Consider the following 229,360-nt stretch of genomic DNA (forward strand, 5'->3'; position numbering starts at 1 on the left):
GATTCGGTCCACCAGCTCCAGGTTGGCGCGGCCGGCGCGGCGCACCGCGGCGCCGTCGATGAACGAGTCGATCTCCGCGAGGGTGACCGGCTTGCCCTGCCGCACCGCGGTCGCCATCGACACGGCACCGGCGGGCTCCACCCCGACGAGGCGGACCGACGGCATGCGCTCCCGCAGCCACGCGCCGGTACCGGCGATCAGACCGCCGCCGCCGACGGGCACCACGACAGTGCCGATCTCGCTGCCGAACTGCTCGCGGGCCTGCGCGACTGCTTCGCGCACCACCGTGCCCTGACCGGTGATGACAGTCGGGTCGTCGAACGGCGGCACCATCGTGGCGCCGGTGCGCTCCGCATCGGTGTGGGCGGCCTCAGCGGCGTCGTCGAACGTGTCACCGGTGAGGACCAGCTGCACCCATTCGCCGCCGATGGCGAGGATGCGCTCCCGCTTCTGCTTCGGGGTGCGGGTGGGGACGTAGATGCGGCCCTGGATCTTCAGCCGGTTGCAGGCGAACGCAACGCCCTGCGCATGATTGCCGGCGCTGGCTGTCACCACACCGGCGGTCCGCTGTTCCGGCTCGAGGCCCGCGACGAACAGGTAGGCGCCGCGGATCTTGTAGGAGCGCACCGACTGCAGGTCCTCCCGCTTGAGGAACACGTTGCGGCCCGAGATCTCCGAGAGCCGATGGGAGCGCTCCAGCGGGGTGCGGCGGACGACTCCGGTGAGGATCTCCGCGGCCTGGTCGATAGCGTCCGCGGTGACGTCGGCGGGGGATTCGATTCTCACGGGGTGCCTCCTTCGGGCAGGACGAGGCCGGTGGCGACGGCGGCGACGCCCTCGCCGCGGCCGGTGAGGCCGAGCCCGTCCGTGGTGGTGCCGGCGATGGACACGGGGGCGCCGAGCGCTTCGCTCAGCACCTCGGTCATCTCCTGCCGACGGGGCGCCAGCTTCGGCCGGTTTCCGATCACCTGCACGGACGCGTTGAGGATTTCGAAGCCGGCGGCGCGGACCCGGCGGGCGGCTTCGCGGACGAGGCGCTCACCGGACGCGCCGGCGAACTCCGGGTCATCGGTGCCGAAGTTGGAGCCGAGGTCGCCGATGCCGGCGGCGGATAACACGGCATCGCAGACGGCGTGGGCGGCGACGTCCGCATCCGAATGGCCCACGAGGCCGACTTCGCCCTCGAAGAGGACACCGCCGATCCAGAGGGGCCGGTCGGAATCGGGGGCGGCGAAGGCGTGCACGTCCGTGCCGATGCCGATGCGCGGGTGGGCCATGGGAGTCCTTCCACAGCGGGGACGGGGAACCAGGTCAGTCTAGGCGGCGCCGTGCGCCTGGATCAGATCGACCAGCGAATCGATGACGTGGTCGGAACCGGTGCCCAGCAGCAGCGGCATCCCGGACACGACCGGGATCCCGAGTGATTCGGGCAGCTCCACGGTGGAGACCACGATGTCCGCGCTGAAATAGGGGGAGAGAAGGTCCATCACGGTGGCCTGACGGACACGGGCGGCGATGTCCCGTTCGGCCAGGCAACGGCGGACCTCCTGGGTCAGGCGCACCGAGGTGGCGACACCGGATCCCCCGACAATGGCAATCGTGAGCAACAGGGTTCTTTCGCGAAGCGTGGACGTGGCAGTGGAGTGCTGTGGTTCTCCCCACCCTATGACACTGTGTGAACCGGCGCGAGTGGACCCGACCACGTGCGCCCACCGCGGCGGCCCGCCTCTGGATGCGCTCGCCGCCTACACTGGAGGGGTGAGTGACCATCGCCCCGCTGCTGCGCCTGCCCCGAGCCCACCTGTTCGCGGCGGCGCTGACCGGCCCCTCGCCGCAGGCGTGGTCCTCGCCGGCGGCAGCGGGTCCCGCTTCGGCGCCGGCATCAACAAGGCATTCCTCACCCTCGCGCACCGCAGCATCGCCAGCTGGTCCCTGCTCTCGATGGCGGCGGTGGACGGCATCGGCCCCCTCGTGTTCGTGGTCCGCCCCGAAGATCGCGACCACGCCGAGCACACGGTGGCCCGCGAACTGGGGGAGCGGCGTGTGGAGATCATCGGCGGCGGCGCCACCCGCCAGGAGTCCGAGCTGCAGGCGCTGCGCCACCTCGCGGACCGCATCGAGAGCGGCGCGGTGGACACCGTGCTGATCCATGACGCCGCCCGGCCGCTCGTCTCCCGCGGCCTCATCGCCACGGTCCTGCGCACGGCGCGCCGCCACGGCGGGGCGCTGCCCGGATTCCATGCGGACGACATCGCGGCGCTCGCACCGAGCGACGGCGCGGACCGGCTCGCCGCCGAGCAGCCGTTGGGCGACCTGATCCGGGTGCAGACCCCGCAGGGCTTCCGTGCCGATGCGCTCCTGGAGGCCTACGAAGCAGCGGCCCGCGACGGGTTCGCCGGCACCGACACCGCCTCCTGCATCGAGCGGTACACCACCACCCCCGTGCAGTGGGTGCGCGGGGAAGCGGAGAACTTCAAGATCACGTTCGCGCAGGACCTCGCGCTCGCCACCGACGTGGTGCGCGCCCACGGACTCGCCCCCGGCCGCTGACGCGTCTGATCCGGCGCCGCGAACGGCCGCGGTCGCCGAAGAGTGCTGATCCGCTCAGGCGGGCCGACGGGGCCCGGACGTGTCACGGGCCAGCCCCAGCGCGATCTGCGCACGCCACAGGGACAGCTCATCGGTCATCGGCTCACCCGCATGGGAGCCGTCCACGACCACCACGTCAGCGCCGATCGCCTGCATCTCCCGCACCGCCGACTGCGTGGTCCACTCATGCTCCAGCGCCCGCTCCAGCAGATGCAGATCCACCACGATCGGGGACTGCAGAGCGGTCAGCGACGCCCGCTCGATATTGGTCAGCTGGTCGCCCCGCACGCTCTTCACCGAATCCGTCACCGGGATCCCCGGCACCGCACAGACGGCGCCGTCGCGCCACGCCTGCACAACGGAGCGGACCGTCGCCTCGGTGGTGAGGGGGCGGCCCGCGTCATGCAGCAGGACTCCGTCGGCCCCCTGCTGGCTCGCCCACTGAGCGAGCACGCGGCAGACGTCCTGCGGGTGAGCGGTCGCGGCGGCCAGCGCCGCCGTCCCCGCGATCTCGGCGTGGTCACTGCTCGCACGGCCGGGGGCGGCCGTGATCAGGCCGACGCGGCCGCCGGCGACCGACGGATCCACCACGGTGTCCAGGGAGCGCACGGCCCGCTGGACAAGCGACATCCCGCCCAGGATGCGCCCTCCGGGGACGTCGGAGGAGTCAGCGCTCGCGGCGCTGACGGCACATGCCAGACGGGATGTCATCAGCTGGTCAGCTGGGCTCAGGATGCGAGGACCTCGTCGAGGATCTCGTCAGCGCGCTCCTGGTCGACGTCCTCGGCGAGCGCGAGCTCGCTGGTGAGGATCTGGCGAGCCTTGGAGAGCATGCGCTTCTCACCGGCGGACAGGCCGCGATCCTGGTCGCGGCGCCACAGATCGCGGACGACCTCGGCGACCTTCTTGATGTCACCGCTCGCCAGCTTCTCGACGTTAGCCTTGTACCGGCGGGACCAGTTGGTCGGCTCCTCAGTGTGCGGCTGACGGAGGACATCGAAGACCTCCTCGAGACCCTTCTTGTCCACGACATCGCGGACACCCACGAGCTCAGCGTTCTCCGCCGGAACTTCGATGGTGAGGTCGCCCTGCGCCACCTTCAGCTTGAGGTAGGTGCGCTCGACGCCCTTGATGGTGCGCTGGTTGACCTCTTCGATCAGAGCAGCGCCGTGGTGTGGGTACACAACGGTCTCGCCCACAGAGAAATTCATGTCATCGGCCCCTTTCATCCGCTCTATCCTAGCAAACCCCCGATGTGCTAGGGTGTGCGCTCCACATCACGGCGAGCCCGTCCCACGGCCCGCCCCCGCGGGGAGGACAGGGCCGGGCGGGGTGTCGGCGCCCACGCGCGGGGCATGCCAGGTCGAGCCGATGACGCCCTGAGAATACTGGTACCCTTGGGAGGTCGAAGGCCGCCCGGCCGTCCCTTTCCCCTCCCGAGGAGTGAGCGTGAAGATCCGTCGCCCGTCTGCCCGCATCGCCGCAGCGGTCGCCTCCGTCGGCATCGCAGTCGTGATGTCCGGCTGCAGCAACCTGAATCCCATTCAGACCCACGAGTTCTACCAGTCCGCGGAGGGCACTGTCGCGAACGTGTACCCCGCTGGTCCGGGTGAGCCCGTCGGCCTGCGCAACATGCTGATGATCAAGACGGACGACGGCGCGGGCCTGTTCACCGGCACCCTCTCCAACGACACCGCCGAGGAGCAGACCGTCGAGATGACCGGCAAGGCCGGCGACACCGAGCTCTTCTCCGAGACCGTCACCATCCCCGCCAACGGCACCGTCGACCTCGGCGAAGGGGAGCACCAGGCGATCAAGGTCGACCAGCTGTCCGGCATCGAAGCCGGTGACAACATGCAGGTCACCTTCTCCGCCGCCGGTTCCGAGGACACCGTCACCGTGGCGGTCCTCGACACCTCCCTGCCGTACCTCAAGGAATACGTCGAGGGCCTCACCACCCAGCAGTGAGACCCTCGTCGCTGTGACCGGCCGGCCCGGTCAGGCGTCCTCGAACTTGTATCCGAGCCCGCGCACCGTCACCAAGGTGCGCGGGTTCTTCGGATCCTCCTCGATCTTCGAGCGCAAGCGCTTCACATGCACGTCGAGGGTCTTGGTGTCCCCCACATAGTTGGAGCCCCACACGCGGTCGATGAGCTGACTGCGGGTGAGCACGCGGCCCGCATTGCGCAGCAGGAACTCCAACAGGTCGAACTCCTTCAGCGGCAGCTGCACGCGCTCACCGCGCACGCTCACCACGTGGCGCTCAATGTCCATCCGGATGCCGGCGGCTTCGAACACGCCGTCGTCCTCCGCCTCATCCGCGGCCGCACCGGCAGCGTCAGTGCTGCGGCGCAGCGCCGCCTTTACGCGCGCCATCAGTTCACGGGACGAGTACGGCTTCGTCACGTAGTCATCGGCGCCGAGCTCCAGACCGAGGACCTTGTCGAACTCGTCGTCCTTCGCGGTCACCATGATGACCGGGACGCTCGAGGTGCGGCGGATCTCGCGGCACACATCCGTTCCGCTCATGCCGGGCAGCATGAGGTCCAGCAGGACCAGGTCCGCGCCGTGACGGTTGAAGATCGCCAGACCGTCCACGCCGTTGTCCGCAACTGCCACCTCATGGCCCTCACGCTGCAGGGCATAGCTGAGGGGATCCGAGAACGACTCTTCGTCTTCGACGACAAGGATGCGGGCCATGCTACGAATTCTCCTTCATTCGGGCACCGGCTGCCACCGGAACGGACAGCTCGGGGATCTGGAGGGTGAACGTGGAGCCGGCATCGAGCACCGACTGGGCGTTCACACTGCCGCCGTGGTCATTGGCGATGTGTTTGACGATCGCGAGGCCCAGGCCGCTGCCGCCGCGGGCGCGCGAGCGGGCCTTGTCCACGCGGAAGAACCGTTCGAAGACGCGCTCCAGGTCCTCGGGGCTGATGCCCATGCCCTGGTCGCGGACCGACACCTCGATCATGCCGTTGTGGCGGCGCGAGCAGATCGTCACGGTCGAGGACTTCGGCGAGTAGGTGACCGCGTTGGCGATCAGGTTCGACAGCGCCGTGATCAGCATCGACCGGTTGCCGTACACCAGCAGATCGTCCTGCGCCTGGTTCACGAGGCGGATGCCGGCGCCCTCCGCCACGGTCTGGTTGACGGTGATCGCCTGCTCGGCCACATCCGCCATCGACACCTCGTCGGCGTCCTGCAGGGCACTGGAGCCCTGGATTCGGGACAGTTCGATGATCTCGCGCACCAGGGAGCTCAGTCGTGTGGACTCCGACTGCATGCGCTGTGCGAAGCGGCGCACCGCGACCGGGTCGTCGGCGGCGTCCTCCATCGTCTCGGCGAGGAGGGCGAGGGCGCCGACTGGGGTCTTCAGCTCATGGGATACGTTCGCGACGAAGTCGCGGCGCGTGGCCTCCACGCGGGTGGCGCGGGTGAGGTCGTCGGCGAGCAGCAGCACATGGTCGGAGCCGATCGTGCCGATCTTCACGGAGATGATGCCGGTGCCGTCGGCTTCGTGGGAGCGGCTGAGCTCCAGGGTCTGGTCGCGGTATCCGCCGTTGGAGCCGACGTCCGTGACCATGTCGATGAGGACGGGGGAGGCGAGGCGGGGGTAGTCGCCGTTGGTGGCGCGGACGATGCCGTAGCTGAATGCGAGGGGCGAGGCGCGGACCACGTCACCGGTGCGGTCCAGCAGCACGTGGGCGGTGGAGATGATCGTGAGGATCTCGGAGGTGACGTCTGCGACGGCCTGGTGCGGGCGCGGCATGTCGACCGTGCGGCGCGAGTCGTTGCGCTGCAGGGCGACCATGGCGGCCACGCCGAAGACGACGCCGATGGCACCGGCGATGAGAAGAAACAGGAGATCCACCCTTCCACCCTAATCCGTCCGTTGAGCGGTCCGGTCGTCGGGGCGGCTGGCTGCACGGGGCCGATCGGAGGAATTCACGGCTCGTTCACTTGGAGGTCACGGAGGGATCAAGGTGGGCCACAGACGAGTGGGCCCGGCCACCTCCGCGCAGGGGCGGGGGACCGGGCCGTTCAGCGGAGATCCGCTGGCTGTGGGGCCGACGGATGCCGGGGCGTCAGCCGCGGTTCATCGGCGGACGGCGGTGCGCCAGACGGTCAGCACCGCGCTCCGCGCCCCGCTGAGCCGCCAGCTGCAGAGCCGCGATGACCGCGCCCGAGAGGACCGTGTAGAGGCTGATCTTCCACACCGGCAGGGCGTCGTAGGAGGACTCCATCGCGCGGATCTCCTGCTTCGACGCGCCCTGCTTCTTGGCGCGCTTCATCTCCTCCTTGAGTGCCTTGTCGTTGTCCTTCTGCACCTTCGACGTCGGTGCCTGCTCTCCGAACACGACTCCCCAGGCGCCGTTGACGAGCTTCGTGCCGATGACGCCGGCGAGTGCGCTGGCGGCGGTCATCGCGAGCTTCGTGGCGATGCCGTGGTTCTGCTTGGCCATGGATATCTGCCCTTCTGTGGTTCCGGATGCGCGAGAGAGTCTACGCGCCGTGTCTGGCCGGGCACCGGGAGGCCGGGCCCGGCCGGGCGCTGTGCGCGGGACTCAGAGGTTCTCCTTTGCCCATTCGTCCAGGCGGTCCTCCTTCAGCGCGGTGCGGAACTTCTCCATTCCGGCGTCGTCGGTCGCCACCACGGACGCACCGCCCGAGGTGGTGGTGGGGTCGCCGTGCGGCATGGAGCCGTAGGTGATGTCCTCCGAGCGGAGACCGCGGTTCGCCAGCCCCAGCTGCGCCACCTTCGTACCGGTGAGGCCGTCGTCCACCGTCATGTACGGGGTGATGTCGCCGGCGAGCTGCTGGATCTTGTTCGGATCGGACAGGGTGTCCCCGGAGAGGATCTTCCCGACCAGAGCGCTGAGCAGCGCGCGCTGGTTGGCGTTGCGGTCGAAGTCGCCGCCCGGAAGCTGCTTGCGCTGGCGGACGAACGTCAGCGCTGTCTCGCCGTCCATGTGCTGGGTGCCCTGGGTGAACTGGATGCCGTCGCCCTCGAAGCTGCGGGACACCTCCACGTCCACACCGCCGAGGGTGTCGACGATCTTCTTGATGCCGTCGAAGTCCACCAGCGCCACGTGGTCGATCTTCGTTCCCACGTACTTCTCCACGGTCTGCGTGGCCAGCGGGACACCGCCGTAGGCGAGTGCCGAGTTGATGCGGTCCTTGCCGTGGCCGGGGATGTCGATGTACAGGTCGCGCGGGAACGACAGCACATAGGCGTGCTTGTTGTCCGCATCGATGTGCACCAGCATCATGACGTCGGAGCGCTGACCGGTGACGGTCTTCGCCTCCTCGCCGCTGCGCTTGTCCGAGCCGAGCAGGAGGATGTTCGTGCCCTTGCCCTGCGCTTCGCGGTCCTTCTTATCCAGCGTCACGAAGTCCACGTTCTTCTGGTACTTGTCGTTGAGGGAGAAGAAGTAGCCGCCCACCACGGCGGCGGCGACCAGCGCGAGGATCAGAACAGCGGACAGGCCGCAGCACAGGCCCTTGCGGCGGCGCGACCGGCGGCGGCCCGTCGGCGCGGCCTCATCAGCGGCGAGCGCGCCGTCGTCGGGGCCGTCGAAGTCGTCACGGTCGAACAGGTCGTCGCGGTCGTCATGGGTGGAGCTCATCGGCAGGTCCCCTTGGATGCTCAGCGGGTCGTGGGTTCAGAGGCGGCGCTGCCGTCCTCGGTTGCGCTCGCCGCCGGTGCAGCCGGCTTCTGAGCAGAATAGGAGAGGTCCCAGATGAGGCGGCCGGCGCGCAGCGCCTTCCCCTCGAACGCGGTGCGGACACGGCGCTCGAATCGCGGAGCCCACCCCGTGGCGGGGGAGTCCTCCGGGATCTCGTCAGTGGTGGAACCCGTCGGCCTCGGGCCGTCCGGGTGGTCGTTGGTGAAGAGGCCGCGGGCGGCCACCGTCTCGAAGGCGTGCGCCTGGTGGCTGGCGTAGTCCGCCCAGTCCGTTGCGGTGCGGACCCGGCCGCCCGGCTTCAGCAGGGTATGCAGCTCCTCCAGGAAACCGGCGGAGACGAGGCGGCGCTTGTGGTGCTTCGTCTTGTGCCACGGGTCGGCGAAGAAGATCCACACCTCCTCCACGCTGCTCTCCGGCAACAGGCCGGGCAGGGAGTGCTCAGCATCGAACTCGAGGATGCGGAGGTTCTGCGGCAGGCCCAGGCGCTGCAGGTGCACGACGGTCTGGGCGTTGCCCGGCCCCCACACTTCGAACGCGAGGAAGTTGTGGTCCGGCATACCCGCTGCGGCCTGGGCGATGTTGTCGCCCTGACCGGAGCCGATCTCGATGATCAGCGGATTGTCGTTGCCGAACAGCTCCACCGGGTCCAGGCGCACATCCGGGTGGATGAGAGTGTCCCGCTCGCCCTGGGGAACGTCCAGCATGTACTGCTCGTGGTGGGCGTCCCACGCCTCGGTCTGCTCCTCGGTGAGGCGGCGGCCGCGGCGCACGAAGCTGACGATCTCGCGGCGGGGACGGGAGGCGGCGGCGCTGCGGGTCCGTCCGCTGTTCTCAGTCGGGGTCTGTTCAGGCATCAGCGCGGGACACCTTGCCATCGGTGACGGTCAGCTTCACGGTGGGCAGGGGCTCCACGGCAGGGCCCTGCTCCGGAGTGCCGTCCTTCAGTTCGAAGGTGGAGCCGTGGCAGGGGCAGTGCAGCACCTCGTCCTGCGGGGACAGAGCGCAGCCCTGATGGGTGCAGTAGCCGGAGTAGCCGGTGAGGTCCTCCCCGGAGCCCCGCACAACCGCGACGTAGCCGCGTGATCCGCCGAAGTCCACCACGGTGGTGGCGTTCTCCGGGATCTCATCGAGGCTCACCTGGCCGGACGCGTCACTGGTCACGGACGACGGCTTGTCGGGGTTCTTGCCGCGGTCGGGGCCGCAGCCGGTCATCGCGATCGCCGCGGCGCCGGTGACGCCGAGGGCACCGAGGGTGCGGCGGCGCAGGCAGGGCTGGGAGAGCGGAGAGTCAGTCATGTCCCCAGACTACCCGGACCGATCCGGTTCCTTCGGCGGAGCCTGGTCGTCCGGGCGCGGATTCACAGCGAGCCAGTGGTCCGCCTCCGCCACGAGGACACCTCGGCGCACGGTGATCGGCTCACCGGTGCGGGCGGACTCTGCGACGCTCCGGCACATCTCGGCCTGCCGGGCCTCATCGCGTTCGAAGTACTCCAGCGTGCCGCTGTGCACCGGCTCCAGGCAGAGACGGTCCCAGGCGGGCAGGCCGGCGGCGATCTGGCGGGCGCGCAGGAACTCCGCATCGATGATGGTCCCGGTGATCAGAACGATGGCGGCGAGCCACGCCAGCACGAGGATCCCGATGAGGGAGTTCAGGGTGGTGAGGACCTGTGCGTAGGAGGTGATGACCTCCAGCAGCCAGCCGAGGGCCGCTGCCGCCCCGAACAGGGTGAGGACGCTGAGCGCGGAACCGGCGGTGATGAGCCGCTCGTACGGCAGGCGCACGTTCGGCACGTACACGGAGGTGAAGGAGATCAGCACCGTGATGAGCAGCAGCAGGATCGGCCATTTGATGATGCTCCAGGTGTCGAAGGCGGCCTCCGGGACGCCGATGTGGACGCCGACTCGGCGGGAGAACTCGTTGCCGAGCAGCAGCACGATCATCGCGAGGGTGAACAGGACCATCAGCAGGACCGTTTCGCCGAGCACCACGAGGCGGAACCAGAGGAACCTGCGGCCCTCGCGAGTGTTGTACACCCGGTGCATGGTGCGGTGGTAGGCGGCCACGCCGTTCGAGCTGGAGATGAGGGACCCGGCGATGCCGAGCACGAGGCCGGGCAGACCGCCGCCGGTGGTGGACAGCGTCAGCACGGCGCGCTCCCACGGTTCCGGGTCGGCGGTGGGGAAGATCTGGGTGATGAGGGAGCCGACGGCGCTGACGCTCTGCTCCTCGATGCCGAGCATCGACAGGATCGAGATCAGCGCGATCGAGGCGGGCAGGGAGGACAGCAGGGCGTAGAAGGTCATGGTGGCGGCGACATCCCACACCTGCACTTCGAGCATGCGCACTCCCACTCGGTGCAGAACGTGGATCACCGTGAGGCGCGGACGCCTCACGGTGATCTCAGACTTCTGCGAGCCCATGCCGACGACTCAGCGACGGCGCATCAGGCGCGCTTGTCGCCCACCAGCTTCCACGCGGCCGGAAGCAGCGCAGCCGCGGCGACGGCCTTCACGATGTCGCCCGGGATGAACGGCACGAGGCCCTGCACGAGGGTGGTGGAGAGGTCAGCGCCGGTGGCCAGAGCGAGCCACGGGAGGCCGGCGGCGTACACCAGGGCGGTGGCGGCGATCGCCGCCAGGACGGTGCGCCAGGCGGAGCGGTCAGCGCCGCGACGGGCGGCGACGCCGAGGGCGGCGGCCGCGAGCACGTAGCCGATCACGTAGCCGAAGGAGGCGGCGGCGACACCGGTGGAGGACCAGCCTGCGAGTACGGGAGCGCCCACGGCCGCGAGCACGGCGTACAGGCCGACGGCGGCGGTGCCGCGCGCCGGGCCGAGGCTCGCGCCGACCAGGAGGGCGCCGAAGGTGGCGAGGGTCAGCGGCACTGGGGTGAACGGCAGCGGAATCGACACCTGGGAGATGAGCGTCAGGGCCGCGGTTCCGGCGAGCACCAGGGCGATGGTGCGGGCTGCGGAGGAAGCGGGCAGGAATCGCTCGGACAGCACGGGGCGGTGAGCCAGCGTCGTTGCGGAGGAGGTCATAGCGTTGATCCTTGGGTTGGGCGAACTGGTCAGTGCGGCGGCGGTGCGGCGGTGGAACGGGTCAGCTCGTGTGAGCGTCCGGCTCCCCCTCCGCGTCCGACGGTGCGCCCTCAGGATACTCCCAGGGCGACTCGGGGTCGGCGGGGACCGTGCTGGAGACGACGGTGCCGTCGGCCCGCACGTCCCCGACGGAGGACGGCGTGCGCAGCTCCCCGGGCGCCAGCACCGGGCCGTGGCCGTCCAGGGCGACGGCGACGCCGTCCGCCGTCACGCGGACGCGCTGCCCGCGCACATCGACCTCGATCTCGGGGCCGTCCAGCAGCGTGAAGGCGATCTCGTCCGCGGTGACGCGCACCTCGAAGCGGGAGCCGCGCACCAGCAGGCTGAACTCGAGGGACGGCCAGGCCGCCGGCAGCCGCGGATCGAACTCGAGCTGTTCGCTGTCGCTGCGCAGCCCGCCGAAGCCGTGGACGAGGGCGTTCCAGACACCGCCGGCGGAGGCGATGTGGACACCGTCGCTGGTGTTCTGGTGCAGGTTCGCGAGGTCCACGAACAGGCCGTCCATGAAGTAGTCCATCGCGAGGTCCTGGTGGCCCACTTCCGCCGCGATGATCGACTGCACGACCGCGCTCAGCGTGGAGTCGCCGGTGGTGATCGGGTCGTAGTACTCGAAGTCGGCGCGCTTCTGCTCGAGGGTGAACTCGCTGCCGCGCAGGAACAGTGCGAGCACCACATCGGCCTGCTTGATCACCTGGAAGCGGTAGATCACCAGCGGGTGGAAGTTCAGCAGGAGCGGGAAGCGGTCCTTCGGCGTATTGGCCACGTCCCACACTTCGCGGTCCAGGAACTGGTCGTCCTGCGGGTGGATGCCGAAGTTCTCGTCCCAGCCGATGTACATGCCCTCGGCGCAGTGCCGCCACTCCGCAATCTCGCCCTCGTCGATGTCCAGGCGCTCCACCAGGGTGCGGTAGGCGCCCGGGTCGCGCTCTGCGAGCTCGGTGACGACTTCGGCGGCCTTCTCCAGGTTGTTCTTCGCCATCACATTGGTGAACAGGTTGTTGTTCACCACGGTGGTGTACTCATCCGGGCCGGTGACGCCGTGGATGTAGAACACGGCTTCGCCGTTGGAGCGCCAGAAGCCGAGATCGGCCCACATACGGGCGGTCTCCACCAGCACCTCCACGCCCTGGGAGTCCATGAACTGCTGGTCGCCGGAGACGGTGGTGTAGGTGTTGAAAGCCCACGCGATGTCGGCGTCGATGTGGTACTGCGCGGTGCCGGCGGCATAGTAGGCGGAGGCCTCCTCGCCGGTGATGGTGCGCCAGGGGAACAGCGCGCCGCGCTGGTTCAGCACGGTGGCGCGCCGGCGCGCGGACTCCAGCAGGCCGTAGCGGAAGCGCAGGGCGTTGCGAGCCCATTCCGGAGAGGTGAAGGACAGGAACGGGACCACGTAGATGTCGGTGTCCCAGAAGTAGTGGCCCTCGTACCCGGAGCCGGTGACGCCCTTGGCGGGGATTCCGCGGCCGTCGGCGCGCGCAGCGGCCTGAGCGAGCTGATAGATGCACCAGCGGATCGCCTGCTGGATGTGCTCAGCGCCCTCCACGCGGACATCGGAGCGGCTCCAGAAGTCCTCGAGGAACTCCGCCTGCCACTGGTGGTACTGGGCGAACCCGTACTTGCGGACCCGGTCCAGGGTGCGGCCGGTGCGGTCGGCCAGCTCGCGGCCGGGAGCGTGGGAGCCGTAGTGGTAGGCCACGGACTTCGTCACGGCCAGGCGCTGCCCCTCCGCGAGCTCCGCCCGGAACACCGTGCGGCCGAGGTCCTCGGAGACATCGGTGGCGAGGTCGACATCGACTCCGTCGGCCGTGGCGACTTCGTGGTCGCAGGCCACGGACACGCCGATGCCGGAATGGGCGGTGCGGTAGCCCAGGTGGATCCGCCCGTCCCGCTCCTGGGTGTGCTCGGAAAGCAGCACGCGGTGGTTGAACTTCGCGGCCTTGCGGGGGTCGGCGCTGCCCTGATCGGTGGTGCCGCCCGCTTCGCGGTCGAGGTCCTCGCGGTTGAGGACCTGGGAGGAGATGAGGATGGGGGCGGTGCCCTTGACCATCTCCACCTCGTAGGTCATCAGCGCGAGGTGCCGGTCGGTGAAGGACACCATGCGGGTGGAGGTGACGCGGACGTGCTTGCCGGCGGGGGTGCGCCACCGGACGCTGCGTCGCAGCACGCCCTCGCGGAAGTCGAGGGAGCGCTCGTAGTCGAGGATGTCCGCCTTGGACAGCACGAGCGGCTCATCGTCCACGTACAGCTTGATGACGGTCGAATCGGGAACGCCCACGATGGTCTGACCGGCGGTGGCGAAGCCGTAGGCGGATTCCGCGTGGTGGATGTCCCAGGTCTCGTGGAAGCCGTTGAGGAAGGTGCCGTGCTCGGTGGCGTCGCGGCCCTCCTCGGGGGTGGCGCGCATGCCGAGGTAGCCGTTGGCAGAGGCGAAGATCGTTTCGGTGACGCCGAGGTCGCCACCGGGTCGGCTCTCCACCAGGCGCCACGGGTCGACCGGGAACTGCTGGCGGTCCATCGGGTCGCGCCGGTGCGCGTGCGTGGTGTCGTGCGGGCGGGGAGTCATGCGAGCACCCCCAGGTCGTCCACCACGAGGGTCGCGCCGGCGGCGTACAGCTTCTCTGCTCCCACGCCGCGGTTCACGCCGAGGACGGCGGCGAACGGCCCGGCGGCGCCGGCCTTCACCCCGGAGACGGCATCTTCGACCACGAGGGCGGCGGCGGGGTCCGCGCCGAGCTGTTCGGCGGCGTGGACGAACGTGTCGGGAGCGGGCTTGCCCGGCAGTCCCTCGCGCTCGGCCACGTTGCCGTCCACGATCACGCCGAACCGGTCGAGGAGACCGGCGGCGGTCAGCACCTCTTCCGCGTTGCGGGAGGAGGAGACCACGGCGATGCGCACGTCGTCGCTGAGGGAGTCGAGCAGCGCCACAGTGCCGGGGTACGGCTGGACCCCCTCCTCGCGCAGCAGGGTGAGGACGAGGTCGTTCTTGCGGTTGCCGAGGCCGCACACCGTCTCGGTGGACGGGTCATCGGTCTTCTCGCCCCAGGGCAGGTCGATGCCGCGGGACTTCAGAAAGGAGTCGACGCCCTCATAGCGGGGCTTGCCGTCCACGTAGTCGAAGTAGTCGTGATCCGTGTACGGCTCGCTGATGCCGCGCTCGGTGAGGAACTCGGTGAACATGCGGTCCCAGGCCCGCATGTGGACCTCGGCGGTCGGTGTGATCACTCCGTCCATGTCGAACAGGATCGCTGGGAAGTCGGAGAGGCGGAATTCGGCCACGCTGGGGTGCTTCGACGTATTCACGCGATCTACGATAGAGGAGGTCCGCTCTTCGGCGAAGCGCCCGCTCCGCTGTCGTGCAGTGGGTCATCATCCTGATCATCGCCTCGGAGGAATCGTTGACCAGCACCCGTCCCTTCATCGATGCCGTTGTCCGCTCCCTGCAGATCGACGATGACGCCACCTCCGATGACGCGGTCGCCCTGCGCCTGACGCTCGCCCTGCACGGCTGCGGCGCTCCCACGGACCTGTTCCCCCTGCTCACCGATCCGCAGCATCTGGTCCGCTGGTACGGACCCGTCACGGTCGACGGCGGTGAGGGCGGCGCCTTCACCGCCCCCGGCGGCGTCCACGGCACCATCCGGTCGGTGCAGTCCCCGCACCGAGTGGATCTCACGTGGGAGTATGAGGGCCGCGCCGATGAGCTGACCCTGCGCATCGACCCCACTGACGACGGCAGCTCCTCGCTGCTGATCGAGCACAGCCTCGCCATGCCGGCCGAGGTGTTCGCCCAGTACGGTCCGGGGGCTGCGGCGCTCGGCTGGGAGATCGCCCTGATGGGCTTCGCCCGCTACGCCGAGATCGGTGGGGATGCCTCCATCGCCGCCTGCGCAGCGGATCTGCCGGCTCCCGACCCGGTGTGGCTGGCCAGTGAGGACGGCGCGCAGACGGTGCGCGCCTGGGCGATCCGCTGGGCCGCTGCTGCCATCGCGGCGGGCGTCCCGGAGGCGACGGCCCGGGTGGGCGAGGAGAACACGGTGCGCGCCTACACCCCGCAGGCCGCGCAGAGCTGACGCCCCGGGTGCGCTGGGCGGCTCTCGCGCCTCACACTTCGCTGATCACCAGCTGCTGACCGGTGCTGCCGGGAGCGTCGGCGAGCTCCAGCAGCCGGGCCGCGCACGCCTGTGCGCTGACCTGCGCGGACGCCTGCGGGGCGTAGGACACCGGCAGCAGCTGCGTGGGCGCGGGTCCCGGCGCCACCAGCACCGGCGGGTGCGCGATCGCTGTCCAGTCGGCGCCGCTGAGCAGCACCAGTTCGAGGGCGCGCCGCGCATCCAGCAGCTGCGCGCGGCGATCGGTGGCCCCGCGGACGGCTCGGGCGCGCTCCAGCAGCGGGGTGCGGCGCGTCGGGGCCGACGGGGCCCTGCGCCCGTCGGTGCGCAGGCCGAGCGCCTCGATCGGGAGGGACACCACCAGTCGCGTCGCCGCGCCGTCCTCGCCGGCCGAGCGCAGGGCGCGCAGCAGCGCCAGGGTCACGGCCTCATCCGTCGGTCGACCACCCGCCGGAGCGAGCGGCGGGTCCTGCAGTGCCGCGCCCAGGCACAGCACCACCGCGTCGCTTGTTGCTGCGGCGTCGGCGAGTCGGTCCGGGGCAGCGTCGCCGCTGATCACCACGGGGGTCACGGCGCTGGAGAACACGACCAGGTCGCTAGGAGCGCTGGTGAGCGCCTGTACCCGTCGGCCCTGCAGGGCGGCCTCCCGCATGACGGCGTCGCCGAGGGCTCCGGCGGCATCGATGACGGCGACCTCGCCGGTGCGGGCAGTCGGGGATGCGGGCATGGGGACTCCGTTTTCTGGCTGAGACGGCGCGGGGCGCCGATGCTGACCGGGCATAGTCTAAGGACCCGTAACCACAGGACGACACCGGCGGGCAAGGGAGGCGGCGGATGCTGAAGCGGCTGATCCTGCCGATCTATCTGCCCCTGTTCCTCGAATATGCGGGCGTGTCCGCCTATCTGCCGCTGCTGCCGCTGATCGCGGTGCGCCTGGGCTTCAGCGTCCCCGAAGCGGCCGCCCTGGGCCTCATCCAGGGGCTGTGCGCGGTGCTGCTGCCGATCCCGCTGGCGCGGCTGCTGGCGGCGATGGGGGAGCGGAGGGCGCTGCTCGCGAGCGGGGCGCTGCAGGGGGTGACCTCGCTCGGCCTCGGGGTTGTGGTGCATCGCGCGCTGGCGGCCGGTGGGGCCGACGGGGCAGGGCCCGCGGATCGCCTCGCCCTCATCGCGGGCCTGCTGGTGATCAACATGGGGCTCGTGCTGTGGCATGTGGGCCGACAGGCGTATCTCGCGGATGCGCTGCCGGAGTCGATCCGTGCGCGCGGCCTCACCACCCTCGGCGGGGCGCTGCGGATGGGGCAGGTGGTGGGCCCGTTCATCGGGGCGGCGGTCATCGCCGCCGGCAGCACCGCCGGGGTGTTCTTCCTGCACACGGGCCTGATGGTGCTCGCGACGGTGCTGGTGGCGCTCACCCTGCTGCCGCTCGATGATCCCGAACCCGGGCCCGCCTCAGCCGATGCAGCGTCCGCGGATGCCGCTGCACCTGACAGTGCGACGCCCGATGCAGCCGCACCCGGGACCGGGGCACCCGATGCCGCTGCGCCTGCTCCGCTGCGCCGCCCGACCCCACCGCTCAGCCACCGCGACGCCGCCCGCCGACGCATCGCCGTCGCCGCCGGCATCCTGCCGGTGTCGATGAGCCGCTCCAACCGCATGATCATCATCCCGCTGGTCGCGCTCAGCCTCGGCCTCGGCGAGGACCATGTCGCGATCGTGGTCGGCATCGCCGCGGTGGTGGAGATCGCGCTGTTCTATCCCGCCGGACTCCTCATGGACCGCTTCGGGCGCGCCGCCGTCGCGGTCCCCTGCAGCCTCGGCCTCGCCGCCGGGATGGCACTGATGGCCCCGCTCGCGCTCGGCGGCCACGCCACCACCCCGCAGCCGTGGGCCCTGCCGGCCCTGCTGGCAGCGGCGACCGTGATGTCGCTCGGCAACGGCCTCGGCTCCGGCATCCAGGTCACCCTCGGCGTGGACCTCGCCCGCCCCCAGTACCGGGTGCGGGACCTCGGGCGCTGGAACTCCCTGGTCGGGGTGGGGCAGCTCGCCGGCCCCGGCCTCGTCACCGCCGTCACCGTGGTGGCGCCCGTCGGCGTCGCGGCGGGCACGATGGCGGTGCTGTGCGGCGCCGGCGGGGCATGGCTCGCCCGCATCCTGCCGCGCGTCACCCCCGCCCCCAGCCGCCGGTGAGGCGCGGGGGCGTAGGCTTCGTCGCTCACCCACGGACCCGACCCCAGCCGGAGGATCGATGGCGAGAGCTGCCGGCGCCACCGCGCCCACCCGCGCCGCACGCCCGTACATTCCGTTCCTCGACGCCATGCGCGTCATCGCCATCATCGCCGTCCTCGGCATCCACGCGATCGCCCCGGCGTACACGGCGGACACCGTCGACTGGCCCACAGCGCTGCTGCGCTCCGCGCTCGGCCCCGCGGTTCCGGTCTTCGTGATGATGTCCGGCGCGCTCAACCTCACCGAGGGGGCGCATCGCCGCGGCACCGCTGCGTTCCTCCGCACCCGCTTCCTGCGTCTGCTGCCCGCCGCCCTCGCGTGGAGCGCGCTGTACATGCTGGTGGTCCAGCCGCTGCTCTGGGGCACGGAGCTGACCGGGAAGGGCCTGATCCGGCAGGCGATCCGGGCGGACGCCGCCCCTCACCTGTACTTCCTGTGGGTCGTGCTGGGCCTCTCGCTGCTGTCCCCGGTGCTCGCCCCGTTCGTGGAGCGCAGCGCCGGCCATGCCTATGCCCTCGCCGCGGCCGGTGTCGCCTGGACTCCACTGACGGCCGTCGCCGCCGGCCTCCTCGACCAGGCGGATGCCCCGATGGACCTGCTGCCCGGCAGCATCCTCACCTTCTTCCTGCCGTACGTCGGCTACTACGTGCTCGGGTACGCCCTCGTCACACATCCGCCGAGCCGCAGCATCGGGTGGACGTGTGCGGCCCTGTTCCCGCTGCTGGTCGCGGTGTGCGCCTGGGAGATCCTGCACCCCGGTGAGGCGCCGCCGCTGCTCGATTCGGCGCTGGTGATGTCGTACTTCTCGCCGCTGCTGACCGCGATGAGCGTGGTGCTGTTCGTCGCGGCGGCCTCCCTCGGCATGTCCTGGCGGGTGGGGGACGGGGGCCGACGCCTCCTGCGGCCGCTCGCCAGCGCCTCCTTCGGCGTGTACCTGGTGCACATGGTGTTCGTGGCGGAGCTTCGCACCTGGTTCCCGGCGCTGGAGTCGGAGGCGCTGGGCCCGAACCTCGTGGTGTGGGCGCTCGCGGTGGTCCTGTCGTTCGCGCTGATGCTGGTGTGGATCCGCATCCCGGGACTGCGCCGCTTCGTCTGAACCGGGTGCGGCTCACCGCGTCGCCGACCTCCAGGTCATGACCTTCGGCGACAGCTTCAGCCTCGCCCTCGAGCAGCACGAAGCCCCCGGCCAGCAACATGCTGGGCGGGGGCTTCTCGTGGAGCGGATGACGGGAATCGAACCCGCACTATCAGTTTGGAAGACTGAGGCTCTACCATTGAGCTACATCCGCGAAGGCTTCCGGACGAGGCCGTCGGCCGGTCTCCTATTCAATCACAGAACCCGTCGGCCGCCCAACCGTTCCGGCGTCCCAGAAGTGTGATCTGCCCGATGAGGCGGGTCACAAAGGTCAGCACAGACCCAGCGCCCTTTCAGCGGTGAGGATAGACTCGCTGGGGTCGTCTTTTTCGGGATGTAGCTCAGCTTGGTAGAGCGCGCGCTTTGGGAGCGTGAGGTCGCAGGTTCAAATCCTGTCATCCCGACCAGCCGGCTCCGGCGCGGCAGAGCCACCGGAAGCGGCGCTGACAGCACGAGAGCTGCGCGGCCGGTGCCCCGACGCACTGGCCCTTCTCATTCTTTATCGTCGATCAGTCAACCAAGGGAGTGTCCCCCACGTGAAGACCTCAGTCGAGAAGCTCGACGCAACCCGCGTCAAGCTCAACGTCGAAGTTCCGTTCGAAGAGCTGAAGCCCGCCATCGACCAGGCCGCGAAGAAGATCGCGAGCGAGGTGCAGATGCCCGGCTTCCGCAAGGGCAAGGTGCCGACGGCTCTCATCGAGCAGCGCTTCGGCAAGGCCGCCATCATCCAGGAGGCCGTCAACGACGCCCTGCCCGGCTTCTACTCGCAGGCCGCTGCCGAGGCTGAGATCAGCCCCGTCGGCCGCCCCGAGGTCGACGTCACCGAGGTCCCCGGCCTCGAGGGCGAGGAGGAGGGCAACCTCGTCTTCGTTGTGGAGCAGGACGTGCGCCCCGAGATCGAGCTGCCCGACTTCGCCTCCTACGAGGTCGAGATCGAGGAGCCGACGGTCGACGACGACGCCGTGCAGGTCCGCCTCGACGCCCTGCGTGAGCGCTTCGGCACCCTCAAGGGCGTGGACCGCCCCGCCAAGGACGGCGACTTCGTGTCCCTCGACATGGACGCGAAGATCGACGACGAGCAGGTCGACACCGTGGAGGGCGTCTCCTACCAGATCGGTGAGGGCAACATGCTCGAGGGCCTCGACGAGGCTCTGACGGGCCTGTCCGCCGGCGAGACCACCACCTTCTCCTCCAAGCTGGCCGGCGGCGACCGCGCCGGTGAAGAGGCTCAGATCACCGTCACCGCCAAGAGCGTCAAGGAGCGCGAGCTCCCCGAGGCCGACGACGAGTTCGCCGAGCTCGCTTCCGAGTTCGACACCATCGACGAGCTCAAGGACGACCTGAAGAAGCAGGCCGAGAAGGACGCCGACGCCAACAAGGCCGGCCTGGCCCGCAACGCCCTGCTGGAGAAGCTCCTCGAGGACCTTGAGATCCCCGTGCCGGAGCAGCTCGTCAAGGACGAGATCACCGCTCACCTCGAGAACGAGGGCAAGGCCGAGGACGACCCGCACGGCGATGAGATCAAGGACGACACCGTCAAGGCCATCCAGGCCCAGTTCCTGCTCGACGCCATCCTCGCGGACAACGAGGTCGAGGTCGGCCAGGACGACCTGATGAACTACATGTCCGCCATGGCCGCCCAGTACGGCATGGACCCGAACACCTTCCTGCAGGCAGTGGCGCAGTCCGGCCAGATCGAGCAGATCTTCGGCGAGGTGCAGCGCTCCAAGGCCCTGGATGCGGTTCTCGCGAAGGTCACCGTGAAGGGCAAGGAGTCCGGCAAGGCCATCGACCTGGGTCTGGACGCCGCCGACTCCGAGAAGGCCGACGACGCCGAGGACATGGACGAGAAGAAGCCCGCCAAGAAGGCACCGGCGAAGAAGTCCACCAAGTCCACCGCCAAGAAGGCGCCGGCGAAGAAGTCGACCACCGCGAAGAAGACCACCGCGAAGAAGGACGAGAAGTCCGACGACGCGAAGTGATCTGATCACTCGCCGAAGGGGCGGGCACCATCGGGCGACCGACGGTGCCCGCCCCTTCTCGTTGCGCGAGTGCGCCCCTGGCGAACACGTCCAGGCAGCGGCCGGGCCCTCGCGTAGTCTGGAAACAACCATCGTCGAGCCCCTACAAGGAGTGCACTGTGACAGATCAGCCTCGCAACGCGTCGGGCGAGCTGCCCCTCGGTCTGGATGACAACGTCTACCAGCGCCTGCTCAAGGAGCGCATCGTGTGGCTCGGTTCGGACGTGCGCGATGACAACGCGAACGCGATCTGCGCCAAGCTGCTGCTGCTCGCCGCTGAGGACCCTGATAAGGACATCTACCTCTACATCAACAGCCCCGGCGGCTCGATCACCGCTGGCATGGCCATCTACGACACCATGCAGTTCATCAAGCCGGACGTGGTGACGGTCGCCATGGGCATGGCGGCATCCATGGGCCAGTTCCTGCTGTCCTCCGGCACCAAGGGCAAGCGCTACGCCACGCCGCACACCCGCGTGCTCATGCACCAGCCGCTGGGCGGCCTCGGCGGCACTGCCTCGGAGATCAAGATCCAGGCGGATCTCATCCTCTCGATGAAGAAGCAGATGGCGGAGCTGACCGCGGAGCAGACCGGCAAGAGCGTTGAGCAGATCATCGCCGACGGCGACCGCGACAACTGGTTCACCGCCCAGGAAGCCCTCGAGTACGGCTTCATCGACCACATCGTCTCCGGCGCGGAAGACGTCACCGGTGCCGGCGGCACCGCGAAGAACTGACCCGTCGAGACTGAGGAGACCCTTCCATGACCTTTGACCCCATGATGGCTTCCGGTTCGATGCCGTACGCGTCCGCCGGCCAGATGCCCAGCTCCCGCTACGTGCTGCCCACCTATGAGGAGCGCACCCCTTACGGCTTCAAGCGCCAGGACCCGTACGCGAAGCTGTTCGAGGACCGCATCATCTTCCTCGGCGTGCAGGTGGACGACGCCTCCGCCGATGACGTGATGGCGCAGCTGCTCGTGCTGGAGTCGCAGGACCCGGACCGTGACATCACGCTGTACATCAACAGCCCCGGCGGTTCGTTCACGGCCCTGACCGCGATCTACGACACCATGCAGTACATCAAGCCGGACGTCACCACCGTGTGCCTCGGCCAGGCCGCATCCGCGGCCGCTGTGCTGCTCGCCGCCGGCGCCCCCGGCAAGCGCCTCGCACTGCCGAACGCCCGCATCCTGATCCACCAGCCCGCGATGGGCGGCCAGGGCGGCGGCCAGGCCTCGGACATCGAGATCCAGGCGAACGAGATCCTGCGTATGCGCACCTGGCTGGAGGACACGCTCGCCCACCACACGGGCCGCGACCGGGACCTCATCCACAAGGACATCGAGCGCGACAAGATCCTGACCGCTCAGGCTGCGCTCGAGTACGGCCTGGTGGACCAGGTGCTGGAGCGCCGCACCGACGCGGCCGGCCAGATCCCCAACTGATCCGGCCCACTTCACTCTGATCCGGACGCGCCGGGTCCCGCCCCACCGAGGGGCGGGGCCCGGCGCTTCTGTTCGCAGGGCACCTGTTCCGGGCGCGGGCGCGCGGCGGCGAGGTGCAGGTCACACTCGGTGTGTGCTGGCGGCGAACGGTGACGCGCCCCGCCTCCGAAATCCGGGAGCGTGCCGACGGTTTCGATAGGCTGAACGGACCACAGCGGCTTCGAAAGGGATTCCTCCATGGCGCAGCTCGGCGACGATTCCGACGTTTTCTCCTGCTCCTTCTGCGGCAAGTCGCAGAAGCAGGTGGAACGCCTGATCTCCGGCCCCCACGTGTACATCTGCGAAGAGTGCATCGAACTGTGCAACGAGATCATCGCTGAGGAGACCCAGGCAGAGAAGGCGAAGGCCGAACCGGAGCAGGAGCTGCCCTCGCCGCGGGAGATCTTCGACTTCCTCGAAACCCACATCATCGGCCAGGAAGAGGCGAAGCGCGCCCTGTCCGTGGCCGTCTACAACCACTACAAGCGCGTGCGCGCCCGCGATGAGGCAGCGCAGCACCCGTCGGCCCGCCGCGAGGACGAGTTCAGCGACGTCGACGTCGCCAAATCGAACGTGATGCTCGTGGGCCCCACCGGCTGCGGCAAGACCTACCTCGCGCAGACCCTCGCGAAGATGCTGAACGTGCCGTTCACCATGACCGACGCCACCGCCCTCACCGAAGCCGGCTACGTGGGCGAGGACGTGGAGAACATCCTGCTGCAGCTGCTGCAGGCCGCGGACCATGACGTGAAGAAGGCGGAGCGCGGCATCATCTACATCGATGAGGTCGACAAGATCGGCCGCAAGGCGGAGAACCCGTCGATCACTCGTGACGTGTCCGGTGAGGGCGTGCAGCAGGCGCTGCTGAAGATCCTCGAAGGCACGGTGGCGGCGGTGCCGCCGCAGGGCGGCCGGAAGCACCCGCAGCAGGACTACATTCAGCTGGACACCACGAACGTCCTTTTCATCGTGGCCGGTGCGTTCGCCGGCATCGAGGACATCGTTGCGAACCGCACCGGCAAGGGCGGCATCGGCTTCGGCTCCCAGCTGCCCAGCCGCATGGACGAGAAGGAGCTGTACTCCAACGTGCAGCCGGAGGACCTGCTGAAGTTCGGGCTGATCCCCGAGTTCATCGGCCGCCTGCCCGTGCTCACCTCCGTGAAGAGCCTCGACAAGGACGCGCTGATCCGCATCCTGACGGAGCCGAAGAACGCGATGGTGAAGCAGTATCAGAAGATGTTCGCCTATGACGATGTGGAGCTGTCGTTCGAACCGGCGGCCCTGGATGCGATCGCGGACCGTGCCCTGCAGCGCGGCACCGGCGCCCGCGGGCTGCGCGCCATCATGGAGGAGACCCTTCAGCCGATCATGTTCGACATCCCCTCCCGCAGCGACATCGCGAAGGTCGTCATCACTGAGGGCGTGGTGACCAGCGGACGCGAGCCGATCATGCTGACGCAGAAGGAAGCGCAGAAGCAGCAGGAGTCGGTGCGCACCAGCGCCTGACGCTTGCGCCCCGCGCATCAGCGTCCCGAGGCGGGACAGGCTGCGGCGGGGCGGATCCCGGCGGGGCAGGCCGCGGCGGCGGGGCGCACCCCACCGCCGCGGCCGGATTCTCAGCCGAACACGAGGCGCAGAATCCACACGGAAACGGCACCGATGAGCGCCGCCGCCGGCAGGGTCACGACCCAGGCGAGGGCGATCGGGCGCATCAGCGACCAGTTCGCTGCCTTGTTCACCAGGCCCACACCCAGCACCGCACCGATGAGGATGTGGGTGGAGCTCACCGGCAGACCCAGCGACGATGCACTCATCACGACCGCGGCAGCAGCGAGCTCCGCCGCGAAGCCGCTCGAGGGGTGCATGCGGGTCAGACCGGAGCCGACGGTCGCGATCACCCGTCGGCCGATGAACCACAGACCCACGACCAGGCCGATGCCGAAGGTGATCATCACCGGGGTGGGAACGACGGCCTCTTCGCCGACGGCGCCGGTCCGCAGCACATCCAGCACTGCAGCGAACGGGCCGATGGCGTTGGCGATGTCGTTGGAGCCGTGGGAGAACGCGAAGGCACTGGCGGTGAACACCTGCATCCAGGAGAACAGCAGGAAGGTGGTGCGGTCGAGGTCGTACTTCTTCATCGACTTCGCGAAGATGAACACCGCCATCCACACGGTCGCGCCGACCATGCCGAGCATGAGAGTCGTCGCCAGCGGGGACACGTTGAGCTCGAGGTTCTTCAGACCCTTCACCAGCAGCATCGAGCCGATGATCATCGAGCCGAAGGCGGCGAGCAGCGGCACCCACACCTCGATCGCGCGATGCGATTCGACGCCCTGCGCCTCCTGCTCGATGTCGTACAGGTTGCGGTAGTAGGTGGACTCCAGCTCGTCCCGCTCGTAGTCGGCGGTGCGGACGGTCGCGGAGTCGCGCGCCATGGCGTTGGTGTACGCGATCTGCTGGATTTCGGAGAGGCGTTCGAAGGCGCTGCGTTCGCGGCGACGGTGCTCGATGCGCTTGAGCTTCAGCTCCCGCATCGCCTGGTCCGCTTCCTCGTTGTAGCGCAGGATGTGCCGTTTGATCAGGCCGAACAGGACGAACGCGACGATGCCGCCGAGCAGCGGGGACAGCACCCAGGACATGACGATCGTCCAGATCTCGCTCCACTGCACCATGTCGAAGCCGCCGGAGCCGGTGGTGAAGCCGATGCAGAGCGCGGCACCGACGATGCCGCCGACGATCGAGTGGGTGGTCGAGACCGGCCAGCCCATGCGGGTGGCGAACAGCAGCCAGGCGGCGGCGCCGACGAGCGCGGACATCATGATGAACACGAAGTCCATGGGGGAGTGGGAGATCGTGTCGAGCTCCACGATGCCGCTCTTGACGGTGTCGGTGACCTCGCCGCCGGCGATGATCGCGCCGGAGACCTCGAACACGGCGGCGACCATCAGCGCCTGCTTCATCGACAGCGTGCCGGCGCCGACGGACGTGCCGAAGGAGTTCGCGACGTCGTTGCCGCCGATGGTGAACGCCATGAACACGCCGAGGAGGACCGCGAGGATCAGCAGGACCACGGCGCTGGTGTCGCCGACGTAACCGAGGGTCCAGGGGATGAACGCGGCGAGCGCACCGATGAGGATGACACCGAAGGCGACGTGCCAGCGGGCGTCGCCGGGCGGCTTGGCTGTGGTCTCGCCGGCGCTGTCGTTCTCGGCAGCGGGGGACTGGCTGATGGAGGAGGACATCGCCGATTCCTTCCGTGTGGGGGACGGTCCATCTGCACTCTGACCGGTCGGTGTGAACGGCTCACCACATCGAAGTGACAGCGAGGGAATCGATGCCCACTCCTCGCGCTTGCCGGTGATGAGACGGCCTGGGCAGGTGGGTCCCGCTCTGCGAGACTGGCCTGATGAACGCGATGACCGACTCCGGCCCCGCCGCTGACGACGCCGCCCGCGCCCAGGAGCTGCTGCGTCGCCACCGCCAGACCATCGACAATGTGGACGCCGCGCTCGTGCACCTGCTCGCTGAGCGGTTCAAGTGCACGCAGGCGGTGGGCCGCCTGAAGGCGGAGAACGATCTGCCGCCGGCGGACCCCGCTCGGGAGGCCCGGCAGGTGGAGAGGCTGCGCGCCCTGGCCGACGAGTCCGGCCTGGACCCCGTGTTCGCCGAGCGGTTCCTCCGGTTCATCGTGCGCGAAGTGATCCGCCACCACGAGCAGATCGCTGACGAAGAGCGCCCGTCCGCATAGCGGACTGTCGTCCCGGAATATGGCGCCTCCCGCCTAGTCTGATCACCTTTGCGTTCGGCTGACCGGTCGAACACCCGAGACGACCTGAGGGAGGGACCTTGTCAGCGACCACATCCGCGCAGGCCGGGAGCACAGCTGCCGCCGACCCCGCCGGGACCGCGCCAGCCGAAGCGGACCTCCGACTCACATCGAAGGAGCGCCGGCGGGTCATCATCGCCTCCCTGGTCGGCACGACCATCGAGTTCTACGACTTCTACATCTACGCCACCGCCGCCGTGGCCGTTCTGCCGGCCCTCTTCTTCCTCGACGGTGACGACACCTCCAAACTGCTCGCCTCCATGGCGACGTTCGGGGCCGCGTTCATCGCCCGGCCCCTCGGCTCCATCGTGTTCGGGCACTTCGGTGACCGCATCGGCCGCAAGGCCACCCTCATCGGCGCCCTGCTCACCATGGGCATCGCCACCTTCCTCATCGGGCTGCTGCCCACCGCCCACCAGATCGGGCTGTGGGCACCTGCCATGCTGACGATCCTGCGCTTCACCCAGGGCCTCGGCCTCGGCGGCGAATGGTCCGGCGCCTCACTGCTGGCCACCGAGTACGCCGAAGAGGGCCGACGGGGGCGCGCCGCGATGTGGCCGCAGCTCGGGGCACCGTTCGGGTTCATCCTCGCCAACGGGTTCTTCCTGGTGCTGACCGTCCTGTTCGCGTTCGACTCCACCTCTGCCGTGCTCGACCACAGCTTCCTCGTGTGGGGCTGGCGCGTGCCGTTCCTCGCTTCCCTGGCGATGGTGCTGCTGGGTCTGTGGGTCCGGGTGAAGCTCGAAGAGACGCCGGTGTTCCAGCAGGCGGTCGACGAGGACAAGAAGGTGAAGTCGCCGGTGACCGAGGTGTTCCGCACCGCGTGGCTGCCGCTGATCCAGGGCACCTTCATCATGCTGGCCACCTACGTGGTGTTCTACCTGATGACCGCGTGGGTGCTGTCCTACGGCATTGCGAAGCCGGAGGCCGGCGGGCTGGGCATCAGCTACACCACGTTCCTCATCCAGCAGCTGCTGAGCGTTCTGCTGTTCGCGGCGTTCATCCCCGTGTCGGGCTGGGCGGCGGACCGCTTCGGGCGCCGACGCTCGCTGTCGGTCACCACGGCCTTGATCGTGGTGTTCGGTCTGCTGTTCACTCCGCTGATGGACCCGGCGAAGGTCGGGGTCGGCGAGGACGTTGCCATGTGGCGGGTGCTGCTGTTCCTGTCGCTCGGCATGATGCTGATGGGTCTGTCATTCGGGTCGATGTCCGCGCTGCTGCCGGAGCTGTTCGCCACGAACGTCCGGTACACCGGCAGCGGCATCGCCTACAACGTCGCCTCGATCCTCGGCGCGGCCATCACCCCGTTCATCGCGGTGTGGCTGAACGCCCGGTGGGGCGTGGGTGCAGTGGGAGCCTACCTGTCACTGGCAGGCGTCATCACGTTCGTGGCGCTGCGGCTCTCCCCGGAGACCCGGGACCGGGATATGCGCGAGATCTGATCGGCATCCCAGAGATGTGCAGGAGCGGCGGGGATGTCCCCGCCGCTCCTGCACATGCGCCTCGGATCGGGCGCCGGCTGCTGCGGCCCGATCACGCCGGGAGTCTCACGCGCGGGCGCCGAGTCCCTTCACGTGCTCCGGCAGGCGCTCGTTCGTGCCGTACATGAAGTGGTTCGCCATGTTCTCCGAGAACCGGCTCGCCTCCGTGGTGAGGCCCACGGCTTCGGCAACCTCGCGGATGTCGGCCGGGGAGGCGCCGCAGCAGACTCCGAGGTAGTTGACCCCGAGGCCGTAGGCGGTCTGCGCGAACTCCCGCAGTTCGTACCGGTTGCCGCGCAGCGGGTCCAGGGCCGTGGGGAAGGTGCGGCCGTGCGGTGACGGGACGCGGGCGCCCGGGTCGGACAGGTTGAAGAACGTCGGCTCCGCCTCGGTGGTGCGGTAGGGGATCGGGAGAGCGCCCACATGGCAGGAGACGGCCTCGCGGATCTTCTCCAGCCACGGCAGGAGCGTGTCAGGGCCGCGGAAGCAGTTGAGGCCGACCACGTCGGCCCCCTCCTGTTCGAGGCGCTGCGCGGTCTCCACGATGCCGGCCCCCTCGGCCATCTCCTGGAACGCCATCGGCGCGAGCGTCAGCACCACCGGCAGACCGGAGGACTTCGCGACCTCGAGCGCGGTGAGGGCTTCGCCGGCGTAGTAGAAGGTTTCGCCGATGATGATGTCGGCGCCCTCCTCGACGGCCCAGCCGACCATCTCCTCGAAGATGGATCGCACTTCGCGCTGGCTGGCCTCGTCGGCGGGGTCCCAGATGTTGGAGTTCGAGATGTTCCCGGCCACGAGGTTGCCGGGCTTCTCATCGGCCACCTGGCGGGCGATCCGCAGGGCGGCGCGGTTCAGCGGCTCCAGGAGGTCCTCCTTGCCGATGACCCGCATCTTCTCGCGGTGACCGTTGTAGGTGAACGCTTCGACGATGTCGGAGCCGGCGCGCTGGAAGTCGCGGTGCAGAGTCGCGAGGGCGTCCGGGTGTTCGAGGGCCACCTCGGGCACGAATTCGCCGGCGGTGAGGTAGCCGCGGCGCTCCAGTTCGAAGAGGAATCCTTCGGCGCAGATCACGGGCCCGGCGTCGAGGCGCTGGGTGAGGCTGAGGTCGGTCATTCGTCCTCCACGGGGTGCGGGGCGGGGCGCCCGGGTGGGCGCTGCGGTCCGGTTGAGCGTGGCAGGCCGACGGGTCCCGGCCCAATGCCTGTGGCGGACTGTGGCGACAGATGGCGCCCCACGACCCGGCGTGAACGCCGTATCGCACCCCCGCACAGCGAGGGGCGGGAGCCGGTCCTCGCTGACCAGCCCCCGCCCCTCGTCATCGCTCCGTGCGAGCCCGCGCTCACGCGCGGTTCACAGCACCTCGTCCTGAGCGAACTCCTTCATACCGTCCAGCAGCCAGCGGACGGTGAAGTCCGCGAACGACTGGCGCGGGTAGATGCGCCACACGTCCTCGCCGGCGCGGTGCAGGTAGATCGGCACCTTGCCGAGGCTGGTGGTGATGGCGGTGTTGACGCCGAACTCGCGCGGGTGCAGGTCGGCGTGGCAGCTCTTGGCGAGCACGTCACGGGCGGCGGCGCCGACGAGCTCCAGCACGGTCCGGTTGGCCGACAGCTCCACTGCGTGACCGGGCTTGCCGGCCAGTGCGTCGATGTAGCGGTCGGAGTCGCCGGGCTGCTGGCGTGTGGAGACGTCGACGGCGAGGAACTCGTCCGGGGACAGCCACAGGACGTGCAGACCCATCGGGTCGCCGGTGACCTGGCCGACTCGGGAGGGGAGCTCGAAGCCGAGCTCCTTCTCGATGAGCTGAGCGGATTCGGAGCCGATCTCGCCGCGCAGACCGATCTGCAGCGGGAACTGCAGCTCCCGCAGGGACACTGAGCGCGCACCGGTGACGGTGGCGGCCTCCATGTCGCCGGCGAGGTGCGCGGCCGGGGTGAGTCGGTGCTCGTCCAGCGGGACCGCCGGAGGCTCGGGCGTGTGCAGGGTGGTGGGGTTCTCAGCCATCGCGGCGCTTTCCTTCCGGGTCGAACAGGCACAGCGGCCCGATTTCCACTTCAACGAGTTCGCCGTTCACCAGCGACTTCATGATCTCGCCTTCGCGTTCGCGGCCGCTCTCGATGAGGGCGAGGCCGAACGGCCGGCCGAGGTTCGGCGACATGTACGACGAGGTGACGAAGCCGTAGGAGTGGACCTGGCCGTTGCTCGGGGTGACGGGGTCCTGGACGGAGCCCTTCTTCGGCGTCGGATCGGCGTCCTTGGCGATGAGCTGCGCGCCTTCCGGCAGGACGGTCTTCTTGTCCACGCTCATCACGGAGACCAGCTGCTTGCGGTCGGGGCGCTGGGAGTCCTCGCGTTCGAGGGAGCGCTTGCCGATGAAGTGCTTCTTCTTCGTGGAGACGGCCCAGCCGAGCCCGGCGTCGTCGGGGGTGACGGTGCCGTCGGTGTCCTGGCCGACGATGATCAGGCCCTTCTCGGCTCGCAGCACGTGCATCGTCTCGGTGCCGTACGGGGTGATGTCGAACTCGGCGCCGGCCTCTTCGACGAGCTTCCACGCGGACAGGCCGTAGAAGGCGTCCACGTTGATCTCGAAGCTGAGCTCACCGGAGAACGAGATGCGGCAGATGCGGGCGGGAACGCCGTTGGACAGCTCGGCGTCCTGGAACTCCATGAAGGCGAACGCCTCGTTGGAGACGTCCAGGCCGGGCGCCACCTTGGCGATGACGTCGCGGGACTTCGGGCCGGCCACGGTGATGGTGGAGTACTGCTCAGTCACCGAGGTGAGGGTGACGTCCAGCTCCGGCCACTCGGTCTGGTGCCATTCCTCCAGCCAGTCGAACACGGCAGCGGCACCGGAGGAGGTGGTGGTCATCAGGAAGCGGTCGTCGGCGATGCGCATGGTGACGCCGTCGTCCATGATCATGCCGTCCACACCGCACATGACGCCGTAGCGGCCCTTGCCCACCTTCAGCAGCTTGAAGCCGTTGGTGTAGAACCGGTTGACGAACTCGGCGGCGTCCTGGCCGCGGATCTCGATCTTCCCGAGGGTGGTGCCGTCCATGTAGCCGACGCTGTCGCGCACGGCCTTGGATTCGCGTTGCACCGCCTGGTGCATGTCCTCGCCGTCCTTGGCGAAGAACCAGGGGCGCTTCCACTGGCCGACGTCCTCGAACTCGCAGCCGGCCTCGAGGTGCCACGGCTGGATGGCGGTGACGCGTGCCGGGTCGAACAGGTCCCCGCGTTCGCGGCCGGCGAGGGCGGCGAACGGGAGCGCGGTGAACGGCGGGCGGTAGCCGGAGACGCCCACGGCGCCGAGGTCCTCTTCGCCGATCATGTGGGCGAGCACGGCCATGGCGTTGACACCGGAGGTCTTGCCCTGGTCGTTGGCGGTGCCGATGGAGGTGTACCGCTTGATGTGCTCGATGTTGGTCATGCCGGCACCGTAGGCGCGCTCGATGTCCGAGACGGCCTGGTCGCGCTGGAGGTCCACGAAGGAGTCGTCCGTGCTGCCGGTGGCGGACGGCACCAGCCACAGCGGCTTCACCTCGGCGCCGCACAGCGGCGCCTCATCGGCGACCTGGGCCGACGGAGCCTTCGCGTCGCCGGAGCCGGAGCCGGGGTCGAACCCGGCGTTGGCGGCAGCGGCCGCGAGGGCTGCCGCGCCGGCACGGGTGCCGGTGTCGAGCGCGCCCTGGGTGGAGAAGTCGCCGGTGAGGGCGCCTGCGCAGTGCTCGCCGGTGACATCGTCGTTGGGGACGAAGCCGGCGATCTCGGTGTTCCAGGTGGTGGTGCCCTGACGGTGGGTGTGCAGGTGCACGGTGGGCGAGAACCCGCCGGAGACGGCGAGCAGGTCCGCGTCGACGGTGCGGGTCTCACCGGTGAGGGCCCCGTCGGCGTCCAGCTCGGAGATGCTGACGGCGGCGAGGCGGTCACCCATCACGGATGCGTTGGTGCCGATGACTGCTGAGGACAGCGACAGTTCGGCGCCGGTGCGCTCGGCCGCGGCGGTGGCCGCTTCGCTGGCCTTCTCGCGGGAGTCGACGAGAGCGACGATCTCGGCGCCGGCGGCGTGGAGGTCGAGCGCGGCCTCGTAGGCGGAGTCGTTGGTGGTGAAGACCGCGATCTTCTGGCCGGGCAGGGCACCGTACCGGTTGGTGTAGGTGCGGGCTGCGCCGGCGAGCATGACGCCGGGGCGGTCGTTGGTGGAGAACACGATGGGCCGCTCCATGGCGCCCGGGGCGAGGACCACCTGGTCGGCGCGGATGTGCCACACGCGCTGACGGGACACGCCTTCGCGGTGCTTCGGCTCGAGGTGATCGGTGCGGTGCTGCAGGGCGATCACGTAGTTCGAGTCGTAGTTGCCGAACGCGGTGGTGCGCGACAGGTAGGTGAAGTCCGGGTTCTCGCTGAGCTCGGCGATGGTGTCGGCGGCCCACTGGGCGCCGTCGGTGCCGTCGATCTGCGCGGTCCGGGAGGACAGGAGGGAGCCGCCGGGGCGGTTCTCCTTGTCGATGAGGACGACGCGCGCCTCACCCTGGAGGGCGGCGCGGGCGGCGGCGAGACCGGCGGGGCCGGCGCCGACGATGAGGACGTCGGCGTGCATGTGCTTGCGGTCGTACAGGGCCGGGTCCGGGGTCGGGTCCAGGGCGCCCTGGCCGGAGACGTAGAACGCTTCGAGGCCGTCGGTCGCCTCCACGGAGGTGACCGGGAGCATGGTCTCGTCGATGTCGTCCTCGGAGCGGGCCTTGACGGTCACCAGACCGTTGGGCTCTTCGACGCCGGCGGCGAGGATGCCGCGGGGACGGTCGAGGTACATGGAGTTCGCGGTCTGGAGGCTGCCGCCGGCGATGAGGGCGGAGGCGAGGCTGTCCCCGGCGAAGGCGTCGTACTTCTGGCCGCCGAAGGTGATGGTGATGGGCTGCGAACGGTCGATGCCGTGGCCGGGGGCCGCGTCGGTGCGGCGCGACGGCGAGCTGCTGGCGGTGGTCACTTCGCGTCTCCTTCCTTGATGGTGGGGGCCTTCTCGCCCATGGCGTAGGTGCCCTTGAATTCGTAGGTTGCTGTGTTGCGGATGGCATTGAACCACTTGCGGCAGCCGCCGGAGTGGATCCAGCGCTCAGCGAAGTCGCCCTTGGGGTTCTCGCGGTAGAAGAGGTAGCGGCCCCATTCGGCGTCGTTGAGGACCGACGGGTCCTCGGGGTAGACCACGTGGGCTTCGCCGCCGTAGGAGAACTCGATTTCGTCGCGCGGTCCGCAGTGGGGGCAGTCGATCAGAAGCATTGGCGTGTCCTTGTCTGTCGAGATCTGGTCGGGTCAGTGGGCGACGGCGGCTGCGCCGTGCTCGTCGATGAGCTTGCCCGTGGTGAACCGGTCCAGGGAGAACGGTGCGTTGATCTCGTGCGGCTCGTCGTTGGCGATGGTGTGGGCGAAGGTCCAGCCGCAGGCGGGGGTGGACTTGAAGCCGCCGGTGCCCCAGCCGCAGTTGACGTAGAGGCCCTCGACCTCGGTCTTGGAGACGATGGGGGAGGCGTCGAACGTGACGTCGACGATGCCGCCCCAGGTGCGCAGCAGGTGTGCGCGGGCGAAGATCGGCATGAGCTCCACGGCCGCGGCCATCTGCTCGGCGACCACGTGGAAGGATCCGCGCTGGCCGTAGCCGTTGTACTGGTCGATGCCGGCGCCCATGACGAGCTCGCCCTTGTGCGCCTGGGAGACGTACATGTGGACGTGGTTGGACATCACGACCGTGGGGTGCACCTGCTCGAACAGCTCAGACACGAGCGCCTGCAGCGGGTGCGACTGGATCGGGAGGTCCACGCCGGCGGTCTTGGCGACCACGGAGGAGTGACCGGCTGCGGCGAGGCCCACGCGGGGTGCGAGGATGCGGCCGCGGGTGGTGTCCACGCCGATGGTCTTCTCGCCGTCCTTGAGGACCTTGGTGACCTCGCAGTTCTGGATGATGTCCACGCCGAGCTCCTGGCACTTGCGTGCGTAGGCCCAGGCGACCCAGTCGTGCTTGGCGATGCCGGCGCGCGGCTGGTAGGTGCCGCCCATGATGGGGTAGCGGACGTTGTCGGAGATGTTGAGGATCGGGCAGACCTCCTTGACCTCCTCGGGGGAGAGGAACTCGGAGTCCACGCCGTTGAGGCGGTTCGCCTCCACGCGGCGGACCGATTCGCGGACATCGCCGAGGGTGTGGGCGAGGTTGAGGACGCCGCGCTGGGAGAAGAACATCTCGTACTCGAGTTCTTCGGTCAGCCCCTCCCACAGCTTGAGCGCGTGCTCGTACATGGCTGCGGATTCATCCCACAGGTAGTTGGAGCGGATGATGGTGGTGTTGCGGGCCATGTTGCCGCCGGCGAGCCATCCCTTCTCGAGAATGGCGATGTTGGTCATGCCGTGGTTCTTCGCCAGGTAGTACGCGGTGGCGAGGCCGTGGCCGCCGCCGCCGACGACGATGGCGTCGTAGGACTTCTTCGGTTCCGGGTCTGCGGCCCAGAGGAAGTCTGGGTGCTCCGGGAGCGTTTCAGCCATGGGGTCCTTCCTTTCCTCAGCTAGGCGCCCTCGCTTAGCCGACTACTGATATATCAGCATTGTGGTTGATAGTATGGCCGCCATCACGCCCCGTCAAGCATTTTTCGCAACATTGTTCTGATCAGTGCAACAGTCCAGCTCAGTACCGCCATCCGATGGAGATTTCCGCATGAGTTCGCAGACCACGACCGACGACGCACCGCTGTCCGCCGGCAACGGGCTCGCGATCATCCAGGGGCAGCGCACCGCGGAGGCGGGCGAGGGGTCGATGTCCGAGCGCGCCTACGCTGACGTGCTGCGGCGGCTCATCATGCTGGACATCCGTCCCGGCGACCCGATCAACGAGAGCGCCCTGGCCACCGAGCTCGGCGTGGGCCGCACCCCGCTGCGCGAGGCGCTCAAGCGCCTGGAGCTCGACCAGCTGGTGGTGTCGTATCCGCGCCGCGGCACCTTCGCCACGCACGTGGACATCACCGAGCTGCAGTCGATCTTCGAGGTCCGACGGGTGCTGGAGCCGCTCGGTGCCCGCCTCGCGGCCGAGCGCCTCACGCCTGGTGACCGGGAGGTGTTCCGGCGCGTCGCGGACGACATCGGGCAGCTGGATCCGTCGGCGATGAGCCGACGGGAGCTGCTGGAGTACGACGTCGACGTCCACCGCGTGATCTACGCCGCCACGGAGAACACCCACCTCGCCGGGGAGCTCATCCGCCTGGACAACCTCGTGACCCGCATCTGGTGCGTGGTGCTGGATCGGATGCCGACGATCTCCGAGCACATCGTGGAGCACCGTGCACTGATGGAGGCGATCATCGACGGCGACGCGGACCGTGCCGCCGACATGGTCAGCGCCCACGTGGACGGCTTCGAAGCGGCGGTCCGCGCCGTGCTGTGATGCCAGCCGCACTGATCGCCTCCGCCGCCGGCGTGCTCGGCATCGCGCTGAACTGCTTGCTCGCCTGGCCGCAGGTGGCGCGTGCATTCCGCAGCGTGGAGGGCATCGCACTCGGCACGATCGTCGCGGGCTTCACCGGCCGGGTGCTCTGGTCCGTGCACGCCCTGCAGGGCAGCGGGGTCGATGTGCCGCTGCTCGTCGGCCAGGTGCCGATCGCGATCGGGTTCGCCCTGATCGCCTTCCTCGTGGGGCGGGCCCGGCCCGAGCTGCGGGTGCGCCTGCTGCTGACTCTGCTCAGCATCCTCGTCGTGGTCGTCGGGACGAGCCTGCTGTCACCTGCAGCGGTGGCGGCCGCCGCCGTGGTGGTGACAGCGGTGATCAACCTGCCGCAGATGGTCCGCGTGATCCGTCGACCGGACAGCGCCGCCGGTGTGAGCGCCGCCATGTACTGGCTGACCGCCGCGGCGAGCGCCTCCTGGATCGTGTACGGCGCGCTCAGTGGCGACTGGACGATCCCCCTGCCGCACCTGCTGCTCCTGCCCACCGGTGTGATCACCGCGCTGGCGGTTCAGCGCAGTCGACCAGAGTCTGCCGCCCAGTGACACGGACCGATGAGGCCCCCTCGCGATTTCAGGCGTACCGCCGCGCCAACTGATCGAGCGAGGAGCAGATCGACTCCTCGTTCCCCTCGAACACACCCAGTCGCCGGCACCCGCGCAGCACGATCGAGGGGACATGCGAATAGTCGAAGGTCTCGGTGGCGATGCTGACCCCGTCGGCCCCCGGGACCGGTTCGAAGTCCCACCTCCAGCGGAAGCCGAGCGGGTGGCGGAACTCCACCGTGCGGCCCGGCACCGACTCGGTGACCCGCATCGGCAGGCGGTAGGTGAGGCCGAACTTCGTGGTGCGGACACGGAACACGTCGCCGTGCCGCAGCTCGTCCGGGCCGATCGCATCGGTACCAATGGAGGAGGAGCCGTCGAGTTCATGGTGGCGGTGCGGGTTCGCGGCGATCGCCCACAGCTCGTCGGCAGGTCCGTCCACGCGGACGCTGTACGACATGGTGAACGGCTTCGACGGGACACGGGCAGCAGAGTGCTCAGCAGTCATGGCACCGACGCTACGGCCATCACCTGAACACCCGCCCCGCTCGGTCAGGCCGCGCTGCGGATCTCCACGCGACGGTTCTTCGCCCGCCCCTCCGGGTTGTCCTCACCGTTCTTCTCGTTCGGTTCGATCGGCTTCGACTCGCCGAATCCCTTCACCGTCAGAGTCAGGTCCGCTCGAGCCGCCGTGATCGCATCCGCCACGGCCTGAGCGCGCTTCTGCGAGAGCACATCGTTGCCCATGCTGGAGGGGACCGAGTCCGTGTGCCCTTCAACCCGCACCTCAGTGCCGTCCGGCAGCTTCGACACCAGCGCCACGATCTTTGCGGCGGCGGACTTCGAGAGGTCGTGCCGACCGAAGTCGAACAGGATGTCCGAGTTCAGGGTGATGACGCGGTCGGCGCCGTCCGTGGACTCCTGCTCCAGGGGTTCGATCAGCGGCTTCAGCGGGATGATCTCGGGGTTCAGGGGCTCGATGGTGCTCATCGGATCGGCACCTGCTTCACCAGCGGCTCCCCGGTCCACAGCACCACGTCCATGGCGGTGACGTCCGCGGGCGGAGCGCCGAACACCCACTGGCCGCGCTTCGCCTTCTCCGGGTTGAGGACCAGCTCGGTGGATGCCGTCGAGACCTCATCCACCGCCACGTGCTTGTTGAGGTTCTTCTGGTCGATGAGGAACGGGCGGAACTTGGTGGCGCCGTTGAACTCGTGCAGGCTGTCGATCCGCCCGGAGTCACCATCGGTGGTGGCGTGCAGTGTGTATTCGTAGGTGGCTTCGAGGGTGTCGCCGCTGCGGGTCAGTGCCAGCAGCGACGCAGTCATTGTGGCGTCCGGATCCCCGGGCCGGGTGATGGGGGCCTCCGCGGTGGCGATGGGGTCGGCGCCGGTGCTGCTGGGCGTGCCGGAGGTGGTGCCTGCGCCGCCTCCGTCGGAGGCGCTGCTGTCACGCGCGCCTCCGCCGTCGGACGCGCTGTCGGCCTCCGGTGCCTTCGAGGCCGCCGGTGCGGCCGCGGAGCCTGCCGGGTCGCTCGAATCCGAGGCCTTCGAGTTGGCGCCGCAGGCGGTGAGGCCGAAACTGCTGACGGCGAGGAGGCCGAGGGCGCCGCGCCTGGTTGCTGTGGTGGGGTGCATCGTGCTGGTCCTTTCCCGAAACCGTGGGCGGCTCGGTGCCGCCGCTGATTCCGAGACTAGGGCCTCCCTGGGTACCCTGTCGCGCCCCGGAGACGGGTCCCCGTCCCCACCTGGGCACTCCACCCCATCAGGCGAAGCGTTGCACCAGCTCCGCGGTCCCGTCCGGATCCAGCACGGCCGACGGGTGCGGCCCCGCCGCGCGCCACCGCTGCGCCTCGGCAGACACATCCATGCCCGCGGCGGGGGAGAGGCCCGGACCGGCCGCCAGCACCAGGTTCCCCGGCCGGTTCCCCGCGAGCATCGACGCATCGGTCAGCGTCCACACCCCGCCCATGCCCGCGGTCTCCGCGGCGCCCTCCATCAGAGCGGCGTGGCGGGAGAACAGCTGCAGACCGGGGGAGTCGCCGATGTTGACGATCGCGACGCCCCGGTCAGTCAACAGCTTCAGCAGGGCGGTGTAGAACTGCGGGGCGCCCAGATCCGTCGGCCCCGTATCGGTGAAGATGTCCACCACCACGCAGTCGAACGAGGACGCCTCCAGCTGGTGCACGATCGCCAGCGCATCGTCCGCCACCGCGGTGAGGCGGGTGCCGGCCGGCAGCGGCAGGTGCTGCAGCACCCAGCCCACCAGCTCCGCCTCCAGCTCCACCACGGTCTGCTCCGAGCCGGGCCGCAGCGCCTGCACGTACCGCACCAGGGTCAGCGCCCCGGCGCCGAGGTGCAGCACCCGCAGCGGCCCCGCCGGCAGCGAATCGACGACGTTCGCAACGCGGCGCAGGTACTCGTGGCGGATCGCCGACGGGTCCGCGAGGTCCACGTGGGACTGCTCCGCGCCGTCGAGGATCAGTACGTGGCCCTCGCCCACCTCAGCGGGCTCGATGACGGCGTCCTGGCCGCTGCCGGCAAGGCGGATTCGCGCGGTCACGGCAGCGGTCAGTTCCGCGGCCGCTTCGCCGGCGGTTCGCCCAGCTCAGCGCCCTCCACCCGGATCGACTGGTCCTCCGCACCCTCATCGATCGCCTCGATCGTCAGGTCCTCGATGGAGCCCAGGCGGCACACGTCGTCCGCGTCGCGGCGCAGCAGCTCCACCTGTGCGGCGGGCACATGCAGAGCGGCCCGCAGCAGCGGGGTGCGCTGCGAGACCTTCGCATCGCTCTTAACCTTGCGGACCACGATGATCGCGGCGCTGACCACATCGAGCAGCTCGCCGGTCTCCGTGCCCGCAGCCTCCCGCAGGGGAGCGGCCTGCGGCCACGCCTGGGCGTGCACGGAGCCCGTGCGCCACCAGGACCACACCTCGTCGGTCGCGAACGGCAGGTACGGCGCGAACAGGCGCAGCTGCACATCCAGCGCGATCGTGAGGGCGGCGCGGGCACTGAGCGCGGCCTCCTCACCGGCGTGGCCGTGGGCGCGGGACTTCACCAGTTCGATGAAGTCGTCGCAGAACGTCCAGAAGAACGGCTCGATCACTTCGAGGGCACGGGCGTAGTCGTGCTTCGCGAGCGCGGTGGACGCCTGCTCCACCACGTCGGCGAGCGCCGCCAGCATGGAGCGGTCCAGCGCCTCGGTGACGGCGGCCGGGTCAGCCGCGAGAACACCCGCGGGGTCCGACGGGGCCTCGCCGAAACCGAGCGCGAACTTCGAGGCGTTGAGGATCTTGATCGCCAGGCGGCGACCGATCTTCATCTGCCCCTCCTCGAACGCGGTGTCCGCGCCCTGGCGGGCACGTGCCGCCCAGTAGCGGACGCCGTCGGAGCCGTACTGCTCCAGCAGGTCGATCGGGGTGACCACGTTGCCCTTGGACTTCGACATCTTCTTGCGGTCCGGATCCAGGATCCAGCCGTTGATCGTGGCGCCCTTCCACGGCAGGGAATCCGTGAGCAGGTGGGAGCGCACCACGGTGGAGAACAGCCAGGTGCGGATGATGTCGTGGCCCTGCGGCCGCAGATCGAACGGGTACACCTTGTTCAGGATGTCCTGCTCGCCCAGCCAGTCCGTCACCAGCAGCGGGGTCAGCGAACTGGTCGCCCAGGTGTCGAGGATGTCGGGGTCGGCGGTGAAGCCGCCCGGCTGGTCGCGCTGCTCCTCGGTGAAGCCCTCGGGGACGTGCAGGGTCGGATCGATCGGCAGCTGCTCCGCCGACGGCGTCAGCAGCGTGTCGTAGTCCGGGGAGCCGTCGGCCGCGACCCCGTACCAGACGGGGATCGGCACGCCGAAGTAGCGCTGGCGGGACACCAGCCAGTCACCGGTCAGGTTCTCCACCCAGTTGCGGTAGCGGGACTCCATGAACGGCGGGAACCACTCCAGCTCCTCGCCGCGCGTGATCAGCTCGGCGCGCAGGTTGGTGTCGCGGCCGCCGTTGGAGATGTACCACTGGCGGCTCGTCACGTATTCGAGGGGCTTATCGCCCTTCTCGTAGAACTTCACCGGGTGGGTGATCCTCTTCGGCTCGCCCACCAGATCACCGGAGGCGGTGAGCTTCTCCACGATGCGCTTCTGCGCGGTGAAGACGGTGGCGCCGGCGACCTCGGCGTAGTGGGCCGCGCCCTCCTCGGAGGTGATCCACTCCGCCTCGGGAATGAAGCGGCCGTCGCGGCCGATCACGGCGCGGGTCGGCAGGTCCAGTTCGCGCCACCAGATCACGTCCGTGGCGTCACCGAACGTACAGATCATCGCGATGCCGGCGCCCTTGTCCATCTGCGCCAGCTCGTGCGCCTTCACCGGCACCTCCACATCGAACAGCGGGGAGGTGACGGTGGTGCCGAACAGGTCCTGGTAGCGCTCGTCGTCCGGGTGGGCCACCAGTGCCACACAGGCGGGCAGCAGCTCCGGGCGGGTGGTCTCGATGAAGACCTTCTCGCCGTCCGGCTTCGTGAAGCCGACGCGGTGGTACGCGCCCGGGCGGTCCTGGTCCTCCTGCTCGGCCTGCGCCACCGCTGTGCGGAATGTGGTGTCCCACGGGGTGGGGGCCTCCGCCTGGTAGGCGTGGCCGGAGGCGACATGGTCGAGGAACGCCTTCTGGCTCGTGGCCTGGGCCTTCGCGTTGATGGTCTGGTAGGTGAGGCGGCCCCAGTCGACGGACAGGCCGAGGGTGCGGAACACGTGCTCGAACGCCTTCTCGTCCTCACCGGTGAGCTCCAGGCACAGTTCGATGAAGTTGCGGCGGGAGATCGGCTGCTGGTTCTGCGGCTTCGCGGTCTGTGCGTTGCCGCCGCGGTGCGGGGGCTCGAAGCCCTCCTCGTACGGCAGTGACGGGTCGCAGCGCACACCGTAGTAGTTCTGGACGCGGCGCTCGGTGGGCAGGCCGTTGTCGTCCCAGCCCATCGGGAAGAACACGTTCTTGCCGGTCATCCGCTGGTAGCGGGCGATGATGTCCGACTGCGAGTACGCGAAAACGTGGCCGATGTGCAGGGAGCCCGACGCGGTCGGGGGAGGGGTGTCGATCGAGAAGACCTCGGACCGGGTGGTGTCCGGGTCGAATGCGAAGACCTGGGAGTCAGTCCAGTTCTGGTCCCATTTCTCTTCCAGGCCCTCCAGGCTGGGCTTGGCGGGGATGGCGGGTGCGCTCGCGGCCGAGTCGTGGCCTGCGCGGGAATCGATCTCACTCATGCGGCCCATTGTCTCAGATGCCCCGCCGCAGCCCGACGCTGCGGCGCGTGGCACTGCTCGCACCCCCCGGGCGCGGGCGCGACGGCCCGAGCCGCGCTCAGTCCTCCACGTGGCCGGCGAACCCCATCCGCTCACTGATCACCGAGGCGACGTCCGCGCAGGCGGGCCCCAGCTGTGCGATGAGGGCGTCATCGGTGCGGTAGCGCGGAGCTGCGATCATCAGCGCCGCCGTCACGATGCCCCGATGGTCGAACACGGGCGCGGCGATGCCCACCTCGTCCGGGTGGGTGAGGCCGGCGTTCGCCGCGAACCCGTCGGCGCGCGCCTGCCGCAGCGCCGCGAGGTAGTCCTCGGCCGACGGGGCCGTAGTGAACTCGAAGCGGCCCTCCGCCAGCAGCTCACGCACCCGCTCTTCCTCGACGTGGGCGAGGAACACCTGGATGCTGGCGGAATGGCCCGTGCTGTACCGCGTGCCCATGGGGGAGGTGTGCTTGATGTGGCGGGGGCTCGCCACCTGCTCCACAGAGATGCCCTCCAGGCCGTCGAACACCACCAGGGAGACCGTCTCCTGCGTGGAGTCGCGCAGGTCCTCCATCAGCGGGTAGGCGACCCTCCGCACCGACAGCTGGCTGAGCAGCGGCCCGGCGATGCCGAGCAGACCCCAGCTGAGTTCGTACTTGCGGGACTGCTCGTCCTGTACCACCAGGCGCTCCTGCTGCAGGGTCTGCAGGATGCGGGACACGGACGACTTGTGCAGTCCCACCTGGGCGGCGATGTCGGTGACGCCGCGCACCGGTTCGTTCACGGTGAAGCAGCGCAGCACCTCGATCATGGTGCCGATGGTCGACGGGTTCTTTGCGGATTCGGAGTCGGTCATAGTCGTCTCAGCCAATCGCAATCGGGAAGGAATCTTGAGGAATCCGGCGTAAATGGGGCGAAGCGCACCGGGCCTCCGTCCGTGACCGCGGACTGGCCGGGTGCGCACATGCCGCCGGGGCCGGCCGTTCGCAGTGAACGACCGGCCCCGGCGGCGGAGGAGGATCAGGCCTCGATGATGTTCTTCTCCGGGCCGTACGGGAACTTGGTGATGTTCTCCACCGAGTCCTCGCCGACCACGAGGATGTCGTGCTCGCGGTAGCCGCCGGCGCCCGGCTGGCCGTCCTCGATGGTGATCATCGGCTCCATGGAGACGACCATGCCCGGCTCGATCACGGTCTCGATGTCCTCGCGCAGCTCCAGGCCCGCTTCGCGGCCGTAGTAGTGGGAGAGGACGCCGAAGGAGTGGCCGTAGCCGAAGGTGCGCTTGGGCAGGATGCCGTAGCCGGCGTAGATCTCGTTGAGCTCGAGCGCGATGTCCTTGCAGACCGCGCCGGGCTTGATGAGCTCCAGGCCGCGCTCATGCACCTCGACGTTGATGTTCCACAGGCGCAGCGACTCCTCGTCCGGCTCGCCGAGGAACAGGGTGCGCTCCAGTGCCGTGTAGTACCCGGAGGTCATGGGGAAGCAGTTGAGGGAGAGGATGTCGCCCTTCTGCAGCTTCCGGGTGGTGGCCCAGTTGTGGGCGCCGTCGGTGTTGATGCCGGACTGGAACCACACCCAGGTGTCGCGCACCTCGCGGTGCGGGAAGGTCTTCGCGATCTCGTGGGTCATCGCCTCGGTGCCGGCGAGGGCCACCTCGTACTCCATGACGCCTTCACGGATCGCCTGGCGGATCGCCTCACCGCCGAGGTCGCCGATGCGGGCGCCGTGCTTGATGACCTCGATCTCCTCGGCGGACTTGATCATGCGCTGGCGCATGGCGTCCTGCGAGACGTCCTCGAGGGTCGCATCCGGGAAGGCATCCTGAAGGCGCTCGCGGATGAGGGCGGGGACGGTGTCGTCCTCGATGCCGATCTTCTTGGCCTTGACGCCGTCGCGCTTCAGGGCCTCCTGCAGGCCGTAGTAGAAGTTGTCGCGGCGCCAGTCGGTGTAGACGATGTTGTCGCCGAAGCTGGTGCGCCACGGCATGCCCGCATCGATGTTCGCGGTGACGGTGGTGGTGTTCTTCTGGGTCACCACGAGCGCGTAGGAGCGGCCGAAGTAGGTGAACAGGAAGTCCGAGTAGTACTTGATGCCCTGGTACGAGGTGAGGATGACCGCGTCCATGTCCTTGGCGGCCATGATCTCTCGCAGGCCCTTCAGGCGGCGCTCGAACTCGGCATCGGAGAAGGTGAGCTGCTGCTTCTCACCGTTGTGCAGGGTCTTCAGGCGGTCGAGGTCGTTGACCGAGGTGACGGTGGTATTCATGACACTCCTTTGTGGTCGAAAGAACGGTGGAAAAGTTGAAGGGAACGGACCTGCCTGCCCTGTTGCGGCACCTGCAACGCCGTTCCCCTCAAGGATACTCATGGTGTGACGAACGTCAAGTCCTGCGCTCCGTCACGCGGATGCCAGCCGGAGCTCGGCTGCGATGTCCTCCGCCATCAGGCCCGCCGCCTGCGCGAACAGCAGCTCACCCTTCTCGGCCGAGGATCCGTCGGGCGCCGACAGGCACCCCGTCTCCGGGGTGCGGGAGGCGATGACCGGCAGACGGTCGAAGCGCGGCAGCTCCGCCGGAGGATGCGACACCGCCCGCTCCATCCGCACGTGCTCGGGATGCAGATGCAGCATCAGCGATGTCTCCAGCACCCCGCCGTGCTCGATGTCCCAGCCGGGGAAGCCGTCCGGGTAGACGGCGCGCAGAGTGTCCTCGGTGACGAAGTCCCAATAGCTCAGCAGCATCGCCGACTGCCCGCCCTCCTCGCTGATCCCGAGGTCCCGCAGCGCCAGGTCGATGCCCTCGTACAGGAACTGGTAGTTCTCGTAGTGCCCGTTGACGAACACCACGTGGCTCACCCCCTGCTGGAGGAAGCCGCGGGCGATGTCGCGGGTCTGGGCGATCAGCGTGGAGGCGTCGAGGCTGATGGTGCCCGGCAGGTGGTCGCCGCCACCGGACTTCTGCTGCGACTTGTAGCCGTGCGTGAACGGCTGCGCCACCGCCGCCGCCCCGGGGGCGACGCGGTTGATCCGCTCCGCTGTCCCGCGGGCCATCGCCGTGGACAGGATCGCGTCCGTCCCCAGCGGCATGTGGGGGCCGTGCTGCTCGAACGCGCCGACGGGGATCAGCACCACCGAGGTCCCCTCCGTCCACTCGCGGTAGGCGACGGCATCGAACAGTGCCAGGTCGATGGGCTGCTCGGTCATTTCTGTCCTCCCTTTGGCTTGGGGCTGCGGGTGTCGAAGTCGTAGTCGATGTCGGCGACCGCCGGGTCCCGGCGGAACTCCTCGGGGATCTCGATCTCACCGGTTCGCGAGAACGGGTCCTTGCCCTCCTCCATCGCCAGGGTGATGTTGTGCGGGTGCGGAGTTCCCTCGATCGGCATGCCGTGCTCGTCCACGAATGCATCCTCAGGGCGATGGTTCGGGTCGTTGACCGCGCGCTCCAGCTGCTTGATCTTCTTGTTGCGGGCGCGCAGGCGGCGGAACAGGTTGAAGTACATGATCAGCAGCACGAACGAGAACGGGAATGCGCCGAGGATCGTGCCGGTCTGCACGGTGTCCACCACGGCGCTGCCGCCGATGGACAGCAGCACCACCGCCACGGTTGCGATCGAGAACACCAGGATCACGCGGAACCACGGGCCGGACTTCTTCGGGGCCGACACGAACTCGGCGAGCGCGTAGGTGCCCGAGTCCAGGGAGGTCACGTAGTAGGTGGCCACCAGGATGGTCGCGACGACCAGCAGGACGGTGCCCACCACGGGGATCATGTCCAGCATTGCGAACAGGCCCGCGGAGGTGTCCTCCGCGATGGCGCCGGAGATCGCCTCATTCGATCGCTGGTCGTAGAACAGGCCGGCGGCGCCGATGATGCCCACCCAGACCATGACGATGAGGGAGGGGACGATGGTGACGCCGAGGACGAAGCTGCGGATGGTGCGGCCGCGGGAGATGCGGGCGATGAAGCCGGCCACGAACGGGCTGAAGGCGATCACCCAGCACCAGATGAACACGGTCCACCAGCCGTTCCAGGAGTCCTGCCAGGTCTCCAGCGGGCCGGTGGCGCCGTCGGCGCCGGTGTAGAAGCTCATCGAGATGAAGTTCTGGATGAACGAGCCGAAGGTCTCGAACAGGGTGGACAGGATGTAGACGGTCGGTCCGAATACGAACACCCCGACGATCAGGGCCACCGACAGGTAGGAGTTCAGCTCGGAGATCCGCTTCATGCCCTTGTTGACGCCCATGAAGGCGGATACCGCGGTGAGCGCGCCGAGGCCGAGGATGACTGTGAACCACAGCACCGGCGAGCTGGTCAGGCCGGTGAAGGAGGCGATGCCGGAGGAGAACTGCATGGCGGCGAAGCCGAAGGAGGTGGCCAGGCCCAGCGTGGTGGCGATGATCGCGAGCATCTCCACAACCACGCCGGCGGGGCGCTGCGCGGCGCGGGGCAGGAAGTCCACGGTCGCCTCGCGGAAGGTGAGGGTCTTGCCGAGGTTGTGGTGCGAGTACGCCAGGCACACGGCGACGGCGCCGTACATGATCCAGGCGGTCAGACCCCAGTGGAAGTACGTCCACACGATGCCGACATCACCGGTGTTGGCGCCGCCGGCGATGACGCGGTGCTCGCTCTCCGGCTTGAGCATGATCGGCTCGGCGATCGACCAGAAGATCAGGCCGATGCCCTGGCCGCAGGCGAACAGCATGGAGTACCAGGCGAAGTTCGAGTGCTCGGGCTTCGCCTTCGGCCCACCGAGGCGCACCTTGCCGACCTTCGAGAAGCACAGCCAGGTGCACAGCGCCACGGCGATCAGCGAGTACATCACGAAGTACCAGGTCCAGCCGGAGGTGACCTTGGTGCGCAGATAGGAGATGAAGTCCGAGGCCGCATCTGGTGCCACGGTCACGGTGATGACCAGTGCGACGATCAGGATCGGCGGCAGCACCTTGATGATGAGGGAGTCGATCGGCGGGATCGACCGTCCGCGGAAGCGGGGGAGATCGACTCCCACCTGCTCCGTCGGTGGCTGGGAGCCGGGTGATGCTGGGGGGAAGGATGATGAGGGCATGCGTTCTCCTCCTTGCGAGGCGCGGCGCAGATGGTCAAAAAGTTGCGTCAGCAACAACTAGGTTGCAAAAGACTATATCGTGACCGGGGTCACGATGGAATCACGGACTCCTCAGGTCAGCGGGCGACGACTCGTCTCGGGGGACAGCGCCACCGCGATGAACGACACCACAGCGGCGCCGATCAGGTAGTAGGACGGCGCGATCTGCGAACCGGACGTCGCGATCAGCCAGGTGCAGATCGCCGGCGCGGTGCCGCCGAAGATCGCATTGCCCAGGTTGAAGCTGACGGCGAAGCCGGAGTAGCGCACCCGGGTGGGGAACAGTTCGGACAGGAAGCTCGGCAGGGTGCCGTCGTTGAGCGTGAGGGCGAAGCCCAGGACCACCTGCACCAGCAGGATCACGACGAAGCTGCCGGTGTTCAGCAGCATGAATGCCGGAATCGTCAGCACCACGGCCAGGACCGCCGCGGCCATCAGCACCCGTCGGCGCCCGAAGCGGTCCGACAGCGAGCCGGTGACGAAGATGAAGCCGATGTAGGTGATGAGCGCGACCGTGGTGGCGATGTAGCTCAGGGTCGAATCCAGCTTCACAACCTCGGACAAGTAGGTCGGCATGTAGCTGAGGATCACGTAGAAGCCCACTGCGTTCAGCAGCACCGCGCCGAAGGCTCGCAGCAGCGCAGGCCAGTGGTCGCGGAACATCTGCATCATCGGGGCCTTGATGACCTCGTCCTCCGCGGAGATCTCCTGGAAGGCCGGGGTGTCCTCCAGCTTGTTGCGGATGTAGCGGCCGATCAGGCCCATCGGTGCGGCGAGCAGGAACGGGACGCGCCATCCCCAGTCGTGCATCTGCGCATCGGTGAGGACGGCGGTGGACACCGCTGCGAACAGCGAGCCCATCAGCAGGCCGGTGGCGGTGGAGGCGGGGACCACTGCGGCGTAGCGGCCCCGCTTGTCCGCCGGGGCGTACTCCACGAGGAATGCGGAGGCGCCCGCGTACTCGCCGGAGGCGGAGAATCCCTGCACCAGGCGGCACGCCAGCAGCAGCAGGGGAGCGGCCACGCCGATCGTGGCGTACCCGGGGATGAGGGCGATGCAGAAGGTGGCGGCGCTCATGATGAGGATCGACCAGCTCAGAGCTGTGCGCCGACCGATCCGGTCGCCGAGGTGTCCCCAGAAGAAGCCGCCGAGCGGGCGGATGAGGAAGGAGATCGCGAACAGGCCGAAGGTCAGCAGCAGCTTGTTCTTCGAATCCGGGAAGAAGACTTCGGAGATGACCACCGCGAAGTAGCCGTAGACGGCGTAGTCGAACCATTCGACGAAGTTGCCGATGAAGCTGGCGGTGAGGACCCGCGTGCGGGTCTGGCGGAGGGTCTCGGCCTTGCGGGGCTGGCCCGACAGGGTGGTGGAGGTGGGTGCTGAACTCATCGTGATCCTTTGAGTCGGGGGCGCTGCAGGCGTCATCGCCGCGCCGAAGGCAACCGGGTTGCGGGAATTGCAACTCCTTGGCTGGCTATTGAACCACCGACTGTGATCTGCGTCTACTGCTTCGCCCGGCGAGTGCCCGGGCATCGCCGTACGATGACAGCATCACCCGCCCCGATCCCCGGAGGAATCCGCATGCACAAGAACGAGAATCAGCGCACCGCCGTCGTCACCGGCGCGAGCTCCGGCATCGGCCGCGCCGTCGCCCGCCGCCTGCAGGCCGACGGGTTCCACGTCCTCGCCGTCGCCCGCCGCGGCGACCGGCTCGAGGCGCTTGCGGCCGAGACCGGCGTCTCGACACTCGTCGTGGACGTCTCCGATGGGGCATCCGTGGACCGCCTCGCCGAACGCGCAGCCGAGCTCTTCCCCCAGGGCGTCAGCGCCCTCATCAACGTGGCCGGAGGCGCCCTCGGAGTGGACTGGGTGGAGCGCGCGGACTTCGAGAAGTGGACCGGCATGTACGCCTCGAACGTCCTCGGCGCCGGGCGCGTCACCAAAGCGCTGCTGCCGCAGATCCGCACCGCCGGCGGCGGCGACATCGTCTTCCTGACCTCCACCGCCGCACAGGTCGCCTACGAGGGCGGTTCCGGATACAACGCCGCGAAGGCGGCCGAGCACATGCTCGCAGCGGCCCTGCGGCTCGAACTCGCCGGCGAGCCGATCCGCGTCATCGAAGTCGCGCCCGGTCTCGTGCACACGGACGAGTTCTCCCTGACCCGCCTCGGCGGCGACCAGGCCGCGGCCGATGCCGTCTACGAGGGCGTCGAGAAGCCGCTGACCGCGCAGGACGTCGCCGATGTCATCGCCTACAGCATCGAACTGCCCGCCCACGTCAACCTCGACCTCATCACGATGCGGCCGGTGGCGCAGGCGGCGGCCCACAAACTGATGCGCCGACCCCTCGAGGTCAAGCGGACACCGTGAGCCCCTGCTCCTCTGCGAGCCGAACGATCTGCTCGCCGAGCGCGACGTCCCTGTCGCTGAGGGATCCGACGTCATGCGAGGACAGCGCCAGGCGCACCCGGTTGAACCGGATGTCGATATCGGGGTGGTGGTCAGCGGCCTCCGCGAGCTCCGCAACGCCGGTGACGAAGCGGATCGCATCCGCGAAGGACCGGCCCTTCGCCTGCAGGTGTGCGGTGGAGTCCTCAATGCGCCACTGCGGCATGCGCTCAGCCGCCGCGGCGTCGGTGATGGAATCGTGGTTCTTCGTCATGGCCCCACGCTAGGCCAGGTGCGCTGGGCGCAGGATCAGACGTCGATCTCGATCTCGCCGATTCCGCGGGACACGCAGGTGGTCATGTGGGTCTCGTGCTCGTCGTCCATCAGGAACTCGTCCTGGTGGTCGACCTCGCCGGACACCAGCGGCACCACGCAGGTGCCGCACACGCCGCCCTCGCAGGAGTAGTCCATGTCGATGCCGGCGTCCAGCAGGGCCTGCAGCAGGGACTGGCCCTCTTCGACCTCGACGGTCTTCTGCGACTTCAGGCACTTCGCGGTGAACGGCTCTCCGAACAGGGACATGTCATCTCCTCGATCCAGCTGATGGGAACAGCGCACACAGGTTCTCACACGGGCGCTGTGGACCCGAAGGGTCTGCCTGCTCCATCACATCGGTCAGATCACGAACCGGTCCCGCGCCCACCGCGTCAACTCGTAGCGGTTGGATACCTGCAGCTTCTTCAGCACTTTCGACATGTGCGTCTCCACGGTGCGGTCGGAGATGAACAGTTCGCTCGCGGTCTCCCGGTACGTGTACCCGCGGGCGATCAGCTTCATCACTTCGGTCTCGCGCGGTGACAGGAGGTCCAGCTCCGTCGGCCTCGGCGGCGCCTGCCCCCGGAACGCATCGAGCACGAACCCGGCCAGGCGCGGGGAGAACACCGCATCGCCCTCCGCGATCCGGTGCACCGCATCCGCGAGGTCCTCGCCGGTGATGGACTTCGTGACGTAGCCGCGGGCGCCGGCGCGTATCACGGCGATGACGTCATCGGCGGCGTCGGACACGCTGAGGCCCAGGCACCGCACCTCCTCGCCGACGGAGCGCGCCACTTCCGCACCCCCGCCGCCGTGGCCGCCCGGCAGATGCACGTCGAGAAGCACCACGTCGGGCTTCTCCCGCCCGATCACGGTGATCGCCTCGTCGACGGTCGCGGCCGTGCCGACCACTTCGATCGACGGGTCGGCCCGCTGCAGTTCGTCGATGACGCCGAGCTGGAAGATGCGGTGGTCGTCCACCACCACGATCCTCACCGTGTCCTTCGTGCTCATGGCTGTCCTTCCTCGGGGCGCTCCAGTCGCAGCGCCACCTCCATGCCGCCGCCGGCGGCGCGGCGCACCCGGGCGGTGCCGCCGGCGCGCCTCATCCGGCCGATGATCGACTCTCGCACACCCAGGCGGTCCTCCGGCACCGCGTCGAGGTCGAAGCCCTCACCGCGGTCGCGCACGAACGCTTCGATGACGTCGGGGGAGATGTCCACGAACACCCGCACACCGGTGCCGCCGTGCCGAACCGCGTTGCTGGTCGCCTCCCGCAGCGCCTTCACCAGCGGCCGCGCCCGGGGGCACAGGGGGGCGTCGCCGACGATGACCGTCACGATCTCCACGGCGTGCTCCGCCTGCAGATCCGCGCACATCTCCTCGACCGCAGTGCGCAGGCTGCTGCCGTCCGCCTCCGCCTGGGCGTCCTGCTGCCCGTACAGCCATCGCCGCAGCTCCGCTTCCTGCAGCCGCGCGAGCTGCTTCATCGACTCGCCGTCGCGGCCGGACTGCTGGATCACGGTGAGGGTCTGCAGCACCGAATCGTGCAGGTGCGCGGTGATCTCCTGGCGCTGCTGCGCGAGCGCCCGCTCCTGCGACTCCTCCTGCAGGCCCCGCCACAGTCGCCGCAGCCACGGCACCAGCACTGCCGCCACCAGCAGCATCACGATGACCGCGACGGCCAGCGCCACCAGCAGAGCGCGGGGGCCGAACAGGGCGGCGGCCATGCCGAGCGACCCGGCGAGCAGCAGCACCACGGACAGCCCCAGCGCCACGATCGCGACCGAGGGCACCTGCGCGATCCGACCGCCCCACCGGGCGCGGTCCACCGCGTTCAGCGGCAGCACCCCGAGGGCGATGCCGGCGGCGCTGATGCCGCAGAACGCGGCGATCTGAGGCCAGCTCGGCAGCGCCCACACCACCGTGGTGCCGATGCCGGTCACCGTCAGCATCACGGCCGCGCCGACGAGAGCAGCGATGAGCATCCACTGCAGGAGCTGCGAGGCGGGGGAGCGCAGCGCCATCGACGCATCCGACAGCGCCGGCCGGCCCCGCATCGGCGCCTGCGAGAGCCCCATCAGCAGCTCCCGCTCCGCCGATTCGTCCAGCGGCAGCGCCCACCAGGCCACCATGTAGGCGAACACGATGCCGCTGGCCAGGCCCGCGAACGTCAGCGCGACCATCGGCGGCTGGTTGAGGCCGAGCGTGACCGGCACAGCGGCGAAGATCATCACGAAGGACAGAAGGGTCAGGCCCCGGATCGGGGCGACCGGCACACCGCAGCCGCGGGCGAGGGCGCCGCACACGCCGACCAGTTGAGCGTCGGTGAGGGTCCGCGCCCATCGATCGGCCGACGGCTGGGTGATCTCGGGCATGCCACTATGGTGCCATGGCAGAACCCCACGACGACGGGTCCCGCAGCGTCTTCGACACCGTCATCGCGCCGCCCCGCTCCCTCACACCGCGCGACCGCGCCCTGCGCTACGGCGTGGTGCGCCGGCCCGGAGGCGGCTTCGTCGGCGGTGTGTGCCTCGCCCTCGCCGACGGGTTCGGCCTTCCCACCCGCCTGGTCCGCGCGTGCGCGGTCCTCCTCGGCATCCTCGGCATCGGCCCCCTCATCTACCTGATCCTGCTGATCCTGCTGCCGCGCCAGCTGCCCGGCTCCCGCTTCGACACGCCCCTGCAGGCGCTGCGCCGGCGCCGCCCGCAGCCGGGCGACCTCGTCATCGCTGCCGCGATCCCCCCGGCGGTGATCCTCGCCGGGCTCGCCGTCTGGGCCTACATCCGCTGGTTCGTGCTCGCCCTCGCATTCCTGCTGCCGCTGCTGCTGGTGCTGCTGGCGATCGTCGTGGTGGGCGGCTGGCAGTCCTCCCGCGCCCGCTCCGCCTACATCGTCGGGCAGCTCGGTGCCCGAGCCGGCATCCTCACCGAGCACGAACTCGCCGACCTCGTGGGCCGTCTGCGCCGCGACGCACCGCTGGCGTGGGGCGCCGACGCCGATCCCCGCGCCACCGGCCGCGCCGACGCCACCACCGACCCGGGTGGAAGGCCGACGGATCCCCGCACCTCCACGGTCCTGTTCGCGATCGCCGCTCTCACCGGCATCGCTGCGTTCAGCATCCTGTCCCTCTTCCCGCACCTCGCGCCGACCCTCAACCCCGACGGGCCGCTGGCCTTCATCGGCCGGATCGGCGCCGGCGCCTCGGCGACCCTCGCACTCACCGGCGCGGCGCTGATCGTGCTCGGCCTGCGCGGCCGCACCGATACGCGACTCGTGGTCCTCGGCACGGTGTGCGCCGTCGCGCTCGCGGGCTCGGTGATGTGGGTGCGGCTCACCGATTCCCGCCACCAGGACCCGGTGGTGGTGAGCGTCGCCGAGTACGAGCCCGGCACGGTCGTGCCCTGTTCACCGGGCGGTCCGCGCGACTGGTCCACGCCCGTGGTGCTGGACATGTCCGCGCTGCCGCCGCCGCCCGACCCGGCGGAAGCGGAGGCGCAGTGGCGGGCGAAGAACCCGTCGGCCCCCGCCGCCGAGTCCCCGCAGCTGGCGATGCGGGTGGTGTGCGACCGGCCCGTCGGGGACGTCACCGTGATCATGCCGAAGCACTCCTGGGATGTGGGCTCGGACATCACCACCGGCATGGGCAGGCAGCGCGGCACGGAGCATCGCGGCACGGATGCGTGGAACCCGTCGGCTGTGCAGGTCCGCGTGATCGGGCGCCTCGGCGTCGGCGACGTCACCTGGAAGGAGGCACGATGATCTCCCGCATGACCTCGAGCGCCTGGGGCGTGAGCGCCGGGCTGTTCTTCGTTCTGCTGACCGGCCTGTTCGCGGCGGTGCTCGTGCTCGGCGATGCGCTGCCGCTGTGGCTGATCGCCGCGGGCATCCTCAGCGCCGGGGTGCTGGCGATGCTGCCGTCGGCCTTCCTCCGGCCCGCCCGCCCCGCGCCCACCGAGCCCGCACCCATCGAGACCGCAGCGTCCGCGCCCACCGCGCCCGAGACCCCCTCGCGCCCAGCCGACGAGGTCGGTTAGACTCACCCCATCGGCATCGACCCGGCCATCACCGGAGAGCCGCGGGAAGAACCGGCCGCCCCAGAGCGGCCTCAGTAGAACCCGCCGGGACCAGCCCGTCACAGCTGATGAATGAGCGGGCGCCCCACGGGGCGCCAACCGGGGTGGTACCGCGCGCCCAGCGTTCCCGGGTCTGAGACTTCCCGACCCGCAGCAGCGCAAGGAGCAGTGCCCGATGGCCTACCCGAAGAACGGTGACGACCTCACCGCCTCCCCGAACCTCCCCGAGGTCGAGTCCGACGTCCTCGGCTTCTGGAAGCAGGACGACACCTTCCGCGCCTCCATTGCCAACCGCGACGGCGCCGAGGAGTTCGTGTTCTACGACGGCCCGCCGTTCGCCAACGGCCTGCCGCACTACGGCCACCTCCTGACCGGCTTCGTCAAGGACGTCATCCCGCGCTTCCGCACCATGTGCGGCTACAAGGTGGACCGCCGCTTCGGCTGGGACACCCACGGCCTGCCCGCCGAACTGGAGGCGATGCGCGAGCTCGGCATGACCGAGAAGCGCGAGATCGAAGAGATGGGCATCGCGACGTTCAACGCCGCCGCCCGCTCCTCCGTCCTGAAGTTCACGGACCAGTGGCAGGAGTACGTGGAGCGGCAGGCCCGCTGGGTGGACTTCGAGAACGACTACAAGACCCTGAACCTGCCGTTCATGGAGTCGGTGCTGTGGGCGTTCAAGACCCTGCACGACAAGGGCCGCGCCTATGAGGGCCACTCCGTGCTGCCGTACTGCTGGCGCGACCAGACCCCGCTGTCGAACCACGAACTGCGGATGGATGACGACGTCTACCAGGACCGCCAGGACCCGTCGGTCGTGGTCACCTTCCCGCTCACCGGCGAGAAGGCCGCCGGCCTCGGTCTCGACGGCGTGCACGCGCTCGCCTGGACCACGACTCCGTGGACGCTGCCGACGAACTTCTCCCTCGCGGTCGGCCCCGAGGTGGAGTACGTGGTGGTGCCGGCGGGCCCGAACGGGGCGGCCGACGGAGGCGCTGCGTCCGACGGCGCCCGCTACATCGTCGCCGCCGACCTCCTCACTCAGTTCACGAAGGAGCTCGGCTACGATGACGCCGAGGCGCTCGACGCCGCGGTGGAGGAGCGGCGCTTCGTCGGCACCGAGCTGGAGCACATCACCTACGAACCGCTGTGGGACGTCTACTCCGCCGACCGGGAGAAGTGGGGCACCGAGAACGCCTGGATCATCACGGTCGCCGACTACGTCACCACCGGTGACGGCACCGGCATCGTCCACCAGGCCACCGCGTACGGTGAAGAGGACCAGAAGGTCAACGCCGCCTACGGCATCCCCGTCATCGTCTCGGTCGATGAGGCCGCCCAGTTCCTCGACTACTTCCGCGGCACCGCGCTCGATGAGATCGCCGGTGTGCAGGTGTTCGAGGCGAACCGCCCCATCATCACCATCCTGAAGAAGGATCAGCGGCTCTTCCAGGAGAAGAGCTACGTGCACTCCTACCCGCACTGCTGGCGCTGCCGCACCCCGCTGATCTACAAGGCCGTCAGCTCCTGGTTCATCAAGGTCGCCGACCAGCGCGAGCGCATGCTCGAGCTGAACGAGCAGATCGAATGGGTGCCGGGCAACGTGAAGCACGGCCAGTTCGGCAAGTGGCTCGAGGGCGCCCGCGACTGGGCGATCTCCCGCAACCGCTACTGGGGCTCCCCGATCCCCGTGTGGAAGTCCGACGACCCGAACCATCCCCGCACCGAGGTGTACGGCTCCATCGCGGAGCTGGAGGAGGCGTTCGGTGAACTGCCGCGCGATGAGAACGGCGAGGTGAACCTGCACCGCCCGTACATCGACGAGCTCACCCGCCCCAACCCGGACGACCCGACGGGGAAGTCCACGATGCGGCGCGTGGAGGACGTGTTCGACGTCTGGTTCGACTCCGCGTCCATGCCGTTCGCGCAGGTGCACTACCCGTTCGAGAACCAGGACTGGTTCGATTCGCACAACCCGGCGGACTTCATCGTGGAGTACATCGGGCAGACCCGCGGCTGGTTCTACGTCATGCACGTCATGTCCACCGCCCTGTTCGACCGTCCCGCATTCACCTCGGTGATCTGCCACGGCATCGTCCTCGGCGACGACGGCGAAAAGATGTCGAAGTCGCGCCGCAACTACCCGGACGTGCGCGAGATGTACGACAAGTACGGTGCGGACGCGATGCGCTGGTTCCTCATGTCCAGCCCGATCCTGCGCGGCGGCAACCTGATCGTGGGGGAGGCCGCGATCCGCGACGCCGCCCGCCAGGTGGTGCTGCCGCTGTGGAACGTCTGGTACTTCTACGCCCTCTACGCGAACGCCGCCGGGACGAAGGACGCCGACGGCCGCCCCGCCGGGTACGAAGGGCGCCTGCGGTACGACTCCACGGACGTCATGGACCGCTACCTGCTGGCCCGCACGGGGCAGCTCGTGGAGTCCGTGCGCGGGCAGATGATGGGTCTGCATGTGGCGAGCGCCGCGGCGGAGATCCAGGCGTTCCTGGACATGCTCACCAACTGGTACGTGCGCCGCTCCCGCGACCGCTTCTGGGAGGGCGACGAGCAGGCCATCGACACTCTGTTCACGGTCCTGGAGACCCTGCTGCGCGTGATGGCCCCGCTGCTGCCGATGCTGTCCGAGGAGATCTACCAGCAGCTCACCGGTGAGCGCTCCGTGCACCTCACCGACTGGCCCGACGCATCCGTGTTCCCCGCCGATGACGCCCTGGTGGAGGAGATGGACGCGGTCCGCGAGGTCGCCAGCACCGGCAACGCGCTGCGGAAGAAGGAGCATCTGCGTGCTCGCCTGCCGCTCGCGGGCCTGACCGTGGTGCACCCGCAGTCGGCGTCGCTGGAGGACTTCTCCTCGATCATCGCCGATGAGCTGAACGTGAAGTCGGTGCGCCTGCTGGACCTGGATTCGCCGGAGGCGCAGGACCTCGGCGTGGAGCAGAAGCTGACGGTCAACGCCCGCGCCGCTGGGCCCCGCCTCGGCAAGCAGGTGCAGCAGGTGATCAAGGGCTCGAAGAGCGGCGACTGGTCCGTGGCGGAGGACGGCACCGTCACTGCCGGCGGCATCGACCTCGTGGACGGCGAATACACGCTCGACCTCGTGGCCGGGTCCGATGCGGCCGCCGACGGTGTCGCGATCGGTGTGCTGCGCGGCGGCGCGTTCATCGTGCTGGACACGCAGCTCACGCCGGAGCTCGAAGCCGAAGGCACCGCCCGTGACGTGGTGCGTGCGGTGCAGTCCGCACGCCGCTCCGCCGGTCTGAACATCTCCGACCGCATCCGCCTGCACATCGCCGGCGCCGATTCCGCATCCGCCGAGTCGATCGAGTCCGCAGTCCGCTCCTTCGAGCAGCTGGTCGCCGGTGAGGTCCTCGCGCGTGAGGTCAGCATCGGCGGGTCCGCGGCCGACGCGTTCGGCGGCGACCCCCTTTTCAGCACCGACGAATCGGTGACGGCCGGGCCCGTGGCGATCGCGCTCGCGAAGGCGTGATCACGCTCCTCGGCGTGACCGGCCGCGCCGCATAGCCGGGCCGCGCCCCGGCGTCAGCGGTGCGCATCACCTCTCCACCCCTGTGGTGACGACGGTGGTGCGCACCGCTGTCACGTTCTCACCGGTGTACGTCCCCTCAAGCCGCCGGTTCAGGGCGATCAGCTGGTCGTTGCTGTTCTCGAACTTCGCAATGGAGCCGGTGTAGCCCCAGTCCCTGCGGATCTCGCCGTTCGGGTGAGTGTGCCCGCTGTTGTGGTTCAGATCCAGGTAGTTGACCTCGGAGTTCGGCGCCGGTTCCTGATCGGGGAGGTCGATCGCGACCAGTTGTTCGTTGAGCGAACGCTCGTTGAAGTCGAGAGCGGGGACGATGTCGCCATCGGTCGGGAGCGGCACACGCATGCCGCCGACCTCGAGGTAGGAGTCCCCGTGCGAGATCGACGTCAGCTGCGTGTTCGTATGCGCGGGCTGAATGGAGTCCACGGGGGAGCCGACGGTGACGACATCCGTCACGAGGTGGGCCCCCGGGCCGTTGTACTGCGGATCCTGGGCGAATCGCGCCGCCGCCAGCCCGCCCTGTGAATGGCCGACCAGGAGCACAGGAGTGCCCGGCGGCAGATCCGCCTCCTTCAGAGCCACGTCGATGTCCTTCACGGCCGCTGCGTCGCGGTCCGCAGACGCGAGGTGGACGTTGCTGAGCCAGTCGCGGTTGTTTCCCTGCGCCCCGGTCCATGCGTCGATCTGATCGATCGGTGTTCCTTCTGTGGGCGGGACGTGCACGATCGCCGTGGCCTGGCCGTTCTCGTCCCGCAGTTGCGTGACGGAGATCCTGCCCTGGTCGGTGCCGGCCTCCACCGTGGGTGCACGGACGTCTTCAATGCCGAGGACGAGTTCAGCAGTGTTCGCGGGGACTGTGCCTCCCTCGGTGGTGGCGACGTCGAGGACCGCCGGTTCGGCATTGGCGAAATCGGGAATTGGTTGACCGTTGACGACTGCGGTGACTGCGTTGGCGATGCCCTGGAGGTTCTGCCCATGGGCGAGGAACGGGCTGGCCAGGAGCAGAGCGGCCCCGGATGCGGTCTCCATCGCTGAAGGCGCGGGACCGGTCCCATCGATGAACCTCAACAGGGGTTCCACGGCGATCTCGTCATTGCGGCGCGCCTGCTCCACGATGTCCGGGTGGACTCCCTGAGAACGCAGCTTCGCCTCGCGCTCGTCCTGCCAGGCCCCAACAATCGCGCGGCCGCCCTGCCCGATGAGCGACAGTCCCTTCTCGACCGGGCCTTCGAGCCAGTCGGGCGCGGGGTCATCGTCGTCGAGGTATCCGTTGGTGGAACCCGTCGGCGCCCCGAATGTGCGGGCGGGGCCGTAGCCGAGCGGCACGCCGCGGGCAATGTGCGGCGCGCCCTGCTGGAAGCCGCTGCGCAGAGCGGAGCCGAAGCCCCCGGGGTCGGGGATGATGCCGCGGGCGGTGGAGGCGTCGATCTGGTGGCGGACCTGGTCGTGCAGTTCCCGGGCGATGCGGCTGATCTCCGAAGCGACCTCCTGGCAGTCGCGGTCGAACACCTGACGCACCCATCGCCGGTGCTCATCGGCATCGGGGCCGTCCCAGGACATGGACGTGGCGATGTGCGCCATGTCCTTCTGCCCGGTGAGGATCGTGGCGGCGGCCTCCTCGAGGGCTGTCGCAGCGGCCTCGACAGCGGCGGGGTCCATCCCGATCGCGTCAGCAGCGGTGGGGTCGGTGACGGCGGGGTCGGCGGCGGGTGCAGTCATGGAGTGTCCTCGTTCCCGGGTGGAGCGGATGATGCGGTCCAGGCTAGGGAGAGCAGCGCGGGGAGACGCACGGCACCCGTCGGCCTGTGGACAACCGGGTGGGGGCGGGAATGTGGACATCGCGCCCGTAGACTGGCTCGGGGCCGCAGGAGCACCCGGTCCCTGTCTGATTCGTGGAGGAGAGAGCGTGGAGCACTCAGAGGACTTCGCACGCGCCTACGCCGCACTGGTGGCGCGCGCCCCTGAGAACGAGATCGAGCCGGGCCTGGAGCGCATCCGTCGGGTGATGGAGCTGATGGGCGACCCGCAGAACTCCTACCGCAGCATCCACATCGCCGGCACGAACGGCAAGACCACGACCGCCCGGGTCGCCGAAGCGATCCTCATGGGCGCGGGCCTGCGGGTCGGCCGCATCACCAGCCCCCACCTGCACTCTCCGACGGAGCGCATCGCCATCGACGGCGACCCCATCAGCGAAGCCGACTTCGTGCAGGCGTTCGAGGACGTCATGCCGTTCGTGGAGCGCGTCGATCAGGAGTCCCTCGCCGCCGGCGGCCCCCGCATGACCATGTTCGAGGTCCTCACCGCGATGCAGTTCCAGGCGTTCGCCACCGCCCCGGTCGACGCCGCCGTCATCGAGACCGGGCTCGGCGGCACCTGGGACGCCACCAACATCATCGACAGCGACGTCACCGTCATCACCTCCATCTCCCTCGACCACCAGGAGTACCTGGGCGACACGATTGAGGAGATCGCGGGGGAGAAGGCCGGGATCCTGAAGCCGGGTGCGATCGCTGTGCTGGGCGCACAGAAGCACCCGTCGGCCATGGACGTGCTGCAGGAGGTCGCGGAGGAGCGCGGCATCACGGCGGCTGTTGAGGGCGAGCAGATCGCGGTGCTGGACCGTGTTCCCGGTGTGGGCGGGCAGATGCTGTCCGTGCAGGGCATCGCGGGCCGGTACGACGAGGTGTTCCTGCCGCTGCTGGGGGAGCACATGGCGTCCAACGCGCTGCTGGCGATTGCGGCGGCGGAGGCGTTCCTCGGAGGCGGCGATGAGCCGCTGAACCTGGAGCTGCTGCGCGAAGCGGCGGGGTCGGTGACCTCGCCGGGCCGCGCCGAGGTGGTGCGCCAGTCACCGACGATCGTGGTCGACGCGGCGCACAACCCTGCGGGTGCCGAAGCACTGGTGGAGACGGTGCGGGAGAACTTCCGCTTCACCTCGGTCACGGGGATCGTGGCGGTGCTGCAGGAGAAGGACGTGCACGAGATCCTGTCGATCTTCGAACCGCTGATGGACACGGTGGTGATCACGCAGACGTCGTCGCCGCGGGCGATCCCGGCGGACCGCCTGTCGATGATCGCGGAGGACGTCTTCGGTGATGAGGACCGCGTGATCGAAGCGGCGCACCTGCCGGATGCGATCCAGCGCGCGGTCGACATCGCGGAGGCCGGGGGCGACTCGTTCGGCGGCATCGTGGCCGCGGGGTCGGTGACGCTGTCCGCTGAAGTGCGTCAGCTCCTGGGCCGGGACGGTGAGGTGTGATCATGGCCGGAATGTTCGATTTCACCCCGTCCCGCCGCAAGGGTCCAGCGCAGCGCATGCTGGCGGCGACCACGCTGATCTGCGAAGCCGCGGTCATCTTCTTCTCCGTCCTGGTGGCGCATGGTCTGGCGCCGGAGCACCGGGCGGTGACGTGGACGGTCGGTCTGGCCCTGGTGGTCCTGCTGCTGGTCGCGGTGGGCATGATGAGGCGGCCGACGGCTGCCGGGTACTGGCTGGGCCTGGTGCTGCAGCTCCCCGTTCTCCTCATGGGTCTGGTGGTTCCCGCCATGTGGGTGGTGGGCGCAGCGTTCGCGATCCTGTACCTAGTGAGCGTGGTGAAGGGCCACACGATGGACCGGGAGAAGGACGCGGTGGACGCGCGGGTCCTCGGCACCGACGGGCGCGGCTGAGTGCATTCGCGGACCGACGCCCCGCGCGGGCACCGTGGTCATGGCGGCGAGGGCCCGCCTGGTCGTCGGCGTCGCGGAGCGTGACGCGGCGGTTCTGCTGGGCGCGCTGAGCCCGGTCGTACACGGTCTGCGGGTCCAGCTCCGCCATGCGGCGCCGCGTATGGTCCCGCCACGCTCGGGTCCCCGCGGCGGTGAGCTGAGGGGCGTCCTCGGACAGGACCCGGTCGAGTTCACGCTGATGATCCAGGCTCGGTGCGAGGGAGGCTTCGTGAGTGATGGTGAGGGCAGCTTCGTGCTCCACGGCCCCGGTGACGACGGCTTCCCGAAGGCGCGGCATCGCAGCGTTCATCAGGGCGTGCCCGGTGATGAATCGGCGGGCGCGGTGGTGGGACTGGCGGGTCCAGGTGGCGACTTCGTGGACCGCTGAGCGGGTGGCCTGCGCGGCGAGCGTACCGAGGAGCAGGGTGATCTGGTCACGGGCAGCGGCGACGGCGGTGGTGGCGCTGGCGTAGTCCTGACCGGCCGCGAGAGGAGCGCCGAGCAGGTCGGCGTGCAGGGCGGACGCCTGCGCTGCCAGGTTCACCGCGGCCTGGTGGATGCTGTCCAGTGTGCTGTCACCGCTCTTCGGCAGCGTCCGCAGCGGCTCGATGTCCAGCGCCATGATCTCTCCTCCTTCCGGCCGACGGTGTCCTGTTCCGATGGGTGCAGTCAGGCTGGGGGAGGGGTGCGACATTGAAAGTCGGGGTCGGCGAATGCCCAGTTCGCAGGGTATTAAAGGGTGTTGTCGGGTGTGGGGAAGTGGTCGTCCACACCCGGTCCGACCGGCCCGTGGGAGTGCCCCGCTGGCTCCACCGGATAGTGTGGGCCCATGAGCACTGAACGAACACTCGTCCTGCTGAAGCCCGACGCCGTCCAGCGCAGCCTGCGCGGTGAGATCATCCGCCGCATCGAGGCGAAGGGCTACGACATCGTCGCCCTGTCGCAGCGCACCGCCACCAAGGAAGAGCTGGCCGCCCACTACGCCGAGCACGAGGGCAAGCCCTTCTACGACCCGCTCGTGACCTACATGGCCGGCGGACCGATCGTCGCCCTGGTTGCTGAGGGCGAGAACGTCATCAAGGGCTTCCGCTCCCTCGCCGGCGGAACGAACCCCACTGAGGCCGCGCCGGGCACGATCCGCGGCGACCTCGGTCGCGAATGGGATGCCCCGGTGATCCAGAACCTGGTGCACGGCTCAGACTCCGTCGAATCCGCTGACCGCGAGATCGGGATCTGGTTCCCGAACCTCTGATCCTCTGCCCCGAACCCGTTCGATGCGCGCGGCCCCACTTGTGGGGTCGCGCGTTTCACATTCCCGGTTCATCATTGGTGACGAATTCCCCTACCGGGAGGGCGGCTGCTGGTGCACACTATGGGCATGGCTTCCGTCGTGATCTTCCTCCTCTTCGCTGTGGCCGTGTCAGCAGTCCTGCTCATCGTCGTCGCAGCCCTTGCGCTCGCTGAATCGCGCCGTTCCCGCGTCACCGATTCCCCGACCGCCGTGCGCGTGCCGGCCCGCACGCCCGCCCCGGCCGAGCCGGCCGCACCGGGCGTGCGCCATCGCAGTGCGCCGACGGGCCCCGCGCCCCGTCGGATCGTCCCCGATGAGGAGGCGACCGTGCTGCGCCGCGCAACGGGCATCCACCGTTCGCCGCGTCGCCCGCGCCGCGACTCCATCGCCGCCTGACCTCCCGCATAGACTGGTCTCAGCGCTGAACCGGTGCGCCCGCGCGCATCCGGTGCTCCGGCGCGCTGACTGACCCATCGGGCGCATGCCCGCCCGCATCCCGCACCGGCGCCCCACCGCGCCCGGCTGCGCAACACTACGGAGGTGCCTGTGGATCCCAATGACATTCTGATGGCCGTTCTCGCCGGCGGCGGCGGACTCGCCGTCATCGGCGGCGGCATCTGGGCGGGCATGCGCTCGCGCACCAAACCCACCACCAAGACCGACGGGCGCCGCCCCGAAGGCCGCGGCGCGGAGACCGTCCGCCCGCCGGCGCGCCCGCGCCCCGCCGCACCCACCTGGGGTGACACGCTGACTGCCCCCGCCGCGCCGAAGAAGTCGGAGGAGGCGGCCGACGCAGGCCCCGAGACCGCTGAAGCTCCGGAAGCGCGTGAGGCAGAGGCTCCGTCGGCCGGCGGCTCCACCGCCGCAGCAACCGCCCCCGAGGCCGAGACCGAGTCGGCAGCCGCGCCCGCTGAAGCGGCCGATGAGACGGTGGTGGACGAAGCACCGGTCGAACTCGAGCAGCCGGAACCGACCGCTGATCGCATGGTGCGCCTGCGCGCCCGTCTGCAGCGCTCCGGCGCCATGGGCCGCGGTCTGCTCAACCTCCTCACCCGCGACGAGATCGACGACGCCACCTGGGAGGAGATCGAAGAGACCCTCCTGCTCGCCGACCTTGGGCCCGCCGCCACCGATGAGCTGATGGACGGCCTGCGCGCCCGCGTGCAGGTGCTCGGCTCCCGCGACCCCGCGGAGGTGCACGACATCCTCCGCGACGAGCTCGTCAAGGTCGTGGACCCGACCCTGGACCGCCGCATCGCCGCCAGCGCCATCGAAGCGCCCAGCGGTGAACGGGTCCCGTCGGTCATCGTGATGGTCGGCGTGAACGGCACCGGCAAGACCACCACCACCGGCAAGTTCGGCCGCGTCCTCATCGCGGAGGGGCGCACCGTTGTGTTCGGCGCCGCCGACACGTTCCGCGCCGCGGCTGCTGAACAGCTCACCACCTGGGGTGAACGGGTCGGCGTGGACACCGTCCGCAGCGACCGCGAGGGCGCCGACCCCGCATCGGTCGCGTTCGATGCGGTCACCGAGGGCATCAAGCAGGATGTGGACGTGGTCGTCATCGACACCGCGGGCCGCCTGCAGAACAAGAAGGGCCTGATGGACGAGCTCGGCAAGATCAGCCGCGTCGCATCGAAGGCGCTCAAGGGGGCGAAGATCCAGGAGATCATCCTGGTCATCGACGCCACCACCGGTCAGAACGGCATGCAGCAGGCGCGCGTGTTCGCCGAAGCGGTCGACATCACCGGCATCGCCCTCACCAAGCTCGACGGCACCGCGAAGGGCGGCATCGTCGTCAACGTGCAGCGCGAACTCGGCGTGCCGGTGAAGCTCGTCGGCCTCGGCGAAGGCATGGACGACCTCACCCCGTTCGACCCGTACGGCTTCGTCGACGCCCTGCTTGAGGCCTGAGCGGCCGACGGACTCCTCACCTCACCCGCCGCACCCGCGTGCGGGGCCCCATCCGCCACCGGTAGGATGGTCGGGCCCGGCATGCGGGTGCGCCACCATTGGCGCGAGCCGTCACACCGCCTGCCGCCCCGATCAACCGCTGAGGTCCATTCTTCGTGTTCAACAACCTGTCCGACCGGATCACTCAATCCCTCAAGGGTCTGCGAGGCCACGGCCGCCTCACCGAAGCGGACGTCGACAAGACAGTCCGCGAGATCCGCCGCGCACTCCTGGACGCCGACGTCGCCGTCCCCGTGGTCCGCTCCTTCGCCGCCCAGATCCGTGAGCGCGCCCTCGGTGAAGAGGTCTCCAAGGCTCTCAACCCCGCCCAGCAGGTCGTCAAGATCGTCCACGAGGAGCTCATCGAAGTCCTCGGCGGCGCCACCGGTGAGCTGCGCCTGGCGAAGAACCCGCCCACCGTCATCATGCTCGCCGGCCTCCAGGGCGCCGGTAAGACCACCCTCGCCGGCAAGCTCGCGAAGTGGTTCAAGGAGCAGGGCCACACGCCGATGCTGATCGCATCCGACCTGCAGCGCCCCAACGCCGTCAACCAGCTGCAGATCGTGGGTCGCCGTGCCGGCGTCGCCGTGTACGCCCCGCAGCCCGGCAACGGTGTGGGCGACCCGGTGCAGGTGGCGCGCAACGGTGTCGCCATCGCCCGCGACAAGCACCACGACATCGTCATCGTCGACACCGCGGGTCGCCTCGGTGTGGACGAGGAGATGATGCAGCAGGCCCGCGACATCCGCGACGCCGTCAACCCCGACGACACCCTGTTCGTGGTCGACGCGATGATCGGTCAGGACGCCGCCCGCGTCGCCGAATCGTTCCGCGACGGCGTCGGCTTCACCGGCGTGGTCCTCTCCAAGCTCGACGGCGACGCTCGGGGCGGTGCCGCCCTCTCCATCACCGGCGTCACCGAGCGCCCGATCCTGTTCGCCTCCACCGGTGAGGCCCTCGGCGACTTCGAACGGTTCCACCCGGACCGCATGGCCAACCGCATCCTCGACATGGGCGACATGCTCTCCCTCATCGAGCAGGCGGAGAGGTCGTTCGATCAGAAGCAGACCGAGCAGATGGCGTCCAAGCTCACCAAGGGCGAGGACTTCGACTTCAACGACTATCTGGGCCTGATGGCGCAGATGAAGAAGATGGGGTCGATGAAGAAGATGCTCGGCATGCTGCCGAACATGCGCCAGTACAAGGAGCAGATCGACCAGTTCGACGACTCCCAGCTGAACCGCATCGAAGCGATCATCCAGTCGATGACCCCGTTCGAACGCGCGAATCCCAAGCAGATCAACGGGTCCCGTCGGGCCCGCATCGCCGCCGGCTCCGGTGTGACCGTCACCGAAGTGAACCAGCTGCTGGAGCGCTTCAAGCAGGCGCAGAAGATGATGGGCTCCATGGGCCAGGGGATGGCCGGCGGCGGCATGCCGGGCGGCCCCGGGATGGGCTTCGGCAAGAAGTCCAAGGGCCGCCAGCAGCCGCAGCAGAAGAAGCGGAAGTCGAAGTCCGGCAACCCGGCGAAGCGCGCCGCCCAGGAGAAGGCGTGGGCGCAGAAGCAGGCGAACCAGCCCGCCGGGTCCGCCTTCGGCCTCGGCGGTCAGGGCGGCGGCGAGATGCCGGACCTGTCCAGCCTCGATCCGAAGCAGCTGAACTCCCTGCCCCCTGAGATGCGGAAGATGTTCGGCAAGTGACAGCCGCGGAGGTGCTCCATCTGAGCGGGCCCATCCTCACCGCCGCCGGTGAGGAGGCCCCCCAGGCGTGGGTGGTGGGCGGCCGGATCACGTTCGAGCGGCCGACGGGTTCCGCCCCCACCCGGCGCCTGGCCGGATACGCGCTGCCGGGCCTGGCGGACCTGCACTGCCACATCGGCATCAACGACAGCGGTGAGGGCACCACCCTGGAGACGGCGCGCGAGCAGATGCGCCGCAACCGCGACACCGGTGTCCTCCTGATCCGCGACGCCGGGTCCATCATCGACAACTCCCCGCTGCAGGCCACTGCGCCCGGCGAGGCAGGGCACCTGATGCCCGATCTGGTGCGCTGCGGCCGCCACGTGGCCCGCACCCGCCGCTACCTCATCGGCTATGCCGACGAGGTCGACCCCCAGGACCTGCCGGCCGCGGTGACGACGCAGGCGGAACGGTCCGACGGGTGGGTGAAGATCGTCGGCGACTGGATCGACCGTGACAAGGGCGACCTCGCCCCCTGCTGGTCCGCGGATGACTTCCGCGCCGCCGCGGATGCCGCCCACGCCGCCGGTGCCCGCATCACCGCGCACACGTTCGATGAGGAGACCATCCCGCTGATGCTTCAGGCCGGCTTCGACTGCCTGGAGCACGCCACCGGCCTCACCGACGAGACGATCCCCGCGGTCGCCGAGGCCGGTATCCCCGTGGTGACGACCCTGGTGAACGTGGACCGGTTCACCGACTACGCCGACCAGGGGGAGCGGAAGTTCCCGCAGTACGCCGCGCACATGCGCCGCCTGCGGGGGGAGCGCTTCGAGCGGACGTGCGACGCCGTCGACGCGGGCGTGCAGCTGCTGACCGGCACGGACAGCGGCGGCGTGCTCGGCCACGGCATCATCCACGACGAGCTCGACGAGATCGCCAAGTGCGGCCTCAGCGCCGAGCAGATCCTGGATGCGGCTGTGTTCGCGCCGCACGAGTTCCTCCGCAAGCCCGGGCTGGTGGAGGGCGCGCCGGCGAACCTCATCGTGACCGCGGAGGATCCGCGCCGCGACCACCGAGCGCTGCGCGATCTGGACGCGATCATGCTGCGCGGGGAGGTCGTCGGCGGCTGAGGCCGTCAGCGCAGGATCCGCATCAGCGCAGGATCAGTGTGAGCGCGATGACCAGCATCGTCACGCCCACGAGGACGTCGAGCAGGCGCGCCCCGTAGCCGAGCGCCGTGAACCACAGGATGCTCGCAGCAATCGCGCCGAGACCGAAGCTCCACCGGCCGTCCCCGTGCGCTGCCGCGCCGCAGGGACAGCAGTCCGGAGAGGAGCATGGGGTCGATGGTGGGGCCGGTGGGCAGGATGCGACTGTGCGGACCGGCACATGGGATCGCCCTGGCCGGGTGCGGTGAATCCTGGCATAATCATCTGCTGTATGTGTCGCCGGCAGCCCTCTACCTGCCGCCGATGCGTCCAGCCGAAGGACGTGCGCCCCGCATGACCCCACAGGGTGCGCCGAATTCACCCACCGTCAAGAAGGAGAGACAGCCGCGTGGCCGTCAAGATTCGTCTGAAGCGCATGGGCAAGGTCCATGCACCCCACTACCGCGTCGTCGTCGTCGATTCGCGCAAGAAGCGCGACGGCGCCGTCATCGAGGAGATCGGTGTCTACCGTCCCACCGAGGAGCCCTCGCTGATCGAGGTCGACTCCGAGCGTGCACAGTACTGGCTGGGCGTCGGCGCCCAGACCTCCGACCAGGTCGCAGCCATCCTGCGCGCGACCGGCGACTGGGCCAAGTTCAAGGGCGAGGAGGGCGCCGAGGGCACCCTGAAGACCAAGGCCGAGAAGGAGTCCGCTGAGGAGCGCATCGCCGCCGCTGACAAGCAGGCAGCTGAGAAGCGCGACGAGGCGAAGAAGGCCAAGGAGAAGGCAGAGGCTGAGAAGGCCGCCGCCGAAGCCGAGGCCGCTGAGGGCTCCGAGGACGCTCCGGCTGAGGACGCCTCCGCTGAGGCGTCGGACGAGGCCTGAGCATGACCGCTCGCGCTGAGGCACTGTCGCACTTGGTCAGCGGCATCGTGGACAACCCCGATGACGTCCGCGTCAGGGAGAAGAACACGCGCCGCGGCCCGCTGCTGGAGGTCCGGGTCAACCCCGAGGACCTCGGCCGCGTGATCGGCCGCTCGGGTCGCACCGCTCGCGCTCTGCGCACGGTCACCCAGGCGCTGTCCGATGACGACGTCCGTGTCGACATCGTCGACACCGACAAGCGGTGACCCAGCCGCAGCGACCGTGCCCCTTATGCACCAAGGCGGCAGCACCCTCCGGGGCGCTGCCGCCTTCGCTCATCCCCACCACCTGAAGGCAGACCAGTGACCATCACCCGTACGCTCCGCCGCACCACCGCCACCACCGCAGCGGCCCTCAGTTCCCTGCTGCTCATCGCCGCCTGCACCGGCCCCGGCGGGCAGGCGCAGAAGCCGGCCGAGCAGCAGAGCCCGTCGGCGTCCAGCATCGCCGCTGAGGACCCCGCCACGAAGGCGGCCTGCCTCGACTTCTTCGGCGACCCCGACTACCTGTCCCCGAAGGCGTACGAGATCCTCGGGCTCGCCGGCAGCGTCGCCGAATCCACCGATGGCGACACCCAGTTCTTCGCCTCCGGCGCCGACACCCTGCGCACCGTGTTCCAGGACGCCGACGACTCCGTCCGCACCGACGTGGAACCGCTGATGGTCTGGTTCCAGGACGAAGCCCCCAAGGGCTCGAAGGCGGACATGGGGGCGTTCGCCGACGCCTACCGCGGTGTCGCCGCCGCCTGCTCCGGCTATTCGCAGGCCGCCGCGTTCGACGCCGACCCGTCGAAGGGCGGCCAGAAGTCCGCGAAGCTCGTGTGCTCCGAACTGAGCACGAAACCGCAGACCCTCGGTGTGTTCAGCACCGCGAACGTGCTGCCGTCCGAGATGTTCCGCGTGGTGGGGCTGTCCCCGCGCACCGTCAGCGCTGACGACATGGACACCGTGAAGCGGGTCAACGACTACCTCGAGCAGCAGAAGCGCGCGGTGGACGATGAGGGCGTCGCCGCCGCCATCGGCGAGATCCAGAAGCCGTTCACCGCCGCTCTGGACGGCGACATGGACTCCCCGGGGCTGCGGGACGCGATGGACCAGTTCGGCTCCGCCTGCTCGTCCGCCGGATTCTCCGGCGCCAGCGACGTCACAGACAGCGAGTCCGGCGACCTCGCCGGCTGACAGACAGGAACTCCCATGCCCAGCGAGAACACCATCACCGTCGCCGTCGGCACCATCGGCCGGGCGCACGGACTCAAGGGGGAGGTGGCCGTCATGCTGCGCACCGACATCCCCGAGGTCCGCCTCGCCGACGGGGCCGTGCTCGATGTCAACCCCGCCGGCGTCATCGGAGCGGACACGACAGCTCTGCCGCGCACCCTCACCGTCACCTCCACCCGCATCCAGCAGGGCCGCTGGTACGCGAAGTTCGCTGAACTGCGCGACCGCACCGCCGCCGAACAGGTCCGCGGCGCCGACCTCACGGTGCGGCTGGACCGGGACGAGGAGTTCGAGCAGGATCCTGACGCCTGGTACCCGTCGGAGCTGAAGGGCCTGCCGGTGGTGACGGCCGACGGCACCGAACTCGGCACCGTCCTCGACCTCGAGCACTACCCCGCGCAGGACGTCCTCATCGTCCGCGCCGTCAGCGGTCAGCGCGTCATGCTGCCGTTCGTGGAGGAGCTCGTGCCGGAAGTGGACCTCGAGCAGGGGCGGATCGTCGCCGACCCGCCCGGTGGTCTGTTCGACCCGGAGAACGCGGACTCGGAGCGCGACTGACATGCGCATCGACGTCATCACCATCTTCCCCGAGTACCTGCATCCGCTGGACCTGTCCCTCATCGGGAAGGCACGCCGTGACGGCGCCCTCGACCTGCAGCTGCACAACCTGCGGGACTTCACCCACGACCGCCACCGCACCGTGGACGACACTCCCGTCGGCGGCGGCGCCGGCATGGTGATGAAGCCGGAGCCGTGGGCGGAGGCGTTCGCCCACGTCATCGAGGCGGGCCGACGGGCACTGGGGGACGATCAGGCGCAGCCGATCGTGATCTTCCCGAACCCCGCCGGTGAGCCGTTCCGGCAGGCCGCGGCGCAGTCCCTGAGCGGTGAGCAGTGGCTGATCTTCGCCTGCGGTCGCTATGAAGGCATTGACGAGCGCGTCTACGAATACCTGCGGGACACCGGCATCGAGACGCGCCTGCACTCCCTCGGCGACTACGTCCTCAACGGCGGCGAGGTCGCGGTGCTGGCGATGACCGAAGCGATCGTTCGGCTCGTGCCCGGCGTGCTCGGCAACCCGGAGTCGATCGTGGAGGAGTCCCATTCGGTCGGTCTGCTGGAGTACCCGATCTACACGAAGCCGGCATCGTGGACGTCGCCGGACGGGCAGGTGCGCGACGTGCCGGAGGTGCTGATGAGCGGGCATCACGGTCGCATCGCCCAGTGGCGGCGCGAGCAGGCCGTGCAGCGGACCCGGGAGCGGCGGCCGGACCTGCTGGGGGAGTGACCCCGTCGGCCCCCCTGCGCGCGGCAGGCGGCGGCCTGTGGTGGGATTCGCACCGCAGCGGCGGGGCGCAGCATTGCCCCCGCGGGGCTTTGGTGGAAGAATCGTGGACTGTGCGCATCGCGCCGTCCACTGCCTCAGGGGTGGTCGGCACTGAGCGATCGGGCAGGTCCGTTGCCATGGGAGTGGCAGCCAGAGGCCCAGCACACACCTCATTGTGAGTGACGCTCGTCGGCCGCGTGCCGGCGAGGGTGAAGACATCTCCCGTCGACCTGGGGCGAGGGGTAGGAGAGACATCATGCAGAAGCTCGATGCACTCGATGCAGCTCAGCTGCGCGACAACATCCCGGCGTTCCGCGCGGGCGACAACGTCAAGGTCCACGTGCGCGTGGTCGAGGGCAACCGCTCTCGTATCCAGGTGTTCCAGGGCTACGTCCTCGCTCGTCAGGGCGGCGGCATCCGCGAGACCTTCCGCGTCCGCAAGGTCTCCTTCGGTGTGGGCGTGGAGCGCGTGTTCCCGGTGCACGCACCGACGATCGACAAGATCGAGGTCGTGACCCGCGGTGACGTGCGCCGCGCGAAGCTGTACTACCTGCGCGGCCTCACCGGCAAGAAGGCCCGCATCCGCGAGAAGCGCGACCACAGCTGAGCACCGCTCAGTCACGTCCGGAACGGCGGCCCCTGTGGACAGTGGTCGCCGTTTCCGTCATTCTCGCCCTCCTGGCGGTGCTCGGGGTGCGGCAGTTCGTCACCGAACCGTTCCGCATTCCCTCCGAGTCGATGCAGCCCACCCTGCAGCGCGGCGATGTCATCCTCGTGGACCGCAGCACCCGGGGCACCGCAGAGCGCGGCCAGGTCGTCGTGTTCGACGGCACCGGCTACTTCTCCTCGGCCGACGGGTCCACCCACTTCTGGACGAAGCGCGTCATCGGGATCGGCGGGGACGAGGTCCAGTGCTGCAGCCCGTCAGGCGCCATCACTGTCAACGGCGACGAACTGGACGAACCCTACCTGCCGCCGGGGGTGAAGCCGTCGGCCCAGGAGTTCCACGTGAAGGTCCCGGCAGGACGGATGTTCGTCCTCGGCGACAACCGTGAGAACTCCGCTGATTCCCGCAGCCAGCTCGGCGCCCCCGGCGGCGGCATGGTGCCCGTGGAGCGGGTGCGCGGAGAAGTGCGCTGGATCGTGCTGCCCCCTGGGCGCTTCGGCGGCGCCCCCGACCTAGGATGAGACCGATGAGCACCTCACCTGAGACTTCCCCACCGGCTGCGGAGCCCGATCCCGCGCCGACCGGCCGCCGCCGTCGCGCAGCGCGCCGCGGCCTCGGCCGCACCATCCTCGACTACGCCCTCACGCTCGGCATCGCGCTGCTGATCGCCGTGCTGATCAAAACATTCGTGGTGCAGCCGTTCTACGTGCCGTCCGGGTCGATGCGCCCCACCCTGATGGAGCAGGACAAGATCCTCGTCTCGAAGTTCCACGACGACCTCAAGGACATCAACCGCGGTGACGTGGTGGTGTTCGAGGACCCGTCGGACTGGGTGGGCAGCGAGTTCCCGGAGCCGACAGGTGCCCGCGCCGGTGTGCAGAAGGCCCTCAGTGTGGTGGGTCTGATGCCGGACCCCTCGCAGCGGTTCCTCGTCAAGCGCGTCATCGGCATGCCCGGTGACACCGTGCAGTGCGAATCCACCGACGGGCCAGTGAAGGTCAACGGCGAAGAGCTCACGGAGCCGTACATCAGTCCCGATGCGGGCGCCTGCCAGGCGGAGTTCTCCGTCACCGTCCCGCAGGGCAAGTTCTGGGTGATGGGCGACAACCGCTACCGCTCCGCCGACTCCGCCTACCGCGAAGCCAGCGGCATCGACGGCTTCGTGCCCGAGGACCACCTGGTGGGCCGCGCGTTCGTCATCATGTGGCCGATCAGCTCCTGGGCATGGCTGAACGACGGCGAGAAGTCGTTCAGCGGCGTGCCGGAGCCGTCCGCCCGCGCCGACCAGGTGACGCTGCGACGCGGCGACCTCGCTGCCGCCGCCTGACATGGTCGTGGACCCCACCGCGGTCGACGAGGAGCGCCTCGCCGCGGACCTGTTCGCCGCCCACCCCGACGCGGCCCGCGCCGCCGTCATCGGTGTGGACGAAGTGGGCCGCGGAGCCCTCGCCGGCCCCGTCCTGGTGGGCGCGTTCGCGCTCATCGTCCACCGGCGGGCCGACGGGTCCGCCCGCGCCCAGGTCCTGCCGGACGGCATCCGCGACTCCAAGCAGCTCACCGCGAAGCGCCGGGCCGCCGTCAGCGCCGCCCTGCGGGCGGACGAGGACCTGATCTGGGCGACCGGGTCCGCCGCCGCGGTCGAGATCGACGAGGTCGGAATCGGCGCCGCGCTCGGCGTGGCGGCGAGGCGGGCACTGGAATCCGTCGGCCGCCGCCTAGAGGAGACGGATGCCCAGCTGCCGATCGCAGGGATCATCCTGGACGGCAACTTGGACTTCGTCACCGACGGCCTCGGCCCCGTGCCCGTGCTCGTGCGGGTGAAGGCCGATCAGGACTGCGTCAGCGCTGCCGCGGCGAGCGTGCTCGCGAAGGTGGAGAGGGACTCCCTCATGGAGGCGCTGGACCGGACGGCGCCGGCGTATGCGTGGGCGTCGAACAAGGGGTACGGATCGGCCGCACATCGCGCCGCGATCGCTGAGCACGGTCTTCACCCGGAGCACAGGTCCACCTGGAAGCTGGCGTAGGGTTGACGGCGTGAGTGCACACGATCTCGAAGAGTACGAAGCGGAGATGGAGCTCGCGCTGTATCGCGAGTACCGCGATGTGGTCAGCCTGTTCACCTACGTGGTGGAGACCGATCGCCGCTTCTACCTCGCCAACCAGGTGGACCTGCAGGTCCGCTCCGCCGGCGGGGAAGTGTTCTACGAGCTCACCCTCGCGGATGCCTGGGTGTGGGACGTGTACCGCTCCTCGCGGTTCGTCCGCTCCGTGCGCGTGGTGACGTTCAAGGACGTCAACGTCGAAGAGCTCGCGAAGCCGGACATCTCCCTGCCGTAGCAGCCGGCGGCTGAGCAGGCGCTCGGCGGCGTTCACACCACCACTTGTCCCCGGGGAGGCCGACGGGGCGGCGCGCGGACCGATGGCCGGGCACGGTGGGGTGCATGAGCATCGCAGCATTCGCCACCGGAGACCACATCGCCGCCATGAGCCCGCGGGAGATCGGCCGGCTCGGAGAGGACCTCGCCGTACGCCGCTTGGTGCGGGACGGCTGGACCATCCACGACCGCAACTTCCGCACCCGCCGCGGGGAAATCGACATCGTCGCCTCCGACGGCGACACCCTCGTGTTCGTCGAGGTGAAGACCCGCCGCCCCTCCCATGTGGGCGCCGGTGTCCACGCGGTCGATGAGAACAAGGTGCGGCGTCTGCGCACCATGGCGGGCTACTACCTGATGAACCGGGCGCCCGCGCACAGCGCGATCCGGATCGACGTCATGTCGATCGCCGTCAGCGTCCACGCCGAGCCGCGCATCGACCACATCCAGGACGTCTGCTCATGAGCGTCGCGCGCACCCTGTCGATGGCGCTGAACGGGCTGGACGGCACCGTGGTCGATGTCGAGGTGCAGCAGACTCAGGGTCTGCCCGGGATGAAGATCGTCGGCCTCGCCGGCACCGCCACCCTGCAGGCGCAGGACCGGGTACGGGCCGCCTGCCACCATGCCGGGCACCCGAAGATCAGCCAGTCGAAGTTCATCATCAACCTCACGCCCGGGTGGCTGCCGAAGAGCGGCTCCGGGTTCGACCTGCCCGTCGCCGTCGCTGTGCTCGACGCCCACGGTGTACTGCGGTCCGGCCCGCGCTCTCGGACGCTCCACATCGGGGAGCTCAGCCTGGACGGCGCGATCCTCCCGGTGCCGGGCGTGCTGCCGTCCCTCCTGGCCGCGCGCGAGGCCGGCATCACCCGCGCCGTCATCCCCGCAACGAACGCCGCGGAGGGCCGCCTCGTCCCCGACCTCGAGGTGATCGAAGCGGAGCACCTCGCCGATGTCATCGCCCTGTACGGCGGGGCGTTCACCCGCACCCGCAGCGACCGCACCGACCATGCCGCGCCTGCGCCGCGCACAGCCAAGGCACCCGTCGGTGACTTCGCGGATGTGCACGGGCAGGAGCAGGCGAAGCTCGCCGCGGAGGTCGCCGCCGCCGGCGGCCACCACCTGTCCCTCATCGGCCCGCCCGGTGCCGGCAAGACCATGATCGCTTCCCGCCTGCCGGGCATCCTGCCGCCGCTCGCCACCGCCGATGCCCTGGACCTGTCGGCGGTGCTGTCCCTCACCGGGGAGTTCGACGCCGCCGCGGGCCTGCGCCGCACCCCGCCGTTCATCAGCCCGCACCACACGGCCTCCACCGCGTCCGTCATCGGCGGCGGGTCCGGGATCGCTCGGCCCGGTGCCGTCTCCCTCGCCCACGGCGGTGTGCTGTTCCTCGACGAAGCCCCCGAGTTCCAGCGCACCGCGATGGAGGCACTGCGCGAACCCCTCGAATCAGGCGTGGTGCGGCTGCACCGTTCCCGCGGCGCCATCACCTACCCGGCGCGCTTCCAGCTCGTCATCGCCGCGAACCCCTGCCCGTGCGGACAGGCCTGGGGCAAGGGCGGCGCCTGCACCTGCTCCCCGATGGCGAAGCGCCGCTACCTCACCCGCATCTCCGGACCCATCGCCGACCGCATCGACATGCGGATCGACGTTCCACCGGTGCGCGCCATCGCCGCGGACACCGCACCTCCGGCCGAACCCAGTGCCGTGATCGCGCAGCGCGTCCGCGCGGCCCGCGAACGCCAGGCCGCCCGACTCGCCGGCACCGGGTACCACCTGAACGCCCAACTGCCCAGCAGCACCCTCTCCCGTCTGATGCCGCTGCCCGCCGCCGAGGAGGCCCTGCTGCGCCGCCTCGTGGACCGCGGTGCCCTCACTATGCGCGGGCGCGCCCGCGTCCACCGGCTCGCCTGGACCCTCGCGGACCTCGCCGACCGCAACCAGCCGACGGATGCCGATGTCGGCCACGCCCTGCAGCTTCGAGGAGAGACCCACTGATGAACGACCGAGACGCCCGCGCCGCCTGGAGCGCGCTCGCCGAACCCACCGACCCCGTTGCCCGCGCCCTCATCACCGAATTCGGGCCCGACCGGGCTCTCCAGCTCGCTCTGCAGCCGAGCGTGCACCAGCTGCATGACGCGATCCGGCACGCGGCCGAGAGCCCGTCGGCCGATGAGATCGCGGTGGAAGCCGCGGACCGCTCGGCGCTGCGGGCCCCGTCGCTGGAGATTGCGGAGCGCGCCCACCTTCGCTGGTGCGACCGCGCCGGATCCGTGCGGCTGGAGGACCTGATCGATGACGCGGACCGCGCCGGCATCGGCTTCCTCACCCCGGAGGACGACTCCTGGCCGGGAGCCGTGGAGGACCTCGGGGTCAACGCCCCGTACGGACTGTGGATGCGCGGCAGCGCCTCACCCGCGGACCTGCTGACGGCGCGGCCGACGGTCGCGATCGTCGGAGCCCGCGCCGCCACCGCCTACGGCGCCCAGGTCGCGGGGGACCTCGCTCTTGGTGCGGCGGAGCGCGGCATCACCGTGGTCTCCGGCGGCGCGTACGGCATCGACGCCGCTGCCCACCGCGGCGCCCTCAGCGCAGGCCAGTCCCTGACCTGCGCGGTCCTCGCCGGCGGCCTGGACCGGTTCTACCCGCGCGGCAACGAGGACCTGCTGCGGGCCGTGGAGCGGCACGCCCTCATCCTGTCCGAAGCGCCGATGTTCACCGCGCCCACCCGGTGGCGGTTCCTCGCCCGCAACCGCATCATCGCCGCGCTCAGTGCCGCGACCGTGGTGGTGGAGGCGGCGCTGCGCTCCGGCGCCCTGTCCACTGCGAACCGGGCTGATGACCTGTCGCGGCCCGTCGCGGCGGTGCCGGGGCCTGTCACCAGTCCCGCCAGTGCCGGCTGCCATCGTCTCGCCCGGGAGAACGGAGCCGTCCTCATCACCGACGCCGACGAACTCGCCGAACTCGTGACCTCATCACCCGCGAGTGACGGCACGGGCGTGGTCGATGAGCTGGATCTGCTCTCCGCCGCGGACCGGCGGGTGCTCGATGCGGTCCCGCCGCGCTCCGTCATCTCCTGCCGCGCCGCCGCTCGCGACTGCGGCCTGGGCGTGGATGCGGTCCAGGCGGCTCTGCAGCGCATCTCGATGCTGGGGCTGGTGGAGCTCACGGGCAGTGGGGTGCGGCGGCGGCTCTAGACTGGCGGGATGAACCGCACCGCCACCGCCCCGACCCTCGCCCCGCAGCTGCTCGCTGCGCTGAACGACCCGCAGCGACTGCAGATCGTCGGCGCGCTCGCGGGCGGGGCGAACAGGGCGGATCTCGCGGCACTGGTGGGGGAGAAGGCGCTCGCCGGGCACCTGAAGCGGCTCGCCTCCTGCGGTCTCGTCACCGACCCCGACGGCGAACCCGCCCTGGACCTGACGGCGTTCGCGACGGCTCAGCAGGGCGTGCAGACGCTGCGCATCGCGGCGCGCGGCCCGGCACCGCTGGAGCGCCCCGACATCAACGCCCTGTTCGAGGACGGTCTCGTGCGGACCCTGCCGGTGAAGCCCGCCGCCCGCGACGCTCTCCTGGAATGGATCGCGGAGCGCTTCTTCACCCGCGGCTCCTGGACCGAAGGCGAAGTGAACGCCGTCCTCGGCACCGTCGTCATCGATCACGCCACCGTTCGCCGCTTCCTCATCGACCAGGGCCGGCTGCGCCGCAGCGCCGACGGCTCCACCTACGCCCGGCCATGACCGCCCCGAAGCTGACCGACGCGCAGCAGGCCGAACTCCACGACTTCGCGCGGTACCTGCGGCTCGAACGCGGCCGCTCCGCCCACACCATCACCGGCTACCTCCGCGACGTCACCTCCCTGCTCACCTTCGCGAACGCCCTCGGCGAAGAGGTCGAGCTCGCAACCATGCGGGACTGGCTCGCGCAGCGCTCCGAGAAGGGCCAGGCTCAGGCCACGCTCGCCCGCGCCGCGGCCGCCACCCGAACCTTCACCGCGTGGCGCCTCGACACCGGCCGGGCCGACCACGACCCGGGCCGGCGACTGCGCACCCCGAAGCGAGGCCAGCACCTGCCGAGCGTGCTCACCGCCCGGCAGATGACGAACCTCCTCGACCAGCCCGCGGAGGCATCGGCCGGCGAGGACGGCGAGATCAGCGACCAGGACCGCGCCCTCGCCCAGCGCGCCACCGCGATCCTCGAGATCCTCTACTCCACCGGTCTGCGCGTCAGCGAACTCGTCGCCCTCACCCCGCGCAGCATCGACCGCGGCCAGAACACGATCCGAGTGCGCGGCAAGGGCAACAAGGAACGCGTCGTCCCCGTCGGCCGCCCCGCCCTGCGCGCCCTCGCTACGTGGATGGAGGACGGCCGACGGGTACTGGCCAGCCAGAAGACCCCCGCCGACGCCGTGTTCCTCGGCGTGCGCGGCGGCCGCATCTCCGACCGCGAAGTGCGCCGCATCGTCGCCGACGCAGGCCAAAGAACCGGCACCGGCGGCCGCATCAGCCCGCACACCCTGCGGCACAGCGCCGCCACCCACCTCGTGGAGGGCGGAGCGGACCTGCGCAGCGTGCAGGACATCCTCGGCCACTCCTCCCTGCAGACCACGCAGATCTACACGCACGTCACAGCGGAGAGGCTGCGCTCCACCATCGACCAGGCGCATCCGCGGGCCTGACCGGAACGCGCGGCGGTGCCGTCGGAGGGGCAGCTGCGGCGTGAGCGGGGACCTCAGCGCTGGAGCGGGGCAGCAGCACACTCGGGCCGCGCACCCCCAGCAGCGGCAGCGGATCCAGGTACTCCAGTTCCCGCGGCACCCCCGTCCGCTTCGCCCCCAGATGCAGGCACGGCACGTCACCGCAATGGGAGAAGCCGCCGGAGCCGTCCAGCTCGCCGATCACATCGCCCCGTCGGACCGCCTCCCCAGCGCGGCGCTGCGTGAGAACCGGTTCATACGTGGAGACCAGGCCGTTCGCGTGGCGGATCGTCACCACAGGTTTGCCGGCCACCGGTCCGGCGAAGGCGATCACGCCGTCGTCCACCGCGGTGACGGTGGGGGAGGAGGCGGTGATGTCGATGCCGCGGTGACCTGCGGAGTAGACGGTGTCCGGACGGTCGAAGAGTGAGACCACGTCGTGGTCGGGGCCGAGCGGCCACGCCCAGATCCCGTCGGCCTCGCCGCCGACTGCTGGAGCAGCGGGCACGGCAAGGCTCAGCAGGAGCGTGAGGAACAGGGTGAGAGCGCGTGCAGCAGACATGCTTCGAGGGTGCGTCGGGCCGCACGGCGGGGCAACGGTGAACACCCGGGTGTGGACAGGTGAACGTCCACACACGTGTGCGTCACAATCGCCCCGCGGGCCCTGTTGGGCGGCTGAGGCCGTGGGCTACCATGACTGCGGCACTCGTCGCAGACGGGTGACTATCGCGTGTCCATCCAGGCGACCTTCCCACCGGTCTCACCCGCATCCTCGGGGGAGCGGGCAGGGCGCCGGGCACCAGGCCGAGCGCTGCCGACCGGCAGCGTCGAATCAACCGAGAAGAGCCGCTTCTGCGCCCCCGGGGCCCAGAAGCGTAGAAAGAGAGACGACCATGGCAGTCGTTACCATGCGCCAGCTCCTGGAGAGCGGCGTCCACTTCGGTCACCAGACCCGTCGCTGGAACCCCAAGATGAAGCGCTTCATCTTCACTGAGCGCAACGGCATCTACATCATCGACCTGATGCAGTCGCTCACCTACATCGACCAGGCCTACGACTTCGTGAAGGAGACCGTCGCCCACGGCGGCACCATCCTCTTCGTCGGCACCAAGAAGCAGGCGCAGGAGACCGTGCAGGAGCAGGCCACCCGCGTCGGCATGCCCTACGTGAACCAGCGCTGGCTCGGCGGCATGCTCACCAACCTCCAGACCGTGTCCACGCGCGTGAACCGTCTGAAGGAGCTCGAGCAGATGGACTTCGAGGATGTGGCCGGCTCCGGCTACACCAAGAAGGAACTGCTCATGATGCGCCGTGAGAAGGACAAGCTGGAGAAGACCCTCGGCGGTGTCCGCGACATGGCCAAGGCACCCTCCGCTGTGTGGATCGTCGACACCAAGAAGGAGCACCTCGCCGTCGATGAGGCGCAGAAGCTCAACATCCCGGTCGTCGCCATCCTCGACACCAACGCCGACCCGGACGAGGTCCAGTACCCGATCCCGGGCAACGACGACGCCATCCGCGCCGTCACCCTCCTGACCCGCGTCATCGCCGACGCCGTCGCCGCTGGCCTCCAGCAGCGCCACGCGAAGTCCGAGGACAAGGGCGAGAAGAACGTCTCCGCTGTTGACGCCGAGCCGCTCGCCGAGTGGGAGCAGGAGCTGCTCAAGCAGTCCGAGGTCCAGCAGGACCAGGCCAAGGCCGAGGAAGCACCGAAGGCTGACGAGGCACCCGCGGCCGAGCAGGCCGAGGGCGAGAAGGCAGAGTCCTCCGAGAAGGAAGAGAACTGATCCATGGCGAACTACACCGCAGCTGACATCAAGGAGATCCGCGAGCTCACCGGCGCGGGCATGCTCGACGTCAAGAAGGCTCTCGACGAGTCCGAGGGCGACAAGCAGAAGGCCATCGAGGCCATCCGCATCAAGGGCCTGAAGGGCATCTCCAAGCGCGAGGGCCGCTCGGCCTCCGAGGGCCTCGTCGCCGCTGACATCCGCGACGTCGACGGCGGCCAGGAGGGCACCCTCGTGGAGATCAACTCCGAGACCGACTTCGTCGCCAAGAACGCCAAGTTCGTCGCACTGGGCGATGAGGCTGTGGCCGCGGCCGTCGAGTCCGGCGCCTCCACCCCGGAGGAGCTGCAGGACACCGCGTTCGGTGAGAACCTCACCAACGCCGCCGCCACCATGGGCGAGAAGATCGAGGTGCGTCGCATCGGCCGCGTCAAGGGCGAGGTCGTCACCAACTACATGCACCGCACCAACAAGGACCTCCCGCCGCAGGTGGGCGTCCTCGTGGCCTCCGACGCCGCCGGCGCCGAGGTCGCCCGCGACGTCGCGATGCACATCGCCGCCTACTCCCCGACCTACCTCACCCGTGAGGAGGTCCCCGAGGACGTCGTCGCCGACGAGCGCCGCATCGCCGAGGAGACCGCCAAGGGCGAGGGCAAGCCGGAGAAGGCGCTGCCGATGATCGTCGAGGGCCGCCTCAACGGCTTCTTCAAGGAGAACGTGCTGCTCGACCAGGCGTTCGCCAAGGACCCGAAGCAGTCCGTCGGCAAGGTCGTCGAGGCCGCTGGTGGCACCATCACCGGCTTCGTGCGCTTCCGCGTGGGCAACTGACCCGCACGGCATCCGCTGAACGCTGAAGGGCGTCTCCCCGCTGAGGGAGGCGCCCTTCGCGCGTCACGCGGGGCATCCGTCGGCCCGCGTGGGAGGGGCCGACGGGTGCCGGGCCGCACACCGGGCCGCGCCGGGCAGGAAGACTCCACCTGTGACCGGTAGGATTGACCGCAGCGCCCGTTGGCATGCCCCGCCGGGCCGTCCCGTGGCGACAGCGGAAGGACAGACATGAGCCAGGACCCCGATCCGATCACCTCGACCATGCCCGTCATCCGGGCCCAGGAGGGCAGGCGTCGCGTCCTGCTCAAACTGTCCGGTGAGGCCTTCGGCGGTGGCAGGGTCGGCGTGGACCCGGACGTGGTCTCCCGCATCGCCCGCGAGATCTCCGAAGCGGTCGCCTCCGGTGTGGAATGCGCGATCGTCGTGGGCGGCGGCAACTTCTTCCGCGGTGCCGAACTGTCCCAGCGCGGCATGGACCGCCGCCGCGCCGACTACATGGGCATGCTCGGCACCGTCATGAACTGCCTCGCACTCCAGGACTTCCTGGAGCAGGCCGGCACCTCCACCCGCGTGCAGACCGCTATCACCATGGGCCAGGTCGCGGAGCCGTACCTGCCGCTGCGGGCCGTGCGCCACCTCGAGAAGGGCCGCGTGGTCATCTTCGGCGCCGGCGCCGGCATGCCGTACTTCTCCACCGACACGGTCGCTGTGCAGCGCGCACTGGAGATCGGCTGCGAAGAGGTCCTGATGGCGAAGAACGGCGTGGACGGCGTCTACACCGCGGACCCGAAGAAGGACCCCACCGCGGAGCGCCTGGACCACCTCACCTACGAGGACGCCCTGCAGCGCGGCCTGCGGGTCGTGGACGCCACCGCCTTCAGCCTCTGCATGGACAACAAGCAGCAGATGATGGTGTTCGGCCTCGACACTCCCGGCGCCATCACCCGCGCGATGAACGGCGAACGCATCGGCACCGTCGTCACCGGCGCCTGAGACCCGCATCGACCACCCCAACACAGAAGGAACGCATCATGAGCGAAGGAATCCCCGCAATCCTCAAGGACGCCGAAGAGCGGATGAAGAAGTCCGTCGAGGTCACCCGCGACGAGTTCTCCACCATCCGCACCGGTCGCGCCAGCTCGGCGATGTTCGAAGGCATCACCGTGGACTACTACGGCGCTCCCACCCCGCTGAACCAGCTCGCCTCCCTCCAGTTCCCCGAGGCCCGCACCATCATCGTCACCCCGTACGACAAGGGCGCGATGAGCAATGTGGAGACCGCCCTGCGCGACTCCGACCTCGGCGTGAACCCCACCAACAACGGCGACAACCTGCGCGTGGTCCTGCCCGCCCTCACCGAGGAGCGCCGCAAGGAGTACACGAAGCTGGCCCGCACCAAGGCCGAGGACGGCCGCATCGCCATCCGCGGCACCCGCGGCAACGCGAAGAAGGCCATGGAGCAGCTCGTCAAGGACAAGGAGATCGGCGAGGACGAAGGCGTGCGCGGCGAGAAGGAGCTCGACGCACTCACCAAGAAGTACTCCGAGATCGTCGACCAGGCCCTCGAGGCCAAGGAGCAGGAGCTCCTCACCGTCTGATCCGTCCCGCCGCCGCGCCCCGTGCGCGGCGGCACCGTCTGCTTCGAGGAGCCACCCGCCCGTGACCACAGCGCCCGCAGCCCCGGCTGCCCCGGCCCCGTCGGCGCGCCGCAAGCGCAGCGCCGGACGGAATCTGCCCGCCGCCATCGGCGTGGGCGTGGCGCTCAGCGCCATCCTCCTGGGCGTGTTCTACCTGGTGCCGGCGCTGCTGCCCGCCCTCGTCGCGATCGCGGCGGTGCTGGCCACCCTCGAGGTGGCCCACGCGCTAGGCAGCGCCAACCTGCGCGTCCCCGCGGCGCCGCTGCTGGTGGCGGCCGTCGGCATCGTCGTGTGCACCACCGTGTACGGGGCCGACGGCATGCTGATCTCCACCGCCGCTGGCGCTGTCGTCCTGATCCTGTGGCGGGCCGTGGAGGCGACCGGGCTGATGGCGATCCGGGACGTGGTGGCGGGGATCTTCACCCTCATCTGGGTGCCGTTCCTCGGCAGCTTCACCCTCCTGCTCGCCCAGCAGCCGAGTGCCAGCCACAAGCTGATGCTCGCCCTGCTGATCCCCATCGCCTCCGACACCGGCGGCTACATCGCCGGTGTCCTGTTCGGCCGCCACCCGATGGCGCCGACCATCAGCCCGAAGAAGACTTGGGAGGGCATGGCCGGCTCCCTCCTCTTCGGCGTCGCCGGCGGCACCGCTGTGGGGGCACTGCTGCTGCCTGAGGAGCTCGGCGCCCTCTTCGGCGGCGTCTTCGGCGCCCTCATCGTGGTGATCTCCACCATCGGCGACCTCACCGAGTCCCTGCTGAAGCGCGACCTCGGCATCAAGGACATGGGCGACCTCCTGCCCGGCCACGGCGGCATCATGGACCGTCTCGACTCGATCCTGCTCGCCGTCCCGACCCTGTTCATCCTGCTGTGGATCCTGGAGGCCGTGAATGGCTGACACCCCCGACCGTCCTGCGAACCCCCGCACTGACGCAGCGCCCGGCACCGGAGCGCGCCCCACCGGCAGCGGCCTCGCCGTCCCCAAGGACCTCTCCCGCGAGGTCGTGAAGGGCGAGAAGGTCATGCTCGCCCCCGGCCAGCTGCAGCTGCGCCCCACCCGCCGCGGCAAACCGCCTGCGCATCTCGCGGACCTCACCCTCGCCGAACGGCAGGACGCGGTGAAGGAACTGGGTCTGCCGGCGTTCCGCGCCAAGCAGCTGTCCACCCACTACTTCGAGCACTACACCACCGACCCGGAACGGATGACCGACCTGCCGAAGGACCGCCGGGAGGAGCTCGCAGAGCACTTCTTCCCGACGCTGCTGACCAAGGTCAGCCAGCAGGCCGCGGACCACGGCGCCACCCAGAAGTTCCTCTGGAAGCTGTTCGACGGCTCCATGGTCGAGTCCGTGCTGATGCGCTACTCCAACCGCGTCACCCTCTGCATCTCCTCCGAAGCGGGCTGCGGCATGAACTGCCCGTTCTGCGCCACCGGCCAGCTCGGCCTCACCCGCAATCTCTCCGCCGCGGAGATCCTCGAACAGGTCCGCATCGCCAACCGCATGCTCGCCGACGGGGAGATCCCCGGCGGGCCCGGCCGCGTCTCGAACATCGTGTTCATGGGCATGGGGGAGCCGCTGGCGAACTACCGGCCCGTCGCCACCGTCTGCAAGCGCCTCAACGCGCCCGCGCCCGAGGGCTTCGGCATGAGCGCCCGCAACATCACGGTGTCCACCGTCGGCCTCGCCGCCGCGGTCCGCAAGCTGGTGCGCGAAGAGATCCCCGTGACCCTCGCCGTGTCCCTGCACGCCCCGGACGACGAGCTGCGCAACGAACTCGTCCCCATCAACCAGCGGTTCGACGTCGACGACATCCTCTCCGCCGCCTACGAGTACTTCCAGGCGACCGGCCGCCGCGTCTCCATCGAATACGCGCTCATCCGCGACATCAACGACCAGGCGGAGCGCGCCGAACTGCTCGCCCGCCGCCTCATCGACAAGGGCGGCGCCGGCTGGATCCACGTCAACCCGATCCCGCTGAACCCGGTGCCGGGATCCAAATGGACCGCCTCCGACCCCCAGGTCGCGAAGCGGTTCGTGGAGACGCTGCGCAGCCACGGCATCTCCACCACCGTCCGCGACACCCGCGGCAGCGACATCGACGGCGCCTGCGGCCAGCTCGCCGCCACCGTCGTCGAATCCGACTCCCGCCGAGAGGACCGCGAAGCCCGCGTCGCCCGGGTGGAGCAGGTCGCGTCCGCTACAGTGTCCGAGCAGCCGAAGGAGAGGACCTAAGTGAGCACGTCATTCGAGAAGGTCGGGCGGTTCAGCCAGGGTTACAGCATCCGCGAAGTCGACGACTTCCTGGAGCGCGCCCGCGCCGCCTACGAGACCGGCACCGGCGACTTCGACCCCGACACCATCGCCACGGTCGACTTCGCCGCTGAGCGCGGCGGCTACAACATGGGCATCGTCGACGAAGCCCTCGACCGCCTCGCCGACGCGTTCGCGCTGAAGAAGCGCGACGAATCGATCGACGCCCACGGCGAGGACGCCTGGATCGCCGGTCTGCTGGAGCGCGCCGACGTCCTCGAGGAGCGCCTGCGCCGCCCCGCCGGTGAGCGCTTCGCCCCCGGCCCCGCCGGTGAGCCCTCCTACGACCGCGCCGACGTCGACGCCCTCTGCGACCAGCTGCTCGCCTACTTCACCGAGAGCCATCCCATGAGCGTCGACGATGTGCGCCGCGCCGCGTTCCGCCGCCGCAAGGGCGCCGACGGGTACTCCGAAGCCGTCGTCGACGTCTACCTCGACCACGTCGCCCGCCTCATGGCGTCCGTCCCGTGACCAGCGCCCGCCTCACGATCCTCGGCTCCACCGGCTCCATCGGCACCCAGGCCGTGGACGTCATCACCCGCTACCCGGACCTGGCGCGGGTGCACGCCCTCGCCGCGACCGGGTCGAGGCCGCAGCTGCTCGCCGAGCAGATCGCCCGCCTGCAGCCGCGCACCGTCGCCGTCGCCGATGACGCCCGCGTCGACGACGTGCAGCGGGCACTGCACGAGCTGGGGGAGGACCCGTCGGCCCTGGAGTTCACCGCCGGCCCCGGCGCCGTCATCGACGCCGCCGGCGACCTCGGCAGCGACGACGTCGTGCTCAACGCGATGACGGGGTCCGTCGGCCTCGCACCCTCCCTCGCCGCCCTCGACTCCGGCGCCCGGCTCGCCCTCGCCAACAAGGAGACCCTCATCGCCGGCGGGTCCCTCGTGCGCGAGCGCGCCGCCGACGGGCAGCTGCTGCCCGTGGACTCCGAACACACCGCCATCGCCGAATGCCTCGCCGGGATGCGGCCCGAGCACATCCGCCGGCTCGTCATCACCGCCTCCGGCGGACCCTTCCGCGGCCGCACCCGCGCCGAGCTCGGGGACGTCACCCCCGCCGACGCCCTCGCCCACCCCACCTGGGACATGGGCCGCGTCATCACCACCAACTCCGCCACCCTCGTCAACAAGGCCCTCGAAGTCATCGAAGCATGCTGGCTGTTCGACCTCCCCGAGGACCGCGTGGACACCGTGGTGCACCCCCAGTCCATCGTCCACTCCATGGTGACTGCGACCGACGGATCCACCATCGCGCAGGCCTCCCCGCCGGACATGCGGCTCGCCATCGGCTGGGCCCTCGCCCACCCCGACCGGCTCGAAGGCCTCGCCACCGAGCTCGACTTCACCACCGCGCAGTCCTGGACGTTCGAACCGCTGGACGAGGACACGTTCCCCGCTGTCCGCATCGCCCGAGCCGCGCACCGCGACGGCGGCACCCGCATGGCGCAGTTCAACGCCGCCAACGAAGAGTTCGTCGATGCCTTCCACGAGGGCCGCATCGGATTCCTGCAGATCGTCGACCTCATCCGGGACGTCCTCGACGACCCCGCCTCGCCCCGCACAGACCCCACCGGCGTGGAGGACGTGCAGGCCGCCGAGACATGGGCGCGGACGCGGGCGCACGAGCTGATCGATCAGACCGAAGCCGCCAGCCGATGAGCGCCCTGCTGTACGCGCTCGGCATCCTCCTCATCGGCATCGGGCTCGCCGTCTCCATCGCCCTGCATGAGATCGGCCACCTTGTGCCCGCGAAGAGGTTCGGGGTGCGGGTCACGCAGTACATGATCGGGTTCGGCCCCACCGTCTGGTCGCGGCGCCGCGGCGAAACCGAATACGGCATCAAAGCGATCCCGCTGGGCGGCTACATTCGCATGATCGGCATGTACCCGCCGCACAAGGGGGACGCCCCCGGCACTATCCGCGAGGACTCCACCGGCTTTTTTCAGCAGATGTCCGACGAGGCCAAGGAATGGGAGTCCTCCCAGTACAGCCCCGAGGAGCAGCACCGCACCTTCGTCAACCTCAGCGTGCCGAAGAAGCTCGCCGTCATGCTCGGCGGGCCGTTCATGAACCTCGTGCTCAGCGTGCTGCTCCTCGCCGTGCTGCTGATCGGCTTCGGCCTGCCCACCACCACTGCCGAGGTGAAGTCCGTGTCGCAGTGCGTGGTGCCCGCCACCGCGCCGCCCGACGCCGACTGCGCGGGCATGCCGCCAGCGCCCGCCGCGGCCGCCGGCATTCGCCCCGGGGACGAGATCACCGCCATCGCCGGCGAACCCGTCGGCGACTTCCAGGACCTCTCCCGGATCGTCCGCGCCCACCCCGACCAGGAGATCGAAGTGGAGCTCGTGCGCGACGGCGCGCCGATGACGCTCACCGTCACGCCCCTGTCCAACGACGTGGTGTCGCTGGACGCCGACGGGCGCCCCATCATCGGTGAGGACGGCACGCCCCGCACCGAGAAGGCCGGTTTCCTCGGCGTCTCCGGCACCCAGGCGATGGTCCGCCAGTCCATCACCGGCCTGCCCGGCATGGTGTGGGACACCTTCGCCGGCACCGCGAAGGTGGTGCTGACCCTGCCGATGCGGCTGTGGGACATCGGCGTCACCGTGTTCTCCGACCAGCCCCGCGACCCCAACGGCCCCCTCGGTGTGGTGGGCGTGTCCCGCCTCGCCGGTGAGGTCGTCTCGGCCGACGCCCCCGGGTTCGAGGCGAAGGAGCGCGCCTTCACCCTCATCTCGATGCTGGCGTCGCTGAACATGGCGCTGTTCGTGTTCAACCTGATCCCACTGATGCCGCTGGACGGCGGGCACGTGCTCGGCGCCCTCATCGAAGGAGCTCGGCGGCAGGCGGCGCGACTGCGGGGCCGCCCCGACCCGGGACCGGTGGATATGTCGCGCATGCTGCCGGTAACGAATGTGGTTGCGCTCGCGTTCATCGGCATGAGCGTGCTGCTGCTGTATGCGGATATCGTGAAGCCGATCCGGATGTTCGGGCCCTGAGCTGACTCTCCAGGCGGTCTGCGCGATAATGACGACGTGAGTACTCCGTCTGTGAACCTTGGCATTCCGTCCGTCCGAGAGACCCCCGTCATCTCCCCGCGCAGGCCCACGCGGAAGGTGCGGCTCGGCGACATCCACGTGGGCGGCGACGCACCCGTCACCGTGCAGTCGATGACCACCACCCCCACGCACGACATCAACGCGACCCTGCAGCAGATCGCCGAGCTCACCGCCGCCGGCTGCGACATCGTGCGCGTGGCGTGCCCCCGCCAGGAGGACGCGGACGCCCTGCCCGCCATCGCCGCGAAGGCGCAGATCCCGGTCATCGCCGACATCCACTTCCAGCCGAAGTACGTGTTCGCCGCGATCGAAGCCGGCTGCGCCGGTGTGCGCGTCAACCCCGGCAACATCCGCCGCTTCGACGACCAGGTCAAGGAGATCGCGAAGGCCGCCAGTGACCACGGCACCGCGCTGCGCATCGGCGTCAATGCCGGCTCCATCGACCCGCGCATGATGAAGGGCGACCGCGTCACCCCCGAAGCGCTCGTCGCATCCGCGAAGTGGGAGGCGTCCCTGTTCGAGGAGCACGGCTTCCACGACTTCGCCATCTCCGTGAAGCACAACGACCCCGTCATCATGGTGGACGCGTACCGTCAGCTGTCCGCGGAGGGCGACTGGCCGCTGCACCTCGGCGTCACCGAGGCCGGCCCTGCGTTCCAGGGCACCATCAAGTCGTCCGTCGCGTTCGGCATCCTGCTCGGTGAGGGCATCGGCGACACCATCCGCGTGTCCCTGTCGGCCCCGCCGGTGGAGGAGGTGAAGGTGGGCAACCAGATCCTCGAGTCGCTCAACCTGAAGCCCCGCAAGCTCGACATCGTCTCCTGCCCCTCCTGCGGCCGTGCCCAGGTGGACGTCTACACCCTCGCCGACGAGGTCACCGAAGGCCTCAAGGGCCTGGAGGCACCGCTGCGCGTCGCCGTCATGGGCTGCGTGGTCAACGGTCCCGGTGAGGCCCGCGAAGCGGACCTCGGCGTGGCCTCCGGCAACGGCAAGGGGCAGATCTTCGTCAAGGGCAAGGTCATCAAGACCGTCCCCGAGGCGGAGATCGTGCCGGTCCTCCTCGAAGAGGCGAAGCGCATCGCCGCGGAGATGGACGCCCCGTCGGGCACGCCCGACGTCTCCGTCGGCGCCTGAGGACCCGAGCACCCGGGGGTCCTCATCAGCCGCTCCATCGACCGATCGGTCGTCGACCTGTTCCGTCGGCAGACCTCCGCCGTGCGGCCGCTCACCACGGCCGCCGCACCCGCCGCGATCGCCCTGCTGGAACAGGACCCGATCGACAACGCCCTCGCCGGCAGTCGACTCGTCGACATCACCGGCACCCGCATGCTGTCCCGTGAGTTCTCCGGACTCTTCCACCGCGGTGACCTGACCGCGCTGCTGTGGCACGGCATCAGCCTGTCCGTCATGGGGGAGGTGTCCCAGGGGGACCTCGAACTGCTGGCGGAGAGGGCGCGTCGGGCCCGCCGCGAATACGCGAGCGTGGTGGGGCCGAGCCGGGACGTGGCGCGGCTGTGGCCCCTGGTGCGGTCCTCCCTGGGCCGGCCGCGGGAGTTCCGGTGGACGCAGCTGATGATGCTCGCCGACCAGCGGCCCAGCGTCGCCCCGTCCGACGAACTGCGCTTCGCCCGCCCCGAGGAAGCGGACCTCGTGTTCCCCGCCGCCGTCGCGATGTTCAAGGAGGAGGTCGGCACCGACCCCACCGCATGGGACGGCGGCCGCTCCTACCGGGACCGGGTCGAGCAGCTGATCGCCGAGCGCCGCACCGCGGTGGTGCGCCGCGGCGACGACATCGTCTTCAAAGCGGATGTGGGGGCCATCTTCGGTCCCGTCGCGCAGATCCACGGGGTGTGGACCGCCCCCGCTGAACGGGGGAAGGGCCTCGGCTCAGCGGCGATGGCGCGGGCCGTGCAGCTGTTCCAGCTGCAGCACAGCACCCCGCAGGTGACGCTGTACGTCAACGACTTCAACAGCGCAGCCCGCCGCGCCTACACGCAGGCGGGGTTCCGGCAGGTGGGGGAGTTCGCCTCCCTGCTGTTCTAGACCGAGTCGCTCGGGTTCTGCGCACGGTGGGCGTCGGCGCGGATCTGGGTCATCTGCGCATCCAGGTCACGGGAGGACTGCGCGATCTGCCGCAGCTCGTCCCGCAGATGCTGCGGCAGCTGACCGGAGAACTTGTACGCGAGCTCATGCTCCACACTGGACCAGAAGTCCATCGCGATGGTGCGGATCTGGATCTCCACCGGCACGTGCACCGTCCCGGTGGACAGGAACACCGGCACCTCCACGATGAGGTGGAGGGAGCGGTAGCCCGATTCCTTCGGCTCTGCGATGTAGTCCTTCTCCTCCACCACGGTCACATCGGGCTGGGAGGACAGCAGCTGCGCCATCCGGTAGCAGTCCTCGGTGTAGATGCAGGTGATGCGCAGGCCCGCGATGTCCCGCACGCCGTCGCGCAGGCCCTCCAGGGTGTGGGCGCAGTCGGTGCGGATCATCTTGTCGAGGATCGAGTCGATGCTCTTCACCCGGTGCTTGATGTGCTCGATCGGGTTGTGCTCGCCGCGGGCGGTCATCTCCTCGTTGAGGATCTGCACCTTCGTGAGCATCTCCCGCAGACCGAAGCGGTACGGCAGCAGCACTTCGCCGAGCCGGCGCCGCACGGTGCGCATCGCCTCGTTCTCCGCGGTGCCGTCGGCCGCAAGAGCGCTGACCAGGGCGGCCTTCGCGCTCATCGGGGCGATGGGCGGGGTGTCGTCGACGGACTGGGCGGTGGGCATGGTGGGCGAACCTCGTCGGGCAGGGGAGCAGCGGGCGGCGGATGGCGTGTGCGGGGGCTCTCAGGAGCCCGATACACTGGCCGCACCGACCATCCATCTTCGCCCAGGAGGCTCAACAGATGCTCCGAATGTCCACGGCGTTCCTGCGCACACTGCGCGACAACCCGGCCGATGCCGAGGTCGCCAGCCACCAGCTCCTCGTCCGAGCGGGCTACATCCGCCGCGCAGCGCCGGGCATCTACACGTGGCTTCCGCTGGGGCTGAAGGTGCTGCGCAAAGTCGAGCAGATCGTCCGCGAAGAGATGGACGCCGCCGGCAGTCAGGAGCTCCTGTTCCCGGGCCTGCTGCCCCGCGAACCCTACGAAGCGACCGATCGCTGGGCCGAGTACGGCGACAACCTGTTCCGCCTGCAGGACCGCAAGGGCGCGGACATGCTGCTCGCTCCCACGCACGAGGAGATGTTCACCCTCGCGGTGAAGGACCTCTGCAGCTCCTACAAGGACCTGCCGCTGTCGCTGTACCAGATCCAGCACAAGTACCGCGACGAGCTGCGTCCCCGCGCCGGCCTGCTGCGGGTGCGCGAATTCGTGATGAAGGACGCCTACTCGTTCGACATCGACGACGAGGGCCTGCACCGCTCCTACGCGCAGATGCGCGAGGCGTACAAGCGGGTGTTCGAGCGCCTCGGCCTGGAGGTCGTGATCGCGAAGGCGGATGCGGGTGCGATGGGCGGCTCCCAGTCGGAGGAGTTCCTCCACCCCACTGAGATCGGTGAGGACACCCTGGTGATGTCCGACGGCGGCTACGCCGCGAACGTCGAGGCCGTCACCACGGTCGCGCCGGAGCCGCTGACCGCGGAGCAGATCGCCGAGCTGCCCGCCGCCCGCACCGCCCGCACCCCGGGGGCCTCCACCATCGCCTCCCTCGTGGACCACCTCAACGAGGCGCAGCCCCGCGAGGACGGCCGCGCCTGGGAGAAGAGCGACACCCTCAAGGCGCTCGCCTACATCACCATCGACGCCGATGGGGCGGAGGAGCCGCTGCTGGTGATGATCCCCGGTGATCGCGAGGCCGATGAGAAGCGCCTCGAAGTGGCGCTCGCACCGCGCGAGTTCCGTCCCTTCACCGAGGACGACTTCACCAGGCATCCGCAGTTCGCGAAGGGCTACATCGGTCCCGTCGGCTTCGGCCTCGACACCGACGCCGGCGCCAACGGGATCCGCGTGCTGGTGGATCCGCGCGTTCAGGCCGGCACCGTGTGGGTCGCCGGGGCGAACAGCGCGGACGAGCACACCATCGGACTGGTCGCCGGCCGCGACTTCCAGGCCGACGGGTTCATCGAAGCAGCAGAGGTCCGCGACGGCGACCAGGCGCCGGACGGCTCCGGCCCGCTGCGCCTCACCCGCGGCATGGAGATGGGGCACATCTTCGAACTGGGCCGCAAGTACGCCGAAGCGCTCGACCTGCAGGTGCTGGACCAGAACGGCAAGCAGAAGACCGTCACGATGGGCTCCTACGGCATCGGTGTGACCCGCGCGGTCGCCGCCATCGCCGAGAAGCACCACGACGAGAAGGGCCTCGCCTGGCCGCGCAGCATCGCCCCGATGGACGTGCATGTGCTCGCAACCGGCAAGGGCACCGAGGTGTTCGAGAAGGCGGAGGAGATCGTCGCCGCCCTCGAAGCGGAGGGCCTGGACGTTCTGTTCGACGACCGCCCGAAGGTGTCCCCGGGTGTGAAGTTCAAGGACTCCGAACTGCTCGGCATCCCCACCTCCGTGGTGATCGGACGGTCCCTCGCGGACGGCGTTGTGGAGGTGCGCGACCGCGCCAGCGGCAGCATCGACGAGGTGTCCCCGGACGAGGTGGTCGCCCGCGTCCTGCAGCAGGTGCGGGAGGGCTGAGCCCCCCCAGCAGGCGGCCCCGCGCGGCGGGCATCAGCCCTCGGCCGGCTCCTCCAGCCACGGCAGGGAGTCGACCGAGGCGGCCCGCTGCGCGAACACCGGTGTCTCCTCCGCCCACGCGGCGATGAACGCGGCGCGCTGATCGAACGTGGCGGCGGAGCTGAGCCGCACCGCGTGGGCGATCGAGGTTGTGGAGATCTCCTGCGCGAGCGCGGCCAGGCCCTCATCGGTCCGCTGCTCGGCGGTTAGCGGGTAGGCGGCTTCGCGGCGGGCCGGCTCCGCCTTCAGCGCGGTGATCGCCGGTGTGTACGACTCGGCGCGGCTCCGGTGGACGGCGGCGCGCTTCGCGTGGGCTGCGCGCTGGTCCTTCGGCGCGCGCGCTGCCACCACTTCGAGGGCGTACGCGCCGAACCATTCGTCGCGCTGCGCGTCCTGCATCAGCTGGGCGAGCCCGTCCTGCGGGTCGATGTAGGCGGGGTCCTCGGTGGGGACCGGACGCGTCGGCGCGAGGTCGGCGGCGGAGGGCGGTGCCGGGGGCGCGAGCGCCGAATCTCCGGTGACGGCGGCGAGACGGCTCAGCGCCCAGATCGAGAACACGCCCGCGGATGCGGTGATGCGCGCGAGTGATGCGGAGACCTGCACGGTGGCCTCCAGCATGAGGTCGCGCAGGGCGCGCAGCTGCTCGGCCACCTCGGCGGCGCCCGCTGCGGCATCGGCGGGGGAGGCGGCCGACGGGTAGGTGCCGTCCTCCAGTTCCGCTGCCGTGGCGAACGCCCGCTGCTGGTCCTGCATCGCTGCGGCGATGAGCGCGCTGAGCTTCTGGGCATCGCCCGTGGCCGCGGCGGCGAAGGAGTCGGTGACGGGGGCGGCGGTGACGAGCGCGGTGAGGATGTCGGTGCGGTACTGTTCGTCGATGCCCGGAGGCGGCGGGGTGTACTGGGCGGGCTGCCCCAGGCGCAGGCGGGCGCCGTTGGCGCAGCCGCTGAGCGTGACGCCGGCGGCGACGGCCCCGGTGAGGGTGAGTGCTCGCAGGGCCAGCATCCGTCGGCTGATGGGGCCGGGGGAGGGCGTGGCAGCGCTCATCGGTGGTGGTCCTTGTCCGGGTCGGCGGTGCGGGGGAGGGGTGCGCCACTGGGCCCCGGCTGGGGCGGGCGCCCTCCAACAGTAATAGAGTAGTGTCGAGCTCCTGCGCTCACGCAGTGCGGGGATTGTCAGACGAATACGAGGAGGACGCGGACCCGTGGCCATTCCACCGAAGCCGGACGATTCAGTCCTCATGGACGCGTTCACTCCGATCATCCACAGGCACGGCCTCGTCTGCGAATCCGTCCTCGCGCAGCGCGTCGGCGGCACGGTCCGCCTGGTCGTCACCGTGGACCTGCCGGAGGACGAGATCGGCAGCGCCGACCTCGACACCGTCACCGACGTCTCCGAAGAGATCTCGCAGCTGCTGGACGACGACCTCAGCCTCATCGGCGACGTCCCCTCGACGCTCGACGTCACCACCCCCGGCGTGTTCCGCCCCCTGGACAGCGTGCGCGCCTTCAAGCGCTCCCGCAGCCGCCTGCTCTCCGGCTCCCTCACCGACGGACGCACCTTCTACGGCCGCCTCACCGACGTGGTCGACGACGAGCTCGTCCTCGACGTGCAGAAGCCGCCGCACAACCCGAAGCGGAAGAAGAAGGGAGCGGCGGCCCCCGCCGCCGAGAAGCTGAAGCCCGGTGAGCACCGCGTGCCGATCACCGAGGTCGAGACCGCCGAGATCCAGCTCGAATTCCGCTGAGCACACCGCCACCATCCATCCGCACCGCCTGAGGAGGCCACCATGGACATCGATCTGGGAGCACTGCGCGCTCTGGAGCGCGAACGCGAAATCCCCATGCCCGTTCTGCTGGACGCAATCGCACAGGCCCTCCAGGTGGCCTACCAGCACACCCCGCACCCGGCGCCGAACGCCCGCATCGAGATCGACGAGTCCTCCGGCGCCGTGACGGTCATCGCCGAGGACCGCGACCAGACCGGCGAGATCATCGAAGAGTGGGACGACACCCCCGAGGGCTTCGGTCGAGTGGCCGCCGCCACCGCCCGTCAGGTGATCCTGCAGCGCATCCGCGAGCTCGAGGACGAGGCCGTGCTCGGCGACTTCGCCGGCCGCGCCGAGGAGATCGTCTCCGGTGTGATCCAGCAGGGGCGCGACCCGCGCCTGGTGTACGTGGACCTGCAGACCGTGGAGGGCATCCTGCCCCCGCACGAGCAGGTGCCGGGCGAGCACTATCCGCACGGCAAGCGGATCCGCGCCTACGTCTCGGACATCCGCCGCGGCGCGAAGGGCCCCGCCATCACGCTGAGCCGCACCCACCCGAACCTGGTGCGCCGCCTCTTCGAACTGGAGGTGCCCGAGATCGGCGACGGCACTGTGGAGATCCGCGCCCTCGCCCGCGAAGCCGGGCACCGCACGAAGATCGCCGTGTCCTCCGATGTGGACGGTGTGAATCCGAAGGGCGCCGCGATCGGACCGATGGGTCAGCGCGTCCGCTCCGTGATGGCGGAGCTCGAGGGCGAGAAGATCGACATCGTCGAGTTCGATGAGGACCCGGCGGTGTTCGTCGGCAACGCCCTCTCCCCGGCCCGCGTCAGCAGCGTGGTCGTCACCGATGAGGCCGCGAAGCAGGTGCTCGCGGTCGTGTCCGAGGGGCAGCTGTCGCTCGCGATCGGCAAGGCCGGGCAGAACGCTCGCCTCGCCGCGAAGCTCACCGGCTGGCGGATCGACATCCGCACCGAGGAGCAGCTGGCCGCTGAGCGCGCCGGCGGCGCTGCGGGGGAGCCGACGGATCCCGCCGAGACCATCGCTCCGGAGGCCTCCGTCGGCCCCGAGGATGAGGGCGACCTGGGCGCCTGATCTCGGCCAACGCGCACCCCGCGGGGGCGGCCGGGTGCGGGTGTGATCCCTCACCCGGGCGCTCACCGCACCCCGTTCCCGGGGCCACTCGGGTAGACTGGACAGGCTGGACGTGGGAACGGAGCGGAATTCAATGACCGATGAGGCATCGAATCGGCCGATCCGCACCTGCGTCGGATGTCGCACCCAGGACATCCGAGATCAGCTCGTGCGCGTTGTACGCGGCCCCTCCGCTGAGGGGGAGCCGCCTGCGGTCCGCCTCGATGAGACCCGCACCGCCCCCGGACGGGGCGCGTGGATCCATCCGGACGAGCAGTGCATCGCCGCGGCGCTCAAGCGCGGTGGTTTCAGCCGGGCCTTCAAGGGCCGGGTAGACATCACCGGACTCGAAGCGCAGCTGCGCGCCCGAGTGAACCCTTCGCAAGGAACCGAACCACCTTTGGAAGCGGGTAGAACACCAATGGACATCCGATGAGTACTCACCAATGAGCACCCACAGGAGCTAGTGGTCCGCGCCGCCCTGACTCGGCCGGCCGGACCGAGACAGGAGAATTGTGGCTAAAGTTCGCGTTCACGAGCTCGCCAAAGAGCTTGGTGTGACGAGCAAGGACGTCCTCAAGAAGCTTGAGGACCTCGGCGAATTCGTTCGCTCCGCCTCGTCGACCGTTGAACCCCCGGTCGCGCGCCGCGTTCGCGGCGCATTCCCGAAGTCCGACGGCGCCACCGCCGGCGGCACCCCCAAGCCCGGCCAGAAGCCCGGCGCCCCGAAGCCCGGCCAGAAGCCCGGTGCCCCCAAGCCCGGCGCACCCAAGCCCGGCCAGAAGGCAGCACCGGCGAAGGCCGATGGCGCCCCGGTCGCTGACCAGAAGCCCGCTGGCGACAAGCCGACCCCGTCGGCCGCGCCGTCCAGCGCCCCGAAGCCCGGCCAGAAGCCCGCTGCGAAGCCGGCCGCTGACGCCAGCCCGGCCAGCGCGCCGAAGCCCGGCGGCCCGAAGCCCCCGACCCCGGCGTCCGCTCCGAAGCCCGGCGCGGCATCCCGCCCCGGCCCGAAGCCGGGCGGCGGCCAGCGCCCGCAGCGCGGCGGCGCCGCCGGTGGCGGTCGCCCCGGCAACAACCCGTTCGCGTCCTCGCAGGGCATGCCCCGCCCGGGCGGCCCGCGTCCCCCGCGCCGCGACGGCGGAGGCCGTCCCGGCAACAATCCGTTCGCGTCCTCGCAGGGCATGCCCCGCCCCGGTGGCCCGCGTCCCCCGCGCCGTGACGGCCAGGGCGCAGGCCAGGGCGCACCGCAGGGCGCCGGCCAGGGTGGTCCCCGTCCCGGCGGTCCGCGCCCGGGCGGTCCCCGTCCGTCGCCGACCATGATGCCGGCACGGTCCGCTGCTGCTGAGAAGCCCCGCTCCGGCGGTGGCGGCGGCGGTCGCGGCCGTGGTCGCGGCGGTCAGGGCGGCGCACCCGGCGCAGGCCCCGGTGGCGGCGGCTTCGGTCCCCGTCCCGGTGGCGGCGGTCCCGGCCGCGGTCGCCGTGGCGGCACGCAGGGCGCGTTCGGACGCGGCGGCAAGCCCGCCCGCTCCCGCAAGTCGAAGCGCGCCAAGCGCCGCGAGTACGAGCAGATGCAGGCTCCGGCACCGGGCGGCGTGCAGATTCCGCGCGGTGACGGCTCCACGCCGATCCGTCTGCGCCGCGGCGCCTCGCTGACCGACTTCGCCGACCGCATCGACGTCAACCCGGCATCGCTGATCACCGTCCTCTTCGCCATGGGCGAGATGGCCACGGCCACCCAGTCCCTGGATGAGGACACGTTCCAGCTGCTCGGTGAGGAGCTCGGCTACAAGATCGAGATCGTCTCCCCGGAGGACGAGGAGCGCGAACTGCTCGAGCAGTTCGACATCGACCTTGAGGGTGAGCTGGACGAGGAGGACGACGAGGATCGTCTGCCCCGCCCGCCGGTCGTCACCGTCATGGGCCACGTGGACCACGGCAAGACCCGCCTGCTCGACTCGATCCGCCGTGCGAACGTCGGATCCGGCGAGGCCGGCGGCATCACCCAGCACATCGGTGCGTACCAGGTGCACGTGGACCACGAGGGCGAGGACCGCCCCATCACGTTCGTCGACACCCCGGGCCACGAGGCGTTCACCGCCATGCGAGCCCGCGGTGCGAAGGTCACCGACATCGCGATCCTTGTGGTCGCGGCCGATGACGGCGTCATGCCGCAGACCATCGAGGCGCTCAACCACGCCCAGGCTGCGGATGTGCCGATCGTGGTCGCGGTCAACAAGATCGACAAGCCGGAGGCGAACCCGGACAAGATCCGCGCCCAGCTCACCGAGTACAACCTCGTGGCTGAGGAGTACGGCGGCGACACCATGTTCGTGGACGTCTCCGCTCGCGAGGGCCTGCACATCGACGAGCTGCTGGAGGCCGTCCTGCTGACCGCCGATGCTGCCCTGGATCTGCGCGCCAACCCGGACAAGGACGCTCGCGGTGTCGCCATCGAGGCGAACCTCGACCGCGGCCGCGGCCCCGTCGCCACCGTCCTGGTGGAGCAGGGCACGCTGCGCGTCGGCGATGCGATCGTCTGCGGCACCGGCCACGGCCGTGTCCGCGCCATGCTCGATGAGAACGGCGACGCGGTCGAGGAGGCCCTGCCGTCCCGTCCGGTGCAGGTGCTGGGCCTCAGCTCCGTGCCCGGCGCCGGTGACACGTTCATCGTGCCCGCGGACGAGCGTCAGGCCCGCCAGATCGCTGAGAAGCGCGAAGCGGCCAAGCGCGCCGCCCAGCTGTCCAAGGCCCGCAAGCGCATGTCCCTCGAGGACATCAAGGAGGCCATGGAGCAGGGCAAGGTCGAGACCCTCAACCTCATCCTCAAGGGCGACGCCTCCGGTTCCGTCGAGGCGCTGGAAGAGGCACTGCTCGGCATCGAGGTCGGCGACGACGTCCAGCTGCGCGTCATCGACCGCGGCGTCGGCGCGATCACGATGAACAACATCAACCTCGCCATGGCGTCCGATGCCGTGATCATCGGCTTCAACGTCCGCGCCGAGGGCCAGAACGCCGAATACGCCGACCGCGAGGGCGTGGAGATCAAGTACTACTCGGTCATCTACCGCGCCATCGAAGAGGTGGAGAGCGCCCTGCTGGGCATGCTCAAGCCGGAGTACGAGGAGAAGGACCGCGGATCCGCCGAGATCCGCGAGATCTTCCGCTCCTCCAAGTTCGGCAACATCGCCGGCTCGATGGTCACCTCCGGCACGATCAACCGCGGCTCCAAGGCCCGCATCACCCGCAAGGGCGTTGTGGTCACCGAGAGCCTCGAGATCGCCGGCCTGCGCCGCTTCAAGGATGACGTCACCGAGGTCCGCGAGGGCTTCGAGTGCGGCATCAACCTGGGGTCGTTCAACGACATCCAGGAGGGCGACATCATCACCACGTACGAGATGGTGGAGAAGCCCCGTGAAGCGCACAAGACCAACAAGAAGGACTGATCAGCGCACGCTGAGATGATGAGGCCCCGACCGCGTCCGAATGGGCGCGGGCGGGGCCTCGTCGCTTCCCACCCATCGGCAGTGAGGACACCATGACCACCGTTCTGCACGGACTGCTCGCCCCATCCGCCAACCGCGTCTACGGCCAGCAGGCTGCGGCCCTCGCCGCCGCCGAGCTCCGCTTCGTTCTGGCGCACACCGTGCCCGGGGCCCTTGAGGATGTCCGCGAGGAGTCCATCGCCGGCATGCCGACCCTGCGGATCGAGCTCGCCGACTGGGCGCTCGATGCCGACATCGGCGGCGCCGCGGGGGAGGGGATCGACGCGGCAGCGCGCGCCCGGGTCCTCACCGCTCTCGCCCGATCCCCCCACATCTTCGGCGTGTTCGACGAAGTCGGCACCATGCCGGCCCCGGAACCCGTCGGCCCCGACCGGGAGGCCGCCGGCCCCGCGGTGGGCCCGGCAGACGGCGCAGCTGGCGAGGAGCGCCTCTACGTCGACGAGATGCCCGAGCTGCCGCTGCTGCTGCCGGTGCGGACACCAGCTGTCGACCGGTTCGACTCCACCCTGCTCACCACCCTGAAGTATCAGGGGAAGACCAACGAGCAGTTCACTGCGCTCATGCTCAGCTGCGCCATCGCCGCCAGTGCCGACGCGCACCTGATCGAGGACACCTCCCGCCCGTTCACCGTCCTCGACCCCGTCGCCGGGCGCGGCACCACCCTCAACCAGGCACTCATGTGGGGGCTGGACGCCGTCGGCGTCGACCTCGACAAGAAGGACGCCGAACTGTTCCGCGCGTTCCTCACCACGTGGATGCGGGAGAACCGCCTGAAGCACACCACATCCGCGGAGCGGCTCACCGTCAACGGCCAGCAGCTCGGGTCCGTGTTCCGCGCCGACCTCGCCCGCAGCAAGGAGGAGCAGAGGGCCGGCCGCGGCCAGTCGCTCACCCTGTTCACCGCGGACACCACCGGGCTCGGCGCATTCATCCGCCCCCGCAGCGCCAACGCGATCGTCGCCGACCTCCCGTACGGGGTCCAGCATGGCGCCCGCGCGCAGGCGGGGAAGCAGACCCGGACGCCGAAGGCGGGCAAGCAGACGAAGAACGCCGCCCTGTCCCGCTCCCCGCTGCAGCTCGTGGAATCCGCCCTGCCCGCGTGGAGCCGCGCCATGACCGACGGCGCCAGCCTCGTCCTCGCCGTCAACCGCCGCACCGCGCCGTACCCCGCGATGGCGGAAGTGCTCCAGCAGGGCGGTCTGCGCTTGCTGACGGAGGACGGCCAGTTCCGCCACCGCGTGGACCGCTCCATCGACCGTGACATCATCGTGGCTGTGAAGCGCAGCCACCCCGCTTCCTCGACGAAAGGGACCCCATCATGACCGGCAACCCTCGCTCCCGGCGCATCGCCGACAGCATCAAGAAGATCGTCGCCACCGCCCTGGACTCCAGGGTGAAGGACCCCCGCCTCGGCTGGGTCACCATCACCGACGTCCGCGTGTCCGGTGACGGCCAGCAGGCCTCCGTGTTCTACACGGTGTTCGGTGGGGAGGAGGAGCGCCGGGCCACCGCCGCGGCGCTGAAGTCCTCCACCGGCATGCTCCGCACCGAGGTCGGCAAGGGCCTCGGCATCCGCCTCACACCGTCGCTGAAGTTCTTCGAGGACGCCATCCCGGAGACCGCGAAGACCATCGACGACCTCCTGGTGGAGGCGCGCTCCCGCGACGCCGAACTGGCCCGCTACAAGGAGGGCAAGGAGTACGCGGGTGGGGAGAACCCGTACCGTGACGACGCCGACGCCGACGGCGCCGGCGACATCGACGACATCGGCGCCGAGGCTGCTGATGACGACGCCGCAGCGGACAGTGGCGCTGCGGTCAGCGAAGGCGAGGACGGCGAGCGCGCGTGAACGCCCCCGGTCCCGTCGGCATCGCGCTGGTCGACAAACCCGCCGGCCTCACCAGCCATGACGTGGTCGCGCGCCTGCGCTACCACCTCGGCACCCGCAAGGTGGGCCACGCCGGCACGCTGGACCCGATGGCGACCGGGCTGCTGGTGATCGGCGTCGGCCAGGGCACCAAACTGCTCACCTACGCCGTCGGCCTCGACAAGACGTATGAGGCGACCATCCGCCTCGGCGTCGCCACCATCACCGACGACGCCGAGGGCGACGAAACGGGTCCGCGCCGCCCGGCCGACGGCATCAGCGACGACCAGATCGCCGCTGCCGTCGAGGACCTGACCGGAGACATCCTCCAGGTCCCCAGCGCCGTGTCCGCCATCAAGGTGAACGGGCAGCGGTCCTACGCCCGCGTCCGCGCCGGCGACGACGTCCAGCTGGAGGCCCGCCCCATCCGCGTGGCCCGCTTCGAGGTGACGGGGACCCGTCGGCAGGCCGACGGGTTCTGCGACATCGACGCCGTCATCGACTGCTCCTCCGGCACCTACATCCGTGCACTGGCCCGCGACCTCGGCGAGGCCCTCGGGGTGGGCGGGCACCTGACGGCTCTGCGCCGCACCCACGTCGGCAAGTGGAGCGTGCAGGACGCCGGCACGGTGCCGAAGCGGGACGCGCCCAAGGCGGCGGAGGACCCGTCGGCCTCCCCAGTGGTGCTGCGCGGCCTCGGTGAGGTCGCCGGCGGCCTGCTGCCGGTGGTGCCGGTGGGGGAGGCGGATGCGCGCTCCCTCCGGTTCGGGCAGATGATCCACGCACCAGAGGCGAGCAGCCCTGAGGATGCGGGGGAGCTCAGCGCTGCGGTCGGTCCCGGGGAGGACCTCGTGGCGATCGTGGAGCCGCACCGCGGGCGCCTCAGACCGGCCACCGTGTTCCCCGCCTGAGGCTGAGAACAGCGAAGCGGGCTGGCCCCTGATCAGGGCCAGCCCGCTTCGTCATGCTGGGTGCTCGGTGCCGATCAGCGCGGCACGCAGTCGTGCATCAGCGGTGGGACACCACCTTGGTGCCCATCGGGGCCCAGTCGTAGAACCACTTCGCGTCCTGCACGGGCAGGTTGATGCAGCCATGTGAGCCGGCGTAGCCGAAGCTGGAGCGCCACGGTGCGCCGTGGATCGCGTAGCCGCCCTTGAAGTACTGCACGTAGGGGACGTCCTTCGTGTAGTAGTACTTCGGGTGGCCCTTCGGATACTTGTACTCGTTGGTCATGTCCTGCTTGTCGTAGCGCAGGTAGGTGGTGAACTCGCCGGTGGCGGTCTCATTGCCGGGCTTGCCGTCCACCATGGAGATCGGACCGTACACCTTCTGGGTGCCCTGGTACGCGGTGATGGTCTTGTTCGACAGGTTGATGTCGATCCACTTGTCACCGCTGGTCGCCTCCTTCGGCGCGTGCGCCGGCAGAGCGGGCTTGTCGTCCGTGGACTCCTTGTCCTCCGGCTTCGCGTCGTCGGACTTCTTGTCCGCAGCCTTCTTCTCGTCGGCCTTCTTCTTCTCGTCGGCCTTCTTCTTCTCAGCGTTGTCGGACTTCTTCTCGTCCTTCTTCTCCGCCTCGATCACGGTGGTGGTGTCCTTCGCCGGCACCTTCTTCGTGGTGAAGGTCGCGGAGAACTCCGTGCCCTTCTGCATCGCGGTGACGAACTCGGAGCTGACCTCATCCACGTTGGTGACGGAGGTGCCGTCCACCTTCTCGTTGAGGACCTTGATGACCTTGCCGTCACCGTCCACACCGGTCACACCGTTCTTCGGCGACACCTCGATCTCGTTCGCCATGGTCTGGACGTAGGCGGCGGCCTCGTCGGCGTTGACCTGCGTCTCGAAGTCGGTGCCATCAGCATTCGGTGCAACGGTCACGAAGTGGAGGCGGTCCTGCTTGGAGATCTCGAAGGTGCGGCCGTTCGGGCCGGTGACCGTCATCGGCTTGTCCAGCATCGCCTCGGTCCGCTTCACCGCGGCCTCGGCCTTCTCAGTGCTCAGAGCCGGCTCCATGCGGGTGAACTCCTGCGTGATGGTGAAGTCCTTCATGCCGGAGGCGCCCTTGCGGACCGTCTGCACGAACTGCTCCGGATCCACACCGAGGCCCGCCTGGGCCTCGGTCACGGAGAAGGAGCCGTTCTCGGGGTCGTAGGTGACCTCGGCGTTCTTCGCGCTCTCGCGGCCCTCGGGAACCAGGCCGGAGGCGTAGTCGGTGGTGACCTTGCGGTCCATCGTCAGGACCGGCTTGACGGCGTGGTCGCCGCCGAAGACCACATTGCCCACCGAAGCGTCGCGCTGCACAGCAGCGGCCGCGGTGGCCTGCGGATCCAGGGTGACGCCGAGGTCCTCGATCGGAACGGCAGTGCTCTCACCCTCGGCCACGATGGTGGCCTTGACGCCGGTGTCCTGGCCGGAGAGGAGCTTCGTGATCTCCGCCTGGGTCATCCCGGAGACGTCCTTGCCCATCACGGTCGTGCCGGGAAGGGCCTTCCCCTCGAACTGCTTGGCGTACGCCATGGAACCGCCGGTAGCTACGAGAGCGAGCACGGCCAGAGCAGCGATCACCCAGAGGATGATGCGGCGTGACCTGGTCTGCGTCGCAGTCGACATGTCTATCGTCCTTACGTTCTCTTCGATGCGCGGGCGTGTCCGCGCACATGGGCGCTATCGTACCCGCCTGCCAGGCGGAGGTGCTATTGATGCGCGTGTTACATCATCGGTGCCCTCACAGCCGGAGACGGTGCGCGCGGCGCGCCGGGGGCCGGTGCACAGGGTTTAGGGTGGGGGAGGCAGAACTTCGGACCGCGGCAGGAAGGCAGATGGTTGAGCAGAGGAGAGCTGTGGGCCAGCGCAGCTGACGTGCCCGCATCCGTCGAGCCCAGCGCCGTCACCATCGGCAACTTCGACGGCGTCCACCTCGGCCACCAAGCGGTGCTCCGCCAGCTCCAGGACGCCGCCGCCGCACGCGGCCTGCGCCCCATCGCCATGACCTTCAACCCGCACCCCCGGCATGTCATGACCGGCTCGGTGGTGCCGCCGCTCATCACCGGCTACGCCCGGCGCGACGACCTCATCCGCGACCTCGGCATCAGCGTGCTCGACCTCGAGTTCACCCGCGGCTTCGCCCAGCACAGCGCGGAGGACTTCGTGCGGATCTTCCTCGTGGAGCTGCTGAACGCGAAGGCGGTGGTGATCGGGCGCGATTCCCGCTTCGGTCGCGCCAACGAAGGCGACCTCGGCACCATGCAGGAGCTGGGGGAGAAGCTCGGCTTCGAGGTTCTGGTCGTCGATGAGCTCGGCATCTCCGCTTCCTGCAGCCGCGTCTCCTCCTCCGTGATCCGCGCCGCCATCACCTCCGGTGACGTCGGCAGCGCCGCCGGCATGCTCGGCCGCCCCCACGCGGTGGCCGACGTCATCCAGCACGGCTTCAAGCGGGGACGCGAACTCGGCTTCCCCACCGCGAACTTCAGCGCGCGGCCCGACGGCCTCGTCCCCGCCGACGGGGTCTACGCCGGCCTCCTGAGCGTCGAGGTGCCCACCCGGGCGGACCACCCGGACGCGCAGATGCGCCTGGCGCCGGCCACCATCTCCATCGGCACCAACCCCACCTTCGAGGACGGGCCCCTGCACACCATCGTGGAGACCTACGTGCACGGCTCCCACGACCTCGACCTGTACGACAAGCGGGTGCGGGTGGACTTCATCGAACGCCTCCGCCCCACCCTGGCCTTCTCCTCCATCGATGAGCTGGTGGTGCAGATGCGGCAGGACGTCGAGGTGACTCGCCGCACTCTGGGGGAGTGGGCCGGGGCCCGCTGAGCCCCCTGCTGGTACTGTGGGAAGGCCGTCAGATCGGCCACGGATCGTAGAGCCCGAGAGAACATGCCTCGGAGCGCCGTGCAGCAACACGTATAGAAGGAGAGCCAGTGGCCTTCGATTCTGCAACCAAGCAAGCCATTGTCAAGGAATTCGGTCGCACCGAGGGTGACACCGGTTCCCCCGAGGTCCAGGTCGCTCTGCTGACGCACCGCATCAAGTACATGACGGAGCATCTGAAGACCCATAAGCACGATCACCACAGCCGCCGCGGCCTCATGCTGCTGGTCGGCCAGCGCAAGCGCCTCCTGAAGTACCTTCAGGCCATGGACATCGAGCGCTACCGTGCTCTGATCCAGCGCCTGGGCATCCGCCGCTGATCACCGATCGCCGCTCACCTCTCAAGGTGGGCGGCGATTCGGTTCCCCTATACTCGCACCCGAAACACACCAACGAAGGGGGCCCGACGGAGTCGGTCTTCGGCAGTGACATCCGCGTTCAGAACCGCCCAGCGGCGGCCCGAGCAGACCGCGCGTGTGATTGTTGATGACCGGACCGGGGCCCATGAAGGAGAAGTTCCATGGACCACGATGTGAAGTCCACTCTCGCCGTCATCGACAACGGTGACTACGGCCAGCGCCAGGTGCGCTTCGAGACCGGCCGCCTCGCCAAGCAGGCCGCCGGCGCCGTCTCGGTGTTCCTCGACGACGACACGATGGTGTTCTCGGCGACCGCCGTCTCCAACCAGCCGAAGGAGCACTTCGACTTCTTCCCGCTGACGGTGGACGTCGAAGAGCGCATGTACGCAGCGGGCCGCATCCCCGGCTCGTTCTTCCGCCGCGAAGGCCGCCCCGGCACCGACGCGATCCTCGCCTGCCGCCTCACCGACCGCCCGCTGCGCCCCGCCTTCGTCAAGGGGCTGCGCAACGAGGTGCAGATCGTGCTGACCGTCATGGCCTGCAACCCGAACGACGCCTACGACGTCCTCGGCATCAACGGCGCCTCCGCTTCCACCCAGATCTCCGGCCTGCCGTTCTCCGGCCCGATCGGCGCCGTGCGCATCGCGCTCATGCCGAACGCCGAGGGCGGTCAGTGGATCGCCTTCCCGACCTTCGAGCAGCTCGACGAGGCCGTGTTCTCCATGGTCGTCGCCGGCCGCATCGTCGGTGACGACGTCGCGATCATGATGGTCGAGGCCGAAGCCACCGACAACGCCTGGACCCTCATCAAGGACCAGGGCGCCGTGGCGCCGACGGAGTCCGTCGTCACCGAGGGCCTGGACGCCGCCAAGGTGTTCATCCGCACCCTCTGCGAGGCGCAGCAGTCGCTCGCCGAGCAGGCCGCGAAGCCGGTCCGCGAGTTCCCGCTGTTCCTGGACTTCCAGGACGACGCCTACGAGATCGTCGAGCGCACCGCGAAGGACCGCCTCACCGAGGTCATGAGCATCGCCGACAAGCTCGAGCGCGAGCAGAAGACCGAAGAGCTCCTCGCCGAGGTGCAGGAGGAGCTCGCCGAGCAGCTCGAGGACCGCGAGAAGGAGGTCACCGGTGCCTTCCGTGCGCTCACCAAGGAGGTCGTGCGCACCAAGATCCTCACCGAGGGCGTCCGCATCGACGGCCGCGGCCCCCGCGACATCCGTCAGCTCTCCGCTGAGGTCGAGGTGCTGCCGCGCGTCCACGGCTCCGCCCTGTTCGAGCGCGGCGAGACCCAGATCCTCGGCGTCACCACGCTGAACATGCTGAAGATGGAGCAGCAGATCGACGGCCTCTCGCCGGTCGACCGCAAGCGCTACATCCACCACTACAACTTCCCGCCGTACTCCACCGGTGAGACCGGCCGCGTCGGCTCCCCGAAGCGCCGCGAGATCGGCCACGGCATGCTCGCCGAGCGCGCCATCACCCCGGTGCTGCCGGGCCGTGAGGAGTTCCCGTACGCGATCCGCCAGGTGTCCGAGGCGCTCGGCTCCAACGGCTCCACCTCCATGGGCTCCGTGTGCGCCTCCACCCTGTCCCTGATGAACGCCGGTGTGCCGCTGCGCGCACCCGTCGCCGGCATCGCCATGGGCCTCGTCTCCGCTGAGGTGGACGGCGAGACCAAGTACTCGGCCCTCACCGACATCCTCGGCGCCGAGGACGCCTTCGGTGACATGGACTTCAAGGTCGCCGGCACGAGCGAGTTCATCACCGCGATCCAGCTGGACACCAAGCTCGACGGCATCCCCGCGAGCGTCCTCGCCTCGGCACTGTCGCAGGCTCGCGAGGCCCGCCTGCACATCCTGAACGTGCTGAACGAGGCCATCGACCAGCCGGACGAGATGAGCCCGTACGCTCCGCGCGTCCTCGCCGTCACCATCCCGGTGGACAAGATCGGTGCGGTCATCGGCCCGAAGGGTCAGATGATCAACCAGATCCAGGACGACACCGGCGCCGACATCACCATCGAGGACGACGGCACCGTCTACATCGGCGCCACCGACGGCCCCTCCGCCGAAGCGGCCCGCGCCGCCGTCAACGCCATCGCCAACCCGATGGTCCCCGAGACCGGTGAGCGCTACCTCGGCACCGTGGTCCGCGTGGTCGACTTCGGCGCGTTCGTGTCGCTGACCCCGGGCAAGGACGGCCTGCTGCACGTCAGCAAGCTGCGCGACCTCAACGGCGGCCAGCGCGTGAACAACGTGGAGGACGTCGTCTCCGTCGGCCAGAAGATCGAAGTGGAGATCCGCGAGATCGATGCCCGCGGCAAGATCTCCCTCGACGTCGTCAAGGACGACGAGGGCGAGGACTCCGCTGAGGACAGCGGCGAGGAGAACTGATCCCCGCCTGCTGAGGACAGCATGAGCAGCCCCGCTGATCGAGCCCACCGCTCGGCCAGCGGGGCTGCCCCGTTTCCGCGCTGCTCGTGGGCAGAGGCGCCTGGGCATCGCGGTGGTCAGCGCCCCGCTAGAGTGGATGGGTGCCGATTCCACTCTCACTGACCGAGCCCGGGCTGGAGCAGACCCTCGAGGACTCCACCGGTTCCCTGATCCGCCGCTCCATCCTTCCCGGCGGCATCCGCCTCATCACCGAACGCGACCCGTCGGTCCGCTCCGCCTCCGTCGGCTTCTGGCTGCCCGTCGGCTCCCGCGACGAGACCCCCGAGCACGCCGGCTCCACCCACGTCCTCGAACACCTCCTGTTCAAGGGAACGCCGAGCCGCACCGCCCTGGAGATCGCCACCGCGTTCGATGAGGTCGGCGGGGAGACCAATGCCGCCACCGCGAAGGAGCACACCTGCTACTACGCTCGCGTGCGCTCCGCCGATCTCCCCATGGCCATCAGCGTCCTCGCTGACATGGTCACCTCCCCGCTGCTGGACGAGGACGCCTTCCTCACCGAGCGCGAAGTGATCCTCGAAGAGCTCGCCATGGCGGAGGACGATCCCACTGACGTCGGCTTCGAAGCCGTGATGGCTGATGTCCTCGGACCGGACACGGCCCTGGGCCGCCCCGTCGGCGGCACCCCCGAGACCGTCGTGGCCGTCGGCCTGGAAAACGTCCGCGACCACTACCGCGAGCACTACGCCCCCGAGCGCCTGCTGGTCACCGCGGTCGGCGACGTCGACCACGAGCAGGTGCGCGAGCTCGTCCTCGCCGCCGTCTCCGCCGGCGGCTGGTCGCTGGCCGACGGGGCCCTGCCCACCCCGATGCGCTCCACCACCGCGCACCGCATGCCGCCCGAGAAGCGGTCGATGCGGGAGCTGCGCCGCGACACCGAACAGACCCACGTCTTCATCGGCGGGCCGTCCATCACCGCGGTCGACGACCGCCGGCAGGCGATGACCGTGCTGATGAGCATCCTCGGCGGCGGCATGAGCTCCCGCCTGTTCCAGGAAGTGCGCGAACGCCGCGGCCTCGCCTATTCCGTGTACTCGTACCATTCGGCGTTCCGCGACGCCGGCATGGCCGGAATGTACGCAGCGTGCCGCGCCAAGAGCGCAGACGCCGTCGCCGACCTCCTCGTCGCCGAAGTGGAACGCATGGCCGAGCACGGCATCACCGACGACGAGCTGCGCCGCGCCCTCGGCCAGATCACCGGCTCGATGGCGCTCGGGCTGGAGGACACCCAGTCGCGGATGGCGCGCCTGGCCACCTCTGAACTGCTCCAGGGCCAGTTCCGCAGCGTCGACGAAGCGCTCGACGCTTTCAATGCGGTCGAGCGCCCCCAGGTGCAGCAGCTCGCCGCCGAGATGGCGGACGCCGTCGGCACCCGCGTGGACGTCGGTCCCGAACGCACCCCCACCCAGGCCATCCCCACCACCACCTCCGAGGAGAACCAGCGATGAGCACCATCCGCGCAGCAGTGATCGGCGCCAACGGGCGCATGGGCAGCGAAGCCGTCAGGGCCCTGGAGGAGGCCGACGGCATCGAGTTCGTCGCCGGCATCACCCGCGAGGACAGCATCGAGGACCTCCTCGACGAGAACGGGCAGAAGCGCGTGGACGTCCTGGTGGATCTCACCGTCCCCGATGCCACGAAGCAGAACGTGCTGTGGGCCGTGGAGCACGGCATCCACGTGGTCGTCGGCGTCACCGGCTGGACCGACGAGTCCCGCGCCGACGTCACCGCCGCACTGGAGAAGAGCCCCGGCACCGGCGTCATCATCGCCCCGAACTTCGCGATCGGCGCCGTCCTCGCGATGACGTTCGCCCAGAAGGCCGCCCGCTTCTACGAATCCGCCGAGATCATCGAACTGCACCACCCGAACAAAGTGGACGCCCCGTCCGGCACCGCCATCCACACCGCTGAGGCCATCGCCCGCGGCCGCGAGGCGGCCGGCAGGGGCCAGGCCCCCGATGCCACCGAGAAGGACCCGCACGGCGCCCGCGGCGCCCGCATCGACGGCATTCCCGTGCACGCGGTGCGGCTGCGCGGCCTTACCGCGCACGAAGAGATCCTGTTCGGCAACACCGGTGAGCAGTTCACCATCCGCCACGACTCCTTCGACCGCATCAGCTTCATGCCCGGCATCGTGCTGAGCGTGCGCGAAGTCGTGGACCGTCCGGGCCTCACCGTGGGCCTGGAGAACATCCTCGACCTCGACTGAGACGCACTGTGGGACAGAAGATCTTCGCCGCCGTCATGGTGCTGCTGTGCCTCATCTACGTGTGGGGCATGGGCTGGATCGCGTACGGCTTCCTCACCTCCGACACCCCGGTGGGCATCGGGCTCGGCCTCGCGCTCATCGTGCTGATCGGCCTCAGCCTGTGGGTGCTGTGGCGGGAGGTCCGCTTCGGCCTCGACACCCAGCGCCTCGCCCGCGCCGCCCGGGCCGACGGATTCTTCGACCGCGTCACCGAGGACGAGCTCAAGAGCTTCCCCGCGGCGAAGCGGGACGTGGAGGCGGACCCGGAGGCGTGGCAGCCGTGGCTGCGGCTGTCGCTCGCGTACGAGGCGAAGCGGGACCGCCGCAATGCCCGCATGGCGATGCGGGAAGCGGCGAAGCGCCACCGCGACTGAGCCCGGCCGCGCAGGTCCGGCCGGAGCCGGCGCGGGGACTCGGCTCGCCGGCGCGCTCAGCCCCAGCCGAGCAGGCGCGTCAGCGCCGTCGCCGCTGCCGCTGCGATGATCACCAGCAGGAACGGGGCGCGCCGCCACAGCAGCACCACCGCGACCGCCGCACCGACGATGCGGGCATCCACCGCCACGGACGTGCCGGACGTCAGCGTCTGGGTCGCCACCAGCGCCGCCAGCAGGGCGATCGGCATAAGCGACAGGATCCGCGAGATCCGCGGACGGTTCAGGAACGAGGCGGGGATCTGATAGCCCAGCCATTTCTGCCCCAGGGACAGCAGTGACGCCGCGATCACCGCCGCCCACAGCATCCCGCCGCTCATGCCCGCTCCTTCTCGTCGGAGGACACGGATGCAGCCGCGGAGGAGCCCTCAGCAGGCGCGGCACCCGTCGGCCCCTCGGGCAGGAACGCGAACAGCACCGCCACCAGCGCCGCACAGATCACCGGCAGCCCCGGCGGCATCAGCGGGACCAGGATCAGCGCCAGAAACGCCGCCGCGACCGCCAGCGCCACCGCTTCCCGGCGCACCAGGCGCGGCCACAGCAGGGCGATGAACGCGGCCGCCGCCGCACCGTCGAGCCCCCACGCGCCCGGGTCCGACATCCAGGAGCCGAGGAACGCCCCCAGCACCGTGAACGCGTTCCACCACACGTACACCCAGATCCCGGCGGACCAGAACCCCACACGCTGCAGCTCCGGAGTCGGGGCGGCCAGCGCGTTCGCCGCGGACTCGTCGATCGTCAGAACGGAGCGGGCCAGCCCGCGCAGGCCCCCGCGGGGGAGCACCGGTGTGAGGGAGATGCCGTACACCGTGTTGCGGATGCCCAGCAGGGTGGAGGTGGAGATCGCCGACACCGCCGAGCCGCCGGAGGCGACTACGCCGACGAACGCGAACTGGCTGCCGCCGGAGAACAGCACCGCGCTGAGCACAACCGCCTGCAGCACGCTCAGACCCGACGAGGTTGCGAGCGCACTGAAGGAGATTGCGTACAGCCCCGTCGCGAAGCCGATGGAGCGGCCTCGGGAGCGGACCGTGCGCGCAGCCTCGGCGGTCATCGGAGGGAACCTGTCGTCATGATGGACCCACCTTAGGGACGGCGGGGGCCCCGTGCGCGCATGCGCCGCGATCCGAGACGCATCGGACGTGCCGGCGAGGACGCGCCGGGACCCTCGGGCCCGGGCTCATCCCGTAGGCTGAGGGCATGAGTGAGATTGTGTTCCGTTCCGATGTGACCGTGGAGCTCGTCCGCTGCTCCGCCGCCGATTCGGACGTTGTGTTCGCCGCCCGAGTCTCGACCGTGGGAGAGCAGTCCAAGGATGTCGTGGGTCAGGAGGATGCGGGGCGCGATCGCGGCCTCATCCGCTACCTGATGCGCGACCGCCACGGCTCCCCGTTCGAGCACAACAGCTTCACCTTCTTCGTCGAAGCGCCGATCTTCGTGTTCCGCGAATTCATGCGCCACCGCATCGCTTCCTACAACGAAGAGTCCGGCCGCTACCGGGAGATGCGGCCCGTGTTCTACGTCCCCGGTGATGACCGCCGCCTCATCCAGAAGGGCAAACCCGGCGCGTACGACTTCTACGAGGGCACCGATGAGCAGCGCGAACTCGTCCAGGCCGAGCACCGCCGACAGGCGGAGGCCGCCTACGAGTCCTACCGCCGGATGCTCGATGCCGGTGTGGCCCGCGAGGTCGCCCGCGGCGTGCTGCCGCTGAGCCTGTTCAGCTCGATGTATGTGACGATGAACGCCCGCTCCATGATGAACTTCATCAGCCTGCGCACCACCAGCGACGACTCGCACTTCCCGTCGTTCCCGCAGCGGGAGATCGAAATGGTCGCCGAGAAGATCGAGCAGCTGTTCGCCGAGAAGATGCCGATCACCTACGAAGCGTTCAACGACGCCGGGCGCGTCGCCCCGTGAGCACGGCGGCACCGGCCCCTTCGTTCCACCTGCCCGGCCGTCACCGCCCCGGCGCCGCCGGTCGCGCAGAGCCCGTCGGCCCCCGATCATCGGAGATGAGATGACCACCGCAGAAAACAGTTCTCTGGACCTCGGGACGCTCGGCGTCGCGATGGTCACACCGTTCACCGAGGACGCCAGCGCGGTCGACCACGACGCGCTGCGAGTCCTCACCGAGCACCTGCTCGACATCGGCCACGACCTGCTCGTGGTCAACGGCACCACCGGCGAATCGCCCACCACCTCGGATGAGGAGAAGCTCGCGATCCTCCGCACCGTCAAGGAGACCGCCGGGGACCGCGCACAGGTGATGGCGGGCATCGGCTCCAACAGCACCGCCCACACGGCCGCCCTGGCCCGTGCCACCGCCGCCACCGGCTGCGCCGACAGCCTCCTGGTGGTCACCCCGTACTACAACAAGCCGTCCCAGGGGGGCGTGAAGGCGCACTTCCGCGCCGTGGCGGAGGCGTCCGACCTCCCGATTCTGCTGTACGACATCCCCGGCCGCGCCGGCATCCCGATCACGCCGGAGACCGCGATCGAACTGTCCGCGATCCCAACGATCCGCGGCGTCAAGGACGCCCGCGGCGACCTGCACGACGGATCCGACCTCATGCGGATCACGAAGCTGGAGATCTACTCCGGTGAGGACGCGCTGAACCTGCCGTGGCTGTCCGTCGGCGCCTCCGGCATCATCTCGGTCTGCTCCCATGTCACCGGGCGCCTCGACCGCATGCAGATCGACGCCGCCCACCGCGGCGACCTCATCACCGCGCAGCGCATCCACTCCTCCCGGATCCCCTTCGTCAACGCCCTGATGAACCAGGTGCCGGGAGCGGTCGCCGTGAAGCACGCCATGGAGCACTTCGGCATCCTGCCGCACGCCACGGTGCGCCTGCCGCTGACTCCCGCGGACCCGCAGCAGATCGCGCGGATCACCGCCTCCAGCAGCGCCCTCGCGGGCATCGTCAAGCAGTTCGAACGAGGGGACAAGAAGTGAGCGAATCACCCTTCCACGCCAAGCTCGGCACCCCGCCGAAGCTCAAGCCCGGCACCCTGCGGGTCACCCCGCTGGGCGGCCTCGGCGAAGTCGGCCGCAACATGACCGTCTTCGAGATCGACGGTCGCCTCCTCATCGTGGACTGCGGCGTCCTCTTCCCGGAGGAGTCGCAGCCCGGTGTGGACCTGATCCTCCCGGACTTCACCTCCATCCGGGACCGCCTCGACGACATCGTCGCGATCGTCCTCACCCACGGCCACGAGGACCACATCGGCGCCGTGCCGTACCTGCTGCGCCTCAAGCCGGACATCCCCCTCGTGGGAAGCCAGCTCACCCTCGCCTTCATCGAGGCGAAGCTGAAGGAGCACCGCATCAAGCCGCTGACCATGGCGGTCAAGGAGGGCGAGTTCCAGGACCTCGGCCCGTTCGAATGCGAATTCGTCGCCGTCAACCACTCCATCCCCGATGCGCTCGCCGTCGCGATCCACACCGATGCCGGCACCGTGCTGCACACCGGTGACTTCAAGATGGACCAGCTGCCGCTGGACGGCCGCCTCACCGACCTGCGCGCCTTCGCCCGCCTCGGCGAGGAGGGCGTGGACCTGTTCCTCGTGGACTCCACCAACGCTGAGGTTCCTGGCTTCACCGTGCAGGAGCGGGAGATCGGCCCCGTGCTCGAGGGCATCTTCGCGAAGTCGGAGAAGAAGGTCGTGGTGGCGTCCTTCTCCAGCCACGTGCACCGCGTGCAGCAGGTGTTCGATGCCGCCGCGAAGCACGGCCGCAAGGTCGCGTTCGTGGGCCGCTCCATGGTCCGCAACATGACCATCGCCGCGGAGATGGGCTACCTGAACATCCCCAAGAACACCCTCATCGACGTCCGGAAGACCGACTCCATGCCGGATGACAAGGTCGTGTTCATGTGCACCGGCTCCCAGGGTGAGCCGATGGCGGCGCTGGGCCGCATCGCCAACCGCAACCACCGCATCGAGGTGGGGGAGGGCGACACCATCATCCTCGCCTCCTCCCTCATCCCCGGCAACGAGACCGACGTGTTCCGGGTGGTCAACGGCCTGCTCGCGCTCGGCGCGAACGTGGTGCACCAGGCGAACGCGCGGGTGCACGTGTCCGGTCACGCCAGCGCCGGTGAGCTGCTTTACTGCTACAACATCCTCCAGCCGAAGAACGTGATGCCGGTGCACGGCGAGGTCCGCCACCTCATCGCCAACGGCGACATCGCGCACTCCTCCGGTGTGCCGCGCGAGAACATCATCCTCACCCGCGACGGCGGCGTCGTGGACCTGAAGGACGGTGTGGCGAAGGTCGTCGGCGAAGTCGAATGCGGCTACGTGTACGTGGACGGCTCCTCCGTCGGCGAGGTCAGCGAGTCCGATCTGAAGGACCGCCGCATCCTCTCCGAAGAGGGCTTCATCTCCCTGTTCGCCGTGGTGTCCTCCGAAACGGGGGAGCTGGTGACCGGCCCGGAGATCCACGCCCGCGGCATCGCGGAGGACGACGACGTGTTCGAGAAGCTCAAGCCGCAGATCAAGAAGGCGCTGGTGCGTGCCATCGAGGAGGAGAAGGGACACGACACCGTGCAGCTGCAGCAGGCGATGCGCCGCGTGGTGGGCCGCTTCGCCTCGCAGCGTCTGCGCCGCCGCCCCATGATCATCCCGGTGGTTGTGAAGGCCTGAGCCGAGAACTTCCCGACATCCCCGCCCCCGTCCGGCGCCCCGCTTCGAGGCGCGGCGGGGGCGTCGGGGTAGATTGGGGGCATGGCTGCACGGACGTCTTCCCCCGCACGTGCGTCGAAAGGCTCTGCACGCAAGGGCTCATCGCGAACCGCGAAGCAGGACGGTTCCTCGACGCTCCCCCTTCCCATTCGGGCTGCCCGAGCGGGCTACCTCGGCGTGGCCCGCGCCGTCGGCGGCTTCATCCGCGGCATCGGCTTCGCCCGCTGGGACGTCGCCTATGAGCAGCGGCGCGACGGCTTCGCGCTGTTCCTGCTGCTGCTGGCGCTGCTGATCGCGATCCCGGACTGGTTCCAGGCGCGCGGCCCCGTGTTCGGCGCCGTGCACACCGTCTCCGCGTCCACGTTCGGCATCATGAGCGTGGTGCTGCCGCTGCTGCTGGGCGGCTGGTCGGTGCGCATGTTCCGCCGCCCCGACTTCGTCCACGCCAACACCCGCATCGGCATCGGCATCGCCGTGCTCATCGGCTCCCTCTGCGCAATCGCCTCGGTCAGCGCCCGCCTGCCCGCCCCCGCCGACGGAGTCACCGCCCTCAGCCTCGGCGGCGGTGTGCTCGGGTACCTGGTGGCGGCCCCGCTCGCTGCGCTGGTCCCCACCTGGGTGGTGGTGATCCTCGCGCTCGTCGCCGCGTTCTTCGCGGTCCTGATCATGACGGCGACCCCGCTGAATGCGATCGTGCCGAAGCTGCACGAGGTGTACCTCGCGCTCGTGGGCCACGGCCAGAACGAAGCCGATGAGCGCGCCGCGTTCGGGCTGGAGGCCCGCCCCACCCGGGAGGAGCGGATCGCTCGTCGCACCGGCGCTGTCCGCGCCGGGGGAGGGGCCGACGGGGACCGCGATGACGACGAGCCGAAGCCGTCCAAGCGCGCCAGCTCGCTGCTGCGCCGCCGCAAGCGCGGCCAGGAGCCCGATACCGAGGTGATGGCCGACGGCGCGGGGCACGACGAGTTCGGCTACAGCGGCGACACTCCGTACGAGACCGGTGTGACACAGGCCGATGCCCAGGGCGCCACGGCTGTTCTGCCCGCCGGCGGCGCCTCCGGGTCCCACGCGTCCGGGGCGACCGAGAAGCTGCCCCCCGTGGACGACGGCGACGAGGTGTACGACGTCCTCGCCGAGGAGACCGCCCGCCAGAAGCAGTTCCCCGGCCAGCAGCCGGCTGAGGGCGGCAGCACCGCCGTCGGGCAGGATCCGTCGGCCCCCGAGGAGAAGGACGCGGAGCTGATCCCGCCGCCGGCCGGGGATCTGCCCCGCGCCGGGGAGCAGCTGGAGCTCGACGGCGACATCGTCTATATGCTCCCCGAGTCCGACTTCCTCGCGGAGGGCCCGCCGTCGAAGTCCCGCAGCGAGGCCAACGATCGCGTGGTCGAGGCGCTCGGCGAGGTGTTCGAGCAGTTCAAGGTGAACGCGGAGGTCGTCGGCTTCTCCCGCGGCCCCACCGTCACCCGCTACGAAGTGGAGCTCGGCGCGGGCACGAAGGTGGAGAAGGTGACGGCGCTGTCCAACAACATCGCGTACGCCGTCGCCAGCGCCGATGTGCGGATCCTTTCGCCGATCCCGGGCAAGAAGGCGATCGGCATCGAGATCCCGAACACGGACCGCGAGATCGTCGCGCTCGGCGACGTGCTGCGCTCCGGTGTGGCGCGCGGCCAGTCCCACCCGATGGTGATGGGCGTCGGCAAGGACGTGGAGGGCGGCTACGTGGTCGCGAACCTCGCGAAGATGCCGCACCTGCTGGTCGCCGGCGCCACCGGTGCCGGTAAGTCCGGCTTCATCAACTCGCTGATCACCTCCCTGCTGATGCGCGCCACCCCGGAGGACGTGCGCATGGTGCTGGTGGACCCCAAGCGTGTGGAGCTCACCATCTATGAGGGCATCCCGCACCTCATCACTCCGATCATCACCAACCCGAAGAAGGCCGCCGAGGCCCTCGAATGGGTGGTGAAGGAGATGGACCACCGGTACGACGACCTCGCCCACTACGGGTTCAAGCACATCGACGACTACAACAAGGCGGTGCGCGCCGGTCAGGTGACGCCGCCGCCGGGCAGTGAGCGCACGGTCGCGCCCTACCCGTACCTGCTGGTGGTTGTGGATGAGCTCGCGGACCTGATGATGGTGGCGCCGCGCGACGTGGAGGGCTCCATCCAGCGGATCACGCAGCTGGCGCGCGCCGCTGGCATCCACCTGGTGCTGGCCACGCAGCGTCCGTCGGTCGATGTCGTCACCGGCATCATCAAGGCGAATGTGCCCAGCAGGCTCGCGTTCTCCACCTCGTCACTGCAGGACTCCCGCGTGATCCTCGACAGCCCGGGCGCGGAGAAGCTGATCGGGCAGGGCGATGCCCTGTTCCACCCGATGGGCAAGGCGAAGCCGATGCGTGTGCAGGGCGCGTGGGTGAACGAGTCGGAGATCCACAAGGTCGTGGACCATGTGAAGTCGCAGATGAAGCCGACGTACCGCGAGGACGTCGCCCAGGTCGCGGCGAAGAAGCAGATCGACGATGACATCGGCGACGACCTCGAGGTGCTGCTGCAGGCCACGGAGCTGGTGGTCACCACCCAGTTCGGCTCCACCTCGATGCTGCAGCGCAAGCTGCGGGTCGGGTTCGCGAAGGCGGGCCGTCTGATGGACCTGCTGGAGTCCCGCGAGATCGTCGGCCCCTCCGAGGGGTCGAAGGCCCGCGACGTCCTGGTGCGCCCGGAGGACCTCGGCCGTGCGATCGCCCGCATCAAGGGCGAGGACACCGACCTGTACGAGGACTCCGCCGAACCGGCCGGTGCCGCCATGGGAACCGGGTCACCGGAGGAGATGATGGACTCGGTGCCGGTCGCCGAGGACTACCATGACGACGACGAGGGCGGCTCCGATGACGCCTGGCAGCTGACCGGACGCTGAGGAAGGACCATGATGAGCAGCAGCGCACCCATCCCCGAGGGCGCACCCGGGGCAGCGGACCAGGCGGCGCCGCAGGCACCGCTGTGGAACATCGCGAACATCCTGACGATGCTGCGGATCGTCATGGTGCCCCTCTTCGTCATCGCCGCTGTCGTCTACCACGAGAACGCCCCGATGCGGTGGGTGGTGCTGGGGATCTTCGCCCTCGCCATGATCACCGACTTCGTGGACGGGCACCTGGCGCGCTCGCGCAACCTCATCACGGACTTCGGCAAGCTGATGGACCCGATCGCGGACAAGCTGATCACCGGCGCCGCTTTCATCATCCTCAGCATCTGGGACTACATCCCGTGGTGGATGACGCTGCTGATCCTGCTGCGCGAATGGGGCATCACCATCATGCGCTTCACGATCCTCAAGCACGGCGCGCTGCCCGCGAACTTCGCCGGCAAGGCGAAGACCATGATGCAGTCCATCGCCATCGCGTTCTGCCTCGCCCCGTTCGAACTGCTGATGCCGCAGCTGAAGTGGGTGGGCATCGTCCTGGTCGCCATCGCGTTCGTCCTCACGATGTGGTCGGGCTGGCTCAACGTGAAGGACGGCATCCGTCTGCGCCGCGAAGCCCTCGCCTCCGGAGCCTGAGCCGATGGCCGTGCCCGCAGCAGGCGGCGCGATCGACCCCGTCGGCCACGGTGCCGCCGGCCGCCTCCTCGCCGCCGCCCAGCAGCGCGGTCTGTGGATCGCGACTGCGGAGTCCCTCACCGGCGGGATGCTGGCCTCCCGCCTGATCGACGTTCCCGGCGCCTCCGCCTGCATGGCCGGCGGCGCCTGCACCTATTCGTTCGAGGCGAAGCACCGCGTGCTCGGCCTTGACCTCGCCGACCTCGAGGAGCACGGGGCAGTGCGCGGGTCCGTCGCGCGCGCGATGGCGCTCGCGGCCCGCCGCCTCTACGACTGCGACATCGCGATCGCCACCACGGGTGCCGCGGGCCCGGGCCCCGACGACTACGGCGTGCCCGCCGGCACCGCGTTCATCGCCGTGAGCGCGGGGGAGGAGCTGGTGGTGGAGGAGGTGCGGGCCGACGGGGACCGCCCCGCGGTCCGGGCCGCTGTGGCGCAGCGGGCGCTGGATCTGGCGCTGCGGGTTGTGGAGATGTGACGGACTGTGGTGACGTGCGTCCTGTCAGTTGTCCGCAACGGCGCTTTTCCCCGAGTGTGACCCGTAGAATCATGGGAACAAATCCGGCTCCCCATCCGTTGTGAGAGGCATGAACACCTCCCACATGAACCGCAGTCGGGCCGATGTCGCAGGCGTGCAGCGCGAAGAGCGCCGCCTCAGCGCATCCGGTGCCGGCCGCAGGAGCCTTCTTGCACTCCCCCCGAGCACGTCGCCGGACGAGGAGAGGAAAGGACGACGAGACATGGTGCTCTTCCGCCGCGAACTGGGCGATGTGCTGCGCGCTGCCCGGCTCCACCAGAGGAGGACTCTGCGCCAGGTCTCCGCAGATGCACGCGTCTCCTTGGGCTACCTCAGCGAGATCGAGCGCGGCCAGAAGGAGGCCTCGTCGGAGCTCCTGGCATCCATCACCCAGGCACTGGGCTACCCCCTGTCCCTGATCCTGCGCGAAGTGGCCGAACGGGTCGCCCTGCAGGAGGGGATCCTCGTGCCGGACACCGTCCCGGCCGATCTGGACTGCTCCGAGGGCGGCCGCGAGGACCGCGCCCTGGTGGGCACCCGCTGATCCGTGAAGCTCAGCGAATTCACCGAGCTCGCCGAGCATGTCTTCGGGCCCGCTCTGGCCCGCACCTATGTCGAGGAGATGGTGCTGCCGGACCTCGGCTCCGTCACCGCCCGTGAAGCGATCGAGCAGGGCGCACCCGTGCGCAAGGTCTGGACCTCGCTGTGCGATGCGATGGATGTGCCCGACCGCGACCGGTGGGAAGTGCCGATCGAAGCGCGGCCGCGCCGCTGAGATGGGCGGCGCCGGGGCACTGGCGGCATCCGATGAGGCGCGCGTCTCATCCTGTTCGAAGCGCTTCGGTGTTCGACTCGATCTCGAACGCCTGTTCGTCTATGCTGGGTCCAGCGGTTGTCCACGCCTGCACTTGCGCACCGGACGGCTGCCGGACTTTAAATGTCGCACCCCCTCTCTAGAGTGGGACCGAACCACGAAGAGACGTGAGGAAAGGAACCTGTCATGGCAGCAGCCCCGAAGGACCGAGACAAGTCGCTGGATGCAGCGCTCGCACAGATCGACCGCCAGTTCGGCAAGGGCTCGGTCATGCGCCTGGGCGATGACACCCGTCCGCCGGTCGAGGTCGTGCCCACCGGCTCGGTCGCTCTGGATGTCGCGCTCGGCATCGGTGGTCTGCCCCGCGGCCGCATCGTGGAGGTCTACGGCCCGGAGTCCAGCGGTAAGACCACCGTTGCCCTCCACGCCGTCGCCAACGCCCAACGCAACGGCGGCATCGCCGCTTTCGTGGACGCCGAGCACGCCCTCGACCCCGAGTACGCCAAGAAGCTCGGCGTGGACACCGACTCCCTCCTCGTCTCCCAGCCGGACACCGGTGAACAGGCCCTGGAGATCACGGACATGCTGGTGCGCTCCGGTGCCATCGACATCATCGTGATCGACTCCGTCGCCGCACTCGTGCCGAAGGCCGAGATCGAAGGCGAAATGGGCGACTCCCACGTGGGTCTGCAGGCCCGCCTCATGTCGCAGGCGCTGCGCAAGCTGGCCGGTGCTCTGTCCTCCACCGGCACCACCGCCATCTTCATCAACCAGCTGCGCGAGAAGATCGGCGTGTTCTTCGGCAGCCCCGAGACCACCACCGGCGGTAAGGCGCTGAAGTTCTACGCGTCCGTCCGCATGGACATCCGCCGCATCGAGACCCTGAAGCAGGGCACCGACTCGGTCGGCAACCGCACCCGCGTGAAGATCGTGAAGAACAAGATGGCCCCTCCCTTCAAGCAGGCCGAGTTCGACATTCTCTACGGCGAAGGCATCTCCCGCGAAGGCGGCCTGATCGATCTGGGCGTGGAGCACGGCATCGTCCGCAAGTCCGGCGCCTGGTTCACCTACGAGGGCGATCAGCTCGGCCAGGGCAAGGAGAACGCCCGCCGCTTCCTCAAGGACAACCCGGACCTCGCAGTGGACATCGAACACAAGATCCTCGCGAAGCTCGGCATCGGCGACCACGCCGAGAAGCCCGAGGAGGCCGAGGGCGCTGCGGGTGCCGAAGGCGAGTTCGTCGATGACGAGATCCCCGTCAAGATCTGATGCCCGCGCAGCCGCCTGATGAGCGGCCGCGGGACCAGCAGGCGGAGCGGGCGGGCGTGACCTCACGGCACGCCCGCTCCGCGCATCCTGACCCTGTGGTCCGCGGCTTCCAGCAGAACCTCGCCGCCTACGAACGCGGCGAGACGCCCCGCAACCGTGTGGTGCGGGAATTCCGCAGCCCGGAGGATGAGAAGCGGGTCGTGAAGGAAGCGCGCTACTGCATGGGCCTGATCGGCCGCCGCCTGCGCTCCGAATTCGAACTGCGCACCCGCCTGGCCGAACGCTGCCGGGACGAGAACGACCGTGTCGACACCGCGCTCGTGGACGAAGTGATCGCCCGCCTGGACCGAGCCGACCTCATCAACGACTTCCAGTTCGCCACCGAATGGATCACGCAGCGCCGCGCCGCGAAGCAGCTCGGCACCGGCGCCCTGCGCAGCGAACTCGAAGCCAAAGGCGTGGACGAGTCGATCATCAACATCGCGATCGACGACACGGAGGACGGCAGCGAAACCGAACGGTGCATCGCCCTCGTCCGCGACCGCCTCGACAGAGAACTGCGCTCCACCCGCGCCCTGAGCCGCGATCGCCGCTCCATGGCGCGTCGGCTGTGCGCCGCCGTGCAGCGCCGCGGCTACTCGCAGAACCTCGCCCTGCGGATCGTCAACCAGGAACTGGACATCGCCCGCGTCCCCTGGCAGGCGTGACAGCCCGCTCGCGATGGAGCAGGCCGCGCCTGAGCACCGCCGCTGCCGCCGACTCTTCTAGGCTGAACCCACTATGACGAGCACCCCCACCACCGGCCGCGGCACCTACCAGGTCCGCACCTTCGGCTGCCAGATGAACGTCCACGACTCCGAGCGCCTCGCCGGCCTCCTGGAGACCGCCGGGTACACGCCCGCGCCGGAGAGTGCCGACGTCGAACGCGGCGACGTCGACGTCATCGTGTTCAACACCTGCGCGGTCCGCGAGAACGCCGACCGGCGCCTCTACGGCCACCTCGGGATGCTCCGCCCCGCCAAGCGCCGCAACCCCAACCTGCAGATCGCCGTCGGCGGGTGCCTCGCCCAGAAGGACCGCTCCACCATCACCGACCGCGCCCCCTGGGTGGACGTCGTGTTCGGCACCCACAACATCCACTCCCTGCCGGTGCTGCTGGACCGCGCCCGCCACGAGCGCGACGCCCAAGTGGAGATCCTCGAATCCCTCGAAGTGTTCCCCTCCACCCTCCCCACGAAGCGCGAAAGCGCCGCCGCCGGCTGGGTGTCCATCTCCGTGGGCTGCAACAACACCTGCACCTTCTGCATCGTCCCCTCCCTGCGCGGCAAGGAGAAGGATCGCCGCCCCGGCGACATCCTCGCCGAAGTGCAGCACCTCGTGGACACCGGCGCGATCGAAGTGACGCTGCTCGGCCAGAACGTCAACTCCTATGGCGTCGAGTTCGGCGACCGCGGTGCCTTCGCGAAACTGCTGCGCGCCTGCGGCGAGATCGACGGCCTGGAGCGCATCCGCTTCACCTCACCGCACCCCGCCATGTTCACCGATGACGTCATCGACGCCATGGCGGAGACCCCCACCGTGATGCCGCAGCTGCACATGCCGCTGCAGTCCGGCTCCGACCGCATCCTGAAAGCGATGCGCCGCTCCTACCGGTCCGCGAAGTTCCTCCGCATCCTCGACAGCGTGCGGGAAAGGATCCCGCACGCTGCCATCACCACCGACATCATCGTCGGCTTCCCCGGCGAAACCGAGGACGACTTCCAGCGCACCCTCGACGTGGTGGAGGCATCCCGCTTCTCCAGCGCCTTCACCTTCCAGTACTCACCGCGTCCCGGCACCCCCGCCGCCGACATGGAGGACCAGGTGCCGAAGGAGGTGGTGCAGGACCGGTACGAACGCCTCACCGCACTGCAGGACCGCATCAGCGCCGAAGAGAACCAGCGGCTCATCGGCACCGAAGTGGAAGTCATCATCGGCGACGGTGAGGGCACCCGGGATCAGCAGACCCATCGCCTGTCCGGGCGCTCACGCGACAACCGTCTCGTCCACGTCGGCATCCCCGCAGGCCTCAGCGAGGCCGATATGCCCCGCCCCGGCGATGCGGTCACGGCGCGGGTCACGGCCGCGGCGCCGTTCTACCTCGTCGCGGACTCCGGCGTGACGCCCGCCGATGCAGGTCACGCCTCGGCGCCGACGGGCGCGAGCAGCGGTGAGCCGGCAGGGGAGTTCCGCATCCGCCGCACCCGCTCCGGTGACGCCTGGCAGGCTCGCCTCACCGCAGCGGACGACTCGTGCTCCACCGGTGGCTGCGGCACCGGGCCGGCACCCGCGGGGCCCGTCGGCCTCGGCATGCCGAGCGTGCGCGCCCCGCAGCAGGGGCGCGAGCAGGGGGTCAAGTAGGGGGGCGCGATCAGCGGGTGGCGGGGCCGTCGCCTTCGGAGATCTCCTCCTCCACGTTGTGGAAGAAGGTGATGATGGTGGACAGGGCCGTGGTGATCGTGTGGTCCAGCTCCGCGTCATCAACACCGAAGCGGAAGTCCATCACCGTCTCGCCGTACACGCCGAGCGCCTCATCGTTCTCGCGCCGCACGTACACCTTCGGCCACATGCGCTCCATGTTCCAGTGATTGCAGACGCGCACACAGTCCAGCTTCTGATCCGCCCCCGGCATGGTGTCCCACCGGCCGCGGATCAGCAGCAGCGAATCGTGCTCACCGGTCACCATGAACGTGAACGGGTACGAATCGAACCGCGCCCGCACCGAGTTCTCATGCTCATCGTCAGGGACGAACGAGTAGCCGTGGCGCTGCAGGGCGTCAGTGATCCGTCCCAGGGTCAGGCGCGGCCGCGTCGATGCAGGCAGCTGGTCGCGCTCAGGTCGTGTAGGCATCGCTCATCCTTCGTCTCGGGCGCCCACGCGGCCCTTCAGGGGCCGCGGACTGTCGGCAACCAACGCTAACCCACCCCTGCAGGCGCCACCACATCGCTGCCGAAGATGGAAGAATCGATCCATGGACATCCCCTTGATCGTCATCGCCGGCGCCACCGCCACCGGCAAGAGCGACATCGCCATCGCGCTTGCCGACCGCATCGGCGGGGAGATCATCAACGCGGATGCCCTCCAGTTCTACCGCGGCATGGACATCGGCACAGCGAAGACCCCGCCCGCTGAGCGCCGCGGCATCCCCCACCACCTGCTGGACGTCCTCGACGTCACCGACGAAGCGAGCGTCGCCCAGTACCAGCGGGACGCCCGCGCCCGCGTCCACGAGATCCGCTCCCGCGGACGGGTGCCGATCGCAGTCGGCGGCTCCGGACTGTACCTGCGGGCCCTCACCGATGAGATCCGCTTCCCGCCGACGGATCCCGCCGTCCGGCGCCGCCTCGAACTCTGGGCCCGGGAGGTCGGCAGCGCCGCAGCGCACCGCACCCTCGCCGAGAAGGACCCGTCGGCCGCCCAGCGGATCCAGGTCGGCGACGCCCGCCGCATCGTCCGCGCCCTCGAAGTCATCGAGCTCACCGGGGAGCCGTTCACCGCGTTCCTGCCCAGCTACACCTACGACGACCCGTGGGTCATCCACACCGCGATCCGCCGCGACCGCGACGACCTTCACCAGCGGGTGGAGCGCCGCGTGCACCTCATGGCGGAGCAGGGGCTCCTGGACGAAGTGCGCGACCTCATCGACAGCGGCATCACCGAGGGGAGGACCGCCCGACAGGCCATCGGGTACGCCCAGATGCTCGCCCACCTGCGCGGCGACCTCACCTGGGCCGAGGCGATCGACCAGACCATCACCGGGACGCGCCGCCTCGTGCGCAAACAGGACACGTGGTTCCGCCGCGACCCGCGGATCACCTGGATCGACGCCGCCGGCCCCGACCCCGTCGCCCGGATCCAGACCCTGGTTGCGTCCGGGAGCCCGGCGTAGACTGCGCCCCATGGGACTTCGCAGCACCGACCCCCGCATCAGCTTCGGGCACGGCACCAAGAACACGTTCGTGCTCGTCGACGACCCCGACGGCGAACTCGCGCTGACCGAGCAGGACGTCCGCGACCTCGCCGCCCTCTGGGGTGAGGACAGCGCCGACGGCGTCATCCGGGTGGTGCGCACCGCCGCCAGCGGCGAAGGGTTCATCGCCTCCGGTGACCGGCCCGACGGCACCGGCCACGAATGGTTCATGGACTACCGCAACGCCGATGGCTCCATCGCCCAGATGTGCGGCAACGGCGTGCGCGTGTTCGCCGCCCACCTCCGCGACCGCGGCTGGGTGGAGGCCGACGAGTTCCCCATCATGACCCGCGCCGGCGAACGCTCCGTCACCATTGAGCAGGCGCCCAGCGGCGGCGACGAGCAATGGCAGGTGAAGGTGGGCATGGGCCCTGCCCGCACCAATGATGCCGTCCGCATGGTGACGGTCGACTCCGACTCGTTCGAAGGCCGCGATGTCGACCTCGGCAACCCGCACTGCGTGGTGCAGCTGCCCGACGGCGTCGACTACGACTGCCTCAACCTCGCTGACCGGCCCGACCTCACACCCGAACCGGCCGACGGCGCCAACATCGAATTCGTGCAGGTCCTCGGCGACCGCCACATCCGCATGCGCGTGTTCGAACGTGGAGTGGGGGAGACCCTGTCCTGCGGCACCGGCGCCACCGCTGCGGTCGCCGCCACCGCTGACGCCCTCGGCGAGGGCTGGGGTGAGCAGTGGCTGGTGGACGTGCGCGGCGGCCAGCTGCGCATCGGGTGGGACAGCGACGGCCACATGACCCTCGCCGGTCCCGCAGTGCTCAGCCGCGCCGACTGACCTGCAGCAGGCGGAACCCCTTCGAGCTGTTCAGCCGCTCGACCCGGCGGTCCGGCCATTCCCGGCCGATCCAGGCGGCGAGGGAGTCCGCCCCCAGGTTCTTGCCGACGATCATCGACGCCGTCCCCTCCGGGGTGAGGCGGTCCAGCCAGAGCCGCAGCAGTTCGTGCAGCGCCTGCTTCCCGATCCGGATCGGCGGGTTCGACCAGATCGCGTCGATCCGGTCGCCCTCCGGGAACTCCTCGGGGGCGATGACCTCGATGTTCGTCAGGCCCAGGCGCTGGGTGTTCAGGGCGCACACCGCGCGCGCATGCTCGTTGACGTCCACGGCGAGGACCCGCGCCTGCGGCTGCAGCAGCGCCATCGTGAGCGCGATCGGTCCCCAGCCGCAGCCGAGGTCCAGCACGGTGCTGTCCGGCTCCAGCGGCGGCATCTGATCCGTCTGTGCGAGCAGCAGCGCCGTCGCCTTGTCCAGACCGTCGGAGGAGAAGATCCCGTCGGCCGAGAGGACGGTGCGCTCCTCACCGGCCAGCGGCACCCGCAGCTCCCGAGTGCGCAGATCCGCACCCGCGGCGGGCGAGAAGTAGTGGGCGGGCGTGCCGGGAGTGTCTGCTTCGCGTGTCACATGGGGGAGTGTAGGCCATAAATCGATCGACCCCGCGCCCCGGGCGTGCCATGCTGGAGCATCACCACCACCGCCGACCGAGAGAAGGCCCCCGACTTGCCCACCTCCTTCACCCCCGACCCCGAGTTCAGCCTCGACTCCGACGCCCCCGCCCGCGGGGAGCATGACGGAACCGGGCAGGCGGGCGCGGCCGACGGGGCAGCGGACACCGCACGGGGCCGCGGCAGCTCGATGATGGACCGCGTCCTGTCCCGCGGTGACGCCTCCATCTCCGCCGTCACCTACTCCAGCAGCGACTCCGACGGCGACCAGTTCGACCTCGCCGACCGCCACGCCCTGCGCCGCGTCGACGGCCTCTCCACCGAGCTCGACGACGTCACCGAGGTCGAATACCGCGAACTGCGGCTCGAGAACGTGGTCCTCGCGGGCCTGTTCACCACCGGCAACGTCACCGACGCCGAGAACTCCATGCGGGAACTCGCCGCCCTCGCCGAAACCGCCGGCTCCACCGTCCTCGACGGCGTCATGCAGCGCCGCGCCCACCCGGACCCCGCCACCTTCCTCGGCAAGGGAAAGGCGCTCGAACTCGCGGACCTCGTGGCGGAGGTCGGTGCCGACACCGTCATCGCCGACGGCCAGCTCGGCCCCTCCCAGCGCCGCGCCCTCGAGGACATCGTGAAGGTGAAGGTCATCGACCGCACCGTCCTCATCCTCGACATCTTCGCCCAGCACGCGAAGAGCCGCGAAGGCAAGGCGCAGGTGGAGCTCGCACAGCTCGAGTACCTGCTGCCGCGTCTGCGCGGCTGGGGCGAATCGATGTCCCGTCAGGCCGGTGGCCGAGTCGCCGGCGGCGCCGGCATCGGCTCCCGAGGCCCCGGTGAGACGAAGATCGAACTGGACCGCCGCCGCATCCGCACCCGCATGGCGAAGCTGCGCCGGGAGATCAAGGAGATGGCGCCCAGTCGTGCCGCCAAACGCGCCGACCGGTACCGCCGCGACGTGCCCGCGGTGGCCATCGCCGGCTACACCAACGCCGGGAAGTCCTCGCTGCTCAACCGCCTCACCCGCGCCGGGGTCCTCGTGGAGAACGCCCTGTTCGCCACCCTCGACCCGACGGTGCGGCGCGCGCAGACCCCCGACGGCCGCGAGTTCACGTTCGCGGACACCGTCGGCTTCGTGCGCCACCTCCCGCACGAACTGGTCGAAGCGTTCCGCTCCACCCTCGAAGAAGTCGCCGACGCGGACCTGCTGCTGCATGTGGTCGACGCCGGCCACCCCGACCCGGAGGGCCAGATCCAGGCGGTGCGGGAAGTCCTCTCAGACATCGAGGACTTCGACGTCCCCGAACTCGTCGTCTTCAACAAGGCGGACCTCGCCGCCCCTGAGACCCTGGCGCGGCTGCGCTCCCAGGTCCAGGACTCCGTCGCGGTGTCCGCCATCACCGGTGAGGGCATCGAGGAGCTGCGCGAGATGATCGCGGAGCGCCTCCCGCAGCCCACCGAAGAGGTGGACCTCGTGGTGCCGTACACCCGCGGCGACCTCGTCTCCCGCATCCACACCACGGGCGAGATGATCAGCGAGGAGTTCGAGGAGAACGGCACCCACGTGCACGCCCGTGTGGACGGCCGTCTCGCCGCTGAACTCGACGAAGCGCGGGTCCGCTGACGAGCGGTCAGGCGCGGGTAGGATCGACCAATGGCCACCGCACCGATCCCTCAGCTCCTGGAAGCCGCTGTCGACGCGGTCGGCGGTGAAGTCCGCACCGGTCAGCGCACCATGGCGGAGGGCATCGCCCAGTCCCTGGAGGACAAGCGGCACCTGCTGGTGCAGGCCGGTACCGGGACCGGCAAGTCCCTCGCCTACCTCGTGCCCGCACTCGCCTACGCCGTCGAGAACGACGCCCCGGTGGTGATCTCCACCGCCACCATCGCGCTGCAGAACCAGATCGTGGAGAAGGACCTGCCCCGACTGGTGGACGCGCTCGCCCCGATGCTGGAGCGCACCCCGTCGTTCAGCCTGCTGAAGGGCCGCTCCAACTACCTGTGCCTGCACAAGATCGCCGGCGGCTACCCGGACGACCTCGACCCCGGCGCCCTGTTCAGCGAAGCGTCCGTCACAGGCGAGCCGGCCGCGTCCGAACGCCTCGGTGACCAGGTGAAGCGGCTGCGCGAATGGGCGGAGGACACCGACACCGGCAACCGCGACGACCTGCGCACCCCCGTCTCGGACCGTGCCTGGCGGCAGGTGTCCGTCACCGGCGCCCAATGCCTCGGCGCGCAGTGCCCGATGAAGGACTCCTGCTTCGCGGAGCGCAACCGCGCCATCGCGAAGGAATCCGACATCATCGTCACCAACCATGCCCTGCTGGCGATCGACGCGTTCGACGGGCACGGCATCATCCCCGAGCACGACGTCGTCATCATCGACGAGGCCCACGAGCTCGCCGCCCGTGTCACCGGCGCCGTCACCGAAACGCTCAGCGCCGGCCACGTCCGCTCTGCGGTTCGGGACCTGCGAGGTCTCGGCGTGGTCTCCACCGCCCTCGACGACGCCGGCCACGCCCTCGGGGACGCCCTCGGCCTGCAGCCCGACGGACGCATCACCGGCGACATGCCGCCTGTCCTCAGCGACGCCATCACACTGCTGGAGATCGAAGCGCGCCAAGCCCACTCCGATGCCAAGGACGCCGGTGACTCGACTGCCGCCTCCACGGCCGGGGCGCGCAAAGCGGCCCGCACCAAGCTCCAGGAGATCATGGATGTGTGCGCCCGCCTCATCAGCCCGGATGAGGACGATGTCCGCTACATCTCCCACTCGGAGATGACGGGACGCTCCATCATCGAGGTGGCGCCGCTGAGCGTCGCCTCGGCGATGCGCCGCGCCATCCTCGATCAGCGCACCACGGTCTTCACCTCCGCGACCCTGGCGCTCGCGGGCAGGTTCGATCAGGCGGCGGGATCCGTCGGCCTGTTCCCCCGGTCGCGAGTGGATCTGGGCGCCCCGATGAGCGGGTTCATGCGGGAGTCGTCGTCCGCGGAGCGGGAGCAGTGGGCGGGCATCGACGTCGGCAGCCCGTTCGACTACCCGAAGCAGGGCATCCTCTACTGCGCATCGCAGCTGCCGCCGCCCGGACGCGAGGGTCTGTCCCAGCAGCTGCTGGAGCATCTGGTGGAGCTCGCGGAGGCGAGCGAGGGCGGCGTCCTGGGACTGTTCTCCTCCCGCCGCGCAGCGGAGACGGCGGCGGACTACGTCCGCGCCCACACGGGCCTGACGGTGGGGCTGCAGGGCGAGGACTCGCTGACGAACCTGGTGCGCCAGTTCCGTGAGGACTGGTCGATGTGCCTGTTCGGGACGCTGTCACTGTGGCAGGGCGTGGACGTGCCGGGGGATGCGTGCCGGCTGGTGGTGATCGACCGGATCCCGTTCCCGCGGCCGGATGACCCGCTGAAGGCGGCTCTGCAGGAGCGGCTCAGCGAGTCCGGAAAGAACGGGTTCATGGCGGTGTCTGCGCGGCACGCGGCACTGCTGATGGCGCAGGGCGCGGGGCGGCTGATCCGCACCCGCAGCGACCGGGGAATGGTGGCGGTGCTGGATTCACGGCTCGCGACCCGGCGGTACGGTTCGTATCTGCGGCAGGCGATGCCGCCGCTGTGGTACACGCAGCGCGCGTCCGTGGCGCTGGGAGCGCTGGAGCGCCTCGCCGCGGCGCCGCGCAGGTCCTGAGAGCCGCGCCCGTTCGGGGCGGAACCAGCCGGGAGACGCACATGCGCCCCCGGCGGCGAACCGGAGGCGCATGGAACGGAGACGACCGGGTGGGCCGGGCGGGCCAGCGGCTGGTCAGACGGAGCGGAGCACCGCCACGACCTTGCCGAGGATTTCGCTGAGGTCGCCGAGGATCGGCGTGTAGGCGGGGTTGTGCGGCATCAGCCACACGTGGCCGTCCCGCATGTGCAGCGACTTCACGGTGGCTTCGCCGTCGATCATCGCGGCGACGATCTCTCCCTGCTCAGCCACCCGCTGCGCGCGGACGACGACCCAGTCGCCGTCGCAGATCGCGGCATCGATCATCGAATCGCCCACGACCTTCAGCAGGAACAGGTTGCCGTCACCGACCAGCTGGGACGGCAGTGTGAACACGTCCTCGATCTGCTCTTCGGCGGTGATCGGCGAACCGGCGGCGATGCGGCCGACCAGCGGCACGTTCGTGGTGGCGGCCGGCTGGATGCCGTTGAAGTCGCCGCTGGTCGGAGCGGGAGCATCATCCCCCTGGACGAGCTCGAGGGCGCGCGGGCGGTTCGGGTCGCGGCGCACATAGCCCTTGGTCTCCAGGACGGTCAGCTGGTGCAGCACGGAGGAGGGGGAGGCCAGGCCCGCCTTCGAGGCGATCTCGCGCATGGACGGCGGGTAGCCGTGCTCGCGGATCGCATCCTCGATGACGTCCAGGATGCGGCGCTGACGGGCGGTCAGACGGGGGCGAGCAGCGCCGTCGGTGGTCTCGTTCGTCTCGGTCATCAGCGCCCTTTCCGCGATGGGGCGACTTTAAATGTCGCACCCCTCTGTTTGAGTCTGTCTCGACTCAAGAGTACGTGGCCCAAGCCGCATATTCAAACGATCGTTCGAAAGAGTCTTGACTTCGTCGAACAAGTGATCGTAGGGTCAAGTCATTCGCACATCGAACAAGGATTCCAATCATGACTGCCACCACCGTTCGTCCCGTCGCTCTTCGACCAGATGTTCGCCTGCGCATCACCCGTCGTGGTCGTGTGGTCCTCGGCCTGCTGATCGCCTCGGTCGCGCTCAGCCTGGCGTTCCTGATGGGCATGGCCTCCTTCACGCCCGCCGCTGAAGCGGGCTCCACCGCCACCACCGAGTACGTCACCGTGACCGTGCACGAGGGGGACACCCTGTGGGGCATCGCCTCGCAGTACGCCCCGGAGGGCACCGATGTCCGCGACTACATCCTCATGGTGGAGGACCTCAACGACCTGCAGAACGGCGTCGTGCAGCGCGGTCAGAGCCTGCACCTGCCCGTGTCCTGACCGGCACCACCGGACCCAGCCCGCCCCGTCACCCGCGAACCCCCTCATCGCCGCCGGTGACGGGGCGGAGCTGTTCCTCCACCCAGGGTGACGGTGGGACTGTCAGGCCGTTTAGTAGGATGACGCTGTGCATTGTCCTTTCTGCCGCCACACTGACTCCCGCGTCGTCGATTCACGGACCGCGGATGACGGCACCGTCATCCGCCGGCGCCGCCAGTGCCCGAGCTGCTCGCGCCGCTTCTCCACGATCGAATCAGCGTCGCTGTCCGTGGTGAAGCGCTCCGGTGTGGGCGAACCCTTCAGCCGTTCCAAGGTCATCTCCGGTGTCCGCAAGGCCTGCCAGGGCCGGCCCGTCACCGATGATCAGCTCGCGGTGCTCGCACAGAAGGTGGAGGAGAGCATTCGCCTCACTGGAGTCAGTGAGATCGAGGCGCACGATGTGGGCCTTGCGATCCTGCAGCCGCTGAAGGACCTGGATCTCGTGGCGTACCTGCGCTTCGCGTCCGTCTACCGGAACTTCGACTCACTCGAGGACTTCGAGAAGGCGATCGCCGAGCTGCGGGAGCAGTCCGACGCCTGAGCCGCGCAGCGGATATGCGCACTCGATTACACCTCGCGCCGCAGAGTGTGTATAATGAATGCTGACCGGCGAGTCTGGAGGGGAAGCCAGACTCGCCGGTTTCTTCATGCCCGAAGCGCGGCGATCGCGGTCCCCAACGAGAAGCGCCCCCCACCTCCCGAAACGGGAAGCGGAGGGCGCGTGCGCATCAGCGCCGTCGGCGCGTCAGCTGGCCTTCAGCAGCACATCAGCGTGCGGCGCGGCGACCGGTGGGCTCAGCGGTCTCGTCGGCTGCCGGCAGGGTCTTCTGCAGACCCATCACCCAGCGGTACAGCACCGCGATGATGCCGGCGAATGCGAGGACGCCGAGGATCATGGCGACGGACTGGAAGCCCTCACCCACGATCGCGAGCGGTTCCGCTTCACCGGAGGCCGCCACCACACCGGCGAACACGACACCGAAGAGCGACTCGCCCACGATGAGACCGGTGGCCAGCAGAATGCCGAGGCGCTTCATGACCTCCGGGCGCTTCGACGTGGAGGCCCAACGGTTGTAGACCAGGCCGATGAGGGCGCCGATCGGGATGATCAGGGTCAGCTCCATCGGCAGGTACATGCCCATGCCGACTGCGAGCGGCGGCAGGGCCAGGGCGCGCTTCTTACCCTTCGACGCGGCCCGGAGTGCCTCGTCGATGACGATCACCACGGCGCCGATGAGGGCGCCGATGCCGATGAGGCCCCAGTTGAGGTCGCCGCCGAGCACGCCCTTCACCAGGGAGGAGATCAGCGACGCCTGCGGTGCCGCCAGGGCGTCCGGGCCCGCGTTCGGGTCACCGGCGAAGCCGAAGGCGGTGTGCATCAGCTGCAGCACCGGCGGGATGATGATCGAGCCGAAGATGACGCCGATGATCAGAGCGACCTGCTGCTTCCACGGGGTCGCGCCCACGAGCTGGCCGGTCTTGAGGTCCTGAAGGTTGTCGTTGGAGATCGTGCCGATGCCGAACACGATCGCCGCGGTGAACAGGGTGAAGGCGACCAGGGACGCGGTGTCAGCACCGGAGGTGCCGTGCACCAGCTTCACCACGAGGGCTGCGGCGATCGCCACCAGGATGCCCACGCCGGAGATCGGCGAGTTGGAGGCGCCGATGAGGCCGGCCATGTAGCCGCACACGGAGGCGACGACGAGGCCGATCAGCAGGGTGAAGACCACGGCGACGGCGATCAGGCTGCCGGTGTGGTGGGAGATCGCGGTGTCCTTGAGGAAGGACCACAGCAGCAGGCCGATCGGGATCATGGACAGCAGGGTGATGCCCAGGACCAGCGACATCGGAATGTCGCGTTCGGTGATGTCGACCTCGCCGCCACCGCGGCGGCGACGGTTGGAGGCGAGCGCCTCGGAGATGCCGCGGACGATGGGGACGATCAGCTTCAGCAGGGTCCACACAGCGGCCACGGCGATGGTGCCGGCGCCGATGAAGCGGACGTCGCTGCCGAAGATGCCGCCGACGGTCTCCATCAGGTCGGCGTCGGCCGGAATCTGCCCCTGGGTGAGGGTCGGCAGGAGGATGCCGTAGGAGATGATCATGCCGATGATCATGGCGATGCCGACCGTGATACCGACCAGGTGGCCCACGCCGATGAGGGCGAGGGAGAGGCTGCCGCCCACCATGGTGCCGCCGGAGCCGAGGCGCAGGGCGGTGCCCACGGAGCTGGCGAGGACCTTGAGGTTGGCGAACAGGGAGAAGGCGGCGGCGCCGAGGGCGCCGGCGATGATGACGTGCAGTCCGCGCTTGTTCTCCTCGGAGGAGCCGGCGCTGTCGCCGACCTTCAGCACCTCAGCGGCGGCCACACCCTCGGGGTACGGCAGGTCGCTGCCGGTGACGAGGGTGCGGCGCAGCGGGATGGAGTAGGTGACGCCGAGGATGCCGCCGACGGCGCACACCAGTGCGGTGGTCCAGTACGGGAAGCCCGCCCACCAGCCGACGATGACCAGGCCGGGCAGCACGAAGATGATCGCGGACAGCGTGCCGGCTGCTGAGGCGATCGTCTGGACGATGTTGTTCTCCTGGATGGTGTGGCTGAAGAAGCGCAGCACCGCCATGGAGATCACGGCAGCGGGGATCGAAGTGGCGAACGTCAGGCCGACCTTGAGACCGAGGTAGACGTTGGCGGCGGTGAAGATCAGCGTGATGAGACCGCCGAGGACGACGCCTCGCAGCGTCAGCTCGCGCACGCTGGCCTGTCGGCGCCCGGAAGCGGCCGTTGTTGGGGTGGAGGACATACCTCTCCTTGTCGGGGCCGCCGCGTCAGGATGAGCGATCGGGCGGCGGCCGCTGGGGGTCAGGGAGCGCGAGTGCGCCCATCGTCCGTGCGGACGACGCAGATCATGCTACGCCCGACCGGCCGCTGATCGGCAACACACCGAGGGTCCGCGGAGGTCAGCGCTGCCGCGGGAGAGGGGAGCGCTGGTCGACCGGGTGCGGGGTGTGCCGCGGGGGCCTCATGCCGACGGGTCCTCGAACCCGTCGGGCAGGTTTCCGTGGTGCAGCACCGACAGCACCTGGGTGGGGCGCGTCATCGCCACGAACACGTCGTTCGCGCCGCGGGCGTGCGCCTCGCAGATGGTGGCGGGGTCGGTGAGGACCACGGCGTCGAACTCCAGGCCCTTGGAGTCGCGGGCGTTCATCACGGAGACGGGGGAGTCGATGCCGGCGGATCCGGCGCCGACCTCTCCCGGATCGAACTGCGCGCCGAGCGCTTCGACCAGGGGTGCAACAGCCGCGTCGGGTGCGACCACGGCGAGCCGGCCGTCGCCGATCAGGGCGCGCACCCGTCGGACCTCGGCGGCGATCGCGTCCATCTGCTCAGCGGACGGGGCCCCCTCGCCCACGCTGCCCGCCTGACCGGGCAGGAGGGCGAGGTGCATGTTGTGCTCGCCCTCGCGGACGGACTGCACCTCGGTGGCGAGGAGGTCGTGGGCGCGCGCCACGCGGTTCGCCGCCGCCATGATGCGGGCGGGGGTGCGGTAGTTGACGGTGAGCTCTTCGATCTGGGCGCGGTCCTCCACGAACGGCTCGAGCACGGCGGTCCAGGACGTGGTGCCGGCAGGGGAGGACGTCTGTGCGACGTCGCCCACCACCGTGAACGACTTCGTGGGGTTGCGGCGCATGAGCAGACGCCACATCATCGCCGACAGCTCCTGCGCCTCATCGACCACCACATGGCCGTACGTCCAGGTGCGGTCACCGGCGGCGCGCTCCGCCACGGTGCGGCGGGTATGCATGTGCGACACCTGCGCGGCGAGGTCCTGCGCGCTGATCATGCCGTCGGAGTCCATCATCTCCAGCACCTTCTCGGCATAGCCGATCTGGTCCTGCTGCGCGGCCTTCTGCCGCTTCTCCTCCTGACGAGCCGCGGCGTCGTCCTCCCCGAGCAGTTCGGCGATCTCATCCAGCAGGGGCACATCGTCGATGGTCCACGCGGAGTCCTTGGACCGCACGAGGGCGGCGGCGTCCTTCATCGGCATGAGGCCGTGCGCAGCGCGGCGCACCCGCTGCTCGGAGGCGAAGAAGGAGCGGAGGAACGATTCGGGCGTGTACGGCAGCCAGGCGCGGTTGAGGGCGACCTTCACCCCGTCGTCGGTGCGCAGATCGTTGATGAGGTCCGGGTGGTCCTCCTCGGTGATGGTGCGGCCCTGTCGGCGGATCTCGTCGGCGTATCTGTCCACCAGGCGATCCAGCGCGGCGCGCACGAACGTGGTGCGGGCGCGGTTGTGCGGGCGGCCGGAGGAGCGGGCCTCGGAGCGGGCGGCTTTGATGTCCGCCGGTGTGATCGTCAGGGGAACGCCGTCGATCCGCAGGTGGATGTCGGCGGCGGGCACGAGCTGGCGGTGGCGCAGGGCGCGCTTCAGCAGGTTCGCCATCACCGGGCGGCCCTTGATCTCTGCGATGCGCGCCTGGTCCGTCTCGGTGGCGGTGACGCCGGGGAACAGTTCGCCCGGGGTCGCCATGACGGCGCCGGATTCGCCGAGGCTCGGCAGCACGCGTTCGATGTAGGTGAGGAAACCGCGGGTGGGGGCCACGATCAGCACGCCCGCCTGCTCCAGCCGGGCGCGGTGCGTGTACAGCTGGTAGGCGGCGCGGTGCAGCGCGACCGCGGTCTTGCCGGTGCCGGGGCCGCCCTGCACCACGAGCACGCCGCGGTTCTCGGAGCGGATGATGCGGTCCTGTTCGCCCTGGATAGTGGCGACGATGTCCCCCATCCGGCCAGTTCGGCTCGCACTGACAGCGGCGAGGAGCGCGCCTTCGCCCTGCAGGTCGGAGGAGTCGTCGGAGGCCTCGTGCAGCAGGTCGCGGTCCAGGACGTCGTCGTCCACACCGGTGACGGTGCGGCCGTTGGTGATGAGGTGGCGGCGCAGACGCACCCCCTGGGGGGTGTGCGCGGTCGCCTGGTAGAACGCGGCGGCTGCAGGGGCGCGCCAGTCCATCAGCAGCTGGTCACGGTTCGCGGTGAACAGGCCGATGCGGCCGATGTAGCGGCGGGCGCCGTCGACCATGTCGAGTCGGCCGAACACGGCGGAATGGCTGACGGTGCGCAGCAGGGAGATGCGGTCCTCGTAGAACGCAGTGAAGGCGTCGCGTTCGCTGCGGTTCTGGTGGGTGGAGGCGCTCTGCGAGCCGGCCGTCCTCTCCATCTGGTCCGTCAGATGCTCGATCAGCTCATCGATCCGGCGGTACATGGTGTCCACCGCTGCCTGTTCGAGTTCGAGCTGCGTGCTGGTTCGTCCCACGACGTGCCTTTCAGCGTTGCCGGCTCTTCGACCGGTTGACCACAGTGCTGCGCCGACACGGCCGGTGCGCGGCCCCTCGGCGCGCCGGCGGCGTCTCAGCTCCAAGCCTCAATGCCGCGCAGGCGACATACCATTATGGTCGATGCACAGCGGGCCGCGCTCAGGACCGACTCAGGCGGCGGCACCCGTCGGCCGCCCCGCTGCCGGTCCCGCCAGGGGCCCGACGAGAACTGCAGAGCACACGAGGAGAGACGATGCGCGACCCCCGCGAGCTGTACCAGCTGGAGGACCACGAGGTCATCGCCGCCGTCCCCTCCGGGCCCCTCCCGCTGGTGGTGTGCATCCCCGGCATGATCGATGCCGGCCAGACCTGCCGGACCGCCGCCACCTACTTCCAGGAGAACCTCCGCAGCATCCGCATCGCCCGGTTCGACTCCGATGAGCTGCTGGACTACCGCTCCTCCCGGCCCCGCGTTGTGTACGACGGCCGCCGCTACCCCACCGTGGAGATGCCGGAGATCGCCCTGCACCTCGTCTACGACGACGCCTCCCGCCCCTTCCTCCTCCTCGAGGGCCCCGAGCCGGACCTGCGCTGGAACCTGCTGGCGGGCGCGGTGGTCGCGCTCGCGGACACGTTCGGCATCGACCAGGTGGTGACGCTGCGCGCGATCCCGTCGGAGACCCCGCACACCCGCACCATCACCATGCTCACCCACGCCAACCAGCTGGCGCTGGGGGAGGAGCCCCCAGCCGACGGATCCGCCGACACCACCGGTGCAGACACCGATGGGCCGGGCGAGCAGTGCGACACCAGTGAGCATCCCGCCAGCGGCGACAGCGCGGACGCACAGGAGGGCATCGCCGCCACCGGGGCGGGCCCCGAGCAGGTGTTCGAGATGCCCGGCAGCTTCATCCCCGTGCTGGAGAAGGAGCTGCAGCGCGGCGGCATCCGCTGCCAGGGCTTCGTTGCGCAGATCCCTCACTATCTGACCCGTTCGCCCTACCCGGCGGGCACGCTCGCGCTGCTGCGCCGCGTCAGTGAGACGGCTGCCCTGGAGATCCCGCTGATGGAGCTGGGGGACATCGTCGAGGCGAGCCAGCGGATGCTGGAGGACGAGGTGGAGGACTCACCGGAGCTGCAGGCGATGGTGAAGACCCTCGAGGACGGCTACGATCAGATGGCTCGGGACAACGACGGCACCGGATACGTGCCGGACATGCCGACCGCGGATGAGCTCGGTGACCGCTTCGAACGGTTCCTCGCCGAGAACACCGACGACGACGGCACCAGCGGTCCGCCGAGCGGCCCCATCAGCAGCTGACAGGGAGGAGTGCCGTGGCACTGGGCGAAGTGAAGTGGTTCAACGCCGAGAAGGGCTTCGGATTCATCGACCTCGACGGCGGCGGCGCGGACGTGTTCGTGCACCACTCCCAGATCGACATGGACGGCTTCCGCACCCTCGCCGAAGGCCAGCGCGTGGAGTTCGAGCTCATCCGAAGCGATAAGGGCCCGAGCGCTCAGCGGGTTCGTCCGCTGCCGAACTGACGGCTTCGCGGCACAGCACATGGCCGTGCCGGATCATCCGCTGCACCTCCGCGTTCGGCATCAGGCGGACGCTGACCGCATCGGAGCGGATCGCCCGCTCCACCTCCGGCGGCAGCTCATCATCACTGCCGATCAGGATGCAGTTGGCGGTCCTCCTCTTCTTCAGCGCCGACGGCTCCGCGATCAGTGACACGTGCTCGAAGACGCGCGAGAGCGTGGCGAGCTCGTCGGAGATGACGGAGCTGGCAGGGCGCATCACGGAGTTCGCGAAGTAGAACCCGCCGGGGCGCAGCACCCGTCGGACAGAGGTTGCCGCCGTGAGGTCCTGGAACGCGCGGGGGATCGTGCCGCCGGCGAACACATCCCGGATGACGAGGTCGAACCGGTCCTCCCGCCAGCCGTCGAGTGCGACGAGGGCGTCGTCGGCGCGCAGGGATATCCGCGGGGAGCGCGGCAGGTCGAACCAGGTGCGCACCAGGTCCAGGAGGGCTCCGTCGATCTCCACCACGCTGTTGGTGGACTGCGGGTACGCATCGGCGAGCGCGCGGGGGAGCGCCGCCGCGCCGCCGCCGAGGTGGGCGATCGCGAGCCGTCCCTCCTCGGCGCTGCTCTGCGGGTGGAGGGCGCGGATCGCGCTGAAGATCCAGCGCATGTACTCGAAGGACAGCACCTGCGCATCCGGGTGGATCATCGAGGACGGCATCCCGTTGAGGGTCACCAGCACGGACCCGTCGGTCTCCTGGTCGAGCCGCACCGTGCCGGTGTCGGTGGGGATCTCCCGCCCGAGGGGGAGGGATGGGGGGTTCGCGCGGGGGCGCTGGGAGCGCTTCGACCTGGCCATGCGGCCGATTGTAGAGGGAGCCGACGAAACCCCCGACTTTAAATGTCGCACCCCCTCTCTACGGTGGGCTCACCGAGTCACCAGGGGGAGAGACATGACCATCACTGTTCAGTCAGCGAACACGTGGTTCGATGCCTGCGACCGCATCGAGCAGCAGCTGGACCGCGCCGAACAGCTCATCGGCGAGGACCGCGCCCAGGCGTTCGAGACCTGCCATCGGGCGGCGCTGGCCACCGCCGGCATCATGCGGGACCGCGCGAACCAGGAGAGGCGCCGGCCGCTGCCGCTGAACGCCTGGACAGCTCTGTCGCGTCTCGGCACTGTGCACCGGGTGCGGGCCGCGGAGGTGGAGCCGTTCGTGCAGCTGCGGGCCCGCAGCGGTCCACTGCTGGAGAGTAGGGTGGACATCGCCGAATCGACGGTCCGCGAGCACATCGCCCAGTCCCGCCGCTACCTGCGGGTCGTGCAGGGTGAGCTCACGGACGAACTGGCCGCCGCCTGCTGAGGCGCGTGGCCTGCGAAGCAGAAGAGAGGTGTCCGCCCGGTGCAGTGGGACCCATCGGAACGCGCTGTTCTGCACCTGGACATGGACGCCTTCTTCGCCTCCGTAGAGATGCGGGACGATCCGGAGCTGCGCGGGCGCGCCATCGCCGTCGGCGGCGGAGGCCGGCGCGGAGTCATCGCCACTGCCAACTATGAGGCCCGCCGGTTCGGTGTGCACTCCGCTCAGCCCACCGCTCAGGCCCTGCAGCGATGCCCTCACCTGCTGGTGCTGCCGCCGCGCGGGGACGTGTACCGGGAGGTCTCCCGGCAGGTCATGGCGATCCTTGAGGACTTCTCGCCCTCCATCGAGGTGGTCAGCGTGGACGAGGCGTACATCGATGTCACCGGCTCCCAGCGCCTCCTCGGCACCCCGGAGGAGATCGCGGTGGAGATCCGCCGACGAGTGCAGGAGCGAGTCGGCCTGCCCTGCAGCGTGGGCGGCGGGATCTCGAAGTCGGTGGCGAAGATCTGCTCGGCGAAGGCGAAGCCCGCCGGGATCCTCGTCGTCGAACCAGCCCGCACTCGGGAGTTCCTCGCACCCCTGCCGATCAGCGTGATCCATGGGGTGGGCCCCGTGGCGGCGAAGAAGCTGACGGACATGGGGGTGACCACAGTGGGGGAGCTGGCGGAGCTGCCGCCGCAGACCGCGCGCCGACTGCTCGGCTCGGGTGCGCCCGCCCTGCAGGAGCTCGCCCGCGGCATCGACCGCCGCACTCTGGGGGAGCAGGCGAAGGACCACAGCATCGGGATGGAGCGCACCTTCGAGAACGACATCGGTGATCCGGACCTGCTGCGGTCCCTCACTGTGCAGATGGCGGACACGGTCGCGCACCGCGTCCGCACCCGCGGATTTGCTGCGGCGTCCCTCTCGGTGAAGATGCGCGCACCGGACGGCCGCACCATCACCCGGTCCATCTCCTTCCGCTCGCCGACGGCCTCCAGTGAGGAGATCCGCGAGCGGGCGCTGATCGCGCTGGAGCGCGCCCGGGAGCAGATCCGATGGGTTCGCCTGCTCGGGGTCCGCGCCGAGCACCTGGTCCCCGCCGGCGGGATCGCCATCCAGGACTCGCTCGACGGCGCCAGCGCTTCATGGGGGAAGGTCGACGCCGCGATGGATGCGGCACGGGCGAAGTTCGGCCGGGCAGCGCTCTCGCGCGGTTCCGCCCTGCGAGCCGACACCGACAGCACCTCTGTGCAGCGAACCCAGCGGACCGACCCGGACCACTGACCTGGGACATCACCGCCCAGCTGGCTCCAGCGCGCGCCCCGGGCGCCACCGTCGGTGCTCGCGGCGGGCCCTCCGAGCGGCGGGAGCGGGCACTCCAACCCTGGGAGAGCGGTTCCGGATCCTCAGGTTCCATGCCTATCCTTGGGGTCAGCAATCGGGCCGGACGCCCTGCAGGACACGCCGATCATGGGATCGGCACCGGGGCCGGACAGTCGAAGGAGGATCCGATGGCGCTGTCAGAGAACGAGCAGAAGATGCTCGACGAGCTGGAGAAGCAGCTGTTCGCCGACGATCCCAAGCTCGCACGCACCTTCTCATCGTCCTCCGCGTCGTCCGGCGACTCCGAGGCTGCGCAGAAGACCACCCTCAACCCGCGTCGCATAGTGCTCGGCTGCGTCGGGGTGCTCGCCGGCCTCGCCCTTCTCGTCTTCGCCGTGTCCCTGCCCGCCGTCTGGCTCGGGGTCCTCGCGTTCCTGCTCATGCTCGGCAGCGCCGTGTTCGCCATCACCGGCGACCGCGCCCGCCCCGCCACCGCGACCGTCACCGATGCGGACCGCCGCAAGGGCCGAGACGCCCACCCCGCCGGCAAGGGCGGCAGCCCCCAGGGCCTCATGAAGAAGTTCGAAGACCGCTGGGACAAGCGGCAGAGCGGCGACAGGTGATCCGCCAGCGCACACCACCACTCATCCACTGATCGACCCGATCGATCCGACGGGGTCCGCTTGAGGCGGGCCCCGTTTCTCATGCCCGGACCCTCCACCGTGCTCCACTCCTGAACCGAACCTGGGCATCTGTTCCCTCCACCTCCCTCCACTCGCACCCCCACGCGCCCTCCACCGCGCCCCACCCGCATCCCCCACAGATGGCGGAAATGCCATCTGACCTGCGCTTTTGCATGAGCGTGGGGAGTGGTGGAGGGGTGGGGGAGAGGTGGAGGAAACCTGCTGCGGCAGGCCCGCTCGGCACTGTGCGCGCAATCTCCTCCACCGCCCTCCACCGCTCTGACCTGGTTAAACGTTAGTGTGCGGAGACCCTCCCCGAACTTGGGGGTTGAGGGTGGTGGGAAGTGGGGTAAAGTGGGGGGACGAGGAAGACGAGCCCGCGTCAGGAGCGCTGGGAGGGGGTGCCCATGTTTCTCGGCACCTTCACGCCCAAGCTCGATGACAAAGGCCGACTGATCTTCCCTGCGAAGTTCCGTGACCAGCTCGCAGCCGGTCTCGTGATGACTCGCGGACAGGAGCACTGCGTGACGGTGTACCCCATGCGCGAGTTCGAGAAGGTTCACGAGCAGCTGCGGCAGGCCCCGGTGACGAGCAAGGACGCACGCGATTACCTGCGTGTCCTCCTCTCGGGCGCCGAGGACGTGGTTCCGGACAAGCAGGGCCGGGTCACCATTCCCTCTCACCTGCGGACGTACGCGGGTCTGGATCGCGACTGCGCCGTCATCGGCACCGGCAGTCGCATCGAGATCTGGGATACGGCCGCGTGGGAGGCGTATCTGGAGCAGACCGAGGAGGCCTTCGCGCAGACCGCGACGGAGATCGTCCCCGGACTGTTCTGACGACGCGACGTACCGCGAGACATCTCTTCGCTCGCGCCCCGACGCTTCTTCCCCGGCGCCGGGTAGTGAGCGGAGGGATGTCTGACGGTATGACGCACGCACAGATCTCAGGGCCCCCGCCCGCCCAGGGGCTGCCACGTCAGCAAGGAAGGGGTGAGAGCAGATGGACGATCAGACCTCCGGTTCAGCCGGCCCGGCCGCACGCGAGGACAGCGCAGCAGCCGCAGGCGCGCACAGCGAACGCACCGCCGCCGAGATGCACGCCCCCGTGATGGAGCGCGAACTGCTCGACATCTTCGCCCCCGCCCTGCAGGCCCCCGGCTCCGTCTACCTCGACTGCACCCTCGGCATGGCCGGCCACGCCTGCGCCGTCCTCGCCGCCAACCCGGAGGCGCGCCTCGTCGGCATCGACCGCGACAGCGCAGCCCTCGAACTCGCCCGGGGCCGCCTCACCGACGCCGGCTTCGACGGCCGCTTCAGCCTCCACCACGCGACGTACGACGAGATCCCCGAGGTCCTCGACGCCGCCAAAGTCGCCGCCGCGGACGCGATCCTCATGGACCTCGGCCTGTCGTCCTTCCAGATCGACACCCGTGACCGCGGTTTCGCCTACAGCGTGGACGCCCCGCTGGACATGCGGATGAACGCCTCCGGCGGCGGCGCCACTGCCGCCGACCTCGTCAACACCCTCGAGGAGCAGGAGCTCGCCCGCATCCTGTCGCAGTACGGTGAGGAGCGCTTCGCCCGCCGCATCGCCCGCTCGATCGTGCAGCGCCGCGCCGAGCAGCCGTTCACCCGCTCCGGCGACCTCGTCGAGGTCATCGACCGCTCCATTCCCGCGAAGTCGAAGCGCACCGGCGGCCACCCCGCCAAGCGCACCTTCCAGGCCCTGCGGATCGCCGTCAACGACGAACTCGACATCCTCCAGGACGCCCTTGAGGCCGCCCTGGGCGCCCTGGCCGACGGAGGCCGCCTCGCCGTGGAGTCCTACCACTCCCTGGAGGACCGGATGGTCAAGCGCGCGTTCACCGCCGTCACCACGTCCTCGGCGCCGCTCGACCTGCCCGTGGAGCTGCCCGAGCTCGCCCCCGACTACCGCCTTGTCCACCGCGGTGCCAAACAGGCCTCCGCTCAGGAGCAGGAGACCAACACCCGCAGCGCCAGCGTCCGGCTGCGCGCAGTGGAGCGCACCGCCCGAACCGCAACGTCCCAGGAGTCCCGCTGATGGCCCAGCTCGCCGCGCACACGTACGCCGTCCGTCCGCGCCGCACCGCCGCTCGGCCGCGTCTGGCGCTCATCGCGCGGCCTCGCCAGGAGCGGAGCATCGTGCCGTTCGCCGCGCTCATCACCCTGATCCTGGTGGCGACCCTCGCCGCCATGCTGGTGCTGAACGTGTCGATGACCCAGACCAGCTACGAGATCACCCGCCTGCAGGAGCAGGACATCGCCCTCTCCCAGCAGGCGCAGGCCCTGCGCGAGGAGAACGAGATGAGGTCCAAGCCGCAGGAGCTGGAGAAGCGCGCCCGCGACCTCGGCATGGTGCCCGTGCAGGACGTCGCGTTCGTGGACCTCGCCAACGGCCGCGTCGTCGGCGACCCGAAGCCTGCGCAGCCCGCCGCTCCCGGCGCAGCCGACAAGCAGCTGATCCCGCCGGCGGACCTGCCGCGCGCAGTCCCCGAACGCGGCGCCTCGCAGCCGCTCTATGATTACGGCATGGGCAACGAAGGACGGGACTGATGCCGGGAGATCGCCGATCGCCCGAGCGGCGCAGGCGCGTCTCCCCTGACCGGAGCACCCGTCATACGCGTCAGAGGCTCGAGCGACAGCAGCGCTCGAGCCGTTCGCGTTCCCAGATGCGCAGCGGCGCGACCGCTGTCCGCACCCTGCCCGCCGAACCCCACCGCCGCCACCGACTCGTCCTCATCGGCATCGCGATCTTCGCGCTGCTGCTGGGCGGTCGCCTCATCTGGGTGCAGGGCCTGAACTCCGCCGAACTGTCCGAGAAGGCCGTGCAGGCGCGCACCGTGGAGCGGACCATCCCCGCGCTGCGCGGCGACATCCTGGACACCAACGGCAACGTCATGGCCACCAGCGTGCTCCGCTATGACATCTGGGTGGACCAGCGGCAGGTCGGCGACTACCGCGCCAACGACGACACCGCCACCGAAACGGGTGTGAAGGCCGCCGCGAAACAGCTCGCGCCGCTGACCGGGATGTCCGTGGCGGACCTGGAGAAGAAGCTGACCGGCAAAGCCGGATTCCAGTACATCATCCGCAATGTGGAGCCGAGCGAACGCGACGCCATCATGGCGCTGGACATCCCCGGCATCGGTGCGGACCGCGCCACCGAGCGCATCTACCCCGGCGGCATGGTCGGCGCCAACGTCGTCGGCTTCGTCAGCTCCGACGGGCAGGCGCTCGGCGGCACCGAACTGTCCTGGGATGAGCACCTGCGCGGCCAGGACGGGCACACCACCTACGAGCGCGGAGCCGGCGGGCAGGTGATCCCGTCGGGCTCCAACACCACGAAGGACGCCGTGGACGGCCAGGACGTGGTCCTCACCATCGACGAGGACATCCAGCACCGCGCCCAGGAGATCATCACCGCCAAGGTGAAGGAGTGGAACGGCACCGGCGGCTCCATCGTCGTCATCGACACCGCCACGGGCGACATCGTCGCCCTCGCCGAGGACCCGACGTTCGACCCCAACCAGCCCGCCAAGGCGAAGCCCGATCTGCTCGGCAACCAGTCCATCTCGAACGTGTTCGAGCCCGGCTCCACCGGCAAGCTCTTCACCATGGCCGCCGCCCTCGAGGAGGGCGTGACGACCCCGTCGGAGAAGCACACCGTTCCGTACTCCAAGGAGTTCAAGGGGCATCAGGTGCGCGACTCCCACCAGCACCCCACCCAGTACCTCACCACCGCGGGTGTTCTGAAGGAGTCCTCGAACGTCGGCACCGTGGAGATCGCCAACCGGATGAGCCCGAAGACCCGCTATGAGTACCTGCGCAAGTTCGGCCTCGGTCAGCCCACCGGTCTGCCGCTTCCCGGCGAGTCCGGCGGCATCCTCCACAAGCCGGAGAACTGGACCGGCCGCACCGAGTTCACCACCTCTTTCGGCCAGGGATATGCCGTCAACGCCGTGCAGGTGACCAGCGCCGTCGGCACATTCGCCAACGACGGAGTCCATGTCCGCCCCCGCATCGTCAAGGGCGTGAAGGACGCCAAGGGGGTTCTGCGCCCCACCCAGAAGCAGCAGGCGGACCGGGTCGTCTCCCCGGAGACGGCCGCCACCATGCGCCAGCTGATGGACAACGACGTGCCCGACAACCCTGACTCCAACGCGCACGTGCCCGGCTTCGCCGTCGGCGGCAAGACCGGCACCGCGCAGGTGCCCGACGGCACCTACACCGCCTCCTTCATCGGCATGGCGCCGATGGACGACCCGCGCTACGTCATCGGCGTGTTCGTGTACGGTCTTCCGGCGTACTTCTCCGGCAACACCGTCGCCGCTCCCGCCTTCGCCGACATCATGAGCTACACCCTGCATGCACGCCGCGTCACGCCCTCGGGCAAGGACGGCGTCGAACTCGACAACACCTGGAAGTGATCCACCACCGTGACCAGCACTGAGATCGACTCGCGACCCCACGGCCTGCCTCCGCTGCCGGCGGACACCCTGGCGGAGCAGCTCGGGGCCCGCCTCGTCGGCGATGCCGCGCAGCTCACCGGCGCCACCATCGACTCCCGCGCCGTCCGCCCCGGTGACCTCTGGATCGCCGTGCAGGGCGAGAACAACCACGGCGCCGAATTCGCCGCCGGTGCCGTTGAGCTCGGCTGCGGCGCCATCCTCACCGACACCGCCGGCGAGCAGCTCATCCGCGAGAGCATCGCCGCTGACAGGATCCCCGCGCTCCTGCTCAGCGAGGATCCCCGCGCCCATGCCGCTCGCGCCGCGGACCTGATCTATGCCGAACCGTCCGCGTCCATGAGCGTCGTCGGCGTCACCGGCACGAACGGGAAGACCTCGATCACCACGATGATCGACCGCACCCTGCAGTCGATGGGCGTCGGCACTGCGGTCGTCGGGACGAACGGCACCTTCGTCACCCCCGCGGGGGAGGGGACCCGCACCGTGCCGACGGTTCGCACCACTCCCGAAGCGCCCGACCTGCACGGCATGCTCGCCATGATGCGCGAGAGCGGTGTCCAGACCGCGTCGCTGGAGGTCTCCAGCCACGCGATGATCCTCCACCGCGCCGACTCCGTCCGCTTCGCCTGCGCCGTGTTCACGAACCTGTCGCAGGACCACCTGGACTTCCACGGCACGATGGAGGCCTACTTCGACGCCAAAGCGATGCTGTTCGCCGGTGACCGCGCGCGGTCCGGCGTCATCTGCGTGGACGACGACTGGGGCCGCCGACTCGCCGATCGCGCCGAGATCCCGTCGGTCACCTACACCACCGACCCGGACCGCGAGGCCGACTTCCGCGTCACCTCCATGACCCCCGAGGGCTTCGGCACCCGCTTCACGGTCGCCTGGGACGGCGGAGACGACTTCGACCTCGTCGCCACCCTGCCCGGCACCCACTACGTCGCCAACACCCTCGGTGTGGCGCTGGCGCTGCACTCCTGCGGCTACGACTTCGACGTCGTCGCCGAGCACGTCGCCACCGCCGGCACCGTCCCCGGCCGCATGGAGCTGGTGCACGATGACGGCATCCGCGCGGTCGTCGACTACTCCCACACGCCGGACGCCCTGGAGAAGACCCTGGTCTCGCTGCGGGCCCTGCCGAATGTGCGCCGCATCCTCACGGTGATGGGCGCCGGCGGTGACCGCGACCGAGCCAAGCGCCCGCTCATGGGGGAGGTCGCCGCGCGCCTCTCCGACACCGTCGTCATCACCGACGACAACCCCCGCACCGAGGACCCCGCGTCGATCCGCGAGCAGGTCGCCGCAGGCGCCCACCGCGCCGCTGAGCAGTCCGGCGCCGACGTGATCGACCAGGGTGACCGCGCCGAAGCGATCGCCCGCGCCCTCCGCCTCGCGGAGGTGGGCGACGTCGTCATCGTCGCCGGCAAGGGCGCCGAGACCGGCCAGGACTTCGGCGACCGCGTCATCGACTTCGACGACCGCGCCCACGTGCGCGCCCACTTCACTCGGAAGGATCAGGACTCCACTCATGCTTGAGCTGACAGCCGCCGACATCGCTGAGATCACCGGTGGTCGGCTGGTCGGCGGGGCCGACGGGTCCGAACGCGTCACCGGCCGCGCCGTCGTCGATTCCCGCACCGTCCAGACGGGTGACCTGTTCGTCGCGTTCCCCGGTGAGCGCGTCGACGGTCACCGCTTCGCCGAGAAGGCCATGGCCGACGGGGCCGCCCTCACCCTCGTGACCCGCGACGTCGGCGTCCCCGCCGTCCAGGTCAAGGACGCCCTCGAGGCCGTCACGGAGCTCGGCCGACGGATGCTGCAGCGCGCCCGCACCGAGAATCCCGACCTGGCGGTCATCGCCATTACCGGCTCCTCCGGCAAGACCAGCACCAAGGACCTGCTGTACGCGATGCTCAGCCGTGTCGGCGAGACCATCGCTCCGGCCGGCAGCCGTAACAACGAACTGGGGCTGCCGCTGACGATCCTTGAGGCCACCGCGACCACCCGCTTCCTCGTGCTGGAGATGGGGGCGCGCGGCATCGGCCACATCCGCCATCTGACCGAGATCGCTCCACCGGACATCTCCGTGGTGCTGAACGTCGGGACCGCGCACGTGGGGGAGTTCGGTGGGCAGGACGCGATCCGCATCGCCAAGCAGGAGCTGGTGGAGGCGCTCGGTGCAGACGGCACCGCCGTGCTGAACATCGACGATCCCCGTGTCGCATCCATGGCCGACGCCACCGGCGCCCGCGTGCTGCGCACCGGGTTCGCCGCCGATGCGGACATCACCGCCGTCGACGTCGACCTCGATGAGGACGCGCAGCCCAGCTTCGAGCTGCGAGTCGCCGGTCAGTCCCGCCGCATCCGCCTTTCCCTGACCGGCGAGCACCACGTCATCAACGCCCTGTCGGCCGCCGGCGCTGCGCTCGCCGCCGGCCTCACCCTCGATGAGGTCGCCGACGGGCTCGAAACCGCCCGCTCCCGCAGCGAAGGCCGCATGCAGGTCAGCCACGTGCGGGACGGCATCACCATCATCAACGACGCCTACAACGCGAACCCGGACTCCATGCGCACCGCCCTGAAGGCGCTCGCACACCTGGGCCGCACCCGTCGCACCATCGCAGTGCTCGGCGAAATGCTCGAGCTGGGGGAGGAGTCGGTGCAGATGCACGACTCCGTCGGCCGCCTCGCCGTGCGGCTGAACGTCCACCAGCTGATCGTGGTCGGCAGCGGAGCCCGCGCCATCCACAACGGCGCGCACCTGGAGGGCAGCTTCGGGGGTGAATCACGCTATGTCGATTCGATCGACGAGGCCCGCTCTGTGCTAGAAACGATCCTGCAGAGCGGCGACATCGTTCTGCTGAAGTCATCCAACGGAGCCGGCCTGGCCGCGCTCGGCGAAGAACTGGTGAAGACCATGAGCACAGGAGAGGAGTCCGCATGATCTCCATCCTGATCGCCGGCGCTGCTGCCCTGATCCTCTGCGGATTCGGCACCCCCTTCTACATCCGTCTTCTCGTCAAGAAGCAGTACGGCCAGTTCGTCCGCGATGACGGCCCGACCTCGCACTCGACGAAGCGCGGGACCCCCACCATGGGCGGTGTGGCGATCATCGGCTCCGTGCTGCTCGCGTACGCGCTCGCGCACCTGATCACCTGGACGGCGCCGACGGCCTCCGGTCTGCTGGTGCTGTTCCTCATGACCGGCCTGGGCGCCCTCGGCTTCGCCGACGACTACCTGAAGATCGCCAAGAAGCAGTCCCTCGGCCTGACCGCGAAGAAGAAGCTGATCGGTCAGTTCACCGTGGCGACCGTGTTCGCGGTCCTCGCCCTCAGCTTCCCTGACGCGCACGGCCGCACCCCCGGCTCGTTCGAGATCTCGTTCGTCCGGGACATCGACTGGCTGGACCTCGCGTTCGCCGGCACCACCCTCGGCATCATCCTGTTCGCCCTCTGGTCGAACTTCCTCGTGGCCGCCTGGTCCAACGGCGTCAACCTCACTGACGGCCTCGACGGCCTCGCCACCGGTGCGACCGCCATCTTCACCGGCAGCTATGTCCTCATCCTGTTCTGGCAGTGGCGGCAGTCCTGTGAGATGGGCGTGGGCGGCGCCTGCTACGAGACCCGCAACCCGCTGGACCTCGCGCTGGTGTCCATGGCGATCCTCGGCGCCTGCGTCGGCTTCCTGTGGTGGAACACCTCCCCGGCGAAGATCTTCATGGGCGACACCGGCTCCCTCGCCCTCGGCGGAGCCCTCGCCGGTCTGACGATCATCTCCCGCACCCAGTTCATCGGCGCCATCATCGGCGGCCTGTTCATCGCGATCTCCCTGTCGGTGATCATCCAGGTCACCAGCTTCAAACTGACCCGCAAGCGCGTGTTCCGCATGGCGCCGCTGCAGCATCACTTCGAACTGGCCGGCTGGAACGAAGTGACGATCGTGGTCCGCTTCTGGATCGTGGCGCTGCTGTGCGCCAGCATCGGTCTCGGGCTGTTCTACTTCGACGCCCTCACACTGCTGCCGAAGTGACGCACCCGCACCTCAGCAAGGAGACGACGCCCGTGGACGCATCACAGAACCGCACCCCGCTCGCCGAACGGCCCTGGCCGGGACTGGACGTCAGCGGTGCCCGCATCCTCGTGGCAGGCTTCGGCGTCTCCGGCTACGCCGTCGTCGACCAGACCCTGCAGCGCGGGGCGCACGTCGTCGCCGTGGACGGCAACGACAGCCCCGAGAACGAGGAGCGGGCAGAGATCCTCCGCGTCCTCGGCGCCGACATCCGGCTCGGCGCCGGCACCACCGACCGCCTCCCCGACGGCGACATCGACGTCGTCATCACCTCCCCCGGGTGGCGCCCCGACCAGCCGCTGCTGGCCGAAGCGGCCCAGCGCGGCATCCCCGTCTGGTCCGAAGTGGAGCTCGCCCGCCGCATGCAGCCCGAGGGCGGCCCCGCCTGGCTCACCGTCACCGGCACCAACGGCAAGACCACCGTGGTGACGATGCTCGAGCACATCCTGCGCACCGCGGGTATCCGCGCCGTTGCCGCGGGGAACGTGGGACTGCCCGTCATCGAAGCGGCACTGGACCCGATCGGGTTCGAGGTGCTCGCTGTTGAGCTGTCCAGCTTCCAGCTGCACTGGACGCAGAACCTCCACGCCGAGGCCAGCTGCATCCTCACCATCAGCGACGACCACCTCGACTGGCACGGCGGCGCCGACGAGTACGCCGCCGCGAAGGGCCGCATCTACGACCAGACCATCACGGCGTGCCTGTACAACCTGCACGAGGACCGCACCCGCACACTGCTGGAGGAAGCGGACGTGGTGGAGGGCTGCCGCGCCATCGGCGTCGGGCTCGGCACCCCGGGCCCGTCCGAACTCGGCATCGTCGATGACCTCCTAGTGGACCGCGCATTCGTGCCCGAGCGCCACCGGCAGGCCGCTGAGCTCACCAGCCTCACCGACCTCGCCCACCTCGGCCCCCACGGCGCCCCCGCTCATGTCGTGTTCAACGCCCTGAACGCGGCGGGCCTGGCACGCGCCGTCGGGGTGGAGCCCGCCCACATCCGTGACGGCCTGCGCACCTACAGTCCCGGTGAGCACCGCATCCAGGTGGTGCACCGCTCCGGCGGCATCACCTGGGTGGACGATTCGAAGGCCACCAACCCCGACGCCGCCCGCGCGGCCCTCGCCAGCGCCCAGTCCATCGTGTGGATCGCCGGCGGTGACACCAAGGGCGCCCCCATCGGCGACCTGGTCGCAGGAGCAGCCGACTGCCTGCGCGCCGTCGTCCTCATCGGCACGGATGCCACTGCCTTCACCGACGCGCTCACCGAGCACGCCCCGTCGGTCCCCGTGGTGCGCATCGACCCCGACCAGGAGGCCGACTCCGTGATGCGCGCCGCGGTCCGCGCCGCGCGCGAGCACGCCGCCGACGACGACGTGGTGCTGCTCGCGCCCGCCGCCGCCAGCATCGACCAGTTCCGCAACTACGCCGAGCGCGGCCGACTCTTCCAGCAGGCCGTGCTGGCAGAGGCAGGCGCCTGATGCCCGACGACCAGAGCACCTCCGCCCGCACCGTCCCCACCATCGTCCGTCCCACCAAGGACGAGCCGCTCGGCGACGTCCGCGGCAGCCTGAAGTCCGAAGTGGGGGCGTGGCTGCGCTCCCCCGCACTCGACTTCTTCGCCCTGCTCGTCATCGGGGGACTGCTCGTCCTCATCGGCCTGATCATGGTGCTGTCCAGCTCCTCGGTGGACGCCATCTCCAAGGGCCAGTCCGGCTACTCGGGGTTCCTCCGCCAGGGCGCGTACGCAGCCGTCGGCCTGGTCGCCCTGATCGTGGCGGTCGCGCTGCCGGCGCGGACCCTGCGCTCACCCGCGCTGCTGTGGGTGGTGCTGATCGGTGCGATGGCGCTGCAGCTGCTGGTGTTCACCCCGCTGGGCATCAACATCAACGGCAACCGCAACTGGGTGAGGCTCGGGCCGGTCACCGGCCAGCCCGCTGAGTTCCTCAAGCTCGCGCTCGCGCTCTGGCTCGGCTCCATCCTCGCGGTCAAGCGCAAGCGCCTGCGGGACGTCAAACATCTGATGATCCCGCTGGCCCCCGTGGTGCTGCTGTGCCTCGGGCTCGTCCTCGCCGGCCGAGACCTCGGCACCGTCATGATGATGGCGTTCCTCGTGGCGGGCGCCCTGTGGGTGGCGGGGGTGCCGAAGCGCTGGTTCATGATCGGCGGCGGCATCGCCGTGGTCGGTGTGATCGCAGCGGCCGTCATGTCGCCGAACCGTATGGCGCGCATCGACAACTGGCTGCACGGCGTCTGCGAAGGCGACTCCTGCTTCCAGGCGCAGAACGGCCTGGCCGCCCTCGCCGAAGGCGGCTGGTGGGGTGTGGGCCTCGGAGCGTCCCGCCAGAAATGGGGCCGCATCCCGCACGCCGACAATGACTACATCTTCGCCGTCATCGGGGAGGAGTTCGGCCTGCTCGGCACCCTGTCCGTGCTCGCACTGTTCCTCCTGCTCGGTCTCGTCCTGTTCCGCATGACGAGCCGCCTGCGGGAACCGGCAGCGCAGATCACCATCGCCGGCATCTCCTGCTGGATCCTCGGCCAGGCACTGGTCAACATGATGGTGGTGGCGGGCCTGCTGCCGGTGCTCGGTGTGCCGCTGCCGTTCGTGTCCGCCGGCGGCTCCGCGCTCGTCGCATCCATGCTGGCGCTCGGGGTGCTGCTCAACTACGCCCGCTCCGAACCGGGCGCCGATGCCGCGCTGCGGGCCCGCGCGGGCCTGTCGAAGCGCTCCGGCTCCGTCATCTCATCCGGCCATTCATCCAGGAAGTGACATGACCACCACTCGCACCGTCCTCGTCGCCGGCGGCGGCTCCGCCGGGCACGTCTCCCCGATGCTCGCCACCGCGGAAGCGCTGGTCCGCGACAACGACGACATCCGCGTGATCGCGCTCGGCACCGCCGCCGGGCTGGAAGCGGACCTCGTGCCCGATGCCGGGTTCGAGCTTCTGACCATCGACAAGGTGCCGTTCCCGCGCCGCCCCAACCTGGATGCGCTGCGCTTCCCGGGCCGACTCGCCGCGCAGATCCGCACGGTGCGGCGCCTGCTGCGCGAGCACGATGTCCGCGCCATCGCCGGGTTCGGAGGCTACGTGTGCCCGCCGGCGTACCTCGCCGGCGCCGCCGCCCGCATCCCGCTGATCATCCACGAGGCGAACAAGCGGCCCGGTCTCGCGAACCGGCTCGGGGCCCGCATCGCCCGCATCGTCGCCACCGCGTTCGAGGGCTCCACCCTGCCGAAGGCGGTCCGCATCGGCATGCCCATGCGCCGCGGCATCGCCCACCTGGACCGCGCGGCGCTGCGCGCTGAGGCACTCGAGCACTTCGGCCTCGCCCCGGACCGCCCCACGCTGCTCGTCACCGGCGGGTCCCTCGGTGCCCAGCGCCTCAACGCGGCGATCGGCGCCACCGCCCAGGAGATCGCGCAGACCGGTGCGCAGATCCTCCACATCACCGGCCGCGGCAAGTCGTTCCCCGTGGAAGCGGAGCACTACCGGCAGGTGGAGTACGTGACTCGGATGGAGCTGGCGTACGCCGCCGCGGACCTCGCCGTGACCCGTTCCGGCGCCGGAACGGTCAGCGAACTGACCGCGGTGGGCCTGCCCGCCGTGTACGTGCCGCTGCCGATCGGCAACGGGGAACAGGCGCTGAACGGGCAGGACGTGGTCGATGCGGGCGGCGCCCTCATGGTCCACGATGCCGACTTCACCGCCGACGCCGTCCGCTCCACGGTCATCCCGCTGCTCGCCGATGACGCCCGCCGCACCGAGATGGCCCGCGCCGCCCGAGGCTTCGGCATCACCGACGCCGCTGAGGCCCTCGCCGACCTGATCCGAGGAGAGATCCGCCGATGAGCACCGACTTCCTGGACACCCTGGAGCCGTTCGAGACGGGCACCCTGCATTCGATGCTGCAGCCGGGCGGCGTGGTCACCCAGCCGCACTGGCCGACGGATGCCGCCCCCTCCTCGATCCACGTGATCCGCATCGGCGGTGCCGGTATGAGCGCGGTCGCCCGCCTCGCCCTCGACGCGGGCCTGACCGTCACCGGGTCGGAATCGCAGGACGGGCAGTTCCTGCAGCCGCTGCGGGACCGGGGCGCCACCATCACCGTCGGGTTCGATGCCGACAACCTCACCGCCGACACGGACCTCGTGGTCGTCTCCACCGCCGTCCGCGCGGACAATCCTGAAGTCCTCGCCGCCCGGGAAGCGGGTATCCCCGTGATCCACCGCGCCGCCGCGCTCGCGGGACTGCTCGGCACCCGTCGGCAGATCGCGGTGGCGGGCACGCACGGCAAGACGACCACCACCTCGATGGCGGTGATGGCGCTGCGGGCAGCGGGGGAGGACCCCGCCTGGGCGATCGGCGCGGCGGTCCCGCAGCTGGGTGCGAACGCCGGGTTCGGATCCACCGACACCGCTGTCATCGAAGCGGATGAATCCGACGGCTCCCTCGTCGCGTTCAGCCCCGCCGCCGCGGTCATCACGAACTTCGAAGCGGACCACCTCGACTTCCACGGCACGGAGGAGAACCTCCGCGCGATCGTCTCGGCGTTCATCGCCCGACTCCATGACGGGGCACCGCTGATCGCCTGCGCCGACGATCCCGGCGCCCTCAGCCTCGCTGTGTCGGCCCGCGGGGCCGGTCATCGCGTCCTCACCTACGGGGAGCACCAGGACGCCGACTGGCAGATCCTCGAGGACCTCACCACCCCGGCGGGGGCGGCGGTCCGTCTCAGCCGGCCGACGGGGGCCGATGTGGAGCTGCGCCTCGCCGTGCCGGGGCGCCACAACATCCTCAACGCGACCGGTGCCCTGGTGGCCGCGGCGGAGCTCGGCTTCGAACCGGAGCAGGTGCTGGCCGGACTCGCGGAGTTCACCGGCGCCGCCCGCCGCTTCCAGCGCACCGCCACCATCGGCAGCATTGACGTCATCGACGACTACGCCCACCATCCCCGCGAAGTCGCCGCCACCATCGACGCCGCCCGGGACCTCGCCGGTGACCGGCCGGTGATCGCGGTGTTCCAGCCCCACCTGTTCTCGCGCACGAAGACGTTCACCCGCGAGTTCGCAGACGCACTCGCCGGTGCGGATCAGCAGGTGCTGCTGCCGATCTACCCGGCCAGGGAGGACTTCGACCCGTCGATCCGTTCGGAGGATGTCGCTGCGCTCGTGCCCGGTGGTGCGGCGCGGGTCGTGGAGAAGGGCGAGCTGCCAGCAGCCGTCGCCGACCTGGTCGGCGGCACGGGCGGGGCGGTCGTCCTGATGATGGGCGCCGGTGACGTGGTCGAGGAGACCGCGGCTGTCGCCGATGCCCTGCGCGCCGTCGGCCGCGACAGTTCCGACAGCACTGACAGCGCCGGTCAGGCCGACGGCCGCTGATGAAGCAGCCCCGGATCCGCCGCCCCAGCGGAGCGCCCCACACACCGCGGCGCCCCGTCGGCGACCAGCACCCGTCGGCCTCCGGATCGCACGCCGCCCCGGACCCTGCTGACTCGCAGCAGCGCGACCAGGTCGGCTCCGAGGTGGAGCGGCAGGAGGAGCCCACCACCCTCGCCCGCCGCTCCGGCTCCTCGCGCGTGGTCGACGCCCGCGACCGGTTCGCCTCCACCCATCGAGACGACGCCGGCGGCCGCGTCGGACTGCTGTCGCGCCTGCGCCCACGGCCCTGGCAGCGCAGCCGCCGCCCGATCGTCATCACCCTGCTCATCGCCGGTGTGCTGCTCGTGGCGGCACTGGCCGCGCTGCTGTTCATGCCGCAGTTCAAGCTCGAGGAGACCACGGTCACCGGCACCGGGTACGTCTCCGAGGAGTCCATCACACAGGTCACAGGCCCGCAGATGGGCCGATCGATCCTGCTGGCCGACACCTCCGGCGCGGCCGACGAGATCGCGACGATCCCCGGCGTGAAGGACGCCGAAGTGGACCGCGCCTGGCCGAACCGGCTGCGCGTCACCGTGACGGAGCGCGAACCAGCCGCTGTGGTGAAGAACGGCTCCGCCACCCACGTGGTCGACCTCGACGGCGTCGTCCTGCCCAAGGCGTCCGCGCAGGGGAAGTCTCTGCGCACCCTGACGGTGAAGGGCGAGGCGATCGATCCGGAGCGCACGCAGGAGGCGCTGATGGCCACCCTCACCACCATCGACCCGGCGCTGCTCAAGCAGGTGACGGGGATCGAGGCGAGCACGCCGTCGAACGTGACGGTGAAGATCACCACGGACAGCGGCCCCAAGACCATCATCTGGGGCACCGCGGAGGACGGCGAACTGAAGTCGAAGGTGGTGCAGGCCCTGCTGAAGCAGCCCGGATCCACGATCGACGTCTCCGCCCCGCACTCACCGACCACCCGCTGACACCGGCCGGCGCGCCCTGTGGAGGGCGGGCCGGCAGAGAACTGCTGTCAGACACGCATGCGAGAGTTGTTGCACTCACCTCGGCGGCAACTTAGCGTCGACAGTACGAAGAACGCAGCTGATTCCTCGACCTCAACTGGAGGTTGAGGGTTGAGAACCTCGGACGAAAGCAGGACCAACCCCGTGGACGGATCCCAGAACTACCTCGCAGTCATCAAAGTCGTCGGCATCGGCGGCGGCGGTGTCAACGCCGTGAACCGCATGATCGAATCCGGCCTGAAGGGCGTGGAGTTCATTGCGATCAACACCGACGCCCAGGCCCTGCTGATGTCGGACGCCGACGTCAAGCTCGACGTCGGCAAGGAGCTCACCCGCGGCCTCGGCGCCGGCGCCGACCCCGAAGTGGGTCGCCGCGCTGCGGAGGACCACAAGGAGGAGATCCAGGAAGCGCTCAAGGGCGCGGACATGGTCTTCGTGACCGCCGGCGAGGGCGGCGGCACCGGCACCGGCGGCGCCCCGGTCGTGGCATCCATCGCCCGCGAGATCGGCGCGCTGACCATCGGTGTGGTCACCCGTCCGTTCACCTTTGAGGGCCGCCGCCGCTCTACCCAGGCCGAGTCCGGCATCGAGACGCTGCAGGCTGAGGTCGACACCCTCATCACCATCCCGAACGACAAGCTGCTGCAGATCGCGGATGCCAAGATCTCCATGCTGGACGCGTTCAAGCACGCCGACCAGGTGCTGCTGCAGGGCGTCTCCGGCATCACCGACCTGATCACCACCCCGGGCCTGATCAACCTCGACTTCGCGGACGTCAAGTCCGTCATGCAGGACGCCGGCACCGCCCTCATGGGCATCGGCTCCGCCCGGGGCGACGACCGTGCTCTGCAGGCCGCTGAGCTCGCCGTCTCCAGCCCCCTGCTGGAGGCCTCGATCGACGGCGCCTACGGCGTGCTGCTCTCCATCCAGGGCGGGACCGACCTCGGCCTCGTCGAGGTGTCCGAGGCCGCGCGCCTCATCCAGGAGGCCGCGCACCCGGATGCGAACATCATCTTCGGCTCCGTGATCGACGACGCCCTCGGCGACGAGGTCCGTGTGACCGTCATCGCCGCCGGCTTCGAACCGAAGGGCGCGAAGAAGCAGGCCGACGAGGCCCGCGCCCAGCAGCAGGCGGGCCGTGTGCCGTCCTCCGGCGGCTACGGCTCCTCGGCCGCGGGCGGCTACGGCCAGTCCCGCCCCGCCGCTCAGCCGGCGCAGCCCTCGCGCTACTCCCAGCAGTCCGGGGGCTACACCCAGCCCTCCACCCAGTACGGCTCCTCCGAGCAGTTCAGCCAGCCGTCCGCGCAGGGCGACTACGCACAGGACCGTCAGCAGGACCAGCAGAGCAGTGCGTCGCAGTACGAGCAGCAGGGTCAGCAGAACCAGTTCGCTCAGTCGGCTCCGTCGGGTCCCGCGGCGTACGTGCCCTCCGCGTCCCCGCAGAACCGCATGGAGTCGGACTCCGTGGACCGCGACGATGAGACCGACCAGGACCAGCAGCACAGCAGCCCCTACTCGTCGGGCCCCTCGCGTGCGCAGGAGCAGCAGAAGCGCCAGCCGTCCGTCCCCACCATCGACGAGCAGCCGCGCCGCAGCGACGACGACCTGGACATCCCCGACTTCCTGAAGTGAGGATCGTCCACCAGTGACGACACCTGATCAGCCGTGGGCGCGGAGACCGGCCATTCCCGGACTCCGCGCCCTCGTCACGACCGTGCACGCCGGCAACCTCGCGCTCCACGCCGGGGCAGACCCGGGGGGCGCCCGCGCCGCCCGTGCCCGCCTGGAGGAGAGGATCGGCCGACGGGTGCTGTTCGTCAGCCAGATCCATTCTCCGCGCGTGGTCCGCATCGACCGCACCACCGACCTCGACGCCTTCGCCGCGGACCCGCCCGAGTGCGACGCCCTGGTCACCGCCCGCGATGACGTCGCGCTGGCGATGATGGTCGCGGACTGCATGCCGATCGCGTTCGCCGACCCCGATGCCGGTGTCGTCGGCGCAGCGCATGCGGGCCGCCGGGGCCTGCTCGACGGGGTCATCCAGAACACGGTGGCCGCCATGACCGACCTGGGAGCCCGGCCCGAGCGGATCCGCGCATCCGTTGGCCCATCGATCTGCGGCCGCTGCTACGAAGTGCCCGCGGACATGCTCGAGGAGGCGGTGCGCTCGAACCCCGCTGCGAGCGGCGAGACGCGGTGGGGGACGCCCGCTGTGGATCTGCAGTCCGGGGCGCGCTGGGCGCTGGAGCAGGCGGGGATCAGGGACGAGCACATGGAGCTGCCGACGGTGTGCACCCTGGAGGACGAGGACTTCTTCTCGCACCGCCGTTCGAGTGCGTCGGGACGGTTCGCGACCGCGGTGTGGCGGGACGGTTCAGCGGAGAATCCCGATTCTGCGCGACACGCCGCACAGCGATGAGGCGGCGCTCATGTCACTCATGTAATTTTCATGGTGGACCCACTGCACTCCCGTGCTTCCCCACGGGTCGTCACTTCGCGATGAGGGAGAGTAAAGAATGAGCGCAATGCGCAAGGCCATGGTGTACCTGGGGTTGGCCGACCAGACCGACGACGACCAGTACTACTACGATGACCTGGACTCCGCGGACCAGCAGCGACCGGCACCGGTGGCGGCCCGCGCGGTTGAGAACGACAAGGAACCCCTCGAGCGGGAGGCTCACGTGACCCCGATCCGTCAGCGCCAGCAGAACATCGTCTCCGTGGCGCCCTCCGCCGCGCCGGACGCCATGCAGCGCATCACCACGATCCACCCGCGCTCGTACAACGACGCCAAGAGCATCGGCGAGTCCTTCCGCGACGGCGTCCCGGTGATCCTGAACCTGTCCGACATGGACGAGGCCGATGCCAAGCGCATGGTCGACTTCTCCGCCGGTCTCGTGTTCGGTCTGCGCGGCTCCATCGAGCGCGTCACCAACAAGGTGTTCCTGCTCTCGCCCGAGTTCATCCAGGTCGATGGTGACGCCAAGGGCGAAGAGAACACGTTCTACAACCAGAGCTGAGGGACGTGACCACACTCCTCGGGCTGCTGTTCCTGGCGGTCTTCGTCTTTCGCACGCTGCTGATCGTCCGCATCGTGCTGGAGATCATTCAGTCGTATTCCCGCGGATTCCGGCCGCACGGCATCGTCCTGGTCCTGTTCGAAGTGGTGTACACGGTGACCGACCCGCCGGTGAAGGCGCTGCGCAAGGTGATTCCACCGCTGCGGCTGGGGCAGGTGTCGCTGGACCTGAGCGTGCTGGTGCTGTTCATCGCGTGCATGCTCGCCGAAGGCGCGCTGACCGGCCTGATCACCTCCGCCGCCTGATTCATGGGCCGACGGATTCAGGATTGACCAGATACTCTGTTCCCAAACCGATCTACTAGTCGAATGAGAAGGTGACCCCATGGCTCTGATGCCAGAGGATCTTGAGGAGAAGCGCTTCACCCCGGTTCGCTTCACCGAGGGCTACGACATGGACGAGGTGGACAACTACCTCGACCATGACGTCATTCCGCGTCTGAAGGAGCTCATCGAGGAGAACGAGCGCCTGAAGTCCCAGCTGGATGAGGCGCACAACCGGGTCTCCGAGCTCGAGTCCCGCGCCTCCGCCGCGCCGGCCGTGGACACCGCCTCCGAGACCGTCGTCGAGGAGGAGCAGGACACCGTCGCCGCTCCCGTGGCTGAGGAGCCCACCGAGGACACCGCCGCCGCGATGGCCGGCCCGGCCGCCTCCGGCACTTCCGACGCCGCCGGTCTCATCGCCCTCGCGCAGCGCCTGCACGACGAGCACGTCGCCAACGGCGAGTCCGAGCGCGACCGCCTCATCTCCGAGGCCGAGTCCGAGCACAAGCGCATCATCGATGAGGCGAACGAAACCTCCCGCACCACGCTGGAGAGCCTCGAGACCCAGAAGGCCGAGCTGGAGCAGGAGATCGAGGGTCTGCGCACCTTCGAGCGCGACTACCGCAGCCGCCTGCGCCGCTACCTCGAGAACCAGCTCCAGGATCTCGACACCAGCGAGACCCAGGAGTCGTCGGCCAGCCGAGGCCTGTGACCTCCCCCTCTGAGCAGCGCGGAAGCGCCGGGCAGCCCCTGCGGGCACCCGGCGCTTCGCGTCGTTGGCCGTCGGTTCTGCTCGCCCTGACCATCGGCGCAGCCGCGCTCATCGCGGACCTCGCCTCGAAGGCGTGGGCGGAGCGCACCCTGGCGCTGGGGGAGACCCGGCCGCTGGTGGGTGACCTGCTGCAGCTGCGCCTGATCTACAACAGCGGCGCCGCGTTCTCCCTCGGCTCCTCCGTCACCCCCATCATCACGGTCGTGCAGATCCTGATCTGCGTGGCGGTCCTCGGTTGGGTGCTGGTGAAGCTCGCTGACTGGCGCTGGGCGATCGCGCTCGGTCTGCTGGCCGGTGGGGCGCTCGGCAACATCCATGACCGCCTGCTGCGGGCCCCGAAGCCGCTGTACGGCGAGGTGGTGGACTTCCTCGAACTGCCGCATTGGCCGATCTTCAACATCGCGGACACCGCTGTGGTGACCGCGGCGGTCCTCATCGTGCTGCTGACCCTGTTCGGCGTCACCTCCGACGGCAGCGTGCTGGAGAAGGACGCTGACGGCAGCAGCGGCGCAGCGACCGGTGAGGACAGCGCCCCGTCCGGCTGCACCGCTGACGGTGAGGAGGTGCGATGAGCGAGCACCGCATGGTCATCGTCCCTGACGGGCTGCAGGGCGAACGGGTGGACGTCGGCCTCTCCCGCCTGCTCGGGGTGTCCCGCACCCGCGCCGCATCCCTCGTCACCGACGGCAAGGTCCTCGTGGACGGCCAGGTGCCTGTCCGCTCCGAACGCCTCCTGTCCGGTGCCCGCCTCGACGTGGAGATCCCGGGCCAGCGCACCGAGATCGAGGTCGAGCCGGAGGACGTCCACGGCATGACCATCGTGTTCGAGGACGCGGACATCGTGGTGGTGGACAAGCCCGTCGGCGTCGCCGCTCACCCGTCGATCGGCTGGTCCGGCCCCACGGTGCTGGGCGGCCTGCTCGGCGCGGGAGTGCGGATCGCGACCTCGGGCGCGCAGGAGCGGCGCGGCATCGTCTCGCGGCTCGACGTCGGCACCTCCGGTTTGATGGTGGTCGCCAAGAGCGAGATCGCCTACTCGGTGCTGAAGAACGCGTTCCGCAACCGCCAGGTGGGCAAGACCTACCACGCCGTGTGCCAGGGCCACCCGGACCCGATGCGCGGCACGATCGACGCCCCCATCGGGCGCTCGACCCGCCACGACTACAAGTTCGCCGTGATGGACAGCGGGAAGCCGTCGATCACCCACTACGACGTCGAGGAGATGTTCCCCGGCGCCGCCCTGATGCGGATCCAGCTGGAGACCGGGCGCACCCACCAGATCCGCGTGCACTTCTCCGAGTACGGGCACCCGCTCGTCGGCGACCCCCTCTATGGTGCGGACCCGACAATGGCGAAGGAGCTGGGACTGGTGCGGCAGTGGCTGCACGCGTCGGGGCTCACGTTCGACCATCCGACCGCCGCCAAGCCCGTCACATTCACCACCGAGTTCCCCGACGATCTGGAGACTGCGCTGGCGCGTCTGCGCGGAGAGTGACCTATCCTCGAGGCATGGCTTCTGAGGATTTCGTTCACCTGCACTGTCACACCGACTACTCCCTCCTGGACGGTGCAGCGAAGATCGACAAACTGGTCGCCGCCACCGCGGAGCAGGGCCAGAAGGCCATCGCCATCACCGACCACGGGTACGTGTTCGGTGCCTACGAGTTCTACCGCACCGCCGTCGCTGCGGGCGTGAAGCCGATCGTCGGTGTGGAAGCGTACGTCACCCCCGGTACGTCGCGGCATGACCGCACCCGCCAGACCTGGGGCACGAAGGCGCAGCAGGACGCCGGCGACGACGTCTCCGCCCGCGGCGCCTACACCCACATGACCCTGCTGTCCCGCACCACCGAGGGCATGCACAACCTGTTCCGCCTCGCCTCCTACGCCTCCCTCGACGGCCAGATGGGCAAGTGGCCCCGCATGGACCGCGAAATCCTCGCGAAGTACGCCAGCGGTCTGATCGCCACCTCCGGCTGCCCCTCCGGTGAGGTGCAGACCCGCCTGCGGCTCGGCCAGTTCGATGAGGCGGTCCGTGCCGCCGGCGAATTCCAGGACATGTTCGGCAAGGACTTCTACTTCGTCGAGCTCATGGACCACGGCCTGGACATCGAGCGCCGTGTGCGCACCGAACTGCTGGACGTCGCGAAGAAGATCGGGGCGCCGCTGGTCGCCACCAACGACCTCCACTACGTCCACAAGGAGGACGCCGCGATCCAGGACGCCCTGCTGTGCATCAACTCCGGCTCCACCTTCGACACCCCCGGCCGCTTCAAGTTCGACGGCTCCGGCTACTACCTGAAGTCCGCAGCCGAGATGCGCGACATCTTCCGCGACCTGCCCGAAGCGTGCGACAACACGATGCGCATCGCCGAGATGTGCGACGTCTCCTTCACCACCACCGATGAGGGCGCGAACTTCATGCCGCGCTTCCCCGTGCCGGAGGGCGAGGACGAGCACTCCTGGTTCATCAAGGAAGTGCAGCGCGGCCTGGAGTACCGCTACCCGGCCGGCATCCCGGACGAGGTGCAGGAGCGCGCCGACTACGAAACGTCCGTCATCACCAACATGGGCTTCCCCGGCTACTTCCTGGTGGTGTCCGACTTCATCAGATGGGCGAAGGAGCAGGGCATCCGCGTGGGCCCCGGCCGTGGCTCCGGTGCCGGCTCGATGGTCGCCTACGCCATGCGCATCACGGACCTGGACCCGATCCCGCACGGCCTGCTGTTCGAGCGGTTCCTCAACCCGGAGCGCGTCTCCATGCCCGACTTCGACGTGGACTTCGATGACCGCCGCCGCGGCGAAGTGCTCGACTACGTCACGAAGAAGTACGGCGATGACCGCGTGGCGCAGGTGATCACCTACGGCGTGATGAAGACGAAGAACTCACTGAAGGACGGCGCCCGCGTGCTCGGCCTGCCGTACGCGGTGGGGGACCGGCTCACGAAGGCGCTGCCGCCCACCGTGATGGGCAAGGACATCTCCATCAAGGGCATCTTCGACCCGGCCGACAAGCGCTACGGGGAGGCGGAGGAGTACCGCCGCCTGCACGCGGAGGACCCGGACACGAAGCGGGTCACGGAGCTCGCCGGCGGACTGGAGGGCCTGACCCGCGGCTGGGGCGTGCACGCCTGCGCGGTCATCATGTCCAGCCACACGCTCACCGACATCATCCCGATGATGCGGCGCCCCGCGGACGGCCAGATCATCACCCAGTTCGACTACCCGACGTGCGAGACCCTCGGCCTGCTGAAGATGGACTTCCTGGGGCTGAGGAACCTGACGGTGATCTCCGATGCGCTGGAGAACATCGAAGCGAACGGCAAGCAGGGCCCCGATTTCGAGACCCTCGGGTTCGAGGACCCGGAGACGTACCGGCTGCTGCAGCGCGGTGACACCCTCGGCGTGTTCCAGCTGGATGGCGCGGGCATGCGGTCCCTGCTGCGGCAGATGAAGCCGGACAAGTTCGGCGATATCTCGGCTGTGTCGGCGCTGTACCGCCCGGGCCCGATGGGCATGAACAGCCACACGAACTATGCCCTGCGCAAGAACGGGATGCAGGAGATCACCCCGATCCACCCGGAGCTGGCGGAGCCGCTGCAGGAGATCCTCGGCGAGACCTACGGCGTCATCGTGTACCAGGAGCAGGTGATGCAGACCGCGCAGAAGGTCGCGGGCTACTCCCTGGGACAGGCGGACATCCTCCGCCGCGCGATGGGCAAGAAGAAGAAGGAAGAGCTGGACAAGCAGATGGTGGGCTTCCGCCAGGGCATGCTCGACCACGGCTATTCCGAGCAGGCGTTCCAGGCGCTGTGGGATGTTCTGCTCCCGTTCGCGGACTACGCGTTCAACAAGTCGCACTCCGCGGCCTATGGTGTGGTGTCGTACTGGACGGCGTACCTGAAGGCGAACTTCCCCACGGAGTACATGGCGGCGCTGCTGACCTCCACGCAGGAGAACCGCGACCGCCTTGGCCTCTACCTGGGCGACTGCCGCCACCGCGGCATCACGGTGCTGCCGCCGGATGTGAACGAGTCCGGTATGTTCTTCCGCGCTGTCGGGGAGGACATCCGCTTCGGACTGTCCGCGGTCCGCAATGTGGGCGCGAACGTGGTGGAGGCGATCATCCAGGCGAGGGAGGAGAAGGGCGCGTTCACCTCCTTCAGCGACTTCCTCGACAAGGTGCCGCTGGTGGTGTGCAACAAGCGCACCATCGAGTCGCTCATCAAGGGCGGCGCGTTCGATTCGATGGGCCATAACCGCCGCTCCCTCGCCCTCATCCACGAGGACGCGGTCGATGGTGTGGTCGATGTGAAGCGCAAGGAGCAGCAGGGACAGTACGACCTGTTCGGCGAAGGCATGTTCGGTGAGGGGGAGGCGTTCGGCTCCGCCGCCACGATGCAGGTGCCGGACCTGCCGGAGTGGGACCGGAAGCAGAAGCTCGGCTTCGAGCGCGTGATGCTGGGCCTGTACGTGTCGGACCATCCGCTGCACGGCCTGGAGCACGTGCTGGCGCAGAACTCCTCGCACACGATCTCGCAGCTGGCGGAGGTGGAGAACACCGAGGCGCTCGGGATCGTGAACCTGTCGGGCCTGGTCACCGGTATTCAGCGCAAGACCACGAAGAAGGGCGACACGTGGGCGATCGTCACGATGGAGGACCTGGAGGGCTCCATCGACTGCCTGCTGTTCCCGAACACGTACCAGCAGGTCGCCACGGAGCTCGCGGAGGACATCGTGGTGTCCATGAAGGGCCGCGTGGACAACTCCAAGGGCAGTGCGGAGATGCGCGTCATGGAGATGACGCTGCTGGACACGTCGTCGGCCTCGGCGGATGGTCCGCTGGTGATCTCGATCCCGGATGCCCGCATGAACGAGCGGACGGCGGAGCAGCTGCGGGAGATCCTGGAGGACAATCCGGGCTCCAGCGAGGTGCGGCTGAAGCTGATGGAGCCGGGCCGCTCCACGCTCATGCGCCTGGATCGGCGGCTGAGCGTGCAGGCGTCACCCGCGCTGTACGCGTCGCTGAAGACTCTGCTGGGCGCGTCCTGCCTCGGCTGAGGACCGGCGGCTGCCGGCAGCCCGACGGGTGCCGGCGCGGCTCAGGCCAGGCGGCTCGCCCCGTCGGCCGCCCCTGACAGGCGGTCGTGCAGATCCAGCACCACGGCCGCGGCGCCGCTGACGGCCGGGCCCGAGGCGTCGAGGCGCTGCACGGCGCAGGTGCCGGCGCGGGCGGCGTCGTAGCCGCTGATCCACTCCTCCCGCGCGGACTGCTCGGCCGCGCTGGTGGTGGGGTAGTCGGCGGTGTCGCTGAGTGCGGTGACCCCGCACCGCCACGGCTTCGCGGTGAGGCGCGCCCGGTAAGTTGCGTGACGTGCGCACAGGCGCGCGTACAGCGGGTCCGCTTCCAGGTCCTGCATCACCTGCTGCATCTGGGCGGAGTCGGCGGCGGCGTCCAGACCGGAGATCGCGACGCGCAGCCCGGCCGCTGTCTCATAGGTGATGACGCTGCAGACCGGGTGGCGCAGCGCCCACGAGGCGATGAGGTCGACGCGCCGCTTCCTCTCCGCTCGGTGCTCCTCCTGCTTCTGCCGCCACGCGCCGCGACCGAACAGGGGCTGCTTCGCAGGCGGGGCGGGCGGCAGGTCGATGTCGACGAACGCGATCGTGTCGGTGGTGAGGATCAGGGACCCGTACCGGTTGCGGGTGATGACCGCGAGGAGCGCGTCGGCGCTGTCCCGCAGCTCCTGCAGGACCTCTTCGCGGGCGGGCTGTGCGTCGTAGTAGGAGCCCTCGTCGGTGCGCAGCGCGGCGCCGCCGGCGCTCAGGGAACCGCCCTGCCCCTCATCCTGGCGCCGCGGAAGGCCGTGGATGCGCACCCGCTCGGCGAGGCGCGCGAGGCGCTCGCGGGCGTGGGCGCGGGCGGCGTCCTCACTGGTGGGGGAGTGGCCCCACTGCGCGAGGTGGACGGGACCGGTGGGGGAGTCCACGCGCTCGGCGGCGCGGGCCCAGAAGCGTGCGGGTTCCTGCATGAGGACAGGGTACCGGCGGGCGGCGGGGAACTGCGGATGGTTCAGCGGCGCGGGCGGGCGCGAGATTACGATGGTCCGCATGGCTCTTCTCCACACCCTCGATCTGCGGGGCACCGATCTGTCCCGCTCCCAGCTGCAGCGCACCCTTCCACGCCCCGAGGTGGATGTGCATCGCGCGCTCGAGAAGGTGCAGAGCATCATTGACGATGTGCAGGAGCGCGGCGCCGAGGCGATCCTCGAGTACGGCGAACAGTTCGACGGGGTCCGCCCGCCCCAGCTGCGGGTCCCCGATTCCGTCCGCCGCGCCGCCCTGGACGGCCTCGACCCGCAGATCCGCGCCGCCCTCGAGGTCGCGATCGAGCGGGTCCGCGCCGTCGATGAGGCGCAGCTGCGCGACACCGACCTCGTGGAGGTCATCCCCGGTGGGCGGGTGGCGCAGCGCTGGGTGCCGGTGGAGCGCGTCGGCCTGTACGTCCCCGGCGGACGTGCCGTCCTGCCCAGCTCCGTGGTGATGAACGCCGTGCCCGCGCAGGTCGCCGGCGTCAGCGAGCTGGTGGTCGCCTCTCCGCCGCAGAAGGAGGCCGACGGGTACCCGCATCCCACGATCCTCGCCGCCTGCGAACTGCTCGGCATCACCGAGGTGTACGCCGCGGGCGGCGCTCAGGCGATCGCGATGTTCGCGTTCGGCGACGGCGTCGGCCTGGAACCCGTGGACCTCGTCACCGGTCCGGGCAACGTGTTCGTGGCGGCGGCGAAGCGCGCCGTGCGCGGCTATGTCGGCATCGACGCCGAGGCCGGCCCCACGGAGATCGGCATCGTCGCTGATGCGTCCGCGAAGGCCCGCTCCGTGGCGGCGGATCTGATCTCGCAGGCGGAGCACGACCCGATGGCCGCGAGCGTCCTCATCACCGACAGCCCTGACCTGATCGACTCCGTCCGCGCCGAACTGGACCGCCAGGTCCCGCAGGCGCGGCACGCGGAGCGGATCACCGAGGCGCTCCGCGGCCCGCAGTCCGCCGCGGTGCTCGTCGATGACATCGATGCTGCAGTCGCAGTGGCGAACGCCTACGGCGCGGAGCACTTGGAGATCCACACGGAGCGGGCGCGGGAGGCGGCGTCCCGCATCACGAACGCGGGCGCTGTGTTCGTCGGCGAATACTCACCGGTGTCCCTCGGCGATTACGCGGCGGGCTCGAACCATGTGCTGCCCACGGGCGGCTCCTCCCGCTTCTCCAGCGGGCTGGGGGTGCACACGTTCCTGCGCGCCATCCACGAGATCACCTACACCCGGGAGGCGCTGGCCGCGTCGCGCGAGGCCGCGGAGACGCTCGCTCAGGCGGAGGATCTGCCGGCGCACGGCCGCGCCATCGCGATCCGCTTCGAGGACTGAGCAGCACCTCGCAGCGGCGCTCAGAGCCGTTCAGCGGCTGAAGCGTTCGATGCCGTCCACGAACGTGGACAGCGGCCGCACCGCCAGCAGGCGCTCCGCCGCTTCCCGCGCCGCTGATTCGACCATGAGGCCGTCGGGACCCGTCGGCACCGGCGCGAACGGGTCGTCCTCCAGCAGCACCAGGTCCGCGAGACCTCCCACTTGGAGGCGCTGAACACCGTCCACGGATGCGGCGAGAGCCTCCAGGGGCTGCAGCTGCTGGGCGGGGAACCAGCCGGGGCGCTCATCGGAGGAGCGGTGCACCGCGGCCGCCATCGCCATCCACGGCGCGATCGGCGCCACCGGAGCATCGGAGCCGAACGCGAGCGGCACCCCTGCCTCGAGCAGGTCGCGCAGCCGGTAGGCGCAGTCCGCCCAGTCGCCCCATGTCTGCATGGTGGCGTCGCGGTCATCCAGCAGATGCACCGGCTGCACGGACGCGGTCACACCGAGGCGGGCCATGCGTGCAACGTCCTGGTCGGTCAGCATCTGTGCGTGTTCGATGCGGGCGGGGATCCCCGCCTGCTGGATCGCGTCGAGGGCGATGTCGGCGGCGGCGTCGCCGATGGCGTGGACGGCGGCGTGCAGGCCGAGGCCGCGGGCACGGCCCAGCAGGTCGTGCAGGTCGTGCAGCGGCACCGCGAGGACACCGCGGCCGTCCCCGTCGGGGGCGCCGTAGGCGTGGCGGCACAGGGCCGATTTGGAGCCGAGGGCGCCGTCCACGATCACCTTCAGCGGACCCATGGTCACCAGCGGGCTGTGGGCGTCGGCGGCGGTGATGGGGGTCCCCGTCGGCCCGGGAACGGATTCCAGGGTGGAGGCGTAGGTGGCGGTGCGGACCCGCAGGCGCGGCGCGCGGCGCGCCCACAGCTCCCAGTTCGCCGCCCACTCCATGTCGACGAGGCCGACGATGCCGCGCTCCAGCGCCTCCGTCTGCATATCCGCGACGCCGCCTTCGAGCCGGTCGGCGATGCCGGGCAGGTCGTCGAGGTGCTCCAGCGCCGTGAACCATTCGTCCTCGCCGACCACACCGCCCTCGGTGGGCAGGCCGAGGCCCGTCAGGGCGGCGGTGTTCATGAGGGCGTGGTGGGCGTCGGACCCGATGAGGACGATCGCGGTAGCGGGGGCCAGGGCGTCCAGTTCGGTGAGGACGCGGCGGGTGAAGGCATCGCCGTGCGGGTCGTCGTCGAAGTCGACGAGGCGGTGGCCGAAGCCGACAAGCGCATCGCCGCTGTGCACCGCGCTGCCGGCGAGCTGAGCGCGGCGGGCAGCGAGCGCCCGGCGGGCGAGGCCGAGCAGATCATCCAGGCTGGTGGCGCCGGAGGTGTCGAGGCGGGAGCGGCCCTGCGCTGTCTGCCCCACATGCACGTGCTGATCCCACAGGCCCGGGATCGCGAACGCCCCCGCCGCATCCACCACCTGTTCACCGCTCGTGCGGCTGAGCCGCTCAGCGATCTCGGTGATCCGGCCGTCGACGATGCGGACGTCCACCGGCGCGGCGGAGCGCGAGTAGGCGGGGGAGGGGCCGACGGGGTCGATCAGTCGGACGGTGCGCAGCAGCATCAGCAGCGGCCGCCGGGACTCAGCGGGTGCGGACCGCGCGGGCGATGGCGCGCCAGCCCAGCAGCAGCGCCGCATTCACCAGGACCGACACGATCACGAAGCTCGTCGCGGTGCCGTCGCCGATGAGGGAGCGGATCACCATTGCGGTCGCGATCTCCACCGCCAGGATCAGCACACCGTGCGGCCACAGGCGGAACGCCGCGGCCTGCACAGCGCTCGCCTCGGCCGCGGCGGGACGGGCCGCGACCGTGCGCCAGCTCTGCGTCACAGCGTGGCCCAGCAGCAGGCCCACCAGGAACGGTGCCCCCACCCGGAACAGGGTGCCGGCGCTGAGCGCCTCACCGTGGGAGAGGATCCCGGCGATGGTGAACGCGATGACGCAGACGATGTCGATCACAACAGCGGTGGCGAAGGTCTTCTTCATGCCCCCCACGGTAGCGCCGCGGCTCCCCGGGAGGGAGCGCGCACGCCCGGTGGACGCCGCCCTCGCGCTTCAGCTCACACCCATAGACTTGGCCCATGGCCTTCCACCCCCCTCTGCGCGACGATCTGCGCGGCGACGCCCCCTACGGCGCGCCCCAGATCGATGTCCCTCACCTGATGAACGTGAACGAGAACCCGTTCCCGCCGTCCCCGGAGTTCATCGCGCATCTGCAGGAGGCCGTCGGCCGCGCCGCCACCGGCCTCAACCGCTACCCGGACCGCGAGTTCCTCGACCTGCGCGCCCGCCTCGGCGCCTACCTCGCCGCGGACGCCGATCTGCCCGCCCCGATCCCCGCGGAGCAGATGTGGGTCGCAAACGGCTCCAACGAGATCATGCAGCAGGTCTTCACCGCGTTCGGCGGCCCGGGCCGCCGCGCCCTCGCGTTCGCGCCGCACTATTCGATGTACCCCGAGTACGCCCGCAACACACTCACCGAGTTCGTCACCGAGGAGCGCGGGAGCGCCCCCGGCTTCGAGCTCACCGACCAGATGGTGCTGGCCGGCATCGAGCGGCACGACCCCACGATCGTGCTGCTGACCAGCCCCAACAACCCCACCGGCACCGCGCTCAGCCTCGACCTCGTGCGCACGGCCGCCCGCACCCTGGAGGAGCGCGGAGCGATCCTCGTGGTCGACGAAGCGTACGCGGAGTTCCGCCACGCCGGCGTCCCCTCCGCCCTCAGCGTCCTGGACGAGCACCCGAACCTGATCGTGTCGCGCACCATGGCGAAGGCGTTCGCGCTCGCGGGAGCACGAGTCGGCTACATGGCGGCGCCGCGGCCCCTCGTCGACGCGGTCCGCGTGGTCCGCCTCCCGTACCACCTGTCCGCCATTGCGCAGGCGGTGGCGCACGCCGCCCTCGACTTCACCGATGAGCTCCTCGGCTCCGTCGCGTTCCTCCGGCAGCAGCGCGATGAGCTCGCCGCATTCCTCACCGGCCGCGGCCATGACGTCGCCCAGTCCGATTCCAACTTCATCCTCTTCGGCACCTTCGCGGACCGGCGCGCCGTCTTCGAGGCGCTGCTGCAGCGCGGCGTCCTGATCCGCGAGGTCGGGCCCGACGGGTGGCTGCGCGTCTCCGTCGGCTCCGCAGAGGACAACCAGGCCTTCCGCACCGCACTTGAGGAGATCGATCCCGCATGACCAGCACCGATGACCCCGCGCAGAACCCCAGTCAGCGCGCGCCCCGCACGGCGTCCCTGACGCGCACCACCCGCGAATCCAGCGTTGAGGTGGAGCTCAACCTCGACGGCACCGGCCAGGTCTCCATCGACACCTCCGTGCCGTTCTACGACCACATGCTGACCGCGCTCGGCACCCACAGCTCCTTCGACCTCACCGTCAAGGCGCACGGCGACACCCACATCGACGTCCACCACACCGTGGAGGACACCGCCATCGTGCTCGGGGACGCGTTCCGCGAAGCCCTCGGCGACAAGAAGGGCGTCACCCGCTTCGCCGACGCCTTCGTCCCCCTCGACGAGGCCCTCGCCCACGCCGTGGTGGACCTCTCGGGCCGCCCCTACTGCGTGCACACCGGGGAGCCCGCCGGCCAGGAGTACCACCTGATCGGCGGCCACTTCACCGGCTCCATGACCCGCCATGTGTTCGAATCCTTCGCCCTGCACGCCGGCATCTGCCTGCACATGCGCCTCCTCGCCGGCCGCGACCCTCACCACATCGTGGAAGCGCAGTTCAAGGCGCTGGCGCGGGCGCTGCGCGGCGCCACCGAGTACGATCCGAGGATGACCGATGTCATCCCATCCACCAAGGGAGCACTCTGATGACGCAGTCCCCGCAGGGACCCGATGACAAGGACCGTGTGGACGCGGAGTTCGCCGCGATGATGGAGGGGCTGGACTTCGACACGTCCTCCCTCGACGACCCCCTCACCGCCGCGGGCGGCCACTCAGCCGGCTCTGCGGACCAGGCACAGGCCCAGGACCCGTCGACCCCCGCCCCCATCGCCATCGTCGCCACCCCGGTCGCGACCGCGAAGGCCCTCGCCGGGGTGATCCGCCTCGCGATGGCCGCGAAGGAGGACCCGCTCGCGCTGCCGACGGGGTCCGCCACCATCGATGCCGACTCCGGTGCCCTCGCCGTCGGCCCCCTCACCGAGGCCGACGCGCACCGCCTCGCCGGCCTCGTCTCCATCGGCCTGCAGCGGCAGGGCGTGGTGCTGTTCTGGCGGCAGGGCGACCGCATGACCGCCACCCGCTACCGCTCCGGTGAGCGGATGGACGACGTCCCTCCCGCGTTCGTGCTCGGCGCCCTCGATTCCCGCGTGGAGGACCTGCTGCTCGGAGCGGAGTCCGTCGCCGAAGCGGAGAACGTGTACGACCCGGCGGAGCTGTCCCGCACCGAGGCCGTGAAGTGGATCGCGACCGGCAGGAAGAGGAAGCGGTGAGCCCCGCCCCCAGCGTCGTGGTCCTCGACCACGGATCCGGCAACGTCCGCTCTGCTGTGCGCGCCCTCGAACACGCCGGCGCCGCCGTGGAGCTGACTGCGGACCCCGTCGCCGCGCTCGAGGCCGACGGGCTCGTGGTCCCCGGCGTCGGCGCATTCGATGCCACGATGCGGCAGCTGCGCGCCGTGGGTGCGCCCCGCATCATCGGGCGCCGCCTCGCCGGTGGCCGCCCCGTCCTCGGCATCTGCGTGGGCCTGCAGGTCATGTTCGATGCCGGCAGCGAGCACGGCATCGAGGCCGACGGGCTCGGCGAATGGCCCGGGCGGGTGGAACGGCTGCAGTCCGCGACCGTCCCCCACATGGGCTGGAACACGATCGACGCCCCCGCCGGAACGCGTCTGTTCGCCGGTGTGGAGGACGAACGGTTCTACTTCGTCCACTCCTACGGTGTGCGCCGCTGGGAGTTCCAGCAGATCAGCGACGCGATGACCCCGCCGCAGGTGACGTGGGCCGAGCACGAGGGCGATCGGTTCATCGCCGCCGTGGAGAACGGCGCACTCTGCGCCACCCAGTTCCACCCGGAGAAGTCCGGGCAGGCCGGCATTCGGGTGCTGCGCAACTGGCTCAGCACTCTGCCGCAGCGAGAAGGCGCCCGCCCCGGTACCGCTGAAGCAGGAGGCGGTGCCGCATGATCCTCGCATTCATCATGCTGTTCGTCGGCGCGATCCTGCTCGGCGGCGCCTGGTCCTTCGCCAAGCAGCGCCACCCGTGGTGGTCCGTCGCCGTGCTCGCCCTCGCCGGTCTGCTGTGCATCGGCGTCTCACTCTTCCGCATCTACCAGTAGCCGCCCCCGCGGCTCCCACGTAAGGAGACCTTCGTGTCCGATTCCCTGATCCTCCTTCCCGCTGTTGACGTCGCCGGAGGGCAGGCCGTCCGCCTCGTCCGCGGTGAAGCCGGCACCGAAACGGTCTACGGCGCCCCCGTCGACGCCGCCCTCTCTTTCCAGCGCCAGGGCGCATCCTGGCTGCACCTCGTGGACCTCGACGCCGCATTCGGCCGCGGCTCCAACGCAGAACTGCTGGAGAAGGTCGTCTCCGAGGTGGACATGAACGTGGAGATGTCCGGCGGCATCCGCGACGACGCCACCCTTGAGCGCGCCCTCGCCACCGGCTGCCGCCGCATCAACCTCGGCACCGCGGCCCTGGAGAACCCCGAGTGGACGGCCGAGGTCATCAAGGAGTACGGCGACCGCGTCGCCGTGGGCCTCGATGTGCGCGGCACCACCCTCGCCGCCCGCGGCTGGACCCGCGAGGGCGGCGAGCTGTTCGAGACCATCGAGCGCCTCAACGACGCCGGCTGCGCGCGCTATGTGGTCACCGATGTCGCCACCGACGGCATGCTCAGCGGCCCGAACCTCGATCTCATGCGCCGGGTGTGCGAACGGACCGATGCCGCCGTCATCGCCTCCGGCGGCGTCTCCAGTCTCGACGACCTGAAGGCGCTGCGCGACCTCGTGGAGATCGGTGTGGAGGGCGCGATCGTCGGCAAGGCGCTGTACGCGCAGAACTTCACCCTGGAGCAGGCGATCGAGGTGGCCGGCGATCAGCACTGAGCAGCCCCGCCGCGACCAGCCTGACTCATCGGCGCTGCCGGAGCAGGCGGACCAGGTGCGCCGCACGCTGCCCGCCCACTTCACCCAGAAGTCGCATCTGACCGACACCGCTGGCGTGCCGTGGAAGGGGCGCGACTACACCGTCTCCCCGTTCCCCACGGACACGGGCGGCCAGGATCCCCGCATCGCCGCTGCGCTCGCCGCCGTCGACGCGGGGGAGGACCCCCACCATGAGGCGCTCGTGGCGGCGCTGCGCGGGCAGCGGGTGATGGTGCCGATCACCGCGATCGCCACCGACACCGAGGTCACGGCCGACGGGCTCGTCGCCGACAACGCCTCCGACATGGCCGTGGTGAAGATCCAGGCCGGCACTGACATCGCCCTGCCGATCTTCACCGGCACCGAGCAGCTCACCGCGTGGCGCCCGGAGGCGCGGCCCGTGCCGATGGTGATCGAGCAGGCGGCGCAGGCCGCAGTCGCCGAAGGCTGCACCATGCTGATCGTGGACATGGGACGGCCCCGCCCCGTGGTCCTGACCCGCTCTGCACTGTGGGCGCTCGGTCAGGACCGTCCCTGGACCCCGCCGCACGCCGACGACGCTGTGATCAGCGAGATGCGCGGCGCACTGCTGGGAACGGTCCCGCATCTGCGGGATGTGCACCTGCGTCCGCATCCCGAGCGCGAAGTGGACGTGGTGCTGGTGCTGGAGCCGGGGCTGCGCCGCGAGGACCTGCAGGCGATCCTCGGCGGCATCCAGCAGATCCTGGCGTCTTCGCAGCTGATCGCCGAAAGGGTGACCTCGCTGAAGCTGACCGTGACAGGCTGAGGGGTATGAACCTCAGCGCATACAAGGCGGTCCTCGCCCAGCCGAAAGCAGCATCGATCTTCCTGCTGGGGTTCCTGGCGCGCTTCCCGTTCTCCACCACGGGCCTGCTGCTGACCCTGCACTGTGTGCTGACCCTGCACGTGTCGTTCACGCAGGCGGGTCTGCTGGTCACCGCCGCCACCCTCGGTGCCGCGATCTCGGCGCCGTGGCGCGGCCGCCTCCTCGACAAGCAGGGCCTGCGCCGCACTCTGGTGCCGCCGATCATCGTCAACGGCATCGTGTGGATGACCGTGCCGTGGCTGCCGTACGCCGGGGTGCTGCCGCTGGTGTTCCTCGGCGGCCTGTTCTCCATCCCCGTGTTCTCCATCGTCCGCACCTCCCTCGCCGTGATCGTGCCGGCGAGGATGCGGCGCACCGCGTTCGCCCTCGACTCCGTGTTCACCGAGTTCGTGTTCATGACGGGGCCGGCGCTCGCCACCGTCCTGGTGTACTCCGCGGGGTCGCGCCCCACGATGATCCTCGTGGGGGTGCTGATCGTGGCGGCCGGGCTCGGGCTGATGGTGGTGGACCCGCCGCTGCGCACCGACCAGATCATGCTGCCCACGCACCTGTCGGAGCCGCTGGAGACCGCGGAGGCGGCCGCGGCCGCCCACACCGGCGAGTACAACGAACGCCGCGTCTTCGAGGACACGCAGACCGGCGCGATCCCCGTGGTGGGGGACCCGGCGCAGGAGCAGGCGAAGAGCGCGGCCCGCACCGCCCTGCTCAGCTGGGGCGGCATCTCGATCCTGGTGTCCACCGCGGTCGGCTCCATGCTGCTGGTGGCGACCGATGTGGCGTTCGTGGCGCTGCTGCGGGAGATCGGGCAGGAGGGCATGGTGGGCCCGATGGTGTCGATCATGTGCGCCGGATCCGCGATCGGCGGCATCGTCTACGGCGCGATGAGGACCGATGTGGGCGCCCTGTGGATCCTGCTGCTGATGGGCCTGCTGATCCTGCCGCTGGCGCTCACGCACACCCTGATCCTGCTCATCGTGTTCGCGTTCCTCGCCGGCACCACGATCGCGCCGCTGCTGTCCGCCACGGGTGAGGCGATCGCGCAGAAGGTGCCGGAGGAGGGGCGTTCGGAGGCGATGGGCTGGCACGGCTCATCGCTGACGATCGGCGCCGCGATGGGAGGCCCGATCTTCGGCAGTGTGATCGATGTCTGGGGCGCGAACTGGGGCTTCGGTGCGGCCGGCCTGGTCGCGATCGGCATCGCGGGCGCGGGCCTGATCGCGATGCGCATCCGACGGGTTCGTGTGCGGCGTCGGCTCGCCGCCACCGTGCCCGGGCTCAGCTGAACGGGCAGGTCAGCGGACGGGGCCGGTGAACTTCTCGCCCGGCCCCTGGCCCATCTCGTCGGGAACCGGCAGCGCCTCCTGGAACGCCAGCTGCAGGGAGCGCAGACCGTCCCGCAGGGAGCGGGCGTGCTCGTTGCCGAGGTCCGGGGCGCTCGCGGTGATGAGGGCGGCGAGGGCGTTGATGACCTTGCGGGCCTCGTCGAGGTCCTTGTACTGGCCGGTCTCCTCATCCTCCGCCAGGCCCACCTTGATGGCGGCGGCGCTCATCAGGTGGACGGCGGTGGTGGTGATCAGTTCGACTGCGGAGACGTCGGCGATGTCGCGGGTGAAGCCGGAGGCGTCATCGGCGTGCCGGTGGGATGCGCCGTCGGCGCCGGGCTGAGGGGCGCTCCCTGCGCCGGTGTGGTCGGTGCTCATGCGCCCCAGTCTAGGTCGGCGGCACCCGTCGGCCCGCCCGCTGAGCCGGCCGCGCGGCGGTGTGCATCACAGGGCGCTTCAGTTCCTGACGGTTGCTGGTAGAGTTGTCCATCGGAGCACACCTGTTCCCACCAAGTGGAGGCCTACTCCCACCTGGGCGATCGTCACCCGTTTCGGCGGCACAGATCGTCGGGTCAGCGCCCACGGCGCATCGCGAGTCGATGTGCCGTGCGATTCTGAGGCCTCTGCATGAGCAGGGGCCTTTTGCTGTGTGCTCACACCAGAATCGATTGTGAGGAGCAGTCATCAGCGAACAGCGCATCAACGGGCAGATCCGAGTTCCCAAGGTCCTTCTCGTGGGTCCGAACGGCGAGCAGGTCGGTGAAGTCCGCATTGAGGACGCCCTGCGGCTCGCCGCCGAGGCAGACCTCGACCTGGTCGAGGTGGCACCCGGCGCACGCCCGCCGGTCGCCCGCCTCATGGACTACGGCAAGTTCAAGTACGAAGCGAATCTGAAGGCCCGGGAATCCCGGCGGAACCAGGTCAACACCCAGCTGAAGGAAATTCGGATGGGTCTGAAGATCGATACGCATGACTACGAGACCAAGAAGCGCAACGTCGAGAAGTTCCTGTCCGCCGGTGACAAGGTCAAGGTCATGATCCGCTTCCGCGGCCGTGAGCAGTCCCGACCGGAGATGGGCTTCAAGCTGCTGCAGCGGATGGCTGAGGACGTCTCTGAGCTCGGGTTCGTGGAGACGCGCCCCCGCCAGGACGGCCGCACCATGGTGATGGTGATCGGTCCTCACAAGAAGAAGGCTCAGGCACGTGCCGAAGCCCGCAAGCGCAAGAGCGATGCGGAGAAGGCAGCTGCGAAGTCGAACGCCGAGTGACCTCGGCGAGCAACTGAAGGAGAAAAGGCACAATGCCGAAGAACAAGACTCATTCCGGTGCCAAGAAGCGCATCCGCATCACCGGCAAGGGCAAGCTGCAGCGCCAGCGCGCGAACGCCTACCACAAGGCTGAGCACAAGAGCTCGGCCCGCAAGCGCCGCCTCGCCGGCGTGGCCGATGTGGCCAAGGCCGACGTGAAGACCCTCAAGCGCATGCTCGGCCGCTGATCCGGCGCATCGCTCTCAATCTGAACTTCTAAGGAGAACAAAGTGGCACGCGTCAAAAGGTCCGTGAACGCCAAGAAGAAGCGCCGTGAGATCCTCGAAGAGGCCTCCGGCTACCGCGGTCAGCGCTCGCGCCTGTACCGCAAGGCCAAGGAGCAGGTCCTTCACTCGAAGACCTACTCCTTCCAGCACCGTCGCAAGCGCAAGGGCGACTTCCGCCGCCTCTGGATCCAGCGCATCAACGCCGGCGCCCGCGCCAACGGCATGACCTACAACCGCTTCATCCAGGGCCTGAACCTGGCCGGCATCGAGGTCGACCGCCGCATGCTCGCCGAGCTCGCCGTCAACGAGCCCGCTGCCTTCGCCGCCATCGTCGAGTCCGCGAAGAACGCCCTGCCCGAGGACGTCAACGCACCCGCAGCCTGATTGCTGCCGCCGATGAGCACTCCAGAACGCCCGGACAGGGCACCAGTGACGTCGACTCGCTCCGATCGAGTCCGCCTGGTCGCCTCACTGTCCGGGCGTTCTGCACGCTCCAAGCACGGACAGTTCCGGGTGGAGGGCCCCCAGGCCGTCCGCTCACTGCTCGACGCCTGGAGCGACTGGGCAACCGCCCTGTTCCTCACCGACGCCGCCCGCACCGACCACCCCGACCTCGTGCACCTCGCCGCCGAAGCGGGCCTGCCGATCACCCCCGTCACCGCCGAAGTGATCACCGCGATGGTCCGCGACCAGGGCCAGCAGTCCGTGGTCAGCCCGCAGGGCGTCATCGCCACCGCCCGCATCGTCGAAACCCCGTGGCTGGAGCTGCTCGAGCGGGCCGCCGGCAGCGGGGGAGAGGCCGACGGATCCCCGGTGACCATCGTCGCCGCCGACCGTCTGCAGGACCCCGGGAATGCCGGCACCCTGCTGCGCACCGCCGACGCCTCCGGAGCCGCCGCCGTGTTCTTCGGTGACGGATCCGTGGACCCGTACGCACCGAAGACCGTCCGCTCCACCGCCGGCAGCCTCTTCCACGTCCCGTTCGCGCGCCGCGTGCCCCTCGCGGACCTGCTCACCGAATGCACCCGTCGGCGCATCACCACCGCAGCCACCAGCGGCTACGCCCACACCAGCCTGTTCAGCACCGACCTGCCCGGCCGCATCGCCTGGCTGATGGGCAACGAAGCGCGCGGCCTCGGCGAGGACCTGCTGCAGCGCGCCGACCTCTCGATCGCGATTCCACTCTCCGGCCGCGCGGAATCGCTCAACCTCGCCACCGCGGCCGCTCTCTGCCTCTTCGAATCAGCACGCAGACGCTGACCCCGTCGGCCCGTCGGCCACCACCCGGCCGTACCGACACCCACCCCGGTCCCCACAACAGCATTTGGAGGGCTCGATCCCATGCCGGCCATCGGCGCACTGTTCCTTCTCATCGTCATGGTCACCACCGCGGTCGGCCTCGCCGCCACCGGCGCGATCGCCGACACCGCCGCGCTCGGCGTCACCACCGGCCTCATCAAAGGCGGCATGTACCTCGCCATCAGCGCCGCGTTCGGCTACGGCTTCACTCTGACGCTGCTGTACCCCGGGGAGGGCCGCACCCGCCGCGCCAAGAAGGGCGACAAGCCGTTCCCGCTCACTGCGGACCAGAACCGCCTGCGCACCGGTGCGCTCCTGGCGAGCCTCGCCACCATCGTCCTCATGGCCGGAACACTCCTGCTGCGCTACATCGACGCCGCCGGCACCGACTTCTCCCGCCTCGCGTTCTTCGCCTCCAGCACTGACGTCGGCGAGATCAGCGTCAACGGGATCGTCCTGATGGCGATCGCCGCGCTGCTCTTCGCGCTCGGTCGCCGACAGTTCTGGATGGGCTGGGCGATGGCCGCGATCGTCGCCGCGATCGTCGCGCTCGGCTTCCTCGGCCACGCCGGCGCCTCCATCGACCACAACAACGCCGTCAACGCGATGCTGCTGCACCTGCTCGGCATGGCGCTGTGGCTCGGCCCCCTGCTGGTCCTGGTCCACCTCGCTGCTCGCCGCACTGACGCGGCGGTGATCCGCACCGTGCTGGCGCGGTTCTCCCCGTGGGCCGTGTTCGCCATCGCCTGCCTCGCGTTCTCCGGCCTCGTCAACGGCCTCATCCGCCTGTCCAGCATCAGCGACCTCGTCACCACCGGGTACGGTCTGCTGGTGCTCGCGAAGACGATCGGCCTGGTTGCGATTGCGCTCGCCGGTGCCTCACAGCGCAGGAAGCTCGTGGTTGATGCCCCGTTCCGCCGCCTCGCGATCGTTGAGATCGCCGTGGCCGCGGCCGTCATCGGCCTGTCGATCGCGCTGGGCCGCTCCCAGCCGCCGGTGCCGCAGTTCATCTCCCGCGACAGCGCCGACCTCAAGGTCCTCTCGCTGGTCGGCTTCGAACCGCCCACCGCCCCGTTCGACGTCCCCACCCTGTTCACCCAGTGGCACATCGACTGGCTCGCCCTCGGCTTCTCCCTCACCATCGCCGCGCTGTACATCGCCGGTGTGGTGCGGCTGAAGCGGCGCGGCGATGCCTGGGTGTGGCACCGCACGGCGTTCTTCCTCGCCGGCAGCGCCCTCTTCATCTGGGTGATGAGCGGCGGTCCCGGCACCTACGGCCGCGTCCAGTTCGACGGCCACATGGTGCAGCACATGGCGCTGATGATCATCGTGCCGCCGCTGTGGGTGCTCGGCGCCCCCGTCACGCTGATGTCCCGCGCCGTCACGCCCAGGACGGACGGGTCCCGCGGCATGCGCGAATGGGTGCTGGCGATCCTCCACTCCAAGTACGGGGACGTGGTGTCCTCCGCGCCCGTGGCCGGGTTCATCTTCGCCGGGTCCCTCGTCGCGTTCTACTTCACGCCCCTGTTCACCTGGGCGATGTTCACCCACGCTGGGCACGCGTTCATGACGATCCACTTTCTGCTGTCCGGGTACCTGTTCGCATGGGTGATCATCGGCGTGGACCCGTCGCGCCGGCCGATCAACCCGATCCTGAAGCTGGTCACGCTGCTGGTGACTCTGAGCTTCCACGCGTTCTTCGGCCTCGCGGTCATCTCCGCCTCCTGGATCATCGGCGGCGACTGGTACCACGCGCTCGGCATGGCCGATGCCGAGCAGCTGATGTTCTGGCAGAAGCGCGGCGGCTCCATCATGTGGGGCGTGTCCGAAGTGCCGACCCTGCTGTACGCGATCGTGATGACGTGGCAGTGGACGCGCGCCGAGGACCGCACCGCCCGCCAGTACGACCGGAAGGCCGAGCGCGATCAGGGTGCGGAGCTGGAGGCGTACAACGAGTACCTGCGGACGCTGCGGGAGCAGAGCCGCAGCTGATGGCCCGCCCTGGTGCGGCGGTGCTCAGCGGCCGCTGCGGTCAGCGGTGCGGCGATGCTCAGCAGCCGCTGCGGTCGGCGCTGCGGCGGTAGATCATCGCGAGGATCGCGCCAGAGATGTTGTGCCAGATCGAGAACACCGCGGCTGGAAGTGCGGCGGCCGGGTTCATGTACTGCGCAGCGAGCGTGGCCGCGAGACCCGAGTTCTGCATGCCGACCTCAACGGAGGTGGTGCGGGACGCAGCCTCGCTCTGCTGGGCGAGCTTGGCGGTGCCGTAGCCGAGGAGGTACCCGGCGGCGTTGTGCAGCACCACGGCGGCGAACACGATGAGGCCGGCGCTGACTACGGTGTCGGCGCTGCCCGCCACGACCGCGACCACCACGAGGGAGATTCCGGCGACGGAGATCCACGGCAGGGCCGGCAGAATGCGGTCCACCAGGCGCGGCGCCAACAGGCGGATGAGCAGGCCGCCCACCACCGGAACGAGCACCATCTTCACGATGCTCATGGCCATGGCTGCGGCGTCGACAGGCATGTACGTGCCGGCGAGCCACACGGTGAGCAGCGGGGTGAACAGGGGCGCGAGCAGGGTGGAGATCGAGGTCATCGTCACCGACAGCGCCGTGTCCGCCTTCGCGAGGTAGGAGATGACGTTGGAGCTGGTGCCGCCGGGGGCGCAGCCCACGAGGATGACACCGGCGGCGAGCTCCGGCGGCAGCTGCAGCAACAGGGCCACACCAAGGCCCACCAGCGGCATGATCACGAACTGTGCGAGCACACCGATGAGCACCGGCAAGGGGCGACGCGCCACCAGGGCGAAGTCGGGCAGGGTGAGGGTGAGGCCCATGCCGAACATGATGACGCCGAGGAAGACGGACACCCATGGCGCGAGCGCGAGTCCCACGGGCGGGGCGACGAAGCCGAGGAGGGCGGCGGCGATGATGATCGCGGGGAACACGGTGACGGCGATGCGGGCGGAGCGGTCCTCGCGGGCGCGGGCGGCCGCCGTGGCGCTCCCGGACGCGGGGGAGCCGGGGTCGGTGGGGCCGACGGGGTCGGGATGCGCCGTGGTGCCGCCGGTGGGGCCGACGGAGCGGTCATTGTTCGGGATGGGGTTCGTGGACATGGAGGGAGACTACGTCCCGTGCCCACCATGTGAACGGCGTGTCCGAAGCATGGAAAGCGCGGGCTCCGTCGGCCGACACGGCACGCAGGATGGCCGAACGGACAGGCCATCCGAGTCTTCAGCGGCGACGACCAAATCCGTAGCGTGAATGGTGCGGCCGCAGCCACAACACTTTTCACAAGAAGGATTCTGACGCCATGAATGCAGTCATCCCCGCACCCCTGACCGCCTCACTGTCCGCGCTGTCCGCATCGGTGGACCGTGCGCTCGTCCGCTACGACGCCTGGTACCTCGTGTTCGTCGCCGTGATCCTCGCGCTCGGCGCCACCCTCCTGGCCGGCATGGCCGTGTGGTGCGTCGTCAACCAGAAGGGCACCTTCACCGGCTCATGGCAGTGGGAGAGCGGTGTCAAAGTCAAGATGGAGTGCGCGTGAGCCGGGAATCGGCCCGCTCCCTCTGAGCACCTGACGCTGACGGGTCCTGTCCGAGCACGAGTGACGTCAGGACCCGTCGGCCCCCCTCCTCCCGACCACCGTTCCCGAACCCGCAGGGCGCATCATGACTCTTCGCATCACTGACCTCACCTTCGGCTACACCCCCGTCACCGAAGCGCTTCACGTTCCCTCCCTGCGCGTGGACGCCGGTGAGATCTGCGGACTGATCGGCCCCAACGGCTCAGGGAAGTCCACTCTGGTGAACCTCATCGGCGATGCCCTCGCGCCCCGCACAGGCGCCATCACCGTCAACGGCGCCGACCACGCCTCCAGCGCAGGCCGCGACGACCTCATCGTCCTGTCCAGCAACGAGATCCTCCCGGAGTTCCTCCGCGGCCTCGAGTACATCGAACTGCTCCACCGCATGCACCGCATTCCACTCGACGAGAAGCGTATGGACGCCCTGTTCGAGCGCTACGCCATGGCGGGGCGCCAGCGTGACCTCGTGGAGGACTACTCCCACGGGATGCGCAAGAAGCTGCAGCTCATCGGTGCCCTCATGCTGCAGCGCCCTCTCACCCTCATCGACGAGACCCTCAATGGCGTGGACCTCGACTCCCTGTTCCATGCACGCGAGGACCTCCGCGCCCTCGCCGACGCCGGCAGCGCGATCCTTCTGGTCAGTCATGACTTCCCCCTGCTGGAATCGAGCGCTGAGCGGCTCGTGCTGCTGCGCTCCGGCTTCCTGGAACTGGACCGGCCCATGCCGGATGTGCGCCGCGAGTTTGGCAGCGTGGAAGCACTCGCCCGCACCGCCGTGCTCGCAGCTGATCAGGACGAGCAGCGGGAAGGGGCAGCAGATGCACCCCTCAGCCGCTGAACGCCCCGCCGGACCGGCACTGCGGATCCGCCTGGTGCTGCTGCTCGCCCAGTTCTACGCCCGCTTCATGGTGCGCCGCGTCGTCGCGACTGGGCTGATGGCGAACCCGTCGGCCCGTTGGGGGACGATCCTCACGGGCCTTGCCCTCGTCGCTGTCATGACGGTGGGCGCGTCCCTGTTCCTTCGGCAGATGGCGGGGGCCGACGGGTTCCTGCCCCTCCTGATGGACCTCACCAGCATTTCCATCATCCTGTGGGTCATCATCGCCTTCGCCGTGGTGAAGCTCCTGTTCTCCCGCAGTGCCGGTGTGCTCCGGACGTCTGCGCAGTTGCCGGTGACGGCGAAGGAGCGCGCTGCCGCGCTCATGGTGGTCGAAGCAGGCTTCGTCGCCGCGATCGTCACTGCGGTAACGTTCTCCGGCACCGCCCCCGCCCTCGTCCTGTTCGGGCTCGACGCGGTGGGGCGCGTCCTCACCGGCGTGGTCCTGCCCGCCGCGCTCACCTACCTACTGCTCAACAGTCTGTTCTGCGCGGGCGAGCGGGCTCTGACGGCTCTGGGCTTCGGCCGGCTGAGGGTCCTCATCCTGCTGGTTGTGGTGCTCGGCATGTCGGCCCTGTACTACACCACGGTTCTGCGTCAGACAGTTGCCGTGGCGAACGCGTACACAACTGGGGAGCGCGTGATCGTGGCTCCCGCTGCACTGTCGGCGCTGGCTGATGCGGCGGGATACCCGCTCGCTATCCTCGCCGGCGCGGCGGGGTGCGCGCTGCTGGCCGCACTGTGCCTGGTGCTGTCACCGCGCACCAGGGTGCCGTCCGGCCGGTTCGTTCCGGTGCCCCTCGGCTCGTTCGAGAACGCGTCCGCGGCGCGCATCTTCGCCGCCGCCACGGTCCGCTCGGTGGAGGGACAGCTCGCGATCCTGCTCGGCCTCGCCGCTGGCGCCGCCCTTGCGGTCTCCGGTGCCCCGCCTCTGCTCGGCATGGGCGCGGTGGTCCTGCAGGGCGTCTACGCCTACGAGGGCACTCGGCGCGCCGCGCCGCTCGTGCTGCGCACCCGTTCCCCGCTGAGGCACGCCGCCGTGCTCCTCGGCAGCCAGGTTCTGGTACTGGCGGTGGCGGCGCTGCCGCTGCTGGTGCTCAGCATCGTCATCGGGCAGAGCCTGCAGACCACGGCCCTCGCAGCGGCCGGCCTGGTCAGCGGCACTGTCGTCACCGTTCTCGTCGGGGTGATGGTTCCCCCGGAGAAGGAGAACCCGTTCTCCGTCCTCGTCGGCTTCTCGGTGGTGCTCGTTGTCGGCGTCGGCTCCGTCCTCATGCTCGGCATTGTCCAGGCACCACCGGCGCTCACAGCTTCCCTGATCGTCATCGCCCTGCCGATCCTCTTCTTCACCACCGCTGCGGGTATCCGCATTATCACGGAAAGGACACGTCATGAAGAAGGCACTCCACATCACCAGCCTGCTGTTCGCCGCGGGAATCCTCACCGCGATCATCACGACCGGGGCGCTCCTGTTCGCCATGTTCTCCACCACGGGTGACCAGCAGAGAACCGAAGCCCTCTTCGGCGGGGTCGTATTCGAAACCCATCCCGGTGCAGCCGGCGGCGTGGAAGCCACGATGGGGATCGAGAACCCGTTCGTGATCCTCGGTGTGTTCGCGGTGTGCCTGCTGTTCTGCGTTCTCTTCGATCGGATCGTGCGGGCCCTCGCCCGACGCCGGCGATACCTCCTGCAGCAGCAGAGCAGTGACGCACACGGCCGCGCGGACGGCACCGATGCGACGGCACCGCACCCGGATTCGGTGCATGCGCCCCGCTCCACGGCCCCGGGCCGTCCCGTGGATGCCGGTCGCGCACCATCCACCGGCAGCGCCCGGGCATGACCGCCGCCGTGCGCGCCGCGGCGCGCACCGCCGGGGCTGTTCTGCGGCATGCCCTTGCAGCGGGGGCGCCGCTGGCGCTTCTCCTGGTCGCGGCCGGACTCTGGTGGGCTGCGACGGGCGATGTGGGGGTCCTGCGCGCGGTCGGTTCTGTGGCGCAGCTGTTCGCTTTCGCGGTGGCGGCACCGTTCGCTCTGCACGAGGCGGCGCATGCGGCCGCGCTGGCGTGGGGGCGTTCGCCGGACGCACTCCAAGTTGAGGCTCGCCTGCTGCGAGTGTCGGTGCGGCCGACGGGACCGCTCACTGCGGGCAGGGCCCTGGTGACGGCCTGTGCCGGTCCGTGCGCGACGGCCGCTGGGGGAGTGGTGCTGATCGTCGCCGGGGCACCCGGGGTTATTGGGGTCCTGTGGCTGGCGCACCTGCTGATGCTGGTGCCGCCGTTCGGTGATGGTGCCTCAGCTGTGACGGCGGTGCGGGTGGCCAGTCGTGCGCGTCGGGCGGTTCAGGCGCCGTAGCGCGATGAGTCGGGGTTCGCGAGCGAGGGCGTCACCAGGCCCAGTTCAACCGCGCGCACGAGCAGCTGGAGGCGGTCCCGCACCCCGAGCCGGTCATAGGCGCGCGCCAGGTACTGCTTCACCGCACCTTCGGACAAAAACAGGTCAGCGGCGATCTCCCTATTGTTGAGCCCCCGCGCCAGCAGGCGGATCACATCCATCTCGCGGTCGGTGAGCCGCGGTGCCGTGCCAGGCTGCGGCGCGGGCGGGGCCGACGGGAACTGGACGGCGTGATGAGCCAGCAGCTCCACCACGCTGGGTGCCAGCACCATCGTGTCGTCCATGACAGAGGTGACGGCGTCCACGATGAACTCGGGTGAGGAGTCCTTCGCCAGGTAGCCGGAGGCGCCGGCCCGCAGCGCCGGCAGCACCCAGTCCATGTCCACGAACGTGGTGATGGCGACGCAACGAATACCGAGCTCCCTGGAGATGACGCTGATCGCGTCGATCCCATTCATCACCGGCATGTCCAGGTCGATCAGCGCCACATCGGGAGTGTGCTCGCGGCACAGGTCGATCGCCTCGGCCCCGTCGGCTCCCGAGGCGACAGTGCGCACCTCCTCGGAGGCGTCCAGAAGGTCCCCCAGGGCGCGGCGCATCAGCGGCTGATCGTCCGCAACAACAGCTCGGATCATGGCTCCAACCCTACCGGCGGGCCGGACATCGGCGGAGGGGGCCGACGGGGCCCGCCGCAAATATAGCCGAACGGCCATCCGCCTCGCTGGCCGAACGGGCATTCCTCACCGGGTCCGCTCTGACTACCGTGATCGCATGACCCATATGATCACTTCTCTCGCCCTTGCTGTCAGTGCTGTCGCATCCCCCACCCTGCCGGCAGCTCCGTCGACCAGCATTCCTGCCGCTGCAGCCGTCGGCGCGGCCGCCCGTCATGTGCCCACGGGACCCGTGACCGACGCCTTCTGCACGCTCCTGCCGGAGAAGTACCGCCGCTACTGCTGACGCGTGCTAGCGTCGAGCGCATGACCGAGGGGGCAGGGTTCACGGGGAGACGCGCCGGAGCGCTGATGCGCGTTGGGGTCCTCATCTTCTCCGTGTTCCTGGTCATCGACCACCTTGTGGGGCTCGGCCCGATCGGCCGCGCCGACATCATCGGCGTGCTCGGCCTCATCCTCATTGCAGCGGGCTTCTGCCTCGCTGCGTGGGGCCGCAGCACCGTTGGTCTGGCGTCCCTCCTGGTCGGCGCTGCGATCCTGCTGCTGACCACCAACCGGCTTCTGCTGGTGGTGTATCTGCTGGGCGTCGGCATCGTGATCCTCGCGGTCCGAGCGCCGTGGCGCGTCCTCGCTGTCGGCATGGGATGCATCGCCGCCGGAGTCGCTGCGGTCGCGATGGGGAACCCTGCTGACGTCCGCTCAGCGGTCCTCGCCGCGTCCCTGCTCGTCCTTGCGCCCGCCGCCCTGATCGCCGTGCTGATCTCCATGGTGCGCGCGCGGGTCATGGCAGCGGAGAGGACTCAGCGCGACCACCAGCAGCGTGTACAGGATGCTCGGGATGCGGAGCGTCGCGCGATCGCTCGCGACATGCACGACACCGTTGCTCATCAGATGACCGCGGCGTCCCTTGTATCGGGCTCTCGCCTCAAGTCCCAGGATCCGGAGCAGCTGCGCGAGGCGCTGCGAGAGGTGAACGAGCGGTCCCGTGCGGCGCTCGCGGAACTGCGAGTCATGCTGGCCGCGCTGCGCGACCCTCTGGATGATCCGGTGAGGTTCAACCCGCCGCAGCGGGCTGCGCGCACCGCCAGCACGGCGGATGCTCTCGAATCCCACACCTCCTGGCTCGGCACCCTCGGTCACCGAGTCGAGGTGCACGGCCGTCCGGTCGCCTTCGGGCCGCTCTTGGACTCTGCGGAGACAGCCTGCTCCCTATTCCTGCAGGAGGCGCTGACGAATGCCGGCAAGTACGCCGCCACCTCGGAGCCGATCGTCGTGGAGTTCATCGACGGCGGCGGCTTCATCAGAATCGTCGTCACGTCGGCGATGCCTGTGCGGAGCCGACGGGTCGATGAGTCCCTCAGCTCCGGGTACGGTCTGGTGGCGATCCGGCAGCGCGTCCACACGCTCGGTGGCCGTGCGGCGGCCGGTGCGCAGAACGATCACTGGGTGATGAGCATGAGCCTGCCGACCCACCTGTCCCGGATCGACGCCTCCTGATCAGCCTCGATCGAGGCACTGGCGGCGCTGCTCCTCAGACGCCGGCGGCGCGGGCGACGGCATCCGCGATCAGCAGGTCTCCCATCGCGGAACCGAGGTTCTGCACCACCACGAGCCCATCCGGTCGGCCCTTCTGCAGCCACTCGCCCGTGTATGCGGTTGCCTGCGGGTAGTCCGTTCCGAGCTTCATTGCGCGCAGCGTCTCGAACTGCTCGGGGTCGTCGGCGGCGAGGCTCGCCCGCTGTGCGACGGCACGGCCCGCCACCGATGCGTAGTCGAGCGGCAGCAGGGTGGCGTCAGCCTGGATCTCTGCGGGGTCGAGCTCGGAGCCTCGCAGCCCGATCGGGAGGCCGGAGACGATCACGCCGGCGTCGCGCACCGCGGCGGCACGGTCGGTGGTGGTGCGGATCTCGAGGTCGGGGACGTGCTCGGTCGCCCACTGTTCGAATTCGGTGAGGGCTTCGGTCCGACGGGCCCACAGTGTGAGCGGGCCCCGGGCCGTGCGGCCCTGTTCGCGGTCGCGGGCAGCGAGTGCGTCGATGACGCGGGCGTGGGAGCGTGCCTGCACACCGGCGCCGATGAACGTGATGGGGCGGTCGTCGAGCGCGAGGGTGGCGCCGGTGACGGCTGCGGTGCGCAGTGCGGTCAGCTCACCCGCGTCCATGGTGCAGCGGTTCGCGCCGGTGGCGCCGTCGGAGAGCACCATGATGCCGCCGGTCATCGGCCGTCCCTGGGGCGGGTTGGAGGGGGTGATCGTCACCCATTTGATGCCGAGCAGGCCGCGCTCGGGCCAGGACGCCGGCATGGCGTTGGCGAACCCGTCGGCGGTGTCGCCGCCGACATCGTGCGTGACCTGGGTCTTCGGCACAACGGAGCCCTCACCGTTCGCCAGCGCGATCAGCGCCTCGCGCATCAGATCGATCGATTCGGCGGGGGAGGGGAGGAGCTCACGGACCTGGGCGTCAGAGAAATGCTGCATGCCTCCACCGTAACGACGACTCCGGTGTCTGAACCGAACTGCCCAGATCTGGTCGGTTCGCCTGCGTTGGACTCTGGAAGCCCGTAATGTGCCAAGTGCCCCCTGACAAGCGAGCGAAAGCTGAGCCCAGTGATCGAGCAGGCAGAAGACACCCGATCCGGTCGAATCCTGAACTACGACCACGCATCGATCACTCGAGACGCGGTCAGAGAAGAAATCCGAGACTGGCGACTTGCAACGTTCTCGGTAGCATTGCCGATTCCCGACGGGTGGTGCCAACGCGACGAGGAAGGGGGAGACCTCTTCGTTGATCTGTCATACGGAGACAGTGGGTGGATCTCCGAACGCTACCGCGGCTTGGGAAAGGTCGACCTCTACGACCTGGAGCATGAAGTCTCCGAGGCCGAAGCAACCAGCATGGCGCCAGCCGGAACCAAGGGAGCACTCAGTGCGTACATGCAGGCCTTCCCCTCTAGTCCGGAAAACCGTTTCGGCGCGCTGATGGGTGGGGCTGTGCACCAGCCGCCAACCATTCCTTACGAAACTCCGGCCGTTGAACGAGAAGCCCAGTCCTCCTGCTTCACCCTCTACCCGGACCCAGCCGTTTCGGGCTATGCGTTTGATCTGAAGGACGGCGGGAGAATCCAGCTGCGCGCTGCGGAACTTCTCCAATATCGGGAAGCCGAAGCAATTCCGGATCGTCGCATCGTGCACCGGGTCCTCGTGCTCCACGTAGTTGTGGAGCACTGCTCGTCCGCGAGTCTGCAGTCGATTTCGCAGGGCTTGCGCCGTCCCCGGGCCTACGTCGACGTCAACAGGCCCGACGGAATGAAGCCGTTGACCCCGTCGTACCCGAACTCCCTCCACCCCTTGGAGCACTTCTTCGCACTCGTCCAGAACGACCTCGTTGACCATGCCGTCAACCACCAGTCGTTGCGCACCCTGAAGATGAGCCGTGGTGGCTATCTCGAATTGACAAGGTCTGAGTCCCCAGGCCGCGTTGAGGGCGGGACGAGCGCCGAGGCCGTGCCACGCCGAACGAAGCTGGCGACACCTGAGCGGAGCTGCCTGGCCATTCCGGGTTCTGATGTCCCGCCGCCACCGTTCGATCTGCACTTCGATGACGAACGATGCGAATGGTCCGACGCCGAGAAATGGGGGTGGGTGCTGGCGGGCGGACTTGATGAGTTCGCCGAAGTTCTCCCCGCCGGCGCCGACTCCACAGGCGAAGCCGGAACGATCGGGGACTTTCACAGCTGGACGGTGTGGGTCGAAGAAGGCGGAACAGCGTTTGTTCGCCACGACACGAGGGGCACTGTGAAGAAGCTCCACAAGGGGATCGACAAAGCGTACCGAACCGTCGGCGAGACCGTGTTCCTTGTCCTGGCTCAGACCCGGATGGTGGATCTGCTCGTGCTCAATATGCGGGCGTACAGCGCGCTCCAACGGTTTGCGGAAGACCTCGCCGAGATCGACTCGACCGTGTCCGCTGAGGTGGACCCCGGTCCCAGTGGTGCCGAGCATGGCAAAGACGATGAGTCGCGATGGGAGCGGGCGCAGGCGGACCGTCTGCAGAAGCAGATGGACCGGCTGGAGCGCATCGAAGCGGACTTCGTTCTCTTCCGAGACAGGCTGTGGTTCAACTCGATTCCCCGACGCCGAGTCGATACCCAGATCTTCCTCAAGCTGCGAGACCTGATGGGGGTTGATCGCGCCTATGACGACTTCACCGATGAGCTCGAGCTTCGCCACCAGGTGTATTCCACCCAGCACGCTTCCCAACAGATGAAAGATGCGCGCAGGAGAGAGGAAGCACGCCGCCGGTCTGAGGAGAACCGCCAGGCCGAGGCGGAAATCCGTGCAGGGCGCAGTGAACTGTTGAACATCATCATCGGTGTCGTCGGTACAGCCCTTGCGGCTCCAGCTTTTGTGGAGGCGTTCGCTGGTGAACGGTGGGGAGAAGACGAGACCATGGGGTGGTGGGCCGTCGGTGTCACCATCGGGTTGGCTGCCATTGTGGGGCTTGCAGTGTTCTGTCTGGCGCGTTGGCGGCGTCGTCGTCGTGAAGAGAAGGGGCGGCAACAACTCTGCGGCGATGCCAGCGTCAGCAGTACGACACGGAGAAGTGACCCGTTGCCGTGATCTGGCTCTGTCGCCCAATCGCCCCACCCCACCCTTCACCTCAGGTGTTCAGCCCGGTGCGGCCCTTCAGCTTCGCGATGATCGCGCCCACGAGCACGATCGCCATCAGGCCCCACGTGACCAGCACGATCGGTCCGGGCACGAGGGAGGCGAAGGACCCGTAGGCGGCGGTGCCGATCGTGCCTGCGGCGACCAGCCCGCCGACTCCGCGCAGCAGTGTGCGGCGGGTGGGGGTGCGGGAGCCGACGGGTGCTGCCGCGCGTCGATGCGAGGCGGGGGAGCCCGGCCGAGTCCCGGCGGAAGGGAATGACGAGCATCGTATATCGATGCGCAACGGCGTTGCGAACTGGGTCACAGGATGAGTGTCGGGCCGAGCGCCGCGGCCCAGGGCCTTCGTTCCCTGGTGCAGGCCAGTGCCGAGGAATACAGTGGCGGTATGCCCGCCGGCCCCGTCGGCGGGAAGGCTGCGGCGGTGCCGGGCACGGCCTCGTCGCTGCGGCGCAGAGCCGCGCCGCGATGGAGAGGAGACAGCTGTGACCGCCCTGACCCGCGAGAACCTTCAGACCCGCACTCGCCGCGTGGGGGTGTCCTCCACAGCCGGCACGGCCCGTCCGATCCGCATCGTCCACTTGGGCGCCGGTGCGTTCTTCCGCGCCCATGTCGCCTGGGCCACCGACCACGCCGACCCGGAGGGCGAATGGGGCATCGCCGCGTTCACGGGCCGCTCCGCGAAGCAGGCGAACATCCTCACCGACCAGGACGGCCTGTTCACCCTGCTGATCCGCGGCGACCAGGGGGACGACGCGGAGATCATCTCGTCGGTCTCCGCCGCGCATGACGGCGCCGACATCGACGCCCTCACCCGCCTGCTCGCCGACCCGCAGGTGGCGGTGGTGACGGTGACGATCACCCGCGACGGCTACCCCCTCACTGCCGACGACGCTCTGGACACCGAGGACGCCCGGGTGGTGGCGGACCTGACGGCGCTGGCCGACGGATCCGCAGCGCCCGCCGGGCCGCTGGCGCGCCTCGTGCTGGGCCTGCAGGCCCGCATGGACGCCGTTGCGGGCCCGATCGCGGTGGTGCCGTGCGATTCGATCACGAACAGCGGCCCCGTCACGCGCGAGGCGGTCCTCACCTATGCGCGCGCCCGCTCCGGCGAGCTCGCCGACTGGATCAGCCAGAACGTGTCTTTCTGCTCCACCTCGGTGGATCGCACCACCCCGCCGGCCACCGATGAGGACGCACAGGAGGTGCAGGCGGTGACGGGTCTGCGCGACGCCGTGCCGGCGGTGTGCGAACCGTTCTTCTCCTGGATCATCGAAGGGGACTTCCCGGCGGGCCGGCCCGCGTGGGAGAAGGCCGGGGCGGTGTTCACCGATGACCTCGAGCCGTTCGAGCGCAGGCGCGAATGGCTGCACGACGGCGCCGGCATCCTGATGGCGAACCTCGGTCAGCAGCTCGGCTGCGAGTCCCCGGCGGACGCGATGGCCGATGACTTCGTGCACCGCGCGATTAAGCAGTGGTGGAACGAGGCGGAGCGGCACCTGCCGGCGAGTGTGGATGCGCAGGCGTACCGGCATGCGCTCGCGGACAGGTTCGAGAACAGCCGCATCGACCCGGCGCTCGCGGACATGGCGGTGGACTCCCTGCAGAAGCTGAAGGACCGGATCGTGCCGGTGGCGCTGCTGGAGCTGCGCGCCGGCCGGCTCCCGGAGGGGGCACTGACGGCGATCGCCGCGTGGGTGGAGCGCTGGCTGACGGGCTCGGCGGACCCGGATGCCCAGTCCGACCGCATTGAGCGGGCCCTCGCCGGGGTGGATGGGCAGTTCACCTCGGATGTGGACTGGGAGACCGATGCGGAATCAGCGGCGGAGAAGGTGCGGGTGCTTCTGCAGCTGCTGTCGCCGGAGCTGGCGGCGAACCGTCGCGTGGTCGATCATGTGCGCGCTGAGGTGGCGTCCGAACTGAACGGGTGAGCGGGACCCGTCGGCCGCCCGTCAGGACGCGACGGGCAGTTCGATGGTGTCGACGTCCACGTCGAGCATCCACGCGAGCGTGGTGGGCGGCAGCATGCCCTGCAGCACCTGCTGCAGGTGGGCGTTGATCAGCCACCGGGGGAACGTGCGGGCGGAGGAGGCGATGAGCAGGTCCGTCAGCGGGAGGCCCTTCTTCTCCGCGCGTGCGGAGCGTTTGCCGCGGTCGGCTTCGGTGCGGTCCGCTTCGGACTGCAGGCGGAACAGGTCACTGGTGCTCATGGCGAGGTTGCGGCGCACCCGCTTCGGGGTGCGGATCCGCAGCTGCTCGAGGCGGGCGCCGAGCGCCCGCGTGGGCACGCCCCAACGGCGGAGGATACGGCAGAGAGCGGCGCGGGAGATGCTGTTCCAATCGATGGAGCGCAGTTCGTTCTCCGGCATCAGCAGCTCATCCGCCACGGAGATGACGTCCTGGTCGGTGGGGTTGTCGCGGCCCACGGCGGCCATGGCGAGGTGCATGGCGATGTCCACGTTGGACTGGGTCCAGTCGGCGCTGGTGGGGATGGCGATGATGATGCGGCCCTCCACATCGAGGTGGTGGGGGCGCATGAGTTCGCGGGCGCGGATCACGTCCACGCCGATCTGACCGAGGCGGTTGTCGAGCGCTTCGAGGAACTGAGGGCCCAGGCCCACGCGCAGTTCGTGCGGAGTGCGCGGCAGCGGCGGCGTGGGGTGGATGGTGCCGGACTGGGTGTAGGCATGGCGCAGCTGGTCGAGGAAGACCTCGTCGTCCTCGAACCGGGGCAGCTTCGTGTTCTGCGGGTTCGGCTGGCCGCGCCATTCACGGCGGTCGGACCTGTCACCGGTGACGAGGTAGCGGAGGTCCGCGCCGAGGAAGTCGGCGATGCGCACCAGCTCCGAGGAGGTGAAGGCGCGCTTGTCGTTCACCGAGCGGGACAGAGCATCCGGTGTCATGTCCACGGAGGCGGCGGTGACCTTCTGCGTCACCTGGGCGGCGCGGATGGCGTCACGGACCCTGCTGCCGATCGTTCCGCCGTGTTCTGTGGTGCGCCCAGAGCTGCTCATGGTCCCAGCATACGAAGCGCAGGTGACGGGCAGGTGAACTCCGGTGCTGGTCAGGGCACGGATGTGACCAACCGGATGTGGGATCGTTCACGCACTGACACACGGGCGTGCATCAGAGTTCGCCGCACTCGCCGCCGGCACAGACCCGGCCGCGTGACGCCTCCCGGTCAGGACCCGGCAGTGAGCTCCCGCAGCTGGTTCGCGAACCGGTCCTGGAACTCGCCGGCCCGCGCGTAGGACGTCTGCGTTCCGGCGCGCGTCACCGAATCCGCGGCGTACAGGGTCGCGGTGCGGATCGAGGTTTCGATGTCCCCGGTCTGCACCCACGTGTGGCTGAAGCAGCCGATGAACGCATCGCCCGCACCGGTGGTGTCATGCGCCGCGACCTGCACGCCCTCGATGTGCTCTTCGTGCTCCCCGGTCACCCACAGGGCGCCCTTCGCGCTGAGGGTGACGATGACATGGGTGATGCCCTGCCGCACCAGCACCCGCGCCGCCTTGCGGATGTCGGTCATGTCCTCCACCGGCATGCCCGTCAGCAGCTCCAGCTCCGTCTCGTTCGGGACGAAGAACTGCACCGCCCGGATCCGATCCAGCTCCAGACCGGGGGACGCCGGCGCGGGGTTCAGCAGCACGGGGATGCCGAGCTCCTCACCGAGCGCGATCGCGGCGTACACGGTCTCCAGGGGGATCTCCAGCTGCAGCACGATCAGGTCGCAGCGGGCGATGTCCGCCCGTGCCCGTTCCACATCCGCTGGGGTCAGGTGCGCGTTCGCACCCTTGACGATGATGATCGAGTTGTTCGAATCGGGGTCCACGAAGATCGGTGCCACGCCGCTGGTGGCGTCGGTGCGCAGAACGTGCGTGGTGTCGATGCCGTGGTCGGCGAAGTTCTGCACCGTCGTGTCGGCGAACACGTCGTTGCCTACTCGGGTCACCATGACCACGTCGGATCCGAGGCGGGACGCAGCGATCGCCTGGTTGGCTCCCTTGCCGCCGCATCCGAGGGCGAAGTCGGGCGCCTCCACGGTCTCGCCCTGAGCGGGCATGCGGGAGATGTACGAGATGAGGTCCACCATGTTGGACCCGATGACGGCGATGGCCATGTCAGGACTCCTTGCTGAGGCAGTCGGCGGGGGAGGATTCGAGGCCGGTGCGCACCCGAAACGTGCGGGTCTCACCGGCGCGCAGGCGGATGAGGGTGCCGGCCCGGTCAGCGGCGAGGAACCCTTCGGGGCGGGAGGTTCCCGGCAGTACGAACGCGGCCACCTTCTGGTCCGGGTTGTGGAGGATCCACCGGGTGGCGGTGGGGAACTCGGAGGAGGCGAAGGCGGTGACGAACTGGCCGCCGTTCGGTGCGTCCATCCGGAAGATGAGGTCCTCCCCGTAATGGGGGAGGTCATCGGCGAAGAACACGATCTCCGGGTCGTAGTCCTCCGCGCCCTGCAGGCTCTGCGGGTCCCGTCGGCCGCCCCGCAGCTCCTCGTTGACCTGCTCCCACGCGGGCGTGGGGGTGACGTGCGCGGGCACCGTGTCGCGCAGGCGGAATGCATCGTCCGGAATGGACTGCGTGAAGCGGGCGCCGGGGGAGAACGCGTAGTTCATGTGGCACATGTACTGCAGCGGCATATCGGCGTAGGCGGACAGGTTCGTCACCGTCATCGCGATGTCGAACGTGCTCGCGTCCGCGGTGAGGGTGACCGACGGGGCCGCGAGGTAGTGGTGACCAAAGCCCTTCACGTACTCGCCGTATGAGCGGACGGTCAGCTGGTCCCCGTCGGCCACCAGTTCGGCGGTGTCCAGCGCCATGCAGGCGAACTCGCCGTGCAGCGGGTGGGTGTCCTCCGGGGCGGGGCAGCCCGCGGCGAGCAGTCCCGCATGGAACGCGAAGCAGCCGTAGGTGTCCTCGATGCTGGCGGCGGGGCGCGGCTGGTCGAACATGTTGTCCATGCGGAGGCTGACGCCGTCGAACTCGGCGTCCCAGATGATCTGCCCCATGAACGGCAGCACTTCCACGTGGCCGCGGGAGCTGCGGATCGTGAGGGACTGGATGCCGGTGGGGTAGGTGCGGGCGGTGACCTCGAAGCCGTCGGAGGTGCAGACCACCTGCGGGTCGCTGCGGAACAGGTGGCGCGGCAGGGGGATGGTGAGCGCCATGTCAGAACGCCTCCTCGGTGAGGGATGCGTCCTTCGCGTGGCGGGAGGTGCGGTACTGGGCGATGAAGTAGGTGAGCATCACGGCGAAGCAGACCGCGTTGATGATGAAGCTGAACTGCATGGAGCCGCTCAGGTCCGAGATCAGCCCCTGGACGGCGGGGATGACGGCGCCGCCGATGATCGACATGACGATGATGGCGCCGCCGGTCTCGGTGTAGCGCTTGTCGGTGATCGTGTCGAGGTTGCGGGCGTAGATGGTGGCCCAGCCGGGGCCGAGCAGCGCGGAGGCGACAACGGCGGCGTACACCGCGGTGAAGTTCGGGACCAGCACCACGTACATGACCACGAGGACGCCGAGGGCGCTGTAGATCATCACCACGAGGTCCTCGTTCATGCGGGAGATGAGGAGGTTCGCGATGATCTTGCCGATGAAGAACGCGATGAATGCGGCGATGAGGTAGTTCGCGGCGGTCTTCTCGTTCAGTGTGGTGTCCATGTTGAGGGCGAGGCGGATGGTGAAGGACCACAGGGCGGTCTGCACACCGACGTAGAAGAACTGGGCGATCACGCCGAACACGAACATGCGGTTCTTCAGCAGGTAGGTGAGGGTTTCGCCGACGGGTGCGTGCGCCTTCGCCGCATCCTCATGCTGCGGCTTGCACTTCGGGTACTGGGTGATGGCGATGAGCGCCACGAGGATCACCAGCGCCACGATGATGAGGCGGTACGGGTCGAGGGTGCGGCCGAGCGCGGTCTCGATGATCTGCTGCTTGGTGGCCTCGTCGGGTGCGGCTTCGATGCGGCGGTGGAGGGCGTCGCCGTCGTCGAACACGAGGAACTTGCCGAGGAGTGCGCCGCCGAGGAAGCCGACGGCGGTGAAGGTCTGCGACACGTTCAGCCGCAGGGTGGCGCGGCGCCTCGATCCGATGAGGGAGGAGTAGGTGTTCGCAGAGGTCTCCAGGAAGGACAGGCCGATGGCGATCGCGAACAGGGACGCCAGGAACACGGTGTACGTGCCGACCGTGGAGGCGGGGAAGAACAGCAGGCAGCCGGCGATGTACACGCTCAGGCCGATGAGCAGACCTGCCTTGTAGGAGAAGCGTCGGATGATGCGGGAGGCGGGGATGGCAATGACGAAGTAGCCGCCGTAGAACGCGGACTGCACGAACGCCGAGGCGAAGTCCGAGAGGGTGAAGACCGCTTTGAACTGGGTGATGAGGATGTCGTTCATGGACGCGGCCATGCCCCACATGGGGAAGCAGATGGACAGCAGGATGAACTGGAACATCGGGGTGCGGTCCAGGTAGCCGTTCTTCAGCTGCAGGCTGCGGTCTTTGATCAGCCCCCACGTGGTGTTGGGGGTGCCGCGGTCCTGGTCGGCGGCGGGTGCTGTGGTGGACATCGTCGTCTGCCTTCACTGTTGGGGAGTGCGGCTGCGGCGGGGGTCCGTCGTGCTCGTGCCACTCCGTCGTGGGTGAGGGCCACCACGGTAGAGACACGGGCGGCGGTTCCCAACCGCTGGGCGGCACATTTGTGCCGATCGGTCTCGGCGCGGGCTGTCGGTGATGCCCACCGGTGTCAGGTGTCGAGGAGGGTGCGCGCGGTCTCCACGTCGGTCACGAGGTGGGTGGCGTAGCGGCCGAGCAGCGCCGCCCGGGTGATGGCGGCCTGGCTCTGCCCGCCGGCCACGAGGATCCGAGTTTCGATCTGCCGCAGGGCGGGCAGGGTGAGGCCGGAGGTGAGCTGGCTGCGCATGGGGTCGTGGATGGACCCGTCGGCGGTGAGGTCGCGGCCGAGGAGTGAGCCGACGGGTCCCTCTCCACCGGCGGCGCCGTCGCCGTCTCCGGTCTCGCCGGGGCCGTCGACGCCGAGGACGGCGATCCGCACGGCCCGCTGCTCAGCGAGCACGCCCCGAAGCTCCGGCTCCTGCTCGGCGGCGACCTTCGCCTCAAAGCTGGGGTAGATGAGCGGGCCGGGCGGGCAGGTGACCGGGTAGCCGAGCTGCCGTTGCACGTGGGTGAGGACCGATTCGGGCGGGCAGCAGTGCTCGCGTCCCTGCAGGCTGACCGTGGTGACGCCGGTGAGGCCGTGATGCCGGACGGCGCGGGCCGCTGCTTCGGTTTCGGGTGACCACCAGATGCCGAGGCTGTCCCCGGGGCGGACCTCACCGGTGAGGAGGTGTGCGGCGCCGCGGCCGAGGGAGAGGGCGAGGTCGGTGGGGCCGCGGCCGACGGGGACCACGAGCCGAACATCGCTCAGGCCATAGGTCTGGGTCAGGGCGTGGATCAGGGCTGTGTCGGTTTCGCGGGGGTCTGTGATGACCGTGCGGACGAAGCCCTTGTGCCGCGCGGTACTGAGCAGTTTGGACACGGTGGCGCGATTGACGAACAGGCGCTTGGCCACCTGTTCCTGGGTGGCGCCGGCGTAGTACAGCTTCGCGGCATCCAGGGCGAGCAGGTCGCGGCGCGACAGGCCGTGCGGACGCGCGGGGCTGCTGCTCACGGCTGCTCCTTCCTGCTCGGGGTGCCGGGCCCCACAACTCTACGGCGGGGTGTTCAGCGGGCGGCGGCCGCGCTCGCGGTTGCCCCGCGTGGGTGACCTGTGTCTCAATGGAGGATCCCGTGTCGTCTCCGTGAGGATCCCGCTGTGCAGCTGCTCGACATCGCCGTCATCGTTCTGTACCTCCTTGCCACCGCCTGGCTCGGCCTGAAGCTGTCCGGCAAGCAGACGGGTGTGCGCGACTACTTCCTCGGCAGCCGTGACCTGCCGTGGTGGGCTGTGTGCCTGTCTGTGGTGGCGACGGAGACGAGCGCCCTGACGGTCATCGGCATCCCGGTGATGAGCTACCTCGGGAACATCTCCTACCTGCAGCTGGGGCTCGGCTACATCCTCGGGCGCGTCATTGTGGCGTTCCTGCTGCTGCCGCGCTACTACGACGGTGAGATGGTCACCGCCTACGCCTACCTCGGCAAACGGTTCGGTGAGTCCACGCAGGCCACCGCGGGGATCACGTTCATGGTGACCCGTCTGCTGGCCGACGGGGTCCGCGTCCTCGCCGCGGCGATCCCGCTGAAGGTGATCCTCGACGGGCTGGGAGTGCACGCCAGCTACTTCGTGATCATCGTGGTGCTGGCTCTGGTCACGATCCTGTACACGTTCATCGGCGGCATCCGGGCCGTGGTCTGGGTGGATGTGGCGCAGATGCTGCTGTACGTGGTGGGCGGCATCATCGCACTGGTGGTGGTGACGTCGGCGATCGGCGGCTCGTGGCTGACTGACGCGATCGCCGAGGGCAAGACCCAGCTGCTGGTGCTGGAGGGGAGCCCGATCTCCGGTGCGGATTCGCTGATCCCGTCGCTGATCGGCGGCACCGTGTTCGCGATGGCGTCTCACGGCTCGGACCAGCTGGTGGTGCAGCGCCTGCTGGCGTGCTGCACGAAGGCGGAGGCACAGAAGGCGCTGATCGCATCGGGCGTGGTCGTGGTGGTGCAGTTCGCGGTGTTCCTCGCCGTGGGCCTCGCCCTGTGGGGCTACTACCAGCAGAAGTCGCCGGCCGAGCTGGGGCTGACCCGGGATGACGAGATCTTCCCGCACTTCATCATCGAGGGACTGCCGGCGGGGCTGTCGGGTCTGCTGCTGGCAGGAATCCTGGCGGCGGCGATGTCGACTCTGTCGTCGTCCCTGTCGGCGCTGTCGTCCTCGACGGTGACGGATGTGGTGGCCCGGTTCCGGCGGGATCCGCTGACGGAGGAGCAGGGCCTGCGTGTGGGCCGGTGGGCCACGATCGCGTGGGGTGTCGCGTTCATCCTCCCGGCCACGGTGTTCACCTCGGACGAGGGCAGCATCGTGATCCTCGCGCTCGGCATCGCAGGGATTACGTACGGAGGCCTGCTGGGCGCGTTCATCTTCGGGATCGTGAACAAGCGTGCCCGCGCGGCCGGCGCGAACATCGCGTTCGCCGTCGCGGTCGCAGTGAACGCGTTCTTCTTCGTGATGGAGAAGTACGTTGTGGGCGACGTGTGGGTAGCGTGGCAGTGGTACCCGCTGCTGGGCGTGCTCGTCACCTTCGCCGTGGGCGGGCTGCTGTCGCTACGGCGTTCGGCGCCAAGGGCGGCGCGGGGGTGACGACGGGTTCGATGATGCTCTGTCATACACCTTGTCGGCGAGAAGAAAATTGTGGGCGGTTCGCTGCATGGCCCGCTGGTGCGCCATGGTGCCGAGAGCGAAGCGGCGAGCAGCGGAGAGGATCTTCTGATCCTTCAGCAGTCGCTCGAGGTGGTGCGCTGAGTTCACGGTGATCGGGATCGCTGAGTAGGACGCATATTCTGCTGTGCGCGCCCGGCGCAGCCGACGGGGCAGCTCACCGCCGGTGGCGGCGATGTTGAGTGTTGTTTCCAGCCGCCCGGGGGAGCTCCGCCACTCGGTGATGAAGATTCCCTCCACTTTTCCGGTTGTGATGGTCGCGATTCGGCGATAGTCGGGTCGAGACCATGCCATGCAGGTCATCAGCCACCGGTCCGCTTCGAGCAGGCGAGGCTCGGGGACAACGTTTCGGAGATAGATGCTGAGCAACTTGATGACAGTTTCAGCGAATTCCGTTCGTTCCAGTGCAGCGAGCTTCTTCTGGTTGCGGGCGAGCAGAGCATCCGTGCGAAGTGCTGCTCCTGGGCCGAGTGGTGCGTCTGGTGCCCAGGTGGAGTAGGTGCCTTTGATCCATCCGGGCAGGGGGATGGAGAGCGTGTCTTCTCCGATCGATTCGATGATGGAGGGCATGGACATCAGCGCAACGTTGCGCAGAGTATTCCCGGAGGCTTCGTAGTGGGAGATGAGCAGCCGTTCCACCTCGTCGAGGTGGGCTCGGTCAATCGGAGTGAAACGGATCGATTGGATCTGCTGAGGCCATCGCCGTGCATGGTGGGTGTATCGGGTGGCGGCATTGAACGACTGCCCTACGTACATGTCTCCGTTGGTGAAGGTGAGCACGTAGATGCCGCAGGTCGGCAGGTCAGCGGGCCAGCGCGATGCCAACGAGAAGGGGATGCTCGTATCGAATTCGGTCCACTGCAGTCCGGTGACGAGCTCCCTCAGATTCTTCGGGGGGTGCGACATGGGGTGCGCCCTGAGCTCATACTGCTTCGGAGTCGAAGAAGTCTTCGTCGATCCTGAACAGGGTGTATTCGTGCGCTTTCTGGACGGCGACCTCGTAGTCCAGCATGAGGCGGGTGAGCTTGAGCCCGTCGATCAGGATGATGGTGCTGTGGCGGGCCTGCTCGGCGGTTTTCACCGCCTTGGGGAGGAACGTGGAGGTGGTGATGAACACACCTTGGTTAGCGCCTTGTGCCATGAGCGATCCGATGAAGTTGCGCATTTCGACGTCGCCGACCCGGTTGGTGTCGGCGTAGCGCTTCGCTTGGATGTAGATCGATGACAGGCCGAGGGCGTCCTGGCGGATGATGCCGTCGATCCCGCCGTCACCAGACTGACCCATGTGCTGTTTCTCCCCGTGGGCACCGCCGTAACCCATGGCCCAGAGCAGTTCGATGACGGCTTTTTCGAAGAACTCCGGCGATGACTCCTGCAGGCGTTGGCGCAGGATGGTTTCGGTCTGTGCGTTGTACGACCGCTGTGAGGCCGCCATGTGTTCCTCGATACTGGCCTCCGTGGTGGTCTCGGACGAGGGAACAGCAGCGGAGTGCATGCCAGAGGGCTCAGGAGAAGTCGTTTGACGTCGTTCCGCGATCTCCGCCTGGTAGTTCGCCCACTTCGGCCATTCGAGCATGTCCTCTTCGCTGTAGATGGAGAGGTTCCGGCGGTTGACGGACTGTCCGTCTTCGGTGATGCGGTAGTAGCCCCGCTGTGGGCGTTCGAGCAGACCGGCGTATCGGAGACCCGAGCATGCCCAGCCGATGCGGTTGACGTACCGGGGCTGTCCCGATGCGATCGTTTCGGCCCGCGTCTCGGCGTCTAGCCCTCGGAGGTCGGCGACCAGGCGGTGCACGTCGCGGAAAGGGCGAACTTGTCCATCCGCGAGCACTCGAAGAACATCGGGACGGAACTCATCGGTCGTCGGTGTCTTCTCGCTGGTCATCCTTGTCCCCTGATTGAACTGCTGCAGCTGCCGCGTGAACGCGCGGCGGCTCTTGAAGTATAGGTTCAGGCAAGCCCTGTCCTGCCCGGTCCCCGGCGCCAACTTGTTCTGATTGTGGTGCCGGGCCAATAGCCAGCGCAGCGATATGGCTCTTTTCTCTCGGCGAGCCTGCGAGTATGGGCTTTATGACGCAGCAGCCCCGACTAACTCGTTATCCGACTTGTCGGGACGAGTGTGAACCGACGCTCCGTAGCACCCGTCGGCCGCCCACCCGCGGACACAACCCCCGCCCGCACACAGTAGAGCGCCCGGCCCCACCGTGCGGGAGGAACCGGGCGCCCAAACAGCCGTCAGAGCCGAGAGGTCACTTCTTCTTCTCGACCTTCGGCTTGACGTCCTTGTCGTAGATGCCCTGCAGGTTCTTCTGCAGGCCCTCCAGCGACTGTTTCACATCCGCCTTGTCGTTCAGGATCGACGCCACAGCCTTCGCGATCTCCTGATCCGCACCCGGCAGGTACACGCGCGCATAGTCCTGCTTGCGGGTGTGCTCCAGCTGCTTGATCGCCGTCTCGATCTGCGGGGTCTCCTTGATGATCGCGGACATGTCCGAGCTCTTCCGGTTCGGCATGTACCCGGTCGCCGCCGAGAACTGCGCCGTGTTCTCCGGCTCACCCATGAACTTGATGAACTCCGCCGCAGCGAGCTGCTCCTCCGGCTTGATCGCCGCAGGAATGCCCAGGCCGGCGCCGCCCGTCGGGCACACCGGGCCATCAACCGGGCCCGCGGGCAGGAAGCCCACGCCCACATCGAACTTCGCGGCCTCCAGGATGCCCACCAGGGACCCGGTGGAGGCGATCGTCGCCGAACACACCCCACCGGCGAACGAATCCGCCGAATCCGAGGACGCCACCTGCCCCCACTTCTCCTTGTGCACCGAATCCTGCACCCACTGGAACGCCTCCACCGACTTCTGCTCCGTCAGCTTCAGATCCCACTCGTGGGAGTACTCCGCGCCGCGGCCCCACAGCACGTTCTGCAGAGTCCAGCCCGCGTAGCCTGCCAGGTCCGGGTACATGAACGGCGTATCCGCCTCGGTGAGCTTCTTCGACCATTCAGCGAACTCGTCCCACGTCTTCGGGGCGCGGTCCTCTAGGCCGGCGGCCTTGAAGTGGTCACGGTTGTAGTAGAACAGCGGGGTGGAGCGGCCGTACGGCATCGCCCACTGCTTGCCGTCGTACTGGTAGTCCTCCACGAGGGTCTCGCGGTAGTCATCCAGCTGGAAGTCCAGCTTCTTCAGCAGGTTGTCCAGCGGGATGATGTTGCCGTTCATGAAGTAGCGGAACCACCACACGTCGGAGAGCACCACCACGGCGGGCAGGCCCGAGTTCGCCGCCTGCGCCGTCTGGAAGCGCTGCGCGATCTCCTCATAGTTCTGGCCGCCGGTCACCAGGTTGACCTCGATGCCGGTCTTGTCCGTGAAGTCCTTGATCAGCTTCGTCTCGATCTCCTTCGCACCGCCCGGGTGGGTGGACCAGAAGTCGATCTTCTTCGCCGGCTTCACACCCTCGAAGTCCACCTCCTTCGCCTTGTCTTTGGAGGAGTCGCCGCCCACGGTGGGGCCGCCGCAGGCAGCCAAGGCGAACGCGCCGGCGCCGAGGCCGGACAGGGACAGCAGGGTGCGGCGGGAGAGGCCCGTGCGCAGAGGTGAAGTCATCGTCAATCTCTTTCGTTTCAGGGTGATGGGTGAGTGATGGATGGAAGGAAGAGTGAAGGTCAGCCGGTGACGCTGCCCTGGGTGAGGCCGGAGACGATGTAGCGCTGCAGCATCGCGAACACCACCAGGATCGGGATGATGATCAGCACCGCGCCGGCCATGAGGATGCCCCAGCCGGACCCGGTGTTGCCCTCGGAGTTCGCCAGCGCAGTCAGGCCGACGGGCAGGGTCATCATGTGCGAATCCGTGACGATGATCAGCGGCCAGATGTAGTCGTTCCATTCGGTCACGATCGTCACCAGCGCCACCGTCGCGATCGACGGGACCGAGATCGGCACCACCACGCGCCACAGAGACGTCCAATGCCCCGCGCCGTCCAGGGTCGCGGCTTCCAGGATCGACGGCGGGATCGACAGGAACTGCTGGCGCAGCAGGAACGTTCCGAACGCCGTGCCCAGGCCCGGCACGATGATCCCCCAGTAGGTGTTCACCCCGCCCAGCTGCGCGATCAGCACATAGTTCGGCAGGATCGCCACCTGCGGCGGCACCATCAGCGCCACCAGGATCAGCACGAAGATCACCCGCTTGAACGGGAAGCGCACGAACACCAGGGCGTACGCCGTGAAGATCGCCAGCACGATCTTGATGACGGACCCGATCACCGTCACGATCACGGAGTTCAGGAAGAACCGCGGGATCGGCACCGTGTTCATCGCCGTCCGGTAGTTCGCCAGCGACGGATCCTCCGGCCACACCACCAGGTCCTGCGTGACCAGCTCATGCGGCGACTTGAACGAGGAGATGACCATCCACAGCAGCGGCAGCGCCACCACCAGGGTCGCCATCACCAGAGGGAGGTACCCGCCCACCAGGGTGCCCACGAGGTTCTGCTTCGAGAACGGTCCGGTGTTGCGGTGCCGGTAGCGCTGCGGGGAGCGCCCGCCGACGGGGCCCTGCGAGGCACGGTTCCCCGTGGCGCTGCTGGGGGAGTGGGATGCGGTGGCTGTGCTCATGCGTAGTGCACCTTCTTCTCCACGTAGCGGATCTGGATCACGGTGATCAGCAGCAGGAACACGAACAGGATCACGGCGATAGCGGCGGAGTAGCCGGCGCGGGAGTAGCCGCCGAACGCCTGCAGGTACACCTCGAAGATCATCACGTTCGTGCCGCGGCCCGCCGGGGTCATGATGCGGATGATGTCGAACGCCTGCAGCGAGTTCAGGATCGTGGTGATCAGCAGGAAGAACGTGGTGGGGGACAGCAGCGGAAGCGCGACCGACCAGAAGCGCCGCACCGGGCCCGCACCGTCCAGCTCCGCCGCCTGAAGCACCTCCGTGGGCAGGGACTGCAGGCCGCCCAGGTACACGATCGCGCAGTAGCCGAGGTTCTTCCACACGTACACGATGATCACCATCACGAGCGCCCAGTTCGGGTCGTTCACCCACTGCGGACTCGTCAGCGCCACCTGGCGCAGAACCCAGGCCAGGGCACCGAAGTTCGGGTCGAAGATGAACAGCCACACCAGGCCCACACCCACGCCGGACAGCACGTATGGGGCGAAGATCGCCGTGCGCGCCACGGTGCGTCCCGGCAGCCTCCGGTTCATCGCCACGGCGAACAGCAGACCCAGCACCATCGACCCGCCCACCGTGGCAACGGTGAAGATCAGAGTGATGAGCATGGTGCGGCGCCCGCCCTCACTGGTGAAGAACTCCACGTAGTTGCCGAGCCCGATGAATTCCGCGGTGGTGGAGCCGAGCGTCCAGTCCAGCAGCGAATAGTTCAGGTTCGTCAGCAGCGGCCGGTACGTGAACAGTGCGATGAGGATGAGGTTCGGCGCAGCGAATGCGAGGAACACCCAGAAGTCGCGGCGGGACCGGGCGGAGAAGCGCCGGCGGCGGGCAGGGGCGCCCTCAGCGGCCCCGCGCGCGGCGGGCGTCGAAGCCGGGGCGGCCTGATCGGAGACAGACATGGTCGAGAACCTCGGGGACGAAGAGGAAGGGGCTCCCGCTCCGCCCGGGTCGGGCGGTCACGGTCGCAGGGGACTCACCGGTTCGCGGTGACTAGCATCATATATAGCGCTACCGGATCATGGGCTCTGCAGGGGTTGTTCCGGGTGTTGACCAGGCTTCATATAACGTTCATTTTAGGAGTGACGCATATGACACGCTTCTCACCCATCGGACGCCCGTTGCCACTCGTCACTGCTCATGGCGCGAGCATCGCCGGCACCGACCACATCCTTCAGGACACGTGGGGCAGCACCGGGAACTGCGCCTGGGTGATCGACGGCGCCACCCGGCGCACCGACTCCGACAACGACGCCGTCGCCGCATGGGTCGCCGACCTCAGCACCCGCATCCGCGACGAGCTCGAGGCGGCGCCCTTCGCCCCGCTCACCACCGTCCTCGAACGCGCCATCGCCGCCGCGGATCGACCCGGCCCGCCCGACGCCCCGCACCCGTCGGGCACCGCCGCCATCGCTCGGCTCACCGACGATGGCGCGGACGTGCTCGTGCTGTGCGACTCGGGCGTGCTCGTGGGGGAGGAGCTGCTGCGCGATGACCGCCTCGCGAACCTCCGCCGCGACCTCGGCGGCTTCGCCACGATCGACGCTGCGCGCAACGCCGACGGCGGGTTCTGGGTCGCCGGCGGGGAGCCGTCGGCCGCGCACCGCGCCGTCACCCGGCACCTGCCCGGGGTGGACCGGGTGATGCTGATGACCGATGGAGTCGCTGACGAGATCGGCCGCCTCATCCCCACCGCCGCTGACGCCTGGGCGCTGCTCGGCCCCGACTCCTCGTCTGACCCCGACCCCACGCCCGATTCCGACCCCGCGTCCGACTCCGGCCTCGGGCCCCGCTCCGGCCTGGTCTCGATCGCGGCGGCGCTGCGCGAGCTCGCCCCGCGCATCATCGACCGCGACGGCCGCTGTGACGACCTCACCGCCGTCATCCTCGCCCGCCCCTCCCAGACTTCAGCAGCATCCCGCACCTGAACGGCGCTCCATACGTGCGGCATTCTGCTGAAGTATGGAAAGAAGAGGGAGGGGCGGGCTATTTCGATTGCGGCGCCCGTCGGCCCAGGGCGACACTGAACCCCATGAACTCCGACCGCACAGCCGACGCCTTCGCCGCAGCCGCCGCCGTCACCTTCCCGCTGTACCCCGAGGGACCCGTCATCACCCTGCGCCCCGCAGATCTGAAGAGCGATGCCGACGTGGAGCAGATCCTCGACATCGAGATCGCCGACTCCCTCGCCTTCACCGGCGCCGCCGAGAGGCACACCATCGCGCAGCGGCGCGCCCTGCTCCAGTCCAGCCCGATGGCGCACATGCTGCCGGTGGTCGCCGAAATGGAGATGCTCGAGGGCGGCACACAGATTGTGGGCTTCGATACCGTGTTCGCGCCGCGCCTGGACAACACCGACACGATCTTCAGCCACCAGGTCGTGCACCCCGCGATGCGCCGCCAAGGAATCGGCCGCGCCCTCGCCCAGTACGCGCTGGACATCGCTCACGCCACCGGCCGCACGAAGACATCGGTGTTCGCCACCGTTCGTGAAGGCGAGGACATGGACTTGGAAGCGGGTGTGATCCTCGCGCGCCGCGCCGGCCTCAAGCACGTCTCCACCGCCGGAGTGCGCGTCTGCGACCTCCCTATCAGTGAGGACGCCCTCGCCCGCATGCAGGACGCGATCGGGGAGCAGGCCGATGGGTACTCGATCGAGATCGTGCAGGACCCCATCCCCGAGGACCTGCTGGAGGACTGGGGCGCGATGCTCGCCCAGCTCGACATCGACGACCCGGATGAGGACTACGAAGCTGAGGTGCCGACCTACACGCCGGAGCGGATCCGGGCGGCGGAGAAGCGCCGCGCCGACGGCGGCGTCCGTCGGGTCACCGCGATCGCACGGCACATCGAGACGGGCAGCGCCGTCGCCCACACCTATATCGAGTTCTCCGACCACCCGGAGACCACGCTGGCGTGGCAGGAGAACACCCTGGTGATGCCGGAGCATCGCCGGCGGGGGCTTGCTCGCGCGGTGAAGCTCGCCCTGCATCGTGAGCTCGCCACGATCGCTCCGCACCTGACGCGCATCATCACCTACAACTCTCACATCAACGACTCGATGATCCATATCAACGAGCAGCTCGGGTACCGGCGCATCGGCAGCGAATACATTTTCCAGGGACCGGTGCCGGAGCGCTTGGACGGCCCGGCGGGGGACAGTCGCGCGGTCTGACAGTCGCGGCAGCACCCTGAGGGTCAGCGGGCCGTGACGTCCCGGTTCCCGATGGGGTCCTTCAGATCGATCGGGACCACCCCGGTTCTGACCTCGGAGGAAGGGCACGGGTCCCCGGATTCGGCCTGCGGCTCGCCGATGGTCACCACGACCTCGTCGGCGCTCTCCGACACGTGCACCGGCACCCCGACACAGGCGCTCTTAACCGTGTACGGGATGGCGGGGGCCGCCACCGCGAGATCAGTCGAGGCCGGCGGCCCCTCGGTGATGGCCGTCCGCGGGAACCGAAACGTGGTCACCGGAAGGTCCCACAGGTAGGCGGGGTGCTGGGCGTCCGGGTCCACCCTCACCCAGGGGTAGGTCCGGGATGACTCAGCCGGGACTTCGTCCACCGGGATGATGAGCGACGGATCAGCGATCTGCGCCTCATCCGCGTCCAGCTGGAGGTCGTTCTCGATCGTCCCCACTTTCGGGGCGCCCTGTGCCCGCGTGCGTTTCCTCTCTTCCAGGTCGGCGAGCTCCTCCTGTACCTGGCGATCGTGTGCCGCCTTCTCCGCCTCCCGGGCCTGCTCCTTCTGCATGTGTTCGACCGACCATACCCCGCCGGCAATGCTGGCGAGCAGGATGACCACGCCGGTCATGCGATAGAGCTCCACAGCGGCGGGGTTCAGCTTCATCTTCCTGCCCTCGGCGAAGTGCCACGCCTCTTGGTAGTAGAGCGCCGTGCGCGGCGCAATGACCAGGAAGAGACCCACGGCTACGCCGAAGATGCACGCGATCAGCGGGAAGGCGTCAACCGAACTGGAACTGGTGGCTGTGTTCATGCCGTCACAGTATCTACGGGACAGATCGGGCGAAAGGGGCCGAACTCCCCGCACTGCCCATGTCGCTGCCGGCGGCCGGACCCTTGTGATACGGGCACTGGACCTCGAGAACGAACTGGAGCTCGCCGAAGCAGGCCAGCTTATCGCCGCGCCGCCTGACGAAGAGGGCCCGCACTGCATCAGCAGCGCGGGCCCTCATCTCTTCCAGCAGGCAGAGCATCACCGCGGGGCCAAGGGGCCCCGCGCCTCAGTCGTCCTTCAGCCAGCCGTCCTTCCTCGCAGCGTCGACCTCGGCACCGATCGTGGTGGACGGGCCGTGGCCCGTGTTCACCGTCGTCTCGCGCGGCAGCGTGAACAGGCGGCGCTGGATCGTCTCCTCGATCTGCTCCCGGGACGAGAACGACCGGCCGGTCGCCCCGGGACCGCCCTCGAACAGGGTGTCGCCGGAGAACAGCACGTTCTGCGACGGAATGTAGAAGCACACGGAACCGGGGGAGTGGCCCGGGGTGTGGAGGGTGAAGATCTCCGTGTCGTCCAGGGTGAACGTGGAGCCCTCCTGCAGATCCTCATCCCATTCGAGGTCGCCGTGGGTGAGCTTCCAGACCTCTTCGTCGTCCGGGTGCAGCAGCATCGCCGCCTCCAGCTCCTGGGCGAGCTCAGGCGCGAAGCGGACATGGTCATCGTGGGCGTGGGTGAGCAGCAGCGCGAGCACCTCGCGGCCGTCCACGACCTTCTTCACGGCGTCGATGTCGTGCGGGGCGTCGATCACCACGCACTGATCGTCGGTGCCGATCACCCAGATGTTGTTCTCCACCTCATGGGTCTCGCCGTCCAGCGAGAACGTGCCGGCGGCAGTGGAATGGTCGATGCGCAGGGTCATGGCGTGTCTCCTCCTCAGTCCGGGCCTCAGGCCCCATCTCCGTACAGGGCAACAGAGCGCAGCACTTCGCCGCGGCCCATCTTCTCGAACGCCGCTTCGATCGCATCACCGGCGATCGTCTCGGTCACGAACTCATCCAGCGGCAGACGCCCCTGCAGGAACAGGTCCGTCAGGTACGGGAAGTCCCGCTCCGGCAGGCAGTCGCCGTACCAGGAGGACTTCGTGGCGCCGCCGCGGCCGAAGATCTCGATCATGGGCACTTCGAAGGTGTCCGTCGGGTTCGGCACGCCCACCAGGACCACGCGGCCGGCGAGGTCGCGGCCGAAGAACGCCGACTCCAGGGTCTCCGGGCGGGCCACGGCGTCCACCACCACGTCGGCGCCGAAGCCGCCGGTGAGCTCGCGGATCTTCTCAGCCACCTCCTGCGGCTCGAGACCCTTGGTGTTGACGGTGTGGGTGGCGCCGAAGGTCTTCGCCCAGTCGAACTTCCGCTCATCGATGTCGAGCGCGATGATGGTGGTGGCGCCGGCGAGCTTCGCGCCCGCCACGGCAGCGCAGCCCACCCCGCCGAGGCCGATCACGGCAACGGTCTCGCCGCGCTTCACCTCGCCGGTGTTGATGGACGCGCCGATGCCGGCCATCACACCGCAGCCCAGCAGGCCGACGGCTTCCGGGGCGGCATCGGGGTTCACCTTCGTGCACTGCTTCTCATGCACGATGGTCTTCTCCTGGAATGCGCCGATGCCGAGCGCGGCCTCCAGCTTCGTGCCGTCCTCCAGCTCCATCTGCTTTGAGGCGTTGTGGGTGTCGAAGCAGTACTTCGGCTCGCCCTTGCGGCAGGCGCGGCACTGGCCGCAGACGGCGCGCCAGTTCAGCACCACGAAGTCGCCCTTCTCCACATGGGTGACGTCCTCACCGATCTCGGCGACCACGCCCGCGGCCTCATGGCCGAGGAGGAAGGGGAACCCGTCGTGGATGTCGCCCTGACGGTAGGCGAAGTCGGTGTGACAGACCCCGCAGGCCTGCACATCCACGATGACATCGTTCGGGCCGGGGTCCGGCACCACGATGGTGGTCAGTTCGGTGGGCTCCTTCGCAGCTCGGGCGACAACACCGGTCACATTCCAGCTCATGGTGATTCTCCTGTTCTCACGGTGTGCATGGCTCGGTCCTGACCCTATCCGGCCCGTAGGATAAGTGCAGTCACTTCCCACGATGGAGAAAGCGTGTGATTCCGTGAGCCCCACCCAGGAGTTCCCCTCCGAGCAGGAGATCCGAGCGGCTGTGGACGCCGCCCTCGCCGCGATCGGGCAGGCGAGCAGCAGTGCGGAGCTGAAGCAGGTGCGCATCGACCATGTCGGCGACAATGCGCCGCTGTCGATCGCCAACCGCGGCATCCGCGACCTGCCGAAGGAGCAGAAGGCCGCCGCCGGCAAACTGATCGGCGGGTCGAAGGGCCAGGTGCAGAAGGCCCTCGCTGAGCGCCAGCAGCAGATCGCCGCGGAAGAGCTCGAGCAGGCTCTGCGCAGCGAAACGGTGGACGTCACCACCTGGCAGGACCGCCTGCCGCGCGGTGCCCGCCACCCGCTGTCCACCCTGGGGGACCGCATTAGCGATTTCTTCGTCGGGATGGGCTGGGAGATCGCGGAGGGCCCCGAGCTCGAAGCGGAATGGTTCAACTTCGATGCCCTGAACTTCGATGAGGACCACCCGGCGCGCCAGATGCAGGACACGTTCTACGTGGCGCCCGAGGGGTCCGGTCAGGTGCTGCGCACCCACACCTCCCCGGTGCAGGCCCGCACCCTGCTGGAGCGCGGTGTGCCGCTGTACATCGCGTGCCCGGGCCGCGTGTTCCGCACCGACGAGCTGGACGCCACCCACGCGCCCGTGTTCACCCAGGTGGAGGGGCTGGCGATCGACAAGGGCCTGACCATGGCTCACCTGGAGGGGACCCTGAACGAGTTCTCCCGCGCCGTGTTCGGGGGGAGCCGATCACACGCCTGCGCCCCTCCTACTTCCCGTTCACGGAGCCGAGCGCGGAGATCGACTTCCGCTGCTTCTCCTGCGACGCCCGCGCCGGCATCGACCATGACGCCGACCCGGCCTGCCGGGTGTGCGGCGGCACCGGCTGGATCGAGATGGGCGGCTGCGGCATGGTCAACCCGGCTGTGCTGCGCGCCTGCGGGGTGGGCCCGGAGGAGTACCAGGGCTTCGCGTTCGGTCTCGGCATCGAACGCATCCTCATGCTGCGCAGCGCAGTGCCCGACATGCACGACATCGTGGAGGGCGATATCCGCTTCTCCCAGCACTTCGGAACGGAGATCTGAGAATGCCCCGCATCCCCCTGACCTGGCTCGCCGACCATGTGGAGCTGGAGCCCGGTGCCACGGCGGAGAGCGTCGCTGCACGCCTGGTCTCCGTCGGCCTCGAAGAAGAGGAGATCATCCCCGCGCAGGTCACCGGCCCCCTCGTGGTGGGCCGCGTTCTCGACCTCGTGAAGGAGGAGCAGAAGAACGGCAAGACCATCAACTGGGTCCGTGTGGACGTGGGCGATGAGCACAACGAGGAGAAGGACAACCCGAAGGACCCGCAGCCCGGCGAGGAAGTGCCCAGCCGCGGCATCATCTGCGGGGCGCACAACTTCGTGCCCGGGGACCTCGTTGTGGTCTCCCTGCCGGGCACGGTGCTGCCCGGACCGTTCCCGATCGCGGCCCGCAAGACCTACGGGCACATGTCCGACGGCATGATCTGCTCCACCGCGGAGCTCGGCCTCGGCGACGGCATCGGCGACGAGACCAAGGGCATCATCGTGCTCGGCAAGGGCTCCGCCGAAGGCATCGACGCGAAGCCCGGCGATGACGCGATCGCCCTCTTCGGCCTCGGCGAAGAGGTCGTGGACATCAACGTCACGCCCGACCGCGGCTACTGCTTCTCCATGCGCGGTGTCGCCCGCGAATACGGCCACGCCACCGGCGGTGCGTTCACCGACCCGGCGCTCAGCGGCGACGCAGGGAAGGACTCCCGGCCGACGGATGCCGCCGCCACCAGCGGCCCTGACGGCGAGCCGGTGCCCGTTCAGCTGAAGGACGACTCCCCGATCCGCGGCCAGATCGGCTGCACCGCCTACGTGGCGCAGAAGGTGACGGGGATCGACCCGTCGGCCCCGAGCCCGCGCTGGTTGCAGCAGCGGCTCATCCTCGCCGGTATGCGCCCCATCTCGCTGATCGTCGATGTCGCGAACTACGTGATGTTGGACCTCGGCCAGCCGCTGCACACCTTCGATGCGGACAAGCTCACCGGTGGGATCACGGTGCGCCGTGCCCGCACGGGCGAAACGCTCACCACCCTCGATGACCAGGAGCGCACCCTGTTCGAGGAGGATCTGGTCATCGCCGATGACTCCGGCGTGATCGCACTCGCCGGCGTCATGGGCGGCGCCTCCACCGAGGCGGGGGAGTCCACGACCAGCGTGCTGCTGGAGGGCGCGTCGTTCTCTTCGATCAGCGTGGCCCGCACGGCCCGCCGCCACCGCCTGCCCTCGGAGGCGTCCAAGCGGTTCGAGCGGGGCGTGGACCCGGCGCTGCCGCAGATCGCGGTGCAGAAGGCCGCCGAGATGCTCGTGGAGTTCGGCGGCGGCACCATCGAACCCCCGTGCACCCATGTCCGCACCGAGGAGCAGCCCGCCCTCGCCCCGATCGAGCTTCCGCTCGGGTTCGCCGAGCGGCTCGTGGGCGTCCAGTACTCCCGTGAGGACGTGGTGGGCCGCCTGGAGCAGATCGGCTGCACAGTGGTCACCTCCTCCACCCCAGCCGAGGGCGGCGAAGAGATCCTGACGGTGCAGCCGCCCAGCTGGCGACCCGACCTCACGATCCGCGAAGCGCTCGTGGAGGAGATCGCCCGCCTCGTCGGCTACGACCAGATCCCGTCGGTGCTGCCGAAGGCTCCCGGTGGCCGAGGCCTCACCCGCCTGCAGCGCGGACGCCGCGCCGTCCTCACGGCGCTCGCGGAGTCGGGCCTCACCGAGGTGCTGACAGTGCCGTTCACGAGTGAGCAGGTGCTGGATGACCTCCAGGTGCCCGCTGATGATGAGCGCCGCTCAACGGTGCGCCTTCTCAACCCGCTGCAGGACGATCAGCCGCTGATGCGCTCCAGCATCCTCGCGACCCTGCTGCCCGCGGCGCAGCTGAACATCGCGCGCGGTGAGGACGCGGTCGCGCTCACAGAAGCGGGCACCGTGTTCTTCCGCGGCTCCGGTCAGGTGCCGGTTCCGTCGGCCGAGACGCGGCCGACGGATGCTGAACTGGCAGCGATCGATGCTGCCCTCGCGCCGCAGACACGCCGCCTTGCCGGTGTCCTCGCCGGTGCTGTGGCGCCGGAGGGCGTGGCGGGGAAGGCCCGCTCCTGGGACTGGGCGGATGCGATCAGTGCGGTGAAGCGCGCCGCGGACGCCGCCGGTGCACAGGTCGAGGTGGTCCAGGGCGAGATCGCCCCGTTCCACCCGGGCCGCACCGCCGAGATCCGCACCGCAGAGGGCGACCTGCTCGGCCACGCCGGTGAGCTGCACCCGAGCGTCATCAAGGCGTTCAAGCTGCCGGCGGGGGCGTCGGCGTTCGAGATCGACCTGGATGCGCTGATCGAATCGGCCCCCTCCGTTGTGGATGCGGTGCCGGTGTCCACGCTGCCGATCGCGAAGGAGGACTTCGCGTTCGTCGTGGACCAGAACGTGCCGGCATCCGCGGTCCGCGCCGCCATGCTGGTGGGCCTCGGCGATGCCGCGGAGTCCGTGCGGCTGTTCGATGAGTACCGCGGAGACCAGGTCGCCGAGGGGAAGAAGTCGCTGGCGTTCGCGGTGCGTCTGCGTCCGCTGGAGTCCACGCTGAACACGAAGCAGATCGCTCAGCTGCGCCAGCAGGCGATCGATGCTGTGGCTACGGCCATGGGAGGCGAGCTGCGCGCCTGACGCGCTGACGAGCCCGCGAGGACCGGGTGGGGGGGTGTCCCTATGTTTCGAGTCAAGCCGCGAGAGCGGTCGGCTCGGGGGTAGGGGCGGTTGTCGGTGGCTGGTAGTAGGTGCCGTCGCGGAGCATGGCGTAGATGACGTTGCAGCGGCGGCGGGCTAGGCAGATCACGGCGGCGTTGTGCCGTTTGCCTTCGGCGCGTTTGCGATCGTAGTAGGCCTTGGAGATGGGGTCGTGGTTGGAGGCGACCCAGGCGGAGTAGAACAGGGCGTTCTTCAGGCGTTTGTTCCCTGACCGGGCGGGGAACTCTCCGCGGATCGAGGTGCCTGATCTGCGGGTGACCGGCGCGATCCCGGCATAGGCCGCGAGGTGGCTGGCGGACTCAAACGCGGAGCCATCACCGATCGCGAGGAGGATCTGGGCGGCGGTCTTGATGCCGATCCCCGGCATGCTCATCAAGACCGAGGCGAGAGGGAAGTCCTCCAGCATGCCCTCCACTTCGTGGGCCACGGTCGCGCGCTGTTCTTTCAGCTCTTTAACCTGGCCAGCGACTCGGGGGATCACCAGCTCAACCGCTGCGGTGGCGGGCACGATGACGGTCTGCTCGCTAAGGGCTGTGAAGATCTGCTCGACCAGCGTCTCGGGGTCGCGGCGTGAATGCGCGCGGGCGAACCGCAGCACCTTCCCTCGGCCGGCACTTCGGAGGCCGGTGGGTCCGCCAAACTTCTCCAGCAGGTCCAGCACGAGCCCAGTGGAAAGCTTCCCGCCTGCGAAGACGCGCTCGAGCGCGGGGTGGATCTGGGTGAGCAGGGACCGGATCCGGTTCAGCGCCCTTGTGGTCTCGTGAGCGAGGTCCTCATCGAACCCGGCCAGAACCTTCAGCGCGGAGAGGACCTCGCTGTCGCGATCGACCTGCCGGAGGGTGTGAGGCATGGTGCGGGCCGTGTCGGCGATGATGAAAGCATCCCGCGCATCAGTCTTTGACCTGCCCGGATACAGATCCGCGGCCTTCCGCATCGCCAATCCGGGAAGGTAGGCGACTGTGCAGCCGGTATCCCGGGCCACCGCGATCGGCAACGCTCCGATGGTGTTCGGCTGGTCGACGACCAGCAGCACTTCGCCGTGGTTCTGCAGCTGGGTGAACAGCTCGCGAAGTTTGGTCTCGTCCTGCGGGAGGGGCTTGTCGAACAGCTTGTTCCCCTCCGGGTCGAGTGCGCACGCGTGGTGAGCTGTCTTTCCGACGTCCAGGCCGATCACGACCGCGAACCCTGTGTTCATGACGCTGTCCTCCGCATCACTGCTGGCCGCAGTCTCGACACCCGATGCCGGCACCCACGTTACGAAGAGACCTCAGACAGAGCTGGGCCGTGTCCCTATCAGCGGTCAACGCGTGTCTCTCGACCGGGCGGCAACACCCCCCGGACCATCAATGGCAGGGCAACAAAGCCATACCCGGCCGAGCGACCAGACCCCGTCCATCGGGGTGCTCACAAGGTAACGGGGCTCCCCGCCCGGTCCTTCGTGCATCCGGGGCATACCATAGTGGCGTCGTCCCTCTTCCCACTCTCCGGGCGCTGCTTCGACGACGAGCGCGCGTCCGGAAGCGAAGGATTCCTCCTCATGAAGTTCCTGCAACGGCTCGGCCGGTCGCTCATGCTTCCGGTCGCCGTGCTCCCCATCGCCGCGGTCCTCTCCGGCTTCGGCTACTGGGTGGGCGCGGAGTCCCTGGTCGGCACATTCCTCGCTGCCGCCGGCGGCGCCCTCCTCGACAACATCGCCCTGCTGTTCGCCGTGGGTGTCGCCATCGGCATGTCCACGAGGTCCGACGGCACGTCCGCCCTCGCCGGCCTCGTCTCGTGGTTGACGGTCACCACACTGCTCTCGCCTGAGACCATGGCGAAGTTCCAGGGCATTGAGGTCGATGCTGTCAACCCGGCGTTTGCGAACGTGAAGAACGTCTTCATCGGCATCATCTGCGGCCTCATCGGCGCGTGGGCGTACGACCGCTTCAAGGACGTGAAGCTGCCGGACTACTTCGCGTTCTTCTCGGGCAAGCGCTCGGTCGCCATCATCTCCGCGCTGGTGTCGATCGCGTTCGCGCTGGTCATGATGGTGCTGTGGCCGCTGCTGTTCAGCGCCCTGGTGCACTTCGGTGAGTTCATCGCCACGCTCGGTCCCGTCGGCGCCGGCATCTACGGCTTCCTGAACCGCCTGCTGATCCCGTTCGGTCTGCACCATGCTCTGAACGCCGTGTTCTGGTTCGACGGCTTCGGCATCGCCGACCTCAACAACTTCCTCGCCGGTGAGGGCACCTACGGTGTGACCGGGCAGTACATGACCGGCTTCTTCCCGATCATGATGTTCGGCCTGCCGGGTGCGGCACTGGCGATGTACGTGACGGCTGACAATGACCGCAAGAAGCGCACCGCCGGCATCCTGCTGTCCGCGGCGTTCGCGTCGTTCCTCGTGGGTGTGACGGAGCCGCTGGAGTTCCTGTTCATGTTCCTCGCGCCGGGCCTGTTCGTGGTGCACGCCCTGTTCATGGGCCTGTCGCTGGCGATCACGACCCTGCTGCCGGTGCGCTCCGGCTTCGGGTTCTCCGCCGGGTTCATCGACCTGCTGGTGCAGTGGGCGAACCCGATGGCGCAGAACCCGTGGATGGTGTTCCCGCTGGGCCTGTTCTGGTTCGCCGTGTACTTCGTGACGTTCCGCTGGATCATCCTGAAGTGGAACCTCCGCACCCCGGGCCGCGGCCCGGTGGAGGAGGACGAGGACCTCGCCGGTGTCGCTGCCGGTGGTCTCGCCCCGGCCGGTGCGGCGGTCTCCGCTGCTGCCCTCGGCTCCCACGCTGCTGGCGGCGATACCGCCACTGGTGGGCCGACGGGTGCAGGTACGGACAAGTACCTCGTCACTGCCGATCGGTTCATCACCGCCCTCGGCGGCGCGGACAACATTGAGGAGATCGAGAACTGCGCAACGCGGCTGCGCATGCAGCTCGGCGATGTGTCCCTTGCTGACGAGAAGGCGCTCAAGCGCGCCGGCGCTGCCGGTGTGATGAAGACCGGTGGCCACAGCTACCAGGTCATCTACGGCCTCAACGTGCAGTTCGTGAAGGACGCGATGGAGGACATCATGGAGGGTGTCCGCCAGGCTCCGTCCGCATCATCCGCATCGTCCGACCCGGCTCCCGCAGCCGACACTGCCGACGCCGCCTCCGCGGGCGCCGCTGGTGACGACCCGGCCCTCGCCGCCGGTGCCGCCGCTCCTGCTGAGCAGATCGTGCGTCTGCGTCAGCCGGTGGCCGGTGCGGTGATCCCGCTGGACCAGGTCGAGGACCAGACCTTCGCGTCCGGCATGCTCGGCGTGGGCGCTGCGATCGACCCGACCGAGGACACCGTGGTGGCGCCCGCCGCCGGCACGGCCGTGCAGGTCATGGACACCGGTCACGCTGTGGCGATGACGCTGAACGACGGCACGGAGCTGCTGATCCACATCGGTCTGGACACCGTGAAGATGGGCGGCAACGGCTTCGAAGTGCTCGCGGCCGCGGGTGACCAGGTGCGCGCGGGCGACCCGCTGGTGCGGTTCGACCGCCGGGCCGTCGAGGCCGCCGGCTACTCGGCCATCACCCCGGTGGTGCTGCTGGGTCGCGAGACCGGCACCATCGAGTTCGTCTGACCGGCTGAATCGTCGGTACGGCCTTCGGGCCGGAGCTCCAGGGCCGGGCAGGGGCACAGTCCCCGCCCGGCCCTTTCGCATGTCCGGTTCCGTCGGCCCCGATGCGTACCCCAGTGCCGTGCTCCCCGCGCCCCCGCGCCCCCGCGCTTCCTGCCCCTCGCGAGCAGGGGTGTATGGCGGCAGGCCGATGCCGCATAAGCCATGGGGTGTCGCCATACGCCGATGCTCGTGCAGCAACGGAGGCGGGGCCTGGTGAGGTCGGCCGACGGGTCCCGGGGAGTGAGACGCACTGACTCCGGTTGCATACCCACCCGCTCGCCCGTATAGTTTTGCGCATGGTTGAGAAAGCATTGACCGCGGCCGTCGCCGGAGCCTCCGGATATGCGGGCGGAGAGATCGTCCGCCTGCTCCAGCAGCACCCGCGCCTGAACGCTGTCATCCTCACCGCGCACTCCAACGCGGGAGAGAAGGTCGCCGGCCACTTCCCGCACCTCGACCTCGATCCGGAGATGACGTTCGTCGACACCACGGTGGAGAACCTCATCGGGCATGACGTGGTCATCTTGGGCCTCCCGCACGGCCAGTCCGGCCCCATCGCCTCCCAGGTGCGCGAGCAGTCCCCAGACACCCTGGTGGTGGACCTCGGCGCCGACTTCCGCCTCGCCGATCCCGCTGCCTGGGAGGAGTTCTACGGCTCGCACCACGCCGGCACCTGGACCTACGGCATGCCCGAACTGCTGCGCGCCACCGGCACCGGCCAGCGCGACCTGCTCGGCGAGACACGCGAAATCGCGGTGCCCGGCTGCAACGCCTCAGCCGTCACCTTCGCGCTGATGCCGCTGGTCGCCCGCGGCCTCATCGACCCGACCACCCTCGGCGCGGTGCTCGCCGTCGGCTACTCCGGCGCCGGACGCTCACCGAAGCCGCACCTGCTGCTGTCCGAAGCCGCGGCCGGCGCCGTGCCGTACAGCGCCGGCGGCCAGCACCGGCACATCCCGGAGATCATCCAGAACCTCGCCGCCGCCAGCGGCGAGGAGGCCGACGGATTCCGCCTCACCTTCACCCCGGTCCTCGTGCCGATGTCCCGCGGCATCCAGGCTGTGGTGACCGCGAAGCTCGCTGATTCGCAGACCCCGTCGGCCGCGATCACCCGGGCCTTCCACGACGCCTACGCCGATGAGCCGTTCATCCGCCTCCTCGGCGAGGGCGCGTTTCCGAACACGGCGAGCGCAGCCGGTGCGAACAGTGTCCTGCTCGGCTGGGACGTCGATGAGAAGTCCGGCACCGTCACCGTGATGGCGGCCCTCGACAACCTCGTCAAGGGCACCGCGGGCGCCGCGATCCAGTCGATCAATCTGGCGCTCGGTCTGCCGGAGGGCACCGGGCTCAGCGGCGACGGGCTGCGACCGTAGCCGGAGCGCGTCGGCGCACCTCGTCGGTGCCGCCCACGCCCTCCGGCCGACCCAGCAGTCACCCGCCCGCCCCGCAGACCCTCCAGACCGTCACGCGCCGCCCCGCCGCCACCCGGCGCCGGCCCCGCCTCGCGAGTGCGAGAAGAAAGGACCGCCATGTCCGTCACAGCAGCCCAGGGCTTCACCGCCGGCTCCACCGCAGCCGGCCTGAAGCCCACCGGACAATCCGACGTCGCCGTCGTCATCAACCACGGCCCCATGTTCTCCGCCGGTGCCGTGTTCACCCGCAACCGGGTGAAGGCCGCGCCCGTCCTCCTGTCCGAGGAGTCCCTCGCCACCGCGCACCGCACCGGCACCCCGATCACCACGGTGGCGCTGAACTCCGGCGGCGCCAACACCTGCACCGGCGCCCAGGGCATGCGGGACGCCGCCTCCATGGCCGCTGCCGCCGGTGCCGCCGTCGGTGCCGGGTACGAGCAGGCACTCGTCTGCTCCACCGGCCTCATCGGCACCCTCCTGCCGATGGACGCCCTCACCGCAGGCATCGCGGCAGCCGCCGAGAACGCCGGGGACAGCGCCGAGCACGGCACCGGCGCGGCGCAGGCGATCATGACCACCGACTCGGTGCACAAGGAGGCGCAGGTCAGCCGCGGCGGCATCACCGTCGGCGGCATGGCCAAGGGCGCCGGAATGTTGGCGCCGCAGCTGGCCACCATGCTCGTGGTCATCACCACCGACGCGGACATCACCCACAAGCAGGCGCAGAAGGCAGTCGCCGATGCCGTCACCACCACGTTCAACCGGGTCGATTCGGATGCGTGCATGTCCACCAACGACTCCGTCATCCTCCTCGCCTCCGGCGCCAGCGGAGTGAAGCCCTCCCAGAAGGACATCACCCAGATGGTGCGGGAGGTGTCCGCCGACCTCGCCCGCCAGCTCGTCGCCGATGCGGAGGGCGCATCCCATGACGTCCACGTCACCGTCACCTCCGCCACCACCGAGGACGCCGCCGAAGCAGTCGCCCGGGAGATCTGCCGCTCCAACCTCGTGAAGGCCGCGATCTTCGGCAACGACCCCAACTGGGGCCGGATCGTGGCGGCCGCAGGCTGCGTGCCGGAGCAGGTGGCGCCGTTCAGCGCCGACGACCTCTCCGTCACCGTCAACGGCATCGAAGTGTGCCGCGGCGGGGGAGTGGGCCGCGACCGCGACCTCGTGGACATGACACCGCGAGAGGTGGAGATCGTGGTGGATCTCGGCGCCGGCACCGCCAGCGCCGACATGTGGACCAACGACCTCACCCACGACTACGTCGAAGAGAACAGCGCCTACTCCTCATGATCGATGCAGTGAAGTACTCCGACGTCCTCGAACGCGCCCAGCTGAAGTCCGAGGTCCTCATCGAGGCCCTGCCGTGGATGCAGCGCCTCCACGGCAAGATCGTGGTGGTGAAGTACGGCGGCAACGCCATGATCGATGACGAGCTCAAGGCAGCGTTCGCCTCCGACATCGTGTTCATGTGCCACGCGGGCCTGCGCCCCGTGGTGGTGCACGGCGGCGGCCCCCACATCACCGCGATGCTGGAGCGCCTCGGCATCCACTCCGAGTTCCGGGGCGGCCTGCGGGTCACCACCGAGGAGACGATGGACGTGGTGCGGATGGTGCTCGCGGGCCAGGTGGGTCGCGAACTGGTCGGGCTGATCAACCAGCACGGCGCCTACGCCGTCGGCATGAGCGGGGAGGATGCGAACCTGCTGCAGGCGCGCCGCCGTCCCCCGCAGGAGATCGAGGGGGAGATGGTGGACCTCGGCCTCGTCGGCGACGTCACCGGCGTCAACCTCCGCAACCTCATGGCCATCCTGGATGCGGGCTTCATTCCCGTGGTCTCCTCCATCGCACCGGAGATCACGGCCGACGGCACCGCATCCGGCCAGGTGCTCAACATCAACGCCGATACCGCCGCGGCAGCGCTGGCGACCGGGCTGAGCGCGGAGAAGCTGGTGATGCTCACGGACGTGGCGGGCCTGTACGCGGACTACCCGCGCACCGAGTCGCTGATCCCGGAGATCTCCGCGAAGGACCTGCGGGAGATGCTGCCGACCCTGACAGCCGGCATGATTCCGAAGGCGCAGGCGCTGCTGGATGCGGTGGACCGCGGTGTGAGGACCGCCGCCATGATCGACGGCCGCATCACCCACTCGGTGCTGTTGGAGATCTTCACGGAGAAGGGCGTGGGAACAATGGTTCGGAGGGACGACTATGTCTGAGTTCAGCAGTCAGCACGCACAGCAGGCCCCGTCGGCAGCCCCGGGCGCCGCCGAGACCGCAGCCGCGCCCACGCTGCAGCGGTACGCGGACGCCATGATGCCGCTGTTCGCGCCGTCGCGCGTGCTGGTGGACGGCCACGGCCCCTACGTCACCGATGAAGCCGGCGCCACCTACCTCGACCTGCTCGGCGGCATCGCCGTCAACGCCCTCGGCCACGGCCACCCGGCGCTCGTCGGTGCGATCACCGAGCAGGCGCAGCACATGGTCCACGTCTCGAACCTGTTCGCCACGAAGCCGCAGATCGACCTGGCGGAGAAGCTGCTGCACCTGGCGAACGCCCCCGCCGGCTCCGGCGTGTTCTTCACCAACTCCGGTACGGAGTCCACGGAGGCGGCGTTCAAGATCGCGCGCCGCACCGGAAAGCCCCGCATCCTGGCGCTGGAGAACGCGTTCCACGGCCGCTCCATCGGCGCGCTCGCCCTCACCCACAAGCACGCGTTCCGGCAGCCGTTCGAACCGCTGCCCGGCGGGGTCGAGTTCATCCCGGCGAACGACACCGACCGCCTGCGCGCCGAACTGAAGGCCGGGGGAGTGGGCGCCGTCATCGCCGAACCGATCCAAGGAGAAGCGGGTGTGCTGCCGCTGGAGCACGACTACCTCTCGGCGATGCGCATCCTCACCCGCGAGCACGGCGCGCTGATGATCCTGGACGAGATCCAGACCGGGGTGGGCCGCACCGGCCACTGGTTCGCGCACCAGGAGCACGGCATTCAGCCGGACGTCATGACCCTCGCGAAGGGCCTCGGCGGCGGCTTCCCGATGGGCGCCGTCATCGCATTCGGCGAGGAAGCCTCCACCCTGCTCACCGCCGGCCAGCACGGCACCACGTTCGGCGGCGGGCCGCTCGCCGCAGCCGCCGGTCTCGCCGTGCTCACCGCCATCGAGGCCGACGGGCTCCTCGCGCACGTGAGGCGCACCTCCGAGCAGGTGCGGGAGCAGATCCAGCAGCTGCAGCACCCCGTGATCGCGGGGGTGCGCGGCAGCGGCTTCCTGCTCGGCCTCGAACTGAACGAGCCGATCGCAGCGGACCTGGTCACAGCCGGTCTGAACCGGGCCGCCGCTCCGGCGCGCCCCGCCCTCGCTCCCACCATCGGCGCCCCCGCGGCCGGGGCGCTGCACCCTGAGGCCGGTGGCAGAATCGGCTTCATCCTCAACGCCCCCACCGCGACCGTTCTGCGGCTCGCCCCGCCCCTGACCACCACGGCCGAGGACTTCGCCCGCTTCACTGCGGCGCTGCCGGCCCTGATCGAGGAGGTCACCTCCTGATGCGACACATGCTGATGGACGACTCGCTCACGTCCGCCGAACAGAACCACGTGCTGCACCTCGCCGCCCAGATGCGCGAGGATCGGTTCCTGCGCCGCCCCTTCGAGGGGCCGAAGACCGTGGCGCTGCTGTTCGACCTCCCCTCCACCCGCACCCGCGTCTCCTTCGCCACGGGCGTTGCGGAGCTCGGCGGGCACTCCCTGGTGATCGACACCGGCGCCAGCCAGCTCGGCCGCGGTGAGCCGATCGCGGACACCGCGCGGATCCTGTCGCGGATGAACCACATGATCGTGTGGCGCACCAGCGGGCACGAGCGCCTGGTGGAGATGGCGGAGCATGCGACCGTGCCGGTCGTCAACGCCCTGACCGACGCCGGCCACCCCTGCCAGATCCTCGCGGACTTCGCGACGATCGCGCAGCGCCGCGACGGCCTGGAGGAGAGCGGTCCCGCTCTGGCCGGCCGCACCCTCGCCTACTGCGGCGACGGTGCGAACAACATGGCCGCCTCCTACCTCATCGGCGGGGCGCTCGCCGGCATGCACGTGCGCGTTGCGGCTCCCGCCGGCTGGGCGCCGTCGGCGGAGACCGTGCAGCGCGCCAGCGCCATCGCCGCCGAGACGGGCGGCTCCGTCACCGTCACCGAGGACCCGCGCGAGGCGTGCCTCGGCGCCCAGGTGATCGCCACGGACACCTGGGTGTCGATGGGCACCGAGAAGGACGAGCGGATCGAGCGGGCGCTGCGCCCCTACGAGGTGACCGAGGAGCTGATGGCGCTCGGCGATGACGCACTGTTCCTGCACTGCCTGCCCGCCTACCGGGGCATGGAGGTCGCCGCCAGCGTCATCGACGGCCCCGCCAGTGCCGTGTGGGATGAGGCGGAGAACCGTCTGCACGCGCAGAAGGCGCTGATGACCTTCCTCGCCGACGCCGCCTCCTCCAGCACCGGCCAGGCCACCACCGGCGAGGCGGCCACCGGCGAGGCGACCACCGGCCCGGCGGACACCCGGGCACCCGGGGACTCGGCGCATCCGTCGGCCCCCACCGCGACCATGGAGGCCGCCCGATGACCGACGCGCAGCTCACCCCGCACACCAAGGCGTCCCGCCAGCAGCTGATCACACAGCTGCTCGCCCACAACGAGGTCTCCAGTCAGTCCACTCTGCTGTCCCTGCTGGAGAAGGAGGGCGTGTCGGTCACGCAGGCGACCCTGTCGCGCGACCTCGTGGACCTGCGCGCCGAGAAGGTGCGCTCCTCCACGGGCGTGCTGGTGTACACCCTGCCGGCGCTCGGCGGGGAGCGGCACCGGCCGTTCCGCCCCGGCGAGGAGGCCGCCGACTACTATTCGGCTCGGCTCGCGCGGCTCTGCGAGGAGCTGCTGGTGTCCGCGGAGGCCAGCGACAACCTCGTGGTGGTGCGCACACCCCCGGGGGCGGCGCAGTACCTCGCCAGTGCCCTCGATCACTCCGTGATCCCGACTCTGCTGGGCACCATCGCAGGAGATGACACGATTCTGCTGATAGCCCGCAGCATCGCCGACGGTCCCGAGCTGGCGGACAGGCTCCTGTCGCTCGCGAACGGGCGCACCCCGAACACCTGACATCCGGCCCGACGGGCCCCGAAGACTTCCACAGCATCATCCCGAAGAGGAGGAACCCCATGACAGAGAAGATCGTCCTCGCCTACTCCGGCGGCCTCGACACGTCCGTCGCCATCGGCTGGATCCACGACGCCACCGGCGCTGATGTCATCGCCTGCGCGGTCGACGTCGGACAGGGCGGCGAGGACCTCGAGGTCATCCGCCAGCGCGCCCTCGACTGCGGTGCCGTGGAGGCGTACATCGCCGATGCGCGCGACGAATTCGCCGAGGAGTACTGCATGCAGGCGCTGAAGGCGAACTCCCTGTACATGGACGCCTACCCGAACGTCTCCGCCATCTCCCGCCCCGTCATCGCGAAGCACCTCGTGGCCGCCGCGAAGAAGTTCGGCGCCACCACCGTGGCGCACGGATGCACCGGCAAGGGCAACGACCAGGTCCGCTTCGAAGTGTCCATCACCTCCCTCGCCCCGGAGCTGAACTGCATCGCCCCGGTGCGCGACCTCGCCCTCACCCGCGACAAGGCGATCGACTACGCCGAGCGCAACAACCTGCCGATCGAGACCACGAAGTCCAACCCGTTCTCCATCGACCAGAACGTGTGGGGCCGGGCCATCGAGACCGGGTTCCTCGAGGACATCTGGAACGAGCCCACCAAGGACGTCTACTCGTACACCGACGATCCGGCGTTCCCGCCGGTCGCCGACGAGGTCGTCATCACCTTCGAGCAGGGCGTGCCAGTCGCGATCGACGGCGAGAAGGTGACGCCGCTGCAGGCGATCGAGCAGATGAACCGCCGCGCCGGCGCGCAGGGCATCGGCCGGATCGACATCGTGGAGGACCGCCTGGTGGGCATCAAGTCCCGCGAGGTGTACGAGGCACCCGGCGCGATGGCGCTGATCGAGGCGCACCGGGAGCTGGAGCGCGTCACCCTGGAGCGCGAGCAGGCCCGCTTCAAGCGCGAGGTCTCCGACCGCTGGACCGACCTGGTGTACGACGGCCAGTGGTTCTCCCCGCTGAAGCGCTCCCTGGATGCGTTCATCGACGACACGCAGCGCTATGTCTCCGGTGACATCCGCATGCGCCTGCACGGCGGCCGCGCCACCGTCACGGGCCGCCGCAGCGACTCCGGTCTGTACGACTTCAACCTCGCCACCTACGACGAGGGCGACAGCTTCGACCAGTCCAACGCGAAGGGCTTCATCGAGATCTACGGCCTGGCCTCCAAGCAGTCCACGGCACGCGATGAGAAGTTCGGCAACGGCCCCACCTTCGGTGACGGCTCCAGCCTCAACGCAGGGAGCGAGTCCTGATGCCCGCGAGCGGTTCCGGGAAGGCGGAGGGCCAGGGGGCCGACGGGCGCATCAGCCTGTGGGGCGGACGCTTCGCGTCGGGCCCCGCGGAGGCGATGGCGGCGCTGTCGAAGTCCACGGACTTCGACTGGCGACTCGCGCACTACGACCTGCTGGGCTCTCGCGCCCACGCGCGCGTCCTCAACCGCGCCGGTCTGCTGGACGAGGACGAACTGCAGCGGATGCTGCAGGCACTGGACACGCTCGATGAGCGCGTCGCCTCGGGCGAATTCGTTCCCTCGCTGGAGGATGAGGACGTGCATTCGGCGCTGGAGCGCGGCCTGCTGGAGATTGCGGGCGATGGACTCGGCGGCAAGCTGCGCGCCGGCCGGTCCCGCAACGACCAGGTGGCGACGCTCGGCCGCATGTACCTGCGTGATCACGCGCGGGTCGTGGCCGCGGGCGTTCTGGACGTGGTGGCGGCGCTGATCGAGCAGGCGAAGGCGCACCCGGAGGCGCCGATGCCGGGCCGCACGCACCTGCAGCATGCGCAGCCGGTGCTGCTGAGCCATCATCTGCTGGCGCATGCGTGGCCGCTGCTGCGGGATGTGGAGCGCCTCGTCGACTTCGACAAGCGCGCCGCGGTGTCCCCGTACGGTTCGGGCGCGCTGGCCGGGTCGTCGCTTGGGCTGGATCCGCAGGCTGTGGCGCGGGAGCTGGGCTTCGCGGATTCGGCGGAGAACTCGATCGACGGCACCGCCTCGCGTGACGTGTTCGCAGAGTATGCGTTCGTGATGGCGATGATCGGGGTGGACCTGTCGCGCCTGAGCGAGGAGATCATCCTGTGGAACACGAAGGAATTCTCCTTCGTCACCCTGGATGATGCGTTCTCCACGGGGTCCTCGATCATGCCGCAGAAGAAGAACCCGGATGTGGCGGAGCTGACGCGCGGCAAGTCAGGTCGCCTGATCGGCGAGCTGTCGGGCCTGCTGGCCACGCTGAAGGCGATGCCCCTGGCGTACAACCGCGACCTGCAGGAGGACAAGCTGCCGGTGTTCACCGCGACGGATGACCTGGAGCTGCTGCTGCCGGCGTTCGCGGGCATGGTGGCGACCCTGACCTTCCACACGGACCGGATGGCGCATCTGGCGCCGCGCGGCTTCGCACTGGCGACCGATATTGCGGAGTGGCTCGTGCGCCAGGGCGTGCCGTTCCGGGTGGCGCATGAGCTGTCCGGTGCGGCGGTGCAGCTGGCGGAGGAGCGCGACTGCGAGCTGTGGGACCTCACCGATGAGGACTATGCGGGGATCTCGGAGCATCTCACGCCCGAGATGCGGGAGGTGCTGACCACCCTCGGGTCGATCGATTCGCGGTCCTCGAAGGGCGGCACGGCGCGCTCGGCTGTTGCGGAGCAGGTGTCGCGTGCGCAGGCAGCGCTGGAGGACCTGCGGTCGTTCACTGAGCCCCTGCGGTAGGTTTAACCCGCAATCGTGACTGCCCCGGCAACGTCGGGGACAGTCACCGCCCTGGCGGGGCGGCCCGTCCTCCCGCCCCCGGACGGGGCGCACTGCTACCCGTCCCACCTGGGCGATCCGCCACCCGCCCCGTCGGGGCGATCACACGAAACGGAGAACAATCGGTGTCGAACATCGTCGACGAACTGGAATGGCGCGGCCTGCTCGTGAACTCCACGGGGCGTGATGCCATCGCTGAGTCCGCGGCGAAGGGACCCCTGTCTCTGTACTGCGGCTTCGATCCGACTGCGGCGTCGCTCCACGTCGGCCACCTGACCCAGGTGCTCACGATGCGGCGCTTCCAGCTCGCCGGTCACAAGCCCTACGCGCTGGTCGGCGGCGCCACCGGCCTCATCGGCGACCCGCGCATGTCGGGCGAGCGCGTCATGAACTCGGCCGACGTGGTCGGACAGTGGGTGGAGTCGCTGCGCGGCCAGATCGAACCGTTCCTCGACACTGAGGGCGAGTTCGGCGTCACCATGGTGAACAACCTGGACTGGGTGGGCGGTATGAACGCGCTGGAGTTCCTGCGCGACTACGGCTCGCACTTCCGCATGGGCACGATGCTGTCCCGCGAGATCGTGGCAGCGCGACTGCGCTCCGACGAGGGCCTCAGCTACCTCGAGTTCTCCTACCAGATCCTGCAGGGCCTCGACTTCCTCGAGCTGTACCGACGCCACGGCGTCACGCTGCAGTTCGGCGGGAACGACCAGTGGGGGAACATCGTCGGCGGTGCTGATCTGATCCGCAGGGTGGAGGGCGTGCAGGCCCACGCGATGACCACCCCGCTGGTGACGAAGGCCGACGGCACCAAGTTCGGCAAGTCCGAGGGCGGCGCCGTGTGGCTGGATCCGGAGCTGACCAGCCCGTACGCCTTCCACCAGTTCTGGCTCAACGCCGATGACCGCGACGTCATGAACTACCTGCGCTACTTCACCTTCCGCGACCGTGACGACCTCGCGGAGCTGGAGGAGGCGACGGCTGAGCGCTCCTTCAAGCGCGAGGCGCAGACCGCCCTGGCCGATGACCTCACCACGCTCGTGCACGGTGAGGAGGCGACGGCGCAGGCGAAGGCTGCGGCGGCTGTTCTCTTCGGCCGCGGCGATGTCCGCGAGCTCGACGACTTAACCGTCGGTGTGATCGCGGGGGAGCTGTCGACGGTGTCGCTGGCCGGCACGGCTCCGCTGATCGACGCCTTCACCGAGAGCGGCCTGGTGGAGTCCAAGGGTGCGGCTCGCCGCGCGCTGAAGGACGGCGGCCTGTCCATCAACGGCGAGAAGCTGGCCGGTGGTCCGGAGGCTCTGGATGCGGAGCTCGGTTCCGTGCAGCGACTCGCCGGTGGATATGTCCTGCTGCGCCGCGGCAAGAAGAACGCCGCCATGATCCGCATCGGCGACTGACTCGCCTGCGTCTCTGATGGACGTCGACCGCTTTCTCATGGATCGCGACCGAATCCTGATGGATCTCGCCCGATTCCAGATGGATCGCGACGCGGCATCGCATAGGAGGCAGACTCGGCTCCCCGATCACAACCACTGAACCCGAACGGGGCACCAGCACAGACTGGTGCCCCGTTCGCCGTCTCAGCACCGCCCCCTTCAGCAGCGC

215 protein-coding genes, 2 tRNA genes and 1 pseudogene (1 of these 218 running past the window's edge) are annotated in these 229,360 nt (G+C 69.4%); 146 read left to right on the forward strand and 72 right to left on the reverse strand.

The genetic code is table 11. From position 1 onward, the window contains the following. The 3 genes in view from ilvA to R3I40_RS01105 are tightly spaced (at most 39 nt apart) and all read right to left on the reverse strand, a layout consistent with a single transcriptional unit that may run on beyond the window. Positions 1-786 carry the 5' portion of a threonine ammonia-lyase IlvA gene (gene ilvA / locus R3I40_RS01095; protein WP_396349477.1) on the reverse strand. The gene continues 543 nt to the left of window position 1, outside the view, so 786 of the gene's 1,329 nt are visible here — the first part of the coding sequence; the start codon lies at positions 784-786; the stop codon falls past the left edge of the window. After that, positions 783-1,277 carry a 2-C-methyl-D-erythritol 2,4-cyclodiphosphate synthase gene (ispF, locus tag R3I40_RS01100; protein WP_239375912.1) on the reverse strand — a complete coding sequence of 165 codons (495 nt, stop codon included), beginning with the start codon at positions 1,275-1,277 and terminating at the stop codon, positions 783-785. Before ispF ends, ilvA begins: the two co-directional genes overlap by 4 nt. A gap of 39 nt (positions 1,278-1,316) precedes the next feature. Continuing rightward, a complete protein-coding gene (locus R3I40_RS01105) occupies positions 1,317-1,607 on the reverse strand; it encodes a PTS sugar transporter subunit IIB (RefSeq protein ID WP_239375911.1) in 291 nt (96 codons plus the stop codon). A 151-nt stretch (positions 1,608-1,758) separates the two neighbouring features. Here R3I40_RS01105 and R3I40_RS01110 point away from each other — a divergent pair, with 151 nt between their 5' ends. Next, positions 1,759-2,550, forward strand: a complete 792-nt coding sequence (locus R3I40_RS01110) for an IspD/TarI family cytidylyltransferase (RefSeq protein WP_239375910.1) — start codon at positions 1,759-1,761, stop codon at positions 2,548-2,550. A 54-nt stretch (positions 2,551-2,604) separates the two neighbouring features. On the opposite strand, the gene R3I40_RS01115 is transcribed toward R3I40_RS01110, so the two are convergent. Both R3I40_RS01115 and R3I40_RS01120 read right to left on the reverse strand, forming a co-directional pair. Continuing rightward, positions 2,605-3,219, reverse strand: coding sequence for a 2-C-methyl-D-erythritol 4-phosphate cytidylyltransferase (locus tag R3I40_RS01115; protein WP_239375909.1), 615 nt, complete (start codon positions 3,217-3,219; stop codon positions 2,605-2,607). A gap of 98 nt (positions 3,220-3,317) precedes the next feature. Continuing rightward, the gene (locus R3I40_RS01120; protein ID WP_183376588.1) at positions 3,318-3,800 is read right to left on the reverse strand and encodes a CarD family transcriptional regulator; all 483 of its coding nucleotides are present in this window, start codon (positions 3,798-3,800) and stop codon (positions 3,318-3,320) included. A gap of 238 nt (positions 3,801-4,038) precedes the next feature. Between R3I40_RS01120 and R3I40_RS01125 the strand changes: the two genes are divergently transcribed. Continuing rightward, complete coding sequence (locus R3I40_RS01125; protein ID WP_239375908.1) at positions 4,039-4,557, forward strand: hypothetical protein; 519 nt, start codon at positions 4,039-4,041, stop codon at positions 4,555-4,557. A 30-nt stretch (positions 4,558-4,587) separates the two neighbouring features. On the opposite strand, the gene R3I40_RS01130 is transcribed toward R3I40_RS01125, so the two are convergent. The 10 genes from R3I40_RS01130 to R3I40_RS01175 form a co-directional block, all read right to left on the reverse strand. Then, on the reverse strand, positions 4,588-5,289 hold the full coding sequence (locus tag R3I40_RS01130) for a response regulator (RefSeq protein ID WP_239375907.1): 702 nt from the start codon (positions 5,287-5,289) through the stop codon (positions 4,588-4,590). A gap of 1 nt (position 5,290) precedes the next feature. Then, a complete protein-coding gene (locus R3I40_RS01135; protein WP_285262491.1) occupies positions 5,291-6,463 on the reverse strand; it encodes a sensor histidine kinase in 1,173 nt (390 codons plus the stop codon). Positions 6,464-6,677: 214 nt separating this feature from the next. Next, positions 6,678-7,055, reverse strand: a complete 378-nt coding sequence (locus R3I40_RS01140) for a DUF4235 domain-containing protein (RefSeq protein WP_183376594.1) — start codon at positions 7,053-7,055, stop codon at positions 6,678-6,680. 102 nt (positions 7,056-7,157) lie between these two features. Then, positions 7,158-8,219 (reverse strand): LCP family protein, encoded by a 1,062-nt coding sequence (locus R3I40_RS01145; protein ID WP_239375903.1) that lies wholly within the window; start codon positions 8,217-8,219, stop codon positions 7,158-7,160. Between the two features lie 20 nt (positions 8,220-8,239). Continuing rightward, positions 8,240-9,133 carry a tRNA (guanosine(46)-N7)-methyltransferase TrmB gene (gene trmB / locus R3I40_RS01150; protein WP_285262492.1) on the reverse strand — a complete coding sequence of 298 codons (894 nt, stop codon included), beginning with the start codon at positions 9,131-9,133 and terminating at the stop codon, positions 8,240-8,242. Next, entirely contained in the window at positions 9,126-9,575 is a 450-nt protein-coding gene (locus R3I40_RS01155; RefSeq protein WP_183376600.1) for a QcrA and Rieske domain-containing protein, read from the reverse strand. The genes trmB and R3I40_RS01155 overlap by 8 nt, the downstream gene beginning before the upstream one ends. A 9-nt stretch (positions 9,576-9,584) precedes the next feature. Continuing rightward, complete coding sequence (locus R3I40_RS01160) at positions 9,585-10,700, reverse strand: YihY/virulence factor BrkB family protein (protein WP_285262493.1); 1,116 nt, start codon at positions 10,698-10,700, stop codon at positions 9,585-9,587. Between the two features lie 23 nt (positions 10,701-10,723). Then, positions 10,724-11,320 carry a biotin transporter BioY gene (locus tag R3I40_RS01165; RefSeq protein WP_259924099.1) on the reverse strand — a complete coding sequence of 199 codons (597 nt, stop codon included), beginning with the start codon at positions 11,318-11,320 and terminating at the stop codon, positions 10,724-10,726. 61 nt (positions 11,321-11,381) lie between these two features. After that, positions 11,382-13,943, reverse strand: a complete 2,562-nt coding sequence (locus R3I40_RS01170) for a glycoside hydrolase family 65 protein (protein ID WP_285262517.1) — start codon at positions 13,941-13,943, stop codon at positions 11,382-11,384. Then, complete coding sequence (locus R3I40_RS01175; RefSeq protein WP_183376684.1) at positions 13,940-14,611, reverse strand: HAD family hydrolase; 672 nt, start codon at positions 14,609-14,611, stop codon at positions 13,940-13,942. The genes R3I40_RS01170 and R3I40_RS01175 overlap by 4 nt, the downstream gene beginning before the upstream one ends. Before the next feature lie 164 nt (positions 14,612-14,775). Here R3I40_RS01175 and R3I40_RS01180 point away from each other — a divergent pair, with 164 nt between their 5' ends. Continuing rightward, entirely contained in the window at positions 14,776-15,450 is a 675-nt protein-coding gene (locus R3I40_RS01180) for an SRPBCC domain-containing protein (RefSeq protein ID WP_317700046.1), read from the forward strand. 31 nt (positions 15,451-15,481) lie between these two features. On the opposite strand, the gene R3I40_RS01185 is transcribed toward R3I40_RS01180, so the two are convergent. Next, positions 15,482-16,216 (reverse strand): NAD(P)H-binding protein, encoded by a 735-nt coding sequence (locus R3I40_RS01185; RefSeq protein WP_239375891.1) that lies wholly within the window; start codon positions 16,214-16,216, stop codon positions 15,482-15,484. Between the two features lie 107 nt (positions 16,217-16,323). On the opposite strand from R3I40_RS01185, the gene R3I40_RS01190 reads away from it, so the two are divergent. Both R3I40_RS01190 and R3I40_RS01195 read left to right on the forward strand, forming a co-directional pair. Continuing rightward, on the forward strand, positions 16,324-17,676 hold the full coding sequence (locus R3I40_RS01190) for an MFS transporter (RefSeq protein WP_285262520.1): 1,353 nt from the start codon (positions 16,324-16,326) through the stop codon (positions 17,674-17,676). Between the two features lie 58 nt (positions 17,677-17,734). Continuing rightward, the gene (locus R3I40_RS01195; protein WP_285262521.1) at positions 17,735-18,811 is read left to right on the forward strand and encodes an acyltransferase; all 1,077 of its coding nucleotides are present in this window, start codon (positions 17,735-17,737) and stop codon (positions 18,809-18,811) included. A gap of 119 nt (positions 18,812-18,930) precedes the next feature. On the opposite strand, the gene R3I40_RS01200 is transcribed toward R3I40_RS01195, so the two are convergent. Then, positions 18,931-19,004, reverse strand: a tRNA-Gly gene (locus tag R3I40_RS01200). Between the two features lie 176 nt (positions 19,005-19,180). On the opposite strand from R3I40_RS01200, the gene R3I40_RS01205 reads away from it, so the two are divergent. From R3I40_RS01205 to clpX, 5 genes are all read left to right on the forward strand, one after another. After that, positions 19,181-19,257: transfer RNA gene (locus R3I40_RS01205), tRNA-Pro, on the forward strand. Between the two features lie 129 nt (positions 19,258-19,386). Further along, positions 19,387-20,832: a trigger factor gene (gene tig / locus R3I40_RS01210; protein ID WP_285262522.1), complete on the forward strand. Its 1,446-nt coding sequence runs from the start codon at positions 19,387-19,389 to the stop codon at positions 20,830-20,832. Positions 20,833-20,990: 158 nt separating this feature from the next. Next, positions 20,991-21,608: an ATP-dependent Clp protease proteolytic subunit gene (locus tag R3I40_RS01215; RefSeq protein ID WP_183376614.1), complete on the forward strand. Its 618-nt coding sequence runs from the start codon at positions 20,991-20,993 to the stop codon at positions 21,606-21,608. A gap of 26 nt (positions 21,609-21,634) precedes the next feature. Continuing rightward, positions 21,635-22,318: an ATP-dependent Clp protease proteolytic subunit gene (locus tag R3I40_RS01220; protein ID WP_239375886.1), complete on the forward strand. Its 684-nt coding sequence runs from the start codon at positions 21,635-21,637 to the stop codon at positions 22,316-22,318. A gap of 237 nt (positions 22,319-22,555) precedes the next feature. Further along, on the forward strand, positions 22,556-23,863 hold the full coding sequence (gene clpX / locus R3I40_RS01225) for an ATP-dependent Clp protease ATP-binding subunit ClpX (RefSeq protein ID WP_239375884.1): 1,308 nt from the start codon (positions 22,556-22,558) through the stop codon (positions 23,861-23,863). 110 nt (positions 23,864-23,973) lie between these two features. Here clpX and R3I40_RS01230 read toward each other — a convergent pair whose 3' ends face one another. Beyond that, positions 23,974-25,602 (reverse strand): inorganic phosphate transporter, encoded by a 1,629-nt coding sequence (locus tag R3I40_RS01230; RefSeq protein WP_239375882.1) that lies wholly within the window; start codon positions 25,600-25,602, stop codon positions 23,974-23,976. Between the two features lie 173 nt (positions 25,603-25,775). Between R3I40_RS01230 and R3I40_RS01235 the strand changes: the two genes are divergently transcribed. After that, positions 25,776-26,108: a chorismate mutase gene (locus R3I40_RS01235; RefSeq protein ID WP_183376690.1), complete on the forward strand. Its 333-nt coding sequence runs from the start codon at positions 25,776-25,778 to the stop codon at positions 26,106-26,108. Between the two features lie 98 nt (positions 26,109-26,206). Continuing rightward, positions 26,207-27,628: an MFS transporter gene (locus tag R3I40_RS01240; RefSeq protein WP_285262526.1), complete on the forward strand. Its 1,422-nt coding sequence runs from the start codon at positions 26,207-26,209 to the stop codon at positions 27,626-27,628. A 105-nt stretch (positions 27,629-27,733) separates the two neighbouring features. Here the strand turns inward: R3I40_RS01240 and R3I40_RS01245 are convergent, their stop codons facing one another. The 5 genes from R3I40_RS01245 to R3I40_RS01265 form a co-directional block, all read right to left on the reverse strand. Continuing rightward, a complete protein-coding gene (locus tag R3I40_RS01245) occupies positions 27,734-28,780 on the reverse strand; it encodes a homocysteine S-methyltransferase family protein (RefSeq protein ID WP_183376622.1) in 1,047 nt (348 codons plus the stop codon). A 237-nt stretch (positions 28,781-29,017) separates the two neighbouring features. Next, complete coding sequence (locus R3I40_RS01250; protein WP_239375878.1) at positions 29,018-29,671, reverse strand: sarcosine oxidase subunit gamma; 654 nt, start codon at positions 29,669-29,671, stop codon at positions 29,018-29,020. Next, on the reverse strand, positions 29,664-32,654 hold the full coding sequence (locus R3I40_RS01255) for an FAD-dependent oxidoreductase (RefSeq protein WP_239375876.1): 2,991 nt from the start codon (positions 32,652-32,654) through the stop codon (positions 29,664-29,666). The genes R3I40_RS01250 and R3I40_RS01255 overlap by 8 nt, the downstream gene beginning before the upstream one ends. Beyond that, positions 32,651-32,944, reverse strand: coding sequence for a sarcosine oxidase subunit delta (locus R3I40_RS01260; RefSeq protein ID WP_183376626.1), 294 nt, complete (start codon positions 32,942-32,944; stop codon positions 32,651-32,653). The genes R3I40_RS01255 and R3I40_RS01260 overlap by 4 nt, the downstream gene beginning before the upstream one ends. Before the next feature lie 33 nt (positions 32,945-32,977). Continuing rightward, positions 32,978-34,198, reverse strand: coding sequence for a sarcosine oxidase subunit beta family protein (locus R3I40_RS01265; protein ID WP_183376628.1), 1,221 nt, complete (start codon positions 34,196-34,198; stop codon positions 32,978-32,980). 268 nt (positions 34,199-34,466) lie between these two features. On the opposite strand from R3I40_RS01265, the gene R3I40_RS01270 reads away from it, so the two are divergent. Continuing rightward, positions 34,467-35,090 carry a GntR family transcriptional regulator gene (locus R3I40_RS01270; RefSeq protein WP_285262503.1) on the forward strand — a complete coding sequence of 208 codons (624 nt, stop codon included), beginning with the start codon at positions 34,467-34,469 and terminating at the stop codon, positions 35,088-35,090. Next, entirely contained in the window at positions 35,090-35,692 is a 603-nt protein-coding gene (locus R3I40_RS01275; RefSeq protein ID WP_285262499.1) for a PQ-loop repeat-containing protein, read from the forward strand. The genes R3I40_RS01270 and R3I40_RS01275 overlap by 1 nt, the downstream gene beginning before the upstream one ends. Before the next feature lie 28 nt (positions 35,693-35,720). Here R3I40_RS01275 and R3I40_RS01280 read toward each other — a convergent pair whose 3' ends face one another. From R3I40_RS01280 to R3I40_RS01325, 10 genes are all read right to left on the reverse strand, one after another. Further along, positions 35,721-36,200 carry an SRPBCC family protein gene (locus tag R3I40_RS01280; RefSeq protein ID WP_259924210.1) on the reverse strand — a complete coding sequence of 160 codons (480 nt, stop codon included), beginning with the start codon at positions 36,198-36,200 and terminating at the stop codon, positions 35,721-35,723. Positions 36,201-36,244: 44 nt separating this feature from the next. Continuing rightward, a complete protein-coding gene (locus R3I40_RS01285) occupies positions 36,245-36,682 on the reverse strand; it encodes an OmpA family protein (protein ID WP_183376636.1) in 438 nt (145 codons plus the stop codon). After that, a complete protein-coding gene (locus tag R3I40_RS01290) occupies positions 36,679-37,329 on the reverse strand; it encodes a hypothetical protein (RefSeq protein ID WP_285262500.1) in 651 nt (216 codons plus the stop codon). Before R3I40_RS01290 ends, R3I40_RS01285 begins: the two co-directional genes overlap by 4 nt. A gap of 127 nt (positions 37,330-37,456) precedes the next feature. Further along, the gene (locus tag R3I40_RS01295) at positions 37,457-38,254 is read right to left on the reverse strand and encodes a spermidine synthase (RefSeq protein ID WP_285262501.1); all 798 of its coding nucleotides are present in this window, start codon (positions 38,252-38,254) and stop codon (positions 37,457-37,459) included. 8 nt (positions 38,255-38,262) lie between these two features. Continuing rightward, positions 38,263-40,938: a valine--tRNA ligase gene (gene valS, locus R3I40_RS01300; protein WP_285262502.1), complete on the reverse strand. Its 2,676-nt coding sequence runs from the start codon at positions 40,936-40,938 to the stop codon at positions 38,263-38,265. A gap of 97 nt (positions 40,939-41,035) precedes the next feature. Further along, positions 41,036-41,815: an IclR family transcriptional regulator gene (locus R3I40_RS01305; RefSeq protein ID WP_183376642.1), complete on the reverse strand. Its 780-nt coding sequence runs from the start codon at positions 41,813-41,815 to the stop codon at positions 41,036-41,038. A 164-nt stretch (positions 41,816-41,979) separates the two neighbouring features. After that, a complete protein-coding gene (locus R3I40_RS01310; protein WP_183376644.1) occupies positions 41,980-43,224 on the reverse strand; it encodes an aminopeptidase P family protein in 1,245 nt (414 codons plus the stop codon). 132 nt (positions 43,225-43,356) lie between these two features. Then, complete coding sequence (locus R3I40_RS01315; protein WP_259923720.1) at positions 43,357-44,160, reverse strand: creatininase; 804 nt, start codon at positions 44,158-44,160, stop codon at positions 43,357-43,359. Continuing rightward, positions 44,157-46,022, reverse strand: coding sequence for a BCCT family transporter (locus R3I40_RS01320; RefSeq protein WP_285262342.1), 1,866 nt, complete (start codon positions 46,020-46,022; stop codon positions 44,157-44,159). Before R3I40_RS01320 ends, R3I40_RS01315 begins: the two co-directional genes overlap by 4 nt. A 111-nt stretch (positions 46,023-46,133) precedes the next feature. After that, entirely contained in the window at positions 46,134-47,450 is a 1,317-nt protein-coding gene (locus tag R3I40_RS01325; RefSeq protein WP_183376650.1) for an MFS transporter, read from the reverse strand. A 192-nt stretch (positions 47,451-47,642) separates the two neighbouring features. On the opposite strand from R3I40_RS01325, the gene R3I40_RS01330 reads away from it, so the two are divergent. Further along, positions 47,643-48,431, forward strand: coding sequence for an SDR family oxidoreductase (locus tag R3I40_RS01330; RefSeq protein WP_259923722.1), 789 nt, complete (start codon positions 47,643-47,645; stop codon positions 48,429-48,431). Here R3I40_RS01330 and R3I40_RS01335 read toward each other — a convergent pair. The 4 genes from R3I40_RS01335 to R3I40_RS01350 all read right to left on the reverse strand — a co-directional run bounded on the left by R3I40_RS01335 (position 48,415) and on the right by R3I40_RS01350 (position 51,142). Continuing rightward, the gene (locus R3I40_RS01335; protein WP_183376654.1) at positions 48,415-48,723 is read right to left on the reverse strand and encodes a 4a-hydroxytetrahydrobiopterin dehydratase; all 309 of its coding nucleotides are present in this window, start codon (positions 48,721-48,723) and stop codon (positions 48,415-48,417) included. The genes R3I40_RS01330 and R3I40_RS01335 overlap by 17 nt on opposite strands. 35 nt (positions 48,724-48,758) lie before the next feature. Continuing rightward, on the reverse strand, positions 48,759-49,031 hold the full coding sequence (locus tag R3I40_RS01340) for a 2Fe-2S iron-sulfur cluster-binding protein (RefSeq protein WP_183376656.1): 273 nt from the start codon (positions 49,029-49,031) through the stop codon (positions 48,759-48,761). 93 nt (positions 49,032-49,124) lie between these two features. Next, positions 49,125-49,778 carry a LuxR C-terminal-related transcriptional regulator gene (locus R3I40_RS01345; RefSeq protein WP_183376658.1) on the reverse strand — a complete coding sequence of 218 codons (654 nt, stop codon included), beginning with the start codon at positions 49,776-49,778 and terminating at the stop codon, positions 49,125-49,127. Further along, complete coding sequence (locus R3I40_RS01350; RefSeq protein ID WP_183376660.1) at positions 49,775-51,142, reverse strand: sensor histidine kinase; 1,368 nt, start codon at positions 51,140-51,142, stop codon at positions 49,775-49,777. Before R3I40_RS01350 ends, R3I40_RS01345 begins: the two co-directional genes overlap by 4 nt. Positions 51,143-51,156: 14 nt before the next feature. Between R3I40_RS01350 and R3I40_RS01355 the strand changes: the two genes are divergently transcribed. The 3 genes from R3I40_RS01355 (at position 51,157) to ileS (ending at position 56,346) form a co-directional block, all read left to right on the forward strand. Beyond that, positions 51,157-52,527, forward strand: a complete 1,371-nt coding sequence (locus R3I40_RS01355; RefSeq protein WP_221187294.1) for a PspC domain-containing protein — start codon at positions 51,157-51,159, stop codon at positions 52,525-52,527. Then, positions 52,524-52,802: a hypothetical protein gene (locus tag R3I40_RS01360; protein WP_183376662.1), complete on the forward strand. Its 279-nt coding sequence runs from the start codon at positions 52,524-52,526 to the stop codon at positions 52,800-52,802. The genes R3I40_RS01355 and R3I40_RS01360 overlap by 4 nt, the downstream gene beginning before the upstream one ends. Before the next feature lie 214 nt (positions 52,803-53,016). After that, a complete protein-coding gene (gene ileS / locus R3I40_RS01365; protein ID WP_259923725.1) occupies positions 53,017-56,346 on the forward strand; it encodes an isoleucine--tRNA ligase in 3,330 nt (1,109 codons plus the stop codon). A gap of 66 nt (positions 56,347-56,412) precedes the next feature. On the opposite strand, the gene R3I40_RS01370 is transcribed toward ileS, so the two are convergent. Beyond that, the gene (locus R3I40_RS01370; protein WP_285262343.1) at positions 56,413-58,119 is read right to left on the reverse strand and encodes an alpha/beta hydrolase; all 1,707 of its coding nucleotides are present in this window, start codon (positions 58,117-58,119) and stop codon (positions 56,413-56,415) included. A gap of 187 nt (positions 58,120-58,306) precedes the next feature. Here R3I40_RS01370 and R3I40_RS01375 point away from each other — a divergent pair, with 187 nt between their 5' ends. The 23 genes from R3I40_RS01375 (at position 58,307) to R3I40_RS01485 (ending at position 77,373) form a co-directional block, all read left to right on the forward strand. After that, positions 58,307-59,662 carry a bifunctional folylpolyglutamate synthase/dihydrofolate synthase gene (locus tag R3I40_RS01375; RefSeq protein WP_285262344.1) on the forward strand — a complete coding sequence of 452 codons (1,356 nt, stop codon included), beginning with the start codon at positions 58,307-58,309 and terminating at the stop codon, positions 59,660-59,662. A gap of 2 nt (positions 59,663-59,664) precedes the next feature. Continuing rightward, positions 59,665-60,072 carry a DUF4233 domain-containing protein gene (locus R3I40_RS01380; RefSeq protein ID WP_285262345.1) on the forward strand — a complete coding sequence of 136 codons (408 nt, stop codon included), beginning with the start codon at positions 59,665-59,667 and terminating at the stop codon, positions 60,070-60,072. Positions 60,073-60,340: 268 nt separating this feature from the next. Continuing rightward, positions 60,341-60,499, forward strand: coding sequence for a hypothetical protein (locus tag R3I40_RS01385; protein ID WP_285262346.1), 159 nt, complete (start codon positions 60,341-60,343; stop codon positions 60,497-60,499). 441 nt (positions 60,500-60,940) lie between these two features. Then, positions 60,941-61,363, forward strand: a complete 423-nt coding sequence (gene ndk / locus R3I40_RS01390) for a nucleoside-diphosphate kinase (RefSeq protein WP_183376670.1) — start codon at positions 60,941-60,943, stop codon at positions 61,361-61,363. A 126-nt stretch (positions 61,364-61,489) separates the two neighbouring features. Next, the gene (locus tag R3I40_RS01395; protein ID WP_285262347.1) at positions 61,490-61,798 is read left to right on the forward strand and encodes a hypothetical protein; all 309 of its coding nucleotides are present in this window, start codon (positions 61,490-61,492) and stop codon (positions 61,796-61,798) included. Between the two features lie 171 nt (positions 61,799-61,969). Beyond that, a complete protein-coding gene (ftsY, locus tag R3I40_RS01400; protein ID WP_285262348.1) occupies positions 61,970-63,316 on the forward strand; it encodes a signal recognition particle-docking protein FtsY in 1,347 nt (448 codons plus the stop codon). 155 nt (positions 63,317-63,471) lie between these two features. Next, entirely contained in the window at positions 63,472-65,055 is a 1,584-nt protein-coding gene (gene ffh / locus R3I40_RS01405; protein WP_239376338.1) for a signal recognition particle protein, read from the forward strand. 11 nt (positions 65,056-65,066) lie between these two features. Next, complete coding sequence (locus tag R3I40_RS01410; RefSeq protein WP_317700053.1) at positions 65,067-66,167, forward strand: amidohydrolase family protein; 1,101 nt, start codon at positions 65,067-65,069, stop codon at positions 66,165-66,167. Between the two features lie 427 nt (positions 66,168-66,594). After that, complete coding sequence (gene rpsP / locus R3I40_RS01415; protein ID WP_239376335.1) at positions 66,595-67,071, forward strand: 30S ribosomal protein S16; 477 nt, start codon at positions 66,595-66,597, stop codon at positions 67,069-67,071. 2 nt (positions 67,072-67,073) lie between these two features. Continuing rightward, positions 67,074-67,316: an RNA-binding protein gene (locus R3I40_RS01420; RefSeq protein WP_183373441.1), complete on the forward strand. Its 243-nt coding sequence runs from the start codon at positions 67,074-67,076 to the stop codon at positions 67,314-67,316. A 96-nt stretch (positions 67,317-67,412) separates the two neighbouring features. Next, positions 67,413-68,288 (forward strand): hypothetical protein, encoded by an 876-nt coding sequence (locus R3I40_RS01425; protein ID WP_285262349.1) that lies wholly within the window; start codon positions 67,413-67,415, stop codon positions 68,286-68,288. 15 nt (positions 68,289-68,303) lie between these two features. After that, the gene (rimM, locus tag R3I40_RS01430; RefSeq protein WP_239376333.1) at positions 68,304-68,885 is read left to right on the forward strand and encodes a ribosome maturation factor RimM; all 582 of its coding nucleotides are present in this window, start codon (positions 68,304-68,306) and stop codon (positions 68,883-68,885) included. Position 68,886: 1 nt separating this feature from the next. Continuing rightward, on the forward strand, positions 68,887-69,615 hold the full coding sequence (gene trmD, locus R3I40_RS01435) for a tRNA (guanosine(37)-N1)-methyltransferase TrmD (RefSeq protein ID WP_183373444.1): 729 nt from the start codon (positions 68,887-68,889) through the stop codon (positions 69,613-69,615). Positions 69,616-69,910: 295 nt separating this feature from the next. Continuing rightward, positions 69,911-70,261 carry a 50S ribosomal protein L19 gene (gene rplS / locus R3I40_RS01440; protein WP_183373445.1) on the forward strand — a complete coding sequence of 117 codons (351 nt, stop codon included), beginning with the start codon at positions 69,911-69,913 and terminating at the stop codon, positions 70,259-70,261. A 41-nt stretch (positions 70,262-70,302) separates the two neighbouring features. Beyond that, positions 70,303-70,842: a signal peptidase I gene (lepB, locus tag R3I40_RS01445; protein ID WP_311199377.1), complete on the forward strand. Its 540-nt coding sequence runs from the start codon at positions 70,303-70,305 to the stop codon at positions 70,840-70,842. 5 nt (positions 70,843-70,847) lie between these two features. Further along, complete coding sequence (gene lepB, locus R3I40_RS01450) at positions 70,848-71,648, forward strand: signal peptidase I (protein WP_183373446.1); 801 nt, start codon at positions 70,848-70,850, stop codon at positions 71,646-71,648. A 1-nt stretch (position 71,649) separates the two neighbouring features. Beyond that, a complete protein-coding gene (locus R3I40_RS01455; protein ID WP_183373447.1) occupies positions 71,650-72,345 on the forward strand; it encodes a ribonuclease HII in 696 nt (231 codons plus the stop codon). 10 nt (positions 72,346-72,355) lie between these two features. After that, positions 72,356-72,658 (forward strand): DUF2469 domain-containing protein, encoded by a 303-nt coding sequence (locus R3I40_RS01460; protein WP_183373448.1) that lies wholly within the window; start codon positions 72,356-72,358, stop codon positions 72,656-72,658. Between the two features lie 104 nt (positions 72,659-72,762). Continuing rightward, positions 72,763-73,161, forward strand: coding sequence for a YraN family protein (locus tag R3I40_RS01465; protein WP_239376328.1), 399 nt, complete (start codon positions 72,763-72,765; stop codon positions 73,159-73,161). Continuing rightward, the gene (locus tag R3I40_RS01470; protein WP_285262350.1) at positions 73,158-74,693 is read left to right on the forward strand and encodes a YifB family Mg chelatase-like AAA ATPase; all 1,536 of its coding nucleotides are present in this window, start codon (positions 73,158-73,160) and stop codon (positions 74,691-74,693) included. Before R3I40_RS01465 ends, R3I40_RS01470 begins: the two co-directional genes overlap by 4 nt. Next, positions 74,693-75,892, forward strand: a complete 1,200-nt coding sequence (dprA, locus tag R3I40_RS01475) for a DNA-processing protein DprA (protein ID WP_285262351.1) — start codon at positions 74,693-74,695, stop codon at positions 75,890-75,892. The genes R3I40_RS01470 and dprA overlap by 1 nt, the downstream gene beginning before the upstream one ends. A gap of 9 nt (positions 75,893-75,901) precedes the next feature. Then, complete coding sequence (locus R3I40_RS01480; RefSeq protein WP_239376324.1) at positions 75,902-76,435, forward strand: DUF2087 domain-containing protein; 534 nt, start codon at positions 75,902-75,904, stop codon at positions 76,433-76,435. Next, positions 76,432-77,373, forward strand: a complete 942-nt coding sequence (locus R3I40_RS01485; RefSeq protein ID WP_183373452.1) for a tyrosine recombinase XerC — start codon at positions 76,432-76,434, stop codon at positions 77,371-77,373. The genes R3I40_RS01480 and R3I40_RS01485 overlap by 4 nt, the downstream gene beginning before the upstream one ends. Here R3I40_RS01485 and R3I40_RS01490 read toward each other — a convergent pair. Further along, on the reverse strand, positions 77,321-77,953 hold the full coding sequence (locus tag R3I40_RS01490) for a murein hydrolase activator EnvC family protein (RefSeq protein ID WP_285262352.1): 633 nt from the start codon (positions 77,951-77,953) through the stop codon (positions 77,321-77,323). The two genes, R3I40_RS01485 and R3I40_RS01490, sit on opposite strands and share 53 nt — an antisense overlap. 331 nt (positions 77,954-78,284) lie before the next feature. Between R3I40_RS01490 and rpsB the strand changes: the two genes are divergently transcribed. The 11 genes from rpsB to R3I40_RS01545 all read left to right on the forward strand — a co-directional run bounded on the left by rpsB (position 78,285) and on the right by R3I40_RS01545 (position 89,062). After that, the gene (gene rpsB / locus R3I40_RS01495) at positions 78,285-79,178 is read left to right on the forward strand and encodes a 30S ribosomal protein S2 (protein WP_183373454.1); all 894 of its coding nucleotides are present in this window, start codon (positions 78,285-78,287) and stop codon (positions 79,176-79,178) included. Positions 79,179-79,181: 3 nt separating this feature from the next. Further along, positions 79,182-80,006: a translation elongation factor Ts gene (tsf, locus tag R3I40_RS01500; protein WP_285262353.1), complete on the forward strand. Its 825-nt coding sequence runs from the start codon at positions 79,182-79,184 to the stop codon at positions 80,004-80,006. 228 nt (positions 80,007-80,234) lie between these two features. Continuing rightward, a complete protein-coding gene (gene pyrH, locus R3I40_RS01505; RefSeq protein ID WP_183373456.1) occupies positions 80,235-80,999 on the forward strand; it encodes a UMP kinase in 765 nt (254 codons plus the stop codon). A 38-nt stretch (positions 81,000-81,037) separates the two neighbouring features. Then, positions 81,038-81,604: a ribosome recycling factor gene (gene frr / locus R3I40_RS01510; RefSeq protein ID WP_183373457.1), complete on the forward strand. Its 567-nt coding sequence runs from the start codon at positions 81,038-81,040 to the stop codon at positions 81,602-81,604. A 61-nt stretch (positions 81,605-81,665) separates the two neighbouring features. Continuing rightward, positions 81,666-82,541, forward strand: coding sequence for a phosphatidate cytidylyltransferase (locus tag R3I40_RS01515; protein WP_259923736.1), 876 nt, complete (start codon positions 81,666-81,668; stop codon positions 82,539-82,541). A 124-nt stretch (positions 82,542-82,665) separates the two neighbouring features. Then, a complete protein-coding gene (gene rlmN, locus R3I40_RS01520) occupies positions 82,666-83,877 on the forward strand; it encodes a dual-specificity RNA methyltransferase RlmN (RefSeq protein WP_239376344.1) in 1,212 nt (403 codons plus the stop codon). After that, complete coding sequence (locus R3I40_RS01525) at positions 83,878-84,426, forward strand: hypothetical protein (protein ID WP_183373460.1); 549 nt, start codon at positions 83,878-83,880, stop codon at positions 84,424-84,426. Beyond that, on the forward strand, positions 84,423-85,619 hold the full coding sequence (gene dxr / locus R3I40_RS01530) for a 1-deoxy-D-xylulose-5-phosphate reductoisomerase (protein ID WP_285262354.1): 1,197 nt from the start codon (positions 84,423-84,425) through the stop codon (positions 85,617-85,619). Before R3I40_RS01525 ends, dxr begins: the two co-directional genes overlap by 4 nt. Then, a complete protein-coding gene (locus R3I40_RS01535; RefSeq protein WP_285262355.1) occupies positions 85,616-86,959 on the forward strand; it encodes a M50 family metallopeptidase in 1,344 nt (447 codons plus the stop codon). Before dxr ends, R3I40_RS01535 begins: the two co-directional genes overlap by 4 nt. Positions 86,960-86,995: 36 nt before the next feature. Continuing rightward, positions 86,996-88,153: a flavodoxin-dependent (E)-4-hydroxy-3-methylbut-2-enyl-diphosphate synthase gene (gene ispG, locus R3I40_RS01540; RefSeq protein WP_183373463.1), complete on the forward strand. Its 1,158-nt coding sequence runs from the start codon at positions 86,996-86,998 to the stop codon at positions 88,151-88,153. 81 nt (positions 88,154-88,234) lie between these two features. Further along, on the forward strand, positions 88,235-89,062 hold the full coding sequence (locus R3I40_RS01545) for a GNAT family N-acetyltransferase (RefSeq protein ID WP_259923747.1): 828 nt from the start codon (positions 88,235-88,237) through the stop codon (positions 89,060-89,062). On the opposite strand, the gene R3I40_RS01550 is transcribed toward R3I40_RS01545, so the two are convergent. After that, the gene (locus tag R3I40_RS01550) at positions 89,059-89,796 is read right to left on the reverse strand and encodes a GTP pyrophosphokinase (RefSeq protein WP_239376312.1); all 738 of its coding nucleotides are present in this window, start codon (positions 89,794-89,796) and stop codon (positions 89,059-89,061) included. The two genes, R3I40_RS01545 and R3I40_RS01550, sit on opposite strands and share 4 nt — an antisense overlap. 119 nt (positions 89,797-89,915) lie before the next feature. Between R3I40_RS01550 and R3I40_RS01555 the strand changes: the two genes are divergently transcribed. Beyond that, positions 89,916-91,697, forward strand: coding sequence for a proline--tRNA ligase (locus R3I40_RS01555; RefSeq protein WP_183373465.1), 1,782 nt, complete (start codon positions 89,916-89,918; stop codon positions 91,695-91,697). Between the two features lie 33 nt (positions 91,698-91,730). On the opposite strand, the gene R3I40_RS01560 is transcribed toward R3I40_RS01555, so the two are convergent. Then, a complete protein-coding gene (locus tag R3I40_RS01560; RefSeq protein WP_183373466.1) occupies positions 91,731-92,780 on the reverse strand; it encodes a DUF4439 domain-containing protein in 1,050 nt (349 codons plus the stop codon). Positions 92,781-92,973: 193 nt separating this feature from the next. Between R3I40_RS01560 and R3I40_RS01565 the strand changes: the two genes are divergently transcribed. The 7 genes from R3I40_RS01565 (at position 92,974) to truB (ending at position 100,916) form a co-directional block, all read left to right on the forward strand. After that, positions 92,974-93,480 (forward strand): LSm family protein, encoded by a 507-nt coding sequence (locus R3I40_RS01565; protein WP_317700058.1) that lies wholly within the window; start codon positions 92,974-92,976, stop codon positions 93,478-93,480. A gap of 42 nt (positions 93,481-93,522) precedes the next feature. Further along, entirely contained in the window at positions 93,523-94,596 is a 1,074-nt protein-coding gene (gene nusA, locus R3I40_RS01570) for a transcription termination factor NusA (protein WP_183373468.1), read from the forward strand. A 133-nt stretch (positions 94,597-94,729) separates the two neighbouring features. Beyond that, positions 94,730-95,071 (forward strand): YlxR family protein, encoded by a 342-nt coding sequence (locus R3I40_RS01575; RefSeq protein ID WP_239376117.1) that lies wholly within the window; start codon positions 94,730-94,732, stop codon positions 95,069-95,071. 79 nt (positions 95,072-95,150) lie between these two features. Beyond that, a complete protein-coding gene (gene infB / locus R3I40_RS01580) occupies positions 95,151-98,078 on the forward strand; it encodes a translation initiation factor IF-2 (protein WP_259923750.1) in 2,928 nt (975 codons plus the stop codon). A gap of 92 nt (positions 98,079-98,170) precedes the next feature. Next, positions 98,171-99,460 (forward strand): TRM11 family SAM-dependent methyltransferase, encoded by a 1,290-nt coding sequence (locus R3I40_RS01585; RefSeq protein ID WP_239376115.1) that lies wholly within the window; start codon positions 98,171-98,173, stop codon positions 99,458-99,460. Next, positions 99,457-99,987, forward strand: coding sequence for a 30S ribosome-binding factor RbfA (gene rbfA / locus R3I40_RS01590; RefSeq protein ID WP_285262356.1), 531 nt, complete (start codon positions 99,457-99,459; stop codon positions 99,985-99,987). Before R3I40_RS01585 ends, rbfA begins: the two co-directional genes overlap by 4 nt. Beyond that, positions 99,984-100,916: a tRNA pseudouridine(55) synthase TruB gene (truB, locus tag R3I40_RS01595; RefSeq protein ID WP_285262357.1), complete on the forward strand. Its 933-nt coding sequence runs from the start codon at positions 99,984-99,986 to the stop codon at positions 100,914-100,916. Before rbfA ends, truB begins: the two co-directional genes overlap by 4 nt. 97 nt (positions 100,917-101,013) lie before the next feature. Here truB and R3I40_RS01600 read toward each other — a convergent pair whose 3' ends face one another. Next, on the reverse strand, positions 101,014-102,612 hold the full coding sequence (locus R3I40_RS01600; RefSeq protein WP_285262232.1) for a L,D-transpeptidase family protein: 1,599 nt from the start codon (positions 102,610-102,612) through the stop codon (positions 101,014-101,016). Between the two features lie 249 nt (positions 102,613-102,861). On the opposite strand from R3I40_RS01600, the gene R3I40_RS01605 reads away from it, so the two are divergent. The 6 genes from R3I40_RS01605 to R3I40_RS01630 all read left to right on the forward strand — a co-directional run bounded on the left by R3I40_RS01605 (position 102,862) and on the right by R3I40_RS01630 (position 109,312). After that, entirely contained in the window at positions 102,862-103,821 is a 960-nt protein-coding gene (locus R3I40_RS01605) for a bifunctional riboflavin kinase/FAD synthetase (RefSeq protein ID WP_259923474.1), read from the forward strand. A 107-nt stretch (positions 103,822-103,928) separates the two neighbouring features. Then, entirely contained in the window at positions 103,929-104,198 is a 270-nt protein-coding gene (gene rpsO, locus R3I40_RS01610) for a 30S ribosomal protein S15 (protein ID WP_183373475.1), read from the forward strand. 200 nt (positions 104,199-104,398) lie between these two features. After that, positions 104,399-106,630 (forward strand): polyribonucleotide nucleotidyltransferase, encoded by a 2,232-nt coding sequence (locus R3I40_RS01615; protein WP_183373476.1) that lies wholly within the window; start codon positions 104,399-104,401, stop codon positions 106,628-106,630. A gap of 140 nt (positions 106,631-106,770) precedes the next feature. Further along, the gene (locus tag R3I40_RS01620; protein WP_285262233.1) at positions 106,771-108,138 is read left to right on the forward strand and encodes a M16 family metallopeptidase; all 1,368 of its coding nucleotides are present in this window, start codon (positions 106,771-106,773) and stop codon (positions 108,136-108,138) included. Then, positions 108,135-108,899 (forward strand): 4-hydroxy-tetrahydrodipicolinate reductase, encoded by a 765-nt coding sequence (gene dapB, locus R3I40_RS01625; RefSeq protein ID WP_183373478.1) that lies wholly within the window; start codon positions 108,135-108,137, stop codon positions 108,897-108,899. Before R3I40_RS01620 ends, dapB begins: the two co-directional genes overlap by 4 nt. 8 nt (positions 108,900-108,907) lie before the next feature. Then, the gene (locus R3I40_RS01630; RefSeq protein WP_183373479.1) at positions 108,908-109,312 is read left to right on the forward strand and encodes a hypothetical protein; all 405 of its coding nucleotides are present in this window, start codon (positions 108,908-108,910) and stop codon (positions 109,310-109,312) included. A 56-nt stretch (positions 109,313-109,368) separates the two neighbouring features. On the opposite strand, the gene R3I40_RS01635 is transcribed toward R3I40_RS01630, so the two are convergent. Both R3I40_RS01635 and R3I40_RS01640 read right to left on the reverse strand, forming a co-directional pair. Next, positions 109,369-109,689, reverse strand: a complete 321-nt coding sequence (locus R3I40_RS01635) for an AzlD domain-containing protein (protein ID WP_239376109.1) — start codon at positions 109,687-109,689, stop codon at positions 109,369-109,371. Further along, positions 109,686-110,423, reverse strand: coding sequence for an AzlC family ABC transporter permease (locus R3I40_RS01640; RefSeq protein WP_239376108.1), 738 nt, complete (start codon positions 110,421-110,423; stop codon positions 109,686-109,688). The genes R3I40_RS01635 and R3I40_RS01640 overlap by 4 nt, the downstream gene beginning before the upstream one ends. A gap of 146 nt (positions 110,424-110,569) precedes the next feature. On the opposite strand from R3I40_RS01640, the gene thyX reads away from it, so the two are divergent. The 11 genes from thyX (at position 110,570) to miaB (ending at position 122,655) form a co-directional block, all read left to right on the forward strand. Then, positions 110,570-111,289 (forward strand): FAD-dependent thymidylate synthase, encoded by a 720-nt coding sequence (gene thyX, locus R3I40_RS01645; RefSeq protein WP_183373482.1) that lies wholly within the window; start codon positions 110,570-110,572, stop codon positions 111,287-111,289. 100 nt (positions 111,290-111,389) lie between these two features. Continuing rightward, positions 111,390-112,328: a 4-hydroxy-tetrahydrodipicolinate synthase gene (gene dapA, locus R3I40_RS01650; protein WP_239376107.1), complete on the forward strand. Its 939-nt coding sequence runs from the start codon at positions 111,390-111,392 to the stop codon at positions 112,326-112,328. Next, positions 112,325-114,019, forward strand: coding sequence for a ribonuclease J (locus R3I40_RS01655; protein ID WP_239376106.1), 1,695 nt, complete (start codon positions 112,325-112,327; stop codon positions 114,017-114,019). Before dapA ends, R3I40_RS01655 begins: the two co-directional genes overlap by 4 nt. Before the next feature lie 81 nt (positions 114,020-114,100). Further along, positions 114,101-116,974: an FtsK/SpoIIIE family DNA translocase gene (locus R3I40_RS01660; protein ID WP_285262234.1), complete on the forward strand. Its 2,874-nt coding sequence runs from the start codon at positions 114,101-114,103 to the stop codon at positions 116,972-116,974. A 9-nt stretch (positions 116,975-116,983) separates the two neighbouring features. Then, a complete protein-coding gene (gene pgsA / locus R3I40_RS01665) occupies positions 116,984-117,616 on the forward strand; it encodes a CDP-diacylglycerol--glycerol-3-phosphate 3-phosphatidyltransferase (RefSeq protein ID WP_317700062.1) in 633 nt (210 codons plus the stop codon). 4 nt (positions 117,617-117,620) lie between these two features. Further along, positions 117,621-118,133, forward strand: coding sequence for a CinA family protein (locus R3I40_RS01670; RefSeq protein WP_285262236.1), 513 nt, complete (start codon positions 117,621-117,623; stop codon positions 118,131-118,133). A 262-nt stretch (positions 118,134-118,395) separates the two neighbouring features. Further along, the gene (locus R3I40_RS01675; protein ID WP_183373487.1) at positions 118,396-118,716 is read left to right on the forward strand and encodes a helix-turn-helix domain-containing protein; all 321 of its coding nucleotides are present in this window, start codon (positions 118,396-118,398) and stop codon (positions 118,714-118,716) included. A 3-nt stretch (positions 118,717-118,719) separates the two neighbouring features. Further along, positions 118,720-118,947, forward strand: a complete 228-nt coding sequence (locus tag R3I40_RS01680; RefSeq protein ID WP_183373488.1) for a DUF3046 domain-containing protein — start codon at positions 118,720-118,722, stop codon at positions 118,945-118,947. Between the two features lie 225 nt (positions 118,948-119,172). Further along, on the forward strand, positions 119,173-120,255 hold the full coding sequence (gene recA, locus R3I40_RS01685; RefSeq protein WP_183373489.1) for a recombinase RecA: 1,083 nt from the start codon (positions 119,173-119,175) through the stop codon (positions 120,253-120,255). 56 nt (positions 120,256-120,311) lie between these two features. Continuing rightward, entirely contained in the window at positions 120,312-120,962 is a 651-nt protein-coding gene (locus R3I40_RS01690; protein WP_239376102.1) for a regulatory protein RecX, read from the forward strand. A 73-nt stretch (positions 120,963-121,035) separates the two neighbouring features. Next, positions 121,036-122,655: a tRNA (N6-isopentenyl adenosine(37)-C2)-methylthiotransferase MiaB gene (gene miaB, locus R3I40_RS01695; protein WP_183373491.1), complete on the forward strand. Its 1,620-nt coding sequence runs from the start codon at positions 121,036-121,038 to the stop codon at positions 122,653-122,655. 10 nt (positions 122,656-122,665) lie between these two features. Here miaB and R3I40_RS01700 read toward each other — a convergent pair whose 3' ends face one another. Next, positions 122,666-123,145: a type III secretion system chaperone family protein gene (locus R3I40_RS01700; protein WP_183373492.1), complete on the reverse strand. Its 480-nt coding sequence runs from the start codon at positions 123,143-123,145 to the stop codon at positions 122,666-122,668. Between the two features lie 121 nt (positions 123,146-123,266). On the opposite strand from R3I40_RS01700, the gene miaA reads away from it, so the two are divergent. Both miaA and dapF read left to right on the forward strand, forming a co-directional pair. After that, positions 123,267-124,184 (forward strand): tRNA (adenosine(37)-N6)-dimethylallyltransferase MiaA, encoded by a 918-nt coding sequence (gene miaA / locus R3I40_RS01705; RefSeq protein ID WP_285262237.1) that lies wholly within the window; start codon positions 123,267-123,269, stop codon positions 124,182-124,184. Positions 124,185-124,194: 10 nt separating this feature from the next. Then, positions 124,195-125,061, forward strand: coding sequence for a diaminopimelate epimerase (dapF, locus tag R3I40_RS01710; RefSeq protein ID WP_285262238.1), 867 nt, complete (start codon positions 124,195-124,197; stop codon positions 125,059-125,061). On the opposite strand, the gene R3I40_RS01715 is transcribed toward dapF, so the two are convergent. Next, entirely contained in the window at positions 125,045-125,686 is a 642-nt protein-coding gene (locus R3I40_RS01715) for a class I SAM-dependent methyltransferase (RefSeq protein WP_285262239.1), read from the reverse strand. The two genes, dapF and R3I40_RS01715, sit on opposite strands and share 17 nt — an antisense overlap. Before the next feature lie 231 nt (positions 125,687-125,917). Between R3I40_RS01715 and hflX the strand changes: the two genes are divergently transcribed. Together hflX and R3I40_RS01725 are read left to right on the forward strand one after the other, a co-directional pair. Beyond that, a complete protein-coding gene (gene hflX / locus R3I40_RS01720) occupies positions 125,918-127,351 on the forward strand; it encodes a GTPase HflX (protein ID WP_239376119.1) in 1,434 nt (477 codons plus the stop codon). 30 nt (positions 127,352-127,381) lie between these two features. Then, positions 127,382-129,409: an ATP-dependent DNA helicase gene (locus tag R3I40_RS01725; RefSeq protein ID WP_343217742.1), complete on the forward strand. Its 2,028-nt coding sequence runs from the start codon at positions 127,382-127,384 to the stop codon at positions 129,407-129,409. A 114-nt stretch (positions 129,410-129,523) separates the two neighbouring features. Here the strand turns inward: R3I40_RS01725 and lexA are convergent, their stop codons facing one another. Next, complete coding sequence (lexA, locus tag R3I40_RS01730; RefSeq protein WP_183373497.1) at positions 129,524-130,198, reverse strand: transcriptional repressor LexA; 675 nt, start codon at positions 130,196-130,198, stop codon at positions 129,524-129,526. A gap of 179 nt (positions 130,199-130,377) precedes the next feature. Here lexA and yneA point away from each other — a divergent pair, with 179 nt between their 5' ends. Both yneA and nrdR read left to right on the forward strand, forming a co-directional pair. Then, positions 130,378-130,725: a cell division suppressor protein YneA gene (yneA, locus tag R3I40_RS01735; protein ID WP_183373498.1), complete on the forward strand. Its 348-nt coding sequence runs from the start codon at positions 130,378-130,380 to the stop codon at positions 130,723-130,725. A 127-nt stretch (positions 130,726-130,852) separates the two neighbouring features. Continuing rightward, a complete protein-coding gene (gene nrdR, locus R3I40_RS01740; RefSeq protein ID WP_183373499.1) occupies positions 130,853-131,305 on the forward strand; it encodes a transcriptional regulator NrdR in 453 nt (150 codons plus the stop codon). A gap of 226 nt (positions 131,306-131,531) precedes the next feature. On the opposite strand, the gene R3I40_RS01745 is transcribed toward nrdR, so the two are convergent. Both R3I40_RS01745 and R3I40_RS01750 read right to left on the reverse strand, forming a co-directional pair. Continuing rightward, positions 131,532-133,565, reverse strand: coding sequence for an OPT family oligopeptide transporter (locus tag R3I40_RS01745; protein ID WP_285262240.1), 2,034 nt, complete (start codon positions 133,563-133,565; stop codon positions 131,532-131,534). Positions 133,566-133,784: 219 nt separating this feature from the next. Continuing rightward, positions 133,785-136,073, reverse strand: a complete 2,289-nt coding sequence (locus R3I40_RS01750; protein ID WP_317700063.1) for a HelD family protein — start codon at positions 136,071-136,073, stop codon at positions 133,785-133,787. Positions 136,074-136,327: 254 nt separating this feature from the next. On the opposite strand from R3I40_RS01750, the gene R3I40_RS01755 reads away from it, so the two are divergent. Together R3I40_RS01755 and R3I40_RS01760 are read left to right on the forward strand one after the other, a co-directional pair. Then, positions 136,328-137,395 (forward strand): PAC2 family protein, encoded by a 1,068-nt coding sequence (locus R3I40_RS01755; RefSeq protein ID WP_285262241.1) that lies wholly within the window; start codon positions 136,328-136,330, stop codon positions 137,393-137,395. Positions 137,396-137,409: 14 nt separating this feature from the next. Next, complete coding sequence (locus R3I40_RS01760) at positions 137,410-137,619, forward strand: cold-shock protein (RefSeq protein ID WP_183373502.1); 210 nt, start codon at positions 137,410-137,412, stop codon at positions 137,617-137,619. Here the strand turns inward: R3I40_RS01760 and R3I40_RS01765 are convergent. Beyond that, a complete protein-coding gene (locus R3I40_RS01765; RefSeq protein WP_285262242.1) occupies positions 137,564-138,460 on the reverse strand; it encodes a spermidine synthase in 897 nt (298 codons plus the stop codon). The two genes, R3I40_RS01760 and R3I40_RS01765, sit on opposite strands and share 56 nt — an antisense overlap. A gap of 94 nt (positions 138,461-138,554) precedes the next feature. On the opposite strand from R3I40_RS01765, the gene R3I40_RS01770 reads away from it, so the two are divergent. The 23 genes from R3I40_RS01770 (at position 138,555) to dnaE (ending at position 165,082) form a co-directional block, all read left to right on the forward strand. Then, the gene (locus R3I40_RS01770) at positions 138,555-138,965 is read left to right on the forward strand and encodes a hypothetical protein (RefSeq protein WP_183373504.1); all 411 of its coding nucleotides are present in this window, start codon (positions 138,555-138,557) and stop codon (positions 138,963-138,965) included. A 39-nt stretch (positions 138,966-139,004) separates the two neighbouring features. After that, complete coding sequence (gene dinB, locus R3I40_RS01775; RefSeq protein ID WP_259923485.1) at positions 139,005-140,231, forward strand: DNA polymerase IV; 1,227 nt, start codon at positions 139,005-139,007, stop codon at positions 140,229-140,231. Between the two features lie 227 nt (positions 140,232-140,458). Continuing rightward, the gene (locus R3I40_RS01780) at positions 140,459-140,893 is read left to right on the forward strand and encodes an SCO2097 family morphological protein (RefSeq protein WP_183373505.1); all 435 of its coding nucleotides are present in this window, start codon (positions 140,459-140,461) and stop codon (positions 140,891-140,893) included. A 467-nt stretch (positions 140,894-141,360) separates the two neighbouring features. Beyond that, positions 141,361-141,792 carry a division/cell wall cluster transcriptional repressor MraZ gene (mraZ, locus tag R3I40_RS01785; protein WP_183373506.1) on the forward strand — a complete coding sequence of 144 codons (432 nt, stop codon included), beginning with the start codon at positions 141,361-141,363 and terminating at the stop codon, positions 141,790-141,792. 163 nt (positions 141,793-141,955) lie between these two features. Beyond that, positions 141,956-143,017 carry a 16S rRNA (cytosine(1402)-N(4))-methyltransferase RsmH gene (gene rsmH, locus R3I40_RS01790; protein ID WP_317700064.1) on the forward strand — a complete coding sequence of 354 codons (1,062 nt, stop codon included), beginning with the start codon at positions 141,956-141,958 and terminating at the stop codon, positions 143,015-143,017. Continuing rightward, entirely contained in the window at positions 143,017-143,529 is a 513-nt protein-coding gene (locus tag R3I40_RS01795; protein WP_183373508.1) for a cell division protein FtsL, read from the forward strand. Before rsmH ends, R3I40_RS01795 begins: the two co-directional genes overlap by 1 nt. Positions 143,530-143,645: 116 nt before the next feature. Further along, positions 143,646-145,403, forward strand: a complete 1,758-nt coding sequence (locus R3I40_RS01800; protein WP_239375572.1) for a peptidoglycan D,D-transpeptidase FtsI family protein — start codon at positions 143,646-143,648, stop codon at positions 145,401-145,403. Between the two features lie 9 nt (positions 145,404-145,412). After that, positions 145,413-146,984, forward strand: a complete 1,572-nt coding sequence (locus R3I40_RS01805) for a UDP-N-acetylmuramoyl-L-alanyl-D-glutamate--2,6-diaminopimelate ligase (RefSeq protein ID WP_183373510.1) — start codon at positions 145,413-145,415, stop codon at positions 146,982-146,984. Beyond that, positions 146,977-148,392: a UDP-N-acetylmuramoyl-tripeptide--D-alanyl-D-alanine ligase gene (locus tag R3I40_RS01810; RefSeq protein ID WP_183373511.1), complete on the forward strand. Its 1,416-nt coding sequence runs from the start codon at positions 146,977-146,979 to the stop codon at positions 148,390-148,392. The genes R3I40_RS01805 and R3I40_RS01810 overlap by 8 nt, the downstream gene beginning before the upstream one ends. Further along, on the forward strand, positions 148,389-149,477 hold the full coding sequence (gene mraY / locus R3I40_RS01815) for a phospho-N-acetylmuramoyl-pentapeptide-transferase (protein ID WP_183373512.1): 1,089 nt from the start codon (positions 148,389-148,391) through the stop codon (positions 149,475-149,477). The genes R3I40_RS01810 and mraY overlap by 4 nt, the downstream gene beginning before the upstream one ends. Before the next feature lie 32 nt (positions 149,478-149,509). After that, positions 149,510-150,994 carry a UDP-N-acetylmuramoyl-L-alanine--D-glutamate ligase gene (gene murD / locus R3I40_RS01820; RefSeq protein WP_239375570.1) on the forward strand — a complete coding sequence of 495 codons (1,485 nt, stop codon included), beginning with the start codon at positions 149,510-149,512 and terminating at the stop codon, positions 150,992-150,994. After that, positions 150,994-152,286: a putative lipid II flippase FtsW gene (ftsW, locus tag R3I40_RS01825; RefSeq protein ID WP_239375568.1), complete on the forward strand. Its 1,293-nt coding sequence runs from the start codon at positions 150,994-150,996 to the stop codon at positions 152,284-152,286. The genes murD and ftsW overlap by 1 nt, the downstream gene beginning before the upstream one ends. A gap of 1 nt (position 152,287) precedes the next feature. Beyond that, positions 152,288-153,367 carry an undecaprenyldiphospho-muramoylpentapeptide beta-N-acetylglucosaminyltransferase gene (murG, locus tag R3I40_RS01830; RefSeq protein WP_183373515.1) on the forward strand — a complete coding sequence of 360 codons (1,080 nt, stop codon included), beginning with the start codon at positions 152,288-152,290 and terminating at the stop codon, positions 153,365-153,367. Further along, positions 153,364-154,896: a UDP-N-acetylmuramate--L-alanine ligase gene (murC, locus tag R3I40_RS01835; protein WP_239375566.1), complete on the forward strand. Its 1,533-nt coding sequence runs from the start codon at positions 153,364-153,366 to the stop codon at positions 154,894-154,896. The genes murG and murC overlap by 4 nt, the downstream gene beginning before the upstream one ends. Next, complete coding sequence (locus tag R3I40_RS01840) at positions 154,896-155,867, forward strand: cell division protein FtsQ/DivIB (RefSeq protein ID WP_239375564.1); 972 nt, start codon at positions 154,896-154,898, stop codon at positions 155,865-155,867. Before murC ends, R3I40_RS01840 begins: the two co-directional genes overlap by 1 nt. A 183-nt stretch (positions 155,868-156,050) precedes the next feature. Continuing rightward, positions 156,051-157,538 (forward strand): cell division protein FtsZ, encoded by a 1,488-nt coding sequence (gene ftsZ, locus R3I40_RS01845; RefSeq protein WP_285262243.1) that lies wholly within the window; start codon positions 156,051-156,053, stop codon positions 157,536-157,538. A gap of 13 nt (positions 157,539-157,551) precedes the next feature. Continuing rightward, a complete protein-coding gene (gene pgeF / locus R3I40_RS01850; RefSeq protein WP_183373519.1) occupies positions 157,552-158,325 on the forward strand; it encodes a peptidoglycan editing factor PgeF in 774 nt (257 codons plus the stop codon). Positions 158,326-158,422: 97 nt separating this feature from the next. Next, positions 158,423-158,926, forward strand: coding sequence for a cell division protein SepF (locus R3I40_RS01855; protein WP_183373520.1), 504 nt, complete (start codon positions 158,423-158,425; stop codon positions 158,924-158,926). 5 nt (positions 158,927-158,931) lie between these two features. Next, the gene (locus R3I40_RS01860) at positions 158,932-159,231 is read left to right on the forward strand and encodes a YggT family protein (RefSeq protein WP_183373521.1); all 300 of its coding nucleotides are present in this window, start codon (positions 158,932-158,934) and stop codon (positions 159,229-159,231) included. A 79-nt stretch (positions 159,232-159,310) separates the two neighbouring features. Then, a complete protein-coding gene (locus R3I40_RS01865) occupies positions 159,311-159,961 on the forward strand; it encodes a DivIVA domain-containing protein (protein ID WP_183373522.1) in 651 nt (216 codons plus the stop codon). Further along, positions 159,958-160,593 carry a signal peptidase II gene (gene lspA, locus R3I40_RS01870; RefSeq protein ID WP_285262244.1) on the forward strand — a complete coding sequence of 212 codons (636 nt, stop codon included), beginning with the start codon at positions 159,958-159,960 and terminating at the stop codon, positions 160,591-160,593. The genes R3I40_RS01865 and lspA overlap by 4 nt, the downstream gene beginning before the upstream one ends. Then, the gene (locus tag R3I40_RS01875) at positions 160,590-161,516 is read left to right on the forward strand and encodes an RluA family pseudouridine synthase (protein WP_239375559.1); all 927 of its coding nucleotides are present in this window, start codon (positions 160,590-160,592) and stop codon (positions 161,514-161,516) included. Before lspA ends, R3I40_RS01875 begins: the two co-directional genes overlap by 4 nt. A gap of 14 nt (positions 161,517-161,530) precedes the next feature. Beyond that, positions 161,531-165,082 (forward strand): DNA polymerase III subunit alpha, encoded by a 3,552-nt coding sequence (dnaE, locus tag R3I40_RS01880; protein WP_285262245.1) that lies wholly within the window; start codon positions 161,531-161,533, stop codon positions 165,080-165,082. A gap of 41 nt (positions 165,083-165,123) precedes the next feature. Here the strand turns inward: dnaE and R3I40_RS01885 are convergent, their stop codons facing one another. Then, positions 165,124-166,053, reverse strand: a complete 930-nt coding sequence (locus R3I40_RS01885; protein WP_239375557.1) for a hypothetical protein — start codon at positions 166,051-166,053, stop codon at positions 165,124-165,126. Between the two features lie 79 nt (positions 166,054-166,132). Between R3I40_RS01885 and hisD the strand changes: the two genes are divergently transcribed. Further along, the gene (gene hisD, locus R3I40_RS01890) at positions 166,133-167,443 is read left to right on the forward strand and encodes a histidinol dehydrogenase (protein WP_239375556.1); all 1,311 of its coding nucleotides are present in this window, start codon (positions 166,133-166,135) and stop codon (positions 167,441-167,443) included. A 30-nt stretch (positions 167,444-167,473) separates the two neighbouring features. On the opposite strand, the gene R3I40_RS01895 is transcribed toward hisD, so the two are convergent. Together R3I40_RS01895 and R3I40_RS01900 are read right to left on the reverse strand one after the other, a co-directional pair. Further along, positions 167,474-169,045 (reverse strand): amidohydrolase family protein, encoded by a 1,572-nt coding sequence (locus tag R3I40_RS01895; protein ID WP_239375555.1) that lies wholly within the window; start codon positions 169,043-169,045, stop codon positions 167,474-167,476. A 19-nt stretch (positions 169,046-169,064) separates the two neighbouring features. Next, positions 169,065-169,469: a DUF3054 domain-containing protein gene (locus tag R3I40_RS01900; protein ID WP_183373529.1), complete on the reverse strand. Its 405-nt coding sequence runs from the start codon at positions 169,467-169,469 to the stop codon at positions 169,065-169,067. A gap of 95 nt (positions 169,470-169,564) precedes the next feature. Between R3I40_RS01900 and R3I40_RS01905 the strand changes: the two genes are divergently transcribed. The 8 genes from R3I40_RS01905 to R3I40_RS01940 are packed head-to-tail and all read left to right on the forward strand — an operon-like array spanning position 169,565 to position 175,716. Further along, the gene (locus tag R3I40_RS01905; RefSeq protein WP_183373530.1) at positions 169,565-170,671 is read left to right on the forward strand and encodes a histidinol-phosphate transaminase; all 1,107 of its coding nucleotides are present in this window, start codon (positions 169,565-169,567) and stop codon (positions 170,669-170,671) included. After that, complete coding sequence (gene hisB, locus R3I40_RS01910; protein WP_239375554.1) at positions 170,668-171,312, forward strand: imidazoleglycerol-phosphate dehydratase HisB; 645 nt, start codon at positions 170,668-170,670, stop codon at positions 171,310-171,312. Before R3I40_RS01905 ends, hisB begins: the two co-directional genes overlap by 4 nt. Then, positions 171,312-171,935: a hypothetical protein gene (locus R3I40_RS01915; RefSeq protein WP_285262246.1), complete on the forward strand. Its 624-nt coding sequence runs from the start codon at positions 171,312-171,314 to the stop codon at positions 171,933-171,935. The genes hisB and R3I40_RS01915 overlap by 1 nt, the downstream gene beginning before the upstream one ends. Then, a complete protein-coding gene (hisH, locus tag R3I40_RS01920; protein ID WP_239375551.1) occupies positions 171,932-172,627 on the forward strand; it encodes an imidazole glycerol phosphate synthase subunit HisH in 696 nt (231 codons plus the stop codon). Before R3I40_RS01915 ends, hisH begins: the two co-directional genes overlap by 4 nt. Continuing rightward, positions 172,624-172,779, forward strand: a complete 156-nt coding sequence (locus R3I40_RS01925) for a CG2302 family histidine operon protein (protein ID WP_183373534.1) — start codon at positions 172,624-172,626, stop codon at positions 172,777-172,779. The genes hisH and R3I40_RS01925 overlap by 4 nt, the downstream gene beginning before the upstream one ends. Before the next feature lie 33 nt (positions 172,780-172,812). Continuing rightward, the gene (gene priA, locus R3I40_RS01930; protein ID WP_285262247.1) at positions 172,813-173,547 is read left to right on the forward strand and encodes a bifunctional 1-(5-phosphoribosyl)-5-((5-phosphoribosylamino)methylideneamino)imidazole-4-carboxamide isomerase/phosphoribosylanthranilate isomerase PriA; all 735 of its coding nucleotides are present in this window, start codon (positions 172,813-172,815) and stop codon (positions 173,545-173,547) included. A gap of 55 nt (positions 173,548-173,602) precedes the next feature. Continuing rightward, positions 173,603-174,373, forward strand: a complete 771-nt coding sequence (locus R3I40_RS01935; protein WP_239375547.1) for an SseB family protein — start codon at positions 173,603-173,605, stop codon at positions 174,371-174,373. A 5-nt stretch (positions 174,374-174,378) separates the two neighbouring features. After that, positions 174,379-175,716 (forward strand): MFS transporter, encoded by a 1,338-nt coding sequence (locus tag R3I40_RS01940; protein ID WP_285262248.1) that lies wholly within the window; start codon positions 174,379-174,381, stop codon positions 175,714-175,716. A gap of 9 nt (positions 175,717-175,725) precedes the next feature. Here the strand turns inward: R3I40_RS01940 and R3I40_RS01945 are convergent, their stop codons facing one another. Continuing rightward, positions 175,726-176,133 carry a DUF1844 domain-containing protein gene (locus tag R3I40_RS01945; protein WP_183373537.1) on the reverse strand — a complete coding sequence of 136 codons (408 nt, stop codon included), beginning with the start codon at positions 176,131-176,133 and terminating at the stop codon, positions 175,726-175,728. A gap of 356 nt (positions 176,134-176,489) precedes the next feature. Here R3I40_RS01945 and infC point away from each other — a divergent pair, with 356 nt between their 5' ends. The 5 genes from infC (at position 176,490) to R3I40_RS01970 (ending at position 180,580) form a co-directional block, all read left to right on the forward strand. Beyond that, a complete protein-coding gene (gene infC, locus R3I40_RS01950) occupies positions 176,490-177,023 on the forward strand; it encodes a translation initiation factor IF-3 (RefSeq protein ID WP_239375543.1) in 534 nt (177 codons plus the stop codon). A gap of 32 nt (positions 177,024-177,055) precedes the next feature. Further along, a complete protein-coding gene (rpmI, locus tag R3I40_RS01955) occupies positions 177,056-177,250 on the forward strand; it encodes a 50S ribosomal protein L35 (RefSeq protein ID WP_183373538.1) in 195 nt (64 codons plus the stop codon). Positions 177,251-177,292: 42 nt separating this feature from the next. Then, positions 177,293-177,673 (forward strand): 50S ribosomal protein L20, encoded by a 381-nt coding sequence (gene rplT / locus R3I40_RS01960; RefSeq protein WP_183373539.1) that lies wholly within the window; start codon positions 177,293-177,295, stop codon positions 177,671-177,673. 45 nt (positions 177,674-177,718) lie between these two features. Beyond that, the gene (locus tag R3I40_RS01965) at positions 177,719-178,549 is read left to right on the forward strand and encodes a TrmH family RNA methyltransferase (RefSeq protein WP_285262249.1); all 831 of its coding nucleotides are present in this window, start codon (positions 177,719-177,721) and stop codon (positions 178,547-178,549) included. Between the two features lie 81 nt (positions 178,550-178,630). Continuing rightward, on the forward strand, positions 178,631-180,580 hold the full coding sequence (locus R3I40_RS01970; RefSeq protein WP_285262250.1) for a bifunctional copper resistance protein CopD/cytochrome c oxidase assembly protein: 1,950 nt from the start codon (positions 178,631-178,633) through the stop codon (positions 180,578-180,580). A gap of 58 nt (positions 180,581-180,638) precedes the next feature. Here R3I40_RS01970 and R3I40_RS01975 read toward each other — a convergent pair whose 3' ends face one another. Then, the gene (locus R3I40_RS01975; protein WP_285262251.1) at positions 180,639-181,706 is read right to left on the reverse strand and encodes a bile acid:sodium symporter family protein; all 1,068 of its coding nucleotides are present in this window, start codon (positions 181,704-181,706) and stop codon (positions 180,639-180,641) included. A 197-nt stretch (positions 181,707-181,903) separates the two neighbouring features. On the opposite strand from R3I40_RS01975, the gene R3I40_RS01980 reads away from it, so the two are divergent. From R3I40_RS01980 to R3I40_RS02000, 5 genes are all read left to right on the forward strand, one after another. Then, entirely contained in the window at positions 181,904-182,140 is a 237-nt protein-coding gene (locus tag R3I40_RS01980; RefSeq protein WP_239375536.1) for a hypothetical protein, read from the forward strand. A 124-nt stretch (positions 182,141-182,264) separates the two neighbouring features. After that, entirely contained in the window at positions 182,265-183,020 is a 756-nt protein-coding gene (locus R3I40_RS01985; RefSeq protein ID WP_239375534.1) for an ATP-binding cassette domain-containing protein, read from the forward strand. After that, positions 183,001-184,557: a hypothetical protein gene (locus R3I40_RS01990; RefSeq protein ID WP_239375532.1), complete on the forward strand. Its 1,557-nt coding sequence runs from the start codon at positions 183,001-183,003 to the stop codon at positions 184,555-184,557. The genes R3I40_RS01985 and R3I40_RS01990 overlap by 20 nt, the downstream gene beginning before the upstream one ends. Continuing rightward, on the forward strand, positions 184,451-184,900 hold the full coding sequence (locus R3I40_RS01995; RefSeq protein ID WP_259923509.1) for a hypothetical protein: 450 nt from the start codon (positions 184,451-184,453) through the stop codon (positions 184,898-184,900). Before R3I40_RS01990 ends, R3I40_RS01995 begins: the two co-directional genes overlap by 107 nt. Further along, positions 184,897-185,412: a hypothetical protein gene (locus R3I40_RS02000; protein ID WP_239375528.1), complete on the forward strand. Its 516-nt coding sequence runs from the start codon at positions 184,897-184,899 to the stop codon at positions 185,410-185,412. Before R3I40_RS01995 ends, R3I40_RS02000 begins: the two co-directional genes overlap by 4 nt. Here R3I40_RS02000 and R3I40_RS02005 read toward each other — a convergent pair. Beyond that, entirely contained in the window at positions 185,400-186,086 is a 687-nt protein-coding gene (locus R3I40_RS02005; RefSeq protein WP_239375527.1) for a response regulator, read from the reverse strand. The genes R3I40_RS02000 and R3I40_RS02005 overlap by 13 nt on opposite strands. A gap of 136 nt (positions 186,087-186,222) precedes the next feature. On the opposite strand from R3I40_RS02005, the gene R3I40_RS02010 reads away from it, so the two are divergent. Further along, positions 186,223-186,411, forward strand: a complete 189-nt coding sequence (locus R3I40_RS02010; RefSeq protein ID WP_239375525.1) for a hypothetical protein — start codon at positions 186,223-186,225, stop codon at positions 186,409-186,411. A gap of 20 nt (positions 186,412-186,431) precedes the next feature. Next, positions 186,432-187,622, forward strand: a complete 1,191-nt coding sequence (locus R3I40_RS02015) for a sensor histidine kinase (RefSeq protein ID WP_239375523.1) — start codon at positions 186,432-186,434, stop codon at positions 187,620-187,622. Between the two features lie 34 nt (positions 187,623-187,656). Here R3I40_RS02015 and R3I40_RS02020 read toward each other — a convergent pair whose 3' ends face one another. Further along, complete coding sequence (locus R3I40_RS02020; RefSeq protein WP_239375521.1) at positions 187,657-188,601, reverse strand: ornithine cyclodeaminase; 945 nt, start codon at positions 188,599-188,601, stop codon at positions 187,657-187,659. A 129-nt stretch (positions 188,602-188,730) separates the two neighbouring features. Here R3I40_RS02020 and R3I40_RS02025 point away from each other — a divergent pair, with 129 nt between their 5' ends. Beyond that, positions 188,731-190,743: a hypothetical protein gene (locus R3I40_RS02025; protein ID WP_239375519.1), complete on the forward strand. Its 2,013-nt coding sequence runs from the start codon at positions 188,731-188,733 to the stop codon at positions 190,741-190,743. 40 nt (positions 190,744-190,783) lie between these two features. Here the strand turns inward: R3I40_RS02025 and R3I40_RS02030 are convergent, their stop codons facing one another. Further along, the gene (locus R3I40_RS02030; protein WP_239375517.1) at positions 190,784-191,098 is read right to left on the reverse strand and encodes a hypothetical protein; all 315 of its coding nucleotides are present in this window, start codon (positions 191,096-191,098) and stop codon (positions 190,784-190,786) included. A gap of 178 nt (positions 191,099-191,276) precedes the next feature. Between R3I40_RS02030 and R3I40_RS02035 the strand changes: the two genes are divergently transcribed. Continuing rightward, positions 191,277-192,722, forward strand: a complete 1,446-nt coding sequence (locus R3I40_RS02035; protein ID WP_239375515.1) for a mannitol dehydrogenase family protein — start codon at positions 191,277-191,279, stop codon at positions 192,720-192,722. A gap of 21 nt (positions 192,723-192,743) precedes the next feature. Here the strand turns inward: R3I40_RS02035 and R3I40_RS02040 are convergent, their stop codons facing one another. The 5 genes from R3I40_RS02040 to R3I40_RS02060 all read right to left on the reverse strand — a co-directional run bounded on the left by R3I40_RS02040 (position 192,744) and on the right by R3I40_RS02060 (position 198,464). After that, entirely contained in the window at positions 192,744-193,805 is a 1,062-nt protein-coding gene (locus tag R3I40_RS02040; RefSeq protein ID WP_285262443.1) for a helix-turn-helix domain-containing protein, read from the reverse strand. A 167-nt stretch (positions 193,806-193,972) separates the two neighbouring features. Next, on the reverse strand, positions 193,973-194,911 hold the full coding sequence (gene rbsK / locus R3I40_RS02045) for a ribokinase (protein WP_239375511.1): 939 nt from the start codon (positions 194,909-194,911) through the stop codon (positions 193,973-193,975). 1 nt (position 194,912) lies between these two features. Continuing rightward, a complete protein-coding gene (locus R3I40_RS02050; RefSeq protein ID WP_239375509.1) occupies positions 194,913-195,962 on the reverse strand; it encodes an aldose 1-epimerase family protein in 1,050 nt (349 codons plus the stop codon). Position 195,963: 1 nt separating this feature from the next. Beyond that, positions 195,964-197,364 carry an L-fucose:H+ symporter permease gene (gene fucP, locus R3I40_RS02055; RefSeq protein ID WP_239375507.1) on the reverse strand — a complete coding sequence of 467 codons (1,401 nt, stop codon included), beginning with the start codon at positions 197,362-197,364 and terminating at the stop codon, positions 195,964-195,966. A gap of 176 nt (positions 197,365-197,540) precedes the next feature. After that, entirely contained in the window at positions 197,541-198,464 is a 924-nt protein-coding gene (locus R3I40_RS02060; RefSeq protein ID WP_239375505.1) for a sugar-binding transcriptional regulator, read from the reverse strand. Positions 198,465-198,608: 144 nt separating this feature from the next. On the opposite strand from R3I40_RS02060, the gene R3I40_RS02065 reads away from it, so the two are divergent. Continuing rightward, on the forward strand, positions 198,609-200,087 hold the full coding sequence (locus R3I40_RS02065) for a sodium:solute symporter (protein WP_285262442.1): 1,479 nt from the start codon (positions 198,609-198,611) through the stop codon (positions 200,085-200,087). On the opposite strand, the gene R3I40_RS02070 is transcribed toward R3I40_RS02065, so the two are convergent. The 5 genes from R3I40_RS02070 to R3I40_RS02090 all read right to left on the reverse strand — a co-directional run bounded on the left by R3I40_RS02070 (position 200,052) and on the right by R3I40_RS02090 (position 205,736). Further along, positions 200,052-200,945 (reverse strand): hypothetical protein, encoded by an 894-nt coding sequence (locus R3I40_RS02070; RefSeq protein ID WP_239375502.1) that lies wholly within the window; start codon positions 200,943-200,945, stop codon positions 200,052-200,054. The two genes, R3I40_RS02065 and R3I40_RS02070, sit on opposite strands and share 36 nt — an antisense overlap. Positions 200,946-201,087: 142 nt before the next feature. After that, positions 201,088-202,050: a restriction endonuclease gene (locus R3I40_RS02075; protein WP_239375500.1), complete on the reverse strand. Its 963-nt coding sequence runs from the start codon at positions 202,048-202,050 to the stop codon at positions 201,088-201,090. 364 nt (positions 202,051-202,414) lie between these two features. Next, positions 202,415-203,764 (reverse strand): ABC transporter substrate-binding protein, encoded by a 1,350-nt coding sequence (locus R3I40_RS02080; protein WP_396349478.1) that lies wholly within the window; start codon positions 203,762-203,764, stop codon positions 202,415-202,417. Between the two features lie 59 nt (positions 203,765-203,823). Next, positions 203,824-204,777, reverse strand: coding sequence for a carbohydrate ABC transporter permease (locus R3I40_RS02085; protein WP_285262441.1), 954 nt, complete (start codon positions 204,775-204,777; stop codon positions 203,824-203,826). After that, complete coding sequence (locus R3I40_RS02090) at positions 204,774-205,736, reverse strand: carbohydrate ABC transporter permease (protein ID WP_239375497.1); 963 nt, start codon at positions 205,734-205,736, stop codon at positions 204,774-204,776. Before R3I40_RS02090 ends, R3I40_RS02085 begins: the two co-directional genes overlap by 4 nt. A gap of 189 nt (positions 205,737-205,925) precedes the next feature. Here R3I40_RS02090 and R3I40_RS02095 point away from each other — a divergent pair, with 189 nt between their 5' ends. Together R3I40_RS02095 and R3I40_RS02100 are read left to right on the forward strand one after the other, a co-directional pair. Next, on the forward strand, positions 205,926-206,762 hold the full coding sequence (locus R3I40_RS02095) for a protein phosphatase 2C domain-containing protein (protein WP_285262440.1): 837 nt from the start codon (positions 205,926-205,928) through the stop codon (positions 206,760-206,762). A gap of 104 nt (positions 206,763-206,866) precedes the next feature. Further along, the gene (locus tag R3I40_RS02100) at positions 206,867-208,009 is read left to right on the forward strand and encodes a GNAT family N-acetyltransferase (RefSeq protein ID WP_285262439.1); all 1,143 of its coding nucleotides are present in this window, start codon (positions 206,867-206,869) and stop codon (positions 208,007-208,009) included. 23 nt (positions 208,010-208,032) lie between these two features. On the opposite strand, the gene R3I40_RS02105 is transcribed toward R3I40_RS02100, so the two are convergent. The 3 genes from R3I40_RS02105 to R3I40_RS02115 form a co-directional block, all read right to left on the reverse strand. Next, entirely contained in the window at positions 208,033-208,833 is an 801-nt protein-coding gene (locus R3I40_RS02105; protein WP_285262438.1) for a DUF6199 family natural product biosynthesis protein, read from the reverse strand. A gap of 247 nt (positions 208,834-209,080) precedes the next feature. Beyond that, entirely contained in the window at positions 209,081-209,713 is a 633-nt protein-coding gene (locus R3I40_RS02110; RefSeq protein ID WP_239375493.1) for an MBL fold metallo-hydrolase, read from the reverse strand. A 26-nt stretch (positions 209,714-209,739) separates the two neighbouring features. Beyond that, positions 209,740-210,846: an S-(hydroxymethyl)mycothiol dehydrogenase gene (locus R3I40_RS02115; protein ID WP_183373567.1), complete on the reverse strand. Its 1,107-nt coding sequence runs from the start codon at positions 210,844-210,846 to the stop codon at positions 209,740-209,742. Between the two features lie 82 nt (positions 210,847-210,928). On the opposite strand from R3I40_RS02115, the pseudogene pheS reads away from it, so the two are divergent. Together pheS and pheT are read left to right on the forward strand one after the other, a co-directional pair. Continuing rightward, a pseudogene (gene pheS, locus R3I40_RS02120) lies at positions 210,929-212,040 on the forward strand (phenylalanine--tRNA ligase subunit alpha). A gap of 2 nt (positions 212,041-212,042) precedes the next feature. After that, positions 212,043-214,673 (forward strand): phenylalanine--tRNA ligase subunit beta, encoded by a 2,631-nt coding sequence (pheT, locus tag R3I40_RS02125; protein WP_259923525.1) that lies wholly within the window; start codon positions 212,043-212,045, stop codon positions 214,671-214,673. Between the two features lie 52 nt (positions 214,674-214,725). Here the strand turns inward: pheT and R3I40_RS02130 are convergent, their stop codons facing one another. Next, positions 214,726-215,949: an IS110 family RNA-guided transposase gene (locus tag R3I40_RS02130; RefSeq protein WP_183375244.1), complete on the reverse strand. Its 1,224-nt coding sequence runs from the start codon at positions 215,947-215,949 to the stop codon at positions 214,726-214,728. Positions 215,950-216,291: 342 nt separating this feature from the next. Between R3I40_RS02130 and R3I40_RS02135 the strand changes: the two genes are divergently transcribed. The 10 genes from R3I40_RS02135 to tyrS all read left to right on the forward strand — a co-directional run bounded on the left by R3I40_RS02135 (position 216,292) and on the right by tyrS (position 229,152). Next, positions 216,292-218,349 (forward strand): PTS sugar transporter subunit IIABC, encoded by a 2,058-nt coding sequence (locus tag R3I40_RS02135; RefSeq protein WP_285262508.1) that lies wholly within the window; start codon positions 216,292-216,294, stop codon positions 218,347-218,349. Positions 218,350-218,684: 335 nt separating this feature from the next. Further along, positions 218,685-219,761 carry an N-acetyl-gamma-glutamyl-phosphate reductase gene (gene argC / locus R3I40_RS02140; RefSeq protein WP_285262507.1) on the forward strand — a complete coding sequence of 359 codons (1,077 nt, stop codon included), beginning with the start codon at positions 218,685-218,687 and terminating at the stop codon, positions 219,759-219,761. A gap of 156 nt (positions 219,762-219,917) precedes the next feature. After that, positions 219,918-221,099: a bifunctional glutamate N-acetyltransferase/amino-acid acetyltransferase ArgJ gene (gene argJ, locus R3I40_RS02145; protein WP_285262506.1), complete on the forward strand. Its 1,182-nt coding sequence runs from the start codon at positions 219,918-219,920 to the stop codon at positions 221,097-221,099. Beyond that, positions 221,096-222,025 carry an acetylglutamate kinase gene (gene argB, locus R3I40_RS02150; protein ID WP_183373573.1) on the forward strand — a complete coding sequence of 310 codons (930 nt, stop codon included), beginning with the start codon at positions 221,096-221,098 and terminating at the stop codon, positions 222,023-222,025. The genes argJ and argB overlap by 4 nt, the downstream gene beginning before the upstream one ends. Then, a complete protein-coding gene (locus tag R3I40_RS02155) occupies positions 222,018-223,352 on the forward strand; it encodes an acetylornithine transaminase (RefSeq protein WP_285262505.1) in 1,335 nt (444 codons plus the stop codon). Before argB ends, R3I40_RS02155 begins: the two co-directional genes overlap by 8 nt. Beyond that, positions 223,349-224,419 (forward strand): ornithine carbamoyltransferase, encoded by a 1,071-nt coding sequence (argF, locus tag R3I40_RS02160; protein WP_285262509.1) that lies wholly within the window; start codon positions 223,349-223,351, stop codon positions 224,417-224,419. The genes R3I40_RS02155 and argF overlap by 4 nt, the downstream gene beginning before the upstream one ends. Further along, positions 224,416-224,949 (forward strand): arginine repressor, encoded by a 534-nt coding sequence (locus R3I40_RS02165; RefSeq protein WP_183373575.1) that lies wholly within the window; start codon positions 224,416-224,418, stop codon positions 224,947-224,949. Before argF ends, R3I40_RS02165 begins: the two co-directional genes overlap by 4 nt. A 59-nt stretch (positions 224,950-225,008) precedes the next feature. Further along, a complete protein-coding gene (locus R3I40_RS02170) occupies positions 225,009-226,259 on the forward strand; it encodes an argininosuccinate synthase (RefSeq protein ID WP_239376786.1) in 1,251 nt (416 codons plus the stop codon). Continuing rightward, on the forward strand, positions 226,259-227,713 hold the full coding sequence (argH, locus tag R3I40_RS02175; protein WP_285262504.1) for an argininosuccinate lyase: 1,455 nt from the start codon (positions 226,259-226,261) through the stop codon (positions 227,711-227,713). Before R3I40_RS02170 ends, argH begins: the two co-directional genes overlap by 1 nt. Before the next feature lie 164 nt (positions 227,714-227,877). Further along, on the forward strand, positions 227,878-229,152 hold the full coding sequence (tyrS, locus tag R3I40_RS02180) for a tyrosine--tRNA ligase (RefSeq protein WP_239376788.1): 1,275 nt from the start codon (positions 227,878-227,880) through the stop codon (positions 229,150-229,152). Positions 229,153-229,360 lie beyond the last annotated feature (208 nt).

This window comes from Helcobacillus massiliensis (genome assembly GCF_033106145.1).
GTDB lineage: Bacteria > Actinomycetota > Actinomycetes > Actinomycetales > Dermabacteraceae > Helcobacillus > Helcobacillus massiliensis.

Coding starts and splice junctions, on each gene's coding strand:
- ispF (WP_239375912.1), bottom strand. CDS start 1,277: ATGGCCCACCCGCGCATCGGCATCGGCACGGACGTGCACGCCTTCGCC.
- R3I40_RS01115 (WP_239375909.1), bottom strand. CDS start 3,219: ATGTCGCTTGTCCAGCGGGCCGTGCGCTCCCTGGACACCGTGGTGGAT.
- R3I40_RS01120 (WP_183376588.1), bottom strand. CDS start 3,800: ATGAATTTCTCTGTGGGCGAGACCGTTGTGTACCCACACCACGGCGCT.
- R3I40_RS01130 (WP_239375907.1), bottom strand. CDS start 5,289: ATGGCCCGCATCCTTGTCGTCGAAGACGAAGAGTCGTTCTCGGATCCC.
- R3I40_RS01140 (WP_183376594.1), bottom strand. CDS start 7,055: ATGGCCAAGCAGAACCACGGCATCGCCACGAAGCTCGCGATGACCGCC.
- R3I40_RS01145 (WP_239375903.1), bottom strand. CDS start 8,219: ATGAGCTCCACCCATGACGACCGCGACGACCTGTTCGACCGTGACGAC.
- trmB (WP_285262492.1), bottom strand. CDS start 9,133: ATGCCTGAACAGACCCCGACTGAGAACAGCGGACGGACCCGCAGCGCC.
- R3I40_RS01155 (WP_183376600.1), bottom strand. CDS start 9,575: ATGACTGACTCTCCGCTCTCCCAGCCCTGCCTGCGCCGCCGCACCCTC.
- R3I40_RS01160 (WP_285262493.1), bottom strand. CDS start 10,700: ATGGGCTCGCAGAAGTCTGAGATCACCGTGAGGCGTCCGCGCCTCACG.
- R3I40_RS01165 (WP_259924099.1), bottom strand. CDS start 11,320: ATGACCTCCTCCGCAACGACGCTGGCTCACCGCCCCGTGCTGTCCGAG.
- R3I40_RS01170 (WP_285262517.1), bottom strand. CDS start 13,943: ATGACTCCCCGCCCGCACGACACCACGCACGCGCACCGGCGCGACCCG.
- R3I40_RS01175 (WP_183376684.1), bottom strand. CDS start 14,611: ATGGACGGAGTGATCACACCGACCGCCGAGGTCCACATGCGGGCCTGG.
- R3I40_RS01185 (WP_239375891.1), bottom strand. CDS start 16,216: ATGCCCGCATCCCCGACTGCCCGCACCGGCGAGGTCGCCGTCATCGAT.
- R3I40_RS01190 (WP_285262520.1), top strand. CDS start 16,324: ATGCTGAAGCGGCTGATCCTGCCGATCTATCTGCCCCTGTTCCTCGAA.
- R3I40_RS01195 (WP_285262521.1), top strand. CDS start 17,735: ATGGCGAGAGCTGCCGGCGCCACCGCGCCCACCCGCGCCGCACGCCCG.
- R3I40_RS01220 (WP_239375886.1), top strand. CDS start 21,635: ATGACCTTTGACCCCATGATGGCTTCCGGTTCGATGCCGTACGCGTCC.
- clpX (WP_239375884.1), top strand. CDS start 22,556: ATGGCGCAGCTCGGCGACGATTCCGACGTTTTCTCCTGCTCCTTCTGC.
- R3I40_RS01230 (WP_239375882.1), bottom strand. CDS start 25,602: ATGTCCTCCTCCATCAGCCAGTCCCCCGCTGCCGAGAACGACAGCGCC.
- R3I40_RS01235 (WP_183376690.1), top strand. CDS start 25,776: ATGACCGACTCCGGCCCCGCCGCTGACGACGCCGCCCGCGCCCAGGAG.
- R3I40_RS01245 (WP_183376622.1), bottom strand. CDS start 28,780: ATGACCGACCTCAGCCTCACCCAGCGCCTCGACGCCGGGCCCGTGATC.
- R3I40_RS01250 (WP_239375878.1), bottom strand. CDS start 29,671: ATGGCTGAGAACCCCACCACCCTGCACACGCCCGAGCCTCCGGCGGTC.
- R3I40_RS01260 (WP_183376626.1), bottom strand. CDS start 32,944: ATGCTTCTGATCGACTGCCCCCACTGCGGACCGCGCGACGAAATCGAG.
- R3I40_RS01265 (WP_183376628.1), bottom strand. CDS start 34,198: ATGGCTGAAACGCTCCCGGAGCACCCAGACTTCCTCTGGGCCGCAGAC.
- R3I40_RS01270 (WP_285262503.1), top strand. CDS start 34,467: ATGTCCGAGCGCGCCTACGCTGACGTGCTGCGGCGGCTCATCATGCTG.
- R3I40_RS01275 (WP_285262499.1), top strand. CDS start 35,090: ATGCCAGCCGCACTGATCGCCTCCGCCGCCGGCGTGCTCGGCATCGCG.
- R3I40_RS01280 (WP_259924210.1), bottom strand. CDS start 36,200: ATGACTGCTGAGCACTCTGCTGCCCGTGTCCCGTCGAAGCCGTTCACC.
- R3I40_RS01285 (WP_183376636.1), bottom strand. CDS start 36,682: ATGAGCACCATCGAGCCCCTGAACCCCGAGATCATCCCGCTGAAGCCG.
- R3I40_RS01290 (WP_285262500.1), bottom strand. CDS start 37,329: ATGCACCCCACCACAGCAACCAGGCGCGGCGCCCTCGGCCTCCTCGCC.
- valS (WP_285262502.1), bottom strand. CDS start 40,938: ATGAGTGAGATCGATTCCCGCGCAGGCCACGACTCGGCCGCGAGCGCA.
- R3I40_RS01305 (WP_183376642.1), bottom strand. CDS start 41,815: ATGACCGACTCCGAATCCGCAAAGAACCCGTCGACCATCGGCACCATG.
- R3I40_RS01310 (WP_183376644.1), bottom strand. CDS start 43,224: ATGAATACCACCGTCACCTCGGTCAACGACCTCGACCGCCTGAAGACC.
- R3I40_RS01315 (WP_259923720.1), bottom strand. CDS start 44,160: ATGACCGAGCAGCCCATCGACCTGGCACTGTTCGATGCCGTCGCCTAC.
- R3I40_RS01320 (WP_285262342.1), bottom strand. CDS start 46,022: ATGCCCTCATCATCCTTCCCCCCAGCATCACCCGGCTCCCAGCCACCG.
- R3I40_RS01325 (WP_183376650.1), bottom strand. CDS start 47,450: ATGAGTTCAGCACCCACCTCCACCACCCTGTCGGGCCAGCCCCGCAAG.
- R3I40_RS01330 (WP_259923722.1), top strand. CDS start 47,643: ATGCACAAGAACGAGAATCAGCGCACCGCCGTCGTCACCGGCGCGAGC.
- R3I40_RS01335 (WP_183376654.1), bottom strand. CDS start 48,723: ATGACGAAGAACCACGATTCCATCACCGACGCCGCGGCGGCTGAGCGC.
- R3I40_RS01340 (WP_183376656.1), bottom strand. CDS start 49,031: ATGTCCCTGTTCGGAGAGCCGTTCACCGCGAAGTGCCTGAAGTCGCAG.
- R3I40_RS01345 (WP_183376658.1), bottom strand. CDS start 49,778: ATGAGCACGAAGGACACGGTGAGGATCGTGGTGGTGGACGACCACCGC.
- R3I40_RS01350 (WP_183376660.1), bottom strand. CDS start 51,142: ATGCCCGAGATCACCCAGCCGTCGGCCGATCGATGGGCGCGGACCCTC.
- R3I40_RS01355 (WP_221187294.1), top strand. CDS start 51,157: ATGGCAGAACCCCACGACGACGGGTCCCGCAGCGTCTTCGACACCGTC.
- R3I40_RS01360 (WP_183376662.1), top strand. CDS start 52,524: ATGATCTCCCGCATGACCTCGAGCGCCTGGGGCGTGAGCGCCGGGCTG.
- ileS (WP_259923725.1), top strand. CDS start 53,017: ATGGCCTACCCGAAGAACGGTGACGACCTCACCGCCTCCCCGAACCTC.
- R3I40_RS01370 (WP_285262343.1), bottom strand. CDS start 58,119: ATGACTGCACCCGCCGCCGACCCCGCCGTCACCGACCCCACCGCTGCT.
- R3I40_RS01380 (WP_285262345.1), top strand. CDS start 59,665: ATGGCCGGAATGTTCGATTTCACCCCGTCCCGCCGCAAGGGTCCAGCG.
- ndk (WP_183376670.1), top strand. CDS start 60,941: ATGAGCACTGAACGAACACTCGTCCTGCTGAAGCCCGACGCCGTCCAG.
- R3I40_RS01395 (WP_285262347.1), top strand. CDS start 61,490: ATGGCTTCCGTCGTGATCTTCCTCCTCTTCGCTGTGGCCGTGTCAGCA.
- ftsY (WP_285262348.1), top strand. CDS start 61,970: ATGGCCGTTCTCGCCGGCGGCGGCGGACTCGCCGTCATCGGCGGCGGC.
- R3I40_RS01420 (WP_183373441.1), top strand. CDS start 67,074: ATGACCGCTCGCGCTGAGGCACTGTCGCACTTGGTCAGCGGCATCGTG.
- rimM (WP_239376333.1), top strand. CDS start 68,304: ATGCCCAGCGAGAACACCATCACCGTCGCCGTCGGCACCATCGGCCGG.
- trmD (WP_183373444.1), top strand. CDS start 68,887: ATGCGCATCGACGTCATCACCATCTTCCCCGAGTACCTGCATCCGCTG.
- rplS (WP_183373445.1), top strand. CDS start 69,911: ATGCAGAAGCTCGATGCACTCGATGCAGCTCAGCTGCGCGACAACATC.
- lepB (WP_183373446.1), top strand. CDS start 70,848: ATGAGCACCTCACCTGAGACTTCCCCACCGGCTGCGGAGCCCGATCCC.
- R3I40_RS01455 (WP_183373447.1), top strand. CDS start 71,650: ATGGTCGTGGACCCCACCGCGGTCGACGAGGAGCGCCTCGCCGCGGAC.
- R3I40_RS01465 (WP_239376328.1), top strand. CDS start 72,763: ATGAGCATCGCAGCATTCGCCACCGGAGACCACATCGCCGCCATGAGC.
- R3I40_RS01470 (WP_285262350.1), top strand. CDS start 73,158: ATGAGCGTCGCGCGCACCCTGTCGATGGCGCTGAACGGGCTGGACGGC.
- dprA (WP_285262351.1), top strand. CDS start 74,693: ATGAACGACCGAGACGCCCGCGCCGCCTGGAGCGCGCTCGCCGAACCC.
- R3I40_RS01480 (WP_239376324.1), top strand. CDS start 75,902: ATGAACCGCACCGCCACCGCCCCGACCCTCGCCCCGCAGCTGCTCGCT.
- R3I40_RS01485 (WP_183373452.1), top strand. CDS start 76,432: ATGACCGCCCCGAAGCTGACCGACGCGCAGCAGGCCGAACTCCACGAC.
- R3I40_RS01490 (WP_285262352.1), bottom strand. CDS start 77,953: ATGTCTGCTGCACGCGCTCTCACCCTGTTCCTCACGCTCCTGCTGAGC.
- rpsB (WP_183373454.1), top strand. CDS start 78,285: ATGGCAGTCGTTACCATGCGCCAGCTCCTGGAGAGCGGCGTCCACTTC.
- tsf (WP_285262353.1), top strand. CDS start 79,182: ATGGCGAACTACACCGCAGCTGACATCAAGGAGATCCGCGAGCTCACC.
- pyrH (WP_183373456.1), top strand. CDS start 80,235: ATGAGCCAGGACCCCGATCCGATCACCTCGACCATGCCCGTCATCCGG.
- frr (WP_183373457.1), top strand. CDS start 81,038: ATGAGCGAAGGAATCCCCGCAATCCTCAAGGACGCCGAAGAGCGGATG.
- rlmN (WP_239376344.1), top strand. CDS start 82,666: ATGCTCGCCCCCGGCCAGCTGCAGCTGCGCCCCACCCGCCGCGGCAAA.
- R3I40_RS01535 (WP_285262355.1), top strand. CDS start 85,616: ATGAGCGCCCTGCTGTACGCGCTCGGCATCCTCCTCATCGGCATCGGG.
- R3I40_RS01550 (WP_239376312.1), bottom strand. CDS start 89,796: ATGCCCACCGCCCAGTCCGTCGACGACACCCCGCCCATCGCCCCGATG.
- R3I40_RS01555 (WP_183373465.1), top strand. CDS start 89,916: ATGCTCCGAATGTCCACGGCGTTCCTGCGCACACTGCGCGACAACCCG.
- R3I40_RS01560 (WP_183373466.1), bottom strand. CDS start 92,780: ATGAGCGCTGCCACGCCCTCCCCCGGCCCCATCAGCCGACGGATGCTG.
- R3I40_RS01565 (WP_317700058.1), top strand. CDS start 92,974: ATGGACGCGTTCACTCCGATCATCCACAGGCACGGCCTCGTCTGCGAA.
- nusA (WP_183373468.1), top strand. CDS start 93,523: ATGGACATCGATCTGGGAGCACTGCGCGCTCTGGAGCGCGAACGCGAA.
- R3I40_RS01575 (WP_239376117.1), top strand. CDS start 94,730: ATGACCGATGAGGCATCGAATCGGCCGATCCGCACCTGCGTCGGATGT.
- R3I40_RS01585 (WP_239376115.1), top strand. CDS start 98,171: ATGACCACCGTTCTGCACGGACTGCTCGCCCCATCCGCCAACCGCGTC.
- rbfA (WP_285262356.1), top strand. CDS start 99,457: ATGACCGGCAACCCTCGCTCCCGGCGCATCGCCGACAGCATCAAGAAG.
- R3I40_RS01600 (WP_285262232.1), bottom strand. CDS start 102,612: ATGTCGACTGCGACGCAGACCAGGTCACGCCGCATCATCCTCTGGGTG.
- R3I40_RS01615 (WP_183373476.1), top strand. CDS start 104,399: ATGGACCACGATGTGAAGTCCACTCTCGCCGTCATCGACAACGGTGAC.
- dapB (WP_183373478.1), top strand. CDS start 108,135: ATGAGCACCATCCGCGCAGCAGTGATCGGCGCCAACGGGCGCATGGGC.
- R3I40_RS01635 (WP_239376109.1), bottom strand. CDS start 109,689: ATGAGCGGCGGGATGCTGTGGGCGGCGGTGATCGCGGCGTCACTGCTG.
- R3I40_RS01640 (WP_239376108.1), bottom strand. CDS start 110,423: ATGACCGCCGAGGCTGCGCGCACGGTCCGCTCCCGAGGCCGCTCCATC.
- thyX (WP_183373482.1), top strand. CDS start 110,570: ATGAGTGAGATTGTGTTCCGTTCCGATGTGACCGTGGAGCTCGTCCGC.
- dapA (WP_239376107.1), top strand. CDS start 111,390: ATGACCACCGCAGAAAACAGTTCTCTGGACCTCGGGACGCTCGGCGTC.
- R3I40_RS01660 (WP_285262234.1), top strand. CDS start 114,101: ATGGCTGCACGGACGTCTTCCCCCGCACGTGCGTCGAAAGGCTCTGCA.
- pgsA (WP_317700062.1), top strand. CDS start 116,984: ATGATGAGCAGCAGCGCACCCATCCCCGAGGGCGCACCCGGGGCAGCG.
- R3I40_RS01670 (WP_285262236.1), top strand. CDS start 117,621: ATGGCCGTGCCCGCAGCAGGCGGCGCGATCGACCCCGTCGGCCACGGT.
- R3I40_RS01675 (WP_183373487.1), top strand. CDS start 118,396: ATGGTGCTCTTCCGCCGCGAACTGGGCGATGTGCTGCGCGCTGCCCGG.
- recA (WP_183373489.1), top strand. CDS start 119,173: ATGGCAGCAGCCCCGAAGGACCGAGACAAGTCGCTGGATGCAGCGCTC.
- miaB (WP_183373491.1), top strand. CDS start 121,036: ATGACGAGCACCCCCACCACCGGCCGCGGCACCTACCAGGTCCGCACC.
- R3I40_RS01700 (WP_183373492.1), bottom strand. CDS start 123,145: ATGCCTACACGACCTGAGCGCGACCAGCTGCCTGCATCGACGCGGCCG.
- miaA (WP_285262237.1), top strand. CDS start 123,267: ATGGACATCCCCTTGATCGTCATCGCCGGCGCCACCGCCACCGGCAAG.
- dapF (WP_285262238.1), top strand. CDS start 124,195: ATGGGACTTCGCAGCACCGACCCCCGCATCAGCTTCGGGCACGGCACC.
- hflX (WP_239376119.1), top strand. CDS start 125,918: ATGATGGACCGCGTCCTGTCCCGCGGTGACGCCTCCATCTCCGCCGTC.
- R3I40_RS01725 (WP_343217742.1), top strand. CDS start 127,382: ATGGCCACCGCACCGATCCCTCAGCTCCTGGAAGCCGCTGTCGACGCG.
- lexA (WP_183373497.1), bottom strand. CDS start 130,198: ATGACCGAGACGAACGAGACCACCGACGGCGCTGCTCGCCCCCGTCTG.
- yneA (WP_183373498.1), top strand. CDS start 130,378: ATGACTGCCACCACCGTTCGTCCCGTCGCTCTTCGACCAGATGTTCGC.
- R3I40_RS01745 (WP_285262240.1), bottom strand. CDS start 133,565: ATGTCCTCCACCCCAACAACGGCCGCTTCCGGGCGCCGACAGGCCAGC.
- R3I40_RS01755 (WP_285262241.1), top strand. CDS start 136,328: ATGCGCGACCCCCGCGAGCTGTACCAGCTGGAGGACCACGAGGTCATC.
- R3I40_RS01765 (WP_285262242.1), bottom strand. CDS start 138,460: ATGGCCAGGTCGAAGCGCTCCCAGCGCCCCCGCGCGAACCCCCCATCC.
- R3I40_RS01770 (WP_183373504.1), top strand. CDS start 138,555: ATGACCATCACTGTTCAGTCAGCGAACACGTGGTTCGATGCCTGCGAC.
- R3I40_RS01780 (WP_183373505.1), top strand. CDS start 140,459: ATGGCGCTGTCAGAGAACGAGCAGAAGATGCTCGACGAGCTGGAGAAG.
- mraZ (WP_183373506.1), top strand. CDS start 141,361: ATGTTTCTCGGCACCTTCACGCCCAAGCTCGATGACAAAGGCCGACTG.
- rsmH (WP_317700064.1), top strand. CDS start 141,956: ATGGACGATCAGACCTCCGGTTCAGCCGGCCCGGCCGCACGCGAGGAC.
- R3I40_RS01795 (WP_183373508.1), top strand. CDS start 143,017: ATGGCCCAGCTCGCCGCGCACACGTACGCCGTCCGTCCGCGCCGCACC.
- R3I40_RS01800 (WP_239375572.1), top strand. CDS start 143,646: ATGCGCAGCGGCGCGACCGCTGTCCGCACCCTGCCCGCCGAACCCCAC.
- R3I40_RS01810 (WP_183373511.1), top strand. CDS start 146,977: ATGCTTGAGCTGACAGCCGCCGACATCGCTGAGATCACCGGTGGTCGG.
- mraY (WP_183373512.1), top strand. CDS start 148,389: ATGATCTCCATCCTGATCGCCGGCGCTGCTGCCCTGATCCTCTGCGGA.
- ftsW (WP_239375568.1), top strand. CDS start 150,994: ATGCCCGACGACCAGAGCACCTCCGCCCGCACCGTCCCCACCATCGTC.
- murG (WP_183373515.1), top strand. CDS start 152,288: ATGACCACCACTCGCACCGTCCTCGTCGCCGGCGGCGGCTCCGCCGGG.
- murC (WP_239375566.1), top strand. CDS start 153,364: ATGAGCACCGACTTCCTGGACACCCTGGAGCCGTTCGAGACGGGCACC.
- R3I40_RS01840 (WP_239375564.1), top strand. CDS start 154,896: ATGAAGCAGCCCCGGATCCGCCGCCCCAGCGGAGCGCCCCACACACCG.
- R3I40_RS01855 (WP_183373520.1), top strand. CDS start 158,423: ATGAGCGCAATGCGCAAGGCCATGGTGTACCTGGGGTTGGCCGACCAG.
- R3I40_RS01865 (WP_183373522.1), top strand. CDS start 159,311: ATGGCTCTGATGCCAGAGGATCTTGAGGAGAAGCGCTTCACCCCGGTT.
- R3I40_RS01875 (WP_239375559.1), top strand. CDS start 160,590: ATGAGCGAGCACCGCATGGTCATCGTCCCTGACGGGCTGCAGGGCGAA.
- dnaE (WP_285262245.1), top strand. CDS start 161,531: ATGGCTTCTGAGGATTTCGTTCACCTGCACTGTCACACCGACTACTCC.
- R3I40_RS01885 (WP_239375557.1), bottom strand. CDS start 166,053: ATGCAGGAACCCGCACGCTTCTGGGCCCGCGCCGCCGAGCGCGTGGAC.
- hisD (WP_239375556.1), top strand. CDS start 166,133: ATGGCTCTTCTCCACACCCTCGATCTGCGGGGCACCGATCTGTCCCGC.
- R3I40_RS01895 (WP_239375555.1), bottom strand. CDS start 169,045: ATGCTGCTGCGCACCGTCCGACTGATCGACCCCGTCGGCCCCTCCCCC.
- R3I40_RS01900 (WP_183373529.1), bottom strand. CDS start 169,469: ATGAAGAAGACCTTCGCCACCGCTGTTGTGATCGACATCGTCTGCGTC.
- R3I40_RS01905 (WP_183373530.1), top strand. CDS start 169,565: ATGGCCTTCCACCCCCCTCTGCGCGACGATCTGCGCGGCGACGCCCCC.
- hisB (WP_239375554.1), top strand. CDS start 170,668: ATGACCAGCACCGATGACCCCGCGCAGAACCCCAGTCAGCGCGCGCCC.
- R3I40_RS01915 (WP_285262246.1), top strand. CDS start 171,312: ATGACGCAGTCCCCGCAGGGACCCGATGACAAGGACCGTGTGGACGCG.
- R3I40_RS01925 (WP_183373534.1), top strand. CDS start 172,624: ATGATCCTCGCATTCATCATGCTGTTCGTCGGCGCGATCCTGCTCGGC.
- R3I40_RS01940 (WP_285262248.1), top strand. CDS start 174,379: ATGAACCTCAGCGCATACAAGGCGGTCCTCGCCCAGCCGAAAGCAGCA.
- R3I40_RS01945 (WP_183373537.1), bottom strand. CDS start 176,133: ATGAGCACCGACCACACCGGCGCAGGGAGCGCCCCTCAGCCCGGCGCC.
- rpmI (WP_183373538.1), top strand. CDS start 177,056: ATGCCGAAGAACAAGACTCATTCCGGTGCCAAGAAGCGCATCCGCATC.
- R3I40_RS01970 (WP_285262250.1), top strand. CDS start 178,631: ATGCCGGCCATCGGCGCACTGTTCCTTCTCATCGTCATGGTCACCACC.
- R3I40_RS01975 (WP_285262251.1), bottom strand. CDS start 181,706: ATGTCCACGAACCCCATCCCGAACAATGACCGCTCCGTCGGCCCCACC.
- R3I40_RS01980 (WP_239375536.1), top strand. CDS start 181,904: ATGAATGCAGTCATCCCCGCACCCCTGACCGCCTCACTGTCCGCGCTG.
- R3I40_RS01985 (WP_239375534.1), top strand. CDS start 182,265: ATGACTCTTCGCATCACTGACCTCACCTTCGGCTACACCCCCGTCACC.
- R3I40_RS01990 (WP_239375532.1), top strand. CDS start 183,001: ATGCACCCCTCAGCCGCTGAACGCCCCGCCGGACCGGCACTGCGGATC.
- R3I40_RS01995 (WP_259923509.1), top strand. CDS start 184,451: ATGAAGAAGGCACTCCACATCACCAGCCTGCTGTTCGCCGCGGGAATC.
- R3I40_RS02000 (WP_239375528.1), top strand. CDS start 184,897: ATGACCGCCGCCGTGCGCGCCGCGGCGCGCACCGCCGGGGCTGTTCTG.
- R3I40_RS02005 (WP_239375527.1), bottom strand. CDS start 186,086: ATGATCCGAGCTGTTGTTGCGGACGATCAGCCGCTGATGCGCCGCGCC.
- R3I40_RS02010 (WP_239375525.1), top strand. CDS start 186,223: ATGACCCATATGATCACTTCTCTCGCCCTTGCTGTCAGTGCTGTCGCA.
- R3I40_RS02015 (WP_239375523.1), top strand. CDS start 186,432: ATGACCGAGGGGGCAGGGTTCACGGGGAGACGCGCCGGAGCGCTGATG.
- R3I40_RS02020 (WP_239375521.1), bottom strand. CDS start 188,601: ATGCAGCATTTCTCTGACGCCCAGGTCCGTGAGCTCCTCCCCTCCCCC.
- R3I40_RS02040 (WP_285262443.1), bottom strand. CDS start 193,805: ATGAGCAGCTCTGGGCGCACCACAGAACACGGCGGAACGATCGGCAGC.
- rbsK (WP_239375511.1), bottom strand. CDS start 194,911: ATGGCCATCGCCGTCATCGGGTCCAACATGGTGGACCTCATCTCGTAC.
- R3I40_RS02050 (WP_239375509.1), bottom strand. CDS start 195,962: ATGGCGCTCACCATCCCCCTGCCGCGCCACCTGTTCCGCAGCGACCCG.
- fucP (WP_239375507.1), bottom strand. CDS start 197,364: ATGTCCACCACAGCACCCGCCGCCGACCAGGACCGCGGCACCCCCAAC.
- R3I40_RS02075 (WP_239375500.1), bottom strand. CDS start 202,050: ATGACCAGCGAGAAGACACCGACGACCGATGAGTTCCGTCCCGATGTT.
- R3I40_RS02080 (WP_396349478.1), bottom strand. CDS start 203,764: ATGACTTCACCTCTGCGCACGGGCCTCTCCCGCCGCACCCTGCTGTCC.
- R3I40_RS02085 (WP_285262441.1), bottom strand. CDS start 204,777: ATGAGCACAGCCACCGCATCCCACTCCCCCAGCAGCGCCACGGGGAAC.
- R3I40_RS02090 (WP_239375497.1), bottom strand. CDS start 205,736: ATGTCTGTCTCCGATCAGGCCGCCCCGGCTTCGACGCCCGCCGCGCGC.
- R3I40_RS02095 (WP_285262440.1), top strand. CDS start 205,926: ATGACACGCTTCTCACCCATCGGACGCCCGTTGCCACTCGTCACTGCT.
- R3I40_RS02100 (WP_285262439.1), top strand. CDS start 206,867: ATGAACTCCGACCGCACAGCCGACGCCTTCGCCGCAGCCGCCGCCGTC.
- R3I40_RS02105 (WP_285262438.1), bottom strand. CDS start 208,833: ATGAACACAGCCACCAGTTCCAGTTCGGTTGACGCCTTCCCGCTGATC.
- R3I40_RS02110 (WP_239375493.1), bottom strand. CDS start 209,713: ATGACCCTGCGCATCGACCATTCCACTGCCGCCGGCACGTTCTCGCTG.
- R3I40_RS02115 (WP_183373567.1), bottom strand. CDS start 210,846: ATGAGCTGGAATGTGACCGGTGTTGTCGCCCGAGCTGCGAAGGAGCCC.
- pheT (WP_259923525.1), top strand. CDS start 212,043: ATGCCCCGCATCCCCCTGACCTGGCTCGCCGACCATGTGGAGCTGGAG.
- R3I40_RS02130 (WP_183375244.1), bottom strand. CDS start 215,949: ATGAACACAGGGTTCGCGGTCGTGATCGGCCTGGACGTCGGAAAGACA.
- R3I40_RS02135 (WP_285262508.1), top strand. CDS start 216,292: ATGAAGTTCCTGCAACGGCTCGGCCGGTCGCTCATGCTTCCGGTCGCC.
- argC (WP_285262507.1), top strand. CDS start 218,685: ATGGTTGAGAAAGCATTGACCGCGGCCGTCGCCGGAGCCTCCGGATAT.
- argJ (WP_285262506.1), top strand. CDS start 219,918: ATGTCCGTCACAGCAGCCCAGGGCTTCACCGCCGGCTCCACCGCAGCC.
- argB (WP_183373573.1), top strand. CDS start 221,096: ATGATCGATGCAGTGAAGTACTCCGACGTCCTCGAACGCGCCCAGCTG.
- R3I40_RS02155 (WP_285262505.1), top strand. CDS start 222,018: ATGTCTGAGTTCAGCAGTCAGCACGCACAGCAGGCCCCGTCGGCAGCC.
- R3I40_RS02165 (WP_183373575.1), top strand. CDS start 224,416: ATGACCGACGCGCAGCTCACCCCGCACACCAAGGCGTCCCGCCAGCAG.
- R3I40_RS02170 (WP_239376786.1), top strand. CDS start 225,009: ATGACAGAGAAGATCGTCCTCGCCTACTCCGGCGGCCTCGACACGTCC.
- argH (WP_285262504.1), top strand. CDS start 226,259: ATGCCCGCGAGCGGTTCCGGGAAGGCGGAGGGCCAGGGGGCCGACGGG.